A 230,686-nucleotide genomic window follows, 5' to 3' on the forward strand; every position below is an offset into this window, starting at 1 on the left:
CAGGCCGTCGGCCAGGTGGATGAGCCACTACGCCCCATCAAACAACCCGATCCTTTTCAGGTACGACTACCTTGCCTGGAGCCTATCAGAACAGCCACGGGTATAGAGATTGCTATTCAGAAATTATTGGAGATGCTATGCGTCCGACTTAACAAGGAAGGCAAGGGACTTCGTACTGGCATCTTAAAAATCTATCGCGTTGATGGCAAAATGCAGCAGTTACAGATTGGCACTAACAGGGCATCGGGCAATATCCGTCACTTGTTTAAACTATTTGAATTGCACATTCAGCATATCGAACCCGGTTTAGGTATCGAACTATTTATTCTGGAAGCGCCCCGGGTAGATGACGCGACCGACGAACAGGAAGTCCTCTGGACACCCGAAGGCACCAACCTGGAAGCCAACACCCTGGCCGAATTACTGGATAGGATTACCGGCAAACTGGGCGCAGACGTCATCAAACGCTATCTGCCGCAAGAGCATCACTGGCCGGAAAGATCCATCCGACCGGCACAAACCCTGGGCGAGCAACCACCTACCAGTTGGCGTACCGATAAGCGCCGCCCCACCCTGCTTTTAAATCAGCCTGAAAAAATTATGGTGACGGCCCCAGTGCCTGACTACCCACCCATCCTGTTCGTTCACAAGGGGCAACGGCACGACATTAAAAAGGCCGACGGCCCCGAACGCATAGAACGCGAGTGGTGGCTGGAAGGCGGCGAGCACCGCGATTATTTTATAGTTGAAGACACACAAGGCTGCCGTTATTGGCTGTTCCGCGAGGGGCATTACAATGGCAGCGAGCCCAATGATTGGTATTTACACGGTTATTTTGCATGAGCTACAGCGAATTACAGATAACAAGCAACTTTTCGTTTCTACTGGGCGCATCACACCCGGAAGAGCTGGTAGAGCATGCCATAGAATTAGGTTACCATAAAATAGCCATTACCGACCGTAACACCGTAGCCGGTGTAGTGCGCGCACACATGGCTGTAGCAAACCTAAACAAGCAATTAAGGGAACGGGATGAGCCTGAGATAGCTTTTACCACCATCCCCGCTTGCCGTTTAGACCTGGCCGACGGCCCTTCGCTCCTGGCCTATCCTACAGATATTACCGCCTGGGGGCGTTTGTGTGCGCTACTCAGCAAAGGCAACCTGCGCACAGAGAAAGGCAAATGCCAGCTTTACCAAGCCGATGTTTTTGAACATCAGCAGGGCATCATCTTCGTTATTATTCCACCGGGAGAACTGAATGAGGATTTTGATTTTGATGATGATTTTAAACGAGCATTAAAAGTATATCAAGCCAACATTCACCAACCCCTGTACATTGCCGCCAGCAGGACCTACAACGGCGATGATGCCAAACGTTTATATAGGCTTAATGCTACCGGCATCCCCATGGTGGCCACCAACGATGTACACTACCACAATGCTGAACGCCGCGAATTGCAGGACGTTGAAACCTGTGTAAAAGAGAAATGCACCATCAACACCGCGGGCTTTAAACTCCATGCCAACGCCGAGCGCTACCTAAAACCCGTTGAGGAACTACAACGCTTGTTTGCCCACTACCCCGAAGCTATTGAACGTACACGGGAGATTGCCGATGCCTGCACCTTCTCATTAGATACGCTGCAATACTTAGAGCCCGAATTTATCAGTCGCGACGGGCGTTCTGCCGACGAGCACCTGGCTGCCTACACGTGGGCCGGTGCAGAGCGCCTGTTTAAAGGCAACGTCCCACAAAAAATAAGAGACCAGATTGCGTATGAGCTGGCATTTTTTGCCAAACGTAAGCTGGCACCTTACTTTCTGCGCATTTATGAGTACACTAAAAAAGCAGAGGAACTGAAAATACTGTTTCAGGGGCGAGGGTCAGCGGCAAACTCTACCGTTTGTTTTTGTCTGGGTATTACGCCGGTTAATCCTGATAAAACCACGCTGCTGTTTTCGCGCTTCATGTCAGACGCACGGGATGAATGGCCCGACGTGGACGTAGATTTTGAGCACGAGCGCCGCGAAGAGATCATTCAATGGATCTTTGAGGAATACGGTCGCGAACATGCCGCCATTGTGGCCACAGTAACCGAGTTGCGCCACAAAGGAGCTATTCGGGATGTGGGCAAGGCCATGGGCCTCTCAATCGATACCATTAAACGACTATCGGGCGCGATTCGTGATTTTAGTGAAGACGCCTTTGATGAAGAACGCATTACAGAGCAAGGTCTTAACCCTAAAGAACCTTTGTTGCATAAAACCCTGCAATTGACCGAGCAATTGCGCGGCTTCCCACGGCAGTTAGGGCAACACTCGGGTGGTTTTGTAATTACGCGCTGCAAGCTGGCAGACATTTGCCCCGTGATGAACGCCCGCATGGAGGGCCGCACCCAACTGGAATGGAACAAAGATGACCTGGAAGATCTGAAAATATTAAAAGTAGATGTACTGGCGCTGGGCATGCTTACCTGCATCCGTAAGGGTTTCGATATGATAAAGCAACATTACGGTGCCGAACTTACATTAGAGAATGTGCCACAGGATGATGCCAGAGTGTATGATATGATCTGCAAGGCAGATACATTGGGGGTTTTCCAGATAGAGAGCCGTGCGCAAATGTCTATGCTGCCACGCCTCAAACCAAGAGTATTTTATGATCTGGTTATAGAGGTAGCCATCGTACGCCCCGGCCCCATTCAGGGAGATATGGTGCATCCATACCTGCGCAGGCGCGAAGGCAAAGAAAAAGAAGAGTACCCAAAAGAAGAACTTCGCCCTATTTTAAGCAGAACCAAGGGTGTACCCCTCTTCCAGGAGCAGGCTATGCAAATTGCCATTACCGCCGCCGATTTTACCCATGCTGAGGCCGATCAGTTAAGACGGAGCATGGCATCATTTAAATCGCATGGTATGGTTACCAAGTTTAGGGAAAAACTGGTGAGCGGCATGATGAAGAAAGGGTATGAAGAAGATTTTGCCCAGCGCATTTTCAAGCAACTGGAAGGGTTTGGCAGCTATGGTTTTCCGGAAAGTCATGCAGCCGCATTTGCGCATTTGGTATACATATCATCGTGGTTAAAATGTTTTTGTCCGGATGTGTTTGCGGCATCCCTGCTAAACAGTCAGCCTATGGGGTTTTATCAGCCTGCAGAGATTGTGGATGATGCCCGTAACCATGGCGTTAATGTTTTACCGGTGGATATCAATCACTCGCAATGGAACCACACGCTGGAAGCTCCGCTTAACGGACAAGCGCCTGATATGGCGCTAAAAAACTATTGTTCATTGCGATTAGGTTTCCGGCTGGTAAAAGGCTTGCGACCTGATGACATGGAACTACTGATTGCCAACGCACCCTATCAAACCATTGCACAGATGACTGCCACAGGCATCCCTCAACCGGCCCTGCAAAAACTGGCCGATGCCGATGCCTTCCGCTCCATCGGGCTCGATCGCCGGCAGGCATTGTGGGAAATTGCAGCACTGGCCGATGTTCCCATCGCTATATTTAAAGATCAGCCTTCAGAAACGCAGTTAGAGGGGCAAATCAGTTTGCCGTTTATGGCGCCATCTGAACATGTGGTAGAAGATATTGCCTCAACCAGTCTCTCGCTCAAAGCCCACCCGGTTAGCTTTTTACGTTACGAGCTAAATCAACTCAAGGTTACCCCTACCGGGCACATTGCCGAAATGCAGGACGGCACCCCGGTAAAACTGGCAGGCATGATTACCGTTAGGCAACGACCAGGAACAGCCAAAGGCGTGCTGTTCATTACCATAAAAGATGAAACCAGCTTTGCCAACCTGGTGGTATGGCAAAAAGTGTTTGATCAATATAAACGCGAAATACTACAGGCCAAACTACTGATGGTAGAAGGCAAACTGCAAAAAGAAGGCGATGTGATACATGTGGTGGTGCACAAATGCTACAATATGAACAATATGCTCAGTCAGCTCACCGCACGGCAGCATGAGTTTCCGGCAGTACAACAGTCGCCCGGAAATGAGACTGTTACTTCTCCGCAAAAGCGCGAACACCCGGTTACGGAAGTTTTTTATAAGGGACGCAATTTTCAATAGATTCATTGCGATTCAACAAAAGAACGCTCCGTTAAAATTCAAATCATCATACTGAACCTAAAAACCCTGACTATAACTCATAAACACGTGTAATAAGTTTGTTAAGAAAACACCTATTTTAAATTTTATTTATCATTTAATTAACATTGTGTTAACATTGCCTGAAATTTCGGATAATGTTTACCAAACTATTTAGCGCATTTGCCCCTGTGTGCCTAATGATTGTTTCGGCCAGCGCCCAAACCGTACCGGCATCTGCAGGCTCCCCAAAAGCCACTTTAAAAAAAGACTCTGTTATTGTTAGAGTTGCAGAAACTAAAAAAACTGAACCCCAAGCAAGTGCCGACACTACCTGGAAGCCACTAAGACGACTTTGGGGCTACGGCTTTGGCGATTTATATTATGACGCACATGCCGATAAAACCAATCGCGGTCCAGAGAACAACTACAATGGTGTTCCAGCCTATCGTAATGCGTTCCAGTTTCGTCGCTTATACCTGGGGTATGATTATGATATTACCCCAAAGTACAGAGCCGAAGTGTTATTAGCGTCAGAGCCATCTGCAAACACCGGTACCAATGGCACTACAGCTATACAGAACGGAGATAACCTGGTAGACAACAAAATGGCTTTCTGGATCAAGAACTTTAACCTGCGCGTTCGTGACCTTTGGACCGGTACCGACCTGGTTATTGGGGAAATGGGCACTCCAAGCTTTACGCTTAATGAACCCGCTGTAAAAGATTTACCGGGCAGCGCCACAAACGCACCAACCACTCTTTCAGAAGCTACCTGGGGATACCGTTCTATTGAAAAAACCATTACAGATTTCCATAAAAACAACTCATTTGATTTGGGCTTGGCCCTGCAAGGCTCATTTAACCCCGCTACGAAGACGCTTGGCTACGTGGTCATGGTTGGAAATAGCAGCCAGGCTAACTTACTTTCGGCAACCAATGACAACACAGGGTTTTATAAAATAGTTTACGGTGATCTTTGGGGCAAATTTTTTAATAAACATCTGCTTATTGATTTCTATGCCGACTACCTGAAAACTGCCGGCAGTACAGCCACCATTCCAGAGCAGTCGCATAACATGTTCAAGCTATTTGTTGCATACGTTAGTCCGGTGTTTTCTGGTGGAGTTGAAGCTTATACGCAAAGACTCACCAACGGTGTAACAGATACCACCACAAAAAGAGTGACCAACGCTACTGTAAACGGCCTGTCGGTATGGGTGCGTGGTTCAATTATTAAAGGCCGATTGGGTTATTTTGCCCGTTGGGACGGATATAACCCATTCACCAACTATATACGTACCGATACTTATACCATGAACACCAATTATGGCTCATATAATCCAAATTATAAAGAAAAGTTCATTACCGCAGGTTTAGATTTTACCACGGCAGGAAACATTCACTTTATGCCTAACATATGGTATTTGGGCTTTAAAGATCAGAAATATGCAACCACAGCCGGTTACGTTGGCAACGATCATATCCTGGTATTTCGTAGTACGGTTTATTTTGCTTTTGGTAAATAGTTAGCTATCAAATAGAAACGTCTCTTATTTAAATAGACACAAGTACTTTACACTGCTATTTGTGTTTATCGCGCTAAATTACCATATTTGCACCGCGAAAAAGTTTCGCGATGGTCCCATAGCTCAGCTGGATAGAGCAACTGCCTTCTAAGCAGTAGGTCTCAGGTTCGAATCCTGATGGGATCACGAAAAAGCCTCTTAGAGATGATCTGAGAGGCTTTTTTGATGTCAGTAGTTTTCTACACATCATGAAAGTGCTCTATTTAGCGCTTGTTGTTTGCACATAGTTTGCACAAAGTTTGCACAAACAGAATAACCATAACACACAAATTATGGTTACTTACAAAATCTTACTCGACACGAGAAGAGCCAAAGCTGATGGCACCTACCCTATTCAAATCCGTATCACTAGCAATCGTCAAAGCATTACCTCCAATACAGGAGTATTCGTCAACGACAAACAATGGGAGAGAGTCCGTCAATGTTAAAGACTCGTCCCCTTGTATTCCATTCTGTATATTCGGCCATATCTCTAAATCATATCACCAATATTATTTATGAATTGAAGCCTTTTAACCCAAAAGCGGTTCAACAGGGCCTGAATCAACTGATAAATTATATGATGGAATTACAAGCTATGCCTAGATTTAGTGGCAAAGCTTGGGAAACAGTTTAGATACTTATTAAAATGAAAAAAGAGGATTTTAAAAAATCATTCAATATCGTCGCAAAATCTTTTGGTTTCGAAAAGGAATTTGGCGGGTGGTTTAAAGAAAGTACAGAATGCATAATTGTGCTTGATCTTCAGAAATCCAATTATAATAATCTGTATTATCTTAATATAAAAATCTATATACAGAAAATGTTTGGCAATAATTACGCAAAAAGTAAAGACCTGGTAAAGAAGAATATAGGTGATGTTTTTTTTAGAGAGCGGGGGAACAGTGAAGTATTTAATTTAGATAATTCAATGACAGATACCGAAAGGCTGGATCAATTAAATATCTTTTTTTATTCTATTAATCCATTGTTAAATGCAGCATTAACAAAATCGGGAATAAAGAAATTAGCAGACGAGAAGAGCCTAACGTTATTGCCAGCAGTAGAAAATGAATTATTACTGCTTTTATCTAAGCAAGTATAACCCACTCTCGCGAACTTATTAGCTCGCGGAGTAATCATGACAACAGCTTATAGCTGCACATTAAGCCCAGCCACAAACTGGGCTTTTCTATTTTCAGACCAACCTATGATCTGCTCGTTTCATTGTCCTTATCTCCCTATAAAAAGTCAGGAAAAACGTAAAACCACCATCTCTCCCAATCAATCCCTTTTGCGACACTTCGTTAACTAGGAGTTATAAACTCCTATTTTCAAAAAAACTATCGCAACGCAATCCTGATGGGATCACAAATAAAGCCTCCTAGAGATGACCTGAGAGGCTTTTTGATATCTATATTCTTCTGTTGCCGGAGTAGGCGCTAAATCATATTTATAGCTTGAGCAGACGGTCGCTTCAACGCGAATACATCTTACCCAGCATGGCTCTCATTCTGAACAAGCATTAAAGCCACTCTATAAGCCGTTTTTTTCTCCCAGCGTGCTATTAGCCAGGCAATAAAGCTTAAGGTAAAGATATCGTTATTTTCAGCCTTGCTGAGCATGTTTAACACAGCCGTTTTATACGAGGCCTCAAAAACTACATCGGGCTTTAGCAGGTATTTTTCAACCAGCCGCAGAAATATCAACACACGCTCTTCTGATGTTTTCAGCAGATATTTCTTATATCTTCGGCGGAAGCTGGTTAGCCGTGACATGGCCAGCTCGACATTAGAGAACTGCGCCTGGATCAAAATTTCCATTAGGTGCTTCCTAATGGCCCATAACATGCCCATTTTTTTCTCATACCAGGCATCAGCGCGTGTAAGTAAGGCTAACTGTTTTAAACATCCCCGGTCATTACACAAGGCTAAAAACATGGCCAGGCATATTCTTACGTCTTCGATATCCTCCGGTTTAGACTTGTGTTTTGTATTGGAGAGTGATGCCTGCAATAGCACAATCGCATCGTCGGCAAAATCTGTAAAGAACAGGTTAAGGGCGGCAAGTAACTGATGTCGCAAGAAAAACAGCGTATAATAACGATTATCGGTCAACATCAAATCCATCATCTCCTTCAAATAAGATGTGCTTTTTGCGAAATCCTTTTGCCTCAGATAAAAGTTTGCCAGATAATACAAAATGGAAATATGATAGAAAAGATATGATGATTTCTTCGCCTGATCTTGCATAAATTGATCTGTCCGGCTGATGTAGCGCTCTATTAAACTGTAATTCTGCTGTATGGCTGCATACTCATTCGCTATGAAAAGAATTTGATAAATAGACTTATAGGTCATCAGATCTTGTTCAGAAATTCTGTATTTCCGGATCGTGGTCAGCATCAAACCCGTCAAATTAACCACCTTCCCTTTAAGTTGTATTTCCTGTAACTCCTGCCGTAGAAAGGCATAAGCCAGATTGAGCTTAGCCTCGCGCTGCATGTGCGATTGATTCTGCAAGAAGCGCGCGGTCAAAGCTTCGAGGTCTTCTGCTCCGGGCAGATGGGCGTACTGCAGCTTCAACAACAAGAGCTCGTTCAGCAAATTAAACTGCTCTAAATGCTCGGCCATACGCTCAGCTTTATCCAAACATTTGAATGCTATTTTGGCCGAGTCATTCTCTAACAAAAAGCGCCCCACCACAACAAGGCGCAACGCGTCATAGGTATCGGAGTGCGTGCTTTCAAAGGTTTTCTGAGATAAAAACAGCAGCAGATTATCCTGCAGTCTTTTACGTAAGGCATGATAAGCATCTTTATTTTTCTCAGGTTTGTAGAGCTTATTTAAACCATCTATATCGTCAGTTTTTATTAAATCAAGCAGCTGTAGATTTTTAACATCCAGTCTTTTGTTTTTCTGTTGTAAAAATTGCTTAAAAAGCTTTTTATCAGCATCATTAAGCAAATTTAACAACTCATAAAGCGAATCCATATCACCTAAATTAGTACATATAAAGATATAATAATCACCAATTATATCGTCAGTAATTTTGATAATCTAACTTTCACAGGTCTGTTTTCAATCAGACATTTGCTTCCATATTAATCACAAAAACAAAATCAATATGGAATCGCTACAACACAGAACTGAAGAAAATTCAACCACCGTAAAATATGGTGACAAGGCTAGAAATCCCTTTAAACCAACTGCCGCATTTATTGGCGCCTCATGGCTTGCCTTATTAACAGGCATGGTTGGTTATTGCATCGGCTTGTGGAACGCCAGCATCGCGTTGAATGAAAAAGGCTATTACTTCACCATTCTATTATTTGGCTTGTTTGCAGTAATCTCGGTACAAAAAAGCGTTAGAGACAGAGCCGAAGGACTCCCGGTTACAGACCTTTACTACGGCTTAAGCTGGTTTGCCACTATTGCAGCCATGATTCTATTGACGATTGGCCTATGGAATGCAGGCCTGGCCCGAAGCGAGAAGGGTTTTTATGCTATGGCCTTCTGCTTAAGCTTATTCTCGGCCATTGCTGTACAAAAAAATACCCGCGACGCAAAAATGTTTGAGGATAAAGAGCTGTAACGTAGCGGTTGCCTCCCCGCAGTGTCTTGCCCGGCAAGCCTGCGGGGTTTTTATACATTGGATATTGGAAAGACATTTACGTTGACGACGCAGAAACCTATATCTTTATAAACGAAACTTTGGCACATCCAACCTATGAAAAACCTTTTCTACGTAATCACTTTTGCTGTGTTCTTTATAGCTACGCAACTGTCTTACTTAAACTTCCAGAGTTTTATCATAAGTAAACTAGCGAAGATTAAATACATCGAATCAATAGAACATTCACAAGGCATGTTTATTGAATTGCTGATATTTTCGATCCTTTGTTATAAATCAGACCTCCATACAATCAAACTATTTAACCTGAAACGAATCAGTCTGATCTACTTACTGGCCATAGATTTATCGTTGCTATTCTTCTCAAACATTTTATTAGTCATCTTCTTCAACTATCAGTACAATAATATAGGATGGGTTAACAGCAGCAGACTGGACAATGTAATATTAGTAATTACATTGATCGGGCTAAAGGAGCTATTTACAGAACTTATCTTAAAACGCATGAAACGGAAGAATGAAATAATAAATCTTAATGAAGGCAATCTTGCTTAGAGACAACCGCCAATATCATTTCCAGGGGGCGGTGCAAAACACCAGAGGATAAAATCAGGCTAAATATTGCACGCTAATTACATCGTACCCTATCCCCAAAACCGCCTTTAAACGTCATTTTGACAAGAAAAGAAATATTTTAAAAAGTTTCAAAGTGTTTCTTTTACAATAAGTAAAATCATACTTTTAGACTTTATTAAAAAGCTAATCAATGATCATTATTGCAGACGGCGGCTCAACCAAAACCAATTGGTGCCTGGTTAACAACGAGGGAAAGAAAGAGAACTTCAATACAGAAGGTTATAACCCGTACTTTGTAAGTAAAGAATACATCATCAACTCGCTGCGCGAGCACCTGCCGGCCGATTTGCCGTTGGATCAGATTACAGAAGTGAACTACTACGGCGCTGGCTGCTCTACCGATGAGAAACGTCAACAAGTGGCTGATGCTATGCAGGTAGTTTTCTCTAAAGCACAGGTTAATGTTGGACACGATTTACTGGCAGCAGCCAGAGCGGTACTGGGCACCAATCCAGGGTTTGCGGCAATTTTAGGTACCGGCACTAACACCTGTTTATATGACGGCAAAGACATTCTTCAAAATATAGATTCAGGCGCTTATATCCTGGGCGACGAAGGCAGCGGTTGCCATATCGGTAAAAAACTACTGGTTGATTATCTGCGTGGTTACATGCCTGAGGTTGTGCGCGAATTGTTCTGGGAAACCTATCATCTTACTCCAGATGATGTAAATGAAGAGGTTTACACCAAACCGCTGGCAAACCGTTTTTGCGCCAGCTTTGCCAAGTTTGTTTATGATAACAACGTGCACCTGGAGTACTCGCGCAACCTGGTACGCTCAGCGTTCCAGGATTTCTTTAAAAACCTGGTGACCCACTACCCTGATTATCAGAAATACACTTTCAACTGTATTGGCTCGGTAGGTTACAACTTTAGAAATATCCTGGCAGAGGTAGTTGAAGAAAACGGCATGCAATTAGGCAACATCATCCGCTCGCCGATAGATAACCTGGTGAAATATCACCTGGAAGCCGCAGCGGCCAAAGCTTAAGCTCAACCCATTTTTATACATACAATCATGGCGATGTCTTGTAAAAGGCATCGCTTTTTTGTTGCCGATAATCCTATCTTCGCCCTATGGTTGGCTTAAATGAATTGCAAACAGAAAGAGAATTGTATGATCAGGTGATTGAAGGCATCACCCTCCCCTCACCCCATATTTTCTGCAATGAGTTTCAGGATTGTGTTTTTAAAAACTGCGATCTGAACGGGGCCAACTTTTCGGGCAAAACACTGGTCGACTGCCGGTTTGAGAACTGCAATCTATCCATGATGCAAACCAACAGCGCTACGTTTAACGATGTTCGTTTTAAAAACTGCAAGATGCTGGGCATCATCTTCAGCGATGCACGCGATGGGTTATTTAGCACCGGCTTTGATAGCTGTATACTAGATTACTGCTCGTTCTTCGGCAAAAAGATGATCAAAACCAACTTCATTAAATGTAGCCTGAAAGAAGCCAACTTTACACAAACCAACCTTACCCAGGCCAACTTCAGCGGCAGTGATCTGGCCGGCGCCATCTTTCATGAAACGCTTTTATCAAAAGCCGATCTGTCATCAGCAGTAAACTTCATTATCGATCCAGAGCTGAATGATATCAAGCATGCTAGTTTCTCATCATCCGAGATTGCAGGGTTGTTAACCAGGCATCAGATAAAGATTGTAAACTAGGATTTGAACCAGGATCTAACGGATTTTTAGGATTCACTGGATGTTCGATCAATAAAGACTTGTCATTGCGAGGAACGAAGCAATCTCGTCGCGTGCAAATTGGCCATGCATATACAAATGTCCTTCGAGGAGATTGCTTCGTTCCTCGCAATGACAAATAAGAACCTAATCACCAATCAACCAATCTCCGACCAAAGGCCCTCTACTTATCCGGACTCAGATCATTCTGGAATATTTTGGCATACTTCCTCCTGTCAAACTTGTAAAGCTTGGCAGCGCGATATGATACCCCTTTTTGCTTCTCGTCCAGCTCTTTCAGAAAACCATAGCTCAGCATTTTTTTGCGGAAGTTTCGCTTATCCAGTTTCTTATTCAAAATAGCCTCGTAAAGCTGCTGCAGCTGAGTAAGGGTAAACTTCTCGGGCAACAGTTCAAAAGCGATAGGCTGATAACTCAAGCGGCGACGGATTTTATTGAAGCCGGTCTTGAAGATCTCGGTATGGTCAAAGCCCAGTTTAGGCAGATCATTCACCGGGTGCCAGAAAGCTTTTTTAGCAATTTGCGATACGGGGCGCAATTCTTTTTGTCCGTTAAGCCGCAGCAATGCGTAGTACGCAACGGTAATTACGCGACCTTGCGGGTGACGGTCAACATCACCAAAGGTATGAAACTGCTCCATATGCAGATCGCGCAAGCCGGTTAACTCATAAAGAATACGTTCGGCAGCATCGTCAAGGCTTTCGTCTTGTTTAACGATATAGCCAGGCAGCGCCTTCCAATCTTTAAACGGATCTTCATTACGCTCAATCAACAAAATCTTAAGTTCGCCGCCTTCAAAGCCAAATATCACACAGTCGATTGAAAATACCGATTCAAATTTAGGTAGTTGTAATTCCAAAGCCTTTAAAGATTTAGTATAGGTGTTAAATATACGCTAAAATGAGAAATGTAAAAAAATAAACAAAATTATTATAGTGTAATTTTTACACACTATCTTCGCATCATCAATTACATCTCATTATGCCTAAGATTTCTAAGATAGCTGTACTTACTTCAGGTGGTGATGCACCGGGCATGAATGCCTGCATCCGTGCAGTAGTACGCACTGCAATTCATCATGGTTTAGAGGTTTATGGCATACGCCAGGGCTACCAGGGCATGATAAATAATGATATGGAGCAAATGCAGGCTCGCTCGGTAAGCAATATTCTTAACCTGGGCGGCACCATATTAAAAACGGCCCGTTGCCTTGATTTTCATAAGGATGAAGGTATGGAGAAAGCCTACCAAAACCTGAAAGCCAAAGGTATTGAAGGCATTGTAGTGATTGGCGGCGATGGCACATTTACCGGAGCGCTGCGTTTCTCAAAGAAATATCCAGACATAAAAGTAATTGGTGTACCCGGCACTATTGATAATGACCTTTACGGCTCTACCTATACACTGGGTTTTGACACCGCCACCAACACGGTAATTGAAGCAATAGACAAAATACGTGATACAGCCGACGCGCATGACCGCCTTTTCTTCATCGAAGTAATGGGCCGCGACTCTGGGGCTATTGCCCTGCGTGCCGGTATATCCTGCGGAGCAGAGGCTATTTTATTGCCAGAAAAAGAAACGGCTATTGAAGAGTTGATTGCAGGTATTAAAGCAGGCCATTACAACTCCAAATCATCGAGCATTGTTATTGTGGCTGAGGGAGATAAGAATGGCGGTGTATACAATGTATCTGAAGCTGTTAAAAAAGAAGTAAGTCATTACGACATAAAAGTGACTATATTAGGCCACTTGCAAAGAGGAGGCAGTCCATCCGCGTTTGACCGTGTTTTAGGCAGCCGTTTAGGCTTTGCCGCGGTGAATGCGCTGACCGCCGGACAGTCGCAGAAAATGGTTGGTTTGCAGGCCAACGTGGTTGTTTTAACCGATCTGGAAGAAGCACTTAACCAGCATGAGTTTAACCTTGAACCCGACCTGCTGCAAATGGCCGAAGTACTTTCTATCTAAACACAAAGAATGATCGCAGTAGTATATAGCGGATCTAATTATGCCGACTGGCGCTTGTCAGACAAAGGGCGCACCATTGCCTCTTTTAAAACCGGCGGCATCAATCCTTATTTCAGTGATGAAAAAGGTATACTACAAATTCTCAATAAAAACATCAATCTTATCCATCATGCCGAAGAGGTAAAACGTATCCACTTTTTTGGTGCAGGCGGCTCTACCCCACAACTGCGTGATGTGATAAAAAATGCACTGGCAGGTTTCTTCAAATTTGCCCGGATTACTGTACAACATGACATAGAGGCAGCTGCCATTGCATGTTGTAAAAATAATCCTGGCATTGTTTCTATCTGCGGTAGCGGCAGTAACGCGGCCTGGTACAACGGCAAAAAGGTTGTTCCAAATAATTACGGATTAGGCTATGTGCTGGGCGACGAAGGCTCTGGCAACTGGCTGGGCCGCCAAATCTTGAAACACTTTGTAAGCGAGACGCTACCCGAAGCCACCCGCAAAAAGTTTGTAAAACAATTTGAATTAGACCGTAAAATCATCCTTGATAAGGTTTACCGCCAAAAGCACCCAGCGCTGTTTTTAAGCTCATTTACCGATTTCTTTTACACTAACTCTACTGATGCTTATGTAAAGCACACGGTAAAAGCAGGCTTTGACAAGTTGATTAAAACTTACGTACTGCCGCTTACACAGGAGCATCCGGACATGCCGGTGCACTTTGCAGGATCTGTTGTGGCCGGTTTTGAAGACCTGATGCGAGAAGCTGGCGAAGAAAATGGCATTACTATTGAACACATCATTAAAGAACCCATTAATAATTTATTAAGCTACTATACCAATAAAAATTAAGTAAAAATGAAAATAGGAATTAACGGATTCGGCCGTATTGGCCGCTTAGCTTTCAGAGCTGCAATTGAAAGACCTGATGTTGAAGTTGTTGGTATCAACGACCTTGTTGAGCCTGACTATATGGCATATATGCTGAAATACGACTCTACTCATGGTCAGTTCAAAGGCACTATTGCTGTTGAAGGCGGTCACCTGGTTGTTAACGGCAAAACCATCCGTGTAACAGCAGAAAAAGATCCGGCAAATTTAAAATGGAACGAAGTAGGCGCCGAAGTAATTATCGAGTCTACCGGTTTATTCCTTACTCAGGAAACAGCTCAAAAACATATTGACGCTGGTGCTAAAAAAGTAGTAATGAGCGCTCCTGCAAAAGATGATACCCCAACTTTTGTAATGGGTGTTAACCATAAACAGCTGAAAGCAGATCAGCACATCGTTTCAAACGCATCTTGTACCACTAACTGCCTGGCCCCTATTGCTAAAGTACTGAATGACAAATTTGGCATCGAAGAAGGCCTGATGAGCACTATCCACGCGGTAACTGCTACTCAGAAAACCGTTGACGGTCCTTCAGCTAAAGACTGGAGAGGTGGCCGTGGTGCTTACCAAAACATCATCCCTTCATCAACCGGTGCTGCTAAAGCAGTAGGTTTAGTATTGCCTGAACTGAAAGGTAAACTGACTGGTATGTCATTCCGCGTACCTGTTGCTGACGTTTCTGTAGTTGACTTAACCGCCCGCTTAAAAACTCCAGCTACTTATGAGCAAGTTAAAGCGGCTATGAAAGAAGCTTCTGAAGGCGACCTGAAAGGTATCCTGGGTTACACCGAAGACGAAGTTGTTTCTGAAGATTTCAAAGGCGACGCCCGTACTTCAATCTTTGATGCTAAAGCTGGTATCGCTCTGAATGATAACTTTGTTAAAGTTGTTTCTTGGTACGATAACGAGTGGGGTTACTCAAACAAACTGATTGACCTGGTTCAGGAACTTGGTAAACTGTAATCAAACTTTAAATTGATAGATGAAGCCCCGCAAATGCGGGGCTTTGTTATTTTATGCCCCTCCATGTCATTTCAGCCAACGGGAGAACTACTCTTTTGAGCGAAGTGAAAAATCTTCGACGGGTGGAAAACAGCCCATTCGCACATCATTCGTCTAAGATTCCTCCTCACCCCATTTCACTACCCCACCCCGAGTTCGTTCGGAATGACAAAATAAATTAGGCGTGATCACCACCCACCTACATTTTCACAACAAACAAAAAACCATCCGCAAACCCAGTGGTTTAATTTTATATACACACTAAAAACTATGCTTTTATTTGCTTATGCGTCGAACATGAGGGTTGATAAATTTGTTGCTAAAGTGCCATCAGCCAGAAAACTGGGGGTTGCACGGCTGCCAAACTACGTGTTCACCTTTACCTTAACTGCCGAAGACCAGTCTGCCAAAGCAAACATCACCCCTTCATCTGATACACTCTCTGAGGTTTGGGGAGTGCTGATAGAATATGCCGATCATGAAAAAGATAATTTTTATTATCCCGACGGTAATTTGCACCTGATAACAGTTAACTGTATTGACCAGCATGGTAACATGCACAAGGCCGAAGCTTTTATAGCCAAGCCACATGCGGTGAACGAGTTTTTATTACCGTATGACTGGTATCTGGAAAAGATTGTAAGAATTTGCCGTGAAGAAGGATTGCCTGAAAGCTACGCCAAGGCACTTAGCTTGTTGGATAGCAAAGTGGATACTAACGAACAACGTCGTGCCCGTAAGTCGGGAAAATAATCTTCCATCATTTTGCCACCGGCCTACATTAACTCATGATCTTTATTTTCATGATAAGTTTTGTAGGCCAGGTAAAGCATCAATCCTGAAAGTAAAAAGTAACCCAACACATTCCAACCACCTAGCGGCTCTGCATTGGGCATGGCCATATGAACGAAAGGCGTTATCAACGCAAGCAGGCCGGCTACCAGGTATAAATAAAAAAACTTTCGGCTCATTTTACTAGTTATCTACTATTATAGGTTAACCTGAATATTTAGTTAAAGTTTTATGTGTTGGCACTGATTTTTCAGGACGATATCTTATATTGCAGATTAAACTTTAAAGCCATGCATAACTGGGAAGATTCATACTTAGAAGCAGAAGAGGCGATACGCAACACCAACTACCTGCATGCAAAGCAACTGCTGGAAAACATTATTTTAGATGAGCCATCAACCGCTCAGGCACATAACTCGCTGGGCTGGCTTTACCGCACCCAGTTTGATGACTATGAGCGTGCCGAAAATCATTACAAGGCCGCTATAAAAAGCAATCCTAACTATCCGCACGCCTATGTAAACCTCATCATCCTGTACACCTATCAGGAGCAGTGGGAAAAACTAAAAGGCGTAGCCGAGCGTGCCATGCACCGGCCGCTGGTAGATAAATCGCTGATCTACTACCGCCTGGGCATTATGGAAGAGTATTTACAAAACTTTGAAAGCGCTGTAGACTATTACAAAAAAGCCATTAAACTATGCCTCAACTTTGATACAATTGAGGATTATAAAAGAGCGATTGGCAACTGTGAGTATAAAGCTAATTTGTAAAAGCTAACAATATAAACGAAGAAAGCCCGGCAAATTGCCGGGCTTTCTTCGTTTATACCAACATGTCATTTCGACCGTAGGGAGAAATCTTTTCGGTCATGCATCCTGTTTGGCAGCTCCGAAAAGATTTCTCAGTCGCGCCAACGCACCACCTCTCCTGCTCCATCGAAATGACATGAGCTTTAATGCTTATTACCCTACCCTCTTAAAATACAAAGCAGCCAGCGGCGGCAATGTTACCTGGATAGATTGGGCTTTACCGTGCCATTTCTCGTTATCTGATTTAATGGCGTGTGCATTGCCTACACCACTGCCCCAGTACTTCTTCTCGTCCGTATTGAGGATCTGTTGCCAGTTACCGGCAGCAGGTACACCAATACGCTGATGACGAATTACCGGCGTCATATTCAGCACCACTACAATATCATCAGCAGGGTTGTTGCCTTTGCGCAGATACACCAGTACAGAGTCGTTAGCGTTGCCACCGTCAAGCCATTCAAAGCCGCTGGCGTCAAATGCACGCTCGTACAGGGCTGGTTCGCTGCGGTACAGGTGGTTCAATTCTTTTACCGTTTCTTTGATGCCTATGTGGTTTGGATACTCTAATACGTGCCATTGCAGTGAGTGTTGGAAATTCCACTCATCACCCTGACCAAACTCGGCACCCATAAACAACAACTTAGTACCCGGGTGACTAAACATATAGCCATACATCAGCCTCAGGTTGGCAAACTGGCGCCACTCATCACCCGGCATTTTGCGCAACATAGAGCCCTTACCATACACCACCTCATCGTGCGAGAAAGGCAGCATAAAGTTCTCGGTAAAGGCATAGATCATACTAAAAGTGATCTTGTTATGGTGATATTTACGGTGGATCGAGTCTTCGCTAAAATACTTCAGCGTGTCGTGCATCCAGCCCATCATCCACTTCATACCAAAGCCCAGGCCTCCGTTATACAGCGGACGGCTCACACCGGTAAATGAAGTTGACTCCTCGGCAATGGTCTGCACATCAGGGAAGTGAGCGTAAACGGTCTGGTTAAACTCTTTCAGGAAAGAAATTGCCTCCAGGTTTTCGTTGCCACCAAATACGTTTGGCTCCCACTCGCCGTGGTTGCGCGAGTAATCGAGGTAAAGCATACTAGCCACGGCGTCAACACGCAAACCGTCAGCATGGTAACGCTCCAGCCAGAACAGCGCATTGCTAATCAGGAAAGCGCGAACCTCATTACGACCATAGTTAAAGATGTATGATTTCCAATCCGGGTGGAAACCTTTGCGGGTATCAGCATGCTCATACAGGTGCGTGCCGTCAAAGCGGTACAGCGCGTGAATGTCGCCCGGGAAGTGCGAAGGCACCCAATCCAGTATCACGCCAATGCCTTCCTGGTGGAAACGCTCAATCAGCTTCATCAGCTGTTGTGGCGTGCCGTAGCGCGAGCTGGCCGCAAAGTAGCCGCTTACCTGGTAGCCCCAGCTTGGATAATACGGGTGCTCCATAATCGGCATAAACTCTACGTGGGTAAAGCCCATATCTTTTACATAAGGCACCAGCTTATCGGCCAGTTGCTCATAAGTATAAAAATCATCCGGGCTTTCCAGGTTACGCGCCCATGAGCCCAGGTGTACCTCGTAAACCGAGTACGGGGCGTTGAGCGAGTTATTTTTATGACGGTTGGTCATCCAATTGCCGTCGTTCCATTCATAATAGGTATCGGCCACTATTGACGCCGTGCGGGGTGGTTCTTCCCAACGCAGTGCAAACGGATCGCTTTTCTCCAGCTCTTCACCGCTGGTAGATTTGATGAAGTATTTGTACACATGGCCATTCCCCACATTAGGGATGTAGCCTTCCCAAATACCAGATCCATCCCAACGCACATACAGGTTGTGTGCACCGCGGTTCCAGCCGTTAAAATCGCCAATTACAGATACGCACTGTGCATTTGGTGCCCAAACCGCAAAGTAAGTACCTACCACACCGTTCAACTCCACCACATGCGATCCAAATTTCTCGTACAACTTGAAATGTTTACCTGATCGGAACAGATCAACATCATAACTGGTAAAGCGCGAGTAAACTTCAACGGGTTTCATGTGTGATGGTGATGTGGCTGGTTGTTTGGCCGGTATCGGCTCTGTTTTAGCTTCAGTAGTGCTTGCCTTTTTTGCAGCTGGCTTTTTAGCCGGCGCAGCAACTGGTTCAGCAACAACTTCAACAGATGCAACAGCCTCTTTAACTTTAGTGGCACCTGCCTTCTTAGCAGCCGGCTTTTTAGCAGGTGCAGCTGGTGACTCAGCAGGAGTTGTTTCTACTTTAGCTTCAACTGCTTTTTTTGCAGGAGCCTTTTTAGCAGGAGCTTTTGCTTCTGGTGCAGGAGCCGTTTCAGCCGGTGCATTAACCGTTTTTTTGGCCGGCGCTTTTTTTGCAGGGGCCTTGGTTTCTTCGGCGTTGGCTATCGGGGTCTCTGCTGCATCAGCTTTCTTTGTCCGTTTTGTTTCGGGCTTCGGCTCGGAGCCGGTTTTAGGAGTTTGTTTTGCCATAAGAAAGGGGTCGCCCGCGAGCGGGATATTTACTGGTTGTTGTTGTCAAATATATCAATATTGAACACAAACGGGCAGTTTGTGTTTTTTTATTGATAGTAATTTAATACAAGGCAAACAACGGAACTGGCCGTGTTTAACGTTCGCCGTTTTGTTTTTCAAAAGATAGCAAAAAGAATCCATCAACCCGCCTATTAAATTCATCCCGATGCTGAATTAGCGTTGCATGCTCAGAATCAGGTATCACCCACAGGTGTGAATTAGAAATATGACGAGCAATTTGCGCCGTATGCTCCACACTAATCACATCATGATCGCCACAGATGATGAACGCCGGGCATTGGATCACATTCAACTCATCGAAACTAATTTGAGGCTGCTCGTAATCCAACATAAACAGCTTCCAATCATTACGCTGCTTTCTGGTAAGTCGAGGGATAAGCCGGTGCAGGTGATGATGACGCTTCACCATATCGTAAAAACCTGGCGCAAAGGCTTCTTCGCCGGTTGTAAGGTTGGCGCCGGTAGCTGCCAGGCTGATCACTTTACGGGGATGGCGCATGGCCATCAACAAAGCGCAAATGCCGCCATCGCTCCACCCCAGTACATGACATTGTTCAATGTGCATCAGGTCAAGCAGCTCGGCAAAATCATCTGCCATCATTTTAAACGAAAGCTCATCGCCATGATCTATAGTTTTGCCCTGCGCACGGCTGTCAACCGCTATGACCTGATATTTTTGGGAGAAATACGGAATATTCTCGCTAAATGAGGCTATACTGCCGTTGTTACCATGCAGCAGCAACAATGGCGTACCCTCTCCATAAATTTCCACATACATTTTAATGCCGTGCACCTCATAATACTTCCCTACCGCGGCGTTATCGCCGTAGGGAACAGGTTGGCCCTGATGCTGTTCAGCAACCGGAGTTCTTAATAAAGCTGACAGCAACTTCTTCATATCAACTGTAAAGCTACGCAGCACAAAAATGTTTTGAGCATAAAAAAGGCCCCATTTAGCGGGGCCTCTGTATTATTTCATGATTTTGATATGCTTAAAGTTTTTGGTGAACCTAAACTCCAGCTTATCATTACGATAGGTAAAGTTGGTGAACCACTTATTATCTACCAGGATGTTTGACGGCTTGAACGGCAAGCCTGTTACCGAGAAATGATAGTTCTCATAACGAGGCGTATATAACCCCTCCAAGCTCTGGCTAATGGTCATCTGACCGGCATCGCCATTTACAATAAACTTCTTCTCCAGATAAATATCCTGCTCGTAAGCAAAAGTTTCGCCGTAATCTTCAAAGTAGAAAGAGTTAACCTCGTAATCGCTGTAGTAAACGTTCAGCTTCACTTCCTCTATCTCTTTTTCGCCAACATATTGCTGTACAGGATATTCAGGAATAACAGAACCGGCTTTTACAAAAATCGGGATGATATCCAGCGGAGTTTCTACCATTACTTCTTTGCCGCCTTCAACTAACTCGCTGTTCCAGAAGTTATACCAATCGCCTTTTGGCAGGTAAACAGTACGGCGGGCAATACCTGGGTCAAGCACCGGACAGATCAATATCTTATCGCCATAAGTAAACTCATCCTGGCGGAAGTGGTTTGACTGTACATCCTGCTCCTGCATTACTACCGGGCGCAAAATTGGGAAACCATAGCGGTGATGCTCCCAGAAAGTTGAGTACAAGTATGGCAGCAAGCGATAACGCAGCTCTATAAACTTACGATTGATAGTGGTATATGGCTCGCCAAAGCTCCATGGCTCACGCTCTTTAGTATCACCAGCCGAGTGCGAACGCATGAACGGCGTAAAAGTGCCTAACTGTATCCAGCGGGTAAACAGTTCGCCGTCAGGCTCGCCGCTAAAACCGCCAATATCTGTACCGCAGAATGGCACGCCCGACATTGACAGGCGCTGACACTGGATGTTGCCCAGTTTCATGTGCTCCCAGCTGGCCACGTTATCACCGGTCCACACCGATGCATAGCGCTGTAAACCTGAGTAACCGGCGCGGGTGATAGTGAACGGACGCTTATTTTTCATCAGCTTGCGCAAACCATCATAGGTTGAACGCACCATCTGCATACCGTAAACATTGTGCGCTTTACGGTGCGAACCACGATGACCATCGTACTGGTGACGAACATCGTCGGGGAAGGTACCTGCACCAAAAACGGCAGGTTCGTTCATATCGTTCCAGACCCCGGCTACGCCAATGTCTACCAATTCATCAAACAAACCGCCCCACCACTCGCGCACATCCGGATTGGTAAAATCAGGGAACTGGCAGCGGCCCGGCCACACGTGGCCTTCCATAAAGTAATCATCACTGCGGCGGCAGAAGTATTTCTTGTCTTTACCTTCTTTAAAGATGGCGTAATTGTCATCCACACGGATCCCCGGGTCAATAATTACCACCGTCTTAAAGCCCTGATCTGACAGTTCTTTAATCATTTTACGCGGATCAGGGAAGTATTTACGGTTCCAGGTAAAGCACCGGTAGCCATCCATGTAATCAATATCCAGGTAGATACCATCACAAGGGATCTTTTTATCGCGGAAACCTTTGGTTACCGCACGTACTTTTGACTCTGGATAGTAACTCCAGCGGCACTGGTGGTAACCCAAGGCCCAAAGCGGCGGCATTGGGTGCGTGCCGGTCAGGATATGGTAACGTTTTACCACGTCCATCATGTGCGGACCGTGAATATAATAGTATTGCAGCTCGCCACCATCGGCCCAGAAACTGGTTTTGGTTTTATCTTCGGCGCCAAAATCAAACTGCGATTTAAAGGTATTATCAAAGAAGATACCGTGCGCCACACCTTCGTTTACGCTGATGTAGAACGGAATGGTGCGGTAAAGTGGATCCTGGTTCCAGGCGAACGAGTAAGCATCGGTATTCCAGTTTTTAAAGCGTTTGCCGCGCAGGTTCAGCTCGGTAGCCTTATCGCCCAGACCAAAGAAAGTTTCCTGAGGATGACAAACTTTGGTACCGAACACGTAGTAGCCGCCAAACTGAGTATTTTCTTCCCAGTGCATTGGTACGGCGTCCATACTGGTGATACGTAGTTCCTGATCTGAAAAAGAAATAAAGAAATCTTTTTTGCTGATGTGGCAGTTGATGCTCTCGGTAGAAATCCGGAACTCGGCGATATCTTCATGCAGATCAAATTTTACTTTTTTGGTCTCCAGTTTAGGTACTGCGTATGAGAATTCTTCCAGAAACACACCATGCGGAGCCACGCGCACACGAATAATCTCTGGCGTTACCACCACCACCTCTACTTTGGCCTCGCCATCAGTAAAATAAAACTTGTTGCCACTTTGCTCCACCCCGCTTGGCGAACCAAGATATTTTTTAACAATAGGCTTAATGCCATCAGCAGGGTTATTTAAATGCCTGAAGCCTTCTTCTTCAACCTCCGTCAAAGGGACTTCTATATCCGGGTTGAGTACTTTTTCTTCCATAAAGGGGTAGTCCTTTTTAGTTCAATTCAATATATACAAAACAAATGTGCAACAAACAGTAAATAGTAAGAACGAGAAATTTTGTTGCTTTACAAGTAACGTCTCAATAAACGCTCCATTATCAACCTCTGGCAATAATTCTCTTTCATAATTAGAATTCTGCCTGATAATGAGGCTTAAATTTAAAAAATATATAACATTTTTGCCAAGTTAAAAAACAAGCAATACACCGGCAGATGCTTTTAAGGTAATATTTACCCCTAAATTGATGTCGGCAGTGGCAAATTTTCCCCCATTCAATAAATCGGCAAACTCAATTTCCCCACTAATTTGCAGCTGTTGGCGCAGTTCTTCGGGCAATTTCAAGTTCAATTCAACAGAGCTACGGTTAAAATTCACTACAACCAGCACGCGGGCATTTTCGGTATAACGCACGTAGGTGTAAATCTTTTCGTTAAAGCCAGGGCTGTGCTGATTTTCCAACGCTAGCTCGTAGAATTTCCCCAGTCGCAAGGCTTCATTCTCGCGCACGGCTATCAGTAGCTTTTTATAGAACTCACGTAAGGCTTGTGCCCCAGCTTCCAGCGCGCCGCCATCATAATTGCCATTGTTTACCCACTTTTGAAATTGCGGCATCGTCCAGTAATCAAAAATAGTGGACCGACCATCATCGCCGCTGAAACCCTGGGCTCCCCAGGCTGGTTCGCCCACCTCCTGGCCATGATAAATCATTACCGGGCCGGTTGATAGTGTGGCAGTGACGATCATTCCAGGCACGGCCAGCCAGGCGTCGCCCGCAAAAAATTGAGAAGCTACGCGTAACTCATCATGGTTTTCCATAAAGCGCAACATTCGCTCGTCAAAACCACGACAATCATAATTCCATACTTTATTAATATCCCACATGGTGGCATGCCACTCATTGCGGGTAAGGCGATAAATGGCATCATACAAACCCACCTTATCATACAGATAATCAAAATTACCGCGGAACAGGTAATCATGATACAAACCGGTGTTATAGGCTTCGCCGATGAAGATCAGCAACGGGAATTTTTTGCGTAATTCGGTTGTGATCCACTGCCAAAACTCAATGGGCACCATCTCCACCATATCGCAACGGAAACCATCTATACCTTTGGCTGCCCAATAGTAAAGGATATCGTACAACTTGTGCCACAGCGGCGGGATAGGATCAAAATGACCGCGACGATGACCGAGGTAATCAACCCCATAATTCAACTTCACCGTCTCAAACCAATCATTAACCGACGGCGTGGCGCTAAATACATCGTTACCGGTTGCTTTGGCGGGATTTTCGTCAAACTTGCCATCTTTTAAAGGATGATGATAGGCATCTCCACCAGGGTTATAGCCACCAGGCACCGCAAACGGCTGACCAGGGATATAGTAAAAATCGTTCTGTGCGCTAAACCCTTTTGTCGTATCGTCATCTTCACCCAGATCTCTCACACCATCCGGCTTCATATCTGAATGATATGATCGGGCTACGTGGTTAGGTACAAAATCCATCAGCACCCGTAAATTATTAGCGTGACTGCGTTTAATCAAAGCCTCAAACTCCCCGATGCGATTGGGTACATCAATAGCCAGATCAGGATTGATATCGTAATAATCTTTAATGGCATAAGGCGAACCGGCACGGCCTTTTACAACGTCAGGATCATCATGCGGGATGCCGTGAGCGGTGTAATCGGTCATGGTAGCGTGTTCAATAACGCCGGTATACCAAACGTGGGTAAAGCCCATTTGCCTGATCTCTTGCAGGGCTTTATCGGTAATATCATTCAGTTTGCCCGATCCATTTTCTTCAATAGAGCCGTAATACTTGTTGGTGGCATTATTGTTACCAAACAAGCGCGGCAGAAGCTGGTAGATGACAAGTTTATGATCTGGAAATCGATCTGTCATAGATACTTATTAAAAAGGCGGCGGTGCCGGAATTTTTACTTTTACTATTTTAATTACTGACCCGGCTTTGAGATGCACATCCTGGCCGCCTATTGAAAAATTCATATCCGGACCAGATAAATGCTTTACGCTATGTCCATCTTTAGCCACCGTCAGTTTTATCAACGTCCCCCTGAAACCTACATTGAACGAAAACGACGTCCATTTTTCAGGCAGGAATGGGTTAAACGACAGCTTGCCATCCTTAACGCGCATACCCCCAAAACCTTCTACTACAGACATCCAGGTACCGGCCATAGAGGTGATATGGCAGCCATCTTCGGTATCGTTATTATAATCGTCCAGGTCAAGGCGTGAGGTACGGAGATAGAACTCGTAAGCACGTTTTTCATCCCCTAGTTTGGCCGCTAAAATGGCATGTACGCATGGCGAGAGCGAAGACTCATGCACCGTCCGCGGTTCATAAAAATCGAAATTTCGGCGAATGGTATCGATATCATAACGGTCTTCAAAAAAATAGATGCCCTGCAGCACGTCAGCCTGTTTGATGAAACACGAACGAAGGATTCTGTCCCAGCTCCATTTCTGATTGATCGGGCGCTCACTGGCGGGCAAATCTTTCACCAGAATCTGTTCTTTATCCAGGTAGCCATCCTGCTGTAGAAACACCCCTAGTTGCTCATCATAAGGGAAATACATTTTCTCTATAATATCGCTGAACTGTGCGATCTCTTTGGCTTCCTCAAAGTTGATCTTTGCTATCAACGCTTGATATTTGGCAGGTTCGGCAGTCCTCACCTTTTCAGCCGCATCCAGCGCATATTGCATGCACCAGGTAGCCATAGTGCTGGTGTACCAGTTGTTGTTGATGTTATTCTCGTACTCGTTCGGACCGGTTACCCCCAGCATCACATATTGCTGGCGCGCCTCTGACCAATTAACACGCTGCGCCCAGAAACGAGCAATGGCTATCAGAACCTCCAGACCGTAATCGGCCAGATAGGCCTCGTCTGCCGTGTAGCGCACATAATTAAATATAGCAAAGGCGATGGCTCCGTTACGGTGGATCTCTTCAAAAGTAATCTCCCACTCGTTGTGGCACTCGGTACCGTCCATGGTCACCATGGGGTACAGTGCCGCCCCGTTTTTAAAGCCTAACAATTGGGCGTTTTCGATAGCTTTTCCCAACTGTTTATAGCGATAGAGTAGCAAATTGCGCGTCACCTGCTGATCTGCCGTGGCCAGGTAAAACGGCACACAATACGCCTCGGTGTCCCAATAGGTGGAGCCGCCGTATTTCTCGCCCGTAAATCCCTTCGGACCGATATTGAGGCGATCATCCTCGCCGGTATAAGTTTGGTTAAGCTGAAATATATTAAAGCGGATAGCCTGCTGTGCGGCTACATCACCCTCAATCACAATATCGTTATGCTCCCATTTTTGGGCCCAGGCGGCGGCTTGCTCGGCCAGCATGGTATCGAAGCCTTTTGCTGCTACGCGATTTAAAGTTGATTGAAGATTCGGCACCAACTGGTCTGCCGCATAGTTTTGCGATGACAGGTTAGCAGCGTATTTAATTAGCGTAATACTTTGCCCTTGTTGTACTTGTGTGCTGTAAGTAAGACTGATGAATTTCTCTTTAGTTTCAGCATCTGCATTGATAGAAACCGGCTGTCCATTAATCTGTACCGATACCTTCATCCCGGTAGCTACCTCAAAGCCGGTCTTTTTGGTACGCATCTGTACATAGCCGCCATCGGCCCAGGTACCTTTACTTACCTCATCCCAGAATTTCTCATCGTAATTGGCGTCCTGATTTTTTACATCGCCATCTATATAAGGTGTAAGCGTGATTTCTCCACTGAAATTAAGCGGCGTAAGCGTATAGCTAATCGCACCAGCCTCGTCATCGGCCATGCTGCAAAAGCGGATGGCTTCTACCTGCACTTGTTTGCCCGACGCGGTAGTTGCCGTAAAATTACGTTTCAAATGGCCTTCGCGCATGTTTAATTCGCGGTAGAAGCCGTCAACCTTGCATTTAGCCAAGTCAAGCTGCTCGCCATCCAACAGCACATCAATCCCCACCCAGTTGGCCGCGTTAAGCACTTTGGCAAAATATTGCGGATAACCGTTTTTCCACCAGCCCACGCGGGTTTTATCGGGATAATAAACGCCGGCCACATAGTTGCCTTGCAGAGTTTCGCCGCTGTAGGCCTCCTCAAAGTTGGCGCGCTGGCCCATACGACCATTGCCCAGACTGAAAATACTTTCTGATATTTTGTGCAGATGCGGATCGAAACCTTCTTCGATAATTTTCCACTCGTCTGCTTTGATGTAGTTTTTCATAGGCCCTATACGTTCACATCGTCATTGCGAGGAACGAAGCAATCTCTGTACTTACCCTAATGGATTTGCATTTGCAGAGATTGCTTCGTTCCTCGCAATGACGTAATTATTAATTCAAAATCTGTTTAACTCATTCACACTTACCTCACCTAGCCCCTTCACCACCACATCAGCTTCTTTCAAGGTCTCTTGCTCTCCTATCCCCACAGCTTTCATATCTGCATTCTTAGCGGCTTCTATGCCGGCGATGGCGTCTTCAAACACCACGCAATCTGCAGGCTGCACGCCCAGTTCTGCTGCGCCCTTCAGAAAAACTTCCGGATCCGGTTTAGCTTTGCTCACTTTGTTGCCATCTATAATAGCATCAAACAGATCGGTCATGCCAATTTTGTTGAGGATGGTCATAGAGTTTTTGCTGGCAGAGCCGAGGGCGGTTTTAATACCTGCGTCACGGCAAGCTTGTACAAACTCGCAGGCGCCGGGCAGCACCTCATTGGGTTGCATCTGGTTAATCATGTCTACATACCAGCGGTTTTTGCGGTCGGCCAGCTCTTCTTTTTCGGCTTCGGATTTAATAACGTTGCCAATTTCGAGGATAATTTCCAGTGAGCGCATGCGGCTTACGCCTTTCAGGCGCTCATTATCATGCTCAGTAAAGTCAAACCCCAGCTCGGCGGCCAGGCGCTTCCAGGCTTTGTAGTGATATACGGCGGTATCCACAATAACGCCATCCAGATCAAATATGCAAGCTTTAATCATTTATGCTGTTCTATCCCGCCGTAAAATACAAATTCAAGTGTAATGATATTGTTAATGTTAAAAATTTGCTAAACCTATCCCCGGCCCCTGTAACGCAGCGTGAGTTAAATGTAAAATTTTTCATTTTTTCAATAACCTTATTTGGATTAATTATAAATAAAAATATCTTTGTATCCGAAATGTGCGTAACCATACAAGATACCCCAACAACTGAAGTTTTTACCACCAAGCATGGTGCTATTTACCAGAATGATGCTGAGCGTTGCTGGATTGTAGATTTTGCCGGTAAAAGCGCCCGTTTTGATTATCGTTGCTTTATGAAGCTGCGTACCGCAGTTTACCGCATTGATATTGAGCAAATGCTGCTCGACAACACCAAGACCCCCGATCTGGAGATTATCTTTATCTGTGCGTGCGATCATTGTTACGTGCTCAACCTCACCCAGATTATTGCCCTGCGCGAACTTTTGGAAGGTGCTTTTGTGATGCTGGAACTTAACCAGATCATTCACAATGCGCTGTACCGCGTAGCAGTGTGATTTAGACTCATTTCATATTACGAAATTCTTAAGCGGTTGTAACATTATCGCATTATGTTTGTTAAATCCGATACCGCGCAGGCCGCTTTTTGCATTTACAAAACATAGAGATTATGAAAGACCTTATTCGCGTTAAATCGCTCATCTCCACCGAAATTGAGGCCCTTTTGAACCAACAGGTTAAAATGGAGGCCCACTCATCGGCCATATATCTGTCAATGGCGTCATGGTTAAACCGTAACGGTTATGATAACTCAGCCGATTACTTTTTTAAGCAGGCAGAAGAAGAGCGCCAGCACCAATTGAAATTCTTTAAATACATTCTGGATATGGGCGGCAACGCCGTTTCGCCTGATATTACCGGCGTTAAACAGGAGTACAACTCCTTCCGCGAGGTGTTTGAAGATGCTTTAGATCAGGAGATTGCCGTTACACAGTCTATCAACAACATCTATGGCCGCTGCATGAAAACGCAGGATTTTGTAACCATGGAGTTCTTGCTGTGGTTCCTGAAAGAGCAACGCGAAGAAGAATACAAAGCCCGCCGCGCACTGGAACTGTTCGATGTTATTGGCGAAGAAGGCACCGGTCGCTGGCAGATTGATAAGCACGTTGGCGATATTAAATACGGTGAAGCTTAATTATTATAACATTACAAAAGAGAAAAGGAGAAACACGGTGTGTTTCTCCTTTTCTCTTTTTATCCATCCTGTCATTTCGACCAACGGGAGAAATCTTAGACGATTGCCAAGCATGGGGGCTAAGATTCCTCCTCACGCTCTCGTTCAGCCCCCCCAAGTTCGTTCGGAATGACATGGGGATTTTAGGATGTTATCAAATAATTCCGTTTTCTACTTTAATCTTCAGCTTTAACCTTTCCACTACTTCACCTTCATCCCCTCTTCTACCATCTCCGCCAAAATTTGCAGCACATCCTTAGCCCGATATTCTTTTAGCCACTTGTTACCTGGCTGTACAGAGCAAACCGGCGCATAATCACACCTGTCTGTACACTCGGTGCGTATAATCTCTACCTCGCCGCGCAAAGGTGAGTGTTTAAGAAAAGAACAAGCCGTTTTATAGGCATCTTTTCCTCCCCGCTTGCTGCACTTGCTGCCGGTGCACATAAAAATAACTTTCTGCGGCGCGTTAAACTTGCTCATCTGTTATTCGGTTTAATCTTTAAAGTTAAGGAATTGTGATGGGATAATAAAGATTAAAGATTGGGAGCAAAGCGTTTTCACCGTGTGATCACAAACTTGTCATGCTGAGGGACGAAGCATCTCTGAGGATTGTCCTATTTGCTTGTCCTTAGAGATGCTTCGTCCCTCAGCATGACAAGTTTGAAAAACCATCTTACGCAGAGATTGCTCGTTGCTCCTTTGAATTGGTTAGAATTAATTCTGTAAATCCTAAGAATGCGTTTCATCCTTTTGTCATCCGGACTCTCATTTGTCATGCTAATTTAAATTGCAATCACTTTTTTAAACCTTTTCAGTAAAACACTTGCAACTTAGATCAAAACACTATTACCTTTGCTAACACCGTTAGGGAAAATAACAATGGGAATAGTTGAACGCAGGCAGCGTCAGAAGGAAGAGGTGAGAAACGAAATCATCAAAGCAGCCTGGGAAATGGTAAAAAAAGACGGATGGCAATCCTTATCCATCCGCAAAATTGCCGATGCTATTGAGTATAGCGTCCCCGTTATCTATGACCATTTCGAAAATAAAGAAGCCATTTTGCTGGAGTTTGGCAGGATAGGATTCAACAAACTAAATACCCGACTGGAAACAGCCAAAGCCGAGCACACCGATCCGGCTGCACAAATCAGGGCCATGGCCAACGCCTACTGGGATTTTGCCAGTGCCTACACCGAGCTTTACCAGCTGATATTTGGTACCGGGGTTGCCCGCTGCGAGGGCGAAGAATGTTCGGCAGAGTTTAGCAGGGTTTATGACATTATGATTGAGCCTATTGAAACGCTAATGCAGCAAAACGGGCTAACCGATGTGCAACCTTGCCTCAAGTTTCATACGCTGTGGTCATTTATGCACGGGCTCATCTCTATCAAGCTCAACGGCAACTCACCTGTTGACCCTGAATTAGATAAGCTGGTCTGGGAGGATGCCATCACCGGATATATACGCAATCTGGGCTAGCTATATTTTTTTGCCCGAACTCCTAACACCGTTAGGAAACATAACACATCAAAATAATATTAACACTGTATTAGCAAATCATTAACATCATCATAATTATGGAAACCATCAGATTATCACGAAGAGCATTAAACCAATTGATCCTACTGGGTGCAGTAGTGATCGGCTTAACGCTCCACGCCTGCAACTCATCGCAGGCTACTGCTACGGCTCCGCCGCCGCAAGAACTGCCGGTTATCAGCGTGTCTGGTCGCCCGGTTACAACATATACCGATTTTACCGCATCACTGCAAGGCAGCCGCGATATCGAGATCCGTCCGCAAGTGGATGGCTACCTCGAGTCGATCTATGTTGACGAAGGTGCATTTGTACACAAAGGCCAAACTTTATTCAAAATTGATGCCCGCACTTATACGCAGGAATATAATACTGCCAAAGCACAGCTGCTATCTGCCAAGGCTGCTTTAGAAAGTGCGCAGATCAACGTTACCAAGTTAACACCACTGGTTCAGGCCAACGTAGTATCAGACGTTCAGTTGAAAACCGCTAAAGCAGCCTATGATGCTGCTGCCGCAAATGTTGCACAGGCACAATCATTAGTAGAAGCTGCAAAAATTAACCTGGGCTATACCAACATCACCGCACCGGCTGATGGTTACATCGGTAGCATTCCGTTTAAAACCGGTAGCCTGATTGTTAAGGCACAAGCTGCGCCGCTGACTGTCCTTTCAGAAAACCACGAGATGCATGCTTACTTTAGCATGAGCGAAACCGACTTCATCAACTTTAAAGCGCGTTTTGCAGGCAACTCGGTGCAGGAGAAAATTAAACACCTGCCTGCTGTTGACCTGGTATTGGCCGATAACACCGTTTACCCTGTAAAAGGTAAAGTAGAACTGGCCGAAGGACAGTTCAGCAAAAGCGACGGTACCATCAGCTTCCGCGCCACTTTTGAGAATAAAGACGGCCTGCTGCGCTCTGGTAATACAGGTAAGATCCGTTTAGCTAACCAGGTAAGCAATTCATTACTGGTACCACAGGAAGCTACATTTGAACTACAAGATAAAGTGTTTGCCTATGCACTTACCGACAGCAATAAAGTAGTTGGCAAACCGCTTACCGTAGTTGGCACCAGCGGACATTTTTACCTGGTATCTGGCGGATTAAAAGCCGGCGAAAAAATTGTTTATCAAGGGATTGACCGCTTGCGCGATGGCGTGATCATCAAACCAAAACTGATGAATGCCGACAGCGTAATGCGCACCGCATCCCTGTAAAACAGAACGACCCTACATCATCTACAACCCATTAACTGTATCCCGGGAAAACGTTTCCTGGGGTACTTAATACCACAATCATGCTTAAACGATTTATAGAAAGGCCCGTCCTTTCAACGGTGATATCGATACTGCTGGTGCTGCTGGGCATCGTATCGCTCACCACACTGCCTATCACGCAGTTTCCGGATATTGCGCCGCCTACCGTGCAGGTAACCGCGTCTTATCCCGGTGCAAACGCCGAGGTGGTGGCCCGCTCTGTAGCCACCCCGATTGAAGAAGCCGTGAACGGTGTAGAGAACATGACCTACATGACCTCTAACTCCAGCAACGACGGTTCTATGACCCTGACTGTTTACTTTAAACAGGGTACCGACCCGGATATTGCTGCCGTAAACGTGCAGAACCGTGTATCAAAAGCGCAAAGCCAAATTCCACAAGAGGTAATTCAGGCAGGTGTATCTACCCAAAAAGTGCAGAACAGTATCATCATGTTCGTGGCGCTAACTAGTAAAGACACCAGCTACAACGAAACTTTCCTGCAGAACTACATCAAAATTAACCTGATTCCGCAGTTACAGCGTATCCCCGGTGTGGGCCAGGCGCAACCTTTCGGTACGCACGATTACTCGATGCGTATCTGGTTGAAACCTGATCGTCTGACTGCCCTTGGTTTATCGCCAGACGATGTAACCGGTGCCATTAAAGATCAGAGTTTAGAAGCCGCTCCCGGTCGTTTAGGCGAGAGCAGCAAAGAGGCCTTTGAGTACGTATTGAAATACAAAGGCAAGCTGAACAAACCGAAAGATTACGAAAACATCATCATTAAAGCTAATAACGATGGCTCGATGGTACGCTTGAAGGATGTGGCCCGTGTAGAGTTTGGCTCTTACACCTACTCATCAAACAGCCAGCTGAACGGACAAGCAACATCTGGTGTGGCTATCTTCCAGACTGCAGGCTCTAACGCTAACGATATCCTAACCGAGGCCGAGCACCAACTGGACGAGTTTAAGAAAACCTTGCCAAAAGGTATTGAGCCGGTGGTAATGTATAACTCAAAAGAGTTCCTGGACGCGTCTATCGATCAGGTAAAACATACACTGATTGAGGCATTTATCCTGGTGTTTATCGTGGTGTTCATCTTCCTGCAAGATTTCCGCTCTACGTTGATCCCGGCTATTGCCGTGCCGGTGGCTATCATCGGTACGTTCTTCTTCATGAAGCTGTTTGGTTTCAGTATCAACCTCTTAACGCTGTTTGCGCTGGTACTGGCCATTGGTATTGTGGTGGATGACGCCATTGTGGTGGTTGAGGCCGTGCACGAGAAGATGGAGAGCACCAAGCTATCAGCCCGCAAGGCAACTATCCAGTCCATGAGCGAAATTTCTGGCGCTATCATCTCTATTACGCTGGTAATGGCTGCGGTATTCGTACCGGTGGGCTTTATGCAGGGCCCGGCGGGGGTATTTTACCGTCAGTTTGCGTTTACGCTGGCCATCGCCATCTTGATCTCGGCGGTCAACGCCTTAACTTTGAGTCCGGCACTGAGTGCGTTGTTCCTGAAGAATACCCATGCTGAAGGTCACGGTGATGAGCATGCTAAGCAAGGTTTTGGCAAACGCTTCTTTACCGCGTTCAATGCTGGCTTTACGGCGATGACCACTAAATACATTAAATCTGTACAGTTCCTCATCAAACGTAAATGGGTAGCTGTTGGTGGTTTGACGCTGATTACGGCTATCACCTTCTTCATGCTGAAGAATACGCCGTCAGGCTTTATTCCTACTGAAGACCAGGGCTTCCTGTTGTATGCTGTGAACACCCCTCCGGGTAGCTCGCTGGACCGTACGCATAAAGCCATGCAGCAGATCAATGATATTGTTAAGAATGACCCGATCACCAAAAATCACTATATAGTTGAAGGTCTGAACTTTATCTCAAATGCCAACGCATCGCCTTATGGCGCAGGTTTCATCCGTATGAAACCGCAGAAAGAGCGCGGCGCCGTGCAGGATCTGAACACCATTACCGCTATGATGACCCAAAAAGTGGCTCAGCAGGTAAAAGGTGCTAACGCCTTCTTCTTTACCTTCCCTACCGTACAGGGCTTTGGTAACGTGAGTGGTTTTGAGTTTATGCTGCAAGACCGTACTAACGGTACTATGGGCAAGCTGGATTCTACCACCAAGGCCTTCCTGGGTGCACTGATGCAGCGTAAGGAGATTGCCTACGCCTTTACCACTTTTGCGGCAGGTAATCCGCAGTATGAAATTGATATTGACAACGAGAAAGCCCGTCAACTGGGTGTTCCGGTGGCCGACCTGCTGAAAACCATGCAGATCTACTACGGCTCAAGCTTTGTGAGCGATTTTAACCGCTTTGGTAAATACTACCGTGTTATGGCTCAGGCTGATGCACAGTATCGTACCAACCCTGAATCGTTGAACAGCATCTTTGTGAAGAACAACCAGGGACAAATGGTACCTGCCAGCGGCCTGGTTAAACTGCGCCGTGTGTACGGACCAGAAACCGTGACCCGCAACAACCTGTTTAACGCGGTAACTATTAACGGTGTGCCAAAACCTGGCTACAGTACCGGTGACGCTATCCGTGCGATTGAGGAGACCGCCAAAACAGCTCTGCCACGTGGTTATGCTACCGAATGGACCGGTATGACCCGCGAGGAGATCAACTCAGGCTCACAGATCCTGATCATATTTGCCATGAGCTTGATCTTCGTTTACTTCCTGTTATCAGCACAATATGAAAGCTATATCCTGCCGTTTGCGGTTATCCTGACCATCCCGCTGGGGATTTTCGGTGTGGTAAGTTTCATCAACCTGATGGGTATTGATAACAACATCTATGTGCAGGTATGTTTAATTATGCTGATGGGCTTGCTAGCCAAGAACGCCATCCTGATTATAGAATATGCCGTGCAGCGTCGCCGTGCAGGTATGCAACTGGTAGAAGCCGCATTGGAAGCATCACGTTTGCGTCTGCGCCCAATCCTGATGACCTCATTTGCGTTCATCGCCGGTTTGATTCCGCTGATGCGTGCTACCGGTGCATCTGCAATGGGTAACCGTTCTATCGGTACCGGCGCGGTTGGCGGTATGTTGACCGGGGTTGTATTCGGTGTGTTTGTGATACCGGTACTATTTGTGATCTTCCAGTATCTGCATGAAAAAATCAGTCGCAAAAAAGAGCATGATGATGACGACCAAGTAAAAGAGGACGCTCAAGTAGAATTGTTAAACGCCTAAAACCATGAAAACTAACTCAATCTATATATATGCCGCTTTGTTGGCGCTGACCATCAGCGCCTGCAAGGTTGGCAAAAATTACCAGCGCCCTGCGGTAGATCTGCCGCAGCAATTCAACGCTGTTGCCACTGCCGATACCAGCAGCATTGCCACCCTGGAGTACAAACAGTTTTTTGCCGATACCACCCTGCAAAATCTGATAGACCGGGGCATTAAATACAACTACGATCTGCAGATTGCACTGAAACGCATTGACATTGCCGGCGAGCAGGTAAAACAGGCCAAACTGTTGTTGTTGCCTAACCTTAACTTACAGGTAAGCGGTCAGTATAACCGCCCGTCTGACAATAGTTTGAACGGAAAAAGTGCATCAGGCTTTCTGGGCAGTAATCATATTGAAGACTACAACGCCAACCTGGCTTTAACCTGGGAGTTGGATACCTGGGGCAAGATCCGTCGCCAAAAAGAGGCCGTTTTAGCCCAGTATCTGCAAACTTATGAGGCTACCAAAGCGGTGCAAACCCGACTGGTATCTGACATCGCACAAGGTTATTACAACCTGCTGATGCTGGATAAACAGCTCAACATTGCCAAGCAGAACCTGCGCCTGAGCGACACCACACTACAACTAACCCAACTGCTTAAAAATGCTGGCGAAGTAAACTTACTGGCCGTTCAACAGGCTGATGCACAGCGCCATACAACCGCGTTATTGATTCCGCAACTGGAGCAAAGCATTACCATTCAGGAGAATGCACTGCAGATTCTGACTGGTCAGCTACCGGCCAGCGTAACCCGCCATACCGGCATTGATAACTCGCAACTGCCAACCGCGCTGCCTACTGGTGTGCCTGCAGGCTTGTTGAGTCGTCGTCCGGATGTACGGTCGCAAGAAATGGCTTTGAAAGCGGCTAACGCGCAAGTGGGTGCTGCTCAGGGCCAGATGTATCCATCGCTGAGTATTACTGCACAGGGTGGTTTGGAAAGTTTGAAATCAAGCACCTGGTTTAATATCCCGGCATCGTTGTTCGGCATTGCAACAGGTTCTATACTGCAGCCGTTGCTGAATCACCGCTCGCTGAAAACACAGTTTGAGACTGCCAAATTACAGCGTGATCAGGCTGGTTTACAGTTCCGTCAATCGGTACTGAACGCCGTGGGCGAAGTATCAAACGCACTGGTACAAAACGAAAAGCTGCAACAGCAACGCGTAATTGCCAGCGCACAGGTTGATACCCTGCACAAAGCCGTAAAAAATGCTCAGCTGCTGTTTAAAAGCGATATGGCCAACTACCTGGAGGTTATTACCGCCCAAACCAACGCTTTGCAAGCCGAGCTGAACCTGGCCTCTATCCAGCGCCAGCAAGCCGGTGCTGTGGTGGAGCTGTACCGCTCATTGGGTGGTGGCTGGAGATAAATTAGTGAGTTGTGAAAAACACTTTGTCATTGCGAGGAGGAACGACGAAGCAATCTCGTCGCAGGACTATTACACGCGACGAGATTGCTTCGCGCGCAAGCCAGACTCACAGCCCTGCTCGCAATGACAAAATGGAATAAATGACCTGAAAATCCAGGTTACTTAAATAAGAACTTGTGTAGATGATTAAGTGTGATTTGATGTAAGAGGCGCAAAATTGCGCCTCTTTTTTATTTCTAAACATACGCATCAAGTCTTCCTGTGCTTGTTTCAGGATCTCACGAGTAAGGCTACCACGGCAATTTGTCATGTTTTAACTTTTAATTTTTCCTTTTTATTTCCCACCGCCTACAACTGGCCTTTAAATTGCATATACCAAAACATGCTAAAAAAGATCATGGTGATAGAAGATGAGCCGGTAATTGGCGAGATGATGTGCATTTTACTGGAAATGGAGGGCTACGAAGTGATCAGTCTGGGCGACACCGGGCTGGCGCGACTCAAGCTGCATGCGCAGGAAGTGGCGATGGTGATGCTGGATCTTGGCCTCAAGGGCGAAAACGGACAGTCTATGTGTGCTTACATTAAAGCACAGGATGATTTGAAGAATATCCCCGTGGTACTGGTGTCAGCCAATCAGGAGCTGGAGCAGATTACCGCCGAGATAGGTGCTGATGATTACATCAGGAAGCCATTTGAAATGGAACATTTTTTACAGAAGGTAAACAATTACGCCCGCCTCAAATCTGCGTGATCATTTCATTCCGCGCTTTCACATCGTTGCCAATTGTTTAATTTGCGCCGATGAACCATCAACCGGAGGTGCTGCAACGTGTACTCATCATTATACCTTGTTATAATGAAGAAGCCGCCCTGCCTTCCCTGCTGCAACAATTGAAGCAGCTAACACCGCCTACCGGTTATTCCTTTCAATTTGCGGTTATAAATGATGGATCTGTTGATGCTACGGCTCAAATTGCCACCGCGGCCGGCGTCATCATACTTAACCTTCCCATCAATCTCGGTATCGGCGCGGCGGTGCAAACCGGATTGCTCTATGCACAACAAAACCATTTTAGCCTGGCTATTCAATTAGATGGCGATGGGCAGCATCCGCCAACAGAGATTGAACAGTTATTAAGATATTATGAGCAAACCAACGCATCTTTAGTAATCGGCTCGCGCTTTAGCGGCATTGATAGTTTCCGCTCCACACCGGGCAGACGCGCTGGCATTGGTTATCTGAGTTGGCTGGCTAAACTGTTGACCAGTCAACGGATTTACGATATCACTTCCGGGTTTCGTCTTTTTGATGAAAAGGCTATAGAACTTGGAGCAATCAGTTACCCTGATGAATATCCTGAACCTGAATCTATTATCCTTTTCTCCCGTTCGGGTTTAGAAATTGGGGAAGTAGCCGTTAACATGCAGGCGCGGCAAGGCGGTCGCTCATCTATCAGAAATTTCACATCTTTATACTATTGTGCAAAAGTTACGCTGGCAATGCTGTTTACAGCAATACGTAAATTAAACTAAACATGGCACGCATACAGATCATCACCCTTATTACCTCCCTCCTGTTTCTGGCTTATATAGCCTGGCTGATTGTAAAAGGCCGGCTACGCGAGGAATATGCCATTGTGTGGCTGATATGCACGGTGCTGCTGGTTGTCTTCTCGTTCTGGCAAGATGGATTAAAAAAGGTAACGGCCCTTTTCGGCGTAGAAGTGCCCGCCAATTTGATATTTACCGGCTGCATTTTTGCCATTATGGTTTACCTGCTGCACCTCAGTGTGGTGGCATCCAAACTACAGCAACAGAACAAACAACTGGCGCAAGACATTGCCCTGCTGAAACAACAAATACCAAACCACGACAAGCATGGGGCTGAGTAACTGTAACAAACTTTTACTAGCTACCCTGGGCATTTTAGCCTTGCTGATTGCCGCCTACAGCAATCATTTTAACAACGCATTTCACTTTGACGATATGCACACCGTGGTAAACAACGTGTACATCCGTCAGCTTAAAAATATCCCGCACTTTTTTACTGATGCCCGAATGTTCAGTGCCGATCCCGGTCACTGGGGAATGCGGCCTATGGTGACTACCACCCTGGCCATTGATTACTGGCTGGGTGGAGGGCTTAATCCGTTTTATTTTCAGCTCTCTACTTTTCTATGGCACATCGCCCTGTGCGTCGTGTTATTTTTTATTTTCAGAAGATTGTTGCAGAAGGCCGGCATCACCAAAGCCGAATGGCCCGCCCTGATAGCCGCCGGATGGTACGCCCTGCACACCGCCAATGCGGAGACGCTGAATTATGTGATCTCTCGCTCCGATGTACTATCAACGTTTTTTATCGTGCTGTCACTCGGCATATTTATCGCCCGGCCGCAGTGGCGCAGGTATGGTATTTTTGTTTTACCGGCAATAGCGGGCGTATTTAGTAAAGAGACGGTTTTGGTGTTGCTAATCTTGTTGTTCTTTTACTTACTGCTATTTGAAAAGGAACTATCCGTTGCAGATCTATTCAGACCAAAAAACTTTAAAACGATATTAAAAGTATTCATCAATCTGCTGCCAGCTGCTGTTGTTATTATTGCAGTGCAGATTTATACGCTCACCCGCGCACCCTCCATCAACGGGGTGACCAATCCGTTGTTACCGTATATGCTTACCCAAAGCTATGTGTGGCTGCATTATTTTATCACGTTCTTCGTCCCTGCACATCTAAGTGCAGATACCGATTGGAGTGTGATTGCCAACCCGCTTGATGTCCGCATCCTTTGCGGACTGGCGTTTGTACTGCTGCTCATCATCACTATTATCAAAACATCTGCACAACAAAAAACACGGCCGATAGCCTTTGGTCTTAGCTGGTTTTGTGCGGCATTGCTCCCCACCTCGCTGGCGCCGTTTGCCGAGGTAATGAATGATCATAGGATGTATTTTCCGTTTATTGGCCTGGCTTTGGCTGTGGTTAGCGCAGCGCGATTGCTGATTATTCAATTTGAAAATCAGCCGGTTTGGCGTTTCATAATGCCTGCTCTGGTATTGATGGTCTTCAGTCTAAACGCTTTCGGTGTCTATCAACGCAACAAGGTTTGGCACACCGAAGAAAGCCTTTGGTATGACGTAACGTTGAAAAGCCCCCATAACGGTCGCGGGTTGATGAACTACGGACTAACACAAATGAGTACAGGCAGATATGCCATTGCTGCACGATACTTTGAACAAGCACGTACCTATCTGCCCTATTACAGCACACTATATATCAACCTCGGCGTACTCAACGGTGCAACCGGCAATTACGTTGCAGCCGATGAAAACTTTAGAAAAGGCATTGCCTACGCGCCCGATAGCTACGAGTCTTATTGCTATTATGCGCGGTACCTTGCTCAAAATAATCGCGTTGGCGATGCCCGGGAAATGGCTATGAGCGCATTGCAACTTAATCCTTCATCTATCATGGCTTTAAGAGTTTTGATGGATACCGATAATCACACTGCCCGCTGGGGCCATGCGCTGCAAATAGGCAGGCAGCTACTTCAACTATTGCCCGGCGACAAGGAGACGACTGGCGTTATGGAGACCACGCGTAAGTATATTTATCTATCTCAATTACAAGATTATAACACCGTTAATACCGACAAAGTGATTGACCTGAGCCTGAGTTATTATAACGGTGGCCGATATGAAGATTGCATTGCAGTTTGCGAGCAGATGTTACTACGCTGGCCTGATTATGCACCTGCCTATAACAATATTGGCGCGGCTTATAACAGTTTGCAACGTTGGGATAAGGCTATTGAGGCGCTTAATCACTCGCTCAAAATCGATCCTAAAAATCAGCTGGCTATTAACAATCTGGCCTGGGCAAAGGAGCATTTGAAAGTTGTGAAGTAGTCGATAATAATGATCACGTCATTGCGAGGCACGAAGCAATCTCTGTACTTGCATGGCAACTATGCATATCGTACTATCCTTCGCAGAGATTGCTTCGTGCCTCGCAATGACGTTTCTTTTAGACATTTAGGTTCTCCCTATGCCCCATGGCGTAGACCTTTCCTATCATCCGCGCGAAACGCTTGCCCCACATCAACTCAAAGATCTGCTGCTCTTCATGCCTCCGCACACCGCTCTTTATTTGGGCCGATGTTTCATTTTCAGGATGAATGCGATGGCTAACCAGCTTTTTATCAGCATACAAAAATACGCCCGGCTGTTGGGCTAGTTGATACCAAGCCAGCCAGTCTAACGCGCAACTGTAATCTGCTGAGAACTTGAAATTGCCCAACAGCTCTTTATTAAACGCAACCGATGGACAACAAATGGGGTTTCCCCAATGCAGTAAACGTTGCTTAGTCTTAGCGCTGCTGATACATTTTCCAAACCAAAAAGGATATAACAACAATCGTTTAACCACCGCATTGGCCGAAAAACGGCGAATGCCGCCATTTACTATATCATTGTAATTGGTAAAGAAAAGCAAGGGTTGTGATGGGCAAGCTTCTATCGCCGAGATCAATTGCTCTACATAATCTACCGCATAAACATCATCCTGATGCGCAATAGTAACCCAAGATGTATTTGCCGAAGCAATGGCAAAATTCCAATCCGCCGCAATGCTCTGCTGACTACCGGGGTTAACAATCAGCTTTAATCCGTATTTCTGCGCAATGTTCTTGATATGCTCATTAGGAGTTGATGTGGCAATCAATACATCGCTCCTCACCCGCTGCGCCAGCAAACTCCGTACACACTCGTCCAGGAAAGCCGACTCGCCATAAGCAGCAATAACGAAGGTGTGGATGGGTGACGACATGCGGCAAAATTGAACCAGGATTAAACGAATTTATAAGATTCTCGGGATTAGAAGAGCATATTAGGTTAAGAATCCTGTTAATCTTAAAAATCAGTAAATCCTGGTTCAAAAAAAGGCCGGACAATTGCCCGGCCTTTCTTCCTATATCTACCTGTCACCGTATCTATGATGCTTGTGCCAAAACTTTCTTTAGTGCTGGTTTTGGTTTCAGCATACGTTCTATAGCCTGTTTTTCGGCGTACTTATCTTTTAGCTTTTTATACAACTCAAAGCTAAAGGCATCGCTCATAGGCAGGTGATGCTTTTCGATGGTTAGCGGATGCAACTGCAGTTTGTCCGACGGCACTTTCAGGTTCTGATGATTAATATGTGTAAGACCAGTAAGGCGGTCTGTGTTAAAAACCACAAATGTGTCTACCTTTCTGCCTTCGGCATCGGTATATACAACAGTATCATTTTCATTAAATAGTTTCATAATGTGTCCAATGTACTTATATAAACCCGGAAACTGTCAGAATGTTTTTTGTCAACCCAATACAATTTAATTTTTACGCTATATTTTTTAAAAAAACACAATATATTTTGTAATAAATAAGAAATTAAATAAATCATTAATAAATATTCATAACAAATGTATCACTGCATAAAGTGTAACCGTTGAGATGGCTAACCACAAAATCACGCTCAACATAAAAGGCTTCAGGCCTACAGATGTCAGCACTTGTTTTGACAGACCTGCCCCTATTAAAAAGAGCGTTAAGGTGAGTCCTGCTTTAGCAGCAAGATTAATACATACATCAATAGGTGCAAACTGCGGGATGTAGCTGTTAACCAACATGGCCCCTATAAACAGCAGGATAAACCATGGAATATGCACCTTCTTTGTCTTCACTTTAAAGCTAAAGGCTGATAACAACGCCACCGGCACAATCCACAGCGCACGGGCCAGTTTAACGGTTGTGGCAATTTGCAGTGCCTGTGTACCAAATTTACCGGCAGCACCTACCACAGAGCTGGTGTCATGTATGGCAATGGCGCACCAAAGGCCAAATTGGGTTTGATTGAGGTGCAAGGCATGCCCAATTGCCGGGAAGATGAACAACGCGGCAGAGTTCAGTATAAAAACACAACCCAAGGCAACAGAAGTCTGTTTTTCTTCGGCCTTAATAACCGGTGATACCGCGGCTATGGCGCTACCGCCACAAATGGCCGTTCCGCAGGCAATCAGGTGAGCTGCTTTTTTTTCTATGCCCAACCATTTGGCCACAAAATAACCCAGCGTTAATGTACCGGTGATAGAGAACGCGGCAAAAACCAATCCCTCACTGCCGGCTTTCCAGGCGCTTTGTGCGTTCATGCCAAAGCCTAAACCAACAACAGACAGCTGCAGTAACCACTGGGTTGCACGGTGGTTAACTTGCTGCCACGGATGTCCTGAAATAAGCGCCACGGCCAAACCGAGCAATAAAGCCTCTGGCGGGCCAATCCACGGCGTCAGGCAAAGCAACGCGCAAACCAAAAACAGGGCTTTACGCACCGCCGGACTAAGATTTAGCAATACATCATTATGCTGTGGAGCGGTAGTTGATTGAGCATTCATCTTTATTCTGTTTGTTTGATGAGCTCAAAATTCAATAAATAAATCAGCAGATTTTTATCATAAAAATCAATTATTAATAACTTTTAATTATTGATTTGTTTGATAGGCATGTGCAAAGCGCACAAAAAATTCGGTAAGTGCGGTAGGCTGTCCGTGCAGCTGGATGAAGCTGAAAGGGCGGGCAATGGTAAGGCCTTTAACATCTATCACCCGGCACTCGTTATTCTTCAATTCTTTTAGGATAGCGTGGATAGATATGAAAGCCAGGCAATTACTATGCAACAGATAAGCCTTTATAGCTTCGGTACTGCCCAATTGCATTTCTATCTGCAGGTTTTGCAAGGTTAGTCCATGTGGTTTGAGGGCATGGGTGATGGTTTCAAGCGTACCTGAGCCATGCTCACGGATCAGCAACGGGTAGTTTTGCAACTCCTCAGGTTTGATGGTATCTTTCTTAACCGTCCGGTTGCTGGCGGCGCAGGTGAGCACCAACTCATCCTGCAAATACTCCTCATACCTGATTTGTGGATTACGCGAAATGCCCTCAATCAAACCCAGCTCAATCTCTTTATTGATGAGGGCTTGCTCAATGTCCTCGGTATTACCGGTTACCAGTTGTACCTGTATGTCTTTAAATTTCTGATGAAACTGTGCTAATACCGGCGGGATGATGTATTGAGCCACCGTGGTACTGGCACCAATACGCAGCTGTCCCTTATGCTGCTGGGTAAGCAAACTCATGCTGTATTCCAGCTCTCGATAGGTTTTAAGCAATTGCTCGGCATAAGGTAACATAGCCTCTCCTGCCGGCGTAAGGGTGATTTTTTTATTGCCGCTCCGCTCAAATAACGAGGCGCCATATTGCGCTTCCAGCTCACGGATGTGCTTGGTGACCGCCGGCTGTGTAATAAACAACTCTGCCGCCGCCCGGGTAAAGTTGAGGCGTTTGGCTACGGTGTAAAATACTTTCAGGCGAAAATCGAGCATTAGGTAAAGGTAAGAAAGGATTAACAAGATTATGAACCAGGATTGAACGAATTTTTAGGATATACAGGATATGTTGTACGGCGCCTTTGCCGTTGCGACTGGAATGATGCCAGCACATGAGTTCATAAAGCCTGTGGCAGCGATGGCTATCTACATAAAAGCTCCTTTTTTATGATGATTGTTTTTGGTAGATGCTTAATGTTGAGCAACAATCGGCTCAGATTATTCCTAAAATCACTAAAAACTTCGTTATGGTAATTTTGTTTAACCAATAATAAATATCACTTATTTATAAACTTAAAAAATCAAATGAAAAAGCTAAATGTGCTATTATTAACTGCGGCTACCGCATGGATGCTGCAGGGTTGCGGCGGCAATTCGCAAAAGGACAGCAAGGCAGTTGCCGACAGCGCCAACATGGCCAAAGACTCTGCCACTGTGGATACTTCAACCACAAAAGCTGCCAGCCCAGCCATGACCGTTAGCGCCGACGATGCCAAATTTGCCACTATGGCTGCCAACGGCGGCATGACCGAAGTTGAACTAAGCAAACTGGCCGAAACCAAAGCCACCAACGCGCAAATAAAAACATTTGCCGCCATGATGGTGAAAGATCATACCATGGCAGGTAACCAGCTAATGTCCCTAGCCAAATCCAAAAACATCACCCTGCCTGCCGGCATTGACAATGACTCGCAGAAAAAAGTGAGTGATTTGAACGGAAAATCGGGCGCCGATTTTGACAAGGCTTATGTAAATGCCATGCTTGACGATCATAAAAAAGCTGTAGATGCATTTGAAGATGCCAGCAAAAACCTTAAAGATCCTGATTTGAAAGGCTTTGTAGATAAAACACTGCCTACCATTAAAATGCACCTCAATCTTATCCAAAAAATTCATGATCAGATGAAGTAATCTTTCTGGAGATACAAGATATGAGATTTAACGTCGGCGATATAATAAAAAAGAGTGGCCAGATCGGGCCGCTCTTTTTTATTACTGATTACTGATAGTATATCGTGCCGAGATCCGTAGAAATGGATACCGTTTATCTACATCCGGATAATTATTATAATAACCTTTCAGCGAGAAGAAACCAGGCTCTGCGGCTACCGAAAGGATATTGCTGAAACTGTAGCGCACCTCACTGGTAACGGTATGCAGAAAATAGTGCGATTGATTGCCGTTAATGGTTACAATCCACGCGCCGGCATAGTTGATGCCACAATAAACTTTCTCTTTCCAGTTCAAGCCGCCGCCAAAATTCAATCCGGCACCGCTGCCATAGTCATAACTACGGCCGCGGTAATGGTAGCTATCTGGCACCGCAGCAAGTAAAATACCACCACCGCCCACATTTAAGTTAAGCAGCAAGCTTTTAGGCAGCTTTATTTCCGAAAAGATATTGATACGCACACTTTGCCCGCCGTAAGAAAAGGCATCGTTATGAAAGTAATCATAATTGGCAGAAAGCACTGCAAGCTCGCGCACACGGTCATTCATCCGCAGTTTCCATCCGGCCAGCGAGCCGTATACGCTTACGTTGTTCAGCTTAGAACTATCGTCGCTGCCAAACTCGGCGTTGATATACAGGTTGCTAAATGGAGTGCGGTAATTATCATACGGGGTACCATAAATCAGGCGCACCCTGCCGTACCAGCCAAACTTACCGTGCGTAATCACATTGCTATTATTGCCATCAAACCGGCGGATACCACCATCAAACCAGGCCACCACCTTTGATGAGTCATGATCTACCGGGTTACGGATACTTACCCTACCCCAGCGGCCATCCATAATACGGGTAAGACCGTTCATGGGGTTAATCAGGAAACCGGCCACCTCGCTAATCTGCCGTTTGAAGCCTGTTTGCCTGTTATTTACAATTTTGTTAGACAGGCGGTAAGTCATTTCCCCCAGCACAATACCGCCAAATGTGGTATTAATCAGATCATTAGGTGCGGGGTTTTGATTTTCAGCGTAGCTTTCCCAAACATAACTTCCTAAAAATGCCGCAGGGGCCGACTGCCAAAAGCTATATCCATTGGTACGCATGGCGCTAAAAAACAGGCTGCCATGATACGGGTGACCGAATTGATTAGTCTGAAACTCGTCATTGTCCCATTCCCAACTGCTTGGTTTTAAATTATGAGCAATGGTTTTACCTGAAATATAAGCGTAATCAGCCTTACGCACATAGCGATCCAGCGCCCAGGGCACGGTTTCGGCCAGTCCCCATTCAAAGGCAGCACGCCCGAAGTGTTTGGTTCGATCCCGCGTTTTTGGGTCGGTGGAGCCCCGGCTGACCGTATCGGCCATTATAACGTGGCCATCCAGCGGTGTTTGAGCTAAACCTGTGCACGGTTTCACCAAAATCAGCACAGCAGGCAGCAAAAAAACAATTAATTGTTTGGGTTGAAAGGGGTTCATAACATAGCGTTAATAATAGCATAACTCAAGAAAAGGCTATTGTGTTTGCCGCTTAGCTGTTTAAACCCCTAATTGGGGTAATGATGACCGGTCTATTTATGCTGATGGTGTCTTGATGCCGATGCCCTCTTTTTTTAGCCGTTCATTAATGGTACGCGCAAAATCAACCGCGTGCTCGCCATCGCCATGCAGGCAAAGGGTATCTGCATTAAGGCTAATAGTTTTGCCACTGGTTGATATCACCTGCTGCTGTTTCACCATCAGCAATACTTGTTTAATAGAGTCGGCCTCGTTAGTAATCATGGCGTTGCTCTGCGTGCGCGGAGTGAGCGAGCCATCATCCTGATAAGTGCGGTCTGCAAAAACTTCTGATGCGGTTTTGATGCTGATCTTATGTGCTGCCTCCACCATCTGACTGCCAGCCAGGGCGTAAAGGATGAGCGAAGGATCAAAATCGTGTACGGCCTGTACAATGGCTTTAGCCAATGCCGCATCTTTAGCAGCCATATTATACAAGGCGCCGTGGGCCTTTACGTGGTTTAGTTTACCACCGGCAGCTTTTACAAAGGCATGTAGCGCACCAATCTGATACAAAGTGATCTGGTAAGCCTCGTTTGCAGATATCTTCATCTCCCGCCTACCAAATCCCTGCAGATCAGGCAAACCCGGATGCGCGCCGATAGCTACATTCTTTTTGATAGCCATAGCCACAGTTTGCTGCATCACCGCCGGATCGCCAGCGTGATAGCCGCAAGCAATATTGGCCGAGGTAATGTAGTTCATCAGGGTTTCGTCGTTCGGCATGGGGTAATTGCCAAAGGCCTCGCCCATATCGCAATTAAGATCGATGGTTTGCATTGAGCTAATTTATTAAAATAGTCTGAACCTGGATTTGTTGGATTTTTAGGATTAACAGGATTTTAACCACAAAGTGATTCAGGGAGAACACAGAGATATACTAATAAGAAAAACTCAGTATCCGCCGTGTTTAACTTGTATCCTGTTAATCCTAAAAATCCAACAAATCCTGGTTCAGACGTCTCAACTCCCTCTCCCGTTGCACCAATAACCGCTCTGCTTCTTGCCGGGTAATCTGCTGAAACCTGATCTCATCTCCCGGCTTCAGTTGCGCGCAAAGCGGCAGATCAACCGCGGCCACCTGTGCTATGCGCGGATAGCCCCCTGTGGTCTGGCAATCGGCCATCAGCAAAATCATATCGTTGTTATTGGTTACCTGAATGGTGCCAGGCGTTACGGCTGTGGAGAGTAACTCTGTCTGAATTTTGCGTTTCACCTTTTCCCCTTCCAACCCAATGCCCATGCGGTTACTACGGCTGCCTACCCGATATGGCGCCGAGTAAAAGCTGGCTATTGCATCCGCATCAAACCAATCAGCTTCGGGGCCGGGCATTACGCGGATCAACTTTCTATCAGCAGGCAAAAACAACGGTCGTGCAATACTCCATCTCGGGTAATTGATTTTCGCACCAGTTAAAGTATCACAGAATTTAACATTTGTTTCAGACTGATTACCAAAAGTTTGTAACACATCGCCTTTCCGAAAGGCTCGCCCTTCCAATCCGCCAAATCCGGCTGTGATGTAGGTGCTCTTGCTGCCTAATACTTCGGGCACATTCCAGCCACCGGCAACAGCAAGGTAAGTGCGGCAGCCCGTTGGGTTATTAATCAGTTTTATTGTTTTCCCTTGCGGGATCAACAGCGGGCGGTCTGCAGGCAACATTTGTCCGTCCGATTGCAGTATGGCACCGTCTCCCGACCAGGCTATCAGCAAATCGGTTTGCGCCTTAAATATGGCATCGGCATAAGTAAACTCTATTACCGCAGCAGTCTGTTCATTCCCTAAAGCCAGGTTAGCTACCCTGGCCGAGAGCGTATCCATAGCGCCAGAAACCGGCACAGCATTGCCGCGTGATTGGGTTCGGCCCAGATCCTGTACGGTGCTTAGCATCCCCGGTTTTATGATCTCGATCTGCATCAATCGGCCTTGCTTAATTGGTTAAAATCATCTTTGCTGATAGGGGCAAACTTTACTTTATCACCCGCCTGCAACAACGATGGCTGCGCTCTGCCGGCACCAAACATTTTTAAGGGGGTCCGACCGATTAACTGCCAGCCGCCCGGTGTCTCCAGCGGATAAACACCTGTTTGTTTACCGGCAATGCCGACACTCCCTGCAGGGATAACTGGTCGCGGCGTGGCCAGTCTCGGGGTTTCCAAACGTCCGTCCAATCCACCCAAATAGGCAAAACCCGGCACAAAGCCAATCATATAAACAATGTATTCGGGCCGAGTGTGGATGCTAATCACCTCTTCTACGCTTAACTGATGAAAGGTGGCCAATGCTTCCAGATCGGGACCAAAATCATCGCCGTAAAAAACCGGGATAGTGATAATATTGGCTGGCTTAACCGCAACGGCAGGCTTTACCGCTAAGGCCATTAAATAATTGCTCACTTTCTCAAAAGCATCGGCGCCCGGCAAGTCAGACAGTAATACCTGCAAAGCATCATAAAACACCGTAAGCGTAGTGTAGGCTGCCACCGCATCCGTGTAGCCTGCAAAAGGATTTTGTTGGAGCGTGCGGTGATACGCGCTGATCTGTTTTAAAATATCCTCGCTCACCTCGTCCCCAAAACTCAGGACTACCGATTGTTCGCTGAGTGGATAGATATTTAAGGGGCGCGCTTGCATGCGGTCAATTTAGGATAAACAGGCGGCGCCTGCAAGTATGGGTTCTGGTACAGGTTAAAATTAAGATCATCATTAAACCAAATTACAGATTCTGTATCTTAATAATTCCTTCAACACTCTGACATGAAAAAGCACATTATCACAATTTTAGCTTTAACATTCTCTATTGCTGCACAGGCCCAAAACTTCCAGCCTGTTGATCGGTGGCTTGATGATAACGCCGCCAAAATGGGTGGCCGTGTGATGCTGATGGTTTATAAAGATGGGCAAATTGTCTACTCGCGCTCGGCTAATAACATGACCATGGCACAAAAAATGGCCGGACGCATGATGGCCCGCCGCATGGGCCAAACGCCAAGCTTTGACGACTATACCGCATCAACGCGCCAGCCAATGGCCAGCTGCAGTAAATGGTTCAGCGCTGCGCTGGTGATGACGTTTATTGACGAGGGCAAACTAAAACTCACCGATACCGTGGGCAAATACTTGCCAATGCTATCGCAACATGGCAAGGGCAGGATCACTATCGGCCAATGCCTCTCGCACCTAACAGGCATTAAAGCGCCAGAACTAAGAGAAAGCATGGCCGATATGCGCAACGCCCGCAGTATGGACGATGCCATTAACCAAATTGCCCAGCAACCTATAGAAGGCGCACCCGGCACGGTTTTCCACTATAGTAATGATGGCCTGCAGATAGCCGGTGCTGTGATAGAAAAAATAAGCGGTAAGAGCTTTGAGACCCTTTTTACTGAGCGCATTGCCCATCCACTGGAAATGAAGGACACCGATTTTGGAAAAGGCCCCGTAGCCTTGCCCGCTGGCGGAGCCGGTAGTACGCCCAATGACTATATGAATTTTCTGGAAATGATACTGAACAAAGGGACTTTTAAAGGCAAACGCATCCTGAGTGAGAAAAGCATTGCCGAGATGCAGATTAACCGGCTTTCCCCATCTGTAAAAATAGGCTACTCGCCGGTTGAAGCGGGCAACTTTGGCTATGGTTATGGCGAATGGGTGATGGAAGGCGGGGCAGTTACCAGTCCGGGGTTGTTCGGCAGTTTTCCGTTGGTAGATAACCAGCGGCATTATGCAGGGTTCCTGATGTGTGTTTATATTAAAAACGATGGCCGCAACGAGCGGTACAAACAATTGAAAAGCTTGCTGGATACCGCAATGAAATAACCCGATACAAAAAATACCGTAACCGCTTAACTTTGCCATTGTGGAAACCGCATTAATTACCAGTTTGCAAGCGCTCAAGGCACTACCTGAGGCCGATAAAGCTTTGATAATTGGAGCTTTCAGACCGATGAACTTTAAGGAAGGCGAGTTTCTTTTTGAAGGTGGTAAGATTTGCCGCGAAATGTATTTCATCCGCAAGGGCGTATTGCGATTGGTATCGTTTGATGAAAAAGGCAACGATATAACCTATTTCTTTCTGAAAGAAAATCAATTCTGTACCAATCTGGATAGTTTTTTAAACGAACGGCCGGCAGCAAATGGCATCCAGGCTGCTTGTGATGCCGAAGTGATGGCCATCACCCGCGCACAATTGTTTGAGCTTTACGCCCAACTCCCCTATCTCAAAAGCATTATTGAAAGCTTGCAGCAACAACAATTGCTGCAAAAAATAGAGTTGCAAAATGCCTATCATCATAAAGACGCCGCCGCGCGTTACCAGCTTTTTACTCAACTACAACCTGAAGTGGCCCGACAAGTGAAGCTACAGGATGTAGCCTCCTACCTGGGCATCGCACCGCAATCGCTCAGCCGGTTGCGCAAACAGGTGCAATAATCATTTCCCGTTTTTAACATATGTGAAGTGCCATGCGCTTTGGCTTGCCCAACTTTGTATTGTTAATAACAACAATATAAATAATGGAAAAGCAAACCAACACATCAAGCTCTCTGGCAGGCAAAAAAGTAATACTATTAGGCGGCAGCTCTGGCTTCGGACTGGCAACTGCGCATGCCGCAGCGGCAGAGGGTGCACAAGTCATCATCGTATCCAACAATCAGGAACGTATCAACAAAGCATTGCAACAATTACCCGCATCGGTACAAGGGCAAGCAGTTGACCTGAGCAAGGAAGATAATATTAAAGCTTTCTTTGAACAAACAGGAAATTTTGATCATCTGGTGTATACCGCCGGCGAAAACCTTACTTTAAACTATTTGAGCGATACCGATATTGAGAAAGCCCGCGGCTTTTTCAACTTGCGTTTTTGGGGTGCTTTAGCTGCCGCTAAATATGCGTCACCTTACATCAATGCCGGTGGTTCTATCAATTTGGTAAGCGGCACCGCCAGTATGCGCCCCGGTAAAGGCTGGAGTTTGGGCAGCGCTATTTGCGGTGCCATGGAAGGCTTTGTAAGAGCGTTGGCTGTTGAACTGGCCCCCATCAGGGTAAACAGCCTGGTACCGGGCATGATCCGCACCGAAATGTGGAACAGCTTTACCGAGGCCGAGCGTGCGCAAATTTTCCAGACTGCAGGCGAAACATCATTGGTAAAACTTGTAGGCGGAGCAGAAGACGTAGCCCTGGGCTTTATTTACCTGATGAAACAACGCTTTGTTACCGGCCAAAATTTGGTGATTGATGGTGGCGCGGTGCTGGCATAGGTATTAAAACCAGGAGAGCACCGAACTAAAAAGTTGTCATCCTGTGTTTGCCCACAGGATGACATTATGCTAAACCAGCAACATCTATTATATCTCATAACTTTTTTGTGACAGGCTGGGGTATCTCCGTTTAAACAGGTCTATATTGGTACAAGCCAAAATATAGACCTGATAAACCAAACCCATTTATGAAAACAGCTTTATTATTGCCGCTGCTGGCCCTGGGCTGCAACCTTGCATTTGCGCAAGCACCGGCTACCCCGCAAACTAACACAGAAGAAGTGATCAGGCGGGTAGCCGACCGTGTGCTGGCAAACACGTCGTTTAAGTTTAAGAACGAAACTACCGGTCAGTTGGTAGAATCTACTAAAGGATTGGCGCCGTCTGCCGATGTGCGGGCCGAGAGCACTTATAACAAATGGGGCTACCCCAACGGCGTGCTCATGACCGCCCTGATGCACATGAGCCAGGAACTCAATGAGCAAAAATATGCCGACTACTGTCGCCACAACTACACTTTTATATTTGATGCCCTGCCCTACTTCGAGCCTATTTATAAAGATGCCGTAGCCAAACTGCCGGCCAACTCGCCGCGCCGCATGTATCCGCGTACAGAGTATGCCAGTTTGTTTTTGATGGGCAACCTGGATAATTGCGGTGCTATGTCGGCCGGATTATCCGATGTTTACGCGCTGGATGCCCGCAAAGATTATCGCGCTTACCTGGAGCGCGCGGGTGATTACATTTTGCACAAGCAAATGCGCTTAACCGATGGCACCCTTTGCCGCCCTGACCCAAGACCAGGCACCATGTGGGCGGATGACCTGTATATGAGTGTACCCTTCCTGGCACGCATGGGTAAAATAACCGGCAACAAAGCTTACTTTGACGATGCCGCCAAACAGGTAGAAAATTTTAATAAGTATCTGTACGATGCCAACACCGGTCTGTACTTCCACTGCTATTATAACGAGATTGCCATGAACGGTGTGGCCCACTGGGGCCGGGCTAATGGCTGGGTGGCCGTGGCCCAAACTGAGCTACTGAACTATCTGCCTAAAGATCACCCTAAACGCAAAGAGCTAATTAACCTTTTGCTGCGCGATATTGTAGGCTACTCACGCTGGCAGGATCAAAGCGGACTGTGGCACCAGGTGCTGGACAAACAAGACTCTTACCTTGAAACATCGGTAACGGCCATGTACATTTACGCCATTGCCCGCGCCGTTAACGAAGGTTGGATTGATAAAGGCTACATCAACGTGGCCCGCCAGGGTTGGAACGCCCTCGCCGCCAAAATTACTGCCGATGGCCAGATGCCCGACGTATGTGTAGGTACCGGTATTGAAGAAGATATTAAATTTTACTACACCCGTCCGGCGCAGTTAAATGATACACACGGGTTAGGCGCTTTCATCCTTGCAGGCACAGAAATGCTGCGATATGAAAAGAATAATCCATCTAGGAGATGAGAATGGTGAGTAGTGAGTAGTGAGTAGTGAGTAGTGAGTAGTGAGTAGTGAGTAGTGAGTAAAAAAAATAGGCGCAAGGTCTCCCCTGCGCCTATTTTTTTTACTCACTTTATGATCAATCTGCTGGCACTAAAACCGAGCTGGCAGGTTCTACTTTCTTTAATTGGAAATAGTTAACTGGACTTACCACCAGTGGGATTTTCTCAATCTTTGTTTCGCTGGTATCCAAACCGAAGGCCTTGGCATCTGACTGCGCCAGGCGACGGATAGCGAAATAGCTATTCAAAATAAACCCTTCTTTGGCGCTAAACTCGTTCTCGTAAGAGAGGAATTTCTCGATGATCACAAACTGGAAATCGGCCGTCATGTTGTATTGCCTTAATGATGGGTAACGGCTGGTAATATCCAACTCATCATTAGCCACCATATCCTGCACTACTTTCCTGAACAACACATTAATACGCGGCTGAATCCGGAAACCCAGCTTAAACTCAATACGGATGGCTTTCTCCTCTGCCAGTTCCTCCACACTGTATTCCATGGTAAAAGGCTCATCGGTACGTTCAATGTGCACAAACCAGTACATATCAGCCCGCTTGGGTTTCCGGCTAAAAATGGAGTGCATAATCTTCTGCTCAATCTGCTTGCTGTTGTTGGCTTTGGTAAGATAGATGAGGTGGGTTGCAAATTTTGATACCGTTTCATCAGCACTTAAAGCACGCAGCATCGGAATCTTCTCTTTCAGATCCACAAAATTGAGGAAGCGGTTGTTGATTTGTCTGGCACGATACCAGATGTACATGGTAAAGATCAACCCAACCTCAAACACCAGGAAGAACAATCGTTTCACAATCTTCACGGCGTTAGCCACAAAGAACGAGAACTCTACAGTTAAGAACATACACAAAATGATTACTACCAACCATAGCGGCCAATGCTTTTTGTAGCGCATAAAGTAGTACATCAATATAGTGGTCATCAGCATGGCAATGGTGATGGAGAAGCCATAAGCCGCCGTCATTGCCTCTGAAGTACGGAAGTATAAGGTAACCGCGATACAGCCGAAACACAGAATCCAATTGACGCTTGGGATATAGATCTGTCCGCGAACGTTAGACGGATATTTAATGGTGATGCGCGGCCAGAAGTTCATACTCACCGCCTCGCTAATCAACGTAAACGAGCCACTGATTAACGCCTGACTGGCAATAATGGTTGCCAGCGTAGCAATACAAACAGCGGGAATAATAAAGCTGTGCGGCACAATGGCAAAGAAAGGATTCACCTCAACACTGGCTGTTTTTTGCGTTAACACCCAGGCCGCTTGCCCCAGGTAGTTAAGCACCAACGAGGTTTTTACCAACATCCAGCTCACCTGGATGTTTTTGCGTCCGCAGTGGCCAAGGTCTGAGTATAATGCTTCGGCACCGGTGGTACACAAAAACACAGCGCCCAGCAACCAGAAACCTTTAGGGTGTTCAATCAATAACCTAAGGCCATAAAGGGGGTTAAGCGCTTTAAACACCACCGGGTAATGCGCAACCTGTACAGCGCCCAATGTAGCCAGCATCAGGAACCAGATTAGCATCACCGGCCCGAAAGCGGCTCCTACCACGTTGGTACCAAACTGCTGAAAGAAGAAGAGCAATAATATAATGGCAATTACAATCAACAGGATGATGTTGTTACCCGGTATCATATCCTTTGCAAGCGCAGGTACCAAGCCGAGGCCTTCAATAGCCGAAGTTACAGAGATAGGCGGCGTAATGATACCGTCTGCCAGCAACGTACCGGCACCAATAATGGCCGGAAATGCCAGCCACTTGCCATAGCGACGTACCAGGGCGTATAGGGAAAAAATACCGCCCTCGCCGCGGTTATCGGCCTGCAGGGTAATGAAGATGTATTTGAAGGTAGTTTGCAGGGTGAGCGTCCAGAAGATACAGGATACGGCGCCAAGCACCATAAACGCATCGGCGCGGCCGCCTTCCTTTAACAGAGTTTGAAATGTGTACAGCGGCGATGTACCAATATCGCCGAAGATGATACCGAGAGTGATCAATAGCCCACCCGCGGTTAGTTTTCTAACATGCGGGTTCATTTAAATTAAATGGGGGTTTTGTACCACCGGCATCAGCACCAAATTTAGCGCAACACCGGTTTTAGGGGTGAATGAATGTAGAAATGTGAACATGCCACGCCAATGGCAATAGCCGTACCACAATTAAAAAAAACTTTAAAAATTTACTTATTTGCCGCTTTTGGTCTGTGGCCAAATTTTACACCACCCCAAAATGGCATGGTAGGTATACCAAAATGAAAAGGTGCCTTTTATTAACAAACTCACAAATCACACTCTAAAAAGTTGTCATTTTTGCAACACACATCAACACCTGTTAAATTTATGGCACCAACAATGCATTACAAACAACCGTAACTCAAAACTGTTAAAACAAGGCAACCCAACATCGTTCTTTATCAAATCGGTGTAACTATTGCGCAACGCCCCGTTATCAGCGGGGGTTATTGAGACTGAATGGAGCAACAACACATCGTTATTATTGAAGACGACGCCGACCTGCGCGACGTAATGACCCATATATTAACCGCTGAAGGATATCGTATTACGGCGTTGCGTGCCATTGCTTCTCTGGAAGATTTATTAAGTGCCAATGCCGATTGCTTTGTGCTGGACGAGCAGTTGCCTTATGTAAGCGGTCACATTATCTGCATTATGCTTAAAAGCAAACCCGAAACACGCCATGTACCCGTGGTTCTTATTTCGGCCTCGCCGGGGTTGCAAGGCCATGCAGATCTATCGCAGGCTGATGCGTTTCTGAGTAAGCCTTTCCACCATATTAGCGATCTGCCTAATACCATCCACTCCCTGCTTGACAAGCGAATCAAAACGCTGGCTTAATTAGCCTAACTGATACTCTTCCAGCTTGCGGTAAAGCGTAGTAAGACCTATATTCATTAAACGGGCTGCTTCTGTTTTGTTGCCTTTGGTGTGGGCCAGTATCTTGCGGATGTGATTCTTTTCAACCTCGGCCATTTCAAAAACCGGAGTACCATCGTCCTGCGCCTCATAAAAATCAAGTGGCAGCAGATCGGCTTTAAGCGTATTACCATCGGCAACAATTACGGCACGCTCTATCAGGTTTTTCAACTCGCGGATGTTGCCACGCCAGTTATAGCGCTCTAACTGGCGCATCATAGTTGGATCGATGCCATCCATCTTGCGGTTCATCTTGCCGGCATACTCCTGCAGGTAATAGTTAGCCAACAGCGGAATATCCTCTTTACGCTCGTTAAGCGATGGCAGCATGATACGAAAAACCGACAAGCGATAATACAAATCCTGCCTGAAATGGCCTTTCTGTATCTCATCCTGTAAGTTGCGGTTGGTGGCAGCAATAATGCGCACGCTAATTTTGTAAGTTCGGGTATCGCCCAGTTTGATATATTCGCCAGACTCCAGCACACGCAGCAATTTTGCTTGCAGATCAATGCTCATCTCGCCTATCTCATCCAGAAAAAGCGTACCGCCGTCGGCTTCCTCAAAAAGTCCTTTTTTATCCTTTAAGGCATTGGTAAAGGCGCCGGCTTTATAGCCAAATAGCTCGCTCTCTAACAAATCTCGGGCAAAGGCACTGCAGTTTACGGCCACAAAGTTTTTTTGCTTGCGGTTGCTGTTGTAGTGAATGGCCTGGGCAAAAACCTCTTTACCAGTACCTGTTTCACCCAGCAGCAACACCGTTGTATCAGTCACCGCTACCTTTTGAGCCAGATCAATAGCCTCGTGTATAGCTTTAGACTGACCAATAATGCCATCAAAACTATGCTGATCAATAATGCGGTTTTCTATCTGATAAAGGCGATATTGAAGCTCGGCTTTTTCGGTAGCTTTGGCTAGCAGGGGGAGTATTTTATCATTGTCGTCGCCCTTGGTAATGTAATCAAAGGCGCCGTTTTTTATAGCGGCCACACCATCATGAATAGTGCCGTAGGCTGTCAGGCAAATCACCTCGGTATATGGCTTCTTTTCTTTAATCTGCTTCACCAGTTCAACGCCGCTGCCATCTGGCAGTTTTACATCACTAAGCACCACGTGGATGGTTTCCTGTGCCAATAGCTTCAGGCCCTCTTTAGCGCTGGCCGCCTGAAAGGTGCGGTAGCCTTCTAACTCGATGATGCGCGAGAGTAGTGCCGATAGCTTAGTTTCGTCGTCGATGATGAGGATGTTGGGTTTCATATATGAACTAAATAAAGGTATATCAATTTTGTGATGATTGCATCTGCAAATCTGATACCGATTTTCTGTTCTAACCCAAAACAAAAGGGGCAGTGCATGATGGCTCATGCTGCCCCGTTGCGCCCTTGCGGCTGTTATAAACCTAAATATAAAAGATGAGCAAGACCTCTCCTAAATCCTCTCCGAAGGAGAGGACTTAAGAACTCACTATTAATCTCCCTCTCCTTTGGAGAGGGCCGGGGTGAGGTTTTACGCTGTTTGCCTGTAACTGGTACCGCGTACAGCAGCCAGCAGAAAATTGGAATTTACAGATTGATACACATCGGTATCAATATGATCATAGATCACTTGCTGACCGGCATCAAGCACGTAAGTAGCTAAAAGTGATATGTTATTATCAATGCCCGAATAGCGGTTCCAGGCTGGATTTTGCTCTGAGTAAATGCCAAAGGCTTTGCCCAGGGTATTATCAGCATCAATATAAAAACTGAGCGAAAGGCTGTTGGCCCAGGTAATATCTTCAATTTGTTTCGGGGTGGCATCGCTGGTAATGATGAGCAGATTACCGCCCAGCGCCCTGATCTCTTGTTGGAGGTTATTGAGCTGACGCAGGTGCGATACGCCATACTCACCCCACTGCGGCGACCAAAAACTGATAACCAACGGCTTGCTGAGCAGCTTGCGAACAAGCAAATGCCCATAGCTGGCCGAGCCATTGTAAAAGTGACGCCAGTTATTAAAAGCTTTATCTAAACCAAAGTTGCGCACCACGGCACCAGTTTTAAGTGGTTGCAGCGGCCGACGTTTATTGAAAGGCAATTCAAGTTCGTTAACAATTTCTATCAGTTCAAAATTTGGGAAATGGGCATATGTTGACATGGTATAAAATACTAAAGCATTAAAAATTAAATGAATAAAACAGGAAAACCGGGTGGTGGAACGTATTGGGTCAACAACAATACGCCATTGAACTGATAGGATGCAAAACAGCTATGTGCTGAAAGCGTGGGGCGGCATTGTGCTGAAGTGGTTTCATTTTGCTATCTATATTTATATACTTCCTTTTCGTTTTATCCATGAAACACCGGGGCCGCCCGCAGGTAAACCGGTAATCACTCTGCTTATCTTTCCCCACCTTTCGGCAGAGCAGGAATTAGCACCTTTTACCTTACGGTACAGGTTGCTAAGACATCAAAGGGCCTTTCCCTCAGTCTTTCTGGATAAGTTTGAAAAAGAACATTTTTAACTAACTGATACAAACATAAATCTTTTAAACTACTAAACCAATAGACTTTATAGTATATATTCACAAACAGCTGAATATCAATATTTAATTTTTAAATAAACATTAAATAGGCTATTTAACTTAACTGAGGAAGAGATAAATTGCCAGCCGTGGTTGCCTTATTATACATATCCTTGGCCGTTTGCTTTACGCGCGATTTGAGGTGAGCGTCTTTTCTATTAATCGTATTGAGTGCAGACCTATCATTTTTAAATAGCTGTTTAGCTACCTGGTTATCGTGCCAGTCGCCAATGGTTATTTGAAGGCGGTCAACGTACTCTTTATTAAAGCCAATATTGAGTGAAGGGCCAACCAGGCGCTGATTATAAAGCAACACCTTGAGCTGTTTACGACAATTGTGTAAACGATTGTCAAAACAAATACGGCCTAGGCTCTTATCAATCTTCTTCAATTTATTGGCATAAAACAAGCTGACGTGCACTTTGCCAATAGGCTTAATTTCCTTGTGGATCTTTTTTTTGATGCGGCTTAATTTGTGTAGCCGCCGGGTAGCCAGCGGCCTGAATTTAGCCAGAGCCTTGTCGCGTTGTTTTAGCTGCTCGTCCAACAATCCGGCTTTGATGAGTTGTTTGCGGGCCATAACCAGGTGCAGATCTACAGCACGAATCTCCCCTGCCCTTTTGAACAGTTTTTTTACGGGTTTTAGCTGATACTGCAAATCGAGTTTTTTTTGCGCACTTTCGGCCAAAATCATAAAAGCCCTAATTTTCTTTACCTGCACCCTGAAACGATGCAGATCCTCCATCTCTCCGCTTTGCAAATAAGCTTCCAGGTTGCGTCGCATTTTTCGCCACAACTTATCAAAATAGGTTATTTCGGCCTGTCGTTTCATCGTTGCTGTTTATAAAACACAGTCAATAGCCTTGGCCATCTCCCGGTCTTTATCAGTAACGATATCACCGGCATCATGCGTATTCAGCCAAATCTCAACCTTATTATAGGTATTTGTCCAGGTGGGATGATGGTTTGCCTTTTGCGCAATACTGGCCACACGCATCATAAAAGCAAACGCGGCATCAAAATCCTTGAAAATAAAGGCTTGGTATAGCTTGTTGTTTTCTTCGGTCCACATAATCAATTGGTTTACTGGTACTCCTTTTAAGGATAATACAAATTTAGGGCGAAGGTTTTTATTTTATGCAGATGACGGGCTACTTGTTGCCTTTATTTTTTCAACGAAAGTAATCCACTCATCAATTCTTCATTAAACTCGCCAATAGTAATATCATTCAGCATATCATTAATGCTGTTTCGGATGTCTTTAAACTGGTTATGCAGCGGGCACGGATTAATTTCAGAGCACTGCTTAAGCCCTAACCCACAGCCGCGGAATAGCTTATCGCCATCAATAGCTTCCACTATCTCAATAAGTGGTTGCTTGAGTGCGTCGGCATCAAGATAAAAGCCACCATTAGGCCCTTTTATTGAGCTAATGAGTCCCTTCCGGCTTAGATCCTGTAATATCTTGGCCAGGAAGTGCTCGGGCGAGTCAATGCCTTCGGCTATTTCTTTAATACCCACACGCTGTCCATTAGCGGTTTTATGCGCTACAAAGAACACTGCACGGATAGCATACTCGCAAGTTTTTGAGAACAAAGCCATAAGATGAACCAAAGATAAGAAAATAATAAAAGATATTTTTGTCTTTTATTATTTCTTGTCTACTTTTGTCCTGTCAATCATCAGCGCGCAGATTGTTGTTTCCAAATAAAAGACTAAAAGGTATTATTATATTTTATTGCCATGACCAACGAACAAAAAGCCATTATAACGGCCACCGTACCAGTACTTAGAGAAAACGGAGTTGCACTTACCAAATACTTCTATAACCGTATGTTTACCCATCACCCTGAACTGAAAAACATGTTCAACATGGGTAACCAAAAAAGCGATCGCCAGCAAACCGCGCTTGCCCTGGCCGTGCTTGCTTATGCAGAAAACATTGCCGATCCGAGTGTACTGCTACCCGCAGTAGACCATATTGGGCACAAACACACCAGTCTTGACATTCGTCCGGAGCATTATATTATTGTAGGCACTCAGCTGATTGCTTCTATCCAGGAAGTACTGGGTGATGCCGCAACGCCAGAAATTATTGACGCCTGGACAGTAGCCTATAACCAATTGGCGCAACTGATGATTGGCCACGAGGCCAGCTTATATACCCAGCAAACCAACCGAGACAATGGCTGGACAGGCTGGCGCCCGTTCCTTGTGAAAAAGAAAGTAGCCGAATCTGCAGAGATCACTTCTTTTTACCTCTACCCTGCCGATGGCGGCAAAGTGCCTGCACACCAGCCCGGGCAATACATCAGCTTACGCACTTTTTTACCGGCGCTTAACCTGAAACAGGCGCGCCAGTACAGCATATCAAGTGCACCCAATGCCGATTACTACCGTATATCTGTAAAAAAAGAGCTAGGGCCAGATCTGGACGCCAACGGCCTCATCAGCAATTACCTGCATGATTTTGTAAAAGCAGGTGACACCGTAGATCTTACCGCCCCTGCCGGCAACTTTATTCTAGGCGGCGATGTTGATGCGCCGGTAACCTTTATTAGCGGCGGCGTTGGTTTAACACCATTGGTAAGTATGCTGCATACCCTGGTTGACCGTAAACATGCGCACCCTATTACCTGGCTGCACGGCTGTCGCAATGAATCTGTACACGCATTTAAAGAGCAAATTGCTGCCATTGCCGAGCAGAACCAGCAATTAACACAGCACGTGTTCTACAACCAGCCATCTGAAGCAAATAAGGCGGCGGGTATTTTAGAGGGACATCTGGATATTAAAGAGGTATCGGATCTCGCATTGAACCCTGAAGGCCATTACTTTATTTGCGGTCCATCGGTATTTATACAAAAACAATATCATGACCTGGTAGCTGCAGGCGTTAAAAAAGACCGGATCTATTTTGAAGAATTTGGTCCGAGTGTGTTAAGCCTCAACTAATGTTTATATAAAGAAATTCTCTTGGGTTGAGAAGATCGACGGAGCCCCTTCGTCGATACCCGGCAGTTGAGGGTCAGCTGCCGGCTTTTTTACTTTAAACCGAGGCAAGCAAAAACACAAAAGCCGCATCTACATCTGTAAATGCGGCTTCTTTTAGAATAAAACAGCTTATGCTGCTTGCTGCGCTGCTTGTTGCTGATTAATAAAAGCTACCCAGCTTTTAACCTGTTCGGTCATGACTGTCAGCTTCATTTCATTATCTTGGAATTTTTTAAAAAACAGTAACTGCTCCAGTAAACGGCCACGCTGATCTGTTATCTGTAGTGTTACCTCAAACACAGCTCCATTACGTTTTTCTTCAGAAAGTGCGCAACTATACGCTGGTTTTAATGGCAATACTATCACTGGCTCTTGCAGCGTATCGAGGTAAAGCAACGTTTGTTGTTGCTCATCCCAACCCAGCATCCGGTTGCCAATGGCTTCAATACGACTGATTTTTAATTGATGTTCGGCAGCGGCGCTTTCTAGCGCCTGCTGTAGTAAATTATTTTTCTTGCGGGCGGCACGTTTTGCCACAATTACCGCCGGGATAATAAAACAGAGAAGGAATAATGCCGCTATAACAGCATTTTCAAGCATATGATTCATATATGAATAAAAATTACAGGTGAATGCGGCAATTGCCGCGAATAAGAAAACTTAACTTGATTACCGTTTGCCGAGTTATAAAAACTCGTGGAACGGATAAAGTAAACACCTGTAAAAAGAGGGAATAACACCGGCTGACGCACTTGTTCTGCTATGAAGCACATAATCGTCAACCTGATTGGCAGGTTCAAAACCATTACTTTTAAGCCATGGAATAAACGCCGTGGTTAACCGACCGGCAAATACATGGGTAGTTGGCGTTTCTTCTACCAGTAAACCAGATGAAGATGCCGCTTTAACATACTCCTTGCTGGCTTGCGACCTAACTTGGCCAGCATCCTGCTGCTTGCCGATAGCCGCGGCCGATCCACGCAATGGAAACCAGAGCGCGAAAATCAGTAACGGACCAATAAGCAGACGTGGCAGCTTAAACATTTTGCAAAGATAGCTTTACTGATGCGTTTAATAAAATACTGAACTTTGTAGAATGACGCAGGCTTCAATTTCTTAATGATTAAAATATTTAATCAAATTAAACGTTATAGGCTTAATTTAATATTTAGCGCATGACGAGGAGTTGTTTGGGGATTGGGGTAGCTGCGCTGTTGCTAACAGCAATTACAGGCTGCGGCATGGTGAGGTCAATGGGTAAAGATCCTTCCGGGGCAGAACTTACCAAGCTAGAGGCGTTACCAAATTTTAAAGATGGCTCTTTTGAGAATCTGGCCGAACGGTCTGACTCAACAATTAGACATAATCTGATATTTCATCATCGCCCTAAAACTATCAGACCCTCACACGAGTTACCTTGGGTTAAAACCGACCTGAACGCGCTGCCAGACCCCGCCCCTACCATTGTTTGGTTTGGCCATTCATCCTTACTCATCAAAACCGGCGAAGGCAATATCCTCATCGATCCTATTTTTAGCAACCATGCCGGACCGGTACCCGGATTAATTACGGCATTTCCAGGCACCAAACATTATCATGCTGCTGATATGCCGCCCATTGATGTGTTGATCATTTCGCATGACCATTATGATCACCTGGATTACCGTACCCTGATCAAACTAAAAGACCGGATTAAAATGGCGGTAGTACCTATGGGGGTAGGATCTGATCTGGTGTACTGGGGCTTTGATCCTAAAAAGATCATCGAACTAAATTGGAGTCAGTCGACTACGTTGCCCGGGGGGCTGCAAATAACGGCCACTCCTGCACAGCATCGCAGCAACCGCTCGTATAGCAAAGAGAATAAAACCCTTTGGGCATCTTACGTAATACAAGCAGGCAAATACAAGTTGTTTTACAGTGGCGATAGTGGCTACGGACCGCACTTCAAACAAATAGGCCAACAATATGGCCCGTTTGACCTGGCACTGCTGGAATGCGGCCAATACAGTCCTAACTGGCCGTGGACCCACCTGTGGCTCGGACAAACGGCTCAGGCAGCCGTTGATCTGCAAGCTCACTTACTGCAACCAGTCCACTGGGCCAAGTTTGTAGAGGCAGACCATCCGTGGAACGAGCCTATAGAAAAACTGATGCCCGCAGCGGCCAAACTCAACGTACAGGTCAACGTACCGCGCATTGGCGAGCCCTATACTCTGGGCGATCCGCCTAAACAAAAAGTATGGTGGGATTTTGAGTAGATCCGTTAACCGCTCTAGTAGTAAGCTTAGAATTTAACCAGCAGTTTTTCTGAAACCAGTTTACCGTTGTTATAGTACTCAAAAAACCATTCGTCATTTACTTTCAGAACAATGCCGTTAACGGTATCATTGCTGGCTATAAAGTAATTTTCTGAAGAAGTCTTCAGGATGGTTAATACTTTTTTAGGAGTTGTATCAATCAGTTGATATCCGTTAGGAATCGCCTGGGCATACAGTGTTTTGCCCTCCTGGTTAGTTGCTGGTTGCACTACGGGTGTTACCGGAGGCACTGTTGCAGCTGCTGGTTTTACCGTTACTGACGATGGTGTTGGCACAACAGTTGTAGCAGCCGCTGTCTGGTTCACATTTCCGTTTGATCCATTATAAGTATATGAAACCTGATCTAGTGATGAGAATGCATCTCTCAAGGCCAAATTATAACCTGTATTATAATCCTTCTCCCGGCTTGTACCTACTTTACTGGTAAATACAATATTCCCACGGCAATCTTTTAAGGTAAGTGTAAGTTTGGTGGTAAACATATTGCTTTTTTCTGCCACATCAGCACTTAATACCTGGCACTTATTGTTGGCTATTTCGGCAGGCAATTCATTATTATCAAAAAAAACTGTGAAACCCTTATTTTCTAAAAGCTGCTTGGTCATGCTATTTAAAGAATATTGATCAGCCTCTTTGAGGAAACTAAATCTTTCGGGCACAATTACATATTTGTAATTATTGATAGATGTTTGAGCAAACGCTGAAGAAAACAGAAACAGACAGAATATTAGAATATACCTTTTCATACCAAATAATTATGACGGCAATTTAGATATTAAGCCGATTAAAATTCATTCTGGCACGAAATTTAAATTAGTGTTAATCCCCAACAAACAGAAACTGGTGATATACTTTATTACTAATGAAAAAGTGACGCGAAAATAAAAAACCGCATTTGCAGCTTGCAAATGCGGTTCTGTGCGGAAGAAGGGACTCGAACCCCCACGCCGTGAAGCGCCAGATCCTAAGTCTGGTGCGGCTACCAATTACGCCACTTCCGCAGTTAGGATTTTTATTGAGTTGGCAAAGATATAACTTTATAACTAAACCTCAAATCATTTTTAACAGAACGTTATTTTAGCCTGTTAATCAGCCGTATAAAATATTCAGGGGCTTGTAAAAGACGGCTTCCATACCACGAAAACATCTCCCCGTCTACCAATTCTACCCTCGCTTGAGGTATTATTTCCGCTATTTCCTGAATGTGTTTTTCTTTAAACGGATACGGTTCTGACGAAAGCAGCACCACATCAGGCTTTACGCCGCGCAGCATATCTTCGGTAAGCTGCGGGTAACGTGTAACTGTCAATGCATCTTGCCAGCCACAGCGGCTAAGCATATCGTCAATAAAAGTACTTTTTCCGGCTGCCATCCAGGGCTTGCGCCATATCAGGTAAACCACGTTTAATGGCGAAGAAGATTCAGCTTTCAATCTATCAAAGGCCCGGGTAATTTGCGAGGTGAGCATTGCCGCCTGTTGTACCCGATCTGTCAATGCTCCAACCCCGTTTATCATCTGGAGGGCACCTTCTAAATCGTCTACATCTGTTACATACACCGGAAACTCTGCCATCAATTGCTCTATCTGGCCGCGCTCGTTCTCTTCCTTATTAGCAATGATGAGATCGGGCTCTAGCGAACGAATCAGCGGAATGTCCAGTTGTTTAGTACCACCGACCTTTGTTTTAGTGGCAACCTTATCTTGTGGGTGAATACAGAATTTAGTTAGCCCAACCAGTTGCTGACCTAAGTCCAGATCAAACAGCAATTCAGTTTGTGAGGGTACCAGCGAAATAATACGTTGAGGTGGAGCGTCCATGGTTAATTTACGTCCCAACTGATCGGCAAATAGCGGCATATCAGAATGCGTTTTCTTCGCCACGGATGCTGTTCCAAACAGTAAGGAAGATGATCTTGAGATCTAATAGGAACGACCAGTTTTCGAGATACCAAACGTCGGCCTCTACCCTATTCATCATATCTTCGGTAACCTTGGTTTCGCCACGGTGGCCCTTTACCTGCGCCCAGCCGGTGATACCTGGCTTCAAGAAATGGCGCACCATAAACTGGTCAATCAGTTTGGAGTATTCTTCGGTATGGCTAATCATGTGAGGGCGCGGACCAACTATAGACATGTTTCCCCTCAATACGTTGAAAAACTGGGGTAATTCATCAAGACTGGTACGGCGCATAAATGAACCGATGCGGGTAATACGCTTATCATTACGGGTGGCCTGCACTTTATCGGCATCGTTATTAACACGCATGCTTCTAAACTTAAGGCATTTAAAAGGCATATTATCCCGGCCTGAGCGCATCTGCTTAAATAATACAGGGCCTTTAGATTGCATTTTAATAATAATAGCCAGTATGGGGTACAGCCAGCTCAATATAAAAATGATAACAAAAAGAGAAAATGCTACATCGAATAACCGCTTAATCATTCGGTTAAACATGCTCTCCAGTGGTTCTGGCCTGATAGATATTACCGGTATGTGCTCAAAGTTTTGCACCAACATGGCCTTTTTAGGCGTAATATAATATTCAGGAATAATGCGAAAACGGATAAGATGCTTGTCGGCATCCACCATCAATTGCTCTATTTTCTCAGATTGCGCTACCGGTAACGCACAATATATTTCATCAACCTCGTTTATAATCACGTAGTCGATGCAATCATCTGTACTACCTAGATAAGTGCTACCGGGTGCTACGCGCGAAGGATCATCATCAAAAAAACCAGCCACAGTGTAGCCCCTGTCTGGGTTATTTTCAAAAAACTGATAAAGGTCTGTCCCAACGGCACCTGCGCCCACAATGATGATATTACGTGTATCAACCAGTAATGTACGATCGTTTTTCCTGATTGTTAGAAATATCAACTTCCAGACGCCTACCAAAAAACCAAATAACGCTAGCGAATAGAATAAATACTCGCGCGTAATAAAGTAACTCTTGGTGCCGATGATAATGATGGTAAAACAAATGAGCGATATAAAAAGCAAATAAGTTTTAAATACGCTCTGATAAGTGCGGATAGAGTCTTTATTCAACACCCTCTCATACAAGCCCGTAATATTGGCTGCCAACAGCCATATCAAATTGAGCACCAGTACTACAGGCAAATAATTCTTATTACTTGCCCAAAAGATGTAAGATCTGTCAACTATCAGATATGCAATTACCATGCTAAGATTTAGTATAGCATAATCAATAGAAAGGTTGATCGCCTTGATAAAAGTAGCGTACCTATAAATCATTACAATCTAAACATTCAGGCTAAAAGAGGTAAGGTATTAAAATCTTTACGCGAAAGTAATATAAAATTTGGTAATAATGCCGACAGGCAATATAAAGACCGGAACAAAAATAAGCATTGCTCCTTTTAGGAATATATTTGTAAAATATTTAGCTGATGCTGTCTACATGAGCACAAAGAATATGCCCAATTAAAATGTGTGCTTCCTGTATGCGGGCTGTTACCATGCTATCAACAACCAGGGCAATATCACATATCTCTTTCATTTTACCCCCATTGTTCCCGGTAAATCCAACTGAACTACAGCCAATCTGCTTACCTTCTAATAGAGCCCGTACTACGTTTTCGCTATTTCCGCTGGTAGAGATACCTATTAACAAATCGCCCGGCACGGCCAGGGCTTCTACCTGACGAGAAAATACGCGATTAAACCCGTAATCATTGCCAATAGCGGTAAGCGCAGAAGTGTCTGTAGTTAAAGCAATAGCCGGATAGGCTCTGCGTTCTTTTACAAAACGGCCTGAAAACTCTGCCGCAATATGCTGCGCGTCTGCAGCACTGCCGCCGTTTCCAAAAAGCAATATCTTGTTGCCTTTTTTTAAGGTGTCGGCAACCAATTCGCAAACTGCAGTTATCTGGTCAACAAAAGCCGGCGAACTTACCGTTTTTATAACCTCCTGATGTTCCTGCATCTGCGTTAATATGCTATTCTGGATATCCATCCCCTCTTATTTTAATTGATTTATCTCTTCTAACGTGGCAACCGCACTGCCAAATTTAGCTACTACTACAGCAGCAGCGTGGTTTGCAAAGTTACAGGCTTCATTAATGGACAGCCCGTTTGCTAAAGCAAAGCTCAGAGCGGCAATTACGGTATCGCCGGCACCGGTTACATCAAATACCTCTATTGCTTTGGTTGGTATTTTGTCTAGTTGATGATGATGATAGATGGCTATGCCGTCTTCAGACAAAGTAACAACAACAGATTGGCAATTGGTAATTTCAGCTATCTTCTGGCAGGCTTGTTCAAGCGTCTCGTTATTAACAATATTTATACCAGAAGCCAGGCTGGCTTCTTTTTTATTAGGCTTTATTACAGTTGCTCCGTAGTATTTTGACAGGTCTTTATGCTTTGAGTCAACTATGCTGATTATTTGATGCTGGTTGCACAAGCTTAGCAGCTTTTTTACCAGATACGGACTTAACACCCCTTTGCAATAATCAGAGATGATCAATACGTCTATCTCTGAAATTTTCTTTTCAAAAAAATCCAGAATACCGTTAGCTATCTCATCAGTACAATAATGCTTGTCTTCTTTATCCAGGCGTATCAGTTGATGCCTGCTTACAATGACCCTGGTTTTGATAGTTGTGCGGCGAGATGAATCTTTTACCAGGTGGTAAAACGCCGGCTGTGCATTCTTAAGCTCAGTGGCCATAATCTGGCTCGCTTCATCATCACCACATAAACTGATAATGGAGGCATTAGCGCCAAGCGACTTCAGGTTTTCAACCACATTGCCCGCACCGCCAAGGCTGTATATTTCATTTGTAACATCAACAACCTGAACGGGTGCTTCTGGTGAAATTCTATCGCATGAACCTTTGATATAATGATCAAGCATCATATCACCAATTACACAAATATTTACTTTCTTACCTTCTGGGAAGCTATAATGCGGCATTATTTAAATAATAGTATAAAACGAAAAGTGATTATAGAATCCTACAACCACTTAACTTGTTTTGGCAAATATCGTTATTTGAACTGTGTTTTCCTGACGCACTTTCGTTTAAATTGTACCGGTCAGAATGAAACACGCAGTAAGGTTAAAAAGATTTATAACGCAACAGGTACCTCTTCAACATCAAACTCTTCAAAAATAGAGTTATTGCTTTTATACTCTGGTACAATTTCTTTCATTTTACGCACTACGTTATGATCGCTAAATGAACTGGATAGTTTTATCAGTTCATTAATGTGCTTGTTTATTTGCAGGTATGACTGTTTACGTACTTTGGCGATCATGATTTTTTCATGATGGGTAGGCACTGTGTTCTCAGCATCATTCAACAGCTCTTCGTATAGCTTTTCACCCGGGCGCAACCCTGTAAAAGTGATCTTAATATCCTGATCTACCACGAAGCCAGACAAGCGGATCATCTTTTTGGCCAAATCAACTATCTTAACCGATTTGCCCATATCAAACAAATAAATTTCGCCACCACTACCCATTGATCCGGCCTCTAACACCAGGCGGCAGGCTTCAGGAATAGTCATAAAGTAGCGGGTAATTTCCGGGTGGGTAACCGTAATAGGTCCGCCTCTTTTAATTTGATCTTTAAAACGTGGAATTACAGAACCGTTAGAGCCTAAAACATTACCAAAACGGGTAGTAATATATTTTGTACGGTTTCTTCCTTTTGATTTATCGTTAACAATACTCATTCCATCATTGATAATCACATTATCATCTGAGCGGAAATCAATTAACGATTGTACATACATTTCTGCAATACGCTTAGACGCCCCCATTACATTGGTAGGGTTAACCGCCTTATCTGTAGAAACCATTACAAATTTTTCAACGCCATAACGCATTGCCAAATCTGCAACTGTTTTAGTACCCAATACATTGGTATTAATGGCCTCGCACGGATTATTTTCCATCATAGGTACGTGTTTATATGCGGCGGCATGATAAACATAATTAGGCTTATAAGTTTCAAACAGCAGCGTCATTCGCTCCTTGTTTCTTACATCTCCTATAAAGGGAATAAAATTAGCCTCAGCGTAAGGACCGTCTTGCAGTTCTAGTTGCAGTTCATGAAGTGCGGTTTCTGCAATGTCACTTAATATGATTACCGCCGGTTGATATTTAATGATCTGTCTTACCAGTTCAGAACCGATAGAGCCTGCAGCTCCTGTTACCAGAATACTTTTACCGTTTATTTGCTGATCTATCAATTCATTATTAATCTGTATTGGTTCACGCTCCAATACATCTTCAATTTTAATATTCTGGAACTGGCTTTGATTAAGGTGACCACCAATCCATTTGCTTATTGGCGGGATATTAAGCACCCGAACATTATGTGCCAAACAAACATCAACGATGGTATTTTTTATGTTTACGTCTATATCACTTTTTGCAATAATCAACTCATCAATCTTCTCACCCGAAAACAACTTTTCAATATCAGCTAAAGGGTATATAGTAACATTATCAATTTTTTTACCGCTCTTTTTGGAATCTTCATCGACAAATGCAATCACATTCATGTTTAAGCCGGTATTTTGCTCATCAAGTATGCGTTTGGTGGTTATTGCAGTTTCGTTTGCACCAAATATGATAACCTTTTTCTGATTAAGTTTTAGCTTATTAACATAAGCAAATAAGTATTTTACCGCGAGCCTATAGCTAATCAATAATAGAAAACTGAAAAGCACATTTACAGTCAACACCTGAACCATGCGGTTCAACTGTATATCTAAAATTAAGCCTGTATTACTTATCAGATAGAAAGTGATGTTACCTAGCAGTACTGAAAATAATATTCTAACAGAATCTTGTCCGCTGGTAAATCGTACAATACCAGCATATGTTTTAAGCAACCCAAAAACTACAGTATTTATAATAAGAAAAGTAATAAGAACGTTTTTTTGCGCGGAATAGGTTAGGTGCACAATCTCAAAATTATTACTAATTAAGTGTGCCAATATTAGAGAAACAGCACAAAAAATTATATCGAGAAAAAAAATTATCCACCTTGGCGCAACATTCATTCTATTCAACATAGCATTAGATTTAAGTAGACATCGACAAAAGTACTATGAAATTTTTAAAATTTGGCAATTAATCATAAATAGACAATGCCATTTTTAATATATTTCTAGAAATCATAGTATAAATTTCTAAACGAACTTCTAATTCCGAACGATAAAATTGATGCATTGTAAGGTGTAGATGTCGCACCATTTTCGCGCCTGTAAGTATATCCTAACTCAATACTTAAATTATTTTTAGGATTCAATAAATAAGACACACTTGAGTTAAAATAATACAAATGTGTCTTTAAACCTTGCCCTATATAATTTCCATAATCGGCAACCCTATCTTTATAAGAAAGGTAAATATTCTTTCCGTAGTTTAAACCAGCAGGATCCAGGCCATACACACTAACCCCGCCTTGCCCATGTATAGAAAATCTTTTAACATTATAATTGGCGATCATTAAATACTCTCTAAAATTAGCTCCATAAGGATGCGCTAAAGATTGATTAAACTGCCCGTAATTTTTAATCTCTCTGTCGGCAGAATAGGTGTAAGGACGCACAGCATTATATTCAGTTTGCAAATTTAGCCCGACTATGTTAAATGCATCCAGGTATTTCAACCCTAATTGACCACCTTGTTTATTTGCCCAATAACCTGTACCAGCAAACACTTCTTTTAAGGTAAATTCATTTATTGCCAACTGGCCATATAATACATAATGATTAAGGAACTTATAACTTCCAGTAAATCCTACTAATGACTTACCTGGCGAACCGTTGTTAGTATCAACAGTATGCGCAAATATAATGGGATTTAAATAGCTAAAACTTATTTGCCCAGGCTCCCACATTACATTTTCAAATAGCCCTAAATTCAAATTTTTATTAATATTCCAACTTAGATAATGAAATATACCATTCTTTTTAGGGAAAGGCGTGTTATCGTTATTTATAAGACCATAGTCATCGGTAAATTGAGCATACATGGCCATATACCGAAGTGGGCCGATTGTTGCTGTTAGTTTAATAAATGGGTAGCTGACCGCGTTGTCAGAAAGCAAAAGAGAACGGTAACCATCTCCAATAAAATTTTTATCATATCCCATCTGTATATTTAAATACTTAGATGGTGTAAATGATAGCGTTCCTCCTGAATATGCGTAGTCAAATGTGTTATGAATTGTAGTATTATGCAGGGGTGCCTGGCCAGGCGCAACCTGGTTCAGGTTGACAAAATCGGTGATGTAATTGGCAAATTTTGCCTGATTTTCGTACAAATAAGTACTAAATGAGAAAAGCTTCTTTGTGCCGACAACACCCTCAACTTGAAATCCACGAGTATTAAGATATAATGATCGGCTTCCTTCTTTACCTACCGTCAATGTTGGAAGAAAATCAGCATCTAGTTCAAAGTCACTTCTATGCACCTCTACCAGATGCTCTGTAAAAATCTTCCGGCCAAGCCAACTTCTTGTTTGCCAATCTTTTGACTTTACAGGTGATAATAAGGAATCGTATTGAGCCGAATCAATTAAATCCCCTACTATAAACGGCCGCATACTAGTGTGGCTCCTTTCATTACCCGAAAAGTAGATACTTTTCTCTATGCGATTGTTGATATCGTTACTTAGAGGAATAGGTTGCGACTGTGCTTTTGCAAAAGCTGAACAAAATAACAGACAAATGAATAGGAAAGTATGATGTAAAGAATACTTCATAGATAAAGTTAAATGAAGGCTGCGTAGCCTATCTTAGACTAGACCTAAACTAAAAGGTTTTAGCCATTAAATAAAAATGTCGATTATGACACCAATATTGAATTCATTATTTTGAAAACTCGCTCTAATTCGTCGTCGGTCAAATTAGAACCAGAAGGTAAACACAATCCGTTTTCAAACAACTTATCCGACAAATGGTTTCCAAAAAACAAACAATTTTTAAAGACAGGTTGCATATGCATTGGCTTCCATAATGGGCGCGATTCAATATTATCTTCCAGAAATGCATGCCTCAGAATCTCACGGGTAACATTAATACCGTTGCTGGGGTCAATAGTTAAGGTAGATAGCCAGCGATTACTAAAAAAGCCTTCTGGTTCTTTCAAAAAATGAATCCCTGGCAAATCGCCAAAAAGACTTACATAATGATCAAATATTTCGCGTCGTTTACTTACACGTTCAGGTAGTACTTGCATTTGACCACGACCTATACCGGCACTAATATTGCTCATTCGGTAATTATAACCAACATGTGAATGCTGATAATGAGGGGCATCGTCTCGGGCCTGGGTGGCCAAAAACTTGCATTTAGTTATATACTGTTTGTTTGGAGATACCAACGCGCCCCCGCCAGAGGTAGTAATGATCTTATTTCCGTTAAATGAAAATATACTCATTACCCCCATAGTGCCGCACATTTTACCATCAATATGCGATCCCAACGCCTCCGCTGCATCTTCAATAAGAGGTATTTCATAGCGTTCGGCTATTGAAATTATTTCTTTCATCTTTGCAGGCATGCCATACAAATGCACTACAATAATTGCCTTCGGTTTTTTACCTGCGGCAATTCGATGCAGAATGGCATCCTCTAAATAATTAGGATCCATATTCCAAGTATCGGCTTCACTATCAACAAAAACAGGTGTAGCGCCTATGTATTTTATTGGATTTGCTGATGCCGAAAATGTCATACTTTGGCATATTACCTCGTCACCTGGACCAACATTCAGCATAACAAGCGCCAAATGCAATGCTCCGGTGCCAGAACTTAAAGCTGCTACATGTTCATCACCTCCCAAGAATGTAGATAGATCTTTTTCAAATCCATCAACATGAGGCCCTAATGGCGCTATCCAATTAGTTTCAAACGCTTCATTAACAAATTGTTGCTCGGCAACGCCCATATGCGGGCTTGATAGCCATATCTTTTTTGACTTCATTTAATAATATTATAAGCATCAGATAGCTTTGTTATCTGATGCTTTGGCAAAAAAACTTGTTCTAAATTAAATTGTTGCTTATGGATATGCTTACCGTTATCCATTATGCAAATTGTAGACCATTTTAAATTGTTAGGTCCTATAAAATCTTTTTTTACGTTATCGGCTATATAATAGTACTCATCTGCGCTATATTTTTCAAAAAACATGTAATTAGCAATACACGGTTTCTCTGATCCAAATTCTTCTGATATAATTATATCGTCGAAAAAATGAGTAATATTTAGGGCATTTAACTTGTTGCGCTGGCTTACAGACCGCCCATCGGTAATTAGTCCAAGGATGGTTTTTTCTTGTTTCAATTTAAGCAATAACTCCAAGGCACCTTCACGGGGCAAAATCGATGGCAGATGATTTCTGTACTTATACAGCAAATCGTCCATTGCGAAAGCTGGATATTTCCCTATAAGTAATTTAAACACATTACTTCCATTCGTATAGTTTTGAAACATTTCATCGGAAAGACCAAATTCATTTGCATCTACATATTGGGCTATTTCATAATATGCAGACTTCAGATAATCAACTTCGTTGTACAAAGTATCATCCAAATCAAATACAACTACTTTGTTATATTTCATAACTATGCACTATAACCTCGTCATCGTACCTTAGCATCAATAAATCTGTTTCCCATTCTGCAAAATAGGTGGGCGATAGACCTAATACATACTCCTCTATAATCCATTTAGGAAAATTTGCACCTGCCAAATAGCTTAAAGGATACCCTCCCCCAAAACGCGGATTTATTTCGATACCAATTAATCTATGAGTTGATGGATTATAGAAAAACTGCATAGTTAAACATCCGCGAGCACCTTCTATATATGATAGGTTCTCTTTTAAATACTCAACTATAATATTCTTTCTGGTAACCCCCTTACTTACTTCTCCACTACGAACAAATATTCGTTTTCGGGGCACGCTACATTTCAGATAGCCAATGTCATCGTAAAAGCAGTCCACCGTAAATTCTTCAAATTGATTAGGATCTATGTACTCCATAAACATCAACTTGGGATTTGAATAGTGATAGCTTGTTAACTCATCCTTACTCTTTATCAGAAAAGTATCGGCACTTAAACTTCCATCGTAAGGCTTTATAAACAACGGAAAGCTTGGTTTGTTCTTATCGATTGCCTTTGGAACTTCTATATTATTTGTCAGGAAAAAATCATTCGTTATTCGTTTATCCCTACACTTTCTCACAAACTCCGCTTCGGAAATTACAACGGAAATCCCCGCATCAAGGAAACGGTGTCTATTTTCTGACAAAACAACAAGTTCTGTATCAATTGTTGGAATGATTATTTTAACCCCCCATTCAATACAAATTCTTAATAGTTCAGTTATGTAACCTGGCTCGGTTACTCTTGGTACATTCTTATAGCCGTCTGCTACATGACATGCAGGGGCTAAAATGGGATTAAGATCAACGGTATATACCTTTGCATTTGGGTTAATTTTTGCTAACTCTTTTTTAAATGCACGCACCAAAGAAACCCTTTGACCTGCCGAGGTGATTAATATATTACTCATGACCATTTCCTTCAAAAACACCCATTGTTGCCTGCCCCTCTTGAGATATACCTTCGCTTATAAACACCTTTTTTATAGTAAAGAAAAAGATTTTCACATCAAGCCAAAAGGAAAGATTTTCTACATACCAAACGTCCAGCTTAAATTTTTCGCTCCAACTAATAGCATTACGTCCATTAATTTGCGCCCACCCTGTTATGCCTGGCTTTACATCGTGACGACGACTCTGCTCTTCATTGTATAAAGGGAGGTAACTTGGCAGCAATGGCCTTGGACCAATAAGACTCATGTCTCCTTTTAAAACATTAATTAGCTGTAATATTTCATCCAATGATAACTTTCTGACAATTTTCCCTACAGTGGTTAACCGCTCATCATCAGATAACAACTCGCCGTTTTTATTCCGGTTATCATTCATTGTTTTAAACTTGATTATTTTAAATATCCGCGAATTTAACCCAGGTCTGGCTTGTATAAAAAACACCTTTCCTTTATTAGCGATAAATAAAAACACTGCAACACTTACTATAACAGGCGACAAAATAAGTATTCCAATTAACGACAATATTATATCAATAAAACGTTTAAAAATTTTTTTATACATTTTTTAAATGCTTCATAATAGTTTGATAAGACTGCTCCACCAAATAGTTTTTCAGCATGAAATCATAACCGTTAGTGCCCATGGTGTGCCTAGCTGCCGAATTTATCTGCAAATATAACAGAGCTTCATTAAACTCATCTATATTTCCACTTAGACACCAAATACCTATGTTATTTTCTGTTATGACTTCTCCAACGTCTGTATTACTGTCTGTAGCGGCCAGCACCGGCATTTTATTTTCAAGGTAAGACAACAAGCGAGAGGGGAAATTAGGTATCGTAAATCTTTTATCAAGAAAAATTAGCCCAACATCGCATGATGATAGCAATACGTCATAATCTTTTTTAGGAAGACTCTGCAATAACAAAACATTATCAGCCTTATTGCTTGTTACCCAGGCATGAAGTTTAGGATATTCGGTACCTTGTCCTATTATTACAAAAAACAGCCCCTTACGTCCGGCATTTGTCTTTAATACGTTTATTAAAAAATCTATGCCCTGAGGTTTGCCTAAATTACCGCCATATATAAAAGTAACTGCGTCCAGAGGGATGTTATAATCAGCCTTAATATGTTTTTTTTCTTCGTCCGAAACATTAATCTCCAGCGGCTCTATGCTATTGGGGTTAACTTCAATCTTTTTTGGATCAACGGCATTATGATCTGTTATAAACCGGACATTTGCAGGCGACATACAACCGATATAATCTGATATGTCATACAATTGCTTCTCTTTCTGTTTAAAAAAACGATGCAGGATGCCATCTTTTTTTATCATATCTAGATCAACTGCATTTTGCGGAAAGATGTCTTTAAGCAATAGATATGAAACGGCCTTATCCCTGTTTTTTATAAACTTAACCACATTGGTAAAAGTAATTGGCGGAGTAGAATACAGGACAAGGTCGAATTTAATTTGGCTATAATGCTTTTTTATAGCTTTTTCAAATTGTTTCTCAACCAGTAATGTCCCAATCCCTTTCTCCAAAAAATTAGTTTTCTGGATATTTAAAGTTTTAACATTTAAAATTCTAACGTTTCCCGAAGTAAAAACAGCCGTAGGTTTTTTATATCTTCTTTCAACCGGGCTAACTATACAAACCTGATGTCCGTTATTGCTAAATACACGAATCAGATCTGTATAAATGTTTCTTTCGGCAACATCATTTATTTTTACAAGCGTCAAAAACAGTATATTCATTAATTAATTATTTTCGCTCCAAACTACTCTTTTTATATAATCTGTATAACTAATAATTATACGAACCATTTTTTCAGAAACATTAGGCATAGAATAATCAGCAACTTGTCTAAAGTTCCTATTCTCACCAATCTGTTGATATTGAAGTTGGTTCAATCCTTGTAAAATACGCTCCGGATTTAATCCTACCATCATCACCGAGGCTTCTTCCATGGCCTCCGGCCTTTCGTGCGCATCACGAATATTAAGTGCCGGGAAATTTAAAATCGACGATTCTTCAGAAATGGTTCCGCTATCTGATAATACCGCAAATGCATCTTTCTGTAGTGCGTTATAATCATTAAAGCCTAATGGTTTCAAAAACTGTACTTCTGGCCTTACTTTAACGTTTTTAGCGTCAATCATTTTACGTGTGCGCGGATGTGTACTGACGATAATTGGAAAACCATATTTTTCAGCAATCAGATTCAGGCTATCAATAAGTCCGTTAAAATTCTTTTCACTATTAATGTTTTCTTCGCGGTGGGAGGACACCACGAAATATTTCCGGGCCTCTATATTGAGTTTATTTAAAATGTTTGATGCCTTTATTTCGGGCAAATAGTGGTTCAAAACCTCAAACATTGGTGAACCCGTTTTTATAATACGATCAGCAGGTAACCCTTCTTTCAATAAATACTCACGGGCAATATCGCTATAGGTTAGATTGATGTCAGACACATGATCAACTATCTTACGATTGGTTTCTTCTGGAACACGCTGATCAAAACATCTGTTGCCTGCCTCCATATGAAAGATAGGAATGTGTCTTTTTTTTGCTGGTATGGCGCACAGACATGAGTTTGTGTCTCCTAATACCAAAAAAGCATCCGGCTGATGTTCTTCAAGCAACGGATCTATTTTAATAAGTATTTGACCTACTGTTTCAGTTCCCGTTTTACCTGCCGCGTTTAGAAAAAAGTCGGGCTTCCGAATCTTCATATCATCAAAAAATATCTGATTCAGTTCATAATCATAATTTTGGCCAGTGTGAACTATTACATGATCTATTGCTTCAGAATTATCTAACGCGGCCATAACACGGGCCAAGCGAATTATTTCCGGTCTTGTGCCCACAACCGTCATTACTTTTAATTTCTGTTTCATTTAGTATTTGGTGTAAAGAAGTTATTAAACAGTTTCCATATATGTATCTGCATCCTCTGGATCAAAGAATTCATTTATCCAGAAATTGGTATATAAAACATCGTCGCCTATGTTTTTTATGTTATGCGTGTACCATATAGGCATATCTACGTAAGCCGGTTCTTCACCGTCAAGATAAAAGTCAAACACTTCGTCAGTACCTACTCTTCTTAATTGTATTAGTGCTTTACCCTTTATAACCGCAAATCTTTCAATTTTCCGCGTATGGAAATGGTTGCCTCTTGTAATACCTGGTACTGTTGTGGAAAATGACACCTGCCCGCCAATGTTTAGCTTTATAATTTCTACAAAAGATCCTCTCGCATCAGTGTTTTTCTTCAACTTGACCGGATTGTGATTCTCAATATCCATGTAACACCTAAAGGTGTTAAACAAATTCAGTTCAAACTTTGATTTAAGCTCTGGGATAATGCCATCTTTGAAATATAAGTCCTTGAAACCCTCCAGCAATGACAATATTTCGGATACCTTTTGTTCATCAGTGTGTGGTATCTGGAGCTGATGATTACCTTCATTACGACTTATTTCATCAATTATCAGCTTCACAAGATCACTCACATATATCAATTTCACCGTTCCGTCTACATCTATCTTCGGTTGCTCGTTGTGGGTTAGCTGATGTGAAAATGTGGCTATAAACGAGTTATAATATGGGCTACCAAATGGACCAAATACATTGGGAATCACCAAACCGCTAAATTTCCCGCCAGACTCTCGGGCCCAATCTATTAATAGTTCCCGTCCATGTAATTTGCTTTTTCCGTACAAATTATCTCGCTCTTCTTGAGATGAGGATGAAAACAGCACATGCGCTTTACTCTGGGTGTTTTTTAGAGCGTCTATTAATTTTTTAACCAGCTGTATATTGGTGTCATATATTACCTGGGGATCATTATGCCTATTAAGCGCCGCTAAATGAACAATTACATCGCATTTTCCAACAAAGTCATTCAACAATTGCTCGTCAGAAAAATAGGTAATATCGTAGCCTACGCGTTCAAATTTATCGGGAAATAGCCCTAAGCTGTTATACAAATGTTGCCCAACAAAACCTTCTTGCCCGGTTATTCCAACTTTAATTTTCATAAATAGATAAATAGCTAAATAGTATAATTGCCGTAATCTTCATAAAGCACGACAATTTGCTAAGTACTGATGAATATTACTCGATATGGTGCGCAGCACTTGTATCGCCAAAAACCTCTTTTTTAATTAATGGTAACTTGGATAATAAGTTAATCATTCCTTCAACCCCAAGCTGTGTTGTATTATGCGAATGATAATCTTGTACTGAGGATACATCCACTTCGCCTTCTGAAAAGTATTGGTTATAATTGAGGTTTCTATTATCGGCAGGTATCCTGTAAAACTCACCCATATCTTCAGCTTTTGCCATTTCCTCTCTGGTGCAAAGCGTCTCGTAAAGTTTTTCTCCGTGCCGGGTACCAATTACTTTAATCTCAGTATCTGCATTACAGATCTTCTTTAACGCCATGGCAAGATCATTTATGGTACCAGCGGGAGCTTTATTTACAAAAAGGTCGCCTTGTTTACCATGCTCAAAAGCAAAGAGCACTAGCTCAACCGCATCATCCAACGACATTAAAAATCTTGTCATCTTAGGATCTGTTATTGTGATAGCCGCATTTTCTTTAATTTGTCTTAAAAACAAAGGAATCACAGACCCTCTTGATGCCATTACATTGCCATACCTTGTAAGGCAAATTGTGGTATTATTATCAATTACATTTCTTGAGGCTGCAATTGCTACTTTTTCCATTAATGCCTTAGATATGCCCATTGCGTTAATTGGATAAGCAGCTTTGTCTGTACTTAAGCAAATTACCTTTGCAACTTTGTTTGCAACGGCAGCATCGATTACATTTTGAGTACCAAGAACATTGGTTTTGGTTGCTTCAATTGGAAAAAACTCGCAAGACGGAACTTGCTTTAAGGCGGCAGCATGAAAAACATAATCTACTCCACGCATTGCTTTTTCAATGCTCGCGTAATCACGTACATCCCCTATGTAAAACTTCAATTTCTCATTTTTGAGACGATTACGCATATCATCCTGCTTTTTTTCATCGCGGCTAAATATGCGAATTTCACGAAAGTGGTCTGTTTGCAGAAACCGATTTAAAACAGCGTTACCAAACGAACCGGTTCCACCAGTAATCAAAAGAATTTTATTGTTAAACATAGAAGTTGGAAATAATTTCTTTAAAGTAATCCGAACGCGACTTTCGGGAAAATCGTGTTAAAATATGTTGTCTATTACTTTCAAGAAGAGGGTTATTTATATCGTAATCTTTTTCTAAATTGTCAAAAAGCTGAACCGCAACACTAGGACCCACATTAGGTTCTATTATACAGCCTCTGTTCTCTACTGTGTCCTTTAATCCGCCCTTACCTGTGTGAAATATATAATTCTTTAAAGCCATGGCTTCAAGCACGGCTATACCAAATCCTTCGTAAGTAGATAATTGAAAATAATATTTACTATTGGCTAGTATTTCTATTTTCTTTTTTTCACTAATTGACCCAGTAAATATAACATCATTTTTTAAGTTTCTTTCTTCGACAAGCTTTTCAATATAGCTTTTACCGTCGCCCCAGGCTCCTATCAGAACTAATTTAAAGTTTGGATATTTCTTTTTGATTTCACTAAATAATTCGACAGAAGTGTCCAACCCCTTTCTTTTGACGTTAGCTACCGTGGCCATCCAACAAATACTCGTTATAAAGTCCTCTTTATTGAAAATGGCACTTGTGTTGTAAATATCGGTATCTATACTATGAGGAAAATAAGACAATTTATTAACACCCTGCTTAGGGAACTCCCCCAATATATGACTCACATTTTCCAAATCATTTTTTGACACAACGTTACAAACGTTTGATAGCATGTAATTCAACTTAAACAATGCCTTGAAAATATTTCTTTTCTTAACAGTGATTTCCATTTCACCAAACTCGTCGATCCCCCCCGTAAAAATCACCTTTTTTAAAGCAAAACGCGCCAAAAATGCAGGGATTAATGAGATTTTGTAGAAGTATAAAAACGCAACATCGTAAGTCCAGAACTTCAAAAAGTCACTAATTTTATTGGTAGTAATAACTTCAAATCCGCCATCTTTAAGGACCTGTATATCTTCTACATAGAAACCTGTCACTTTGAATAACTGCACATCTTTAACAGATGAAAAGAACAACACTTTTTTCTTTTTCAACATATAATTCCGTTAAGCATATCTTTCCCCCAATCAAAGGTTAATTCTTCTTTTCTTTTTTTGCATATCTCCGCAATCTCCAAATAGTTCTTTTTGTCTAGTAACGATACTATTTTCTTTTGCAAGGCCTCTGCATTTAATTCAAATATGAGTTCCTCATATTTCAATGCCTCTGGAATACCACCTTTATTCGAGCCGATAACAGGTATATTTAGATATAAAGCTTCAAGTATTGTGTTAGGAAAGGAATCAGCTAGTGATGGCACAACGAGTAAGTTAGCAGCTTTTAAAAATGACAACGGCGATGGATTGGATCCCTCAAACGTTATATTTTTGAATTTGCTATATTTCTTCTTGTAATATGGGAGCAAATCGCCTCCACCAATAATATGCAGTTTGCAGGTGTTTAACAGTTCGGTACCGGCATATGCCTCAAGCAATATATGTAAGCCTTTTCTGGTATCAGAAACATTACCAATAAACATTATTGTAAAACCAGAGCAATGAGCATCCTTAGTCATACTGCTCTCTGTTTGAGTTTCTTTCTGTAGCCAGGATGTATTTACATTATTAGGGATAAGAAATGCCTTTTTAATAATCTGACTAGAAAGCATAGGATGCCTGCCCTTTAAAACATCTAAATCATACTGACATTGAATATTAATTTTTGAAACAGATTGCAGGACAATCTTTTCAATTCTGGTTAATGTCTTCAATCTGAGATTATTTATAAATCCATTTTTGAGTGAGTCTCCTTCAAATGAGCGATAACCAATAAAATCTTGCCACACTATAAAACAGATTTTTCTAAATCCCAGATATTTTAGCTGAATTGCATAAGGAACGTCTACCGCTACAGACCAATCATAATCAAGCTGTTTCAATTGTTTTTTTACAAAAAAATAATTGATTATAAAGTTTACAAGCCCAGCTGGCAAAAATCCGTTCTTCTTGTATTTTAAAGGGATGTGATTTACATTCGGAATTTCCTCAATCACTTTTGATTTTGGGCAAAATATCGTTACATGCGCTCCTTTATCACTAAAAGATCTTATTAATTCAAGCAGCCGTCTGGTTCCCCCGGTAACATGGTGACTTTCAAAATCATGATAGGTAAAAAAAACCAGGCGTGAGTTACTAGTAATACAAGACATTTGATAACTATTTTGCAATAATGAATAATACTAAGTTGATAGCAGCGATTATTGAAAATGCGACCAAAAAAACTTTTAAAACGCCTTTCACTATAGTTCGAAGTGAAACCTTTTCAATATTTATTTTATAACTTACTATACTTAGTATCAATACTAACAATGGCACAATTAAATCAATCCTATGCCTATAATTAAATAAAGTTCCTCCCAATATAATGTGCCCTAAAAGGCAAATGTACAGAATGATTTTAAGCCGCCCTTTTATGTAAGTTCTGTTTACAAATATGTATATCCAAAAAAACAGATAAGTTATGCCTGACACCGACATAAAAATCTCGTACGGAAATATCACATCTGTATAAAAAATCCCATAGGCTGGAAAAGGCAGAAAACAATATAGTACCGAATAAATGGTTAGGCGCAGAGGTAAAGGCAAGCCAAGAATAACCCCACCCATGCCAGAAGTGTCAGAATCTGACAATTGCAAGGCCATAAATTCTGTATAATATGTATTAAAAGCAATGAACAAATAGCTTAAAACTGATGCTATTACGGTGGTTATCAAAATAGCGAAAAAAAACCTCTTGTATTTGGGCTTAATAGATTGAAGCCATTTTACCGTATAGTATAAAGATATTGCCAATATGATAATCAACAATAATTCAAGTCTTAAATTGAGCACAACAAATGCCAGTATTAGAAAAAGAAACCACTTAAAAACACTGTTATCTTTTAACAAAACGAAACATACCAACCCTAAAATCATAGAACAAAAGATCTCCCGTTCTATGGTTAAAGAAAAGCCTAAAAAAGATGGCTCTATTAAGCAAATAAAGATGATGAGAATCTTAATTGGATTATCAAACTTCAGTACCCGGGTATAGATTTTATTAACAATAAATACCAGGATTAAGTTACTACATAGCAACCAGCTATATTCAGGCAAAGGAGTAAATAACTTCAAAAAGTCCACAAAACTTATCAGAAATATAGGATAAGCTTTATACGCTATAAACTCAAACTGAACATCGTTATATAAATCACTTATTGATGATGTTGTGGCCACATCATAAAACATAGAAGAATCGAACAACGTGTATTGGAATCCATTCTTTGTTGCCGTGAAGTTCGGAAAAACGGCTATTATGAAAAGAAAAACCAGTACAAAGAGTATATATGGAATGATGTTGTAGAGACTTTCCTTTTTTATGTTGACAACAAATTTGTTAGAATTTTCAGTTATCATCTTTATAAATCTCAATCCACAACATTACTGATTAACGTATACAATTATTCTCCAGCTACTAATCGCAGTTTTTTCATAGTGAGACCAACAACGCTTTTTATAAAAACGTTCTTCGACACAATCGCTAGCGTCATTACATAGAAAATAGCATTTATCGCTATTACTAAGCATTCTTTAGTTATATATTGTAAATGCAGCTCTCGTATAACAAACGATATTGGAATGAAAAGTAAGGCCACTATTAAAGAAAGCAGCGGTGTCTTAAAATCCATTGAAAAATCAAAAAACTTTTTGGCATAAATATAAGCGGAGAGAGTTACCGCTATTTCGGCTACAATATTTGCAATACAAGAGCCAATAAAAGACAGCGACGGAATCAGCAACAGGTTTAAAGCAAAGCTACAAATCATACCAATAATGACAGCTTTAAGCAAATACTTTTCTTTCCCTGCTGGGGTCAATAATTGTATCCCGAATAGATTGCTCAGCCCAATAATGAACACTATTGGACATAAAAGCTTAAGTACCATTATCGAATCAATAAATTGTTTCCCGGCAAAAGTATAAATCAAAAACTCAGAGCTGATGTATAGGCCCACACACATTGGAATACTCACTACACAAATAAACGTATATGATTTTTGGATTAAGCTTTTCAGTACTTCCTGTTGTTGTTCATTATATGCTTTGCTTATTTGTGGTATAATTATAGTACTTATAGCGCCCACAAATACCAGAGGGATCTTGACAATTCTAACCGCAGTTGAATAAATACCCACCGTTGTGGTGTCTTTCATAAATCCTAAAATCACATTATCAAACAGCACATATACGCTAATAGCTAACGTTGAGCTTAATATTATTACAAGTGGCTTAAAATGTTTTTTTATGTCCTTTGTATTAAATATAAACTTAAACTTGCCTTTAATAAATAATAAGTTTGATATGCCATTAAAAACAAATACACTGGCTGTGAGAAGATAATAAAGAGTTGGACTGGCCCCTTTCTTAAAACATAAAAATAACAACAATAAGGAGACTGACTTAATGATTATTGTCCTTATCGTTATGTAAGAAAAGTTTCCTATGGCTTGAAAAAACCATTCTAACGAGAGTATATTGAAAAACATTATTAAAATACCAATCAAAACCAGATGTAATTTCTCGTTTAATGATGGTATTATTAACGCCGCCCCTAAGTAAATAATACTAAAAAGGATTGTTGACGTGACATGAATTATTAATATCTGACTAAATATCTTATCAAGTTCAGAGGGATCATCTTTGACTTTCGCAATTTCTCTAACACCATAATATGGAATACCCAGAGCAGCAAAAAGTATAAAATATTGGGTAAAACTATCAATAAAATTTACTGTCCCAATACCAGAAGGTCCCAATATTCGAGAAACGTATGGAAAGCTAATTAGAGGAAATAAGAACTGGCTTGCCGATAGCAAAATATTAAAAAACAGATTCTTCTTTAACATACGTTGTTATTAAAATTGCCCATCCTCCAAATCTGAAATTATTATATTAAGCGCTAAAATAAAGCCTAAACCTTTTCAATACGTAACTGTGATTTCAAAATTTCGCTTTTTATATCAAATCTGCCAGCGTTTCTTGTGGCTTTCATTAAAACTGTAAGATTTTCTCTGAGTTGATTCTTCTTTGATGTACAAATAATAATTACCAATTCACGAAGAAAAATTTTAAAAACAGTAAGGGTAGATTTTTTTAAGTAGAATTTTGTGCTTATGATAGCATTTCTAACAGAATAATATCTTTTAAAACTGTTAACCTCCTCATAGTTTATACTTCTTCCTAAAAACATGAAATTCTTTTCAGGGGGATGAGGATGATACATAATGCTCTTTAAAACAGTATATGTTTCAAATCCGGCTTGTTGTACCCTATATATAAACTCTATCTCATCGCCTCTAATAAACAACTCTGTTAAAGGCAAACCTATTTGACTAATAACTTCTTTGTTTATAAATGTGGAATTAAAGAATTGAGGATTACCCTCTAATATCCAGTCTTCTGACACTTTTGAAAGTAAGCGATTATAGCTTGTATGTAGTTCTCCGGCAGCTCCTTTATACATGTTGCCTTTCCATCGATATGCAAAGGCAATTGTATCTTTATCACAAGTATCTAAAACAATAGAATTAAATACCTTAGCATCTGGTTTAACAGTAGTTGCCTCTATAAGATATTTTAACGCATGCTTATGCGGAGCACCATCATCGTCCATACTCCAAACCCAGTCGCACCCTAACTCACAAGCTATTTTCATAGCTGCATGTTGCCCCCCTCCACTTCCTAAATTAGCTTGAGTAAACGTATGTATATCTCTTTGTTCGTTAAGCCAATTAAGAGTATTATCGGTGCTTGAATTGTTAACAACAACGATCATGTCTGGCCTGACAGACTGTGACCGGATTGCTGTTATACATTCCATCAATTTATCAAGACGATTAAACGTTACAACAGTTGCCGCTATTTTCATGCTTTAATTTTCTTATCAAAAATCATCAAAGCTCGGGCTACTACTTGATCCATGTTATAATATTTGTAATCAGCCAGACGACCGCAAAATATCACCGATTCTAATTTATCCGCCTCATCTCTATATTTCTCAAAAAGGCGCTGGTTATCTTCTCTAGGAATTGGATAATATTTTTCAGAGGAATCTGTAGCTAACTCAGAAAACTCCCGTGTTATAGTAGTCATATTACTTTGCTGACCTGTAGCGTGCTTCCACTCTACAATCCGTGTAAAATCATAATCATTCGGGTAATTTATCTGTTGAACAGGCTGTACGAAAGTTTTTTCTAAAGTCTCATGCTCAAATCTTAATGTTCTATACGGAAGCTTCCCAAATTTATAATCAAAAAAACTATCAATTGCTCCCGTATAAATCATTGTTTTATACGGTATCTCATTGATTATGTTCTTATAATCCGTGTTCAATAAAATTGAAATATTCGGATTATTCAATATATTGTTAAACATTGCTGTGTAGCCATGTTTTGGCATACATTGATACTTATCGGTAAAATATCTATTATCTCTATTTACACGCGTAGGAATACGTGCCGTAACAGACGCAGCTAAATCCTTGGGATGAATTTCCCATTGTTTTAAAGTATAGTTTTTGAAGAACTTATTATATAGATCTTCACCAACCTGACTTAAAACAGATTCTTCAGAATTTTGTGGAACTTTAATGTCCAATTTGACACTGTCAAAATAGGCCTGAACCTCTTTAGGAGAGGTCAAATTCATCCCATATAACTCATTTATAGTGTCCATATTTATCGGTATTGGCAATAAAGAACCATCAACATATGTTTTTACAATATGATAATGATAACGCCACTCAGTAAACTGGGATAAATAGTCAAACACTTTTTTTTCGTTGGTATGAAACCAATGAGGGCCGTATTTATGAACTAATATTCCATATTCATTATAATAATCATAAGCGTTTCCACCAATGTGATTCCTTTTATCAACTATAATTACTTTTTTATTTAATTCATTGGCTATGCGTTCTGCAAGAACAGCTCCGGAAAACCCAGCACCTACTATAAGATAATCGAACATTACGAAATGTATAAACTCTACTATTTTTTGATACGAAAAGAAGTCAATTACTTGACCAAATATTTACCGCATTATTTTCATATAAACGCTGCGCAAAACTAAGTTTACTATCATTAACAATCCTCCAACAAAAAGACCGATTAGAAAATATTTAAATTTACTTGGCTTATTTTTTTCTAACGGTAAAATTGGCTTGTCTATAATTTGTATTAATGGAGTTTCTTTTCTTAATAATACCTTTGAAACCTCCAGATTTTTTACTAGCTCTGATAATATAGCTTGATTTGCTTGCACGTCAACCTGTTTGTGTTGGGCTGTCGTCCGCAGTATCTGAAACATGGGGTTAGCATTTGGGTTTTGGTCTGTTGATGACGCTACTCCGTTTATTGCCAGGTTTAATTCATGTCTTACAGAATCCGTTTGATGTTGTAAAATATTGACGTTTTGATTTGCCTTTTTGGTTTTAGTATCGATATAAAAAGCACTAACTATATTGACTAAAGTCTCTGTAAAATATTTGGAAAATAACTCATTTTTAGAAACTACGGCAACAACTATAATACTTGATTTTTTTTCTACTTTATTGACCGTCAGGTTTTTCTTAATAATATCATCTTGAAAAGTGTATAGTAAACTATCTTGCTTTAAGCTAAATGTGTTTCTATCTGCATTAACAGGAAATCGGATATCTTTTAATTCTGGCTTATTTTTCCATTTATCACGTAAATCATTAAAATCAATATACAGATCAGCCAAAGTTTCTTTTTTCCCCCTCAGATCAACAGCTGTTAACAGTGACTTCTCCAGCATGTTTCTAGACTTCATGAGTATTAACAAATTATCTCCAGAAAATGCACCGCCTCCGTTTGCACCGCCTAAATCAATACCAAACTGGCTAGCCAAACCAGCGGCCGCTCCAAACCCATCCATGCTAGCTTTTTCATCAGCTAGCGCAAAAGTCAGTTGAGCAGAATAGGTTGGTTTTTGTATAAAAGCTATCGCTAAAACCAACAATCCCCCTATTACACTACCTAACGCAATATTCTTCCACTTTGAAAACAGAAACCGATTGAACGATTTCGTTTTTAACACAATATCTTTTAATGTTAGCTCATCGCTCATATCTGAAACCTATTCTTCTCAAAAACGCTTTAGTTAAATTTCTTATTTGTGCAGACTTAGTATTCCAAGTATAATAGCGCCTAATGATGCCAATCCAGTGGTTAAACCAACAATCTCAGTAGTGCCTAAACCTTTTCTTTCTGGTTTAACCGGCACAAATATTTCACTTCCTGGCCGAACACCGGGATGGCTATTAAAAAACAAAAACTTATGAGTTGCCTTTACGGTACCATTAGGATAAACCACGTAAGCGCCCCGCCTTAACGCTTTGGGCGAGTAGCCACCAGCATTTGACACATAAGATGAAAACGATTTACTTTTTTCAAACACCACAGCGCTTGGATATAAAACCTCACCATTTACACGTACAATCTGTTGTTGCTTAGGTACGCGGATAATATCGCCATCTTCTAATAACAAGTCATTATTTGAACCTGGCGATTTCAATATCTTCTTAAGATCAATGCCAACATAGTCATTACGCATTTGAGCAGTTGCGGCATTTACAGCAGTGTTTTTAACACTGTCTTTATATCCGCGCTGCAATCTGCCTAAGCGTTCCATGCGTTCTTTTTCAATGCCAGTAGTATCAACTTTATTCTTATCTATACCCAGTATAGCTATATTATCACGTTTTAACGTTCCACCATCTACATCTGCTGATGCAGTTAGGCCCCCTGCTCTTTGAATAATATCAGATATTTTTTCATTCTTCTTTTGGATGGTATAGCTTCCTGGGTAAAGTACCTCGCCTTCTACTTTAACCGTCTTCTGAGCCTCATAACCCGGCAGTGTATATATAGACACAATGTCATAAGGCTTTAGAATGAACTTCGCGTCATTTGATTTCAGCTCACGATCAACATTGACATTAAAAACAGTAGCCACTGCGCTATTCTTTGATAGTGGGTCACTGTTGTTTATTCTTCTGGCTACTTCAATCCTTTTCGCACTTGCACCCTCGGTAAAACCGCCCGCTTTAAAAATCAGATCCTGAACACTCATGTTTTCGGCAAAGGCAAATTGCCCGGGGCTACGTACCTCGCCCTTTATGCTTACTGTATATTTATCGCGCAAATCAAAGATTGAAGATATTTCTACCATATCTTCACGTTGTAAAGTGATGTCTGGCGTTGTATTATTAACTACACCCAGCACATCAAATGAAAGTTGCTCGTAGGTATTATCAGGCTTTAATCTTGTAATGATACCTCTGCCGGTAAAAGCATCCTCCTTTAATCCCGCAGCATTCTTGATTAGCTGAGACAGAGTTAACCCTTTATGAAGTTCATATTCACCTGGTCTAAAAACAGCGCCTTTAATTACAACACGATTTTCATAGCGGTCTAAGATGCGCTCTACTACATATTTATCACCACGCAGTGGAAGGTAATTTTTATAATCACTTTCAAAAATATCGCCAATATGCAGCTGCTGGTCAATAATTTGCGTTACCTTAATACGACCGGTATAAGCCTGATCTGTAAAACCACCACTAAAACGGATCACATCGTTTATAGTCTCGCCTGGCAATACCTCAAACAAAGCCGGATTTTTCACCTCTCCCAGCAATGCCACACGCACTTTATAGGTAGGCACTCGAATGATATCCTGATCTTGTAAACTGATATTGTCTTTCTGATCGCCTTTTAATAAAAAGTCATATACATCTAAACGACGTATAATTCTGTTGTTACGAATGATTTCAATTTGCCTAAAAGATCCGTTTGCGTTTGGCCCTCCGGCCGCTGTTAAGGCTACAAAAGCTGTGGCTAACGATGGTAAAGTATAAGTACCTGGTTGAGTTACCTCACCATTGATGATGACCTTTATACTACGAATGTCACCAAGGGTTACCTTTACATTGGTGCCGCGACCAATAGCATAGTTATTTGCTGCAAGCTTACTGTTAATGGCAGCAGTAGCCTGTTCAACGGTCTTTCCTGCCACATTCAGAATGCCAACACCCGGAATGTTTATGTTTCCTTCTGGCGATATGGCCAGCTTCCAATTGGCTAATGAGTTGCCATAAACGCTAATATTAAGCTGATCATCAGGCCCTAAAATATAGTTAAGAGGGGTAGCTAAACGTAAATTGGGCTGAAATGTAATGTGTGTGTTATTAAACAGATCGGCACCGAATACGCGAGGCGTTATACTATTAAAAAGATCTTTTTTTTCTCTCTTTCCCGAGTCGACTTCTGGCTTATAATTTAATTGTCTTGAATATGATATTAGACTATCTCTTCCATTTACAGAAGTAGTATTTCCAGAACCACGTAACACACTAATACGCTGACGTAGCTTATCTGCCTGAGATGCAGACAGACCTTGTGCTTGCGCACGGGCTACAACTTGATCATCAGAAAGACCTTGAGCCTGCGCCTGTTGCAACAATTGCATAAGCTTATCATCAGATACCTCATCAACATTTACATTTGATATATTTTGAGAAGTAGATTGCGCAACTGATAATTTAGAAGCAACTAAAAAAGAAAATGTTATTAAAAAGGCGAGAATGTACTTTAATCGAATCATATGAGGCGGGACACACTGGTAGATTATGGAGCTATAACTCTTTTTTTGTGATATGGTTTTGCGTTTTTTTTAACATCTGTTTTTACATCTTTCACAACACATAGACTATGTGTTATTTAAACGTAAAATCAGGCAGCAAAGATATGATTATTTTAAATTCTATCTAACTACGTTATCTCTTTCATATAAATATTCTCAAACGTTATATATCTGATAAATTCCCGTTACAGATCGAGAAACGCTATTACCTACCAACAATGTTACAATTCTACGTTCAAGCATTAACTGCTCGGCCGCGCCTACTAACTCATCAACGTCAACTATTATTGGATTTCTACTCATCATATCTGCCAATAATAATTTGGTAGGATCTTGTTGCTTTAAAAGCGCCCGGCGTAAATCGCCATCGGTAATTACACCCTGCACATGATCTTCATGACCCACTATTACCATACCTATACGCCCTTCAGACATCCGCAATAACAGCTCTGTAAATGAGGCGTCTTCGTTAATAAACGGCAGATTGTCTGTACGCATTTTATCTTTTACCTTAACCAGCAATTTCCGACCCAACGTGCCGCCCGGGTGAAAACGGGCAAAATCCTCAGACTGAAAATTCCGGGCTTCCATCAGCGCCACCGCAACAGCATCGCCCATTACCAATGTGGCTGTTGTTGACGATGTAGGTGCAAGTTTTAGCGGGCAGGCTTCATGTAAAACAGATACGTTAAGATGATATTGACTATTTTTTGCCAAAGTTGATGACGGATTACCCGTTAATGCGACGATGATATTCTGGTTCCATTTTAGGAAAGGGATAATCTGCAACACTTCGTCAGTTTCGCCCGAATAGGAAATAAGTAAAATGGGCTGCCCTTTGCCTACCATCCCCAAATCGCCGTGGAAAGCCTCGCCGGGATGCAAAAAAAATGCAGGAGTGCCGGTGCTACTCAAGGTAGCGGCAATCTTTTTACCAATAATGCCTGATTTACCCACTCCGGCCACAATAACAGAACCCGCAGTTAAGATAGCATCTACAGCTCGGGTAAAATCATCATCAATCAGACCAGCTACATGTTGTAACGATTGGATTTCGGTATTAAAAACCCTTTGGGCAATATCTTTCATCGGTTAGAGGTCAATACGTGCAACAAACGTGTATCGCTACACCATAGTATAATTTTTATCCGATAAGTGATTGCATAACGGTTTCCAGATCCTGTAATTTGAGTTGATTTGGCCCATCGCTTAAAGCATTATCAGGATCGGGATGCACTTCCATAAAATAACCGTTTGCGCCGAAAGCCTTGGCGGCCAGGGCCATCATAGGTACAAAGGTGCGGTCGCCGCCGGTTTTGCCGCCGGCTCCACCCGGACGCTGTACCGAATGGGTGCAATCCATACAAACCGGATAACCCAAGGCTTTCATATCATAAATATTTCTAAAATCTACGGCCAGGTTATTATAGCCATACATATTTCCACGCTCGGTCAAGATCACCTGGTTATTGCCGGCCTCTATCACTTTTTGCGCCGGATAGAACATATCCTGCCCGGAAAGAAACTGTGCTTTTTTTACGTTCACAATTTTACCGGTTTGCGCAGCTGCTACTAGTAAATCTGTTTGGCGGCATAAAAAAGCAGGTATCTGCAGTATATCAGCCACCTCTCCTACCGGTGCGGCCTGGTAGCTCTCATGAATATCGGTAGTTACAGGCAACCCGAATTTCTCTTTTACGTTCTGCAACATCTCAAGTCCTTTTTCCAGACCCGGACCACGATAAGAATGGATTGATGTACGGTTAGCTTTATCAAATGATGATTTAAACACCACCGGCACATTAAATTTTTGCCCGGCCTGAGCCACTTTTTCGGCTACAGTATAAAGAAGGTCCTGGTTTTCCATTACACAAGGCCCCAGTATAAAGAACGGCTTTTGCCGCATTTGGTCAAATAACATAGGTTAAAATTAATTAAGCTGCAAAGTTAAGGAAGATGATAACAATTTTAAGCCTTTGCCTAAATGAAATCAGTTAGCTGAAGTTGAATCCCCGATAACTCTCGTAGGTAGGCCTGTGTGCCGGCTATTGAGTAAAATTTATCGTTAATGCCAATTCTTTTTACCCGGGGCATTTTAAGTATACTTCCCCGTCCATATAGATCATTTAAATACTCCAATATTACCGAACCGAAGCCACCCATTAACTGGTGCTCTTCAATGGTAATCAGCTTATCATACTTTTGAAAGATGCTGAGCAATTGATTTTCATCTACTGGCTTTATAAAAGGAAAACTATAGACCGACGCATTGAGCTGATTGGTTTGCACAAAATCAGCGGCATATTTTAACACTCCACCGGTAGATAGCACGGCTATTTTTCCACCTTTAACCACATTGAGCACTTGACCTTTCTCGATATTGGAGATAGAGCCTTTTTCGTGTACCAGAGGCTCGCCTGCTTTACCCAAACGCAAATAGACGGGGCCATTATACCGGGCGCTAAATGCGGTAATTTGTCGGGTTTCTTCCGGATCGCCGGGGGTGCATATTGTTAAATTAGGGATGGTTCTAAGCATACCATATTCTTCAGTAGCATGGTGCGACGCACCTAAGGCGGCGTAAGAGTACCCCCCACCAACAGCCACAATTTTCACATTGAGGTTGTGATAGCAGATATCATACCTGATCTGTTCCATACACCTCAACGTCGGAAAATTACCTATAGAATAAATGTATACACAGTAGCCTTCCATTGCCAGGCCTGCAGCCATACCGGCCATATTCTGCTCGGCAATACCAACATTCAGGTATTGGTTGGGAAAACGTTCGGCAAAAGGCTCTACTACGCTAAAACCCAAATCGCCCACCAGTAAAAAAATACGATCATTCTGTTCAGCCTCAGCCATCAACTGGTTTATAAAAGCGGTGCGCATATATCGTATTAATTATTTTTTAATTGTTCAAGCGCCTGGGCGTAAAGTTCTTTATTGGGCGAACGATAATGCCATAACAGTTTGTTCTCCATAAAATCAACTCCCTTACCTTTTACTGTATGGGCAATAATTACTTGTGGTGTGCTGGTAGAAGCGGCATTTATTTTATGGAACAGATTGCTTAAGGCAAGGTAATCATGCCCGTCAACCTCGTGTGTCTGCCACCTGAAGGCCTTAAACTTGTCAACAAGCGGCTCCAAGTCTATCACATCTTTAACATTGCCCAGGCTTTGTATTTTATTATAATCAACAATAAGCACCAGGTTGCCCAAGTTGTGCTGCGGTGCTAACATAATAGGCTCCCAGTTAGAACCTTCATTCAATTCACCATCGCTTACCAGGCAATAGGTCTTAAATTTTTTTTGTTGCAGTTTAGCAGCATAAGCTACCCCGCAAGCTATTGGCAAAATATGTCCTAAACTCCCTGAAGATGCTTCCACCCCGGGTATAAAATGACTGACATGTGAAATAAAGCGGCTGCCATTCTGCGCGTAACCATCCAATTCATTCACATCGAAAAAACCTTTTATGCCAAGCGCTGCATATAAACCAGCGCAGGAATGTCCTTTAGAAAGAAAAAACCGATCTCGCGTGGGCTTCTTATAATCGGCTGGATCAACATGAAGTATCTCGTTGTATAATACCGCCAAGATATCTGCCATAGAATAAGCCCCGCCAATGTGCGAAGCATCGGCCTGGTGCACCATCTTTAGTACCCTGATGCGTATCTCGCGGGCAAACTCTTTACTGTTCATCTATGGTTAAAATATTATCCAACTTAGTTATATCGCCTTTCGGCCCTAATTCAATCATTATAACTCTCTATTGTACGCCAAAACCCTTCTTCAATACCTATAAATGGCACCCAACCTAAAGTTCTTATCTTATCAATGTCGGGTATTATTTTATGTACCGGACTTTTTAGATACCCCTCCTTTTTCACCTCTTTTCTTATAACCTGTAGGTTTTTTGATGGATAAAGTTTCAATAATTTATCAGCTAAATCAACTACAGAACACTCAGCATCTGCATTGCCCATGTTATAAGCATGGCCGTTCTCTCCGTTTAATAATATGGTAAAGAAAGCCGTGGTAGCGTCAGACAAATAACAGTAAGCCCGTACGGCCGAACCGTCACTCTTCATAACAATATCGCGGTTATTAATAACATCAGCTACAAAGTCTGCAAAAACACGTCCATCCTCTAAGTCCATTCCCGGGCCATAAGAGTGAAAAATGCGCACCATGCTTACCGGTACGTGGAACTGATGCATCCACGAAACGCACATGGTCTCGCCAAGTCGCTTACTTTCTGCATAACACGACCGCACATTTACCGGATCCAGGTAACCACTATCTGTTTCCTTTATTCGTCCCACGTCTGCCGGCACAACTCCATAAATCTCACCCGAGCTGAAGTATAAAAATTTCTCAACCCGATGTTTTTCAGCTAGTTTTAGCAAGTTAAGCGTCCCCTGAACGTTTGCGTTTAAAGTACCTACGGGGTCTGATCCGTAAAATTTGGGACTGGCCTGGCTGGCGGCATGGATAACAAAATGTACATGCTCGTTAACGTTTAATTCATCGCAAACATCCTGTACTATTAGCTTGATATCTGGCCGTTGTAGTAAAAGGCCAAACTTTGCTTCGGCTTTGGCTTTACTTCTAACCAGGGCTAATACAGTTACGTTTGTATTGAAATTATCATTCAGCGCCAACAAAGTATAAACCAGATACGTGGGCAAAAAACCGTTAGCGCCGGTTATCAGCACTGTTTTACCGGCAAACCTGCTCCATTCCAAATCAGCATGAATGATCTTCTGTAAATCGGCCTCAATTATTTTATTAGAAACGGTGCTCATTATATACTGTGTATAAGTTTTAGCTATTTAAGCCATAAGCTAAGCGGCTTTATTGTAAAAACACTATCAGTTTTTAGCCTGTTTTTATAATAGCGTAACTTAACTTCTTCTTTAAGAAAAATCCTTCAAAGTATTTATAAGATAAAACTGAAACTAAGATAGTTACGCCAAAAGTTAACGGATAAAGTAAAACAGGTACCTTAAACTTATAAACTGCGATTATACAAAGATTGGCAATAAGTACATGGTACATATATATACCATACGATATTTTACCTAAAAAATTAAAGATCGGATACTCAAAATTGACTATGCTGGTTTCTTTTCTTACCATGTTGAGAATTATAAATCCATAAATGATGGCATGCAATTCCCAATAAAAGCCTTTTAGCTCCACCGCTGTATATATTAAAATTATTTCTGTAAAATAAAGCAACAACTGAAACCACCAGCTAATAAAAACCGATTGTTGATTTTTAATATTGTTATTAATGATTGCAAATAAGGCACCTATTAATAAACAATCAAATTTTAATCCATAAATAATAAAAACGGCTATTTTTTGATATAGAGGCCGGGTACAGTATCCATGATCAAGCAGATACACAGCCCCACCGCATATTGCAAGATATATGAGCATAAAGCTTACAATAAAATAGACAATACCTCTGGTTTTAAACTTATTAACAACAAATGGCCAGCATAAATAAAAATATTCTTCTACACCAATAGACCATGATTGAGCACAATACACCACAGGGCCGATGAGATAGGCTTGTATATGCGGCAAAAACAGCAGATATAGTATAATGTTTAATATGAGTTGTGGGCGGGATGAAACAAAAGGCGGCCCAACCTGCAATTGATGAATAAATGGAGTTATGAAAAAGGCGATTAAAAATACAAGGAAATACACCGGCCATATTCTTAAAACCCGGCGCATCAAAAATTTTTTTACCGGTATCTTTTTCACTAGCTTTTGTTCAATAAACAGCAAAGATGTTATCAAAAAGCCGCTTAACACAAAAAAAACATCTACACCCAATTTACCAATCAGTTGCACCGCCTCATGGTGCCAGATATTAGGATAACCCTTTGTAGATTTAAGTTGTTCTGTATGATGGATTACAACTATCAATGCAGTAAGGCCTCGTAAAAAATTAAGATTAGGGTAGTGTACCTTCTCCATACTAATCTGTCAGGCTAAAAACTGACCTATCTGTTGTTCTGTAAATTTTATTATATGTTGCCGATGCTCATAAAATTGTTTATACCACTGTATGGTATTTTCTACTGCCTCTAAAGCATTATATTGAGGCAACCAGCTTAATTGCCCGGCGGCTCTATTAATATCTAATTTAAGCAACCCTGCCTCATGCGGCTGATTGGGACTTTGATTAATAAAATACTCACCGCTTCCCCAAGCCTGGATAGCCATTTCAACCATCTTGCTCACTGGCAACGCATCCGTTACCACGGGACCAAAGTTATAAGCCTGTGCAAACTGTTGGGGATGAGTATTTAATTTTGCGCCCAATAGCAGATAACCTCCCAGCGGTTCCATCACATGCTGCCATGGCCGCACCGCATCAGGGTTACGTATCTCAATACGTTCATTACCAATCAGCGCCCTGACAATATCGGGTATCAATCTGTCTTTAGACCAATCACCCCCGCCTATTACATTGCCTGCCCGCCCTACCGCAATGGCCTTTTGATGCTGCTGATAGGTATTGATATTGAAAAATGAGTTACGATACGAATCTATAACCAACTCTGCACAGGCTTTGCTGGCGCTGTAAGGGTCATATCCGCCTAAACGATCCTCTTCATGATAGGGTCGCTCCCATTCGTAATTATGATACACTTTATCTGTTGTGATGAGTACACAGTCACAACGCTTGTTGAGTTGTGCCACCGCGTCCAGCAGATTAGCGGTACCTATGGCATTAACCTCAAAAGTTTCGGCAGGTTTTTGGTAGGACAAGCGCACCAAAGGTTGTGCCGCCAGATGAAAAATAAAATCAGGCTGAAAATTTAAAACCGCGGCTTTCAGGCCTGCACTATCGCGCAGATCGGCAATTACAGAATGACATAAACTATCGCCTTGCAATACTTCATATAAGTTGGGTTGTTGTAGCGGTTCAAGCGCATATCCCATTATTTCCGCTCCCAACATGTGCAATATTTTCAGGAGCCAAGCGCCTTTAAAACCTGTGTGCCCCGTAAGAAAAACCTTTTTGCCGGCGTATACGCGTTTTAGTTCATTAATCATTATTACCAGATTTTCCAGGGTGCACGGCCATTATCCCACATTGCATTCAAATCATACTTATCTTTCAGAGTATCCATAGGCTGCCAAAAACCATGATGCCTGTAAGCACTCATCCTGCCGGTTTGTGCAATCTTTTCTAATGGCTCCCGCTCCCAGATGGTGGCATCTCCATGATTAATAAAATCAAAAACCTGTGGCTCGCAAACAAAAAATCCGCCGTTAATCCATGAGCCGTCACCCTTGGGTTTTTCTATAAATGAGTTTACTTTATCGCCAGGTCCCATGTTCAACGCACCAAATTTACCCGAGGGCTGTATGGCCGTAACCGTAAGCAGATTATTATTTTGCTGATGATACTCCATCAACTGACTGACATTGATATCTGCCACGCCATCACCATAAGTAAGCATAAAAGGCTCATTGCCAATATGGGGTTGTATGCGCTTAATACGGCCACCGGTCATAGAGTCATTACCTGTATCAACCAGGGTAATCCTCCATGGCTCGGCTTGTGAATCGTGCACCTCTACTGAATTATTTTTTAAGTCGATGGTTACATCAGACTTGTGGAGGAAATAATTGGAGAAAAACTCCTTGATGATGTACCCTTTGTAACCGAGACAAATCACAAAATCATTAAAGCCGTAGGCCGAATAGATTTTCATGATATGCCACAAAATGGGCATACCTCCAATTTCAACCATCGGTTTGGGTTTGATCCCGGTTTCTTCAGATAGCCTGGTGCCAAGGCCACCGGCAAGCAGTACAACTTTCATTTAGTAGATTTTTGACAAAACATATCACTTCCCCGGCTGGCCGGTTATTATAATTATGGCTGATGACAATCAGCCATTTTTTCATAAATACCTGATGATGTTTTTGTTATCTATAAAAAAGACTCAAAAACAACCAACTCTATGTCTCCCTGCGCCTTACAAATGTAATGACCGATTGTTAATATGAAGAACACGACTTATACAATTGTCTGTTTTTTATAAAAAATCAGTGCAAGACGGTATTATTGCCGCCAATGAATTAAAATGCCGAAATTTGCAGCTGTTAAATATAGTTTCTCATGATCAACTACTTTGAATTTTACGATATACCTGAATCATTTAACCCCGACGAAGCACTCCTGAAAAAAAAATTCTATGCGCTGAGCAAACAATATCATCCTGACTTTTATGCTACCGAAAGCGACGAACGCCAGCAGGAAATTCTGGAACTTTCTACCATCAACAACAAGGCTTACCATACCCTTAACGATCCAAATAAGCGACTGGAATACATTTTACGTGCCCACGGACTGGTAAATGAGGGCGCAAAACCACAATTGCCCGCAGATTTTTTAATGGAAATGATGGACATTAATGAGCGACTGATGGAAGTGGATGATGCCGAAACGCTGGCCAGCATAAGTGCTGAGGCTCTGGCTGTTGAAGACGACCTAAGCAAGCAATTAGCCGTACTTACCCACAACTTTGACCAGCTAGATGACGACACCGCACGAGAGGATCGGCTAAATAAAATTGCAGAAATTTACTATAGACAAAAATATTTGTTGCGGATTAAAGAGAGTTTAGATACATTTGCAGCCCGGTTCTGAAAGGAACACTACCGAACCAGTTGCCCAGATGGCGGAATCGGTAGACGCGTTGGTCTCAAACACCAATGGCTGCAAGGCCGTGCCGGTTCGACCCCGGCTCTGGGTACTGAAGGAAACAACCACATGTGGTTGTTTTCTTTTTTTATGGCCATAAAAATCTCAGCATAGGTGATTTTGAACCATATAACCACAAAAAAACTGTAAATCAATTAATTAAAACCAATACTACAGTCAGGTTTAATAGCCAATCGGTCTTTCTACACGGGCAGTGTTACGTTTTGTGCCTTGCTGATATATGGCATTGCTGCAGCAAAAACACAAAGTATCCTTATAAGGAATTGTATTCTCATTGTTTTTCTTTCAAATGAGCAGGTAAGAGGTTACCGGCTGTTACAATGTTGCTACTGTTATTTGCTCCCACAAAAGCCCCGGCGTTACCCGCAGCCTTATTGTTACTGATATTGGCGCCGTTTACATTGTTCAGGCTGATAATGGCCTGGCTGCCATTGGTTGAAGGTATATTACAAGCACTGATGCTGAGATTCTTACCATCTTCAAAAATTATTGCGGGGCGCATATCATTATTTTTAAGACTAAAGTTGACATTCTTCAACGTTACTCCCTCTACATGCCGCGCCCACAAGCCATATGCCGGTATAGTTGGGCCGAAAGTTTTTACTTCCGGGTATTTATCAATGGCCTCAGGTACGGTAACAGCTGCATCTGGCAACGTACCGCCACCCGCCAGCTGGATCTCAATATCCTGAAGTACAAGCCCCTTTACAGGATGCCCAGGCACACCGGTGATCAATACCCCTGACGGCGGTTTTAATTGGGCGGTATCTGCCGCCTGTGCCTTTATGTTACGAATAATCACATCTTGCAGCATTCCGGTCGGTTGCTGCGTATCCTTTTCTTTGCGGAAAACACTTAGACGCGAGCCTAAACGGATCAAAATTGGTGTCTTTACGTTCACCATCGTAATATCCGATATCGTTATCCGCTGCAAGTGCGCACCATCTACAGAAAGAAGTTTGATGCCCCCGTTATTGGTATCATAGATATAACAATTACTGATGCTGATATCCTGAAATGCAGCCATAGATTCGGTCCCCATTTTGATGGCGCCTTGTCCGCTTTTTAATTTCAAGTTGCTAACCGTAATGTTGCTGCAGGGCATTTTACTGGATGTGGTTTTGAAACACAGCGCATCATCGCCGCTTTCCACATCGCAGTTTTTGATGATTACCCGTTGGCACCCATCAACATCAATCCCATCGTTATGCGCCACCCCCCGGCTTTGGATCTTGATATCATGAATGCTCACATCCCGGCACTGGAAATAGTGCGATGTCCAGGCAGCGGCATATTTTAAAGTTACACCGCTTACCTGCACCTGCTCGCAACGTACCAGGCGCAATAAAAACGGTCGTCGCCCCCAGCGCTGGCCTTCCGGACGGGTATCTGTGAGTATTTGCCGCTCTTTCAGCTCTGATCCACGGCCGTCAATCACCCCCTCGCCTTCTATACCAATGTTTTTAACATCCACGCCAACCACTAATGCCCACCCCACATGAATACCCAAACCTTCTGTAAACGGATCAAGATTCTGGTAATCATTCACATCCGTACTACCCAACAATACTGCGCCCTTCTGCAAACTCAGCGTCACGTTATTTTTCAGAGCGATGGTACCCGACAGGAATTGCCCACCCGGAAAAATGACCTTACCACCACCCGTCGCCGCGCAATGATCAATGGCCTTCTGTATAGCTGCCGAGTTGAGCGTCTTGCCATCGCCAACGGCACCGAATTTTACAATATCAGTGTCATTTGCCCGACACAATGCCGGACAAAGCAGCACGCCCAGCAGGCACAGGGCCAGCCAGGCGCGCTTTTCGTTACTTCTTTGCATTTTTATCACTCTTTTCAAAACGCAACATCTCGCTACCGGCCAGCAGGAACGGACCGAGACCATGGGTATCATTCAACTCCTTCGGACGGGTGTAATAAAACGCAATAGCCTCATCCATATTAGTGCCAATGCACACGTCCTGCAGTTCGCCATCAGCGGTTAGTTTGGCGGCTAAGCCTTTCCAGCCTTCGCGGGCAATAGATATGTATTTGGCAGGTATCCAACCTTCGTTAACGGCACGGGCCACCGCGTAAGTATACATTGCTGTCACTGATGATTCTAAATATGAATCTGGTTTATCCAGCAATTGGTGCCACAAACCGGTTTGATCCTGATAACGGGCAAAACCTACAATCTGGCGCAGCAGTAGTTTAATCAGCTCCGCACGTTTAGGGTGATTGGCAGGCAGGTTGGCCAATAGCTCTGTTTGTGCAACGGCCAACCAACCATTAGCGCGGCCCCAATGCCCTACCCCATTCATATCTACATCGGTATAGTAATTATGCCAGAAAAGGCCGCTCGGTGCATCATATAGGTAATGATTAAAATTTTCTACCTGCTTAATGGCATCATCAAAATATTTTTTATCGCCGGTAAGCTTACCCATACGTGCCAGGAATGGTACGCTCATATACAAATCATCAGCCCATAAGGTGTTGGTGCGTGGCTGCGGGCGGCAAAGCGTACCATCAGCCAAACGCAATTGCTTAGTAAGAATATAGTTTGCTGCACGATCAAGATAGGCGCGATAATCTGCACGATTATCAAAAGCATAAACATCCATTAACCCGGCCGACATGGCGCCGCAGGCATCCAGGTTACCCATACTGTACACCGCACCATATTCTACCTTGGGTGTTTTGGCTTTGTACAGGGTCTCAAAATATGGCAGGTTATCAAAAATAAAGGCATAGTTGTGCCTGCTGTAATCAGAATACTTTTTATCGCCCAAAACCTGTGCTGCACGCATCATGCCGGTGGCCAGCACCCCGTTGGGGTACATCCATTTATTATAGCGACTATCAGCCTTAACATCGGGCGATGACGCCAGACCTTTGGTAGTGGCCACCGTTTCTTTAGTAGTGGTGTTAACAAATTTAAATGTTGTACCGGCCACAACATGATCGGCAAGGCGGCGCACCATCTCCTCAGTATTAGTAGCGGGCGATTGCGCAAATACTGTTACAGAGCAGGCCATGAGCAGTAAAGAGAATATTTTTTTCATTATTGAATATTTTAAAATGACTTGATCGTTATCGTTCAAAAAGACTTACTATTTTTTGTTTGCCGCACGTGCGGTCTTTACCTGAGCCACGGTAACAGGCGCTGCCTTATTGCCAAAATTGCGGCGAACATAGGTGAGCACATCAGCAATTTGCTGATCGGTCAGAAAGTTATGTGGCGGCATGTTGTTGGAGTACGACTCGCCATCTATATCCACATTTTGCATAAAGCCGTTCAATACCACTTTGATGAGCTTGCGGCTATCGCCCAGTACGTAGGTTGTTTTGATCAGCGGCGGATTCATGTTGGGTACCCCACCCCCGTCAGCCTGGTGGCAGGAAAGACAGTATTGCGTGTACACTTGTTGCCCGCGTGCTATAGAAGCTGCTGGCGATGGAGCTGTTTTAGTTTTTTTTTGCGCCATAACAAATAAGGGCGCCATTAATAAAAGCAGGACAAATATTCTTTTCATTGATGTGGTTATTTTTTTGTGTAGATGATGCGATAGATGGTGCCTTTAACATCGTCGGTTACATAAAGCGAGCCATCGGCACCCATGGCCAGTCCAACTGGGCGATGCTGTGCATTGCGGCCGCCTTTGGCCGTATTTTCTGCCGAGCCTGAAAAATTATCGGCAAATATTTCCCAATCGCCGTAAGGCTTACCGTCTTTAAACGGCTGGAACACTACGCAATAACCCTTTTGTGGCTCAGGTGCGCGATTCCAGGAACCATGAAAGGCAATGAATGCTCCATTGCGGTATTTTTCCGGAAACATTTTACCGGTGTAGAACAGCAGGCCATTAGGCGCCATGTGGCCGGGAAAAGCAACAGCCGGATCGATGTATTTGGCATCGGCTTCTTTTTTGCCATCGCCACCATACTCCGGAGCCTGGATCTTTTTATGCTGCAACTGATCATAATACATGAAAGGGAAACCCGCGTTATCGCCTTTCTTTAATGCGTACATACACTCTGCGGGTAATTCTGCCGAGCGTTTCACGTCATACAATTCAGGCCATGAGCTATTCAGGTTATCCCGGCCGTGCTGCATCACAAAAAGCTGATTATCTTGCTGGTTCCAATCCAACCCCACTACGTTACGCAAACCGGTGGCATAGCACACACCATCCTTGTAAGTTTGATTTTGCTTATCGGCCCTGAACTGCCAGATTCCGCCCGCCGAATCCAGCAACGGGCAACCAGGGATGCCGGGCGAATGCAGCCCACGATCTTCCACCTGGCAGGCGCTGAGTGGCGAGCCGATGTTGACGTAGATATTGCCATCGTTATCCAGCACCAGCGATTTGGTTTCGTGCTGCCGGCCGGCTTTCAGGCCGGTAACCAGCCGCTCTGGCCGTAAGGTATCCATCACCTTATTTTGTGCATCCAGCTTGTAGCGAAAGATTTCGGTGTTTGATGATGCATACAGATAACCATCTTTAATATAGATTCCGGTACCGCCATAATTGCCAAAGCCGCTGGTTACTGTTGCTTTGCCGTTGGCACCTTCATGCAATACCATAATGCCCTTGCCATTTTTGGGTTTGGCCAGTTTTACATAGACCTCTCCCTGAGGTGTTACGCTAATGTGCCGGGCTTTGGCATCCAGCGTAGCCACTTTTAGAGCACCGAAACCTTCTGGGAGTTTTAACCCTGCATCGTCCGCATCTGGTACAGGGTCTGTTGCAGATGGCAAACCGTTAAAGGCCAGGATACCCACTATCAGCATCACCGGTAAAACGTAGCGAATAAATGGCTTGATCATTATTGTATTTCCTTTCTGGTTACGCCGGCCAGCTTGGTATTAGCAATATTGACACTATTGAAGATATTGAGGCCTTTTACATTGTTAAGTACGAACGTTGGCACGCCACTAGCCTTCTGCGCGCGGATGCGTTGAAAATCGGCACCGTTAACGTTGTCCAGAATAAATGGTGGGCGTTGGTCTTCGGTAAGATAGCTTACCTGTACATCATTCATTTTCAGATCGGTTACATTGCGGATAAAGAACCCGTAGGATGGCATTACGCCAAATTGATACGGCTCCGGGTAACCTTTTTCCAGGGCAGGTACTTCGCGCTTGGCCTGTTCTGCCGTGCCGCCGCCTTTGTAGTAGATGCGGATATTATTCAGCGTTAAATCATTAATATCATTTCCGGGCACACCGCTGATAATAGCACCGTGACGGGAATCAGCATTATAAACCACCACGTTGCTGATGATAACGCGGGTACATGTACCTACTTTCATATCGGCCGGTGCGCGCATACGGGCACCCAGGCGCACAAAAATCGGCGCATTAACAATATCGCGCATGGTGATGTTGTTAATGGTTACATCCTCCAGCAGCGCACCATCAACCGTTTCCAGGGCCAGGCCACGGCAATAAGTAAACACGCAATTAGAAATAGTAATGTTGCGGAACCCGCCGTTAGACTCTGTACCAAATTTGATCCTGCCGGTTGGGTTACCGTCTGAATATTTCTTTTCATTACGCTTAAAGGTGCCATCCAGAAAACTGCCCTCGTCAAAACCGCTTACCTGGCAATTGGTGATGGTCACGTTTTCAGTTGGGCGGGCATAGCCAAGACCGTAGCTGCTTTTTAGGCATATGCCATCATCATAAGGTGAATTAACGCTGCAATCGGAAATGCGTACGTTCTGGCAACAGTCTATATCCATACCATCGCGGTTGGTATCCATTTTCACGTTGTTTACGGTGAAATTATCTATGCCCGTAGCCAGGATGCCGAACCAGCCGCCATGCAGAATAGAAATGTCTTTAATGATTACATTATGGCAATTGCGCAAGCTAATGGATTTGTTAGGGCGTTTATCGTCATCCCCTTTATTGCTGCGGGTTAGATCTTTACCCCAAATGGTGCCTTGGCCGGTAATAGAGATATCATGCAGGTTTTCGCCCCATATCAAACTATTATGCCAATGGCGATGACCATAATCCTGGTAAGGGTTATCGGTAGATTGTTTTTCGGGCTCGTCATAACCGGCTTCGGGAGTTGGTGGTGCGGCAATAATAGTAGCGCCTTGCTCCAGGTTTAACGAAATATTGTTTTTAAGGCGAATGGAACCAGTCAAATAATTGCCTGCCGGAAAATTAACGGTGCCTCCTCCGTGGGCTGCGGCCTCGTCTATAGCCTGGTTAATGGCTTTAGTATCGATGCTTTTACCATCACCTTTAGCACCGTAGGCGGTAACATTATAGCCCGCGCTGCCTTTGCTTTGCCCCAGCGCTGCGAAGGCGGCCAGGTTAAGCGTTAATAAAAATGTTTTCAGATAGTGCTTTGTGTTCATTAAAATGAGCTTTACAGATATTACTAGGGTTATATTAAACTGGTTTATTAAGCCTGCAGCGGCCCCGGCTGGCCCGGGGCGCTGTGCTACAAACTACCCGGTAACCACTCCGGGAATTGAGAGAATCTTTAAACATTAGTTCCAGTTAGGAAAATAGCGGCTGTTGTCATACTTCGGCCCGGTAATGGTACCATCAATTTGCGTTTGCGGGATGGGCCTCAACACATGGAAATTCTTAATGTTGGGGCCTGCATCTGTGTTGTGCTTTTTTACACGGGCTAACAGTGTGCCGGTACGCATCAAATCCTGCCAGCGGCAAAGCTCACCGCACATTTCGCGGGCGCGTTCATCCAGAATAAAATCGAGGTTTACATCAGCTGCTGTGATATCCATAGCCGCCACGTTGCCCGATGGATAGGCCGCCCGCTCACGGATAGCATTGATGAACGGAACGGCTTCATTCGGCCTGCCATCTTGCAGTAATGCCTCGGCCGCAATCAAATAAGTTTCTGCCAGACGGTAAATGATGATGGGTCTTACAGACGGCGCATTTAAGTCGGTACGCTTATCATCATAATACTTCAACATGGTTGGATACAGTGTGTTTACGTATTTGCTTGGCGGAACAACCTGGTAACGGTATTTAGCAATTTGCGCTGCTGTTAGTTCAATACCTGGCATATAAATGGCAGTATCGCCCACTTTAAATTTGGGTTGCTTGTTGGCATCCAGGGGCAGATTAGCCGGATTATTGGCTATCCAAACGGATTGAAAGGTTTTAAAATAACGGGTATCATTGGTTTTGTCCTTAAAAGCGGTGTCGGTAAGCCAGCGGGTAGGCATTACACGAGCATACGGGCGACCGTAGTAAATATCGCGCTGCATGCCCGGTTGTGCCTCGTAGCGAGGTACAAACAGGTGTACGTACAGGTTATCAGGCCCGCTGTTGTTCTGTGTAGGCGAGCCATTATAAGCCGAGCTAGTGGTATGCTGCACCGTCCACAGCACTTCGGTATTGGCTTCATTGCCTTCGGCATATACTTTGCCAAAATCCTGCAACAGTTTTACACCGTTGGCTGGCGCAACGGTATTAATAACGCTGGCTGCGGTACTGGCCGCGTTTTTAAAATCGTCGGACTGCTTAACGCTTGAATAGCCGCGGGTTAGGTAAACCTTGGCCAAAACGTGCATAGCTGCAATTTTGGTGGCCTTTCCGGCCAGCACATTCGCGGTTTGCGGACTGGCCGGTAAACCTGCAATTGCATCATTCAGATCCTGGATGATGAGATCATAGGCATCAGCCAGTTTATCGCGAGTGGCCGAAAGGGTTGGCGCGCTCTGGAAATGTTTGTTTACGGTTACATCGGCCCAGTTCTGCACCAGAATAAAATAGTAGTTGGCGCGCAAAAATTTGGCCTCAGCTGTCATCTCCGCCTTAGTTGCGGCATCCATACCTGTTAGCGCAGGCAGGTAATCAATCAAACCGTTACAGGTATTTATAAAAGTGTAACAGTTTTTCCAGATACCGGCCACCGTACCGTCCGACGTATTGAAACCGCTGCTATAACGTACCAGTGAGCCGGTGCCATCTACCCCGGCCTGAAATTCGTCTGTGCCTCCTACCGACATTTCAAAGTAAGTATCCGGGCCATAAATGGTGCGAAAACCGGCATAAGCCGCATCCAGACCAGCCTGAATGCCCTGCTGGGTGGTAAAGAAACCCGGAGTTAGGTTAGATATAGGATGCTCTTCTAATTTTTTATTACAGCTGGTCCAAACAACGGCCAGCAGCACACAGACAATGATGGTATAGCTATTTATCTTTTTCATATCTACGTTGTCTTTTTTAGAGTGTTAAATTCAAACCGAACAAAAAGGAATACTTGGCGGGTGTATCTTCAGCCAGCTTTCCTGACGATTCTGGGTCGATACCATTAAAGTTGTTCACGTAAGGCGAGAAAAGGATAAACGGATTCTGCACTGTAGCATAAACCTTTAAGCTATGACCGCCAATGCCGGTAAGCCACTTTTTAGGCACATTGTAACCCAGACTGATACTTCTGATTTTTAAATAAGTGCCACTGAAATAACTGAGCAACGAAGAGTAAGGCGTATTGGTAAAAGCGTTAGTAGGCTTAGGCCAGTAATTCTGATGATTGTAAGGCGTCCAGTAATCAATAGCCAGGTTATTATAGTTGCCTTGTAAAGTATTCAGGAAACTCCCGCTCTGGTAAATGGCTGAGGTTAACGTTCCGCCTACGCGATAAGCCGCTACTACGGTTAAATCAAAGCCTTTGTAACCGAATCTGTTGGTAATGCCACCAGAAAACAATGGTTGCTCTGAGCCAACAATCATCCTGTCGTTAGCATCAAGCTTGCCATCACCGTTTAGATCGGCCACACGGATGGTACCAATAACCGACTGACCACCGGTAAGCGTCAGGCCATATTTTTTGGCCAACGCGGTATCTGCCGGTGTGTTTTGCCAAATACCCATCTTTTTATAATCATAAATAGCGCTGATGGGGCTGCCCACAAACAAGTTATTATTGATATCTACAGTTGTGCCATTGGCCAGGGCAGTTAACTTGCCACGGTTAAAGTTGATATTGAGGTTAGTGCTCCAGCTAAAACCCTGATTATTGCCCGGGGTGATGTTGTTTGAGTTGATATTAATCTCCAAACCAACGTTTTCAGACCGGCCTACGTTAGTGAGCACTGTATTAGGGATACCTGATGTTGGTGGTAATGATTCGGGCAGCAGCAGGTTACGGGTGTACTCATGATAAGCATCAATGCTACCGGTGATACGATCGCGCAGGATGCCGAAATCCACACCTACGTTAAGCGTGCGGGTATACTCCCAGTCGAGCCCGTTGTTGGGCACATTAGAAGGGTAAGCGCCGATGGTGTTTTTACCGCCGTAGTTATAAGTAACGGTTGATAAGCCGCCCTGAGTTTGGTATGGATCGATAGCGGCATTACCCACATCGCCAAAGCTGAAGCGAAGTTTCAGGTTTGAAAGAATGTTGTTATTCTTCATAAACTCTTCCTGCATCACGTTCCAGGCAAAAGCGGCGGACGGGAAGAAATGATAGTTACGGCCAGGTGTAAGTTTAGATGAACCATCTGAGCGGGCAGTCAGCGTTAACAGGTATTTATCTTTGTAACCGTAGTTTAATCTGCCCATATAGGAGATCAGATCATATTTGGCATAAGAACCTGTACCGGTAAGGTTTGAGCCTACCGCCGGATTGAAATACTGCACCCCGTCTGACAACAGGTTATTATAACTGAACGACGTAGACTGGTTCTGGTTCTCCTGCAAGCTATACAAACCGGTAAAGTTGATATGATGGTCGCGCGCAAAAGTGTGCTCGTAATTCAGGATATTTTCCAACGTGTAGTTATACAGGTAAGAGTTTTTGTTATTGGCAGTAGATTGCGAGCCCTGGTTGTTATAAGTGGCTGCCGCATAAAAGTTACCATAAGTTTCGGTACGCACCTCGGCGCCGCCGTTAAAACGATAGGTTAAACCTGGCGCTAATTTCGCCTCCAGGTAAGCAGAGTTGAACGAGCCCAAACGTTTACGCGTTTCTACCGATGCACCGGGAACGAAGTTGGCCAGCGGGTTCCACACCTGTTTGGCACTACCGTCTACATAGCCTACCAAGACGCCGGTTACATCGTCATAAGGCGTCGCCAGCGGACTGGCACGCAATGCCTGCCCCAGCGGATTAGCATTCTCACCGTTGATGTAAGACAGGTTATTTAACGAACTCAGACCTATTTTGATGTATTTACCCAGCTTTTGATCTACGCTAAGTTTTAATGAATAGCGGGCAAATGACTGACCGGGGTAAATACCGGTTTCATCATAATAACCGGCGGCAATATCATACTGCGTTTTATCTGTACCGCCAGATACGCCTAACTGATGATCAGTCTGAAAACCATTTTTATAGATCAGATCCTGCCAATTGGTGCTGCGGCCCATTTTTAATGACGCTTGCTCCTGCGCACCGAAAGCACCTTCGGTAATAATGCGTGGATCATCCGGACTGGTGTAGAGCGGCTTCGCTGCTGCTGCGTTATAGAATGCCCATTTTTTTAACTGGGTGTATTGCTCGGCATTCATAACATTGTATTGACGCAAAACTTTGGAAAAACCGGCATAACCGCTGTAGGTAACCACCGGATCGCCGGATTTGCCGCGTTTGGTGGTTACCAGTACCACCCCGTTGGCGCCCCTTGAACCGTAAATGGCAGTTGACGAAGCATCTTTCAATACCTCTACGGAGTTAATGTCATCAACGTTGATATCCTGAAGGCTACCGGTAAAAGGGATTCCGTCAACCACCACCAGCGGATCATTAGAAGCTTGCTTGGAACGGGTACCACGGATAGTTATAGATGGCACAGCTCCGGGGTGACTGTTACCCCCGCTTTTCTGGATGTCTACACCGGCAGCCTGCCCCTGCAGAGCCTGAACCAGGTTTGCGCTGGGCACATCCTTCAAAGCCTGTGATGAAACCGAAGCGATAGAACCGGTAATGTCAGATCTTTTCTGCGTACCGTAACCTACCACCACAATCTCATTCAGCGATTTTAGCTCTTGTGAAAGTGTGATCCTAATAGTGGTTTGCCCGTTTAGTTTGATGCTTTGCGGAGTATAACCTACAGAGGAGATGACCAACGTGGCGTTAGGGTCAACATCCGTTAGGGTGAAGTTGCCATTTATATCCGTCGCTGTTACTTTTTTGGTCCCGGCCACGGTAACAGTGGCGCCAGGTATTGGTCCGGCGGCATCGATTACTGTGCCTTTTATGCTGATATTAGCGACAACCACGCTACTGTTTTCTGCCGGTGAAGGCGTTGTGGTTGCAGGTGCTGTCGCCTTATCCTTATTGGTAAAGATGACGATGTTGTTGTTGATCTCTTTATACGTAAGCTTCGTTCCGGCAAGTATATCGGCCAGTATATCGCCAATTGCCGCGTTTTTATAATGGCGGGCGGTAGTGCTGCAGCCTTGCAATTCGGCGGAATTGTAGGCAAATTTTACCTGCGATAGTTTCTCTATCTTTTCCAGCGAGGCTTGCAGTTTCTCTTTCTCTATCTTGATACTGATATGCGACGCAGCAAGCTGACTATGAGCAGTCTTAGCAAAAAGCAACCCGGTAAAAGTGAACGAGATAACGATTACTATGATTGATGACCTCATAAAAAAAACGAATGATCGAGTTGGTTTTTTTATCATATTTGTTAGGTTTAATTGATCGGTAATATGCCGGTAGTTGGTTTAGCTTGAGACCCTTCCAATTACCAGCATGGTCATTTAACTAATACCCGTGCAACGGCCCGGGTATTTTTTTTTTCAGGGTATGATTAGTGCAATACCACCTCCTTTCCTTTTATGCTATAATTGAGCCGGTAGATGGCTTTGATAATTTCGAGCACCTGCGTCATATCATCGGCAGATGAAAAGTGAATGGTAACCACCACATCCTTCATTTGCCGACGGTTGTAATTGAGCCTGACGTTGTAACTATTTTCAATGTTCAGCACCAGGTCTTCAAAAGGCACATCATATAAGTTTACCTCGCGGTTGCGCCAGGCGGCTACCTTGGCAGCGTTTACCGTTCTGGTGTCGTATTTTTTTTGCTGCTGGTGATAGATCAGTTCTTTATTGGGTTGCAGCAGGCCGAAGCTTTTGGTCTTATCGCCAACCGCTACCAAACCGGTTACCACGGTAACCCGCACATCATTCAACTTTTTATAGTACTTAATGTTAAAGCTGGTACCCAATACCTGGGTATGCAGGTTGCCATAGTGTACTATGAAAGGATGCTGCTCATCATGCTTAATCTGGAAAAAAGCCTCACCGTTAAGCAGTTGTACTTCTCTTTGCTTTGAAAATTTAGACGGATAGCTGATGGTCGATCCCGAGTTAAGCCACACGGTTGAGCCATCTGGCAAACTAATGGTAGCCATATGCCCGTTTTGCGCAGAAGCCGTTAGCACTTTGCCTGAACTATATAAACTATTGATGAAGAACCAAGCCCCAACACATATCAGTAACACCGAAGCCGCTACAGCATACCTGATTTTTGCGGCAGAGAAAAACCTGGGGCGATAACCTATCTGCTCATGAATATTGTTGAGCATTTCCAGCTCAATAGCCTCCATAGCTTGCTCATTGTGCAGATGTGCATCACTATCCAGATCATAGCGTTTCGGCCCGGTTCTTCTAAACATATTAATAAAGACTGTAGCGGTTTATATGTGCTTATACACCGCTACCCCGCACAGGTACTAGCCGGGAAGCAAAAAATTTTATACCGGATTGCCACTCGGGCTGTGATGCCAAAATGCTTTAATACTTGGCCAAATGCCTTTCCAAATCGCTTTTTAAAAATTGGTCAATTGCAGAAACCAATTATATCAACCCAAATCTGCCTGGGGTTGACAAATGCTTATTAGACGAAGACATGCAGACCGAACAGGATTTGATCGCAAAAATTAAAAGTGGCGACATTAAAGCCTTTGATGAATTTTACCGCAGAAACTGGAGATTGCTCTATCACATGGCCTACCAGGCCACCCGGTCATCCGCAGATGCCAAAGACCTGGTGCAAACCGTATTTATTAATTTCTGGGGCATCAGAGAAACATTGAGCGTGGAGCGCTATCATGCCTCCTACCTCACAATCGCTATAAAAAATGCTATTGCCAACTTCTTTAAAAAAGATGCATCCAGAAGAAAAACATTGGAACAGGTACTTACCGAGATCGGTAAAAAACCAACACCGGAAAACCCGGTTGAAGACCGCCTGATTGCCAAGCAAACCGCTATAACTCTTGACCAGCATATTCATTTGCTACCTGAAAAAATGCAGCAGGTATTTATTTTATCGCGCCAGCAGTACCTCTCTGTAAATGAGATCTCAGCGCTCTTAAATATTAGTCCGCAAACGGTTAAAAATCAGCTTACCAACGCACTCAAAATCTTACGGACTAAAATGGAGGCAGCTTAGCTTTTCAACAATTTCAATCAAAAAAAATCCCCGGAGTAATTACTCCGGGGATTTTTTTTGATGCTGATATTAATAGATCGCCCTATCATTAAAAAAAGACGTCATTGCTTCGTTCTTAGCAATGACGTCTTAATTATATAGCTCCGTTACTTAGTTTGGTAAAACAATACACGGTCTATTACATGTATCATGCCATTTGTTGGTTGTATGTTACTGGTTCTCACGCTCACGTAACCTACCGAGTTTGAAAAATCATTCAATCGCAGGGTAAAGTTCTGATCGTCATTTACCCTTAGTGCCATAAGTGAATTAGGGTTAAGCGGATCTGTGTTAAGTGGCTCTAACGTGGTAGCCATTACATTTGTTGGCGTAAGATTGTTAAAAGAATAGGCTCCCTGCACAATAAGATAAAGCAGGTAATTCTTCACCTGGTCTTTGGGGTAATCACTCCACTTGGTGGCCGGCTTTCCGTTTACCAGGTATTTACCAAAGTAGCAGTCGGCAGTAACGGTAGTTACTTTGTTTACTACGGTGGTACGGTAAATAGCATCGTTATGCAGCAATATAAAAGTGCTGTTGGTTTTGATGTATACGTTGGTATCAATACCAGAATACTCTATGGCCTGCCGCATCAGCTTAAAGATGGTGTCTTTCTTAGCAAAATTGTAACTGCGGTCTTTTATATACTGCCAGGTAGTTTCATCAATCCGCGGATCGAGCACGTAGGGATGATAATCGGCGCTTTCCTGCAATTTCAGGCCGGCAATATTACAGCTAGCCAGACCGCTCAGCAGCATTACAACAATTAAATATTTTATAGTTTTCATTTGTCTTAAAATTTAAAATGAATCAATAAGGAGCGTTTTGCGAGATCATTGGATTGGCGTTCAGCACGTTCTGATTGATTGGCCAGAACACCTTACGCGCATCTCCGAAACCGGTTTGCGGAATATTGCGTATCAGCTGCCTGCTTTTAATTACCGGGTCCATAGTGCTGATGATGATACCGTTTCTCTGTAAGTCAAACCAGCGTTTGGCTTCGCAGAAAAACTCCAATTGTCTTTCACGTAAAATACCATTGCTGTTTATCGGGTTGCCAAAGAGCATATCGTCTGCAGTGGCAAAATCTGTGCTTTTGTAAGCAGGTAAGCCGGCACGGGTTCTTACCATGTTGAGGTAAATCAGGGCGTTGGCCTGGTCGCCGGTGCGGTTCAGCGCCTCGGCACGCAGCAGGTAAATATCAGCCAAACGATACAGCGGAAACATCAAATTAGCTTGCGGCGAGTTTGGATAGATCTGGTTGCCGTTTTTATCAAGGTTTACCGCATAGTATTTCAAAATCTTATCGTGATTATTCACCTTGAAATCTATGGTTTGTGCGCCCCTGATATCTGCAGGCGTAGTAGTATAATAAGTCCACAATGCAGGGTCTATAGCAAAATCGCTATTGGTATCGCCAGCGCCTATCTCTTGGGCTGTTTTGTTACCGCCGTCAACTGTAAAATCCCAGTTCAGGCTCCAGATGTCTTCTTTGGTGTTATTTGGCGCAATGAAAATATTTTTCCAGTTGGCAGTAGTTTCCAGGCTGTAACGGTTCAGCTTAAGCAGATTATCACACCATAGCAAGGCATTGGTATAATCATGGTTATACATATAAACATCCATCAGCATGGCGGCAATACCACCTGAGTTGAGGTTCCAAACCACCGCGGCTGTATGGTCTGACAGGTCATACGCTTTTAAAAGATCAGGCAGAATGACATTTTTCACAATATCTGCCGCAGGCGTTACTGCTTTGTACGGATCAGTACTCAGATCTTCATAAGGCACCGTCCAAACCGGCACATTGCCCCACAGCCTGATAAGCCAGAAGTAGCAATAAGCGCGGATACCTAGTGCCTGTGCTTGCAAATCTTTAGCCAGCGCAGGGTCAATACCTTCAATAGTGGGTATATACTTGATAGCAAAATTAGCACGACCGATGGTAGCGTAGATCAGTGTCCAGTCGGCGCCGTTGGTGGTTGGCGTCAGCACATTGAGCGCAAGCGGCAAGCCATCATTATAAGTAGGATGATAGGTAAGATTATCGCTACGGCCATCGCCCCAATAGATAAACTGGCTGGAGAACATATCCTGAATGCCATCATAAATACCGGCCACACCGGCTACGGCATCATCAGATGTTTTCCAGAACTCACTGGCTGCCAGCTGGCTTTGTGGCGGCTGATTGAGCAGCTTTCTACAGCTAAACAGTGATACAGATAGCATTACAAGAATGCTGCAAAATATTTTTTTCATAATATCGTCTATTAAAAGTTCATATTAATACCAACACCAAACTCTCTGCGGCGCGGATAACGGCCATTGTCATTACCCGGAGTAAGTGCCGAGCTTGATGAAAACTCCGGATCAAACCATGAGTAGTTTGTCCACGTAAGCAGGTTGGCTCCGTATACATAAGCGCCCAGATTTTTCAGTTTAAACCTCGATGCCAATGCAGAAGGCAGGTTGTAGGTAAACTTGGCATAGCTAAGCCTGATAAAAGAGGTATTCTCTAAAAAACGTGTCTGCGTACCGGGGAAGTTGGCAGTCGAGTTTTTGCGGCCCATGTAAGGGATATCGGTAATATCACCCTGCTTTTTCCACGAATTATATGTAGTATAATTATCCGCTACGATGCCCGAAGTAGCCAGATTGTCCAGCGTTTGGCGAGCACTGTTATAGGCTTCGCCGCCCCAAATAGTGTTAAAGGTGAATGATAAAGTGAATTGTTTATAGCTGAAGGAGTTGATAATTGCGGCATAAAATGTTGGCTGCGCATTGCCTATTATCTGACGGTCGTTAGCATCAATCACGCTGTCCCTTTTTACGTTATCAAAAATCATATCGCCACCCAACAACAATGCGCCACCGGCATACATGTGGTGCACAGTACCGGTATAAGTTTTACCGTTAATGGTATAGCTGGTGGCGGTTTTACCATCGGCAGATACGCCAACCGGCGTAAGGCGGTTCCACTGGTCATCATAGGCGTTTGAAGCATCATACTGATACACGCCCAAACCTTTGTATCCATAAAAATCGCCAATCTTGCCTCCCTCCTGTACCAGGTAGGTAGCACCACCACTGGTAGCCAGGAAGGGCTGGTGATTATAAAGGCTCTTGATACTGTTACGCTCCACACTCAAACTGGCATTGATGTTCCATGAAAAATCCTTTTTCACTATCGGGCTGCCATTTAGCTGAACCTCTAAACCGTTGTTGCTGATATCGCCTACGTTAACATACACGTTGGTAAAGCCGGTTTCAACTGGGATGTTGCGCTGATAAAGTAGGTTTTTAGTGGTTTTCTGATAATAATCAACCGTTACGTTTAGTTTAGAGTTGAACAGTTGCAGATCCAGACCAAGATCTTTCTGGATGTTACTTTCCCATTTCAGCTGACTGTTGCCAAACTGGTTGCTCAACACCACGCCGTTAATAGCATTGTAGAATGAAGAGCCGAATGTGTAGATGAGCAAGTTAGAGTTAGCCGGGATACGGTCATTACCTACCTGGCCATAGCTAAACCTTAATTTACCGTCGTTCAGCACGTTTTTAGACCAGCCCATAAACTTTTCGTCAGAAAAACGCCAGGCTGCAGAAGCCCCATAGAAATCGCCATATTGGCGATCTTTACCAAATTTTGATGAACCATCTTTACGATAAACAGCGCTCAAAATGTAGCGGCTTTTATAATTATAGCCCAAGCGTGAGTAAAAAGATTCGCGGCTTGATGAACCGGCATCGGTACCGGTATTAACCAGATCTATCGTTCCGGCTACGTTGGAGGTATATAAACTCTCGTTGGCATAATCGCTACCCGCTATTTTAAAGCTGTTATTTTGCGATTTTTCTGCGCTTACACCGGCAACGCCAGTTATAGTGTGATTGCCAAACGTTTTGCTGTAGTTTAAAAAGCCCTGATAAGCCCAATTGGTATTAAGCGCAAAACTCTCTTTCCCTGCGTTAACCCTAACTGAGGCGCTGCTTAGCAACTTAGGATCAAAGAAAACGTTGTGCGGTACAGCCAGGTTGATATCGAAGTTATTGGTAAAACGGAGATCTTTGGTAATACTATAATCTAACTGATTGAATACATCGCCGTTGTAAGTATTGGTTTTATTAATCTCCAGTAAAGCAACCGTCAGCTGATTACGTCTGCCGCTGATATAACCCGTTAACGTACCATCCGGATAATACAACGCCAGGTTTGAGGGACGCTGAAACGCCTGATTAATGGTGTTACCCTCATTAATATTATTATTGGTATTGTAACCGAACGATAACCGGTTACTGTATTTAAATTTCGGCGATAGCTGATAATCCAGGTTAAAACGTGCTTGTATAGTTTTAGAGTAGCTGTTTACAATCAACCCCTGGTCATTGATGTATCTGAAGCTTGAGTAGAACAGAATGTCTTTTTGTCCGCCGCTCACGCCAAAGTCAATAATATCTTTTTTAGCTGTTTGGGTAATTACCGCCTGGTTATCGTTATCAGAATTGAAAACTACGTTGAGCGAATCATTGGTAGTAGTGGGCTTATCAGGACTGGCGCCGTTATACAGGTTTCGCTCTACACGCAGGTCTTTAGAGTTTGGCTGCTCCAGCTTGTGCGACATGGTACCAATAATGCGCGCATATTGCAGATTTACCATCGGCTTGCCTGCTTGCCCGCGTTTAGTGGTGATCAAGATAACGCCGTTAGCTGCCTGAGAACCATAGATAGCTGCTGAGGCCGCATCCTTTAATACCTCGATAGATTGAATATCGTTAGGATTTACATTGTCTGCACTTTGGCTTAAAATACCGTCTATTACATACAACGGAGAGTTACCCGCGGTAGAAAAAGTAGACCCGCCACGAATTTGTACGCTACCGGATGCGCCAGGCTCGCCAGAATCATTGACCACCAGCACACCCGCCGCCTGCGATTGCAAAGCGTCAATCAGGTTAATCGGATGCCGTTCTTCAATATCTTTCGCTGAAACAGTGGAAATGGAACCGGTAAGGTCGCGCTTGGCAACGGCCTGTCCGTAGCCGGTTACTACCACTTCATTCAGATCTGTAGTGGCATCTTTTAGTTTTACCGAAAGGGTTTTATTGGCGCCAACCGGCATTTCGGCCGTTACATAGCCAATAAATGAAAAAACCAGCACGGCATTCTGGTCTGGTACGCTAATAGAGAATTTACCATCTGGGCTGGTTAGCACACCTGCAGTTGTGCCCTTAAGCTTTACGCTTACCCCGGGCAGCGTCTCCCCTTTTTGGTCTGTTACAACGCCGGTTACAGTTATTGGTGCTGCAACTTTTGTTTTGTTGCCACTATTATTTAGCAACCTGTTGTGAGTGTAAGTTGAGTTAGTGTTTTTAAAAGATACTTTTTCTTTGGCCGATACCTGAAAAACAGATAGGACCAGCAGGATGGCAAGGTAATTTTTTGAAGGATTTTTTTTCAAAAAACATCTTATCCGCGCAGATACTGCACGACAAGTTTTTTTTTCCATAATTTGGTAATTGGTTACTTTAACTGTTTGGTTTTGAAAGACGTATAGTTAGAACCTTTTATAACGGGGGATGCGTCAACATCCTCCGTTTTTGGTTCAGGGTTAGATATAAAATTTCACCATAGGCGCGTGCTTTTAAGTTTTAAATAATTGGATATACTAAATTAGGTTGACAATAACAGCGTTAAATAAACCAGATTGACGTATTAATAAGTTTATTTTACACGGCATATGAGTGTATGTATCATTCCTCAAAAATGCCTTCTGAAGCTATTCTTACCCATTTACCCCGCCAGATGCTTAGCTCAATTACCATCTTATTAAACTATTTTGGCATACAAAGCCCCGGGGTAAGCTCAAATACGGGCGTCTGACACCTTAGTGTTTTGAAGTTTATTTGATTTGTTGTTTTGATATATTGGCAACAACCACATTAAATACTAACTTTGAAGTTATTGTAAACCAATTATTGCCTTGCATGCCCCAATGCATTGATATAGCGAACTTTAGAAATGGCGATGTAAATGCCTTTAAACTGATATTCGAAGAGTATTATCAGCGGCTATCTTATTTTACCCGCACTATAGTTGGTGATGAGGAGGCTGAGGACATTGTGCAGGAAACTTTTGTGAAGCTTTGGGAGCGAGCAGATACTTTTGATAACACTACTTCTATTAAGGCATTCTTATATCTAACCGCAAAAAACGCCTGCCTTAATGTTACCCGCCATAATAAGATCATCAAGCTGCACGAAACTCAGGCAACCGAAGTCAGCGAAGACAACCTGCTTTTCAATATCATCAGGCACGAGGTGATTGGCGAAATACGCGCCGCGGTTGATCAGCTACCCGAAGGTTACCGCAAAGTAATTTACCTAAGCTATTTTGAGGGCAAAACCAATCAGGAAACGGCCGAGATGCTCAACATCTCCATCAATACGGTTAAAACCCAAAAGCTGCGCGGCTTTAAAATTTTGCGCGAAGTGCTTAAACATTCTCCAGAAGGATTACTCATCCTATCGGCAATGTTTCACTCAGGCCTGTAGACTGGCCATTTTTACCTCAGAACATTTTTTAAAAAAAATTTAACATAGCTGTCACCCGGTTGGCGGGTACAGGTGTTTGTATCTCCAAATGAACCAAACAGAGCATCATATTTACATTGCCGGACTGATCAGTAAGCTGATGACAGGCAGCATTACTGCACCTGAGCAAGATAAGCTGGATAGCTGGGTGGCCGAAAGCGACCAAAATAAAGCGCTGTTTGAACAGTTGACTAACCCTGAGTATCTGCAGGCCGAAATTGATCAACCAACCCTGCAACAAAATGTTGCCTGGCAACAATTACAGGCAACACTTAATTTAGATACCCCGGTTAAACGCATCGGCTATAAAAAATGGCTGCGTGTTGCGGCTGCGGTTTTGGCTGCCGGTGTTGCGGCTTTGTTTGTTTATCATCCACATCAGCAAGCATCAGTTAACAATGTTGCGGTAAGGATTCAGCCAAAAGCAGGATTGCCTGCTGGTACACCGCATGCCATGCTTATTTTGGGTAACGGACAAAAAATCACCCTTAACCAAAACAAACTTACCCTGCACGAGAAAAACGGCACCACCATATCAAACAACAGCCACACTGTAAGCTATCAGGCTGTCAATAACAGCGCCACCAGTGAAGAAGTGGTATACAACACCATCATTGTTCCCCGCGGCGCCGAGTATCAGTTAACCTTGGCCGATGGCTCTAAAGTGTGGATGAATGCAGCATCAACGTTAAAATACCCAACCCGCTTTACAGGTAAAACCAGGGAGGTATATCTAACTGGCGAAGCTTATTTTGAAGTAGCTCACAACGCGGCACAGCCGTTTACGGTAAAAACCGACAAAGCAGACGTGCGGGTACTGGGTACACACTTTAACGTAATGGCTTATGCTGATGAGGATGCTTACAAAACCACCTTATTGCAGGGATCTGTAAGCGTATCAACTCCGGCAGGCAATAACATCATTAAACCTGGCCAGCAGGATGTGGTGAAGAAAGATGGCAGCCAGGCCATACTAAATGATGTGGATACCGACGAGGAGACCGCCTGGAAAAACGGAATGTTTGTTTTCAAGGATGCCGATATTGAAGATATTATGCGCAAAGCCGCCCGCTGGTATGACCTAAAGGTGGTATATGATGGTAAGGCCCCTGATATTCTTTTTAACGGAAAGATGTCAAGAAAGGTAGACTTTAACGGACTGGTAACCATATTAAAATATGCCGGTTTTCATATTAAAGTTAACGGCAATACAATAACAATAAACCGATAAGGATATTACCGTGAGAAGAAATATCCGCTATTTAAATAAATAACAAACCAATTAAGAAAAAACCTATTATGAACCAAACATCGACTTTCTTTTAGACAGACGTATTGGCCTTGCTGCCAAACGCTTTATTACCAGTATTTTATAGCTCATAAAAAAACCGGGAATGTTCGCACCATTGCCCGGCCTGCTTGGCTATTAATATAATTTTCTCGGATCGATTTTATTATATCATCGTTAAACCAAACTGTACAAAAGTATGTATTTCTCGGCAATGTCGCTGCAGGGGCATTTTACCTGTATCAGAAAATATTTATTGGCCATGAAACTTAGTATAGGTCTCGTTATTCTTGCGCTCACCCACGTATCCGCCACAAGCTTAAGTCAAAGTATCACTTTGCATGAAAAGCATGCCCCGGTAAGGAAAATATTAACCGCTATTGAAAAGCAAAGCGGTCTGTCGCTCATCATTGTTAACGGACAGGCAACACTTAAAGAAACAACTCCGGTAAACATTGATGTTGACCGGGTTACTACAGAAGTTGCGCTCGATAAAACGCTGCAGGCTCAGCCGCTCACCTACTCTATCATCCAGGGTACCATCGTTGTAAAAAGAAAAACCAACGCTGTATCTGATGTACAGCTACCGGTTGATATTCAGGGCAAGGTATCGGATGAAAAAGACCTGCCGCTTATCGGTGTCAATATCAAGGTAAAAGGCACCTCGACCGGTACCGTAACAGATGCGAACGGCAACTACAAACTAAAAGCGCCCGACGGCCAATCGGTGCTGGTTTTTAGTTACATAGGCTATGTTAGTCAAGAGGTTATTGCAAGCAATAACGCCACCATCAATATCACCCTTAAAGAAAGCACCAACGCCCTGAATGAGGTAGTGGTAGTAGGCTACGGCACCCAGCGCAAGGCAGACCTTACCGGCGCCGTTGCAACCGTAACCGGCGCAGACCTCAACAAACGCGTAGCTACAGATCCTACCCAGTTGCTGCAAGGCAAGCTACCCGGTTTATCGGTAGTGCAAGGCTCTGGCGAGGCTGGTAACGAGGGCACCACCTTACGCATCAGAGGAACAGGCACTTTCAGTGGTGCGGGCAACTCTCCGTTCATAATTATAGATGGATTACCTGGTAGCCTCACCGCACTCGATCCGCAGAATATCGAATCTGTAACCGTGCTTAAAGACGCGGCTTCGGCATCAATTTATGGCACACGCGCTGCCAATGGCGTTATCCTCGTTACCACAAAAAAAGGGAAAGAAGGCCGGACCGAGCTTTCATACGATTATAACGTAGGCATCACCAGTCCAACTGCTTTGCCTGATAACCTGATCTACAACTCCGTTCAATACATGACGCTGTGGAACCAGGCGGCTACCAACTCTAACTACCCAAACAAATTTAGCCAGGCACAGATAGATCTGTATCGCAACCCCAGCAACCCCGATCTGTATCCAAATTACAACTGGCTTAATGCCGTGTTTCGTACCGTTCAAGTGCAAACACATCATCTGGGCGTTACCGGCGGCAGCAATGGTACTACTTATAATGTGGGCATGGGTTATGTTAGCCAGCCAGATATTATGCAGGGTTATGGTTACAAAAAATACAATCTGCAGCTAAACCTCAATTCAAAAATTACCAAATGGGCCACCTTTGGCGCCAGTGTTACCCTTAATTACAGCGAGCGTTCTTTTACCTCACGCGGCAGTCAGGATCAATTTCTGTCGGCCTTGTCGCAGTCGCCAATGTACGGCCCCATCCTGCCTGACGGTAGCGGCAGGTACGTAAACTCGGTGTTTCCTAACGTGCAAACGCCTAACAAAAACCCCATTGCCATAGCGCAAAATGCGATTGACAAGCAGAATGATTATTACATGCAAAGCAGCCTGTATTTAAACATTAACCTGGCAAAAGGATTGGAATGGCGCACCAACGCGGGCTTCAATTTTGATTACAATAAAACATCAGATTTCAAACCGGTAATTTACCAATACAACTGGTTTGCCCAACCGGGCGATGCGCCAGAACGCACCCTGGATGTTAATGGCCAGGGCCTGGTAGTTACAGACAACAACAGCTTTTACCCGGTTGCCTATACTCAGTTAACTTACTCTGCATCGATCAACAATGACCATAATTTTAAACTGCTTGCCGGTACACAGGTAGAATACAATAAATCGCAAACGTTGGAAGGCACACGCAACCTGCCCTTTGCCACTAATTATTTACAGGAGTTAAACGCCGGGCCGGTGGCATCACAACTGAATAGTGGTACAACCAACATTTACGCACTGAACTCTTATTATGGTCGCTTCAATTATGATTTCCGCGAGAAATACCTGCTGGAAGCCAACGCCCGTTATGATGCATCATCGCGCTTTCCGGCCAATAATCGCTGGGCATTTTTCCCTTCGGTATCATTAGGATGGATGCTTTCTAAAGAAAGCTTTTTAAGCAAAGCCGATTGGTTGAGCAACCTTAAACTCCGGGCATCATTAGGCAACCTGGGCAACCAGAATATTGGCAACTACCCTTACCAGGAAACCTATAATTTCAGAACGGTTTATAACACCAACACCAGCTATGCTTATCCTTTTAGCGGCAGCGCTGTAACCAGTGGGGTAGTGAACAACGCCCTTGCCAATCCGGATATCCGCTGGGAAACCACCCGTGTGTTTGATTTGGGTACCGATATTGGGTTATTGAATAACAAACTCAGCCTCTCGTTCGACTGGTATGATAAACTAACATCAGATATCCTGGAGAACGCCTCTCCGCTAACCCCGCTTTACTACGGACTCAGCGCCCCAACGGTCAACTATGGAAAAATGCGAAACCGAGGCATTGAAGTATCAGCTACGTACAACCATCATATTGGCGAGGTAAAATTTTCTTTAACCGGTACTTTGCAAGCCAATCGCAATAAACTGGTATCATACGGCGCGCCGGCCATCAGCACCAACACCAATACCATTAACCAGGAGGGCCAGCCTTATGGCAGCTTTTATATGCTGCAATACCTGGGCATTTTTCAAAGCGCTGCAGAAGTGGCCGCATCGCCAACCCAGCAATACAACCCACAACCGGGCTACCTAAAATATGCCGACACCAACGGCGACGGTAAGGTTGACGATAATGACCGCGTAATTGTACCCGGTGCATACCCCAAATTTGATTACTCTTTAAATACCACCTTCAATTGGAAAAACTTTGACCTTACCATATTCTTTTACGGCTCGCAAGGCCAAAAGCTTTACGTAAACGGCTGGGGTATACAACCCTTTAACCAGGGCTCGCCACCACCACAAGAATGGCTCAACGCGTGGTCGCCCACCAACCCCAGCACTACAATGCCTATGGTATATATTCTGGGTCAGGGTAACATCAGCAGCAATGCCAATACCGGCTCTACTTATTACCTGAGAGATGCTTCATTTATGCGGATCAAAAACGTGCAACTGGGTTATGACCTGCCTAAAAGCATTACCAGGCACCTGTTTATGTCGGCCCTGCGCATTTATTTCGCAGGTGATAACCTGCATACGTTCACCTCTTTCCCTGGCTTAGATCCGGAACGGGTGGCATCAACATCAAACACCCGCTACGCGGTACACCCGCAAAACCGTGTTTACTCATTTGGCATTAGGGCTACATTTTAGAAATATCATCATGAAAAAATTGCTCAACTATAGCTTTCTGTTCTTCATCGCTGCCATTATGATGGCCGGATGCAAAAAGAACATGCTCGATCAAAATCCTACATCTGATATTGGCAGCAGCGCCTTCTGGAAAACCCAAAATGACGCCGACCTTGCCCTGGCTGGTATTTACAGTTACTTTATACAAGGATTTAACTACACTGCATCTGGCAACACCGGGCAAGGCTTCGGCGCAGGTACTCCCTATTGGGAAACGCTAACCGATAATGCTTACAGCAGCGCTTACTCAAACATTGCGCAAGGTGCCATCACCCCAACCGTTGGCGGTTTGCAAACTGATGCCTATACCACCTCATACCGTGCCATACAGGCGTGCAACACATTTCTGGACAATGTAGGCAAGATTGGAATGTCATCAACAACGCTTACGCAATATCGTGCCGAAGTGAGATTTGTGAGAGCCTACTGGTATTTCCTCCTCACACAATTATATGGCGATGTGGTACTTACTACTCATCAGATTACTATAGATCCGACCAACTCTATGCAAGCCCGGACGCCAAAATCAGTAGTAATAGATACCATCTTGAATGATCTGAATTTTGCAGCGGGCAATCTACCTAACACCGCCTATAGCGGCCACGTAGTGAGGGGTACCGCATTGGGCTATATGGTTAAAGTTTATATGGCCCAGCATCAATACCAGCAGGCGGCCACTATGGCCAACACCATTATCAGCGAAGGGAAATTTAGTATCTATAACGGTGGCTACCGTAACCTGTTCTTAAAACCAGGCCAAAACGGCAACCCCGAGATCATGCTGTCTGGTCGCTACCAGGTACCAACGGCTTATAGCCCGGCCGATTATTTGTACACCTATAGTTCCAGCTTTCAGCCTTTAAACTACCTGGTAGATGATTACGAGTGTAAAGACGGCCAGCCTATCACTACATCGCCATTATATAACTCTGCGTCGCCCTACGCTAACCGTGACCCGCGTTTATTGGCTACCATTCTTACACCAGGCGTGCTGTACAAAGGCGGCATCCCGTTTGTTCCATCACAAATTGGTGCCACTGCGGGCTTTCTGAATAAAAAGGGGGTTGATTCTACCCGCGCTACTGTAATTGGTACGCAAAGCGATCAGGACTGGGTATACCTAAGATATGCCGATGTATTGCTGATGTATGCCGAAGCAAAAAATGAGGTATCGGGTCCCGATGCCAGTGTTTACAAAGCAGTTAACGATGTGCGCACCAGGCCGGGAGTTAATATGCCTGTGCTGCCAGCGGGCCTGTCGCAGGCGGATATGCGTACCCGGATCAGGCATGAACGCCGTATAGAACTGGCGCTGGAAGGACAGCGCTACTTTGACCTGAAACGCTGGGCGCTGGACCGAGTGATCATTCCAACCATTAAAGATCCTAACGCTGCGCAGCGCACCTTCCCCCTGCGAGACACCTTATGGCCTGTGCCACAGGCAGAAATTGATATAGCCAAAGCCGTAGGCAATAACGCCTTTAAGCAAACTCAGGGCTATTAACCAAATACCGCCCGATCAATAAAACCAATATAAACCACTGATTAAAGAATTACTTATGAAACCACAACTGCTAAAGGTATCTACCGGTCCGGCACAGTCTTTCAGCGTGCGGCAGGACGTTCATCCTATCAACAATAAGTGGCATTATCATCCCGAAGTTGAACTGCTTTATATAAAACGCGGCAGCGGTACTGAGTTTACCGGCGATAGCATCAGGCATTTCCGTGCTGGCGATGTGATACTGATTGGTTCTAACCTGCCGCACTACTGGCGTTTTGATGAACCTTATTATAATGACAGCGACTCTAAACACGAAGCAAACGTAGTGGTAGTGCATTTTAACGAGAATTTTTGGGGCGCCCCCTTTCTTCAATTACCAGAAAATGTTGGCATCAAAAACCTGCTGACAGAATCAAAACGTGGTGTACTTATTAATGGAGCAACAAAGAAACTGATTGCAGAATTGCTTGACCAAATGCTGGCGGTTGAAGGCAGCGCCCGTATAGTGTTACTGATGCAGGCGCTAAATATTATTGCCAGCAGCCCCAAATTATCTATTCTTTCTTCCATCAGTTTTAAACCAGTGCCACAAAGCATAGATAATGATCGCATTGATGCTATCCATCAATACTCCATGGTTAACTTTAAGAAAAAGATCCAGTTAGAAGAAATAGCAGCTATTGCGCACGTAAGCCCTAACTCATTTTGCAGATATTTTAAATCGCACACGGGCAAAACCTACTCGCAGTTTTTGATTGAGATAAAGGTTGGCCAAGCCTGCCGCCTGCTGATAGAGAATAAATTGAGCATTAAGCAGCTTTGTTACGAGAGCGGCTTTAACAATTTTGCCAGCTTCCATAAAAACTTTAAACAAATAACAGGCAAAAGTCCGCTGGTTTACCAGAAAGAGTTTATGACGCCAAGGCACGATACATCAGATGTTAAAAGGCGGCAATACCGAATGGTGAGTTAGCTGATAACTACCGTTATACTATAATTCAAAACCGTACTATACTTTATTATACATGTTTTATACTACCTCAAAAATGGCCGGCGCAAACACAGCCGGCCAATACAAAACAGTGCATCCGTTCAAAAAGATCGGGTGCATTTTTACTTTTATTCTATCGGCATCAACCGCTGTTGTGGGGCAAAATAAAGAGCCCATCGTTATTGCAACCAATAACAGCGCGTTGGTTTTAAGCATAGGCGCTAATCAACGTGTTTACCAAAACTACCTGGGCAAAAGATTGATTAACAAACAGGATTACGCACTGATTCCGCAAGGGCGCTATGAGGCTTATATCACCGGCGGCATGGAAGACCAATTTCAGCCTGCCGTAAAAGTTACACATGCTGATGGCAACCCATCGCTCGAACTACAATATGTAACCCAACACGTAACCCAAACAGAAGATCTGGTTGAAACCGTAATTGAACTGAAAGACGCTCGCTACCCAACTACCGTTACCCTGCATTATGATGCCTACCAGAAAGAAGACGTTATTAAAACCTGGACAGAAATCAGCAACAAGGAAAAAGGTGAAATTATACTTGAAAACTACGCGTCGTCCATGTTACATTTTAGTGCAAAAGCATACTGGCTTACCCATTTTCATGGCGATTGGGCTTCAGAAATGAAACAGGAAGAAACCCGGTTAACCCACAGCGCACTGGAGATTGACAGCAAACTGGGCACCAGGGCAGACATGTACCGCACACCGGTATTTTTCCTCTCTCTTAACAAACCTGCAGATGAAACCACCGGCGAACTGATTGCCGGTACCCTGGCCTGGACGGGCAATTTCAACTTCCGCTTTGAAACCGATGAGCGCGATAACTTGCGGGTGATATCAGGTATCAATGCTTATGCTTCAGCCTATCATCTGGGCAGCGGAAAAACTTTTGTTACACCGGCATTCATCTTCACCTATTCTACGGCTGGCAAGGGACAGGCCAGCAGAAACCTGCACAGCTGGGCGCGCAATTACGGCGTACTGGACGGCAATCAGCCCCGGCTTACCCTGCTAAACAACTGGGAAGCCACCCATACCGACTTTGACGAAACCAAGCTGGTAGGTTTGTTTGACGATGCCAAAAAACTCGACCTGGACTTGTTTCTGCTGGATGACGGCTGGTTTGGTAACAAGTACCCGCGTAATGATGATAGGACCGGTCTAGGCGATTGGGATGCCAACAAAACCAAACTACCCAACGGCGTAAGCAAATTGGTTAAAGAGGCTACGGCCAAAAATCTCAAATTTGGTATTTGGCTGGAGCCCGAAATGGTGAACCCCAAAAGCGAGCTTTATGAGCAACATCCAGATTGGCTTTTAAAGCTGCCAAACCGTGCCGAGAACTATCAGCGCAACCAATTGGTGCTTGATCTCGCCAATCCTAAAGTGGCCGATTATGTTTATCAGGTAGTAGATCATCTGCTGACCGAGAACCCTAATCTGGCTTATATTAAATGGGATTGCAACCGTACCATGAGCAATGCGTGGTCACCGTACTTAAAGGATCGTCAATCTGATCTATATGTAGATTACACGCTGGCCCTGTACCGTGTGTTTGACCGCATCCGCGCTAAATACCCGCATTTGCCTATGATGCTGTGCTCTGGCGGTGGTGGCCGTACCGATTATGGCGGACTAAAATATTTCACCGAGTTTTGGCCAAGCGATGACACAGATCCCTTAGAGCGCGTATATATCCAGTGGGGATACAGTTATTTCTTTCCATCCAATACCATCTCGGCTCATGTTACCTCATGGGGTAAGCAATCGCTCAAATTCCGTACAGATGTAGCCATGATGGGCAAACTGGGCTATGATATTAACGTAGATAAAATGACTGCTGAAGAAGTGGCCTTCAGCAAAGCTGCCGTTGATAATTATAAAAGACTGAGTGATGTAATCTGGCATGGTGATCTGTATCGGCTGGCGTCACCTTACGAGGGCAACCGGGCAGCGCTGATGTATGTAGATCAGCAAAAAACAAAAGCCGTATTATTTCATTACAACCTCAATGTGAGGTACAAAGAGCTATTTGGCGCGATAAAATTGTGGGGCCTCGATCCGCAGAAACAATATAAAATTGAAGAGATTAACACTTTTACGGGCATTAAATCAAACCTGGCCGGCAATGGCCAAACCCTTAGCGGCGATTACCTGATGAACCAAGGCATCAACCTGTCCTCCGGGAAAATAGTACCGCTTACCAGTATGGTTATAGAAATTAGTGCGGTATCCAAATAAACTGATTGCCGGGACGAGCAAAAGTAAAAAAAGGAAAACATGCCGCTCCTGTGGAGCTCCGAAAATTACATTATATACGTTTCCTATTAACATTTCGCTCCTCTGGAGCTGAGGCAGCTTGTTTTAGTCCCACTGGGACGATATGTTAATAGCATCAATGTATAAAAAATATCTAAGCTCCGTAGGAGCGGCATGTTAAAGCCGATTACTGGTTAAAAAAAAGCAGGGCTCCTCTATCAGAAAGAGGAAGCCCTGCCAACCAGTAAACCAATTGTATGAAACCTATAAAGCTGATTGCACGCCGGTGTCTTTTGCCGATAAAGGCTTGGCCTCCACCGCATCAGTACTAAATTCATCAGCACCAATATCAAATGGGGCTACCCGTTTTTGGCCATCCATATCTGTAGTTATGCCCGCCAAAGTTGTTGTCGCCTTGTTGATGGCCGGGCTTTGCGCCGTAAGATGATAAGCTCCTGAAGCTGTTTTCTCAAGTTTCGGGTCGATAACAGTGAATGTACCGGCAGGCAAATCGCCATTAGTTTTTGTACCGAAAACCAGGTTGCCTTCCCATTTTGCATCGCGCATTGGTCCGGATATACTGGCGGCATTATCGCCACCTTGTATCAGGTTATACGCTACGGTTATAGCTGTTGCCCCCATACCATTTTTGCGCTGCATCTGTACCATGGAGATCTTATTGTTAACCATGGTATTAAAGGCAATAAGTACCCTGTCTGGCCGGTCATGCGCGGTGAGCCGGGCGCCATCGGCCACCTCGCCGTCGCCATTGCCAATTACAATGCCTGTCTCGCAGTTTTCAAAGTAATTGCTGTAGATCAGGTGATCATCGCCAAAAATGCGCAGACCAGGGGTATTGAAGAAATAGTTGCCATAAACCCGGCTTTTATTGCCATGCCTCAGGGTGAACTGCGCCGGGCAGTCGCGCACGGTATTATAACGCAGTGTAACGCCGGATGCTTTTACAGAGATCAGTTCATTCTCGCCGGCACAGTGTTCAAAAAGATTATACTCCACCACACTGTTACTGGTAGAAAGACTGAATCCGCTCAACCCGAACTGGAAAGCTTCGGCACCGTTTTTACCGCCCTGCGATTTAAAATCATTAAAATAATTATGATGGATATGCAGCCGCTCGGCAATTTGTGATCCTTTGCCCCTGATGGCAATAAACCGGCCCATGGCATTTTTATGATCGAAGGTATTATGATCAATTTCCTGATCGCTGCCGGCTACCGTAAGGTCTTCCCCATCTCCGGTATTTTCAAAAACATTTTGCGTAAAACGGCAGAAACTGGTATTAGGACCCGTTTTTGTTTTTGAGGCGGCATGGGTAAACTTAAACCCACGAACGATAATATAACTGGCATTATCTGTAATGTTAAACCCACCGCTGCCGGAAACCTCGGCACCACCGGTATGTTGTGCAGTTATGGTAATGGGATGGGCAGCGTTGCCATGTGCAGTAATGTTGATGTTCTCTGTTGCCGGGTAAACACCATCGGCCACACTGATTACATCGCCGGGCCTGGCTTTATCTATAGCGGCCTGCAATTCTTTTAATGAAGAAACTTGTTTGGTTTGCGCCCTGGCGGGGCTCTGTGCCACCATAAATATGGCTGTACACATCAAACTAAGGATTATTTTTTTAGGAGTGAGGTAATGATTGATCATTTTTGTTAAATATTATCGGCATTAATTAATCGCGTATTTTAACGGCTTTAGCATCGGCGCCGGATGATAATTTGAGGACTTTGGCAGCCCGGCTTAAATCGCCACCGTCTATTTTGATATTGCTGCTTGCGGCACCCTCTACTTCCAGTAAGGTAGTTACCGGGCTCAACACCCGCACGGCACTGGCATAAACATCCCTTGAGCCGATAAAGCGTAATAATGATTCTGCCCGCGGCTGGCCCGGTGCACTGAAACCGTTTATTGCGGCATCGTGCACATGGTCTAAAATGAGTGCCGGCCGTTCGTCTGGTTGCTCCATTTCAAAGCGCATATCGGTTAGGGTTAAGGCTTTTACGTTGCGTGCATATAAGCCGTAAGCCGGAGGAACTCCAATCTGGTAATATTCTCCTGCTAGCTTAGGCATGTCTCGCACAGCGCCCTGTTCTGTGGTGCCACCGCCGGGGTAAGTGAGGTGGATGTTATTGAACGAAATATTTTCCATATAAACATCATCCATTGAGTTGAGGGTGATGCAGGAGAACATCTCACCGGGGTTATAGTTACTGCTAAACTCAGAATCACGCAGCGGCACCGGCTTTACCACATTGCCATGAATATTGCTGAATGAGATATTTTTCACCTTCCCCGGCGCCCTGGCAGCACCTTGCGCCTGGCCGTTCGGTGGACTAATACCAATAGAGATTGGCCCGGTAACATCGCGCATAACGATATTAGAGAACGAGATATTTTCAAACCTGCCGCCCGGCGAGCATCTCATTTTTATCGGGCAGCCATAAGTCTCATAGATCAGGCAATTGGAAATGGTGATATTTTCTGCCTCGCCTCCCCCAAACCTAAAGACCGACCACCGCGTACTGAACGAGCAATTGGTGATGGTTACAAACTTGCAACTGCCAAACAGCGCACAGGCATCGTCCTGCGTCTGTACATCGCAATTACTCACGTGCACATATTCGCTGGCCACAAAATGGAAACCGTCGTTATTATGTATCACCCGCCCGCGGATATGCAACCCTTCCAGCTTTACAAACGAGCAGAAGCAAACCCGCACAGAATGGTAAGCGCTATTGAGCAAGAAAACATCGCGCACAGTAAGATTTTTACATTGATAAAATAACAGGTGATAAGGCCGGTCATTGCCCCCACGTCCCGATGGCGGCGGCACGCCTTTGGTTGGGCTGCGAAATTGCGCGCCCTGTCCGTCAATAGTACCGTTACCTTCAATAGTGATATTCTCGGCATTAACGGCAAACAGCAAGCCCACATTGCCATCGTTCATGGTCCAGCCGGTATCCAGCGGGATGGTTTTGCCGGCGTAGTATTGCTTGCCATCGGCAGTGCCCAGCAGTTTTCCCTGGGCCGACAGATGCAGCGTAACATTACTCTTCAGTTCTACCGTACCTATTACAAATACGCCGGCCGGCACCAGCACCGTGCCGCCGTTATGCTTGTTGCAGACATCAATAGCGGCTTGCAACGCGGCGGTGTCAAGCGTTTTGCCGTCGCCTTTGGCGCCAAAATCACGAATATTGTAAATACCGGTTCCGTTTAATGCGGGCTTGTCATCGGCATTATTTGCCAGTGCCAAGGCCTGATGAGGCAAACCGGTAACCAGCGCCGCACCCAAACCGGCAACGGCTACTTTATCAATCCATGCCCTGCGTGATAGTTGATTTTCTGCAGCATTCATTTTTGTTATTTTCTTAATTGTTTTATGGCAACCTATCTGTAATAATGTATTGATTGACACATTATTCCGCAGGGTTACTGTTTTAATTGGTAAGCCCAATTACACCAATTTTCATTGCCCATTAATGAAGCGGATTTGCCAATTATTCTGTGAGATTAGCAAGCCGGGACAAATGGCATCTGCCTATCAATCGCGCTTAATAATAAGCCAATCCGAAGCATAAACGCTATCATAAAATCACTCACTTTAGCCTTGCAGCATTGCTGTCAACCAATCATTAACTTATTCTATGAAAATTATTTCGCGCATCACATTGGCATTGGCCGGTCTGGTTATGCTATCGGCCCCGGCATTTAAGAAACCCACAGAGTGGCAATCAAAATTTGTAACACTTAATGCTGATGGCAGCCTCACCTACCATGCAGATGAGCAAGGCAATACGCTGCCTGATTTTAGTCTGGTGGGCTATCATCAAAATGACATCCCCCTGCCTACCCTCCCCGTGGTAAAAACAGTTGAAGCCCCGGCCGGCGGGGATGCACAACAGCTTATACAAGATGCTATAGATGAAGTAGCCCAAAGGCCTGCAGATGCCAGCGGACTACGAGGAGCAATATTACTTAAACGGGGCACTTATACTATTGCCGGTAAATTATACATCAAAGCCAGCGGCATTGTGCTACGCGGCGAAGGCGATGATAAAAACGGCACCCGCATTGTGGCCACAGGCAAAGGCCAGCGCACTTTACTAAATATTGAAGGCGCAGGGAACATAAAACCTGCCGGAGCTAAGGTTGATATAACCGATGGTTTTGTGCCTGTTGGCGCCAAGTCATTTCATGTGGCATCAGTAAACGGTTTGACGGTAGGAGAACGCATTATTCTATATCGCCCCAGTACCGCCAATTGGATCCACGATTTGAGGATGGACCAGATTCAGGAACGCAAGGGCACCAAACAGTGGCAGGCCGGCGAGTATGATCTGCACTATGAAAGAACCATCACCCAAATTGAGGGTAACCAAATTTCCATTGACAACCCCGTGGTGATGCAGATGGAAACAAAATATGGTGGCGGCGCCATTTACCCCTACACTTTTGATGGTAGAATTAAAGAGGTTGGTATAGAAAACATTTGCTTTGAATCTGAATATGCCGGTGATACCGATGAAGACCATGGCTGGATTGCCGTGGGACTGTCAAAAGTAGAGAACGCCTGGGTAAGAAACGTCACCTCGCGCTACTTTGGTTATGCCTGCGTGAGTACCGAAGACGGATCGCGCAACGTTACGGTGATTGATTGCAAATGCCTCGACGCTAAATCTGTCATTACAGGCGGGCGCCGTTATTCTTTTAATAATACCGGCCAACTCAACCTGTTTATGAATTGCCATGCCAAAGATGGACGGCACGATTACGTAACCGGCGCCAAGGTTTGCGGTCCGAATGTATTTTACAATTCCACCGCTAAAAATGTACATGCTGACGCAGGGCCACACCACCGCTGGGCATCGGGCACACTATATGACAATATTATAAGCGACGGCGAAATAAACGTGCAGGATCGCCAATACATGGGCAGCGGGCATGGCTGGTCTGGCGTTACGCAGATTCTATGGAACTGCACCGCCAAAGCAGCCGCTGTGCAAAAGCCATGGGTAAGTGGCACCAATTACAATATCGGTTTCCACGGCAGGCAAACCGAAGGCAGCTTTAAAGGCAGGGAAAACGGCGAGTGGGAAGGCCAGAACAAAGACGGCCTGATGCCTTCATCACTCTACATGGCGCAGTATAAAGCCCGCCATCTGCGCAGCAAAAACTAAATATAAACTACTATAAACATGTCTCGTTCTACCAAATCCTATTTACAAATACACCCTGACGATAACGTGCTGGTGGCGCTGATTAACCTCCATAAAGGCGCGCAAATACAACTGAACGGCACCACTTTTGAATTGCTCACAGGAGTATCGGCCAAACATAAATTTACCATCAACGCTTTACAACCCGGCGATAGCATTTATATGTACGGTGTACTGGTTGGTAAAGCCACTCAAACTATTACTCAAGGCAGTGCCATTACCACCCAAAACATGCAACATGCCGCCAATGAATATCGCATGGGCGAACGCAAACTTATTTGGCGACGGCCCAATGTGAGCCAATGGGCCAATCGTTCTTTTATGGGCTATCACCGGGCAGATGGTTCGGTAGGTACAGCTAACTACTGGGTGGTTATTCCACTGGTATTTTGCGAAAACCGAAACGTGGATGTATTGAAGGATGCCTTACAGGATAAACTTGGCTATAAAAAACCTGGTTATTACGAAGCGGATGTGGATTTATTGGTAAAGCTTTACCAATCGGGCCTTTCTGCAGATGATATTTTAAATACGCCGCTGCCGTCTGTTGAATCGACGGAAGAGGTATCTAATAAGATATTCCCGAACATTGATGGTATTAAATTTTTAACACACGATATGGGTTGTGGCGGCACCCGATTGGATTCTGACGCGTTGTGCGGGTTACTGGCAGGTTATATCACTCATCCAAATGTTGCCGGGGCCACGGTATTAAGCCTGGGTTGCCAGCATGCACAGGCCAGCATCCTGAAACAGGAAGTATTGAAGCGTGACCCGGCGTTTAGTAAGCCGCTCATCATCCTGGAGCAGCAAAAAGAAGGTACAGAGCAGCAGCTACTGCAAAAAGCCATTGTAAAAACATTTGCCGGCTTAATAGAGGCCAATAATAATGAGCGCAGGCCAGCGCCCCTGTCTAAACTTTGCATCGGGCTGGAATGCGGAGGATCTGATGGCTTTTCGGGCATCTCGGCTAATCCGGCATTAGGCCATGTATCTGACATGCTGGTGGCCCTGGGCGGCTCAGTAATACTGGCTGAATTTCCTGAGCTTTGCGGTGTGGAGCAGGAGTTGAGTGACCGCTGTACCCACGAAGCCTCGGCCAACCGTTTCATGGAGCTGATGCGCATTTATAATAAACGGGCTGAAGAAAGCGGCTCGGGGTTCTATGCCAATCCGTCACCGGGCAATATCAGGGATGGGTTAATTACCGACGCCATGAAATCGGCCGGGGCGGCCAAAAAAGGAGGCAACTCGCCGGTGACCGATGTGCTAGACTACCCGGAGAAAGTAACCAAACCGGGACTGAACCTTTTGTGCACACCCGGCAATGATGTGGAAAGCACCACTGCAGAGGTGGCCGCAGGCGCCAACATTGTACTATTCACTACCGGATTAGGCACACCTACCGGTAACCCTGTGGCACCGGTTATCAAGCTCTCTACCAACACCAACATTTTTAACCGCATGCCAGATATTATCGATATTAACTGCGGCACCATTGTAGAAGGTACAGAAACTATTGAACAAAATGCCGAACGCATTATGAACGAGATTATAGCTGTAGCCGGTGGTCTGAGTAAGCCCAAATCAGTATTGTTAGGGCAAGACGATTTCATTCCATGGAAACGCGGGGTATCACTTTAAGCATTAAACAAAACTCCATATAAAAAGGGCTGCTTCATAAAGAGGCAGCCCTTACTTAAATAAACTGATAAATATGAAAAGGTTTATTTTAACTCGGTAATCCCGATATCGGCAAAACGGATATCCTCATCCCTGATGTACGACGGACTCTTCAGACTGCGGTAAATGCCCCACTTAGGGCGACAAAAACTCGTACCATCACGCCACAGGTCAATATGATCATTACTGTAGGCTAGCAGTACCTTACCATCACTTACCCGTTTTATGGTAATCTGGTAACTGCCCTGGGTATCATAACGCAGCTTCTCGCTAACCTCAACCCATGTGCCTCTAAAATCTGCCAGCGGCACACCGGTAAGCCGTCCCTGACTACTTGCTTTTGATGCACCGGTATGAATCACTTCCAGTTCATCTGGCTTACCATAGCGCGGTGTCAACGTAATGATGGGTGCACCGGCATCGCCATCTCCCGCCTTGATCTGGTGGATATGGGTAAAGGTGGGTTGTGCTCTAAAATTACTATCGAGCTTAAACTTCCAGGTGTAAACCACCGTTTCGCCGTGCTCGCCTTTTAAATTATGCGCCGATGGACCATAGGTTTTTATTTCGATACGCTGACGGTCAAAATTCCGGCAGCGGTCGTTATCAATAGTTGCATGGGCATGAAAAACAAATACATTTTCATGAAGCTGATCATCAAACTGCTCGGTGATGTGTTTTACCGGGTGCACGCAATCAGGCACCTCACAGGCATCGCCACCCAAAACGCTCGATATATGTTTATAAGCGTCGGCACTGCCATTGGCTTTTAATAATACCTGCGCATGCGCCAGGCCATTTATGGCCAGCAAGGTTGTTAAAATAACAGGGGATTTTATTTTCATTATAACAGTTATTATTTAGATGGTCGCAGGCTCACCATTACCACGCCGTGCTGGTTAACATTAGCTTTAAACTCATCGGTAAACGCACCAAGGTCTTTCTGGCGCCATAAATCGCGCACTATATATTTCCCTTTGATGCCCAGATCGCTCCACTTCAGCACTACCTCTTTGGTGCCTTCATCACCTGTATTGAACAGGCCGGCGGCTTTGGTACCATCAAACAAATTTTTAGCCAGTATGCCGGTATCTCCCTGCTGTGCTACCACCGTTGCCTGTTTACCCAGCGGGTCCTGGTTAACAGCCAGTACTTCATCATTAGTTAACAGGCTGAGGGTAAAATCATCCAATTTTGTTAAATCACACCCCAGCAACAACGGTACCGACATCAGGCACCAGGCACTTACGTGGGTATATTGTTCATCTGCCGTAAGCATTGATGGTCTGGGCGTTTTGCCCCAGCCAACATAGCCCACAATCATCATATCCGGATCATTCCAGTGGCCTGGCCTGGCCATTGGCGCCCATTTATCCTGCGAAAGCAAACGTGGCTTTAGGCTTTTCCAGCTATCGCGAATGTCGCCGCCGGTACGCCAGCAATTGGCGTATTTAGACAGATCGGTAATATGGGCAAATGGCGTGCTGTTTGAAAGACTGTAAACCACATCCCTGCTGGTGGCCCGCATAGCATCATACATAGCTTTGGTTTCGGTAAGCTCGTTTGGACTCCAGTCATACTTCAGGTAATCAAAACCCCATTTGGCAAACTGTTTGGCATCATTTTCATAAAAAGTGTAAGTGCCAATGGTATACGGAAACAGTTTTTTGTTGCGTGGCACGTTCTCTTTTGTGGGTGCAAATACTCCTTCGGGGTTATTGGCAGAACCACCCACATGATGCCCATATGATTCTATCCAAGGCGTTGAATAGATACCGATTTTAAGTCCCATACCGTGCACTTCATCACAAAGCTGCTGCATGCTGGGGAAATTGACAGAATCTGGCAGGATGGATTTTAACTCGCCGCCGCGTTTGCCCTGCCAAACATCGTCAACATTCATATAAGTCCACCCGTGGTTAATAAGGCCAGATTTTACCATGGCCCTGGCATTATCAAGCACCAATTGCTGGGTAACTTTAGTGGCATAGATGTTCCAACTGTTCCAGCCCATGGGCGGGGTAAGGGCAATTTCCTCTCCTACAATCAGCTTAAAATCTCGCGTGGCAGTTCCCTTTGCGTTTTTGGCTTTCAGAACGATGTTGTAAGTGCCCGGTTTTGTTACGGCTCCCTGCAATTGCCCGGTTTGTGCATCCAGCTTTATACCAGCGGGCAACCCTGCCGCGCTGAAGGAGATTGGCTTTGTGCCGGTTGCCGGAACAGTAAACACCACAGGATGCCCCGGCCGCACGCCGAACACCCGGGCACCGTTAATTTGCGGCGCCGGTTTTTCTTTAGGCGTGAGGATATATTTTGACAAGCTGTCTGCCCCCTGCGCATTTGCAGTAAGGCTCAATGAGGCTGCGGCAACAATCAGGCAAAAACTTTTGGCAATGGTTTTCATGTTTAGTTTAATGTGTTTAGAGGGGCTGATTAATCTATTGAACCACTTTTCATTTTTCCGTTTTGGTCTTTACCGCTTAACACACCTTTTACTTCTACTTTAATAACGGTGGCAATGGCGTCAGGCGCTTTTTGTGGCACATTGATTACCAGCCCTTCAGCAGTAGCATCGGTTCTAAGTTTGGCACCGCCTTGCAGTAAGCTGACCGAATTAATCTGTGCCTTAACATCAGGCACTATCAGCTTACCATCAGCAGGCCAGTTAAATACCGATAAGTAAAGCGTAGTATTGCCATTAATAGTTCTACGGGTACAACGGCCCCACTCCAACACTTTCAGCGGACTGGCCTGAGTAGCATAAATGGCTTCGCTGTTCACTTTCATCCAATCGCCGATGGCTTTAAGACCTTTGATACTCCCTTCTGGAAATTGCCCCATTGCATCCGGCCCAACGTTAAGCAGATAATTGCCGCCCTTTGAAGCAATATCAATAAGGTTGTGAATCAATGTTTCAGGCGATTTCCATTTATTATCATAGCTTTTGTAGCCCCAGGTGCCGTTCATGGTCATGCAGGTTTCCCAATCTTTACCATCCAGTTCGCTCAGGTTAGGGATTTTTTGCTCAGGCGTTTTATAATCGCCGGCGAAGTTGGGTCTTTTCAGCCTGTCGTTGGTAATAATATTTGGCTGCAGTTTTAATACATCCTGTAGCTTTTGCGCATACTCATCAGTCATGCCGGTTGGGGTATCCCACCATAAAACAGCTACATCGCCGTAATTGGTAAGTAGCTCTTTTACCTGCGGAACTGCTACGCGATCAATATATTGGCCCATGGTAGAAGTGGTTTGGTATGGGTCCCAGTGCCCGGCATGCTCAGCCGTATAAGCATCTATGCGTGCCGAATCCGGATTGGCCCAGCCGTCATTAGCAGGTTTGCGTGCCACGGCGCCACCGGGGTTATTCCAATCTTGCGCCTGTGAATAGTAAAAGCCCAGTTTTATGCCATACTTTTTGCAGGCTGCGGCAAGCGGTTTCAGCACGTCTTTACCATACGTGGTGGCGTCGGCAATATTCCATTTGCTGGCACTGCTTTTAAACATAGCAAAACCGTCATGGTGTTTGGCAGTTATTACAATGTATTTCATCCCCGCCTCTTTAGCCATACGTACCCAGGCATCCGGATCATACTTTACCGGGTTAAAGGTTTTGGCTTTGGCCTGATACTCAGCAACCGGTATCTTGCCGCGGTTCATAATCCACTCGCCGCCGTGCGCTACTTCATGCCCCCGGTAAACACCGCCCCAAGCCGCATAATCACCCCAGTGGATAAACATGCCGAAACGCGCCTCGCGCCACCATTTCATCCGCTCATCGCGGTTTAATTGTTTGCTTTGTGCCATCAAGGCAGCCGGGATGGTTAACAATCCCAGCAGGAAGATTAAAATTCTTTTCATATTGTTTTAAGCTGTATCAAACCGGCAGTAATGCCGTTATTTTATAAGTAATTGGTGCTGTAAATAAGCACTATTTCAAGTCCTATTTTTATATCTAATTAACCATTCATTAAAGAATTTTGGCGGCGAATGTTATTGGGCATCAACAGGTATCAATTGTACCTCCAACAATTTCATTAATCCTTGTTTGGATAATTTAACGGGTGCTATCTGCAGATGATGATAGCCCGAACCGAGCGATATCACGCCATGCTGGTTTTCTTTAACGCTCTCGCCTTTGGCTGATGATTCGGCAATGCCTTCGTTTCTAAAATCATCCAGTTTGAATTCATAAGTTCCGCCGTTAGCATTATCAGCGGTATACTTTACCAGTACCTTAAATTTACCCGGATCTGCCAGTCTGAAATTCCAGTTCACCGTCTGCCCCAGGGCCTTCCAATTTTCTACATAATATTTACCGGCTTTACCATCGCCAAAGCGGAAACCGCCACCTTTCAGTTCTGCATCAAACGCCAGTAAGCGGTTGGTAATGGTATGGCTGGCCAGCAAGCGTGCGGTATCTGTTTCTATCTTAACATTGGTTTGCAGCACAATCACACTGCTCACCTTATCTGGTGCTTGGCCAGGCAATTCAATTTCCAGATCCAGCGGATTGATTCGTTTTACGGGCAATGCTTTTTGTCCGGCATCGGCCAGTAAATAAGCTTTGGTTACCGAGTTTTTTAATCCAGCTACAACTAACTTATGATCTGACGGCCAATTGAACACCTGCAGATACAAACGGTTATCTTTCAGTGTAGAAACGCCCCAGTACTGTATAGCCAGCGGTGTTTTCTGGGTTTTATAAATACTCTGACCGTTTACATCCATCCACCTACCAATGCTGTCTAATATAGAAACATCTTTAGCGTCAAACTCACCATCACCTTTGGGGCCGATGTTCATCAGCAGGTTACCTCCTCTTGATGCTGCTTTGGCCAGCAGGGTAATGAAAAAGCTGGCCGGTTTATGACTATGATCAAACTTGGAATAACCGTATGACTCGTTAGTAGTGGGGATGGCCTCCCAATCACCATCAGCCGGGTAAAACTCGGCCGGGCGATCGGCTGTGTTCTTATAATCGCCCAGGTTAAGATTGCCCGCGCCCCTGGCCAACCGACCATTAACCACCACATTTGGATCAATCTGCCTGATAGCTTCCAGTATCCTGACATTTTCAGAAAGTGGCAGTTTCGAAGGCGTATCAAACCAAAGAATATCAGGGTGATACATTTGCAGCAACTCCCTGATCTGAGGAATGGCTTTCTCATTAACATAGTTAACGGCTTTAGGTAGCAACTCCGGATGCACATCATACCAGTTAGCGCCGCCGTGCAGCAATTTATCGCCGCCGGGGTTATCATAATCCCAATCATTGCCCGGCGCATCGGGGTGCTCCCAATCAAAGGCATGCGAATAATAAAACCCAAATTTAAGGCCGTACTTTTTGCAGGCGGCAGAAAGATCGGCCATCGGGTCGTGCTTCCAGGCGCTTTGTTTTACCACGTTATAGTCAGTCACCTGCGAGTTAAACATAGCGAAACCATCATGATGCTTTGCGGTAATGATGATGTAGCGCATACCCGCGCGTTTTGCGGTTTGCACCCAGACATCAGCATTAAACTTTACCGGGCTAAACTGATGAGCCAGCTGCAGGTATTCAGCCCGAGGGATCTTTTCCTTGCGCATCAGATGCTCGGCATAGCCATCCACCTTTTTGCCTTTCCACTCGCCACCAGGTAGTGAGTAAACGCCCCAGTGAATAAACATGCCAAACCGCGCATCGCGCCACCACTGGATGCGGCTATCATGCGTTTGCATGGAAGCTTTCCACCAGCCATTCAGCGCTTTGTCAATCTCTTTTTTATCACGAGCCTTTGCCTGATTTTGCATGGCCGCCTCATCGCCGGTTTGTGCTGCTGCTTGCAGGGTTGCCGCCAATAGCAATACAATTAGATAATTTTTATAGAGTAATTTCATAGTTGAGTATTATTTAGCTCAATTGCGTGCTGTTATAAATTTTGTCATTGCGAGGGAACGAAGCAATGACAAAGAGTTTAGACAAATAATAACAAGAGATCTATTCCGTCATCATTTTAAAAGTGACTTTACCAACGTTATCAGGCTTGCCTTTTACAGCCGGCGAGAGTGTGCCCTTAATGCCGCCATTCTGTTTTAGTATTTTGATGGTTCTGAAACTGTATTCGCCATGCTCATAATTAAATGTTTCACCATCATCGTCATATAGCTGATACTCGCCGGGCTTTTCGCCATAGTAGCGAATCTCCAGATCAACTTTTTGCCCGTTTTTTGGCGCGTGCAGCATGGCAGGCATCATAGGGATGATACCGCCATCTTTTACATAAACTGGTATTTTATCCAGGCCCGGGGTAACGGTGATCACTTCGCCGTCGCCGGCATATTTACCGGTGTAGAAATCGTACCATTTGCCTTTGGGTAAGATCACTTTCCGGCTTTGTTCGCCGGTAAACATGGGCGCCACCAGCAGGTAACTGCCCGCCATATACTGGTCTTTTACTTCCTTTGATACAGCTTCTTCATACGGGTTCTCTTCCAGTCCTCCTTTTTTGGTAGGCTTGCTATCGCCGGATGCACTAAATCCATCCTCCAGGTACATGGCCCTGAACGGCGGGATCCCTTTAAAATGATACCGGGCAAACTCGCTGTACCAGTAAGGCATCATCTGCATACGCAATGCAGCCAAAGTCTTTATCTGCCCTGCTACCTCGGGGAACGTCCACGGTTTGGTGCCGCTGGCCCAAGCGTTGATCATGGCCATGGGCGAAAAGATGTTAGATTGAAAGCGCCTCAACCACTCTTCGGCAGTTTTGGAGGCTCTTACCTCCGGCGTCCATAACACACCGGAAAAGCCACTGTTAACCAGCGCAGTAATAAAATCCTGGTGATTATAATAATCGTTATAGATTACATAAGGGAATGACGAACCACCACCGTTTGACGCCCGTACCAGGCCAAAGGTGCGCTGGTTGCGCTGATGATAGATCTCATACGTGTAGCGCTGCATCATCAGCCCGTAGGTTTGGCGCATCTGCTCAGCGCTGTGACCTGACGGGAAAGTAGCCACATCGGGCCACAGGTAGGTATCGCCGCCATCAACCTCATCCATTTTATAGCCGCAGATACCGATATCGATTTTACCTTTCTCCAGTTCGCCGAAGAATATTTTCCGCCCCTGCTCCATGGTTAAATCAGGCACTGCGCCGTTCCAAACAGTATGCGATGCGGTGTAAGGTAAAATATGCTGGTAAACTGGTGCCTGCGGAGAGATGTATGGATTGGTCCATAAGTTTAAGCGGATATTTTTCTTCAGCATCCTCTGCACCAATCCGGCAGGGTCTGGGAAACGGGTTTTATCCCACTCGAAAGTACAGGGGTATGATTTGCTTTGCCAGCCGGGCTCTAAACCGATAAAATCCAGCGGATAGCCTTTTTCTTCAAACGCGCGGGCTTCATCTTCAACCCCTTTAGCATCTGTAAGCCTTTGTACTCGCTGTGTAAAGCCCAAACCCCAGCGTGGTGGCAGGCAACCACCGCCATTCCAGAGGTTATAGCGACTCACGGCATCCAGTGCAGTTGGGCCGGCAAATACGTATATCTCTGCTCCCTGCGCGGGTACCAAAATCTCCACAGCATCCGAGTAAGGGTGAGATGACCAGTTTTTGTCGGTATTTCTATCCTGAATAACCGGAGGTGTTTTGCTATCGCGATTAACGGCCGTACCAGCATACACCGTTAAATATCTGGCCGAATTGATGAACACCCCGTACCCTTTTGATGACACATAGAAAGGCGTAGGCGCATGCGTGCGGCCATTATCTTTACCGGCATAATTATCTACATGCAAGGTAAGCACCTTTCCCCGTTGAAAAATAGTTTGAAAATTGAGACCGAAACCGAAGAGTTGTTCGCTTCGTTCCAACGGGAACCGCAGGTAGGTTTTACCATCAGTTTGTTTAGCGGTTATCTCTTGCTGCGGCAGCGGAAAACCAGCCTTGGGCATTTGCTGTAATTCATTGTGCAGGGGTTTTATGCCTGCTGCTTTGACCAGGTCAAACGCATCAAGCTTACCGGTTATGCCTTTCCAAACACCCGGTTCTATCTCAGCCCAAGTAATGGATTGCGCCTGCAGACCGCTATTGAAACCGGATAGCAGTATTAATAGGGAGAGACAAATTTTCAAAGTAGCTTTCATCTATTTATTTAGGTTGATGGTTATTGAGGAACTACGGTATAGGTTTTACCTTTTTGAGTTTGAAAATCAATCACGTAGCCTTTGTTAAATGCAATCTCCTGTAGCTTACTAACGGTTGCCTTTTGGTAAACCGGCGTAACCGGTTGGGCATTTAAGGTATTGGTATTATTGCCAGTAGCCGGTTTGACTGATTCCTCCAGCACTTTTACCGGTATGGGGGTGCGCAAACGGCAGTTGCCTCCATTATTTGAAGTGATTAGCGCTCTTTTAAGTTTGTAGTTATTCCAACTGACATTTACTTCAAAATTGCCGCGCGCTTTAATACCCTTGATAGTTCCATTCGGCCAGGCGTCGGGCAGGGCGGGCAGCAATTCAATTTCGCCGTTCTGGCTTTGCAGCAACATCTCGGTCATGCCGGCGGTGCCGCCAAAATTGCCATCAATTTGGAACGGCGGATGCGCATCAAATAAATTAGGGAACGTGCCGCCGCCACCCATTACCTCTGCCCTTTTAGCAGGGTCCATATAATGAAATGCGGCACTTAATATTTTATAAGCATGATTGCCATCGTGCAGGCGGGCCCACCAGTTTACCTTCCAGGCCATAGACCAGCCGGTACTTACATCGCCGCGAAAGATCATAGACTGTTTGGCGGCGGCGGCCAACTCGGGGGTATTGAACACCGAAATTTGTTTACCCGGAAACAGGCTGAACAAATGCGAGATATGGCGATGATTATCTTTCGGATCGTCCCAATCGCCATACCACTCCTGCAGTTGACCGTATTTACCAATGTGCAATGGATATAACTGCTGATAAGCTGCCGAAAGTTTACCGGCAAATTCACCATCAATATTTAAGGTTTTGGCCGAGGCGATGCAGCTTTGAAACAACTCGCGGATGATAGACATATCCATTGTAGTAGCCAAACTCACCTGGTATTCTTTGCCGTCCAGCTTCAGCGTATTTTCTGGCGAGGTAGAGGGGTTAGTAACCAGGTGACCGGTTTTAGGATCTTTCACCAACCATTGCAGCATAAACTGCGCGGCTCCTTTTAATAAAGGATAGGCGGTGTTGGCCAGAAACGTGCGGTCGCCTGTAAAAAGGTAATGATCATACAGATGCAGGCTCATCCAGGCCCCCCCCATTGGCCAGGCCGACCAGCGCGGCATGCCTTTCGGGTCCTGGTCATAGCCACCGGCGGTTGATGTTTTGGCCCAGATGTCTGAGTTATGGTGTTCCAGCCAGCCTTCGGTGATGCCGTAATTTGTTTTGGCAGTTATGGCGCCGTTTATGGCCAGTTCTTTTAAAAAATCGAATAATGGTTGGTGGCATTCTGCAAGATTTGTGTTCTCTGCCAGCCAATAATTCATCTCGGTATTAATATTGGTGGTATAGTTACTGCCCCATGGCGGCATTACCTCATCGTTCCAGATCCCTTGCAGATTAGCCGGGGCACTGCCCGGCCTTGAACTGGCAATGAGCAGATAGCGCCCATATTGATAATAAAGCGTTTGCAATTGTTTATCAGGATGATCGGCCTTGAATGTTTTTAGTCGCTCATCTGTGGGCAGCTTCGTCATTGCCAGATCGGTATCTAACTCAAAGCTGACCCGTTTAAAAAGATTGCGATAATCTGCCGTATGATGTTGCAAAAGTTGCGCATACGATTGTTGCGATACCTGCCTGAGTGTTTGGTCTGCCTCTACGGCCGGATCTTTACCCTGCAAACCCGGCGATTTATCGAACCCGTTAAAGCTAGTGGCTTCGGTTAAATACAGCAACACTTCATCAGCCCCCGTTACCGACAGCGAATTGCCCGACGCCGTTACCTTACCACCGGTATTTTTTATTTTCAGATTGACCTGAAAACGCATGCCTTCGCCTTTCGGTTCGTCATAAATTACCTGTCGCGCCTCGGTAGCGCGGTTGGCCACATAACTGGGCGCCTTGCCTTTAAGCGTTAATTGATCATTACCTGCCGCGCCAACCTCAAACTGCAGTTTACTTTGGAGGCCGGCCGTAAAGCTGATGGCCCCTTTTTTATCGGCACTAATTTGTACCACCATAGCTTTATCCGGGTAACTGATAAAGGTTTCGCGCAGATAGTTTACCCCATTTAAACGGTATCGCACCCCGGCAACAGCATTGTTTAAATCCAGATCGCGTCGGTAATTGGTAGTAGTGCTGTCTTTAAGATGAAAATTGAGTAACAGATCGGCCAGTGGCAGGTAGCGTGCCGAGTAAGGGCCTTGCAGGTATTTTTTCCAGATTCCGGCCGCTTCGTCATACTTACCGGCAAAAACTGCGTGCCGCACTTCTGCCAGGTGCGGAAAAGCATCTGCACTATTACCCGGCACAGGATAGCCAGACCATAAATTATGATCGTTCAACTGGTAGCGTTCTACATTAACGCGGCCAAATACCATTGCGCCCGTGGTGGCATTGCCCAGCGGCAATGCTTCCTCCCAGGCCGTAGCAGGCCTGGTGTACCACAATTTCAGATCTGGATCATCGGTTTTATGGTTAGCTGCAATTTGTGCCTGGGCCGCAAAGCCCCAGGCGGCCAACGGAATAAAAAACAGTTTGCGTAGCTGCATATCAAGGTTTTAGTATCGGTTTAAATTGGAGACAAAGATCAAACCCCGTTACGGATGGACTGGGTTAACCATTATGCAATTAGCCGATATTTACCACGCCGTTATTTTATTTTTCAAGCTAAATATTCAAGCGTTTTAGCAGGGGGCATTGAGCAGAAAACATACAGCCTGTCCTTAATATTCAAATTACTAGTTCATACCAAAAGCCCTTAGAGGTCATCTAAGGGCTTTTACGATTATAATGCAAGGGGGCTAAAAGATTTTACCTGTATCTGCCAGATGCTTTTGACGCAACAGAGCCTCCAGATAGTAATAATCGGCGTAAATAATAGGCACATCTATTTCGCCATTAGATGGTTTGTTACCTGTGCTGTGTAACAAAATAAAGCCTCTGCTACTACCGGGTTTAGCTAAATAATTGGCGTTAAGCTGATGTATAATTTTATCGGCCCACAATTTGTATTGTGCGCCGTTTGAACTATAGGTGCTGAGCTCATACAAAGCAGATGCAGTTACAGTAGCTGCAGATACATCCCGCGGGCTTTGCGGAATGGCCGGATCATTATAATCCCAGTAAGGAATCAAATCAGCAGGCAAATGTGGATTACTGAAGATGAAATGAGCGATGTGCTCGGCTTGCTCCAGGTAGGCTTTATTCTTAGTATAGCGGTAGCACATGGTATATCCGTAAAGTCCCCAGGCCTGCCCACGCGCCCAGGCAGAGCCATCTGCATATCCCTGATGCGTTTGCTTGTGCAATACCGCCCCGGTTTCAGGGTCGTAATCAATAACATGGTATGAGCTATAATCACTACGAAAATGATTTTTCATGGCCGTATTGGCATGAGCAACGGCGATTTTATAAAAGCTGGAATCGCCCGATATTTTGGTGGCTTCGAACAACAGCTCCAGGTTCATCATATTATCAATAATCACCGGGAATTTCCAATTTTTACGATTATCCCATGATTTAATACTGCCAACCTTCGGGTTAAAGCGTGTAGCCAAAGTTTTAGCGGCTTCTAATAAGACCGATTTATAATGCTCATTTTTCGTGAGGCGATAGCCGTTACCTACGCTACAATATATTTTGAAGCCCATATCGTGCGTGGTACCGTTCGTTTTTTCGGCCTCCACATCCGAAGTGTAATTTCTGGCTGCCGCCTCCCATTGCGGGTCTTTTGTATATTCCAACAGATACCAAAGTTCGCCGGGAAAAAAGCCGCTGCACCAGTCTTTAGAGGGCACCAACTCCAGGTTGTCCGCTGTATCTAACGAGCGTGGTGAGATTAATGCTGTTTTCTTAGACTGGGCCTTAACAAGGGCTGTTTCTTTCAGCAACAAGGCGGTTTGTTTTTCAGCAAACTCAAAACCCTTTTTTACATCGGGTAACGCTGTTGTTTTTTTCTTTTGACTTGATGTTTTATTTACGACGTTGGTCTGCGCAAAGCCGTTACCTGCTAATAAGGTAAGCGCACTTAAAATTATTAATGGAGTTTTTTTCATCTATTAGATTATAAAGGCTGTTATACTTTGAAAATCAGATGCTTTTTAATCACGATAATTAATTGAACCAAATAAGCGGATGGCGCACCGGCAGGTTACGAATCACTTCCTCATCCTGCGGGCTATGATCAAGCTTTTTCCAAAGGTTTAGCCAATCCTGTTGATGATACGCCATCGCGCCAAATACCAGCGCCGGCTGCGCTACCGGCCAGCTTTCCCAGTGCATTACGTCGTGCGGGTAAGGCCATTTGCTTTTATCAGCCAGGTAGGGCGCCAAAAAAGCTATCCCTTTTTTAATGTTATGGCCATCAGCCGTGGTATATTCAAACAAATCATCTTGCGGTGTACTCAGTATCTGGCACAAGGTGGTCATGGCATCCAGATTAAAAATAGAATAGCCGTAAGGTTTGGTACGTTTCAGTTCGAGTGGAAAACTACCGTCATCAGCCATCTGGCTGGGCAGCAACACCGTTTTGTAACGATCGGCGCAAAACTTCATTACTTGTACGTTGCCGGTAAATTTGGCAAAGCAAGCAGTTTGCATGGTCCAGCAGGTACCGTGGTTGTTCTTAGCATTCATCTCATCTTTGCCGTACGGATGGGTGGTAAGCCAGGTGATATATTTTTCAAACCAATCTTTCACACCGGCCTGGGTCTTAGCATCTAATGTTTTAGAATGCGCCATGGCTTCTAGTCCCTGCACTACCTCCATCAGTTGAATGGTATCTATAATGCCAATGCCTCTGCCCGTTGCCACGCCTTTTATGGCCTGGGCATATTGCAGATCAGGGTTCATCATGGTTCCGGCATCCGTAAACCATGCCCGTACATGTTTAAGAGCTGCACGAACGTATCGCTCATCATGGGTAATTTTATAGGCCGATGCCAGGGCGCCGATAATACGGCTAAAACGGATCATGGCATGGCGATGGGCCACAAAATTTTCGGGATTAGTCATGCCGTCTTTTTGAATATAGGGGCCTTGAGGATTTTTCTCATCGGGCCACCAGTAATCACCTTCAGAGTAGAAATCGTGCCTGCCTCCTGCACTGCGCGGACAAACTTCTGCGGTTACCGTTATTGGCTTTTGCTGCAGCGCCCAGGCCGCTTCTGTAAGCACATCCTTCCGTAATGTGGCGGCTAATTGCTGATACATATCATCACCGGGAGCATTTGTATTCCATGAAGAAAGACTAAGCAACACCACCATACCAATGATAAATACCGGCTTAAAACTTTTATTTAAAGCATAAATGCTGAATAACTTAAATTTCATAAGGCAACCATTAAAGATTTAATATTATAGATGGCAATGCGGGCGATTGTACCGCCACTGCACTTTTCCCTCCATTTGTTTTGAGACTGATGATGGCGCGCCCATTGTATACCTGCACCTTGCGGGAACCGCGGGACGTGCCAAGATCGTCTAAAAGTGTGCCGTCACCGGCCAATGAGAAAGTCACCCAGTTTTGTGCATCGAGGCAGAGTACACCTTTGTTATCCAGCAACTTTACCTGTACGGTCTGTATTCCATCGGCATCGTTAATTTTTTCGAGCTGTAATTGTGCTGGTTTACCCCACTTATCGATTTGATATTCCTGAGTAATCTGGTCGGCCACGGTGGTTTTTCCTTTATGCGCCACAACCTTTATGTCATTATTGCCTTTATTAAAAGTAACCAGCCAATGCAAGCCCGCAGCAGGAAAATCCTGACTGTTGCGTTTCCTCGTGCCATAGCTTTTTCCGTTTACAAACAGCTCGGCATTATCGCAGTTTGAATACACTTTTACCATTTTTTGTTCACCTGCATCACCCCAGCGTACCGGCCAGCTATGACCGTAAATATGCGCCATAGGCCTGGTGGTCCAATACGATTGAAAAACGTAGTATGATTCTTTGGGTGTTCCATCACGCTCCACTACACCTTTCTGGTTCATGTATGGAATAGGGTTATCTGGACGAATAGGCGTAGAAAAATCTTTATACACCCAAAAGGCCGAACCAGTTAACCAGGGCATGGTCTCTTGCTCTTTAAGATGCCAATCGAACAAATTACAGATGTAACTTTCGCTCCAATCTCCATCTTTAGAAACACGGGCCGCGCCACCAATTAGCGAAGCGTCACCTAATCGCTCATCGGTACCGCTTCCTGATTTAATTTCGGCCAAAGCTTTATCAGGATTTTCAGAATGACGCAGCGCATGGCTATCGCCTCCCCATTCGGCATGAAAAAAGTGTTTTACTTTTTTAAATTCTTCCTCTGTGCTTTGCTTATACTCGGTGTAAACACCCCGGTACCAACCGGCCCAAATGGAAGGTGAGTACACATCAGTAATATCAGCACAAAAGTCACACCGCCGGATGGTGGTTTTGCGAGACGGATCCAGACGATGAGCCCGATCATTTTGCTCCTTCATAAAAGCACGGATTTTTTCCTTGTCAAACTCAGGAAAGTCGCCAGCCCAGTCATTCTCATTACCCAATCCCCAAAGAATAATAGCCGGGTGGTTATAATGCTGCTCAATCATATTGGTGAGCATGGTGCGCGCCTGGTTCTTATATTTCTCGCCACCAAGTCCGCCGCGGCACCAGGGTTCTTCTTCCCAAACCAGTATGCCTAAACTGTCGCACAGATTTAGTATAATGCGCGACTGCTGATAATGCCCCAGTCGTATAAAATTAACGCCCATGTCTTTCATTTGCTGCATCTCCGTGTGCATCATCTTTTCAGTCATGGCTGCCGCAACGCCGGCATGGTCTTCATGCCGGTGAGTGCCACGCAATAGCAAACGCTTGCCGTTGAGCATAAACGGACCGTTATCTACAAACTTAAAGTCACGAAAACCTGTCTTTTCTGTATGCGTACAAGTTTGTCCGTTATTGTTTACCGTTACTTCAACAGTATAAAGTGACGGATCATCTGGTGACCATAATTGAGGTTTTTTAATATTAAAGCTACCAATCTGGCTGTCTCCGTCCAGGTTATTTAAGCTATACTTTGTTTGTGCAATAATTTTACCTGCGGGATCCGTCACCTTGATTTCGCCTGCGGCTGATGGAATGTTGACTGGATTATAAAAGCGGGCTTTAACATTCAGCTTAGCAGACTGTCTCCCCGCCTCTAATGTTACAGAGGCGAAAACCTTATCAAAAGACAGCACCGGTGTATAAACCAAATTAACATAACGGTACAAACCGCCATATACATTAAAGTCTGAAAGTTGCGAAGGGATACTTTCCAGATCGCGGGAGTTATCGCATCTGATAGATAGCGGAATTTTGCCTTTAAACTGCTTTTTAAAAACGTCTGTCTTTTTAAAATCAGCCACGGCCTGGGTAATGTCTGCCACCCATTCATCATATCCACCCAGGTGTGATGCTACCTTGGTGGTATAAATATAAACGTCTGTTTTCTGCCCGGCGCCCTCAAAATGCAGCAGCGTACGCCCGTTGGCATACGGGTTATTAATATCAAGCTGCGTGCGGTACCAACCGGGGCCCTGGTAATAGTTTACATCAGGATCAACGGCATCGCGCGCATTAAAGCAATGTGGCAACTGCACTTTTTGCCACAACGGCAAGCTTTCCGGGTTACCGGCCGTCACCGGGCGAACGGCTTCCCATATTCCTCCCAGATCTTGCTTTAAAAATTCCCAGTTAGTAGTAAGGCGGGTTTGTTGCTGAGCACGCGCGTTTTGAGCAAGCCACAGCAAAGCAAAGCAGAAGATTTTAATTTTTCTCACAGTTGATTTTATAATAAATGGCGGCTAAAGCTATTATAAACAGGAGAAAAAAAAGTCACTCAAATTGTCTATATCATATACTAAAATGAACCGTCAACCTTGTCTAATTATCAGCGATGTGATGATGTCAGTACTCTCCTATTTCGATATGTAAGCAACTAAAAGTGAGAGTTGGAAAAATGTCAAGGCCGGGCAGTGTCTCTTTAATGCCGGTGTTTGTTCGGTATTGTGTTATTCAGCGAACTTATCTAATGTATTTCTATTACCGTTAAAAATGGCTCTACAACAAATATTCTTAATCTCAAACTTTCCGGTTCAAATCAAACCCGGAAAGTTTGTTACATAGTTACTTATAGAGGCCTTTTTGCAAGAGATTTCGTCTTTTTAGATAAACCCCTTACCCTTCAAATCGTCAATTATGGGCTCTATTAGCCATAAAAAGGGTTCCAAATGTTGCAAGTATTCCCGGCCAACGATACTGAAGGAAACAACCACATGTGGTTGTTTCCTTTTTTTATAACAATAAAACTCTCATCATCAGTCAGTTACTATCTAACAAACAATGATTAGACTTTTTTGTGAATCAGTCTATAAGGCGCGAAGAGGGACGTGTGGCAAGCTTTTTTGTGGTTCGATGTCCACTTAAAATCACCATTACTTGTGAAAGCTATTTCGATAATGGCTCTCCGTCAACGATTTAGTGAAATATGGCTATTGAACATATTGTTACCTTAAATTTTAAATTAGCAGTAAGTATTAGTTGTAAAAACAGCTGGAGAATGAATTATATTTGATAACAATTCTCAATAGTACCTATTTGAATAAAACCTAACTCACAATGTGTCGCAAGCTCTTTCTGCTGTTTATATTTCCATTTTTTTGTTTCGCCGTTGATGCTCAAACACCTATTATCTCATCGTTTAGCCCCCTATCGGCTGGGATAGGTTCACAAATAACTATCAACGGTGACAATTTTAACACAAACGCTACAGACAATATTGTTTATTTCGGCTATGTAAAAGCTGTGGTAAAATCGGCATCAAAAACACAGCTTACCGTAACGGTCCCGCAAAGCGCAACCAACAAACCCATATCGGTACTTAATGCGGTCACGCATCTTACTGCATATTCCTCTTTGCCTTTCAGTATAACATTTGCCGGCAATGGTAACGTCAGTTCGGGCGATTTTGACCTGTCTCAAACGCTGTCCTATAAAAACGTAAGCCCAATTGTTATGGCTGACTTTGACAGCGATGGCAAACCAGATGTGGTAACAGCCGACGAGCTGCATGAAAATCTTTTATTACTACACAACAGTACCCAACAGGGAAGCAAGCTTACTTTTGACACCTCATACGTCCATAATTATGATGATTTTGGAATAATGAGAGCTGCTGACGTAAATGGCGATGGCAAACCGGACATTATTATCAAGACCACATATAGCGATATAATTAAGGTACATATCAATACATCTGTTAGCGGTAAAATTAGTTTTGCCTACCCGGTAAACTTCGCCTTAAGCGCACAGTATTGTAATGCCATAGATGTTGCTGATATTGATGGAGATGGCATGCCGGATATTATTGCAAACACAGGTGATAAAAGTATTAGCATACTCCGCAACACCAGTACTTCCACAACTTTGTCTTTTGACAAACCTGTAACCACAGACGCCATCGCATTAGCGGTTACTATGAGAATTGCCGATCTGAATGCCGACGGCAAACCAGATATCGTTGTTGCCACCAATACCGACCCTGGTACCCAAATTGGAACCATCGCTGTTTTAACCAATAATTCATCCCCAGGTAATATCTCATTCAATCTCGGCGCCGCCCGGTATACAGGAGCGCCTGCGTTTGATCTGGGCGATGTTAACGGCGATGGCAAACCCGATCTGGTAACGGGAGATAAAACAACTTTCAAACTATATGTATATCAAAACAATACAGCTACCAACCAACCCGTAACTTTCCAGCAACCTTTGTTTGTTGCAAATGAAGCGCCCCTGCTAAGCCAGATACTTATACAAGATATTGATGGCGATGGCAAAAACGACATACTGGTTAGTGGCAACGGCATTAACCTGTGGCGCAATATCTCGGGCTCATCATTGATATTTGATATGAAGGTGAGTGTAAGCAATGCAAGCTATAATGTGTTAAATGGATGCGATTTGGACGGAGATAACAAAACCGACTTTCTCGTAAACGATGGCATCAATCAACTCGCCGTTATCAGAAACAATACACAAACGCCCCCGCCGCCAGGGCCGGTTGTTACATCGGTCAGCCCGCTAAGCGGTCAGGTAGGCGCTACAGTTACTATAAGCGGCAGCGGATTTAATGGTACTGTCGCTAATAATGTAGTATTTTTTGGCCCCGTACAAGGAACGGTTAGTGCAGCGTCTGCAACACAGCTTACTGTTAAAGTGCCGGCAGGCTCATCCTTTCAACCTATTGCTGTCGTTAACACCGCTACACACCTGCAAACGATATCTTCACAGTGGTTTACGCCTACTTATCCTACAAAAAAAGAGATTTATCCGTCAGATTTTCAGGCCCAGGTAAACATCCCTTCAAACAACTACATTTCAAACCAGCAGGTGGCCGATATAGACGGAGATGGCAAGCCTGACCTTGTTTACGCCAATACAGGCACAGGTGCCGTATCAATATATCTTAATAAATCAACAGGCGGACCTTTAACCAGTACATCCCTGGCAACAAAAGTTGATGTCAACGCGCCCTCAGAACATCCCTTCTGTACGCGGATAGCCGACATGAACAATGATGGCAAGCCCGATATTCTATACATCGTAGGCAACTCCAGCAGCAAATTAGTCTTATTACTCAACACGTCTAAACCAGGCTCGGTATCATTTGTACAGTCATACAGCCACGAAGCATTTTCATCTATGACCGATATGGTTACCGGCGATTTTGATAACGATGGTAAAACAGATTTTGCATTTATACGCCCTAATGATATTGTTTTTTACCGCAACACCACCCCAACTACAGGTAACATAGGTACAATGACATTTGCAGAGTCTATCACCTTAAAAGGCGTTGCCAGCCCCTCAAGCTTAAATGCGGCTGATATGGACGGTGATGGCAAACTTGATATGGTATTTACTGAAAACGGCGGCATGGCAGCCTTTCTTAATACCTCTATCCCCGGTGCCATTAATTTTACTGCCATACCGGCACGTATATCAGGTACAGGAGGTTTGGCCAAGGTAGCCGATATAGACGGCGATGGCAAGCTCGATGTGATATCAATGTACTCAACCAGCGTTATTACACTGGTCCGCAACACGTCTGTAAAAGGAAGCTTAAGCTTTGATAATGCCGTTGTTCTGCCTGCTACCTATAGCGTTAATGGTAGCTATGTACTTAATGTAGCCGATATGGACGGCGATGGCAAGCCCGATCTGGTTTTTGGCGACCAAAATACAGTTGGAATTATGCGTAATACGGCTGTAAACGGAAGTTTCAGTACCGATTCTTTTTCGCCCAAGATAAACCTGCCGGTTACAGCATCGCCCTACTCCATCAACATAGCCGATATGAACGGCGATGGCAAACCCGATATTATTGCCACAGACCAAAGCAGTATTTCATTGATGGGCTATATTGGCGACCCTTTGCACAATCCACCCGTCATCTCCTCATTTACGCCTGCATCAGCAGCTACAGATGCAGTAGTAACTCTGATTGGCAGCTATTTTACCGGCACCAAATCACTTACTTTTGGCGGGGTACCTGTTACCAGCTTCAAGGTAGTATCAGCAGATACCATTCAAGCGGTTGTTTCATTGGGGAACCCATCCGGTGATATCGTTATCATAACTGCCGACGGTAAATACACAGCCAAAGGCTTCACATTTATTCCACCGCCTGTAGTTACCAGTTTCAGCCCATCTGCGGCAGCCACAGGCGAGAAAGTGACGATTACCGGCACCGGTTTTAACGGAGTTACCGCAGTGAGGTTTGGAGGCGTACCTGCGGCATCATTTACCGTAACGTCTGCCACCACTATACAGGCAGTTATTGGCACAGGTGGTACCGGCACTGTTACTGTAACCGCAGCGAGTGGTACTGGCGCCCTGGGCGGATTTAAGTACCCGCTGCCCACTATCAGCATCTCGGGCGATCAAAGTTATGGGTATATTACAGGCAAGGCTATTACACCTATAAAAACAATAAACAAAGGCGGGGTGATCCCTAACGGCCTGTATGGTAAAGTTACCACCCTGGCAGGCAGCCGCAGCCCCGGCGCCGTTGACGCGGTGGGCACCCTGGCCAGTTTTAATAACCCGGCAAATCTAACAATTGACTATGACGGCAATTTGTTTGTGGTAGACCAGGGAAACAATGCTATCAGGAAGGTGACACCCGATGGTACCGTTACCACCTATGCAGGCACAAAAAAGGCCGGGCATGATGACGGCCCCCGGGCTACTGCCACTTTTGGTTCGCCATATACTATAGCCATGGATGTTACAGGTAATATGTATGTGTTTGACAACAACAGCAACACTATTCGTAAAATCACGCCCAACTCAGGAGTTACAACATTTGCCCAGGGCAATAACATACTACACCAATCTAATGCCTTTACAACCGACCTGCAAAACAACCTGTACACCAGCCAATCTCAGGATAAAGATGTTTTAAAAATTATGCCTGACGGAACAACCAACGTGTTGGCCACCCCAAGTTCATCAGGAGCCAACAATAGTCTATCACCCGCTGGCCTGGCTGCTGATGCCAATGGAAATATCTGGGTAACTGACTATAATGCAAGGCTAATCAGGAAGATAATGCCAGACGGAACCTTGTCTACGCTGGCCGGTAACAGCAATGCCCCATACGGCAGTCGCGATGGCGTAGGCACAAATGCTACGTTTACCGATCCGGTCGCTATGGCTTTAGACCAGGCGGGCAATGCTTATATTTCAGACTCCTGGTCATTTATTATCCGAAAAATGGCGCCCGATGGCATGGTAACTACCTTAGCCGGAAATGGCAAAGATGGTTATGCTGACGGCATTGGTACCGCCTCCAGCTTTTCGTACACGGGCGGCCTTTGCCCCGATGCTATGGGCAACTTATATGTGTGCGATGGCAATCAGCAGATACGCAAAATAATCATCACAGGCTATGCCATTAGTCCTGCCTTGCCTGATGGCATGGTGTTGAATGAAGACGGCACAATCAGCGGAACACCAACCGCAGCAGCCACAGCTACCGACTACACCATCACAGCATACAATGGCAGCGGCAGCAGCACTTGTAAAGTTAACATTGCGGTATCATTATCGGCACCGCCAACAATCACCTCCTTTACGCCCACCAGCGCAGGCATTGGCGCAAAGGTTACCATTACTGGAACAAACTTTACAGGCACCACCACAGTAAGCTTTGGCGGCATGGCAGCTACAGATTTTACCGTACAATCATCTACCAGCATATTAGCCACGGTTGCCACAGGTACAACCGGCAATATAGCCGTTACCACGCCAAGCGGCACGGCAACCCTGGCCGGTTTTTCCTTTACCGGACCAAAAATTGATTCATTCTCGCCCGCCAGCGCAGCAACCGGTGGTTCGGTAACCATTACGGGCGAGGGCTTCACCGACGCCACTTCGGTTAGTTTTGGCGGTACACCCGCTACCTCATTCGTTATCAATTCGTCTACCAGCATTACAGCCGTTGTTGGAGCTGGCTCAACCGGTTATATTTCAGTTACTACGCCCAATGGCACAAGCTCATCTCAAAACGGATTTGTTAAAGTAACTACGCCGCCTGCAAATATTAGTTACGGCAATGCGCAAACCTACACTGTGGCCACGCCAATTACACCGCTTACCCCGCTAAATACCGGAAGTGAAGTACCCTTAGCAACCTATGGAAATGTATCAGTATTGGCCGGTAGCGGCTTTCCGGGATATGCTGAAGGGCAGGGTAGCGCAGCAGCATTTACCGACCCGCTGGCCATTGCAATGACTCCTGACGGGAATTTTTATGTAGCTGATAATAATAACCCTTCATCTATCAGAAAAGTTACTCCTGGTGGCCTTGTAAGCACTTTTGTTGCCAATAGCGCGCTGGGCACCTCTAATACCAGCGGCTATTTTATGCTGACAGGTATTACTGCCGATGCATCAGGCAATCTTTATGTGGCGTTAGGGTATGATAATGTAATAAAAAAGATAACACCGCAAGGCGTTGTAAGCCTCTTTGCCGGAAGTGGCGTAGCCGGTTCTGCAGACGGCAAGGGTCAATTAGCCAGCTTTAACGGTCCAAGAGGCTTAGCCGTTGGACCGGATGGGGCTGTTTATGTAGCTGATGTAAGCAACCACATGATTCGCAAAATCACGCCAGATGGTACCGTGACCACCCTGGCCGGCAATACAGTATATGGCAATGCCAATGGAACCGGCATGGCGGCAAGCTTTCATCAGCCGATGGGGGTTTGTGTGGACATTTTTGGAAATGTATATGTTGCCGATGGTGCAAATAACCTTATACGTAAAATAACCCCTGCCGGCACAGTATCTACGTTTGCGGGTAGCGGCAAACAAGGCTTTGCCGATGGCAAGGCAACAGAAGCAGCATTTAATGCGCCCTGGGCCGTAACCGTAGATGATTTAGGAAACGTTTATGTGATGGATATACTGAACAACCGAATGCGTAAAATAACCCAGGATGGAATGGTAAGCACGGTTGCTAATAACTTCAACTTCCCAGTATCCGTTATCCTGGACAACGCAGGCAATGCGCTTATTGTAGAGCAGTCCGGTCCACAAATAAAAAAGGTATCACTTAGTGGTTACGCCATTACGCCTGCTTTGCCGGCCGGATTAACTTTTGAAGCCACCACGGGCATCATTAGCGGTACGCCCACCCAGGTTTTCCCGGCAACAGATTTTTTTGTTACAGCTTATACGAAAAATGGAGCAAGCACTGCTACAGTAAACATTAAGGTTAATCCGTTTACCTTACCGGTAAATAATTTCCTGGTGTCATCTAACAGTGTTACCTGCCGCGGAGCAAACAATGGCTCCATCACCATAACAGCCAACAAGGCCACCTATAATTACACAGCAACCCTAACCGGTAGTAATGTAAATACTCAATTGCCATTTACCACCTCCACAACTTTTAACAATTTATTGCCAGGCAGTTATAATGTGTGCATTACCCTAGCCGGGCAACCCAATTACCAGAAATGTTATACCCTGGTAATTACCGAACCTAAAGATTTATCGGTATATGCAACGGTAAACCCAGACAGGCACAGTATCAGCCTTGCACTAAAGGGCGGAACAACTTATCAGGTTCAATTAAACGGCATTGTTGCTACATCAACCGACAGCCTGATTACCCTGCCGCTGGCGGCAGGAGCTAACAAACTGATAGTAACTACAGATAAAGCCTGCCAAGGCTTATTTGAACGCGTTATTGATATTGCCGACCAAATACTTCCCTACCCCAATCCTTTTACAGAAGTACTGAACATTAACATGGGATTTGAAAAAACGCATACAGCCGAGGTGAAGATATTTACTATTTACGGTCAGTTGATTTATCAAAAGAAATTTAATGAGCCAGCCGGCACGATTCAACTTAATTTGAGTAAAATAACAATGTCGGGGGTATATTCATTGCAAATGAGCACTGATAATGGTACAAAATTTTTTAAGATAGCAAGGAAATGAGAAAGCTTTTAATATGCATGCTCGCCACGTTGCTGTTTGCCGCGTGTAGCAGCAAAAAAGATGACACACAGAATGTGGCTGCCTTAGCGCCACCGCCGGAAAAAAGTAATTTACTGCTCCCTATTGCCAATTCTGTGTGTACTACCGGTACTGTAATATCAACCACACAAAGCAGCATAGCATTTAGCTGGACTGCAGCCACTAACGCCGAAAGTTATGATATTGTAATTAAAAACCTGATTACCAATACCACCGCGCAACAAACCACCGTTTCTCCACAAGTACAAATAACACTTGACAGGAACGCTCCTTACTCCTGGTATGTGGTATCCAAATCATCAAAAACTACTACAACAGCCCAAAGTGATGTATTTAAGTTTTACAGTGCTGGTTTGGGGATTGTTTATTATGCTCCTTTCCCTGCCGATGCTGTATCGCCCGAATATGGGGTAACCGTATCCGGCCAAACAACCAATTTGATTTGGAAAGGCACCAGTACAGATAATAATATAGTTGGATATGATGTTTACTTTGGTACAATCGCCTCTCCCCCGCTTTTTAAGAGTAACGTAACCGATGTGTTTCTTAACAACATCCCATTATCTACCGGTACCTTATATTATTGGCGTATTGTTACTAAGGATGCAAATGGCAATACATCATCTTCGGATACTTTTCAGTTTAAAACAAAATAGCAAAAAATCCCCTGGACCTGCAAACCGCAAAAGATTAGGGTTCGGTACCCTGATTTCCGGCCCAACGCTAAACATTACAGCCACTAAAGATGCGTTGAAAGCCGGATTTCGACATTTCGATTGCGCAGAACGCTATAAAACAAAAAAATTGATTCTCAATTAGTTAATGCATTTGTTTTTATACCAGCTCAAGGTCAGGCTTGAAGCACTTAAAGCATAAAAAACTATAAAACAACTAGTTACAAAACACAAACCGGTTCAAAATCGACAAAACCCATAAAACACAAAATACTGATAGTCCCGGAGACTGGTTCCACTGCAACCTCAGTCGACCAGTTTAATGAATAACCACAGTCTCCATTAAACCGGCATGGTTTAGGTTTCTATTTTAACAAATACTCTGAGCAGGAACCAGGCGACCAGGTACATACTGCTAAAAGAAATAAAAATAGGAATATAAGAATGACTGACTTGCAGAATGATACCCACAATAAGTGCCCCCAATGCACCACCTACTGCACCGAAAGTACCTGCCAGCCCGGTAAGCGTGCCTACCTTATTTTGTGGAAATATATCGCTCACGATAGTATAAATATTAGCCGCCCAGGCCTGATGTGCGGCTGTTGCCAATGAAATAAAGCCAACGGCCACCCACAAATGATTGGTGACGGCCGCAAAAGTGACCGGCAATGCCATTAAACCGCAAATTAGTATGGTGCGCTTACGTGCGCTATCCACCGAATGCCCGTGTTTAATTTGCCATGATGAATACCACCCGCCGGCGATGCTGCCCAGATCTGAAATTACATAAATGGCAATTATAGGCGCCGCCACATCCAACAGTTCGATATGAAAACGTGCGCTGAGAAACTTGGGCAGCCAGTATAAAAAGAACCACCATACCGGGTCGGTAAGAAAGCGACACAGACAGATGATCCATACGCGGCGGTCTTTTAGTAATAAGCGGAAGGGCACCTTTTCTTGCGTAGCAGTGGGTCTGTCGGCAAGGATATAGCTGCGTTCATCCGGGTGTAAGCCAGGGTGCTCATCCGGCTTACGATAAACAGCCAGCCAAAAGGCCAGCCAAATGAGACCTAGCAAACCGGTAACTAAAAATGCCCATTGCCACCCCCACTTGATAAATAACCACGGAATGAGCAGCGGTGCAATAATGGCACCAATATTCGAACCGCTGTTAAACAGGCCTGTAGCAAAAGCACGCTCTTTTACCGGAAACCAGCCCGCAACCGTTTTGATACAAGCCGGAAAGTTACCGGCCTCGCCAATACCCAGGGCAAAGCGCGCGACGATAAAACCCATAAGCGAGCGTGCCGCCGCATGCAGCATAGATACCACGCTCCAGATACTAATAAAGATGGTGAAGCCTTTTTTAGTGCCTATCTTATCCAGTATAGCCCCGGCGCACAACAAGCCAATGGCATAAGCCCATTTAAACGCAGAGATGATGATCCCATAATCGGCCTCCGACCATTTGAACATGCGCGTTAACTCTGGGGCCAAAATGCCCAGCACCTGCCTGTCAAGGTAATTGATGGAGGTGGCAAAAAACAGCAGTACGCATATTTTCCAGCGATACTTATGGCCATTATCTGTCAGGCCTGTACGTTCAGTCATCGTCAGCATGGGTATTATCAGTTTATAAAGATTGGCTTGCCAGGGCGGCAAGACATCTTAAAGGTTTTTTATAATTGGTACCGGCACTTGCCGGTGGGTATTAAGCGCCGTACCAGGGGTACGGCGCTGTGTTTGGCTACAGGATCAGAACCCGCCGGCAGCACCGCCATCTATCGGCAGAAAAACGCCGGTAATATATTCGGCGGCATCCGATGCAAGGAACAGTGCGGCGTTGCCAATGTCTTTAGGTTTGCCGAAACGGTTGAAGGGTATACGGCTCATAATCTTGTTCTTGCGTTGCTCGTCGGCATTGATAGCCTTGAACATCATGTCAGACTCGATCCAGCCCGGCGCTATCGCATTTACCCGCACATTATCGGCACTGTACTCGGCCATCATGGCGCGCATCAGGCCAATCAGGGCGGTTTTGGCGGTGGTATAGGCAACCACCTGTGTCATCCCCATAACGGCAGACATGGAGCTGATGAGTAAAATACTACCACGTTTGCGTGCCGACATGCGGTTAGCTACCTCGCGCGACAGACTGAAAACGCTGAGCAGATGCACCTGCAGCAAGGCTAAAAACTCCTGGTCGGTGGTATCTCTCATAAACTTTTTGAGGTGCTGCCCAGCATTGTTTACCAGTATATCTATGGGGCCAACTTCCTTTTCCAGACGCTCTACAAATGCCGGGAGTTCGGTTTGCTTCGATATATCCTGCACGTAATAACGTGCACCGTTGCCAATCTGCGCCACTGCTTCCTGTAAAACATCCTCACGACGGCCCGTAATAACTACCGTTGCGCCAGCCGCCGCGAATGACTGGGCGATGCCGAACCCGATCCCGGTACCGCCGCCGGTAACTAACGCTACACGCCCGTTTATATTTAAAATATCTATCATATCACTTTATCAATTACATAATGCCAAACTTTTTGAAAGCATCAACGGTGCTCATACCTTCTTCCAGCGCTTTCTGCACATGCTTTTCACCGCGGGCTTTTTCAATCGCCCCGGCAAAGGCCGCCTCTTCCGCTTCTTTTGGAATGATGAGCAGGCCGTCCACATCGCCATATACAATATCGCCGGGGCGTACTAACACCCCATTGAACTCAATGGGCACGCGATAGTCAAGCACCTTACCGCGTGGACCCTGGTCCTGCGCGTAGCTGCCTTTGGAAAAAGTAGGAAAATTAAGGCGGAGAATCTCCGGCGTATCGCGCGAGTAACCATCCATTACGGCGCCGGCCGCTTTCAGTTTCAGCGCACGGGTGCTCATTAAGCCGCCCCACAAGGCATAACGTGGAGAAGAGCCTGAACAGATGTAAACCTCGTTTTCCTGCAATTGATCCAGGGCCTCGAACATCAGTCCGAACGGTTGTTTCATTAACGGCAGGTGAGCATCGGGCGCCACTTCGCAAAACACGTCAGCCTCCAGCACAGGCATGGCGCGGCCAATAACTACCATATCGGCACGCAGCGGCTTGATATCGGGTGATACAAACTGGTGCAAGTAACCCAGTTTATCCAGCACGTCGCCTACAAGGGCGGTAAATAATTCCTTTTTGGCAATCTCAAAAAGTTCGTTGTCGTTATTCCAGAGTTTCATTTTTGATATTAAAAGTCAAAGTAATCGTTTGCGTTATTGTAGCAAATGGCTTCTACCATCTGCGCCAGCAGTTTCATGTCTTTAGGTATCTCGCCGTTCACCACATCGCGCCCCAGCAGGTTACACAGAATACGGCGAAAATATTCGTGGCGCGAGTACGACAGAAAGCTGCGCGAATCAGTTACCATCCCTACAAAATGGAACAGCAGGCCCATATTAGAGAGGGCATTAAGCTGTTTTTCCATCCCGTCTTTCTGATCCAGAAACCACCAGCCGGAGCCGTACTGAAAACGGCTCACCACCTTGCCGTTCTGAAAATTGCCAATCATAGTAGCAATCATCTCATTATCGCGTGGGTTGAGGTTATACAGAATGGTTTTGGCCAGCTTGCTTTCTTCTTCCAGACGATTAAAAAACGCGCCCATAGATGCGGCATAACTAAAATCATGAATAGAATCAAACCCTTTGGCTTCCCCAATCTCTCTGATGGCTTTGAGGTTTACGTTGCGGATTGCGCCCACGTGGTACTGCTGCACCCAGCCTTTTTCAAAGTCCATCACAGCGAAGTTATACAACATGCAGGCAGCAAACATTTGTTCTTCCATCGGTGAAACAGCCTGACCGGTTCTTAATTTCCCGAAGATTGATTTGATCTCTGCATCGGTATAAGCCGTAACGGGGAAAGGTCCGTCCAACCCGTGGTCTGACAACCGGCAGCCCATGCTATGGAAAAACTCGTGCCGCTGATGCAGGGCCTGCAGGTAATCGTCAAACGTGGCAATGTTTTTATTACAACTAGTCGCCAGTTTATCTATATAAACGTTGAATTTCTGTACGTTTTGTACGGCAATGGCATTATCGGGCCGCCAGGCGGTGGATACTTTTACCCCAAAGCCATCAGCCTGAATAGCGGCATGATGCTCAAGCGTATCAATCGGGTCCTCGGTAGTGCAAACGGTTTTGACATTAAATTTATGCAACAACCCACGCACGCTAAAGCCTTCGCTTTGCAGCAATTCGGTTCCTTTCTGATAAATACGATCGCCGGAGGCTGCATTGAGTATCTCTGTAATGCCAAACGGATATTTAAGTTCGAGGTGCGTCCAATGATACAGCGGATTGCGCAATGTGTAAGGCACGGTTTCTGCCCATTTGTTAAACTTCTCCTTATCGGAGGCCGCTCCGGTACAATAATGCTCATCAATACCGTGGGTGCGCATAGCACGCCATTTGTAATGATCGCCTTCCAGCCAAATCTGCGAGAGGTTTTCAAAACGGCGATCCAGCGCAATATCAGCCGGTGGAAGATGGCAGTGGTAATCTATAATAGGAATTTTTGCTGCATAATCATGGTAAAGCTCTCTCGCTACGTCGCTCTGCAACAGAAAATCTGGATGAACTATGGGGTTTTCAATTTGCATCAGGCGGTAGTGACTTTATAAGATGTACAATTGTTTTCAATCTGATCCCAATCCAGCTCCGCCCCTATCCCCGGCGTTTCGGGTACGTGGATCATCCCTTTATCGTCAATCGGCAGCGGTGTTTTCATCGGGAACTGAAACACATCCTCGGGTATAAAAAGTTCAAAATATTCGCAATTACGGATAGCGCAGCTTATATGCAGGTTAGCCATTTCGAGCGGGCCTGTAGTAGTAGTATGGATTTCGCATTGCATACCAAAAGCCTCGGCCAGGTGCGCAATTTTGAGCGTACCGGTGATGCCGTGCTTCCATGACACATCGGCACGTACAATATCTACAGCCTGTTGCTGGATAGCCTGTGCCACACCCCAGTGCGCGCCACGGGTAGTTTCTGTACCGGCAATGGGTATATCCAGCGCCGCAGCGAGCTGAGCATATTTGCGCAATTCAAAATCGCGGAAGGGTTCTTCAAACCAGTAGTAATCCAGTTTTTCCAGATGGCGGCCCACTTTAATAGCCTGCTCTAAAGTATATTCGGCTACAGGGTCAGTCATCAGCACGGCATCAGGGCCTAGTTCATCGCGCAGGGCCTGGTGCACATCCATATCCATTTTCCAGCCGCCTGGCGGATGCGGCTTGTAGGCATTAATACCTTTAGAGGCATAATGTTTGGCCTCTACCACATATTCGTCAACTGTTTGATGAAACAGGCTGCTGGCGTAAACAGGAAGCGAGGTGCGGTAAGCACCCAAATATTTGTACAATGGCAGGTTAGCAGCTTTGGCAGCCAGATCCCACAGCGCTACATCAATAGGGCCAGGCAGGTATACCGGGAAGAAGGTGATGTGCCGGTCTATCGTCCAGAACTCCTGCCAGATGGCCTCACGCTCATAAATACTACGATCGATGATGACGGGAATAATGTTATCGGTAATATAACTCTGCGTTACATTGCCCGAGCGTGGAGCCATCGCACTGACTTCGCTCACCAGGCCGGTATCAGTAGTAAGCCGAACTATTACAATATCCCACGGCATTGGCGAACGACCCTGACGGGCATTGTCAAACAGCGGGAGATTACGTTTTACCAACCAGGTTTCTACTTTTTTAATAATATGGTCCTGCATTGTCTTGTTTAAAATGATTTACGGTCTATGAGTCTGAATTGGTTGCGGATCTGTGCTTTTGAGCGATTAAGAATAAGGTCTGTAATATTGCGCCCCATCTCCCCGAAGTTTGTGGAAATTGTAGCAATTCCCTCGCCAATCAGCTCTTTAAGCGGATACTCGTTATAAGAAATAATACCCATGTTTTTACCCGGGCGAAGGTTAGCCGCACGCACAGCTTTGACCAATTGAACCAGGTCGGCGTCTTCAACCACGATATACAATTCGTCACTTTGTGGTACGCGGGTGGCCACATGCTCTATAATTTCAAAGGCGAAACCATATGCTGCACAAAATGCCATAAACCCTTTTTGTGTATAAATGGCGTTATAGCGCGATGGGTTACCCGATACCAGTACCAGCCTTTGGTACTTCCTGATTTTCACGAGTATTTCGGTCAGCATATCATAGATATCCATTTCGAAATACTGACAAACCGAGGGGTATTTTTTCCCCCAATCAGCGTAGCCAATGTCAAGGATATAAACTTTATCCTGAGGTAAGATGTCTAACGATGTTTTGGCGCCTTTGCCTGATACCGGCATGATAACATAAGCCGTGTATTTGCCCGCACTCTTTTCAATAAGGGTATTAAAAACGTCTGCATTGTCATGATGGAAGTAAATATCAACTACTCCTTTATCAGCAAGTGCATCTTTAATACTCTCGTAGATCTCCTCTTTGTAGGCGGTTAGGTTATTAAACAGCACAAAGATGTTATGCCGCAGATCCGTTTTATGACTGGCTACGAAATAGCCTTTGTACTGTACAGAGGTAATGAGGCCAGCCTGTTTGAGATGCTCAAAGGCCTGAACTACGGTTTTCCTGGCAACACCCGTACTTTCAGCTACTTCATTAACAGACGCAATTTTATCACCAATCCTCAGTTCGCCATTATCAATAGCATCCATTACAGAACTAATAATCTGTTGATATTTCGGTTTACCGGATGAAGAATCTAATATGATAGGTGACATACGTTAATATGAGCATAAGCATTGCCCAGACTTTTAGGCGCGCTTATTTTACTTAGGTTTAAAGCAACCTTGAAAGGCGCAACCGGTTTCTTTTACAACCGGGCATCGTAAAAATATGAAGGACGAGTTAACTATACTACACTATACTACACTTTTGAAATAATTTTATTTTTTCTGAACAAATCAGTAAAAAAAGGCACCCTGAAATGATTTTCCTTACTGATAATCAACCAGAACAATTGATCTATTAGCAGGATGAAAATCCTGCTTCGATTTAAACCAGTTGCCAATGCACTACGCTATGCTATATTATTTCCGGATGCTTAAATTTGATAATACTTTAGATGAACACGCTTAAGCTATAACAGCAATGACAGAGAAGGACAGCAATACCATTCATTTACATGCTTCGGATAATGTGGTGGCCTGTAAGAAAACCTTGATGGAGGGCAGCACTATATTGATTATGAACAAACCTGTAGTAATAGCGGTAACGGTGGGGATTGGACATAAACTGGCCTGTAAGGATATTGCCCGCGGGGAAATTATTTTTAAGTACGGTGTACCTATCGGCAAAGCAACCGAGTATATCCCCTTCGGCAGCCATGTGCATACCCATAATATAGAAAGCAATTACATCCCCACTTATCTGATAGACTAATGAACCAGGAAATAACCGGATATCTGCGCTCTGACGGACGCAAGGGCATACGCAACATTTTAGTAATTGCTTACCTGGTTGAATGTGCCCACTTTGTAGCTGACGAGATTGCCTCTCATTTTAGGGGGCAGCCGGTTCATGTCATCGGGTTTAGTGGCTGTTACCCAAATACACACGCAGATCGGGTTATGAACGCACTCTGCGTTCACCCTAATGTTGGCGCGGTGCTCCTGCTTTCTCTGGGCTGCGAAAGTTTTAATAAACGGGGGCTTGCCAAGCAGATTGAGAACTCCGGGCGATCGGTGCATACCATTATCATTCAACAGGAAGGCGGTACCAGATCTTCCATCGCCCAGGGTTGTGAATGGGTAAATAGTGTTTTGCCGGTACTACAGCAGACGCCAAAAGTGCCTATAGATTTTAAGGACCTTATTGTTGGTACCATTTGCGGCGGCTCTGATGCCACCAGCGGTATCACCGCAAATCCCGGCGTAGGCAGGGCATTTGATAAGCTGGTGACATACGGTGCCACTACCATGTTTGAAGAAACAGGCGAAATGATTGGGCTTGAAAACCATATGGCCCAGCGCGCAGCTACCCCCGAACTGGCTGTTGAACTTGGCAACTCGGTAAATAAAGCCGCGCGTTATTACACCATTATGGGGCATGGCAGCTTTGCCCCCGGAAACGCAGATGGCGGCCTGTCTACCATCGAAGAAAAATCGATGGGTGCTTATTCTAAAAGCGGCCAATCCCCGATAAGCGGACTGCTAAAGCCCGGGGATATTCCGCGCAAGCCGGGTCTTTATCTGCTGGATGTGGTACCAGATGGAGAGCCTCGTTTTGGATTTCCGAACATTAATGACAGTGCAGAGATATCTGAGTTGATGGCCTGTGGTTGCCACATCATATTGTTTACTACAGGTCGCGGTTCTGTAGTAGGTTCGGCCATATCGCCGGTAATTAAAATATGCGCAAACCCAGAAACTTATGATCGGCTAAAAGACGACATGGACATTAATGCAGGGCGGATACTGACAGAAAACATTTCACTGGATGAGCTGGCAGACGATATCATTGGAAAAATAAGAGACACAATGGCCGGAGAACCCACTTGTTCGGAAGCGTTGGGACATCGTGAGTTTGTTTTATCCTATAAAAGCTTCGAGCCAGTAGGGCCTGCCTGCCTTCCGGCTTGATAATCGTATAATAAACTGTGTTCGGTGGTTATTTTCATACTAATCTGTGCCCTGGGGTATTATATTCGGTTGTTACCAATCAATATCTAACTATAAAGATAAAGCACTGTTAGTAAAGACTAATTCATTTAACAACTAAAAAAGAGGCCTCTAACGATCATTAATCGCCCATAAAGCATTCAAAGGCTCTTTTATGTTGCAATTGGAAGATAACGCCGATCGCTACATCTTGTATCACGTCTGTAAAATGCTGTCCGGTTAAACTCGCCCCATATTAAACTGTAGCAAAAAAGTAGACCCTTTACCTTCAACCGATTGTACCTGTATATTTCCACGATGCAGGAGCATAATTTGTTTGCATAAACTTAGGCCTATACCGCTACCAGTTTTACGTGTGCTAAAAAAGGGGATGAATATTTTATCTAATAATTCTGCATGCATGCCAATGCCATTGTCAGACACCTTTATACCCACCTTTTTGTTATCTAAAGGTTCGGCCGTTAATGTAATAATAGGTTTTGGGCTATCTTTCACCGCTTCGGTGGCATTAACCAAAATATTAATCAATACCTGTTCTATCAAATTAACGTCAACCTCAATGGCAAGCGTAAGATCTTTTATAACCACTTCAAGCTCTATTCCCTTTTTTTCTAGCGAAGGCAGCATTAAGCCGCTTATATTCTCGAATAAGTCGGTTATTAATATCGGGTTGAGGTCCAGCGCATTAATTCTATTCAGATTGCGATAGTTTTCTGTAAATCTTAGCAGCCCGTCGCTACGACGCCTGATGGTATCAATGCCTAACTCTATGTCATCCAGATCATTCTCTGATATGCCGGTAATGAACTCCGGACTCTTGAGGCGATTTTTCAATGTTTCGGCCAGTGATGATATAGGTGCTACCGAGTTCATAATTTCATGCGTCATCACACTCAGTAGCTTTTGCCATGCCTTTGATTCTGTTTCATCGAGGGCGTCGCTTACATTCTGAAAGGCAAGTAACTTATAGTATTTTTCATCGCTCTTAAACACACTTACACTTACCAGGATGCTAATATGCTGCTGATTGCGCGAGATGGTAACCACCTTGCTTTCGCCTGATTTAAGATTGATGATGTCTTTATAAAGCGATGGTTCGCGCTTTTCAATCGCTTGTATTTTTTTAAGGTATGGTATGCCGAGCAATAATTTAAACGATTCGTTGATCCACGCTGTTTCCCCGGTTTCCTGTTCGTAAGAAATTATCCCGGTATCAACAAGTTCTAAGATCTTTTGCAGGTATTGATATTGGGCTTCCCGTTCGCGGCTGATAAGCTTTAAGGTGTCATTTATTTCGTTAAAACCCTCCCTGATCAGTTTTAACCGGGCGGGGGCTTTTTTAACATCGTAGTGCCTGGAGAAATCGCGATAATGAACGGCTGCTACAAACTGCATTACTTCATCCTGCACCTTTTTCTGAAAGCTGATCAATTTTATAAGTTGATAAATAACAACCGGTATGCCCAAAAACAGACAGACATACACCCCTTTAATCACGGTAAAGGATATAAACAAGAGCGAAGCAAATAATGCCAGCACCTGCAACACCAGCCGCCATTCAAACCTATCAGATTTCATACTTGTTTAATCTTCTGTAAAGCGCAGTACGGGTAAGCCCCAGTTCTTTTGCTGCCCGGGTAATATTACCGTTATGTTTTTCAATTACGCGGAGAATAGCGCTTCTTTCCACTTTGCTCAGGAGGAGGTTTTCTTCATTTTCCAGATCAACCTTAACTGCTGTTTCGAGCGCAGAAAATATAATATCGTCGGCCCTTAACAAACTGGCATCGGCCATTATAACTGCCCGTTCAATACTGTATTGTAGCTCTCTTATATTGCCCGGATAATGATATGCCTTTAATTTTTGCAGTGCCGAAGGCTCAAAATCAATTGCCGGTTTTAAATACTTTTTAGCATATACATCCGCAAAGTGTTTGGCCAGCAGCACAACATCATTATTGCGCTTACGCAGTGGCGGCATGGTAATCTCAACCGTATTTATACGATATATCAAATCCTTCCGAAATCTGCTCTCGTTTGCCAGGTCTTGTAATGGCACGTTGGTAGCACAAATTAATCTGATATCAATATCAACGGACTTATTGGTCCCTAAACGGGTAACCTGCCTGTTTTGCAGCACGGTTAACAGCTTAGCCTGTTGTTGCAGCGTAATATTGCCTATTTCATCGAGAAAGAGTGTCCCTCCTTCTGCGGCCTCCAAGCGGCCCTGCCGGTCTTCGCGGGCATCAGTAAACGCTCCCTTTTTATGGCCAAAAAGTTCACTTTCAAACAAGGTATCTGTTAGGGCACCTACATCAACTTTAACAAAAGGCTTATGAGCCCGCAATGATTGCTCATGAATTGCTTTAGCCATTAAATCTTTACCGGTGCCGTTTTCGCCAAGTATTAAAATATTAGCATCTGTTGGGGCTATCTTACTTACCTTATAAAAGACATCCTGCATCATGTCTGATGCGCCTAAAATGGCCGTTGTTGTCGCGATGGTTACAGGCTGTTTAGTTAATTTGGCCGCACCTTTTTTATCAAGTAGTTCTTTAATTGTTTCAATAAGCTTCTCGTTATGCCAGGGTTTCACCACAAAATCATCGGCCCCTTCTTTTAAACAGCGTACGGCCAGGTCAATTTCTCCGTAAGCTGTTATCATAATTACCAGCAAACCCGGTTTCAATGCTTTTATCTTCCGCAACCAGTAAAGACCTTCGTTTCCAGTGTTAATGGCACTGTTAAAGTTCATATCCAGTAATAAAATATCAACCTGATTACGTTGTAGTAATTGATTTATATTTTCTGGATTTCTTTCTATAATTACTTCCCCGGCTTCTGGTTTAAGCAGTAGCCTTACAGCAGTAAGTACGTCAGAATCGTCGTCAACAACCAATACAGTGGCCTTTTTTAATATCATAAATTGCTACGTTGCAGGGTTAAGGTAGACAAAAACCGTTAAAAATATATCTATAAGGCCAATGTTAAAAGCCAATTTTATACTATGCTACTTTGCATAAAAAGCCGCAATTAATTTGCCAGCTTGCTAACTAACTGGCAAACAATCAATTCAAAAAACGAACGATTATAAACTGTATCATAATCGAACAGTAGTGTAACGCAAGCGTGCGGCATCGCTTTTATTTTAAATTTTAATTATTTGTAAATGAGATCATTATCTTATTGGCACAACTATTAATAGCGGCTATGTATACTTGTTAACAGCGTGGATAGAAAATTAGAAAAAAGCAAATGGAAGAATAAAAGGGTAATGGGCGTTGCAGGATTAACGGCCTTACTGTTGCTGGTTGCAGGCAGCATTTTTTTTACTTCGGGCACCAGCAAGCTCAATGTTGATGCGGAACGGATAACAATTAGCGAAATAAAGAAAGGACCGTTTCAGGAATTTATACCCGTTAACGGCATAGTGATGCCTGTTACCACTATCTACCTTGATGCGATAGAAGGCGGACGTGTAGAAGAGAAATATGTTGAGGACGGCGCCATGTTAAAAAGGGGAGACCCTATATTAAAGCTTGCTAACACAGATCTGGAATTGAGCCTGGCTAACCAGCAAACGGCCGTATTTAACGTTTTAACCCAAATGCAGATATCGCACGATCAGGCGCAGCAAAACACTATAGGTAAATTGCAAACAATGGCCGATGTGGATAATGCTTTAAAAGAAGCAGACAGGATATATAAATTAGATAAAAATCTGTACGCTCAAAAAGCCATTGGATTGCAGGAATACCAGGCCGCAGTAAACGCCTATGATTATGCAGTGCGCAAAAAGAAGTTAACCACACAGATCTTAAAACAGGACTCGACAGCTACCCGGCAGCAGGTTACACAAGCAAAAGAATCATACGACAATATGAAAAGCACGCTTGAACTGATGAAGAAAAAGGTTGGCGACCTGATTGTGAGAGCGCCCATTAGCGGGCAATTAACGGCCATGGATGCCGAGGTTGGGCAGAACAAAAACAAAGGCGAGCACCTGGGGCAAATGGATGTACTGTCGGGCTTTAAAATAAGGGCAAGCGTTGATGAGCACTATATTTCCAGAGTGTTTACGGGGCTGATAGCCTATTACACTACAGATGAGCAAACCTATAAGCTAACCGTAAAAAAAGTTTTTACACAGGTTAACAACGGGCAGTTTGATGTGGATATGGCATTTGTCGGCGCATCACCTAAAGCACTAAGAAAAGGGCAAACCTTGCAGATCAGACTTACTTTTAGTGATGAAATGCCAGCATTATTGTTGCCTAGGGGAGGCTTTTATCAGCAAACTGGTGGTAACTGGATATTTAAAGTGAGCGACGATGGCAAAACCGCCTATAAAACAGATATTCAGCTAAACCGGCAAAGCCCCGATTATTACGAAGTAATAAAAGGACTAAAACCGGGCGACAAGGTAATCACATCCAGTTATGAAACGTATGGCGACATACAGGAGTTGGTATTAAAGAAATAATAATTACACTATTTAATAACAGGTTATTTGGTGAGTAACCGAGGAGGCTAAATGATAAAGATAACAGCTATTGAAAAATTTTACCGAACAGAAGAGGTAGAAACCATTGCGCTGAATAAACTAAGTATCGAAGTAAAAAAGGGTGAGTTTGTAGCCATTATGGGCCCCTCTGGTTGCGGCAAATCAACGCTGCTTAATATTCTGGGCATGTTAGACGATGTGGACTCAGGCAGCTATCTGTTTAACGACATTGAAGTAGCCCATTTTAACGAACGCAAACGCGCAGATCTGCGCAAGCATAATATTGGTTTTGTATTTCAGAGTTTTAATCTGATAGATGAGCTTACTGTTTTTGAGAACGTGGAGCTACCGCTGATCTATACAGGCGTACCATCTGCCGAGCGGGTTAAAATAACCGAGGAGGTTTTAAAAAGGATGCAGATCATGCATCGCCGCAATCATTATCCGCAGCAGCTATCTGGCGGGCAGCAACAGCGCGTGGCCATTGCACGTGCCGTAGTAAATAAACCTAAACTCATTTTGGCCGATGAACCTACCGGTAACCTGGACAGTAATAACGGCAACGAGGTAATGCAGTTACTAACCGACCTGAATGATCAGGGCACAACCATCATCATGGTAACCCACAGCGAGCACGATGCCCGCTACAGCCATCGCATTATCCGTCTGTTGGATGGGCAAACAGTGCTGGAAAATATGATGATATAAGCCCACCCGGCCTACCCGAAAGGAGGAAGCAGATGGGCAAGAATTATAAAATGAATATTAAAAATATTAAACAAAGTCCCTCCCCTTTGGGGAGGTTAGGAGGGGTGTCATGCTTACAAACTATCTGAAAATAGCCTGGCGTAATCTTTGGAAAAACAAGATTTTCTCTATTATAAATTTATTAGGCCTGGCGGTTGGTATCGCTTTTGCAATGTTAATTGGCGCTTATGTTTGGGGTGAATTACAGGTGAACCGCAGCATTAAAGACTGCGATAATCAGTACGTTATACAGAGCAAATGGAAAAACCCCAATATAGGCATTGAAGCTACCTCTGTTGCAGCATTACCTAAAGCCTTAAAAGAAAATTACCCCAGTCTGATAGCCAACTACTATAATTCGGCATTGGCCTTTACAAATGTATCTAAGAATGATAAACATTTCCGTGAGCGCTTACAAGTGGGGGATAGTACATTATTAAATATGTATGGCTTTAAGTTATTGTATGGCGATGCTAAATCTGCGTTCACCGGGCCGTTTTCGGTAGTGATAACGACTGAAATTGCTAATAAATACTTTGGCAAAACAGATGTAATAGGCCAAACGCTCAATATTGAAGATTTTGCTGGCGGTAATCATGATTATATAGTTACAGGTGTACTGGATAAAATTCCGGCAAACACAATTACCGGGTTAGACGGCGATAATAAGTTTCAATTCTTTGTAAATGGAAGTTTAAATAAATCTCTTCGTACGCTGGACGGATGGGATAATTCTGGTATTACTTGTTATATCGAACTGCAAAAAGGTGTAAAGTCAACAGATGTTGAAAGAGCAATGCTTGATCTGATCAATAAGAATGAAACCGATGATGAGATAAGAGGCAATCTTACACCCTACCTTGTACCCATAAAAGACTACCATCTGCAAGCCAATAATAATTTGGTAAAAAAGATGACCGGGACGCTTTGCTGTGTAGCGTTTTTTATTTTGCTAATGGCAACCATAAATTTCGTGAACATTTGCATCGGCCGCTCATCGGGCCGGATGCAGGAGATGGGCATACGTAAAGTAATAGGCGGTTTACGCAAGCATCTGATTATTCAATTCCTGGCCGAATCGGTACTTACGGTTATGCTTTCAACGGTATTGGCGCTCATTATTTACATTTTGGCAAGGCCTTATTTTAGCGGTGCATTAGGCAGGGATATATTTAGAATTCTTGATTTTCCTGCATATTTTATCCTTATTCCCATCGCGTTTTCTTTACTAATGGGACTACTTGCCGGGATTTATCCTGCCTTGGTGTTATCAGCATTAGGAACCATAGACTCTCTTAAGGGCAAACTCAGTTTTGTAAAAGAACATGTGTGGTTACGCAAAATGTTGATCGCATTTCAGTTTGTTACGGCAGCCATTGTGGTGATAGGTGCTATAATCATTTCTCAGCAGATCAGCTTATTTTTTAATGGAAATCTAGGTTACGATAAAGATTACGTGGTTTATGCACAAGCACCGAGAAATTGGTCGCTCAAGGGTATCCAAAAAATAGAGTCCATACGGTCTCAGCTTGCTCTTTTGCCACAGGTAAGCAGTGCCACGCTTTCATGGGAAATACCTGATGGCATGGATGTAGAATGGCGAAAGAACAATGTATATAAACAAGGTACATCTGCACTGCAAGGCATTACCACACAGAACCTGGTTGTAGATAACCAATTTGTCAATACTTTCAATATTCCACTAAAGGCAGGCCAATTCTTTAATCCCCTTATAGCGGCTGATTCTAGCAGCGTGGTGATTAATGAAACGGAGCGGAAAGCATTAGGCTGGAATAGTGCTGCCGATGCTTTACAGCAAAAGATAATATATCTGGACAAAGTATTTACAATTTGCGGCGTCACCGCTGATTTTCACTTTGCGTCAATGCATGAACCCATACAGCCATTACTGTATACTAATGTTTATTTTATTAAGCAATACCGATATCTTTCTTTTAGACTTAAACCGGGCCATTTGCAGCAAAATATTGACGCCTTGCAGAAGAGGTGGTCTGAATTAATGCCACAGGCGCCTTTTGAATATCATTTTATGGATGATGCGCTAACCAAATTATATGCAACCGAAATCCAATTAAAAAAAACAGCCTATATAGCTACCACGTTGGCCATTGTTATTGTGCTTTTGGGGGTAATTGGCCTGATATCATTAAGTATTCAAAAACGTATCAAAGAAATAGGTATACGAAGAATATTAGGATCTTCGGTGTCGGGCATTTCGTTTTTGTTTTTGAAGGAGTTTTTAAGTATTGTATTGATCGCATGTATTATCGCCTGTCCATTTGCCTATATTATTATGCAACACTGGCTTAATGATTATGCCTACAGGGTTGCTATTACACCCTCTCCGTTTGTTGTAGCTATAATAGGCCTAACGTTAATAACAATGCTATTGATCTGGATACAAATTATTAAAGCCGCATTGGCCAACCCCATAAAAAGTTTAAGAAGCGAATAACTATGTTAAAGAACTATCTGAAAATAGCCTGGCGCAACCTGTGGAAGCATCAGTTTTATACTGCTATAAATATATTCGGGTTGGCGCTGAGTATGGGTTGCAGTATTATATTATACCTGTATCAGCTATCATTTAAGTTTTGACACTTATCATCATGATGCCAAACAGGTATACAGGGTAGTAAACTGGCTAACCTTTGACGATGGCAAACCCATGTATGACCAGGGTGCGCCGCTAGCACTGGCCCGCGATGTAAAGGCGAGCGATCCACGGGTAAAGGAAATTGGCATACTGCTGAGAATGCATAATATCAATGTGGCCATTCCGCAAAATAATCAGACCACCAAAAGAATGTTTGCCGAGCATGAGAACATCGGCATTACCGACGGGCATTTTTTTAACCTGTTTGACTATGAGTGGGAACAAGGCAACAAAAACACGGCACTCGCCGAACCCAATACGGTTGTACTGAGTCATGGCCTTGCCGAAAAATATTTTGGCGGCCAGGATGTAATGGGCAAAACTATTGTTGTAGATAATAAAAACACCTTCAAAGTTACCGGTGTGGTGAAAGATCATCCGGCTAATACGGATATTAAATCAGATCTTTTTCTATCATTAGCAACGTTGGATAACATCTACCCCGACTTTGTTAAAGACCTGAAAAAACAATGGAGCTTTATCAACTCTACCAATTCTGTTTACTTCTGCTTACGGCCGGGCGCTAATCCGCGGGATGTTGAGCGAAACATTGCTCAGCTAAACATCAAAGCCCAAGGCGCCAATATGGCAAAAGCATTTCATTTTATACTGTTGCCCCTAAGCGAAATGCATTTCGATGGCCGCTTTACCGGTGTTATTCAGCACTCATTGCTAACTACCCTGGGCGCCATTGCGCTATTGCTGCTTATTATTGCCTGCGTCAATTTCATTAATATGGCCACGGCCCAAAGTTTTAAGCGGGCCAAAGAAATTGGTACACGTAAGGTTTTGGGAAGCACGCCCCAGGCTATATTCCTGCAATTTATTGCCGAAACAGCTTACATAGTAACTTTTGCGGCGCTACTATCATTTGTTATTGTAACGGTAAGTTTGCCAATTTTAAATAGCTGGGTACACACGCAACTAAGCTTTAATGTTTTTACAGATTACCGCCTTGCCGGTTTTATTGCAGCGGGCTTAATCATCGTTACATTGGTGGCAGGCTCGTACCCCGCACTTATTTTAAGCCGGTTTAAACCGGCTGATGCCTTAAAAAATCAGGTTGGCAAGCAAACACGCACCACCGTTTTGGGCCGTAAGGGGTTAATTATTGTTCAAAATATAGTTGCCCAGGTGCTGATTATAAGCACCATTATTATTGCCATGCAGGTTAAATACCTCAGAACGGCTGATCTTGGCTTTAACAAAGATGCAGTAATTATGCTGCCTATACCCGGTAACGGGCAAAGCCAAACCGACTATTTACGCAATCAGCTGCTAAACGATCCTGCAATAACAAACGTTTCCTTTTGCCACAATGCACCGGCTTCGGATAATGCCAATGGCGGTTCAATAAAATATGATACCCGCGACTGGGAAAAGTTTGCCGGGGCTACCACTGTAGCCGATGCCAATTACGTTAAAACCTTCGGCATCCGACTGGTTGCCGGGCGTAATTTCAGGGAAAGCGACAAGCCCCGCGAATACCTGATTAACGAAACGCTGATGCATATGCTAGGTTTTAATGATCCTGAACAGGTAATTGGCAAACAGTTTACTGCCGGCGATCTGTCTGGCAATGCCGGAACCATTGTAGGCGTGGTTAAAGATTTTCATGCCAAATCTTTTTACGCACCTATCGGGCCAGAGTATATCACCACGTTCAGATACCGGTATCAATATGCTGCTGTAAAGATCAACACCAATGAATCTTCGGCTGTTATTGATCGCATAAAAAAACAGTGGCAATCGGTGTATCCGGAACATGTATTTGAATACCGTTTTCTGGACGAGCAAGTGGCCGATTTTTATAGAAAAGAAGACCTGCTAAACAAGCTGATCAGCTCCAGCGCCGTGGTTGCCATCTTTATCAGTTGCCTGGGTTTACTGGGGCTTATATCACTGCTGGCCATACAACGCACCAAAGAAATTGGGATCCGTAAAGTGCTGGGGGCATCTGTTACCCATATAACCGGTTTGCTTTCGATGGATTTTCTCAAACTGGTACTTATAGCCATAGTAATAGCTGGCCCAATAGCATTGCTAATGATGAGCAAATACCTGCAAAATTTCGCTTATCGTATTGAAATTAAGTGGTGGGTATTTGCGCTTACTGCTTTTATGGCCTCGGCCATTGCTTTAATTACCGTTAGTTTTCAGGCTATCAAAGCGGCAGTAGCCAATCCGGTAAAAAGTTTACGCAGCGAGTAAATCGGTTTATAAAACATAGATTAAAAAGTATGCTATCCCTAAAAAATATTTCAAAATCTTATCACACAGGCGGCAATAAAGTAACAGTGCTAAACAATATCAATCTTGACATTGAGCAGGGCGAATTTGTATCTGTTATGGGCCCCTCCGGGTCTGGAAAATCAACATTGCTACATATAATAGGCATGCTGGATGAGCCTACCGATGGCTATTACTACTTTGCAGATCAACCAGTTCATCAGCTTAAAGAAAAACAGCGTTCGGCATTGTATAAACAGCATGTTGGTTTTGTTTTTCAGGCCTATCATTTAATTGACGAACTGACCGTGTTTGAAAATATAGAAACACCGCTCATTTACCAAAACATAAAAGCGAGCGAACGTAAAGCACTGGTTGCTGATGCGCTCGACCGTTTCCAGATTGTAGGCAAAAAAGATCTTTTCCCATCTCAGCTATCAGGAGGGCAGCAACAGTTGGTTGGTGTAGCCCGCGCGCTTATAAGTAAACCCAAATTGCTACTGGCCGATGAGCCTACCGGTAATCTTAATTCAAAACAAGGCGAAGAAATAATGGAACTATTTAAAAAGCTGAATAAAGAAGATGGTGTTACTATTATACAGGTAACACATAACGAAAAAAATGCGGGCTATGGTTCCAGAATCATTGAGCTGCTGGATGGCCGGATAGCATCATCTGTAAAAGCCCGACCATAAACCCGTAGATATGATGCCGTTTAAAAAACATCTTTTAACGTTGTTTTTGTTAACATGCTCTGTTTTAGCACATGCACAACAAAATAACGTAATTACGCTGCAGCAATGCATTGATATAGCCGTAAAAAACAACCTGGAGGTTAAGCAAACAAACAATACGATGCTGGTTGACAGCATTAACTATAAGCAGAGCAAAGAAAACCTGCTGCCCTCGTTAACCGGTAATGCCAGCCGGTCATTAAATCAGGGCCGTGGCGTAAATTCCATTACAAATACTTATATAAACCAGTCGTTCACTAATGATAGTTATGGATTAAACACTGGGGTAACCTTGTTTAATGGCTTAGCGCTGCAAAATAATATTAAACAGGCCCTGCTGGCCTACAAAGCAGGTAAAATGGACCTGCAAGCTGCAAAAGACCAGGTTACCATAAATGTAATTACAAATTACATGGCCGTACTGAATGCCGAAGAAACATTATTGCAAACCCAAAGCAATCTGGCAGTTTCAAAAGAGGTGCTGGAGAGGCTGGAGATACAGGAGCAACAAGGAAATAATAAAGCAGCATCTGACATTTATGATCAACGAGGCATATATGCCACCAACAAGGTTAACGTGGTAAACGCAAAAAACGCATTAAATGCAGCAAAGCTAAGCTTGTTCCAATTAATGAATATTGCTTACCAGCCTGACGCTGAGCTACAGGCATTAAACCCAGCAGAGCCTGCTGCCAGGTACAGTCTTAATCCGCAGCAGATCTATGAAATTGCATTGCAACAATTACCCCAGATTAAAGCAGCCATATTAAAAAGGGAGAGTGCCGAAAAAAGCCTGCAAATGCAAAAAAGCCGTTTGTTCCCTACGCTAACGCTGGGCGGCAGTATAAATACCAACTATTCAAGTGCAAGCCAGAATACATCTTATTTTGATCAGTTTAAAAATAACTACGCCACTAATATTGGCTTAAATCTTAGCATTCCGTTGTTTACAGGTCATACCCAAAAAAATAACATAGCCATAGCCAAAATAAGTCTGAATAGCTATAAAGACCTGCAAGAGAATACGAGAACGGTCTTACTTCAAAATGTAGAACAAACTTATTACAACATGACTGCGGCACAAAACCGGTACTTAGCCTTGCAGGATGCTGTTAAGGCATATACAGAAAGTTTCCGCATCTCAAAAATTCGTTTTGAAGCGGGGGTGTTAACTTCTGTCGACTTTATCATCTCAAAAAATAATGTAGACGCGGCAAACTTAAATTTAATAACCGCCCGGTATGATTATTTGATCTATAGCAGGATGCTTGATTATTATCAGGGTAAGTTGTAATTCAATCTGTAACTGCTTTATTGGTGCATTGGAACATCAACTTCTGTCGTCAGGATGGTATGAAATCCCAAATGAATTTCTTAATGAAATACCTGATCCATTACAAAACGATCAGTCTATTAGTCATATTTCTCTGATTTTCAATCAAAAGAAACCTCAGATCGCCAGATTTTCGATCCAAATCAAAGTTTGCTACATTATCCTCATACAGATCTTTGTGCAGAATGTTTTCGTCTTCATAGAATCCCCCTTACCCTTCAAATCGTCGATTATGGGTATTAGCCGTAAAAATGGATTTACATGAAAAGGCGTGCCATTATAAAGTGCAGCGCTGGCACTGGTGGCCTACCGGGGCATGGGCAAGCCCTTCGGCGGGTGAGGTCCCATTTCCAGCACCAACTTCCCTCCGTTACGGATAGCGCTGTGCGTGAACCACGGTTTGGTTAATAATTTGCCGTTTAACCAGACTTTCTGAACATATTTATTAGCAGCCGATGTTTTGGGCGCAATCACTTCAAAAGTTTTTCCGTTGGCTAATACCAATGTTGTATGTGTAAAAAGCGGACTGCCCACCATGTACAGATCCTGCCCGGCGCAGGGATAAAAACCCATCGCACCGAACACATACCAGCCAGACATAGCACCAGAATCATCCTGGCCGGGAAGACCAATATTACCGGGCATAAATTGAGCTAACTCGTATCGTACCCGCTCGGCTGTTTTGTCTGATCTGCCGGCGTAGTTATAAAGGTATGGTGTCAAAAAACCAGGCTCGTTCCCCAATTCAAAATGCCGTCCATCAAATAATGAATCAAGGAACTTCACAAAACCGGCACGGCCGCCATGCGCATCCATCAGCTTGTTCAGCTGATGCGCTACGTAAAAGGTATAGCTGAACGGTGTGCCTTCATAAAAGTAAGGACCGTTCCAGTAATCAGGCTTTCTGAACAACGGAGAAAAACCATCAATCCATTTGCCTTTATCATCTTTTGCCCAGAAAAATCCGGTTGCTGAGTTGAACAGGTTAAAGCAGTTCTCAGACTGTTTCATAAATCTTTTATAATCCTCCTTTTTGCCCAGCTTCAGTGCCGCCTGGGCTACGCAAAAATCATCATACGCATACTCCAACGTTTTTGACGAACCGTTCTTTACATTACTGGAACAATAGCCCAGTCTAAAGTACTCTTCATAACGCCCGTATTTAAATGGGTTGTCTGACGGTGTAGTCGCATCCTTATGGATCGCTTCATAAGCTGTCTGAACATCAATACCGGGCAGGCCTTTCAGTATGGCATCAGCAATAACTACATCGGCACTGGTACCACCCTGCACCATAGCGTAGTCGCCCCCGGTCCAGGCATCGGGTAACCAACCCCGGTGTTTGTAAATATCAATCAGCGTGTTCACTATTTCTGTCTGCCGCTGCGGCAAAACGAGCGTATGCAAAGGCATCACGGTACGATAAGTATCCCACAGCGTATAAAAATCCCAATAGTGCGGGGTATTGCTTTTCCAGGGATTACCTTCCAGGCGTACAGGCATCACCATCGTGTGATACAGCGCGGTATAGAATACCGATCTTTGCTCTGCGCTGCCGCCTTCAACTTTGATCTTACTCAGGTAATTATTCCAAAGCTGATCTGCCTGTAACCTGATTTCTTCAAAGCTACGTCCGCTAACCTCATCCAGGTTCTTTCGGGCATTAGCCGTCGACAGGTAGGAAATGCCTACGCGCATTTCTACCTGCTCGTCCTGTTGTAACTTGAATGTGGCCCACGCACCCACCTCCTTACCCTGCGCTTGTTTGCTACCGGCAGAAAGCGCTGACGCAGTCCAGGTACCTGATTTTAAGCAAGGCCGATTAAAGGCAATCGCAAAATAAACGGTATACGGATTATCCCCGCCCCAACCACCGCTGAAATGACTGACTCCTTCCATCGTAGAAGAAGAAGTAACAGCAATTCGCGCAGAATCACATTTGCCTACCTCATAATCTTTTGAATTGATAATGGCCGATGCATCAACCAGCAGATTTGCCTGAAATGATTGCGCCGTTTTGCTACCGTAGATATAAGCCTCACGCACCTTCGGCTTGTCTAACACATAAAAAGTATAACGATGAACGGCAGCGTGGTCTGTACTGGTTAACTCTGCACGTACATCGCCGTGTGTTTTACCCAGGCTAACCGTATAGTAACCGGGTTTTGCATACTCGTTATATTTATGAGCAAGGGTATCGCCTAAAGTTACCGGCCCAACCTGCGGAATGACCAGCACATTGCCGTAACGCGCCCCGCCGCCCGTACCGCTTACATGGTTATGCGAAAAGCCAACGATAGAGCGGTCTGCCCGGTAACCTGTAGTATTGTTAGGTGGAGCCACGTCTGGCCCCACCTTCACCATGCCAAAAGGTGTGTTTGCCCCCGGCAAGGTATTGCCGATATAGGTGCCCAAAAAGGGATCAACCAGCGGCGTTACATTAATTTTTTGCTGCGCGAGGGACAGGTGCGCACAAAGCAGTGCACTCACAGACAGCAGGCGTTTTAACTTAGAAATAAACATCTTATATCGGTTCGGTAGTAAATTGGCGTTCTTGTTTTTTCGGCTTGCCATTATTGGTTTCTGTTAAAGGCTTTGTTAGCGGCCTCACGCTGAAATCAGAGAAGATGACGTTGCAGACACGCGCAGGATCATCGGACGCAATGAATACGCCGACATCTTGCCTGCTGCTGCCACCTTTAACTTCAAACTGGCCATATTTTTTCCAACGGTTACCATCTGCGCTCGCCCAAACCGTATAGTGTTGCTGGTGCCGTTCTATACGTAACCATTTATCAGGAAATGCGGCCAGCGAAACCCGACGCATTGAATCCAGGAAACCGGTTTGATGGGCATCCCACTCAAATAGTCCGCCGCCCCCATAGTAAGAGGTAACGGCGGCAGTCATATACCCTGCAGATTTGCCCGGCTGGTTGATCTTGTTTCGGATCATCAAACCCACTTTGGCATAGTTTCCGGTCTTTTCCTGCTGATGAATCCGCACCGTAGCTACGCTGTTACCGGCCATGCCGTCAGGCAGATATAAAGCGCCATAACAATCATTAGCAGTACGCTCGCCATAGTTATTGGACACAGGCGTACCACCTACACTCCCATTTGCATAACCCCAGAATGTAGTGCTGTCAACCTGAAAAAATTGACCTTTTTGGGTAGCGAATACCTGGTATGGAGATTTAGCTGTATGACCGACCAGCATGGTTTGCTGAGCTGCGCCATTTAAACTGATTTGATAAACGCCTGCTTTTCTCAGTTCAACAGGGATAGACAAGTCCGTAATCTTTCCCGGTTGCAATTGCGGTGTGATGATGGTGCGCTTTACGCCATTGATATCGAGTATTGGAGAGAAACTTCGCCGTTCTGAGCCATTATTAATCAACCAGTAGTGCAGCTTTATTTTCTGACCGGCCACCACTAACTGCCCGCCGCCATTTCTCTGAACAATAAGTTGCTGAGCAACTGCCCGCAGCTTTATAACTACGGGTGACAGACCCGGCACTGCCAGCTGATGATCAATAGCTCCCACCAGCGGGATCTGAAACAGTAATTTTTCTATACAATGCGGGCCAACATAGCTATCCTGGGCATAATGAGGCTGCCCGTCAGCCATTACTGCTACCCTGCCGGTCAGGTCTCCGTCATTCCGGCATGTCACCATTACCTGAACGCTATCGCCGGCTTTAATCTTCGGATTGATCACGCTCATCACTTCGTACTTCAGTTTTGGGCCGGATTGCAATAGCCTGCCCCGGATGTTTACGCGGACCGGCAAATGTTCATCTGCCGAGGAGTTGCCGATGAAGAAAGTATAATTGCCGGGGAATATCCGGTAGTTCATCGCATTGTCGTAGAGCGCGAGGTCTTCATCTTTCACCGTAAAATCAACAAAACCGGCTTTGCCAGCTCCAAGAAAAATTTTCCGGAAAGCCTTTAATCTTTTTTGCGGAAATGACCGGCTATGGTCGCCACGGAAACCAATATACAATTGCACCACTTCGGTACCGTCTTTTGTTCCCGTATTCTGAACGTTGATCCTTACGTGGGTAGCGGCACCCTGCCGGTTCATTGCCTGCAATTTGGTGTGAAAGGTTGTATAGCTTAAGCCATACCCGAACGGATACAGCGGTGTATGTTTTTGATATTGATAGGTGCGCCCCGAACGGATATCAAAATCATCAAAAGGCGGCAGTTCATGGGTATTGTGATAGAAAGTAACCGGCAGCTTGCCCGAAGGATTATAATCGCCTGCCAAAATTTGCGCCAACGCGTTACCGCCTTCTTCGCCGGGATACCAGGCTGCTATCACCCCGGAGACCTTGCCAATCCATGGCGACATATCCACGGCGGCACCACTGTAAAGCACCACCACAACAGGTTTACCGGTGGCTGCGAGTTTCAGAATATCTGCTTCCTGACGGGTAGACAAGCGCAGATCCAACCGATCCGAGACTTCACCTTCCATCAAACTGGTGCAGTAAACAATGACATCGGCAGCGGCAGCCTGTTTAAGCGATACGGTTATGTTTTTTGAATATGATACCTGGGCCTGGTCAAACCGACGCTGTATCCCTGCCAGGGCCGAAACATTTTTGGCCGATCTGCCCGACTGTTTGCGGCCCAGCTCAGGCTGGTCTGCCCGCGGACCGGCAACTACAATATGCTTAATCTCAGCATTGAAGGGTAATAGATGATGCGCATTCTTCAGCAAAACCATGCTTTCACGAGCCGCCTTCAAGGCTAACCGGCGATGCAACTGCCCGTCCAGTAAATTATCTGAAATTTGGTTATAAGGATTCTTCTCCTTCGGATCAAACATCCCCAGCCGAAACCGAACGGCAAAACTGCGGACCAGGCTGGAATCCATCACGGCTTCTTCCAATTCATGCTGATGAACAGCATGAGCCAGATAATCTGAATAGCTGTTGCCGCAATCAATATCGGTACCGGCACGTACAGCCAGGGTTACGCCCTTTTCCGGCGTCGGTACATACTTTCTGATCCCTGCAATATCACTAATGGACCCGGCATCTGAAAAAACGTAACCTTTATAACCCCACTCCTCGCGCAGCACATGCGTCAGCAACCAGCGATTGCCGGCAGACGGCACGCCATTTAACGCATTGTTAGCGGCGCCCATGCCTGCGTTACCCCCCTCTTTTACAGCCACACGGAAACTTTCCAGATAGTACTCACGCAATTGTTTTTCGTCAGCAATGTCAGCGTTCAGCTCATGCCGGCCCAGTTCCCGGCTATAAGCTGCAAAATGATTAACACCGGCGACGGCTTTGAGGTATCGCGGATGATCACCCTGCATTCCCTTCACAAAGTTGACGGCGAGACGCGAAGTGAGATATGGGTCCTCGCTAAAAGTTTCCATCGTCCGGCCCCAACGCGGATCGCGCGCCATGTTAATAGTGGGCGCCCAGAATGACAGCCATTTGAGTTGGCGGCCTGCATCGGCCTCGCGCTTGCTCATAATACGTGCTTCATCGCCAAGGGCGCTGCCTACTTGCTCTAGAACGGTGGTGTCCCAGGAGGCGGCCATGCCAATACTGGTTGGGAAACAGGTAACAATGGCATGCTTGCCCTCGTTATCCCACCCGAAAGCCGGGATGCCCAACCGCAGCACAGCAATGGCGTTGCTGGCCATTAAACCGGCTTTTTCCTGCAATGACAGTCTTGCTACCAGGTCTTTTGCCCGGATGGTTGCGGGTTGAGACGGATCTTCATAAAGATCCATCTGCCCACTATGATTCAGGTCAAGGTAATCAGACTCATGATGCTGGCACGAAAAGGCAAACAGCCCGCCCAGCCAAAGTAAACCCAGAATAGCTATAGTTTTTCCCATTGGGTTCACTTTTAAAATTTACGAAGACAAATCATACCCGAAGGCGGCACCTGCACCTTAACTATACCTGGTTTCAATGCCAATTGCGTTTTCCTGAGTCGGCGACCCTCGCAATCATACACCTCCGCCTTATAGTGCGCCTCCGCATCAACCTGCAGCAGTATACCTGCTGTGGTTTTGGCGTTAATAAGATCTACCTGGTTTTTATGCAGTTGCAGCGGTTTACTTTGATTGCTGTAGATACTGGCAATCAACTTATCGCCCAACTCGCTGCTTAAAATGGGGTAATTTTGCGCAGGACCAGCAGCCCTGAACTTTCCGTTTAACAATACCTGCCTGTTATCCAGCCAATAACGGGTATAGAAACGTACCATATGGAGCTGCGATGCGGGAATATCATTAAGCCTTACAGACAATTGTGGCACCGCGAAAATGATATTCAAAAACTGAAGTGCTGCCTGAGGGGCACTGCCGTGATAATCCCAGGTTAGCATATCTGAGTGTACGGCTGTATTACCGGCCAGCAACCGCAGGTCGGTAGTACGAATGCGGTTAGTGAGCGCCGCCGCCGGGCAATCGCCCGCCCTGAACATATTGCCATACTTACGCATAGCCGGACCAGTATAAGATTGTCTGAATTCTATCAGTATCCCGGGCTTAACAGCGGTCAATGCCTTTCTAATCGCTACCATCAGCGCATCAATACCCGCATATACAGACTGATAGTCTGCTGTACTGCCAACTGCCGGAGCTTCACTGGCCTGGTTAGTAAAACTGTCAATAAAATCTAACTTAAAGCCATCCAGATCCCAGACTTTTAACGCATTGACATAGCGCTCCACAATAAACCTGCGCACATCGGGGTAACGCGGATCAAGTATGGCGGCTGATTGCCTATCGCTGCGGTAAAGCAATTTCCCTTCAAAGCGCTTAAAGGCGGCAGACTTGTAGCCCACAAAAGGCACCGAATACCACAACAGGCAGCGCATACCGGTTTGATGCACCTGACGCACAAAACCCGCCATATCCGGAATACGCTCGGGCTGCCAATCGCCCGTAAAGGCGTAGCCGCCAGCGTGGTGGAGCGTTTGCCAGCCATCGTCTACAATGATGCCGGTATAGCCCAGTTTTTTCGCGGCCACACATTCAGCCAGAAGTGATTTGGCATCAAAGTTTTGATGATAGCTATACCAGGTTGAATATAGTGGCTGCCGGGCCGCATCTGGAATAGCTGCAGGGTGATATTGCGGCATATCTGCCCACCATTTAGTAACTTTTCCTAAGGCATCCTCATAACGTTCATCGCTTTTATTGAGCAGTAAACTTACTTCATAAGGTGATGATCGTTCGGCTGCAGAAAGTTCTATTTTCAATGTGCAGCCTAGCGTCGCATCCACTTCATTGATGCCAGAAGAAAAAGTGGTTTTGTGAAAAGCATCAGACAATGCCGCTGTAAAACGGCTCCGGCCGGCATCATTAAAAAAGGCCCATACGGGGGCCTGGCTAGCCAGATTAGCCTCCAACTTAGCCCCCATGTGAATAAAACGTGGCACGTTTCCATCAGTAGTCCAGCAACCCGTAATGTCCTGTAGTGGCATGCTCCACTTAATCAAGATATCACTGATGGGATTTTTTTCAAATCTGAATTTTACGCGGATGAGGCCCGGCGCCAGCCCTGATGAATCAGCGCTCACGCTTACTCCTTGCTGATCAGGAATCATAAAGCGATAACCGCCGGCCTGATACTCCTGCGCCTGCGCCCGGATTGCCGACAGGCAGCACAACAGCAAGAATATCTTGTGCAAACAGCTTAAAAAACAATTACTACGTTTAGGTTGAATCGTCTTCATCGTTAAATTTCTCCGGAATTATTTTTTTAGCAGCGCGTTTTTAGCTGCACCGTCTTTCAGTTCGTACAATCGGGGGCTGTTTACGCCCCGCAAACCATTAAGATCAATTTGTTTTGACTGCGCTCCGCGGATGCGAAACAGTAATGGAATGGCCTGATCAATAGCCCAGCCATCAGCCATAAAGTCAAGTACATTATTTAGTTCAACCAGCGGAGCACCGGCTACGGGTGCACTTGCACTGAGATCTGAGATATGGATATGCCGGGCATCGTCTACATACAAAGCAGGCCGGGCTTCATCCCTGGCTGCTTTAAACTGGATATGATCAAGCGAAATATTGCTCACATGCCGCAGATAAAGTCCGTATGCCGGCAGCGCCGTTTCAAACATGCGGTTTTCTGGATAGGCTTTCTCCTGCTCTGGTACCACAGTGGCATAGTCTTTTGCCGTGCCCCCGCCCGGTGCTTCCACATAGATATCGCGCAGCACCACATTTTCTACCTTAAAGCCCGGGATAGCTGTAATACTACTGGCTATACGGCTCACGCTTTTGGCAATGATATGGCTGATTATCACATTTTTAAGCGAACCTGTTGCATGACTGCGATTGCCCAACCTGATAAAAATGGGCGTTTGTACGCCATCCATGGTAATGTTGCTGATCTGAATGCCGTCCATCGCGCCGCCATCAACAATCTCCAGCGCAATACCGGCTAGGCCCGTAATGGGTTCTGTAACACCCGGCACAGTACGTTCCCAAAACCTGAAATGCGATGCTGACGCCCGCCGCAACACGCAATTGCTGATGCTGATATTTTTAAACCCGCCCACAGAGGCGGTCCCCATCTTGATAAAATTGCAATTAGAGGCCAGCACACAGTTGGTTACCGTTACCTGCTGGCAGATAAAGCTGCTATCGCTTTTAAAGCAAAGCGCATCATCGTCGGTATCAATAATGCAATTGCTGATGGTAACGTTCCTGCTGTCAATATCTATCCCGTCATTATTAAAATTAACGTGCGAGCAGATCTGGATACCAGCTACCTGTACGCCGTCATTATACAGCAACCGGAACGTCCAAAAGGCAGAATTGCTGAGTTTGATACCGGTTACACTTACCTGTTTACAGTGTTTAAACAATACGAGGAATGGCCTGTCGGGCGCATTATCTCCCTTGAAAAAAGCAGCGCCGTTTCCATCAATCTCGCCTTTACCTGAGATGCTGACATCAACAGCATCATGGGTAATAATCAATCCACGCTCACCATCCAATTTGGGGTAATCTGTCCTATCTGTACTCCCTAGTAGCTTCGCGCCGCTTTCCAGGTAAAGCTCTACGTGATTTTTAAGAAAAATGGTACCCGTCAAAAAATCGCCGGCTGGCACTATTACTCTGCCTCCGCCGTTGGCGGTGCATTGGTCAATGGCTTTTTGAATGGGCACAGTGGCCAACTCCTTTGCGCCGCGTTTGGCACCAAAATCTGTAATCAAATAATCGGCCGCATTAACTGTGCTGCACCAACACAGGGCCACAAAAAATATTAAGATCAATTTCTTCATGGCCTTACTTGCTTTGAATCGTTATCGTACCGGCCTGCAACCCCGGCGAGGTTGCTGTAAGTTTAATGGCTGATGGCTGCTTACCAGCCTGCACAATGACCAGCGCCTTACCATGAAAAAGTTTACGATAGTGCGCCTTAAACGGCGCATGACTAACTGGGTCGCCATTATCCACCCCAACAATTTTACCAGCGCCGCTAATCTGGAAATCAGCCTGCATATCGGCTTCGGGGACAGGGTTGCCCTTAACGTCCAGTGCTTCAACGGTGATGAATGCCAGATCGTTGCCATCGGCTTTTATCTGGCTCCTGTCTGTATGTAAAACCAGTTTTGCCGGCTTGCCTGCGGTTACTATTTTATGGGTCAATATAACTTTACCGTTTTTGCGGGAAATGGCTTTCAACTCACCAGGCTCAAATTTTACCCGCCACATCACGTGCAGATCTTCGCCGGTTTTCTTTCTCACGCCAAGGGATTTGCCGTTCAGGTATAGTTCCACTTCATCAGCCTGACTGTAAAACACCCAAACATCAACCGTTTTGCCGGGCTGCCAGTTCCAATGCGGAAACAGATGCAGCACGGGTTTGGGCGTCCACTCACTTTGGTACATGTAATAAATATCTTTGGGAAATCCGGCCAGATCCAGTATGCCGAAATATGAGCTGCGCGCCGGCCAGGGATATGGCGTTGGCTCGCCCAAATAGTCAAAGCCCGTCCAGATGTACATTCCCGACAGGAATGGGTATTTTTTAATCAACTTCCAGGTTTCCTCATGCGTGCCGCCCCAGTTGGCGCTCACGTTGTCATACGCTGATACCGTATAATCGGCATTCAGCCCCCTGGTTGTACTATCCAGCGGCCAGCGGCGGATACTGTCTGATGGCATATCATAATAGCCGCGGGTCTCAAGCGCCGAGGTAGTTTCTGAACCGATGAACTTTTTACCGGGATAACGCTGATGAAAACTCGCCAGATCGCGGTTATGATAATTATAACCAATCAGATCCACGGCTCCTGAACTGATGATCTTGTTGGTGGTATCTGGCCTACTGTTAGCAGTGGTAATGGGTCTGGTGGTATCCAGCTCATGAACAACCGCAGCCAGTTGTGGCGCAATGCGCAGGGCTACCGTATCATTCTGCTCATGGATCTCGTTACCAATGCTCCAGATAAAAACGCTGGGGTGATTACGGTCTCGCAATACCTGATCGCGCAGATCACGGGCCGACCATTGTCGGAAGAATAAATGGTAATCAAACGGCTTCTTGCCTTTCTCCCAAACGTCAAAGGCTTCGTCCATCACTATAAAACCCAGCTCATCGCACAGCTCTAACAATCCCGGATCGGGTGGATTATGTGAGGTGCGGATGCCATTACACCCCATAGCTTTTAAAAGCTGCAGTTGCCGGCGCTGGGCTGCGGTATTTACTGCGGCACCTAAAGCGCCCAGATCATGGTGATTGCAAACACCCAGTATCTTCATCGGCTTCCCGTTTAGCGAGAAACCTTTATCGGCATCAAAATTAAAATAACGAATACCCAGTGGCGTGTGGTAAGTGTCGGTTAACTGGCCATCTGCATAAACGGTGGTAGTTACTTTATAGAGATAAGGCGCGTCTGTAGACCAAAGTTCAGGTTGTGTTACCTGCAACGTTGCGTCAGTCTTACAAATCGTATCTTTTATATCGATAACTGCTGAACGGTTTTGCGCAACCTGCTTCCCTGTCTGGTCAAAAATGGTGGTAACAACCGTAACTTTCTGGTCAGACTGTGTGCGGTTGCTGATGATTGTGGTCACCATTACATCAGCCGATGAGGCAGATACATTTTGGGTACGGACAAAGGTCCCCCACTGATCAACCGCTACCTTAGCGGTTTTCACCAGGCGCACATGCCGGTAAATACCTGAACCTGAATACCAGCGGGAATTTGGCTGGTGCGAATTATCTGCTTTTACAGCAATTTCATTAATGCCGCCAAAATGCAGATACGGCGTCAGATCATAACGGAACGAAATATAGCCGTTAGGACGAAACCCTAAATGATGGCCATTGATCCAGACATCACTACGCTGATAAACACCGTCAAATTCAATATAAACTTGCCGGTTACGATCTGCCGGCGAAACTTTGAAAGCTTTGCGATACCAGCCAATGCCGCCGGGTAAAGCGCCACCATCATAACCAGCAGGGTTTTCTTTTTTAAACGCCACTTCAATGCTCCAGTCATGCGGCAGGTTGAGCTGCCGCCAGGCTTTGTCGTTATAGTACGGCTGTTCTGCGCCAGCAACTTCGCCCAAGTGGAAACGCCAGCCCTCATCAAAATTGAGCACCTGACGCAGGGCCGTCTGCTGCGCAAAAATGGCGTGCACAAAAAAAAGTGATAACAGTAATAAGTAATACTTCCTCATCGAGATAACAGGTAAACAATTGGTTTGACTGTGCCGGACGTGACTACGCCGTTACAGTGAAAGCGAAATTATTGAAGGCGATGCATTGCCGGTTAATGCATTCACGGGCATAGTCAAGCATAGTAAGCGCAACTATACATCAGACTGATGATGAGCAAGATTCACCAGAAAACACACCATATTTCGGCCACCTGACCACACCTGCTCTAATGGTGCATTTTCGGGCGCTGTCAGGCAGAGTTATTTTTATGCCGCAAAACGTATCAGGCATATTGTCGCAAGTGTATTTCTGCTTTAAATTTGGCTAACATCTGAAAGCGGTTTAACCAAGCCGCTGCCCGGCTAATTTGATGAACCTGTTACCGTAAACCCTGCGTGATTTGCACGATTGAGCATGAAGAACCACGATTATCTGCTAAAATGTATTGAACTGATTGAGGAAAGATTACAAGCTGGCCCCAGTGCCGATTGGATCGATTACAATTTTGCTACGCTTCATGATCAAATTTTCGAGGCTACCAAAGTCCCCATCAGTGTACGCACGCTGAAACGTATCTTTAAATCTGGCGATGATTATGAACCGCAGATTGCCACCAAAAACGCCATGGCACAATACCTGGGCTACCGTGACTGGATCCACTTTGTTAAAGAAAATTTTGACCGGAAACCCGAAGATGTGGTTCTACCAAAAACGGAAACGACAGAGCCAACTGGCCCGGTCATCAAGCACAAGCGGTCAAAAAAAACATTCTACTGGATGGGAGCCGCGGCGGTTATCATTATTGCCTCCGTAGTTTTTTTACTCCTCAGCCCCGGACGTTTCTCGTTCACGGTAAAAAACACCAACGGACAAGCACCGTTAACAGTTGCCGTGAGTTATGACCTGTCTTCGCTAAACTATAAAAATGCTTTTATTGATTACGGCAGCGGCGGCGAATATAAGTTGCTGCTTAGCCCGAAAGGCGAAATGGCTTACCTGTACAAAACGCCTAACTATTTTAAAATGCGACTAATGGTTGATGGCAAAGTATTAAACCGTACAGCCGTAGATGTACAAACCAAGGGCTGGGCCTGTTATGTGGGTAACAATGATGCCAATGCGCAGGTGGTAACAGATCAAACTAAATTTAGCAATGGTTCTTCGCTTTATTTTGCGCCGGCCAATATCAGCGCGCTTAATATTGATACAAAAAAGGAGTTTTGGGTAGATTACCGTAACATCCGGAATTTTAATATTGATGGCGACCACATGACCGTGGAGTTTCGCCTGCGCAACAGCCAGGAAACGGGCGGTTTTGATTGTTATGATACAACCCTTGAGTTTACCGGCGAAACCGGCAGAGGCTTGTTTAAATTTGTGAAGCCGGGTTGCACCCAGTATGCCGATACCGAGTTTGGCGACACCCAGATGACCGGCAATTTCCATAACCTGTCATCCTTAGGCGTCGATCTGTCTAAATGGACGGTGGTGCGCATTCAAACGCAAAACAAAACCAGCTCCGTTTATATAGACAATAAGTACAAGTTTAAAACCACTTACAATACGCCTATCGGTAATATCCGCGGTTTATTCTGCCGTTTCAAAGGTTCAGGCCAGCTTGATTTTGTGCGCGTTTACAATGCGGAACACAAGTTGGTTTATAGTGATGAGTTTAATTAAGGCTTGTCTCCCAGCAAAAACGCCATCGTCCCGCCGTCTTTAAATAGCTGATGTGTGATCTGATGCCCCGTAAACAGCTTACCGTTGATGCGTAGCGATTTTATGTATATCGCCCTGGGCGATGTCTTCCTGCAGGTGATCACCAGTTTTTTTCCCTTAGCCAGCCTGATTTCGGCTTTGCTAAACTGCGGACTACATAATTCATAGTTGGTGCTTGCCGGATCTAACGGATAAAAACCTAATGAGGCCAGCACGTACCATGCACTCATTTGTCCGGCATCGTCATTACCGCTCAGGCCCCCAGGCTGATCGTTGTATTCTGCCTTCAACAGACTATCTACCACCATCTGGGTTTTCCAGGGCGAACGGGTGTGATTGTACATAAAAGGTATCTGGTGACCTGGTTCATTACCATGCCAGTACTCCCCTTTTTGAAACAGGCTGTCCAGCGCTTGCTCCAGCCGGTTACCTCCCCCCAGCAGTTGACTCAGGCCGTCTATATCTTGCGGTACATAAAAGGTGTATTGCCTTGGTGTCCCCTCGGTAATGTACCACACCTTTTTATCGGGATAGAACGGAGTGATCCACCGCCCATCGGCATAGCGGCCGCGGGCAAAACCAGTTTGCGGGTCAATTACTTTCCGGTAGTTCAATGAGCGTCCGTGCAAAACCGCCGCATCTGCTTTTTTGCCTAAAGCCAATGCCAGGGTGCCTAAAGCATAATCATCATAAGCATACTCTAAAGTTCTGGATACCTGCTCTTGTTGATGAAAAGCATCTTTTACCGAATCTTCCAGCGGGATATAGCCATATTTTAGATAGGAAGGCAGGGCCCGACGGCCATTGCCATTCAGATAATTTTCTCTGGATGGCTGTTCAAAAGCATTTTGCCGTAAGAGCGCATAACCTTGCTGCACGTTAAATCCGCGGATACCTTTGTTATAGGCTGACGCCATAAATGCCGCCACGTGGTCGCCAATCATCTCATTGGTGTAGCTGTTCCAGCAAGGGAAGATGGGCATCCAGCCCCCTTGGGTGCCTTTGATGATGAGCGACTGTACCAACTGGGCCGTGAGCTTGGGATAAAGTATAGTTAGCAAGGGCAACTGAGCGCGGTAAATGTCCCACATGGAGAAATCATCATAATAGGCTTGTCCGGCTGGCATTCGGGCCGTCTGATACTGATGGGAGAACATAGGATAAGCCCCGCTGACATCGCTGTATAAACGTGGCATTTGGAGGGCATGGAAGAGCGCCGTATAGAATATGCGTTTCTTCTGCTGATCATGATCGGTTATTTGGATGCTGCCAAGCGCTTGCTCCCAGGTTTGCCGGGCCCTGGTGCTGATACTTTCAAAAGTTTGGTTGCCTAGCTCGGCCTGTAAGTTCTCTTTAGCTCCTGCCGCACCGGTGAATGATGCACCGATGCGTAGCATGAGCCGCTCGCCTTTCTTCAGATAAAAACCGGCATAGCTCCCCATACCCGGCTGATTGCTGACCTGATCACCGCCTAAAAGTTTCCCAGCCGCAAAAACACCCGTACGCGCAGGCCGCTTGCTAAAACGCGTATAACTGTGCCCGCTGAAACCGGCTGGCTGACCAGCACCCTGATAAATACGAAACGCCTGATTCGTTACCGAAACACTGCCTCCTTTTTGATCTACGCTCACTGCCCCCTTGCCTTTATCGCTATTGGACGAAATGAGCACATAAAGACTATCCGCATGATCCATCGTCAGTTCCATGATGCCACAACGCAGCGTTGCGGTAACCCTGATGGTGAGGCCGGGAATAGTTAGCTGGTAAAAACCTGGCCGGGCAATTTCACGCGTGTGAACGAGTGGTGCTTGTGCATTTTTAAGGCGGAGCTTGCCAACCAGCGGCATCACCGTAAAACTCCCATAATCTGGCACACAGGAGCCGCTGAGCCAGTGCGTAGCCCGGATGCCGCTAAATATCGTATCGCGATAAAGATAGGGCGGTTCGCACTTGGTTTCGCCTCTGCGGGTTTGCGGCGTCCACTGCGTCATGGCAAATGGCAGTCCGACCGATGGAATCACATTGCCGTATTGCTCACCACCTTCGCCATGCTTCTGCGCGGAGGGTGTGCTGCCTGGCGCCGTGCCAATCATGGGGTTCACATAGTCTGTCAATTGCTCCCGGTGCTGCGCGCGGGCGGCAGGCAATGTGGCTACAATTAATAACAAAGCCAGTATTTTCTTCATCGGTTATCTTTTAATGCCTGCGCAATCAGCGGTGCCAGCATCCGGTAACCGGTTTGGTTAGGGTGTAATCCGTCACCAACAAAACATGCTTCTTTGATCTTACCGGCGTCATCCAGGAATACCTTTCCTGGATTGATGAATGTTATCTTCGTCTCGCCGGCAAGTTGTTCTATCAGTTGGTTTACACCGGCCACACGTTCTTCCATTTTGCGACGCGGAAAAATGCCGGAGATGAGTATTCGGGTCTGAGGCTGGCGGGATTTTACAGCAAAAATCAGCTGGCGCAAACCCTCGATGATCTCCTGATCCGTATTGTATTGCAGGTTATTGGTACCAATCATCAGCAATACATGTTCAGCCTTAAAGCCGTCTAGTTCATCATGCTGCACGCGCCAGAGTACGTTCTCGATCCGGTCCCAACCGAAACCCATATTTTGCAGCCCCAGGAGACTGAAATATGTTTCCCATGAATCCTGCCCCCGTACAATGGTGGATTGCGGCGGGCCGCCCCAGTAGTGAATAATAGAGTTGGCAAGAACTACATTCCGTGGCGGATGCGTTTTAATGAGTGCCAGTTCGTCTGCATGGCGCTGGCGCCAGTTATAATTCCGGTCGCGGCTTTGTACTACAGGGTTCAGCGTAGAAAGTGCCCCTTTTGATTCATTAAGCGCCTGGCGAACCTGCTGCTCAAAGGCATCCCGGTCTTTAGTTGCAGATGATGAAAATATCAGGGTTTTAATGCCTGCTTTCTGCAGCTTCTTTACGGCTGCAACAACCATTCGCTGCGGCTGTCCCTTGATTTCCAGCAAAGCTATCCGGGTTCCGGGTTGAGCGGCCGCTTTGGTAAATAACTGAAAATCTGATAGCACGGTCATTGACCTGTCCAGGCGTCGCTCCAGTTCATCAGCCCAGTTGTGGCCTGCTGCAGACGCGTTGTCCTGGTAAACCACAATCCTTTTCTCTGGCTGTAAAGGCATCAGCTTAAATAAGCTTTGAGAATCAACACCGAACGAGATTTGCTGCAAACCGATACCTGCCGGCAGAAACAACCGATATTCCATTTCCCGCAGCGGCGTACGCTCCTGCCGAGTTATCTGGGAGAAAGACTGCATAATTGTATCTCCGCCCCGCTCCCGCTGCTCCCCATTGTAGGCCAACCACTTACCATCATCATCCAGCTGATACAGCAGGCATTGGGCGGTGGCTGCCCGCCAATGATTTTTAGCGACAATGCGAACGGATAAACTCTTCGCGTTAGTCCATAACCGGACATAGGGATGTGTGCCCATGCCCGATGCATAACCTTCAATCTTGACATTGTCCGGCGAAAGGATGTCAGTCCATTTTAAGTTGACCTGCTGGGCGAGTGCCAGCACGGGGCTGAAACAAAGGAGCGCGGCAAAAAGCCGGCTCCTGAATTTGATTTGCATAAACTATTGCTGTTATTACTTTTCAAAACTAAACGCTACCTCGTTGGCCCAATGTGTTTTCCAGTCTGGATGAAACGCGCGGGCATTTTGCTTGGAAACGCTCCGGTCTTTAGCCAGTTCCATTGTAGCTGATGGCGAAGCATTATCATTAACTCTGAACGAAAGTTTGATGGTTTGTCCTTTATCAAGCGCCGCTTTTACATCCGGAATTTCTTCCCAGGGGATAGCGCATTCGGTGATCAGCGTATTGCCGTTACGTTTAATGACGAGTTGTCCTTTTTTCACCGGCCCCTCTCCCGCCGATTTAGGTTGACGCGGGAAAAAGTGCTTGCGGTTCAGTCGCGGAGTCAGCAAGCGCCATATTTCGGTACCACCACCAAATTCGTCAGCTACGCTGTTCATGGCATACTCATAGTCGGTGTCTTTGTAACCGGTATAACGCGGCATGGTGCCCGGCGGGCTGGCCAGCATACCGTCTTTACCCTCAGGGATGACGTTAAAGGCAATGCTTACGTTATCATATGAGTAACCCAATCCAGAGTTATCTGGCGTTACCGGATTTTTACGATACGTGTAATGCCTGACACCTTTAGGCCAGACCAGCGGTAGTTTAACTTTTACATCAGGCTGGCTGATGGTTACCCCAGCTGGCAAATGCCCGCTTTCGCCAATGATGTGGTAGCCGCTTTTGCCATATTTGTCTTTCCAGTTACCTCTGCTGTCCAGATCTTCAGCCACAAAAACGGCCCTGTCTTTCAGTGTGGAGGCTGTAGACGGATCAAAGAAAATACCGGCCACTTTGACCGATGTCCACCAATTATAGGTACGGAAAACAACGCGCACCTTTCCGCGCAGGTCGAAGGTTTCGTAAGCACCGTTCCATAAGTTATCTACCTTTCTGTTGAGCAGCAATTTGCCGCTTTGCGCATCAAAAACCGTTACAGCAGCGTTAGGCACGCGGATATTGGGCATATAGAAGGACACCCGTGAATACTTGTCTGCCGGCAGATCCAGATCAATCCCAAAAGCATAAGCCACGTCACTGCTCGACCAGAAATAGCCTGACCGCTCTGTTCCTTTTGAACTTTGTAAAGCCCAGGTATCTGTTGGTTTTACCGGCACGCTATCGTGTTTAGTGATGAGCGTCTTATCCATATCCATCATATAAGCCGTATCCGGATAGAAAAAAGTATCATCGGGCCGGTGCTCAAACCGATAAGTGCCCGGCGACGGCGTGTTATCTGCGACTTTGGCTGCAAAGTAAAAGTTATGCTCATCATAAGCAAAGTAGCCATTGGCATAACCTTCGGCCCTGTTATCAAAGTTTTTAAACGGATACCATGCAGCCTCCGTCAGGCTTACATTTTCTGTACCCTTACTGCTGACGGTTTGTGGGATGGCCGTGCGCCAGTCGTCCAGATTACCGTCAATTTTTACCTGCAAATGCGATATGACATTGACGTGCATATCCTCATATAATACTGCCATACCATCCTTGCCTGTTTCAAAATGAACAGACAATGGATACATGTTGGCTGCATTGGCTTTACCGTTCGCAATCTTCAACGGAACGGTAAGGGTTTGATGAGGCGCGATGGTGATCTGGTTGGGGTAGCTCAATTTCAGATCGCCCAGTGTAGCCTTAAGCTGACCGCTGACCGGCCGGTTAAGGATATTGGTCAGTTCAAGATTCAATACCGGGTTTTGCTCAATGCGAGCGGTCATATCTTTAGCAATGATTTCTACCGGCTCATAACCTTCAATACGGGCCTGTTGCAGGGCATTCACCAGCATTTGAAATGATCCTTTCGAACCATCGGGCCGCAGGTAATAACCTTTGGTATTGAGCGGCACGCGGATCTCTCCACCGGTAGCAGGCACCACATTACCGTAAAAATCATATAGCTTGATGTGGGCATTGGCCTTTAGCACCATTACTCCGCCGCTAAGCGGCTGATAGATTTTTAGCAGCGCATTTAAACTGTCTTTCTGGCGGGGATTCAACTGTGGGTTAGTCAATTCCCTGCGGATCTTTTCTTTGTCGGCCACCTCCTGCAAGCCCCGTACGTTACGGAACAGCACGCGCTCTGCTCCGAAGGCTTCGCCAATATCGCCGCAAACTACCGCTGTACCGTCATCGGGGTTATGGTCGTTACCATCAAATAACATCACCCAGGGTAAGCCTTTTTTAAAGAGCAAACGGTTAAAGTCGCGCTCGCCAACCAGGTGTTGTACCGCACCAACGCCTACCGCGGGCGACCATGCATCCGGAATCCGGTCATTCTGTAACACACCACGATCAGTATAAACTTTTTGCTTAAAATGCTCGGAACCCCTGCCCCCTGTAGAAAGATAACCGGCGTAAATACCCATAGAACGATCATAGCCAGCTGAGCGATTGGTAGCCACTGTAAGGCCGATCCTATCATCTGTGTTGCCTACCCAGCTTTCGGTATCCCAGATTTTTACCCGTCCTTTGGGCGATTTACGGTTGACCCACTCCGGGTAAATACTGGGCGCTTCCATGCCCTGGTAGTGAATAGAGCAGAAATCAAAAATGGGTAGGAACGTCATTTTGCCGTCGGCAAAGAGTTTGTCCCAGGCGTTGGAGTTAGAATCGCCGCCACCAACCAGTACATCGGCTCCTTTTTTGCGGCCATCCAGCACGGCATTGGCCATAGCGGTATAGATTTCCCGGTATCTGGGGATATCTGATTGCCAGCCGGAGATGGAACTCCCCTCCCAGGGCTCATTCCATAAAGACACAGCGGTTACCGGTCCTTTAGGCCAGCCCTGGTCAACACAAAGCCGGTTAACGAATTTGGTAAAATCAGCATCAATTGAAGGCGGCCACACATAATCTTGCTTGGTTTTGCGCATAACGCCTTCATCATTTAGTAATGATTTGGGCATACCCAGCGGCAATTGGGCCGTGCCCGCGCCAAACATCAGCAGCACGGTGATGTGGTGTTCCTGGTATTTTTTGAGCTTGGCATACAGTGCCTGGAGTTTAGTCTGATAATCAGCGTCTGTCGTCGGGAAATAATCGACGCCGAAGCGGATGGCCTGTACGCCCAGCCGCTGCAGAAAATCAGGGTCCATATCATCCAGTGATTGTTTGGGATATTGCAAACGCGTGGAGGTGGCTTTAAACGTGCGCACTACGCTGCAGATCAGCCGACGGCCGTATGGCCCCAGATCCAGCACCAGCGCGTACCCGCCAAAAGTAGCGGGGATGATAGGTTTAATGTCGATATTGGTAAATCCGCCGGCCTGGATATGCGCCTTTACCGCAATACTGGCTACATCGGCAAACTTCACCATTTCGGGCAGCCACACATCATTAGGCCGACCCTTTGTACCATAACGAATGATATCTATCCGGCCTTCAACATCCATAGGCTTGCCAAGGTTATTGACAATCTGGGCCGTGTATTGCGGCTGCTCTCCCGGCCAAAGTACATTGGTTGTGGTGCTGGATTTGATGAGCGCCACCTCATAATCATACTGGCGCAGCCCCGTTTTCAGACCGAATACCTGATCATAATTAACCCATTGCTCCGGCGAAGTCATCTGGGCGTAGGACGCCAGGCTGCCCGCCAGCCACAGGGCCAGCGAGCAGATGACGTTGCTTAAATAAGTTTTCTTCATTGACAGTTAAAATTGATCACTGGCCGGGCGTCCACTGGTAAAGTACTACTTTATTGGCATTATAGTCGTCTTTGGTAACCAGGTATTGCCCGTTTGATTTGCGGTAGGCTTTAATGCCGTACATCGAGTCGCAGTCATTACCTACATAAACGTTATTATTGGTGGTCATGGTGGTCACCAGCGCACCGGTACGCAGATCGAACACGTCAACATTTGGTATGGCATAGTAACCCACAAACAGGAAGTCTCCGGCGGCGCTCATTGATTTGGCCTGTGCACGTGTTAAATGAAAAACAACGTTTGGTGCAGTGTGGTTTCCGGCTTTCCAGCCCTCATATACTTCAACGCGGTTTCCAATCAGTGTCCAGTCGGTATTACCACCGGCCAGGATCATCCGGTCGCTCTTGGGCAGGTATTCCAGGCGGTTGAGGTGTTTAATGCTGTCGGGCACCGGCGTGCTTACCGGGGCTGCCCAAATGGGCTTGCCGGTGGCACTGAAGCCGGTTAGCTCATAATACTGGATTGCGTCTGTTTTATCTTTGGATGTCCAAACATTTCCCAGTGAGTCCAGGCAGAAGCCGTTTCTGAGCAGTGTAAACGAATCGCCGGGGATGCCGATAAAGCCATCCGTGTTACGGTTAAAATAGAAACTGTACAGTGCATCCGGGTTTTGTCCGCAGGCAAATAAGATCTTCTTACCGCCCACGCTGGCAAAATGCCCGAAGTGCAGGCCTCTGGAAGGATCGCCCAGGTTGATGCGCGGATCTGACGGATAACGGAACGGATCAATGGTATTGGCTTTAAAACGACCGCCATCTGTACCGCTGTAGGTGTACATAATGTTACCACTATAGAAATCGGCGCCATCGGTACCAGAATCAGCCGCTGCGTTACCTTCAAAGTTCAGCGCTTGCAAGGTCCATAAAAGCGAACCGCTGCCGTTGTAACAATGCAAATCAGTCACACCGTTACGGCCCACATCCCATGAGCCACCCCAGGGATTATTCAATACATACAGCTTACCGGCATTGTCTTTACCGATGCCTACTACACGCGTAAAGCGCTTGTCGCCAGCCTGCCCGCGAATGCCGGTGGTTTCATCCAAATAGCCACCAGTTATCCCAAAGGTTGACTGCTGAACTGGTGTTGTACTCAGGTTATTATAAATCTTGATGTTTTGATCGGGCCCCTGGTCGCCAATATAAAGCAACCCCGCTGCCTGATCACAATACAATGCCGACGGACGCGAGGTTGTGGCCAATTGAATAACCGGCCCGGCAACCCCGGTCAGGCTGTATTGCTTTACCTGTCCGGTGCTCATCTGCGCTACCCAAAGGTTCTGCTGCGCATCAATAGTGATGGCGCCGGGTTCGGTCACCGTCCACTCGCGCAGCAGCGTACCGGCGCTGTTATAAACGCCGATCCGGTTGCCGTAAAAATCACTCACAAAAAGCTCGCTGCCGTTAATCACCAACCCCTTGATGGCGTCGCCGGTGCCGTTGCTGGCTTTGAAGAGCAAGTCGCGTGTTTTGCTGGCGCGATTGTACCGGCCAATATAACCCGCGTTTGGTGCCTGCTGCGCGGTGTAGATGTAGGTCGTGTCGCCGGTAATGGCTGTGCCCTGCGAGTCCTTGGTCCCCCCCATAGAACCGATGGTGTTGCCGTTTTGGTAGACACCAATATTCCGGCTCTTTTCATCCCAGCTGGAAGCGGTATAAACGATGCCGCCGGGAGACACCCACATAGACCGCGCTGCATTACCCACATGTGCATTAACGTCTGGAAACGTATTACCCACCCAGGTTACGGTGTAGGTGCCCGCGCTTACCTCAACCTTTAGCTGAGGGTCTTTTGCCGTACCGATTTTTGCGGTATCTGCAACCATCGTTTTTTTAGCACAGCCCAGACTGAAGCCGGCCATGCCAACCATCAGGGCATAGATTAATTTTCTTGTCATAGGTATTTAGTTTTGGTTAGTAGCCCGGGTTTTGCTGTAGTTTAGGGTTACGGCCTGTTTCGCGCAGTGGAATAGGCCACAGCGTCTGGTTTGTTGTGATGCCCAGCACGGCCGCCGCGCGGCCGGTACGTACCAAATCGTGAAAACGATGTCCTTCAAAACAAAGCTCTTTCATACGCTCGTTTTCAATAGCCAGCCGGAGATCATAATTGTTAGCCACATCATTGGCGCTCGGAAAATCACGCACAGATGTTGTGGTCAGCGGCAACCCGAAGGCCCTGCGGCGAATGATGTTCAGCGCGGCCGTGGCATCGGCAGTTTGCCCTAACTCGTTGAGGGCTTCGGCGCGCACCAGGATAATATCAGCCAGGCGCATCACAATAATGTTGGCATCCAGACCGCTGGTCAGGCGGATGTATTTACCCACAAACGGTACCGGTATAGTAGCCGGACTCATGGTGATGGATACCGCCTTGCGGATATCGCCGGTTTCAAATGCGTTGATGATCTTGCTGGTTGGCACAATCTGGTAGCTGCTGCCCTGCGTACCTGCCGGTGCTGGTGTAGGCACATAGTAGCTGTAAGTGCCATTGCCCTCGCTAGAGGAGCTGACATACTGGATCTCAAAAATAGATTCGGTACTGTTTTTTGATGCAGGATTGAACATATTGGTATAACCGGTTTGGCCACTCACCAGTGTGTAGGTGGTATTATTCATCACCTCCAGGGCTTTAGCAGCAGCATTGGTATAATCCTTTCTAGCCAGGTACACCTTAGCCATCAATGCTTTAGCACCACCCTGCGTGGCACGACCGCGGGTATCTACATTGTTGGGATAGCTAACCGGCAGATTGGTTTCTGCCAGTTTAAGATCGGCAATGATCTGGTCATAGGTTTGATCGCTGCTGGAGCGGGCAATGGTAAAATCGTCATTAAACGAAGAGTAAGGAACCGTTACCAGCGGCACACCGCCAAACGCTTTCAGCAGGTTAAAGTAGAAGTAGGCGCGCATAAAATAGGCCTCGCCCAGGATGCGTTCTTTTTGTCCGGCGATGAACAGGTTGGCGTCAATACCGGGCACATTTTTCAGCACGTCATTACAACGGCCAATACCCACGTAGTTGTTTTGCCAGTACAGGGCAACGGTTGCATTGTCTACCGTGATGCCATGTTGCGAGAACGGGCTGAAGTTGATCAGCTGGGCCGTGGCCAGATCAGACGCGGCGTCAAAAGCTACCGGCGCCTGGGTAGAAAGGGCTTGGGCGGCATCATAAATACCTACCGCGGCCGCTTCTGCATCGCCTGATGATTTGTAGAAATTCTGCTCGGTTATTTTATCCTGCGGCACCTGATCGAGCACCTTGGTACAGGAGTTAAATAAAAACGCGGCTATAAGGAGTGTAATTGAAATCTTTTTCATGATGCTTTGATTAGAAACTTACATTAAAACCTGCGCTCAGCGTGCGCGGCTGTGGCTGCACAGCATAATCGATCCCCAACTGGGAGTTTTTTACAGACTGGTTCTGTGCTTCCGGATCATAGCCCGAGTAATGGGTCCACAGCGCCAGGTTTTGCCCGCTGATGAACACTTTAGCGCTTTGAATATGCAAGCGTTTCAAGAATGTAGCCGGCAGGTTATAATTCAGCGTGATGTTTTTCAGGCGAATGAACGAACCATCCTCCACCCAACGCGACGACATCTCACCATTGGTCAAACTATTAGTGACAACCGGGTCATTAAACATGGGTTTAGGCACATCGGTAGTGGTGTTGGTTGGTGTCCAGTATTGTAAGGTTTTCACGTCGCCGTTGTTATAGCCGGCCATGCGCTCCAGAATGGCACGGGTTTGGTTATAAACCTGATTGCCGTAAGAGAAATAAAGGAAAACACTCAGATCAAAACCTTTGTAGCTAAAGGTATTGGTAAAGCCACCTGTAAACTTGGGCAGGGCGTTACCGATAATCACACGGTCGGCAGCGTTAATTTTGCCATCGCCGTTGGTATCCTGGTAAACCATATTACCGGTCGTCGGGTTAACGCCAGAGCTTTTATAACCGAAAAACGAACCAACGGCCTCGCCTACGCGGTAAATACTGGTTGGCAAAGTGGTACCATATAAACCTGGCAAACTCTCGGTAAAATCAGAGCTGGTAGGATCGCCAATTACCAGTTGGGGCAGATCGGTGATCTTGGTACGATTGAACGACATGTTATAGTTGGTAGACCAACGGAACTTGCCGCGGATGTTATCGGTACTCAGCGCTATATCTATACCTTTGTTTTGCAGCTTGCCAATGTTAGCACCGTTGGTACGCGCAAAACCCGAAGTATAAGGCAGATCTAGCTTGAAGATGAGGCGGTTGGTTTGTTTTAGATAAGCATCTACGGTCAGATTAACGCGACTGTCAAACAGCGACAGGTCTAAACCCAGGTTGGTTTGCGTGGTAGCTTCCCAGCTTAAATCTTTGTTGGAGAGTGCCGACGCAGCAATACCTGCTTCTGTACCATAATTCACCGCAGTAGCATAGGTGGCCAGCGACGGGAAATCGTTGCCTAAACCTTCCTGGCTGCCCGAGGTACCTATACTGGCCCGCAGTTTCAGGTCGCTCACCGCGTGCTGATTTTTCATAAATTCCTCGTTACTGATTCTCCAGCCGCCGGAAATAGTGGGGAAGAAACCATATTTCTGATTAGCGCCAAAACGGGACGAGCCATCAATACGTCCGGCAAGTTGTACCAGGTAGCGGTCTTTAAAACTATAATTTACGCGACCGAAATAAGACAACAGCCCTGATTTGGACCTATAATCACTGGCTTCTGTACGGTTAGTAAAACCGGTTACGGCTTCGATCAGATCGGTAGCACTGGTGTTGCCGGCAGCTCCAATTCTGCGGATGCTGGTAACCTGCGTACTTTCACCGATAACGCCAGAAAGCACGTGTCCGCCGGATAGCTTGGGTGTGTAGGTCAGCGTATTTTCGTTAAGCCACAGCATTTGGGTAAAGAAATCGGCAGCACCGGTGGCAGCGCTCTGGTTATTAACCTGGGTGCTTTGATAGCGGTCGTCCTGAATGCCCTGGTTATCCATACCAAAGCTGGTCTTGAACTTCAGGTTAGGCAAAATGCTGTACTCGCCATAAATGTTGCCCACATAACGGTTCACGATAGATACAAACCGCAACTCGTTAGCCAGCATAACCGGGTTGGTAGCCCGACGGTTAGCATCGTAATAATAGCTACCATCGGCATTATAAACCGGATAGTTGGGATTATAGATCAACGCATTGGCCAATACCGACTGCCCCGAAAAGCTGTTATCAATACGGTGGTTGAGCGAGTAAGTGCCATTCATGCTAAAACCGATGCGCAGGTTGCTGGTGGCTTTATAGTCGAGGTTGATACGGCCGTTAATACGGCTAAAGTGCTGCTGCCCTACAATGGTACCGGTTTGATCAAGGTAGCCGACAGATAAGTAATGACTGATGTCTTTAGTACCGCCGGAAACCGACATGTTATACTCTGAAATGGGCGCACTTTTAAAAATGGCGTCCTGCCAGTTGGTGTTGATACCTGTTTTAGTGATGGTTGGATCTACCGCCAGGCCAGCGTTGGCACGCTCCTGGGTGATCAGGTCGACATATTGGTCGCCGTTTAATAAAGGCAATCGTTTCGTAATTTCAGATACACCGGTATAGCCGTTAAAGTTAAAACGGGCCCTGCCCTCTTTACCCTTCTTGGTTGTGATCAGGATCACACCGGCTGCTGCACGCGAGCCGTAAATAGCCGTGGCTGCGGCATCTTTCAAAACGTCTATCGATTCAATATCATTCGGGTTGATATCATTGGTGGCGGTAATGCGCTGTCCGTCGCCCCCTAATGGCGACACGCCAGCCGGAATGTTGTTCATCGGCACACCGTCAATAACATACAGCGGGCGGTTCTCGCCAAACAACGAGCCGTTACCGCGAATACGGATATAGGTTTCATCGCCGGGAGCACCGGAGTTCTGCACCACCTGCACACCGGCCACTTTGCCCTGGATAGCTGCATCCAGATTAGTTACCGGCACGCGTGCAATTTCCTCGCCTTTTACGGAAGCGATTGACGAAGTGAGGTTTTTACGGATCTGTGAGCCGTAACCCACCACAACCACTTCGTTCAAAGAACTGGATGTTTCAGAAAGCTCCACGGTCAGCGTTGTGCGGTTGCCCACGGCAACTTCCTGCCGACCGAAACCTACCATACTGAATACCAGCACATCATTAGCGTTATTTAATTTAATGCTGAACTGGCCCTCCTTGTTAGTTGTTGTTGCTCTGGTGGTTCCTTTAACCGTAACGGTAACACCGGGCATGGGCTCACCTTTAGAGGTGACCGTACCGGTAACTACCTGATCTTGCCGGTAAAGTTGGTGGCTGCGCACCGCTGCCGAGGCCATAGCCGGCACAGTGGTCATACCCAATGCCAGGCAGCTGATTACCGCAGGTACCGTACAAATACGAAGCGTACATTGCCTGTACTTAGCATACTGTAAAAGTAATTTCATAATTGATCTCAATTGGTCTGATTGGTGCTGTCGCAGATCAGGTGATCAGCGGCAGCATCTTGGTTCTCATTTGTTATTGACCGTCTGTCCTTCCACCCCGGTTACTCTGGAACGGCATGCACGTCCGTTAGCGAGGGCTTCAGAAAAAACAGCAGGATAATTGGTTAACGCTCCCGCTCTGCAGGTGCCATTTGCAACTGGCGCCAACGGACTACGGTGAATCGTCAAAACAAACATATCACTAGTGAATGCAAAGTGCCGCGTGCAAACACGGGCGTTTACATGCACAATTGAGACAAACACTAATAAACTGAATATCAACAATATGTATATTTTTCATAAGCTTAACTGTTTTTCATTTTTTCCGATAGTCGCCCGGTGTTTGACCGGTATGCTGCTTAAAGAAACGGGCAAAATAGTTGGGATACTCAAAATGCAGCCGGTAAGCAATCTGGGCGATGGTGAGATTGGTATAGCTCAGGTACTTTCTGGCTTCGGTTACCAGGTAATCATTAATGAGGCCGCTAACGGAGCGCCCGGTGGCTTTCCGGCACAAGCGGTTCAGGTGAGGGGCCGACAAATGCAGAGCGCCGGCCAGTTGTTCAACACTGATCTGCCCTTCACTTTCCCTGATCAACTGCTGCAATCGGATCATATGACCAGTGCCCAAGGCGGTGCTTTCGGTCTTTACTGGCGGTATCAGGCGGTAAATGGCCAGAAACAATTGTTGCAAACAGGCGGTCAGCATAAGTTGCTGCCGGGCATCGTGGATTTCCTGTTCAATAGTAATAGCTTCCATCATGCTGCTGATGCGATCGGATGAATAAGTGGCAGAAAATTCTGTGATCCGGATCAGCTGACCAGCCATGGCTGTGAGTACGGGCACATCTTTCCAGAGTGAAGCAAACAGTATATCAGAAAGGCTGACAATATACCCACCCGATTGTTCGCTGAATTTGAAGCCGTGCAAATGGGTAGCGGGTATTACCAGCAGACAAGGGGCCGCTAACCTGCTCACCTCCCCGGCTTCCTGTAATTCAACTTCCCCCGTTGTTACCAGGAAAATCTGCATAATACCGGGATGCGTGTGCGGCTCAATCTGCCAGCCAAATTGTTTGCTGCGGGTTTCAAGCCGTTCGGCAAACAGATAGTCGCGGTCAGAGCGGGCCTGCCGGTCGCCATACAGCCCTTCAAATTTCCCAATGGTCGTTGTTCTCTTTTGGCTCATGTTCGGTTTGTATCCTAAGATGTCAAAAAATAAGCTATTTATGGTTCATTACTGCCCGAAATTTGTATAAAAAATAATCGACAATGAATAAACGACCAGGAACCCTGATCATCGTGGTGCTGGGCATGCTGATCGCCCTCAGCCCCTTTTCAATTGATATGTACCTACCGGCATTTCCGGCTATTGCGGCGGCATTGCATACCAATATTGCCCGGGTGGGCTATTCGCTAACCAGCTATTATGCCGGATTATGTGTGGGACAATTGATCTACGGAATTCTGATTGACCGCTTCGGGCGGAAAAAGCCGCTGCTGGCCGGGCTGCTGATTTACCTGGCAGCCGGGCTGTGCTGCGCCCTGGCCGGTGGTATTAATTTGCTCATTGGTGTTCGCCTGTTCATGGCGCTGGGCGGTTGCGTGGGCATGGTGGCTGCGCGGGCTATAGTACGTGATTTGTATCCGCCCGAAGAAATGGCCGGAGTATTATCGCTTCTGGTACTGGTGATGGGGATAGCACCGGTAATTGCCCCAACCATTGGCGGCCTTATTGGCAGTTGGCTGGGCTGGCGCTGGGTGTTTGGCACTATGGCGTTGATTGGAGCACTTTTAATACCCGGGGTATGGTTGATTTTACCGGAAACCAAAACGGCAGACAAGCGGGTATCGCTGAAGCCGGGCAATATCTCGGCAGCTTACCTGGCGGTGCTGCGTAACCCAACCTTCCTGAAGTATACGCTGGCGGGCGGCATTAGTTATGCCGGTATGTATGCCTACATTGCGGGCTCGCCCTTTGTATTCATGCAAAAATTCGGGTTTTCTGATACGGCCTATGGCTGGGCATTTGCCCTGAACGCCTGCGGACTGATTGCCGGCAGTCAGCTCAATCGTCTGGCGCTCAGAAAATACACCAGCGCTACGGTTGTTCGAGTAGCGTGCGCCCTGCTTTTTCTGACAGGCCTGGGACTGCTGCTAGTTACCTGGGCAGGCATTGCCGGGCCCGCAATTACGCTGGCTTTTATCTTCTTTTTCCTGTTTTGGATTGGTTTTATCAACCCTAATACCACCGCCCTGGCACTTGCGCCATTTACCGCTGCCGCCGGCCGGGCGTCTGCGGTACTGGGCAGCTCACAGATGATTGCGGGTGTTGCGGCTTCGTGGCTGGTGAGCTTTTTTAATAACGGTACTACGCTCATCATGCCGGTGGTGATGTTCGGTTGTACACTGATTAGCTTCCTGTTACTGGCGGGCAGAAAGCGGGCGCAAAGGACGGCTCTGGCTGTGAGCTGATTTTATCTAACCCAGGTGTTATCCAGCGGAATACCTTTAATATCCCGCTGGATGACAGCAAAGGTTATCTTAAACTCCCGGCTTCTGCGTATTAAAAGTTATTCAACCGGTCTGATCCAGATATTGCGGAAGCTGATAGGTTCGCTCTTATCGCCATGAGCCTGCAGTTTAATTGGCGACGGGCCATGAGCAACATCATAGGTTGCTTTGCCAATGTATCTGGTTGGCCCAAGCAGTTCTACGTTGTTCTGAACCAGTATACCGTTAAACCACACCGTTACCCGTGCCGGGCTGGTTGCTTTACCACTGGCATCAAACGTTGGCGCTTTCCAGCTAATATCATACGTTTGCCATTCGCCGGCTTTGCGTGCCGGGTTAGCCAACGGTGCAAATTGCTTGTAGATGCTGCCTGCCATGCCGTTAACGTAGGTTTTGTTCTCGTAGGTATCAACAATCTGCAATTCGTAACCGGCATCGCCTTTACCTGTTGAAGCCAAAAACAAACCGCTGTTACCACGGGCTTGTCCCTCGCCGGTAATATTAGCGGGGATGCGCCACTCTATATGCAACTGGTAGCTGCCAAAAGAGCGTTTGGTTTCAATATTTCCGGCAGATTTATTAACGGTGAGCACACCGCCGCTTACTGTCCAGCCAGCTGGTTTGTTACGATCTGCAACAGCAACCCATTCGTCCAGATTTTTACCGTCAAACAATACCACCGCATCTGCTGGCGGGCTAATTTTCTCATATCTAACCGGCTCAACTTTTGGCGGTACCGGCTTCCATACTTCGGTATCTTCTGGCTTGGCGGCCTCCTGCGCGTAGCTGAAACAACGGGCAACCAGCAGTAAACAAACTAGTGAAGTTATTCTTTTCATAGTCAGCTTGCTTAGGCTAATAATACGGTTCGTAAATATTTGCTGCTTTGCTGTATACTGACATACGGATCAATCTTAAAATTCTCCTGCTCAACAATATAATGCTTAATACCGGCCACTTTGGCTTTGGCCAATATTTGCTGGAAATTGATGCTGCCTGAGCCAACTTCGGTGTTAAGCTTAGGATCTTGTTTGTCCATATCCTTTACGTGTACCATGGTGAACCGGCCCGGATGCGCATCGAATAATTTAACCGGATCTTGTCCTGCACGTACTACCCAGTACAGATCCATTTCAAAATCAACCAGCTTAGGGTTGGCGCCTTTGAGCAGCGAGCTGTATAATGGAACGCCTTCAATCTCCGTAAACTCAAAATCGTGGTTATGATAAGCCATTTTCAGACCCGCCTGATGAATGCGCTCTGCGGCTATATTAATTTTAGCAATCAGCTTTTCAACATCGGCAGCTGTGCGACGAAATTTGGCGTTAACATACGGCATCGTTACATACTGATGACCCAGCATTTTAGCCGCAGCAATGGCATCGTCCAGTTCGGTAAATGTACCATCAGCCAATAACTGATCCATACCGTAATGACCGCTTGGCGATTTTAATCCGTGCTGATCCAGCAATTTTTTAAACTCTACGGCACTTAAGCCCCAAAAACCTTTGTCTTTGCTGTAGCCAAATACTTCTACCTCTTTGTAACCGGCTTCGGCTACTTTGGCAATAACGCCTTTTACATCTTTTGGCAATTGATCGCGCAGGGTATATAATTGTAATCCGGCCACGGCATTGGTTTTAGCAGACAATAGTTGCGGAGCCAGCATTAAACCAGCGCCCAGCATACCTGCCTGTGTTAAAAATTCTCTTCTGTTTGTCATTGTTTATGTTTGGTTTAAACATCGCAAATGCGGATAGCTGCTTTAAGCGATGCAATTTTGTCTGTGTTTTTCGGCACAAATTCCTGGCCTACATAGCCTTTAAAACCGGTGCTTACAATAGCTTTCATAACAGCCGGATAGTAAAGCTCCTGCGTATCGTCAATCTCATTACGCCCCGGTATACCGCCAGTATGGTAATGCGCAATATACTGGTGATAGGTTTTTATATTTCTGATGATATCGCCTTCCATAATTTGCATGTGATAGATATCATACAATAACTTAAAGTTCTCTGAGCCTAAACGTTTACAAAGTTCAACGCCCCACTCCACGCGGTCGCATTGGTAATCTTTATGATCAACCTTGCTGTTTAGTAGCTCCATACATAGAACTACTTTGTGCTTTTCGGCCAGTTCTACCAATGGCTTCAGGCCTTCAACACAGTTGCGCCAGCCGGTCTCATCATCTTTACCCCTGCGGCTTCCGCTGAAGCAGATGAGGTTGGTATAACCATTTTGGGCTACCTGCGGAATAAGGTTAGCATAATTCTTTTGCAGCGTGGCATGGAATTTCGGATCATTGAAACCATCCGTCAGATTAATCTCTGCACCGTTACACATCGGCGAGTGCATACCGTGCTTTTGCAGCGTAGGCCAATCGGCCGGGCCGCAAAGATCGATGCCTTTAATGCCAATTTGTTTGGAGACCAGGCAAAGTTCATCCAGCGTTAACGGCCTATAACACCACGGACTAACCGAGTGGTTGATGTTTCCTTTCAATGCGGCATTTATATGCTCTTTAGGCTCATCGATTGTAAAGGCCGATAGCGCCCCGGCACCCACCACAGCGGCAGAACCGGTTACCATGTTTTTTATAGCTGTTCTTCTGTTTTGATGTGACATACTGGTGATTATTTAAATTTGAACTGCCGCCGATGGTTCTTCAATATCCAGCCCCGGACGGGTTTCAATTGCGTTTTTATCGCGGAAGAAAAGCAGGAATAGCACTAGAACCCCCAGGGCAATACCGGCTGGAATTAGCCAGATAGCTTGCCAATCGTGCCCTGCTGCAGTTTTGTGGCTGTCTACAATCGGACCAGAAATATATGATCCCATCAACATACCAACGCCATAGGTAGCCAGGGTAATGAAGCCCTGTGCAGCACTTTTGAAACGCTCGCCGGCCAGGTTATCGGTATACAATTGGCCGGTTACAAAGAAGAAATCATAACATACCCCGTGAATTACAATACCGGCAATCAGCATCCAGTAATTGGCATCGCCATTGCCATAGGCAAAGCACACATATCTCACCACCCAGGTTAACATGCCAATAGCCAGCATTTTCTTAACGCCCAAACGCACAAAGAACAAAGGCATAGCCGCCATAAAGATCAGCTCAGACCACTGCCCCCACGATTGCTTGAAAGCGGCTTCTTTCATACCCACCTCGTTTAAGAACGGATTAGTAAAATTGTAGTAAAACGCCAGCGGCACACAAATGGCAACAGATGCCAGGAAGAAAGTAAGATAGGATCTGTTTTTTAGCAGACCTATAGATTCTAAACCGATAACCTCCGAAAAAGTGGTTTTCTGACCTTTTTTTGCCGGCGGTGTATCTGGCAAGGTAAAGCTCAATAAACCCAAAGCGATTGATGCAACCGCAGCCATCTTGAAAGTTAGCACCAGTGTGTTGTTTTGCTCCCAGGCCAGTTTACCAATAATGGTACCGGCAATGATCCAGCCCAGTGTACCAAAAAACCTGATTGGCGGAAACTCTTTATTTGGGTTAGCCATCTGCTTAAACGACACCGAATTTACCAGTGCCAGCGTAGGCATATAAATAATCATGTACAGCAATATAATTGGGTAAAAGCCCTCAAAGTTGCTCACCGTGGTGCCATACCATAGCAAGCCGCCACCTGCCAGGTGCAGTATGCCTAATATTTTTTGTGCCGGGAAATATTTATCGGCAATGAGGCCGATAATAAACGGCGCAATAATAGCTCCTAATGATTGCGTGGCATAGGCGGTGCCAATTTGCGTGCCCGATGCTTGTAATGATTTGCCTAAGTAGGTACCCATGGTTACAAACCAGGCACCCCAGATAAAAAACTCCAGGAACATCATTACAGACAGTTTAGTTCTGATAATACCGCTCATCTGTTTGGTTTATTGATTTATTTGGTTTTGGTTGTCTTATGGTGATAACGCCTCTCCGTTATCATGTGTCATCCCGATCGGTAATGAGCCATCTCTTCAGCAATGCATCCCATCTCATTGCTTTGAAAAGATAGCTCCCGTTTATCGTGATGACAGTTTTTCTAAACTTACTTGACCGACAGGATATATTTTGCCATTTCCTTTGCGTCATCTTCGCTCAGGCCGCCGTGTGGTGACATGGCTACGTCGCCCCAGCTACCGCTACCGCCTTTAATAATCTTATCGGCCAGCTTGGCTACGGTAGCGTCTGACTGATCATATTTTGCGGCGATATCTTTAAACGCCGGACCAACCAGTTTCACATCTGGCTTGTGGCAGGTACCGCAATCTGAACTGGCCATTAAACCTTCGCCCTTAGATTTTGGTGCATTGGCTACACTTTCAGTGCCCACGGCGGCTGATTGATTTGTGGTAGATGCGGCATCTGTTGATGCACTGTTGCTACCGCCGCCGCATGCTGCCAAACCCAATACACCTGCTGCTACTAAAACTATCAAATTGATTTTTTTCATGATGATGATTATATTCCTAATATCTTTTTGTTGAATGATTGACCTGTACCCGGTGATGCAAAATCGTCAAACGCACGTTCTGTTACCCTAATAATATGGTCTTTAATAAATTGGGCGCCTTCGCGTGCGCCATCTTCCGGGTGCTTCAGGGCGCACTCCCATTCCAGCACGGCCCAGCCGCTAAAATTATACTGCGTTAACTTACTGAATATCGATTTAAAATCAACCTGACCATCGCCCAGAGAGCGGAAACGGCCAGCACGATCTACCCAACCCTGGTAGCCACCATAAACACCCTGCCGACCAGTAGGATTAAATTCTGCATCCTTTACATGGAACATCTTAATCCGCTCGTGATAGATATCGATATACTCCAGATAGTCCAGGCATTGCAATACAAAGTGCGATGGATCATACAGCAGACAAGCTCTTGGATGATGATTAACCTTTTCCAAAAACATTTCGTAGCTGATACCATCGTGCAGATCCTCGCCCGGGTGGATCTCATAGCACAGGTCTACACCGTTTTCGTCAAACACATCCAGGATTGGTCTCCACCGATCTGCCAGCTCTGTAAAGCCGGTTTCCACCAAACCCGCAGGGCGCTGTGGCCAGGCGTACACCATGGGCCAAAGCAATGCACCGCTAAAGGTAGCATGGGCATTCAATCCCAGGTTTTGTGATGCCCTGGCGGCATACTTTAGTTGCTGCACGGCCCACTCCTGACGCGCTTTGGGATTGCCATGCAAAGCCTGCGGCGCAAAACCATCAAAGAGCTGATCATAAGCCGGATGCACCGCAACCAGTTGCCCTTGTAAATGGGTGGATAGTTCGCTAATTTCTAATCCGTGGCTGTTTACCAAGCCTTTCAGTTCATCAGCATAAGTTTTACTTTCAGCCGCTTTTTGCAGATCGATAAAACGAGGATCGGTAGTTGGAATCTGGATGGCTTTATAACCTAAATCTTTGGCCCATTTACAAATTGCATCGAGGCTGTTAAATGGAGCCTCAGAGCCTATAAACTGGGCTAAAAAAATGGCCGGTCCTTTAATTGTTCTCATAGATTTAAATGATAAAATCGGTCCACTTTTGGGTTGATTTTCCGGAAGCAATAACGTTTTCAATAAATGCCATGCCGCGCACTCCCTCTTTAATGCCAGGGTAATCCAGCACCTCAGGCGATGGTGTTTCGCCGGCCTGTCTGGCTTTTACATGCAGCGCAAAATTGCGGTACAGGTTGGCAAAAGCTTCCAAATACCCCTCTGGGTGACCGGATGGCGTGCGGGTATTGTGGGCAGCAAAACTACTGGTGTAACCGCCGCCGGTGCGCCATATTTCGGCAGGCTTATTGGCCCATTTTACCAGCAGGGTATTGGCATCTTCCTGTTGCCATTCCAGGCCGCCGTTTTCGCCATACACACGTACTTTTACTTTGTTTTCTTCGCCCGCGGCAACCTGGGTAGCTATTAACACGCCACTGGCACCGTTGCTGAATCTGAGCAGAGCGGCACCGTCATCATCCAGTCTGCGGCCTTTTACCACCGTGTTGATATCGGCACAAAGCTGGGTTACTTCAACGCCGCTTACGTATTCGGCCAGGTTGAAAGCATGGATACCAATATCGCCCATGGCACCAGCTATACCGCTTTTGGCCGGATCTGTACGCCAGGTAGCTTGTTTATTATTCGTACCTTCTACAAAAGTGCTTAACCAGCCCTGTGGATACTCTACATATACTTTTCTGATCTCACCCAACTTACCGCTTTTTACCAACTGGCGTGCTTCTTTTACCATTGGGTACCCGGTATAGGTGTGCGTTAGGCAAAATAACCGGCCGGTTTCTTCAACTACTTTCTGCAGTTCCTTAGCTTCGACCAGAGAGAAAGTCATCGGTTTATCCAAAATCACATCAAAACCGGCCAGCATGGCTTGCTTAGCAGGCTCAAAATGTAGGTGGTTTGGTGTTACAATACAGATGACCTGCACACGCTCATGCGCCGGTAAAGCTTGCTCTTGCTCCAGCATTTGTTGCCACGAAGCATAGCAACGTTGAGCCGGCAGATCCAGCAGCAGACCGCTGGCCCTGGAACGCTCCGCATCACTGCTGAAGGCCCCGCAAACCAATTGGTATTCGTTATCTATGCGCGAAGCAATGCGGTGTACGGCGCCAATAAACGCCCCCTGGCCCCCGCCAATCATCCCTAATCTTAGTTTCATAGAATAATATGGAAAATTTTAAGGCTTTAGCTGCTTATAAAGCCCAGGCTTTATCTCCTTTTTTATATGGATAGTTACCATCATACTTACCGGGAACCGGCAAATAACGTAATGCTTTGGTTGCGCCTAGTTCAGAGGTAAAATATCCCAGCAAGGTGAGCTGCTTCATCATTCTGAAATAATGATTCGGATCTTCTTTCTTTTTGTTTTTGGTATATGCTTCCTGTTCTTTATCAAGATTAATAAGCAACTCCGTACGTTTAGCCTGATCTGCTTCCAGGAATTTCTTACCTGATAATTTCAAAGAGGCTTCGTCCAGCTTTTTGATGCCATCCAGGAAAATATCCTGGTCTGACGGCTGGTAGCAATCGCGTACCATTACCGCCATAAACTGTGCAACTCCGGCTTCTTTGGCGCCCGGGGTTGAGGTTTTGGGCAAGATCGTTTCGGCTACTTCACCTAAAAAATGCTGCTGATCGGGCTCAAACAAACCACTTACATTTTTTGCACCTGCTGACTGGCATCCCGACAGGAAAAATTCGCCGCCTATAATTGCGCCACCCATCAGCAGGGCCACGCGTTCAATAGCTTCTCTTCTGTTCATTGTTAAATGTATCGATGAAAATTATCAGATGTTCATTTTCTTTAACTCCTCCACAGCATGGTTAGCTGCGCGGGCGGTAAGCGCCATATAGGTGAGCGACGGGTTCTGACACGCGCTTGAGGTCATGGCAGAGCCATCGGTCACAAATACGTTTTTTGCATCCCAAACCTGGTTCCACTCATTCAGTACCGATGTTTTCGGATCGCGGCCCATACGTGCGGTGCCCATCTCGTGTATCCCGCGACCAAGTATTGCAGGTTCATTATAAGTTTTTACATCCTTAACGCCGGCTGCTTCCAGCATTTCCTTAGCATCATTAGCCATATCCATGCGCATTTTAATCTCGTTATCGCGTATGGTGGCATCAACCGCCAGAACAGGCAGGCCCCATTTGTCTTTCCTGGTTTTATCCAGAAATACACGGTTATCATGGTATGGCAGTGTTTCGCCAAAGCCGCCCAGGCCCATATTCCAGCCACCTGGTTCTGAAATGGCATCTTTATAAGCGCCGCCAATGCTGGCCATCTCTGCAATTTCATGCCCCCAGCCCCCTCTTCCGGCGCTGCCTTGATAACCAAAACCGCGAATGTAATCGCGATGCTCGCCGTTCAGATTACGGAAACGAGGGACGTAGATACCATTGGCACGGCGGCCATAAATGTATTTATCTTCAAAACCTTCAACCCTGCCACCGGCGCCTACGTTTAGGTGGTGGTCCATCAGGTTGTGGCCCAGTTGGCCGCTGCTGCTGCCTAAACCATCAGGCCATACATCGGTGGCAGAGTTCATCAGCACCCATGCAGAGTTCATGGTTGAAGCGTTCAGGAAGATTACCTTAGCGTAGTACTCGTATGTTTTGTTGTTCTCGGCATCCAGTACTTCAACACCTTTTGCTTTTTTGGTATCCTTATCATACAATATACGGGTAACAATTGACCACGGACGCAGCGTTAAATTGCCGGTTGCCAAAGCCGCCGGCAACGTGGCCGACTGCGTGCTGAAGTATGCTCCGAACGGACAACCCAACCAGCATTTATTACGATATTGACAATTAGTACGATTGTTATGCGGAACGGTAATATTAGCCGTACGACCAATAATCATCGGTCTTTGACCTTGGTAGTGCGCTTTAATACGGGCGGCTACATCTTTTTCTACCACGTTCATCTCCATGGGTGGCATAAAATCACCATCGGGAAGAATAGCCAGACCATCTTTATTTCCGGAGATGCCTGCAAAGCGTTCAACGTAGCTATACCAAGGGGCCAGATCTTGATAACGAATAGGCCAATCTACTGCAATGCCATCTTTCAGGTTGGCTTCAAAGTCAACATCGGCCAGGCGATAGCTCTGACGGCCCCACATCAGCGAACGACCGCCAACATGGTATCCTCTAAACCAGTCGAAACGTTTAACTTCTGTATAAGGGCTTTCTTTCTCGTTCACCCAGTAATCAAGATTGGTTTCATTGAGCGGATAATCGCGCTTCAGAACCGGGTAATCTTTGATCATCTGCTGGGTACGCCCTCCGCGGTGCGGAAACTCCCATGGCGCTTTATTGGCATTTACATAATCTTTAATATGCTCAATATTGCGGCCACGCTCCAGCATAAGTGTTTTAAGGCCTTTTTCGGTCAATTCCTTAGCGGCCCACCCGCCAGAAATTCCAGAGCCTATCACAATTGCATCATAGGTATTAGTTGCCATAAAAGGGATATTGGTTTAATAACTGGTCGATGAGACTTTAGCAATTGTCTCATTAAGAGACAAAGCTACAATTACTTGTCAATTTTCCAAATTATTCAGCAACATGTTACCATTCCTGCCTTAAACCGTATTTGAGGGCATTATTATACTTCTCGATATCAAAACTGTAGTAGATTGGCGGGCGGTGTGAGGTTTTTACGGGCACAATATCCTCTTTCACCAGAATATCAAATCCGTGCATTTTGCGTTGAAAATTACCGCGATGGAGTTTCTTGCCCAGTATCAGCTCATAGAGTTTTTGTAGCTGAGGCATAGTAAACGCTTTGGGCAACAGGTTTAAACCAATGGGGCTATAATGAATATTGCGGCGTAAAGCAGTGAGCGCCGAGTGCAGAATATCCTGGTGATCCATCATCAGATCGGGCAGGTCATCAATATCTTTCCATTCGCATTGTTCAGAAATGCGGTCAACCACAGGGATAATTGTGGTATAATCAACCAGGGCGTAATAACCTGTAGAGATGAAACGCTGTTTCTGCCAAAGATGTTCAGGCCAGTGCGCCAGTTCATGTTCAGAGCGGCCTGTCTGGCCAAACACCCTGAATTGTTCCAGGTAGATATTTGATGCACCGGTACGTGCTTTGAGGATACGGTAGGCTGCAGCGTCGAGGTTTTCGTCTTTCTTTACGTACCCTCCCGGCAAGCCCCACTTATCAAAGCCCTTCATTTTGAGCAATAGCACCTTGAGCGACGACTCGTGAAAACCAAACACAGCGCAATCTATAGAAACATGCGGGAGACATGATCTATAAGCCAGTTCGCTGGCTCGTTCAAACAGGTCTAAGTGACTCATGTTGCAAATAAGACGATAATTTTAATATTTACCAATTACCCGATGAAAAGCAATCTTCAATTTAATTGGCAAGATATTCACCGCCCGGCCTGCAACAATTAACTGTTAATATACCTGCTTAGTTTGGCCTTCGCCAACCGCTGGCCCAAAACGCTGTTTCTGAATACGATCAAACTCTTTAACATAACCAGGATGGTTACATTACCAGGGTAATTAACTGGCGGAAGTGCAGGATAGTTTTAATTACAGAAAGCTGATACTTTCCAGGCACTTAACTTTCTGAAATGGCATAAACCGTGTATCCGGGTTCCATTTATTGCCAACGTATTTAAAACCGGCAGCATTCATAACTTCCGTTACGATAGCCGATTGCCAGCTTCTGGTAATAAATGGACGGTCGTGATAACTGATTTCTTTATAGGTACTGCCAGTGGTAAGTTCGTCATCTCCGCTTACGGCCACCAGGTCATAATAATGGTGCAATTGCGTTTCTACATCACATTTCACTGCGCTGAACCAATGGGCATACAGGCCATTATAGCCTTCGTAATCATTCTTTATTTCTTTGACGGAGTAATCGATGATAAAGTTAGTGGCATTGCAATTCTCCTCAAAATAAGAAAGTACAGCAATGCCACCCAGGCGTACATTATGCTGAAGAAAAACCGCCAACCGGAGCAACTCTTTCAAGGTAAGCAGCATGCACATAGAAGCATTTGCACCGCCAATAAACACCAGATCCTGTTGATCAGGGTGCTTATAACTGGCATCAGTACAGTCGGCCGTACAATAAGCCAATCCGCTTATCGGCGAGAAGTACGCCGAATGGTCCAGACAAGTATACTCATTCCCCGGAAACGCGTTTTTCAGCACCTGGCTTTCAAAACCATTACCGGCCATGATTTCCATAATTTTCTTACCGGATGCCAGATCATGATCCTGCATCAGTAAAATCAGATCTTCCACTTTTGGATCAGCCTGATTATAGGTTAGCCGGTATACACTATCGTAATGGGGTTTGGCATTGGCCTGATTACAAATATGGTTTACAATCTGCCGGTCTAATTTTACTTCAGCTAAAATGAGCTGCCTGATCAGCTCAATCATCCGCCCGTTTTTCCGCTTTTAGATGCGCGGCCCACTTGTTTTTTCTTTTTGCGTGGTAAGCGTTTTACGTCAGCTGATTTTGGGGCCGCTTCGGTTGACACCGTTTCCTGTTCGTTGTTCTTTGTCATTTGTATGGTTTTTAGGTTTAATGAGTTTAATCAGCTAAAAAGCAGATCTATATTGAATATAGATCTTTCGGATTGGATAAGTATCAATCCTGAAATATAATTCAATCGTGTTGTTCGCCCAGTTGTCTTTCCAATGTTTTCTTTGCTTTTGAAAGAGTCATTAGATCATCTTCAAGGGCGTTGAGACTGAGGCCGAGTGGTGTAACGCCTGCCTTAAAAAAATCTTCGCTCATAACGGCGTAAAGCACATAGCCGTAAGTTTCCAAAAACTCCCAGGTAAGGCGCTTAACTTTTCCCCAGCTGATAACGTAAATAAAATTTTCGTCATACCCCACAATGTTTACTGCGTGGCCCCCAAAAGAACCAACGGCGCGGTCGCCAGTCAGCCCGCCGGGCTTTACGTCCCAGAGTTCCTGCTTGATGATGGTATTGGGCAGTTCCATCCCAAGATATGCACCACCAAACGTATACACCGCCGCACGAACCAGCTTCGGGTTCTTCAGATCTACGGTAGTAAAAGCTTTTATTTTATGATCACCGATACCGATTTTACGCCAGTATTTCAAAACATCCTGGTAATACAGACCATCATCATTTTCGTGCGTTTCGGGATTGTAGCCAGATAAAGCTATGTAGACTTCCATCACCTCGCGGGTTAATATGATATCCTCATGGGTGGCGTTAGCTGTCCAGCACTCAATCATGTGTCCGGCAGTTGCACAGGTGCAATTGTTAGCCGTCCAATTGCCCATGCGCCGCCATGGCGTGCGTTTCTTTTTAGAGAAATCTACAGCCGCGGGCACGCCTTCCAGCGTGTTATGATCTATATATTTTTCAAAACTTAGGTTACGGTTGTCCAGCGGATGCACCAGTCGGCTTCCCCTGAGTGGTTCGGTCATTTCCATTTTGCGATTTGCTTCGGGGTTTTAAAATAGCAAAAAATAAATCAAAATCTAACCGCATGCATCCTCAATGAAACAGAAAAGGCACCTCTCGGCGCCTTTTCTGTTTGCGGGGTATGCTATATTTCAGTACCCCTTATTAGTTGGTCTGAGTATTAATCGTCATCGCCATCATCGTCTTTCCCGGCATATTTTTTAGGGTAAGGTTTAGATTTTTTGGCCGAGTACCAGATAATGCGGTTCATCAAGTCGTCATTACCGCCATCTATATGATCAAATTCAGGGCGAAGTGATTGTTTAGCATAGTACAGATCGTGGCCTTTCAGATCAGAAAGCTTGGCATTCAGCTCATTAATAGCAATCTGGTTAGGCTGAGCATGGTAAATGGAAAGATCTGCAGTGTTATTAAAACATTTAAACATAGGCAGAGCCGTAGCGTCAATCGCATTCATCGGCGGGATGCCCAGAATCTGCTCTATGGTACGCACCACGCAGGTTTGATTATAGTTTACATGCACTGTTTGTTTCATGCGGCTGTAAGGACTAACCACAAAACCGGTAGTACGGTAAGCAGACACATGGTCCCAGCCGGCTTGAGAATCATCTTCGGTCACAAAAACCACTGTATTTTTCCAGAAACGGCTTTTAGACAGCGCTTCAATTATACGACCAACCGCCAGGTCATTATCGGCCACCTGCGCACGTGGCGTAGGCGATCCCGGGCGCATGCCTCCTGTATGGTCATCAGGCAGTGCCATCACCATCAGTTGTGGTAGCTGGTCGCCAGACTGCTTTTCGTAGTTTTTCAGTTCGTCAATAAATTCGGTTGCACGCAGCTGGTCTGGAATGGTCAGATCATTGCCACATGCAAAGTTAGGCGACATCATTGGCCGCACGCGAGATATAGTAGATGTGTTGGTGAATTTAAACGGCTTTCCGTTTTGGTAAGCATCATAAACCTTGGCCCAGGTGGTACCCTGCTCATAATGCGGGGTACAGGCCTCGCCATAAATGCGCACGCTTTTGCCATGATCGGCAGCGTTGTTCCAGATAAAGCCGTTCTGATCATATACCAGCGCATCAGTTTGCACATGCGGATAGCTGCGGAACCAGGCACGCACGTTTTTCTCAACGTAATCGGTCGCCATAGCCGCATCCGTCCACTGATGGCCTTCAGCAGAGCATTTGCCGGATACATAGTAATTATCCATCAACAGAAAATCGCGCGCTATCTGGTGCTCGTTCGGGGTCACTTTGCTGCCAAAAATACACAGATCGGCATTACCATCGCCTTCAGGCATATCGCCCAGTATCTGATCGTATGTACGGTTTTCTTTAATAATATAGAGCACGTGCTGAAACACAGACGGTTCGCCAATACGTTCTGGGACCGGCTGCGGCGCCACGCCTTTACGCGGCATCAGGCCGGCAATCTCGGCGCGGAATGCCAGACTCAGCTTTCTCACCTGATCGGTATAGCCTGATAATTCAGCCTCACCAGGTACCTTAATAATAGATAAGGTAGCCAATTGATGGTGCGAGTTAAAAGCGCCTCCAGGAGTTTTAGGCACATCACGGCCGGTAGTAACCGCCATGCTGTTTACACGTGCGCCCTCTCCTTCCAGGTTGGTTACAAACAAGGTATTACCATTTTGAGCCAGGCCACAAGGATATGCCTCGGTCGGAATGAAACCTTTAACAGCGCCGCTGGCGCCATTAAGCTGAACCACAGCAATAGCGTTATCCATGCCATTGGCTACATAAAGCGTGTGGTCATCTGCACTAAGCAACAAGGCATTAGGCGAATCGCCAATCAGACGTTGCTTTTCTTTAAACAGCATTACAGGTATGGTTGCCGCAACTTTATTTTGCGCTGCATCAACCACCGTTACATTATCACTATTGCCGTTAGCTATGTAAATAAAGCGACCATCATGACTGACCACCATATCATTAGGATGCAAGCCTGTTTTAATTTCAGAGATCAGCGCACCGCTTTTTTCATCAAACACGCTAAGGGTACCATTGTTAATGGCCCCGGTTTTAGGATCGATAAAAGCCTTACCGTAAGGTACGCCCGCAGATTCTGCTTTATCGCCCGCTGCGGGTTGTTTACCCCCCCAGTTACTCACATAAGCTTTACCGTTTGACACCACCAGGCCATAAGGCGCCACACCAATAGGCTTAGACCATTGGACGTCGTGCGTTTTCAGATTCATTTTTACCAGGCGGTTGTTGCCGTTCAGCACTACAAAAAGGTAGTTGATGCCGTTTTCCTGGTCTATGGCCAATTCATTAGGCAGGGCCAGTGGCGAATCTCCTTCCGGTTTAAACGGAATGGCATCAGTCTGTACAAGCTGGTTATCGGCCCAAACTGCTTTCAGTACATAAGATTGATGACTATCGCCATTAGCTGCGCTCCAAAAGATGGACACTTTACCATCTTCCTGCAATACCTGGATGCCCGAGTAAGTGCTCATCAATCCACGGTATTTCGGGTCTGATGCGTATCCCCAACGGGCCAGTACTTTCTTGTCCTGCGGATCTATAACGGCAATACCATAACGGTCTTCCACCGCCAGCAGGTTGCTGCCCGGCATCACTTTCACATCCAGGGTATGATTTTCATCGCCCGTACTACCATAACGCACCACATCACCTGCCGGTTGAATAATGCGGTTATAAGGCAGCAGAAAAGGCGCCTGTGTTTGGCGGAGTGTGCTATCGTCATAACCGCTGTGATTATCTGTTGAATTACCGTTGGTTGATTGTTTACCTGTAAAATTGTGGCATCCTGACGCAACCGCCAGGAGCACTAATGCAGAGGAATACAGAAAATTACGTGTCATCATGGAGCTGATAAATAAAGGTGTAATGCTACGAATAATCTTGGGCAGGACGATGACATTAATGCATAAGTAATTATAATTTCATATTACATTGATATCATCATTATACTATCAGCGGCGATTCGGTCGTTTTCATCCCCGAGAGCAATCAAACCGATCCAACAACCAGCGAGCCGGAAGTTTTTATTGTACTTTTGTGGCTTGTATAACGCCGTTAACCGCTTGAAAAAATTACTGATCTTACCGCTCATCATCGCCGTTTGCTGCTGTGGCTTATTTTTAAATGGATACGCCCAGGGTGGCCCTGATAATAAAGATACGCTGATTAAAAATGCAATAGCTTTGGACACAACGCATTACAACTCGTTGATGAGACGTTTGGCCGGTAAAAACTAGTACATATCCCCTGCCTGGTGCCATTTTGCCGTTTAACCGGGTGGTGGCTTACTATGGCAACATGTATTCTAAAAACATGGGGGTATTGGGCCAATATCCGGCCCCGGTTATGCTGAGTAAGCTGCAATCTGAAGTAAAGCGTTGGGAACAGGCTGATCCGGGCACGCCCGTTATCCCGGCCCTCCACTATATATGTGTGACAGCCCAGGCTGATGCCGGCCGCAACGGACTGCACAACCTGCGCATGCCTTTTAGCCAGATAGATAGTGTGTTGCGTATGGCAAAAAGAATTAATGCTTTGGTGTTTCTGGATATCCAGGTGGGCTTTAGCACCGTACAGACCGAGCTTCCTTTACTGGAAAAATATTTGCGCATGCCAAATGTGCATTTCGGTATTGATCCGGAGTTTTCTATGAAGGAAGGCAGCGTACCCGGCAAACGCATTGGTACATTTGACGCGACTGATATTAACTACGTGACCGGTTATTTAGGCGATCTGGTCAGAAAATATAACCTGCCGCCAAAAATCTTTGTAGTACATCGGTTCACGCGCCGCATGGTTACCAACTACCAGGCCATACAGCTGCGCAATGAAGTACAGGTGGTGATGGATATGGATGGCTGGGGTAGTCCGGAAAGCAAGCAAAAAACCTATCAATATTTTATTGCACAGGAGCCGGTTCAGTTTACAGGTTTTAAGCTTTTTTATAAGAACGACCTTAAAAACGAGCCGCACCGGATGCTGACGCCGGCAGAGGTATTGAGCTTGAAACCAATTCCGGTTTATATTCAATACCAGTAATTTTTATTTTCGCGTATGTCTATCACTCAAAAACCCACCGTTAGTATTGAATATTGCCCTAAATGTGGCTGGATGCTGCGAGCTGCCTATATGGCGCAGGAATTGCTGACCACCTTTACGGACGATGTGCATGGCGTATTGTTAAAACCCAGTGAAACCTCTGGCACGTACGTGGTTAGCGTGGATGAACTGGTGGTGTTTGACCGCCGGGTGGCAGGCCGGTTCCCGGAGATTAAAGAGCTAAAACAACTGGTGCGCGATATCGTCAATCCCGGAAAAAGTCTGGGACATTCGGATGTAAAATAGCCTGAATAGTGTTTGTCCTTGCAGCTACAGGCGCGAGCGACTGACAGAAAGACCGTTTATTGCTGCTGGCACGATTTTGTCATCACCTTTAAAAACGAATTTATGCAAACTGAAAAAGCAATTTTAGCCGGAGGATGCTTCTGGGGCGTAGAAGAACTGATCCGCCAGCAACCTGGGGTAATCTCTACCGTGGTGGGTTATACCGGCGGTGATGTACCAAATGCAACTTACCGTAATCACGGAACGCATGCAGAAGGGATTGCCATAACTTTTGATCCGTCTGTATTATCTTATCGTAAGCTGCTGGAGTATTTTTTTCAGATCCATGATCCTACCACACGTAACCGTCAGGGAAATGATATTGGCACCTCATACCGCTCGGCAATCTTCTATCTGAATGAAGCACAGAAAGATACCGCCATTCAATTGATTACTGAAATGGAAGCTTCGGGCAAATGGCCCGGTAAGATAGTTACAGAAGTAGTACCTGCCGGCGATTTCTGGGATGCAGAAGAAGAACACCAGGATTACCTGCAGAAACAACCTTGGGGTTATACCTGCCACTTTGAACGACCAGAATGGACGTTATAAGCAATCAAGTTGGCGGTTAGCATATCTGCTACCGCCAGCCTAATGCAGGTGCCACATGCTCCAAAATAGCAGATAACACATGAACATTATAATCTACCCCCAAAGTGTTGGGTATGGTCAGCAATAAGGTGTCTGCCTCTTTGATGGCCTCGTCCTGAGCCAGTTGTTTGATGAGTTCATCCGGCTCTGCCGCATAACTCCTGCCAAAAACAGCCCGCTTATTGGCTTCAATGAATCCAAAAGTATCGGCACTTTTCCCCTGCTGCCCGAAATAATACCGGTCATTATCGGTTACTAAGGCAAATATAGAACGGCTTACAGATACCCTTGGCTCCCGCTGGTGCCCTGCTGCCTTCCAGGCTTCTTTGTATAGCCTGATCTGCTCGGCCTGCTGAATGTGGAAAGGCTTCCCGCTTTCGTCATCTTTTAAAGTAGAACTTTGGAGAAACATGCCATTCTCTGCCGCCCAAACGGCAGTGGCGTTAGAACCGGCTCCCCACCATATACGCTCAAGCAGTCCTTCTGAATGAGGCTCCACCCGCAGTAAACCCGGTGGATTTGGAAACATGGGGTATGGGTTGGGTTGAGCAAAGCCCTCCCCTCTCAACATATCCAAAAATTCCAACGCTTTGCGCCGCCCCATGTCAGCGTCAGTCTCCCCTTCTTCCGGTTCATAACCAAAATAACGCCAGCCATCAATCACTTGTTCCGGCGAACCCCGGCTAATTCCCAGTTGTAGCCTGCCGCCTGAGATCAGATCGGCAGCGCCGGCATCTTCTACCATGTACATGGGGTTCTCATAACGCATATCAATCACACCCGTACCTATTTCTATTTTACTTGTTTTAGCGCCGATGGCTGACAGTAAAGGGAAAGGCGAGGCCAGTTGGCGCGCAAAATGATGTACCCGGAAGTAAGCGCCATCCAAACCAATCTCTTCCGCGGCTACCGCCAGGTCAATAGACTGCAGCAAGGTATCCCCTGCCGTTTGGGTTTGATAGGCCGGATGCTCAGACCAATGGCCAAATGATAAAAATCCTATTTTCTTCATAAGTACTGATTCTTATTCTATGGGATACCAAAATTAGGTCATATTATCCCATTTGTCTTGAGATACTTTTCATTTGAAAGCAATAAAGTAAGCAGACAACATTTTTTACCTTTGAGTTATGACATCCAACCTGCAGCAACTTTACGGCAATATAGATATCTATCTTTTTGATCAGCTGCTTAAAGGCACTTATAATCAATGCAAAAAAGTGCTCGACGCAGATTGTGGCGGTGGACGCAACCTGATTTATTTTCTGCAGAATGGTTATGAGGTGTATGGCATTGATCCCAATCCAAGCGCGGTAGCGGCGGTTCAGGAA

General features: G+C 45.0%; 173 protein-coding genes, 3 tRNA genes and 1 riboswitch (2 of these 177 only partly in view). Of the genes, 62 read left to right on the forward strand and 114 right to left on the reverse strand.

From position 1 onward, the window contains the following. The 7 genes from ABZR88_RS12400 to ABZR88_RS12430 form a co-directional block, all read left to right on the forward strand. On the forward strand, positions 1-843 hold the 3' portion of the coding sequence (locus tag ABZR88_RS12400; protein ID WP_107827034.1) for a DNA polymerase Y family protein. It extends 663 nt beyond the left edge of the window; the window shows 843 of its 1,506 coding nt (coding positions 664-1,506); its start codon lies beyond the left edge, outside the window; the stop codon is at positions 841-843. Next, positions 840-4,088 (forward strand): error-prone DNA polymerase, encoded by a 3,249-nt coding sequence (locus tag ABZR88_RS12405; RefSeq protein WP_107827033.1) that lies wholly within the window; start codon positions 840-842, stop codon positions 4,086-4,088. Before ABZR88_RS12400 ends, ABZR88_RS12405 begins: the two co-directional genes overlap by 4 nt. Positions 4,089-4,264: 176 nt before the next feature. Further along, positions 4,265-5,635, forward strand: a complete 1,371-nt coding sequence (locus tag ABZR88_RS12410; RefSeq protein WP_146166470.1) for a hypothetical protein — start codon at positions 4,265-4,267, stop codon at positions 5,633-5,635. Positions 5,636-5,747: 112 nt separating this feature from the next. Next, positions 5,748-5,821: transfer RNA gene (locus ABZR88_RS12415), tRNA-Arg, on the forward strand. 146 nt (positions 5,822-5,967) lie between these two features. Further along, on the forward strand, positions 5,968-6,123 hold the full coding sequence (locus ABZR88_RS12420) for an Arm DNA-binding domain-containing protein (RefSeq protein WP_107827031.1): 156 nt from the start codon (positions 5,968-5,970) through the stop codon (positions 6,121-6,123). Next, positions 6,117-6,311, forward strand: a complete 195-nt coding sequence (locus ABZR88_RS12425; RefSeq protein ID WP_369434725.1) for a hypothetical protein — start codon at positions 6,117-6,119, stop codon at positions 6,309-6,311. Before ABZR88_RS12420 ends, ABZR88_RS12425 begins: the two co-directional genes overlap by 7 nt. Positions 6,312-6,323: 12 nt before the next feature. After that, positions 6,324-6,779 carry a DUF4304 domain-containing protein gene (locus tag ABZR88_RS12430; RefSeq protein WP_107827029.1) on the forward strand — a complete coding sequence of 152 codons (456 nt, stop codon included), beginning with the start codon at positions 6,324-6,326 and terminating at the stop codon, positions 6,777-6,779. Between the two features lie 388 nt (positions 6,780-7,167). Here ABZR88_RS12430 and ABZR88_RS12435 read toward each other — a convergent pair whose 3' ends face one another. Next, positions 7,168-8,667 carry a hypothetical protein gene (locus ABZR88_RS12435; protein ID WP_107827028.1) on the reverse strand — a complete coding sequence of 500 codons (1,500 nt, stop codon included), beginning with the start codon at positions 8,665-8,667 and terminating at the stop codon, positions 7,168-7,170. A 133-nt stretch (positions 8,668-8,800) separates the two neighbouring features. Here ABZR88_RS12435 and yiaA point away from each other — a divergent pair, with 133 nt between their 5' ends. The 3 genes from yiaA (at position 8,801) to ABZR88_RS12450 (ending at position 11,617) form a co-directional block, all read left to right on the forward strand. Next, positions 8,801-9,268 (forward strand): inner membrane protein YiaA, encoded by a 468-nt coding sequence (yiaA, locus tag ABZR88_RS12440; protein WP_107827027.1) that lies wholly within the window; start codon positions 8,801-8,803, stop codon positions 9,266-9,268. An 805-nt stretch (positions 9,269-10,073) separates the two neighbouring features. Next, entirely contained in the window at positions 10,074-10,934 is an 861-nt protein-coding gene (locus tag ABZR88_RS12445) for an N-acetylglucosamine kinase (protein ID WP_107827025.1), read from the forward strand. A gap of 86 nt (positions 10,935-11,020) precedes the next feature. Then, the gene (locus tag ABZR88_RS12450) at positions 11,021-11,617 is read left to right on the forward strand and encodes a pentapeptide repeat-containing protein (protein ID WP_107827024.1); all 597 of its coding nucleotides are present in this window, start codon (positions 11,021-11,023) and stop codon (positions 11,615-11,617) included. A gap of 202 nt (positions 11,618-11,819) precedes the next feature. On the opposite strand, the gene ABZR88_RS12455 is transcribed toward ABZR88_RS12450, so the two are convergent. Further along, on the reverse strand, positions 11,820-12,515 hold the full coding sequence (locus tag ABZR88_RS12455) for an NUDIX domain-containing protein (protein WP_107827023.1): 696 nt from the start codon (positions 12,513-12,515) through the stop codon (positions 11,820-11,822). A 122-nt stretch (positions 12,516-12,637) separates the two neighbouring features. On the opposite strand from ABZR88_RS12455, the gene pfkA reads away from it, so the two are divergent. The 4 genes from pfkA to ABZR88_RS12475 all read left to right on the forward strand — a co-directional run bounded on the left by pfkA (position 12,638) and on the right by ABZR88_RS12475 (position 16,276). Continuing rightward, entirely contained in the window at positions 12,638-13,624 is a 987-nt protein-coding gene (gene pfkA / locus ABZR88_RS12460; RefSeq protein ID WP_107827022.1) for a 6-phosphofructokinase, read from the forward strand. A gap of 9 nt (positions 13,625-13,633) precedes the next feature. Then, positions 13,634-14,482 carry a hypothetical protein gene (locus tag ABZR88_RS12465; protein WP_107827021.1) on the forward strand — a complete coding sequence of 283 codons (849 nt, stop codon included), beginning with the start codon at positions 13,634-13,636 and terminating at the stop codon, positions 14,480-14,482. A gap of 6 nt (positions 14,483-14,488) precedes the next feature. Continuing rightward, complete coding sequence (gene gap, locus ABZR88_RS12470; protein WP_107827020.1) at positions 14,489-15,484, forward strand: type I glyceraldehyde-3-phosphate dehydrogenase; 996 nt, start codon at positions 14,489-14,491, stop codon at positions 15,482-15,484. 309 nt (positions 15,485-15,793) lie between these two features. Next, complete coding sequence (locus ABZR88_RS12475; protein ID WP_146166469.1) at positions 15,794-16,276, forward strand: gamma-glutamylcyclotransferase family protein; 483 nt, start codon at positions 15,794-15,796, stop codon at positions 16,274-16,276. Positions 16,277-16,299: 23 nt separating this feature from the next. On the opposite strand, the gene ABZR88_RS12480 is transcribed toward ABZR88_RS12475, so the two are convergent. Further along, positions 16,300-16,494 carry a hypothetical protein gene (locus ABZR88_RS12480; RefSeq protein WP_107827018.1) on the reverse strand — a complete coding sequence of 65 codons (195 nt, stop codon included), beginning with the start codon at positions 16,492-16,494 and terminating at the stop codon, positions 16,300-16,302. Between the two features lie 111 nt (positions 16,495-16,605). On the opposite strand from ABZR88_RS12480, the gene ABZR88_RS12485 reads away from it, so the two are divergent. Beyond that, positions 16,606-17,088 (forward strand): lipopolysaccharide assembly protein LapB, encoded by a 483-nt coding sequence (locus tag ABZR88_RS12485; RefSeq protein WP_146166468.1) that lies wholly within the window; start codon positions 16,606-16,608, stop codon positions 17,086-17,088. Between the two features lie 192 nt (positions 17,089-17,280). Here ABZR88_RS12485 and glgB read toward each other — a convergent pair whose 3' ends face one another. The 6 genes from glgB to pgmB form a co-directional block, all read right to left on the reverse strand. Next, entirely contained in the window at positions 17,281-19,188 is a 1,908-nt protein-coding gene (gene glgB / locus ABZR88_RS12490) for a 1,4-alpha-glucan branching protein GlgB (protein ID WP_245916991.1), read from the reverse strand. A gap of 583 nt (positions 19,189-19,771) precedes the next feature. After that, complete coding sequence (locus ABZR88_RS12495) at positions 19,772-20,596, reverse strand: alpha/beta fold hydrolase (protein ID WP_107827015.1); 825 nt, start codon at positions 20,594-20,596, stop codon at positions 19,772-19,774. A gap of 72 nt (positions 20,597-20,668) precedes the next feature. Next, positions 20,669-23,122 carry a glycoside hydrolase family 31 protein gene (locus ABZR88_RS12500; RefSeq protein ID WP_107827014.1) on the reverse strand — a complete coding sequence of 818 codons (2,454 nt, stop codon included), beginning with the start codon at positions 23,120-23,122 and terminating at the stop codon, positions 20,669-20,671. 210 nt (positions 23,123-23,332) lie between these two features. Beyond that, positions 23,333-25,054 (reverse strand): alpha-amylase family glycosyl hydrolase, encoded by a 1,722-nt coding sequence (locus ABZR88_RS12505; RefSeq protein ID WP_107827013.1) that lies wholly within the window; start codon positions 25,052-25,054, stop codon positions 23,333-23,335. A gap of 9 nt (positions 25,055-25,063) precedes the next feature. Further along, entirely contained in the window at positions 25,064-27,400 is a 2,337-nt protein-coding gene (locus ABZR88_RS12510; RefSeq protein ID WP_107827012.1) for a glycoside hydrolase family 65 protein, read from the reverse strand. A 114-nt stretch (positions 27,401-27,514) separates the two neighbouring features. Continuing rightward, positions 27,515-28,159 carry a beta-phosphoglucomutase gene (pgmB, locus tag ABZR88_RS12515; protein ID WP_107827011.1) on the reverse strand — a complete coding sequence of 215 codons (645 nt, stop codon included), beginning with the start codon at positions 28,157-28,159 and terminating at the stop codon, positions 27,515-27,517. Positions 28,160-28,338: 179 nt separating this feature from the next. Here pgmB and ABZR88_RS12520 point away from each other — a divergent pair, with 179 nt between their 5' ends. Continuing rightward, positions 28,339-28,698, forward strand: coding sequence for a hypothetical protein (locus ABZR88_RS12520; RefSeq protein ID WP_107827129.1), 360 nt, complete (start codon positions 28,339-28,341; stop codon positions 28,696-28,698). 113 nt (positions 28,699-28,811) lie between these two features. After that, positions 28,812-29,339 (forward strand): ferritin, encoded by a 528-nt coding sequence (locus tag ABZR88_RS12525; protein WP_107827010.1) that lies wholly within the window; start codon positions 28,812-28,814, stop codon positions 29,337-29,339. Positions 29,340-29,579: 240 nt separating this feature from the next. Here ABZR88_RS12525 and ABZR88_RS12530 read toward each other — a convergent pair whose 3' ends face one another. Beyond that, positions 29,580-29,861, reverse strand: a complete 282-nt coding sequence (locus ABZR88_RS12530) for a (2Fe-2S) ferredoxin domain-containing protein (protein ID WP_107827009.1) — start codon at positions 29,859-29,861, stop codon at positions 29,580-29,582. A gap of 399 nt (positions 29,862-30,260) precedes the next feature. Between ABZR88_RS12530 and ABZR88_RS12535 the strand changes: the two genes are divergently transcribed. From ABZR88_RS12535 to ABZR88_RS12570, 8 genes are all read left to right on the forward strand, one after another. Further along, entirely contained in the window at positions 30,261-30,860 is a 600-nt protein-coding gene (locus ABZR88_RS12535) for a TetR/AcrR family transcriptional regulator (protein WP_107827008.1), read from the forward strand. Between the two features lie 98 nt (positions 30,861-30,958). Continuing rightward, positions 30,959-32,137: an efflux RND transporter periplasmic adaptor subunit gene (locus ABZR88_RS12540; protein ID WP_107827007.1), complete on the forward strand. Its 1,179-nt coding sequence runs from the start codon at positions 30,959-30,961 to the stop codon at positions 32,135-32,137. Between the two features lie 80 nt (positions 32,138-32,217). Then, positions 32,218-35,406: an efflux RND transporter permease subunit gene (locus ABZR88_RS12545; protein ID WP_107827006.1), complete on the forward strand. Its 3,189-nt coding sequence runs from the start codon at positions 32,218-32,220 to the stop codon at positions 35,404-35,406. Positions 35,407-35,410: 4 nt separating this feature from the next. Further along, positions 35,411-36,823 carry an efflux transporter outer membrane subunit gene (locus ABZR88_RS12550; RefSeq protein WP_107827005.1) on the forward strand — a complete coding sequence of 471 codons (1,413 nt, stop codon included), beginning with the start codon at positions 35,411-35,413 and terminating at the stop codon, positions 36,821-36,823. A 382-nt stretch (positions 36,824-37,205) separates the two neighbouring features. Continuing rightward, positions 37,206-37,577 carry a response regulator transcription factor gene (locus tag ABZR88_RS12555; protein WP_107827004.1) on the forward strand — a complete coding sequence of 124 codons (372 nt, stop codon included), beginning with the start codon at positions 37,206-37,208 and terminating at the stop codon, positions 37,575-37,577. A gap of 50 nt (positions 37,578-37,627) precedes the next feature. After that, positions 37,628-38,359 (forward strand): glycosyltransferase family 2 protein, encoded by a 732-nt coding sequence (locus ABZR88_RS12560; protein ID WP_107827003.1) that lies wholly within the window; start codon positions 37,628-37,630, stop codon positions 38,357-38,359. Positions 38,360-38,361: 2 nt separating this feature from the next. Then, a complete protein-coding gene (locus tag ABZR88_RS12565) occupies positions 38,362-38,718 on the forward strand; it encodes a DUF2304 domain-containing protein (protein WP_107827002.1) in 357 nt (118 codons plus the stop codon). Further along, positions 38,705-40,732, forward strand: a complete 2,028-nt coding sequence (locus ABZR88_RS12570; protein WP_107827001.1) for a lipopolysaccharide assembly protein LapB — start codon at positions 38,705-38,707, stop codon at positions 40,730-40,732. The genes ABZR88_RS12565 and ABZR88_RS12570 overlap by 14 nt, the downstream gene beginning before the upstream one ends. 118 nt (positions 40,733-40,850) lie before the next feature. Here the strand turns inward: ABZR88_RS12570 and ABZR88_RS12575 are convergent, their stop codons facing one another. The 4 genes from ABZR88_RS12575 to ABZR88_RS12590 all read right to left on the reverse strand — a co-directional run bounded on the left by ABZR88_RS12575 (position 40,851) and on the right by ABZR88_RS12590 (position 44,238). Then, entirely contained in the window at positions 40,851-41,651 is an 801-nt protein-coding gene (locus ABZR88_RS12575) for a glycosyltransferase (RefSeq protein WP_107827000.1), read from the reverse strand. A 163-nt stretch (positions 41,652-41,814) separates the two neighbouring features. Next, the gene (locus ABZR88_RS12580; protein ID WP_107826999.1) at positions 41,815-42,126 is read right to left on the reverse strand and encodes a hypothetical protein; all 312 of its coding nucleotides are present in this window, start codon (positions 42,124-42,126) and stop codon (positions 41,815-41,817) included. 147 nt (positions 42,127-42,273) lie between these two features. Continuing rightward, on the reverse strand, positions 42,274-43,251 hold the full coding sequence (locus ABZR88_RS12585) for a YeiH family protein (protein WP_107826998.1): 978 nt from the start codon (positions 43,249-43,251) through the stop codon (positions 42,274-42,276). Between the two features lie 87 nt (positions 43,252-43,338). Beyond that, on the reverse strand, positions 43,339-44,238 hold the full coding sequence (locus ABZR88_RS12590; protein ID WP_107826997.1) for a LysR family transcriptional regulator: 900 nt from the start codon (positions 44,236-44,238) through the stop codon (positions 43,339-43,341). A 309-nt stretch (positions 44,239-44,547) separates the two neighbouring features. On the opposite strand from ABZR88_RS12590, the gene ABZR88_RS12595 reads away from it, so the two are divergent. Beyond that, positions 44,548-45,153, forward strand: a complete 606-nt coding sequence (locus tag ABZR88_RS12595; protein ID WP_107826996.1) for a DUF4142 domain-containing protein — start codon at positions 44,548-44,550, stop codon at positions 45,151-45,153. A gap of 81 nt (positions 45,154-45,234) precedes the next feature. Here the strand turns inward: ABZR88_RS12595 and ABZR88_RS12600 are convergent, their stop codons facing one another. From ABZR88_RS12600 to pxpB, 4 genes are all read right to left on the reverse strand, one after another. Beyond that, positions 45,235-46,668 carry a DUF3943 domain-containing protein gene (locus ABZR88_RS12600; RefSeq protein WP_107826995.1) on the reverse strand — a complete coding sequence of 478 codons (1,434 nt, stop codon included), beginning with the start codon at positions 46,666-46,668 and terminating at the stop codon, positions 45,235-45,237. Between the two features lie 96 nt (positions 46,669-46,764). Beyond that, complete coding sequence (locus tag ABZR88_RS12605; protein ID WP_107826994.1) at positions 46,765-47,526, reverse strand: 5-oxoprolinase subunit PxpA; 762 nt, start codon at positions 47,524-47,526, stop codon at positions 46,765-46,767. A 151-nt stretch (positions 47,527-47,677) separates the two neighbouring features. Then, a complete protein-coding gene (locus ABZR88_RS12610; RefSeq protein WP_107826993.1) occupies positions 47,678-48,664 on the reverse strand; it encodes a biotin-dependent carboxyltransferase family protein in 987 nt (328 codons plus the stop codon). Further along, a complete protein-coding gene (pxpB, locus tag ABZR88_RS12615; RefSeq protein ID WP_107826992.1) occupies positions 48,664-49,380 on the reverse strand; it encodes a 5-oxoprolinase subunit PxpB in 717 nt (238 codons plus the stop codon). Before pxpB ends, ABZR88_RS12610 begins: the two co-directional genes overlap by 1 nt. 123 nt (positions 49,381-49,503) lie before the next feature. Between pxpB and ABZR88_RS12620 the strand changes: the two genes are divergently transcribed. From ABZR88_RS12620 to ABZR88_RS12635, 4 genes are all read left to right on the forward strand, one after another. After that, complete coding sequence (locus ABZR88_RS12620; RefSeq protein ID WP_107826991.1) at positions 49,504-50,565, forward strand: serine hydrolase; 1,062 nt, start codon at positions 49,504-49,506, stop codon at positions 50,563-50,565. A gap of 40 nt (positions 50,566-50,605) precedes the next feature. Further along, positions 50,606-51,178 (forward strand): Crp/Fnr family transcriptional regulator, encoded by a 573-nt coding sequence (locus tag ABZR88_RS12625; RefSeq protein WP_107826990.1) that lies wholly within the window; start codon positions 50,606-50,608, stop codon positions 51,176-51,178. 83 nt (positions 51,179-51,261) lie between these two features. Beyond that, positions 51,262-52,005 (forward strand): SDR family oxidoreductase, encoded by a 744-nt coding sequence (locus tag ABZR88_RS12630; RefSeq protein ID WP_107826989.1) that lies wholly within the window; start codon positions 51,262-51,264, stop codon positions 52,003-52,005. Between the two features lie 188 nt (positions 52,006-52,193). Next, a complete protein-coding gene (locus ABZR88_RS12635; RefSeq protein ID WP_107826988.1) occupies positions 52,194-53,477 on the forward strand; it encodes a glycoside hydrolase family 105 protein in 1,284 nt (427 codons plus the stop codon). 115 nt (positions 53,478-53,592) lie between these two features. On the opposite strand, the gene ABZR88_RS12640 is transcribed toward ABZR88_RS12635, so the two are convergent. After that, complete coding sequence (locus ABZR88_RS12640) at positions 53,593-55,578, reverse strand: KUP/HAK/KT family potassium transporter (protein WP_107826987.1); 1,986 nt, start codon at positions 55,576-55,578, stop codon at positions 53,593-53,595. A gap of 435 nt (positions 55,579-56,013) precedes the next feature. On the opposite strand from ABZR88_RS12640, the gene ABZR88_RS12645 reads away from it, so the two are divergent. Beyond that, complete coding sequence (locus ABZR88_RS12645; RefSeq protein ID WP_107826986.1) at positions 56,014-56,397, forward strand: response regulator; 384 nt, start codon at positions 56,014-56,016, stop codon at positions 56,395-56,397. Here ABZR88_RS12645 and ABZR88_RS12650 read toward each other — a convergent pair whose 3' ends face one another. From ABZR88_RS12650 to ABZR88_RS12670, 5 genes are all read right to left on the reverse strand, one after another. Further along, positions 56,398-57,732: a sigma-54 dependent transcriptional regulator gene (locus ABZR88_RS12650; RefSeq protein WP_107826985.1), complete on the reverse strand. Its 1,335-nt coding sequence runs from the start codon at positions 57,730-57,732 to the stop codon at positions 56,398-56,400. It abuts the gene before it with no gap. Positions 57,733-57,981: 249 nt separating this feature from the next. After that, complete coding sequence (locus ABZR88_RS12655; RefSeq protein ID WP_107826984.1) at positions 57,982-58,611, reverse strand: redoxin domain-containing protein; 630 nt, start codon at positions 58,609-58,611, stop codon at positions 57,982-57,984. A 239-nt stretch (positions 58,612-58,850) separates the two neighbouring features. Next, positions 58,851-58,959, reverse strand: a riboswitch (SAM riboswitch). Positions 58,960-59,093: 134 nt separating this feature from the next. Further along, positions 59,094-59,870 carry a CHAD domain-containing protein gene (locus ABZR88_RS12660; protein WP_107826983.1) on the reverse strand — a complete coding sequence of 259 codons (777 nt, stop codon included), beginning with the start codon at positions 59,868-59,870 and terminating at the stop codon, positions 59,094-59,096. A gap of 9 nt (positions 59,871-59,879) precedes the next feature. Further along, complete coding sequence (locus ABZR88_RS12665) at positions 59,880-60,110, reverse strand: 4a-hydroxytetrahydrobiopterin dehydratase (protein WP_107826982.1); 231 nt, start codon at positions 60,108-60,110, stop codon at positions 59,880-59,882. 92 nt (positions 60,111-60,202) lie between these two features. After that, positions 60,203-60,640, reverse strand: coding sequence for an Rrf2 family transcriptional regulator (locus tag ABZR88_RS12670; protein ID WP_211309743.1), 438 nt, complete (start codon positions 60,638-60,640; stop codon positions 60,203-60,205). A 135-nt stretch (positions 60,641-60,775) separates the two neighbouring features. On the opposite strand from ABZR88_RS12670, the gene hmpA reads away from it, so the two are divergent. Next, complete coding sequence (hmpA, locus tag ABZR88_RS12675; RefSeq protein WP_281260184.1) at positions 60,776-61,993, forward strand: NO-inducible flavohemoprotein; 1,218 nt, start codon at positions 60,776-60,778, stop codon at positions 61,991-61,993. A gap of 168 nt (positions 61,994-62,161) precedes the next feature. Here hmpA and ABZR88_RS12680 read toward each other — a convergent pair whose 3' ends face one another. Both ABZR88_RS12680 and ABZR88_RS12685 read right to left on the reverse strand, forming a co-directional pair. Beyond that, positions 62,162-62,641, reverse strand: coding sequence for a hypothetical protein (locus ABZR88_RS12680; RefSeq protein ID WP_107826980.1), 480 nt, complete (start codon positions 62,639-62,641; stop codon positions 62,162-62,164). A 75-nt stretch (positions 62,642-62,716) separates the two neighbouring features. Then, positions 62,717-63,076 (reverse strand): hypothetical protein, encoded by a 360-nt coding sequence (locus ABZR88_RS12685; RefSeq protein WP_107826979.1) that lies wholly within the window; start codon positions 63,074-63,076, stop codon positions 62,717-62,719. A gap of 131 nt (positions 63,077-63,207) precedes the next feature. Here ABZR88_RS12685 and ABZR88_RS12690 point away from each other — a divergent pair, with 131 nt between their 5' ends. Continuing rightward, positions 63,208-64,293, forward strand: coding sequence for an MBL fold metallo-hydrolase (locus ABZR88_RS12690; RefSeq protein WP_107826978.1), 1,086 nt, complete (start codon positions 63,208-63,210; stop codon positions 64,291-64,293). A gap of 26 nt (positions 64,294-64,319) precedes the next feature. Here ABZR88_RS12690 and ABZR88_RS12695 read toward each other — a convergent pair whose 3' ends face one another. From ABZR88_RS12695 to rfbF, 31 genes are all read right to left on the reverse strand, one after another. Beyond that, on the reverse strand, positions 64,320-65,099 hold the full coding sequence (locus ABZR88_RS12695; RefSeq protein WP_107826977.1) for a hypothetical protein: 780 nt from the start codon (positions 65,097-65,099) through the stop codon (positions 64,320-64,322). Between the two features lie 173 nt (positions 65,100-65,272). Then, positions 65,273-65,354: transfer RNA gene (locus tag ABZR88_RS12700), tRNA-Leu, on the reverse strand. 71 nt (positions 65,355-65,425) lie between these two features. Beyond that, positions 65,426-66,211, reverse strand: a complete 786-nt coding sequence (locus ABZR88_RS12705; RefSeq protein WP_107826976.1) for a helical backbone metal receptor — start codon at positions 66,209-66,211, stop codon at positions 65,426-65,428. 1 nt (position 66,212) lies between these two features. Then, complete coding sequence (locus ABZR88_RS12710) at positions 66,213-67,613, reverse strand: undecaprenyl-phosphate glucose phosphotransferase (protein ID WP_107826975.1); 1,401 nt, start codon at positions 67,611-67,613, stop codon at positions 66,213-66,215. 148 nt (positions 67,614-67,761) lie between these two features. Beyond that, positions 67,762-68,334, reverse strand: coding sequence for a D-sedoheptulose 7-phosphate isomerase (locus tag ABZR88_RS12715; protein WP_107826974.1), 573 nt, complete (start codon positions 68,332-68,334; stop codon positions 67,762-67,764). A 6-nt stretch (positions 68,335-68,340) separates the two neighbouring features. Beyond that, positions 68,341-69,297, reverse strand: a complete 957-nt coding sequence (rfaE1, locus tag ABZR88_RS12720) for a D-glycero-beta-D-manno-heptose-7-phosphate kinase (protein ID WP_107826973.1) — start codon at positions 69,295-69,297, stop codon at positions 68,341-68,343. Between the two features lie 155 nt (positions 69,298-69,452). Then, positions 69,453-71,411 (reverse strand): nucleoside-diphosphate sugar epimerase/dehydratase, encoded by a 1,959-nt coding sequence (locus tag ABZR88_RS12725; RefSeq protein WP_107826972.1) that lies wholly within the window; start codon positions 71,409-71,411, stop codon positions 69,453-69,455. Positions 71,412-71,506: 95 nt separating this feature from the next. Beyond that, positions 71,507-73,108 (reverse strand): hypothetical protein, encoded by a 1,602-nt coding sequence (locus tag ABZR88_RS12730; RefSeq protein WP_107826971.1) that lies wholly within the window; start codon positions 73,106-73,108, stop codon positions 71,507-71,509. An 83-nt stretch (positions 73,109-73,191) separates the two neighbouring features. Beyond that, positions 73,192-74,331 carry a DegT/DnrJ/EryC1/StrS aminotransferase family protein gene (locus ABZR88_RS12735; RefSeq protein WP_107826970.1) on the reverse strand — a complete coding sequence of 380 codons (1,140 nt, stop codon included), beginning with the start codon at positions 74,329-74,331 and terminating at the stop codon, positions 73,192-73,194. Then, positions 74,328-74,972 carry an HAD family hydrolase gene (locus tag ABZR88_RS12740; RefSeq protein ID WP_107826969.1) on the reverse strand — a complete coding sequence of 215 codons (645 nt, stop codon included), beginning with the start codon at positions 74,970-74,972 and terminating at the stop codon, positions 74,328-74,330. Before ABZR88_RS12740 ends, ABZR88_RS12735 begins: the two co-directional genes overlap by 4 nt. Beyond that, the gene (locus ABZR88_RS12745) at positions 74,962-75,930 is read right to left on the reverse strand and encodes an ATP-grasp domain-containing protein (protein ID WP_107827127.1); all 969 of its coding nucleotides are present in this window, start codon (positions 75,928-75,930) and stop codon (positions 74,962-74,964) included. Before ABZR88_RS12745 ends, ABZR88_RS12740 begins: the two co-directional genes overlap by 11 nt. After that, entirely contained in the window at positions 75,923-76,534 is a 612-nt protein-coding gene (locus ABZR88_RS12750) for a sugar transferase (RefSeq protein ID WP_107826968.1), read from the reverse strand. Before ABZR88_RS12750 ends, ABZR88_RS12745 begins: the two co-directional genes overlap by 8 nt. Beyond that, positions 76,527-77,735 carry a glycosyltransferase family 4 protein gene (locus ABZR88_RS12755; RefSeq protein WP_107826967.1) on the reverse strand — a complete coding sequence of 403 codons (1,209 nt, stop codon included), beginning with the start codon at positions 77,733-77,735 and terminating at the stop codon, positions 76,527-76,529. Before ABZR88_RS12755 ends, ABZR88_RS12750 begins: the two co-directional genes overlap by 8 nt. Positions 77,736-77,738: 3 nt before the next feature. After that, positions 77,739-78,881 (reverse strand): non-hydrolyzing UDP-N-acetylglucosamine 2-epimerase, encoded by a 1,143-nt coding sequence (wecB, locus tag ABZR88_RS12760; RefSeq protein ID WP_107826966.1) that lies wholly within the window; start codon positions 78,879-78,881, stop codon positions 77,739-77,741. Positions 78,882-78,905: 24 nt separating this feature from the next. Beyond that, complete coding sequence (locus ABZR88_RS12765) at positions 78,906-80,027, reverse strand: NAD-dependent epimerase/dehydratase family protein (protein WP_107826965.1); 1,122 nt, start codon at positions 80,025-80,027, stop codon at positions 78,906-78,908. A gap of 76 nt (positions 80,028-80,103) precedes the next feature. Beyond that, entirely contained in the window at positions 80,104-81,144 is a 1,041-nt protein-coding gene (locus ABZR88_RS12770) for a polysaccharide biosynthesis protein (RefSeq protein WP_107826964.1), read from the reverse strand. Beyond that, positions 81,137-82,177 (reverse strand): glycosyltransferase, encoded by a 1,041-nt coding sequence (locus ABZR88_RS12775; protein ID WP_107826963.1) that lies wholly within the window; start codon positions 82,175-82,177, stop codon positions 81,137-81,139. The genes ABZR88_RS12770 and ABZR88_RS12775 overlap by 8 nt, the downstream gene beginning before the upstream one ends. Beyond that, on the reverse strand, positions 82,171-83,346 hold the full coding sequence (locus ABZR88_RS12780) for a glycosyltransferase family 4 protein (RefSeq protein ID WP_146166467.1): 1,176 nt from the start codon (positions 83,344-83,346) through the stop codon (positions 82,171-82,173). The genes ABZR88_RS12775 and ABZR88_RS12780 overlap by 7 nt, the downstream gene beginning before the upstream one ends. Positions 83,347-84,618: 1,272 nt before the next feature. Continuing rightward, entirely contained in the window at positions 84,619-86,064 is a 1,446-nt protein-coding gene (locus ABZR88_RS12785) for a flippase (RefSeq protein ID WP_107826960.1), read from the reverse strand. Between the two features lie 65 nt (positions 86,065-86,129). Continuing rightward, positions 86,130-87,086 (reverse strand): glycosyltransferase, encoded by a 957-nt coding sequence (locus tag ABZR88_RS12790; RefSeq protein ID WP_107826959.1) that lies wholly within the window; start codon positions 87,084-87,086, stop codon positions 86,130-86,132. Next, positions 87,083-88,186 carry a UDP-galactopyranose mutase gene (glf, locus tag ABZR88_RS12795; RefSeq protein WP_107826958.1) on the reverse strand — a complete coding sequence of 368 codons (1,104 nt, stop codon included), beginning with the start codon at positions 88,184-88,186 and terminating at the stop codon, positions 87,083-87,085. Before glf ends, ABZR88_RS12790 begins: the two co-directional genes overlap by 4 nt. A gap of 63 nt (positions 88,187-88,249) precedes the next feature. After that, a complete protein-coding gene (locus ABZR88_RS12800; RefSeq protein WP_107826957.1) occupies positions 88,250-89,308 on the reverse strand; it encodes a lipopolysaccharide biosynthesis protein in 1,059 nt (352 codons plus the stop codon). 42 nt (positions 89,309-89,350) lie between these two features. Beyond that, a complete protein-coding gene (locus ABZR88_RS12805; protein WP_107826956.1) occupies positions 89,351-91,846 on the reverse strand; it encodes an SLBB domain-containing protein in 2,496 nt (831 codons plus the stop codon). A gap of 195 nt (positions 91,847-92,041) precedes the next feature. Then, a complete protein-coding gene (locus ABZR88_RS12810) occupies positions 92,042-92,974 on the reverse strand; it encodes an SIS domain-containing protein (protein ID WP_107826955.1) in 933 nt (310 codons plus the stop codon). A gap of 55 nt (positions 92,975-93,029) precedes the next feature. After that, positions 93,030-93,806 carry a 3-deoxy-8-phosphooctulonate synthase gene (kdsA, locus tag ABZR88_RS12815; RefSeq protein WP_107826954.1) on the reverse strand — a complete coding sequence of 259 codons (777 nt, stop codon included), beginning with the start codon at positions 93,804-93,806 and terminating at the stop codon, positions 93,030-93,032. A gap of 59 nt (positions 93,807-93,865) precedes the next feature. Beyond that, positions 93,866-94,780, reverse strand: a complete 915-nt coding sequence (locus ABZR88_RS12820; RefSeq protein WP_107826953.1) for a transketolase family protein — start codon at positions 94,778-94,780, stop codon at positions 93,866-93,868. A gap of 8 nt (positions 94,781-94,788) precedes the next feature. Then, positions 94,789-95,595 carry a transketolase gene (locus ABZR88_RS12825; RefSeq protein WP_107826952.1) on the reverse strand — a complete coding sequence of 269 codons (807 nt, stop codon included), beginning with the start codon at positions 95,593-95,595 and terminating at the stop codon, positions 94,789-94,791. A gap of 50 nt (positions 95,596-95,645) precedes the next feature. Continuing rightward, positions 95,646-96,701: an NAD-dependent epimerase/dehydratase family protein gene (locus tag ABZR88_RS12830; protein ID WP_107826951.1), complete on the reverse strand. Its 1,056-nt coding sequence runs from the start codon at positions 96,699-96,701 to the stop codon at positions 95,646-95,648. 73 nt (positions 96,702-96,774) lie between these two features. After that, on the reverse strand, positions 96,775-97,890 hold the full coding sequence (locus ABZR88_RS12835; RefSeq protein WP_107826950.1) for an acyltransferase: 1,116 nt from the start codon (positions 97,888-97,890) through the stop codon (positions 96,775-96,777). 9 nt (positions 97,891-97,899) lie between these two features. Beyond that, positions 97,900-98,976: a CDP-glucose 4,6-dehydratase gene (rfbG, locus tag ABZR88_RS12840; RefSeq protein WP_107826949.1), complete on the reverse strand. Its 1,077-nt coding sequence runs from the start codon at positions 98,974-98,976 to the stop codon at positions 97,900-97,902. A gap of 2 nt (positions 98,977-98,978) precedes the next feature. Beyond that, entirely contained in the window at positions 98,979-99,752 is a 774-nt protein-coding gene (rfbF, locus tag ABZR88_RS12845; RefSeq protein ID WP_107826948.1) for a glucose-1-phosphate cytidylyltransferase, read from the reverse strand. Between the two features lie 299 nt (positions 99,753-100,051). Here rfbF and hscB point away from each other — a divergent pair, with 299 nt between their 5' ends. Both hscB and ABZR88_RS12855 read left to right on the forward strand, forming a co-directional pair. Further along, positions 100,052-100,582: a Fe-S protein assembly co-chaperone HscB gene (gene hscB / locus ABZR88_RS12850; RefSeq protein WP_107826947.1), complete on the forward strand. Its 531-nt coding sequence runs from the start codon at positions 100,052-100,054 to the stop codon at positions 100,580-100,582. 22 nt (positions 100,583-100,604) lie between these two features. Next, a tRNA-Leu gene (locus tag ABZR88_RS12855) sits at positions 100,605-100,688 on the forward strand. 240 nt (positions 100,689-100,928) lie between these two features. On the opposite strand, the gene ABZR88_RS12860 is transcribed toward ABZR88_RS12855, so the two are convergent. From ABZR88_RS12860 to ABZR88_RS12895, 8 genes are all read right to left on the reverse strand, one after another. Further along, a complete protein-coding gene (locus tag ABZR88_RS12860; protein WP_107826946.1) occupies positions 100,929-102,497 on the reverse strand; it encodes a glycosyl hydrolase family 28 protein in 1,569 nt (522 codons plus the stop codon). After that, positions 102,484-103,722 (reverse strand): glycoside hydrolase family 105 protein, encoded by a 1,239-nt coding sequence (locus ABZR88_RS12865; RefSeq protein ID WP_107826945.1) that lies wholly within the window; start codon positions 103,720-103,722, stop codon positions 102,484-102,486. The genes ABZR88_RS12860 and ABZR88_RS12865 overlap by 14 nt, the downstream gene beginning before the upstream one ends. Before the next feature lie 48 nt (positions 103,723-103,770). After that, the gene (locus tag ABZR88_RS12870) at positions 103,771-104,193 is read right to left on the reverse strand and encodes a cytochrome c (protein ID WP_107826944.1); all 423 of its coding nucleotides are present in this window, start codon (positions 104,191-104,193) and stop codon (positions 103,771-103,773) included. A gap of 8 nt (positions 104,194-104,201) precedes the next feature. Next, positions 104,202-105,488, reverse strand: coding sequence for a sorbosone dehydrogenase family protein (locus tag ABZR88_RS12875; RefSeq protein WP_107826943.1), 1,287 nt, complete (start codon positions 105,486-105,488; stop codon positions 104,202-104,204). After that, positions 105,488-107,035, reverse strand: a complete 1,548-nt coding sequence (locus ABZR88_RS12880; protein ID WP_107826942.1) for a glycoside hydrolase family 28 protein — start codon at positions 107,033-107,035, stop codon at positions 105,488-105,490. The genes ABZR88_RS12875 and ABZR88_RS12880 overlap by 1 nt, the downstream gene beginning before the upstream one ends. A gap of 135 nt (positions 107,036-107,170) precedes the next feature. Further along, entirely contained in the window at positions 107,171-108,865 is a 1,695-nt protein-coding gene (locus tag ABZR88_RS12885; RefSeq protein WP_107826941.1) for a RagB/SusD family nutrient uptake outer membrane protein, read from the reverse strand. A gap of 16 nt (positions 108,866-108,881) precedes the next feature. After that, positions 108,882-112,256, reverse strand: a complete 3,375-nt coding sequence (locus tag ABZR88_RS12890; RefSeq protein WP_107826940.1) for a TonB-dependent receptor — start codon at positions 112,254-112,256, stop codon at positions 108,882-108,884. Between the two features lie 164 nt (positions 112,257-112,420). Then, positions 112,421-113,290 carry a FecR family protein gene (locus ABZR88_RS12895; protein ID WP_107826939.1) on the reverse strand — a complete coding sequence of 290 codons (870 nt, stop codon included), beginning with the start codon at positions 113,288-113,290 and terminating at the stop codon, positions 112,421-112,423. Between the two features lie 233 nt (positions 113,291-113,523). Between ABZR88_RS12895 and ABZR88_RS12900 the strand changes: the two genes are divergently transcribed. Next, on the forward strand, positions 113,524-114,069 hold the full coding sequence (locus tag ABZR88_RS12900) for an RNA polymerase sigma factor (RefSeq protein ID WP_146166466.1): 546 nt from the start codon (positions 113,524-113,526) through the stop codon (positions 114,067-114,069). Between the two features lie 146 nt (positions 114,070-114,215). Here the strand turns inward: ABZR88_RS12900 and ABZR88_RS12905 are convergent, their stop codons facing one another. Genes ABZR88_RS12905 through ABZR88_RS12915 form a run of 3 tightly spaced genes read right to left on the reverse strand, consistent with a single transcriptional unit; the run spans position 114,216 to position 119,567 of the window. Beyond that, complete coding sequence (locus ABZR88_RS12905; protein WP_107826937.1) at positions 114,216-114,896, reverse strand: fasciclin domain-containing protein; 681 nt, start codon at positions 114,894-114,896, stop codon at positions 114,216-114,218. Between the two features lie 22 nt (positions 114,897-114,918). Continuing rightward, positions 114,919-116,367, reverse strand: a complete 1,449-nt coding sequence (locus ABZR88_RS12910; RefSeq protein ID WP_107826936.1) for a RagB/SusD family nutrient uptake outer membrane protein — start codon at positions 116,365-116,367, stop codon at positions 114,919-114,921. Positions 116,368-116,378: 11 nt separating this feature from the next. Next, complete coding sequence (locus ABZR88_RS12915; RefSeq protein WP_170113535.1) at positions 116,379-119,567, reverse strand: SusC/RagA family TonB-linked outer membrane protein; 3,189 nt, start codon at positions 119,565-119,567, stop codon at positions 116,379-116,381. Between the two features lie 526 nt (positions 119,568-120,093). Here ABZR88_RS12915 and ABZR88_RS12920 point away from each other — a divergent pair. The 6 genes from ABZR88_RS12920 (at position 120,094) to ABZR88_RS12945 (ending at position 130,403) form a co-directional block, all read left to right on the forward strand. Then, positions 120,094-120,660 carry an RNA polymerase sigma-70 factor gene (locus ABZR88_RS12920; RefSeq protein ID WP_146166465.1) on the forward strand — a complete coding sequence of 189 codons (567 nt, stop codon included), beginning with the start codon at positions 120,094-120,096 and terminating at the stop codon, positions 120,658-120,660. Between the two features lie 88 nt (positions 120,661-120,748). After that, positions 120,749-121,930 carry a FecR family protein gene (locus ABZR88_RS12925; RefSeq protein ID WP_107826933.1) on the forward strand — a complete coding sequence of 394 codons (1,182 nt, stop codon included), beginning with the start codon at positions 120,749-120,751 and terminating at the stop codon, positions 121,928-121,930. A gap of 319 nt (positions 121,931-122,249) precedes the next feature. Beyond that, positions 122,250-125,603, forward strand: coding sequence for a TonB-dependent receptor (locus ABZR88_RS12930; RefSeq protein ID WP_170113534.1), 3,354 nt, complete (start codon positions 122,250-122,252; stop codon positions 125,601-125,603). A 10-nt stretch (positions 125,604-125,613) separates the two neighbouring features. Further along, entirely contained in the window at positions 125,614-127,146 is a 1,533-nt protein-coding gene (locus ABZR88_RS12935; RefSeq protein WP_107826931.1) for a RagB/SusD family nutrient uptake outer membrane protein, read from the forward strand. Between the two features lie 55 nt (positions 127,147-127,201). After that, positions 127,202-128,119, forward strand: coding sequence for an AraC family transcriptional regulator (locus ABZR88_RS12940; protein ID WP_107826930.1), 918 nt, complete (start codon positions 127,202-127,204; stop codon positions 128,117-128,119). Positions 128,120-128,171: 52 nt separating this feature from the next. Next, the gene (locus tag ABZR88_RS12945; protein ID WP_245916985.1) at positions 128,172-130,403 is read left to right on the forward strand and encodes an alpha-galactosidase; all 2,232 of its coding nucleotides are present in this window, start codon (positions 128,172-128,174) and stop codon (positions 130,401-130,403) included. 282 nt (positions 130,404-130,685) lie between these two features. Here the strand turns inward: ABZR88_RS12945 and ABZR88_RS12950 are convergent, their stop codons facing one another. Together ABZR88_RS12950 and ABZR88_RS12955 are read right to left on the reverse strand one after the other, a co-directional pair. Further along, positions 130,686-132,050 carry a polysaccharide lyase 6 family protein gene (locus tag ABZR88_RS12950; RefSeq protein ID WP_107826929.1) on the reverse strand — a complete coding sequence of 455 codons (1,365 nt, stop codon included), beginning with the start codon at positions 132,048-132,050 and terminating at the stop codon, positions 130,686-130,688. 70 nt (positions 132,051-132,120) lie between these two features. Continuing rightward, positions 132,121-133,806 (reverse strand): glycoside hydrolase family 28 protein, encoded by a 1,686-nt coding sequence (locus tag ABZR88_RS12955; protein ID WP_107826928.1) that lies wholly within the window; start codon positions 133,804-133,806, stop codon positions 132,121-132,123. 289 nt (positions 133,807-134,095) lie between these two features. Here ABZR88_RS12955 and ABZR88_RS12960 point away from each other — a divergent pair, with 289 nt between their 5' ends. Continuing rightward, entirely contained in the window at positions 134,096-135,628 is a 1,533-nt protein-coding gene (locus ABZR88_RS12960) for a hypothetical protein (RefSeq protein WP_107826927.1), read from the forward strand. An 18-nt stretch (positions 135,629-135,646) separates the two neighbouring features. Beyond that, on the forward strand, positions 135,647-137,311 hold the full coding sequence (locus ABZR88_RS12965) for a UxaA family hydrolase (protein ID WP_107826926.1): 1,665 nt from the start codon (positions 135,647-135,649) through the stop codon (positions 137,309-137,311). 83 nt (positions 137,312-137,394) lie between these two features. Here the strand turns inward: ABZR88_RS12965 and ABZR88_RS12970 are convergent, their stop codons facing one another. From ABZR88_RS12970 to ABZR88_RS13010, 9 genes are all read right to left on the reverse strand, one after another. After that, a complete protein-coding gene (locus tag ABZR88_RS12970; protein WP_107826925.1) occupies positions 137,395-138,195 on the reverse strand; it encodes a heparin lyase I family protein in 801 nt (266 codons plus the stop codon). Between the two features lie 11 nt (positions 138,196-138,206). Then, entirely contained in the window at positions 138,207-139,754 is a 1,548-nt protein-coding gene (locus ABZR88_RS12975; protein ID WP_107826924.1) for a putative Ig domain-containing protein, read from the reverse strand. 29 nt (positions 139,755-139,783) lie between these two features. After that, entirely contained in the window at positions 139,784-141,208 is a 1,425-nt protein-coding gene (locus ABZR88_RS12980) for an alpha-L-fucosidase (protein ID WP_107826923.1), read from the reverse strand. 132 nt (positions 141,209-141,340) lie between these two features. Next, positions 141,341-143,227, reverse strand: a complete 1,887-nt coding sequence (locus ABZR88_RS12985; protein ID WP_107826922.1) for an alpha-L-fucosidase — start codon at positions 143,225-143,227, stop codon at positions 141,341-141,343. A gap of 100 nt (positions 143,228-143,327) precedes the next feature. Further along, entirely contained in the window at positions 143,328-145,481 is a 2,154-nt protein-coding gene (locus ABZR88_RS12990) for a TIM-barrel domain-containing protein (protein ID WP_107826921.1), read from the reverse strand. Between the two features lie 20 nt (positions 145,482-145,501). Next, on the reverse strand, positions 145,502-148,081 hold the full coding sequence (locus ABZR88_RS12995) for a glycoside hydrolase N-terminal domain-containing protein (protein WP_107826920.1): 2,580 nt from the start codon (positions 148,079-148,081) through the stop codon (positions 145,502-145,504). A 252-nt stretch (positions 148,082-148,333) separates the two neighbouring features. Beyond that, positions 148,334-149,587, reverse strand: a complete 1,254-nt coding sequence (locus ABZR88_RS13000) for a glycoside hydrolase family 88 protein (RefSeq protein WP_107826919.1) — start codon at positions 149,585-149,587, stop codon at positions 148,334-148,336. Between the two features lie 58 nt (positions 149,588-149,645). After that, complete coding sequence (locus ABZR88_RS13005) at positions 149,646-150,863, reverse strand: alginate lyase family protein (RefSeq protein ID WP_245916984.1); 1,218 nt, start codon at positions 150,861-150,863, stop codon at positions 149,646-149,648. A gap of 10 nt (positions 150,864-150,873) precedes the next feature. Next, entirely contained in the window at positions 150,874-153,330 is a 2,457-nt protein-coding gene (locus ABZR88_RS13010) for a glycoside hydrolase family 2 TIM barrel-domain containing protein (protein ID WP_107826918.1), read from the reverse strand. A gap of 838 nt (positions 153,331-154,168) precedes the next feature. Between ABZR88_RS13010 and ABZR88_RS13015 the strand changes: the two genes are divergently transcribed. Further along, the gene (locus ABZR88_RS13015; RefSeq protein WP_107826917.1) at positions 154,169-161,062 is read left to right on the forward strand and encodes an FG-GAP-like repeat-containing protein; all 6,894 of its coding nucleotides are present in this window, start codon (positions 154,169-154,171) and stop codon (positions 161,060-161,062) included. Beyond that, positions 161,059-161,757 carry a hypothetical protein gene (locus tag ABZR88_RS13020; protein ID WP_146166464.1) on the forward strand — a complete coding sequence of 233 codons (699 nt, stop codon included), beginning with the start codon at positions 161,059-161,061 and terminating at the stop codon, positions 161,755-161,757. The genes ABZR88_RS13015 and ABZR88_RS13020 overlap by 4 nt, the downstream gene beginning before the upstream one ends. A 375-nt stretch (positions 161,758-162,132) precedes the next feature. Here the strand turns inward: ABZR88_RS13020 and ABZR88_RS13025 are convergent, their stop codons facing one another. The 6 genes from ABZR88_RS13025 to ABZR88_RS13050 all read right to left on the reverse strand — a co-directional run bounded on the left by ABZR88_RS13025 (position 162,133) and on the right by ABZR88_RS13050 (position 168,565). Continuing rightward, positions 162,133-163,392, reverse strand: a complete 1,260-nt coding sequence (locus ABZR88_RS13025; RefSeq protein ID WP_211309742.1) for an MFS transporter — start codon at positions 163,390-163,392, stop codon at positions 162,133-162,135. 144 nt (positions 163,393-163,536) lie between these two features. Beyond that, positions 163,537-164,295 (reverse strand): SDR family NAD(P)-dependent oxidoreductase, encoded by a 759-nt coding sequence (locus tag ABZR88_RS13030; protein WP_107826914.1) that lies wholly within the window; start codon positions 164,293-164,295, stop codon positions 163,537-163,539. A 13-nt stretch (positions 164,296-164,308) separates the two neighbouring features. Continuing rightward, positions 164,309-165,001 (reverse strand): RraA family protein, encoded by a 693-nt coding sequence (locus ABZR88_RS13035; RefSeq protein ID WP_107826913.1) that lies wholly within the window; start codon positions 164,999-165,001, stop codon positions 164,309-164,311. Between the two features lie 8 nt (positions 165,002-165,009). Continuing rightward, positions 165,010-166,422, reverse strand: coding sequence for a glucuronate isomerase (gene uxaC, locus ABZR88_RS13040; RefSeq protein ID WP_107826912.1), 1,413 nt, complete (start codon positions 166,420-166,422; stop codon positions 165,010-165,012). Continuing rightward, complete coding sequence (locus ABZR88_RS13045; RefSeq protein WP_107826911.1) at positions 166,422-167,549, reverse strand: enolase C-terminal domain-like protein; 1,128 nt, start codon at positions 167,547-167,549, stop codon at positions 166,422-166,424. Before ABZR88_RS13045 ends, uxaC begins: the two co-directional genes overlap by 1 nt. A gap of 8 nt (positions 167,550-167,557) precedes the next feature. After that, positions 167,558-168,565, reverse strand: coding sequence for a GntR family transcriptional regulator (locus ABZR88_RS13050; RefSeq protein ID WP_107826910.1), 1,008 nt, complete (start codon positions 168,563-168,565; stop codon positions 167,558-167,560). 370 nt (positions 168,566-168,935) lie between these two features. On the opposite strand from ABZR88_RS13050, the gene ABZR88_RS13055 reads away from it, so the two are divergent. Together ABZR88_RS13055 and ABZR88_RS13060 are read left to right on the forward strand one after the other, a co-directional pair. Continuing rightward, positions 168,936-169,226: a UxaA family hydrolase gene (locus ABZR88_RS13055; protein WP_107826909.1), complete on the forward strand. Its 291-nt coding sequence runs from the start codon at positions 168,936-168,938 to the stop codon at positions 169,224-169,226. Next, positions 169,226-170,425, forward strand: a complete 1,200-nt coding sequence (locus tag ABZR88_RS13060) for a UxaA family hydrolase (protein WP_107826908.1) — start codon at positions 169,226-169,228, stop codon at positions 170,423-170,425. The genes ABZR88_RS13055 and ABZR88_RS13060 overlap by 1 nt, the downstream gene beginning before the upstream one ends. 258 nt (positions 170,426-170,683) lie before the next feature. Here the strand turns inward: ABZR88_RS13060 and ABZR88_RS13065 are convergent, their stop codons facing one another. Further along, positions 170,684-172,042, reverse strand: coding sequence for a PAS domain-containing sensor histidine kinase (locus ABZR88_RS13065; RefSeq protein WP_107826907.1), 1,359 nt, complete (start codon positions 172,040-172,042; stop codon positions 170,684-170,686). Next, positions 172,032-173,387, reverse strand: a complete 1,356-nt coding sequence (locus tag ABZR88_RS13070) for a sigma-54 dependent transcriptional regulator (protein WP_107826906.1) — start codon at positions 173,385-173,387, stop codon at positions 172,032-172,034. The genes ABZR88_RS13065 and ABZR88_RS13070 overlap by 11 nt, the downstream gene beginning before the upstream one ends. Positions 173,388-173,693: 306 nt before the next feature. Between ABZR88_RS13070 and ABZR88_RS13075 the strand changes: the two genes are divergently transcribed. The 7 genes from ABZR88_RS13075 to ABZR88_RS13105 all read left to right on the forward strand — a co-directional run bounded on the left by ABZR88_RS13075 (position 173,694) and on the right by ABZR88_RS13105 (position 182,649). Further along, positions 173,694-174,947, forward strand: a complete 1,254-nt coding sequence (locus tag ABZR88_RS13075) for an efflux RND transporter periplasmic adaptor subunit (protein WP_107826905.1) — start codon at positions 173,694-173,696, stop codon at positions 174,945-174,947. A 51-nt stretch (positions 174,948-174,998) separates the two neighbouring features. Continuing rightward, entirely contained in the window at positions 174,999-175,676 is a 678-nt protein-coding gene (locus tag ABZR88_RS13080; RefSeq protein WP_107826904.1) for an ABC transporter ATP-binding protein, read from the forward strand. A 109-nt stretch (positions 175,677-175,785) separates the two neighbouring features. Beyond that, a complete protein-coding gene (locus tag ABZR88_RS13085; protein WP_107826903.1) occupies positions 175,786-178,191 on the forward strand; it encodes an ABC transporter permease in 2,406 nt (801 codons plus the stop codon). A gap of 2 nt (positions 178,192-178,193) precedes the next feature. Continuing rightward, positions 178,194-178,334, forward strand: a complete 141-nt coding sequence (locus ABZR88_RS13090) for a hypothetical protein (RefSeq protein ID WP_170113533.1) — start codon at positions 178,194-178,196, stop codon at positions 178,332-178,334. A 70-nt stretch (positions 178,335-178,404) separates the two neighbouring features. Further along, positions 178,405-180,603: an ABC transporter permease gene (locus tag ABZR88_RS13095; protein WP_107826902.1), complete on the forward strand. Its 2,199-nt coding sequence runs from the start codon at positions 178,405-178,407 to the stop codon at positions 180,601-180,603. Positions 180,604-180,632: 29 nt separating this feature from the next. Then, positions 180,633-181,316, forward strand: coding sequence for an ABC transporter ATP-binding protein (locus ABZR88_RS13100; protein WP_107826901.1), 684 nt, complete (start codon positions 180,633-180,635; stop codon positions 181,314-181,316). 40 nt (positions 181,317-181,356) lie between these two features. Next, positions 181,357-182,649, forward strand: coding sequence for a TolC family protein (locus tag ABZR88_RS13105; RefSeq protein WP_369434690.1), 1,293 nt, complete (start codon positions 181,357-181,359; stop codon positions 182,647-182,649). A gap of 345 nt (positions 182,650-182,994) precedes the next feature. Here ABZR88_RS13105 and ABZR88_RS13110 read toward each other — a convergent pair whose 3' ends face one another. From ABZR88_RS13110 to galB, 5 genes are all read right to left on the reverse strand, one after another. Continuing rightward, entirely contained in the window at positions 182,995-185,211 is a 2,217-nt protein-coding gene (locus ABZR88_RS13110; RefSeq protein WP_170113532.1) for a GH92 family glycosyl hydrolase, read from the reverse strand. Between the two features lies 1 nt (position 185,212). Next, the gene (locus ABZR88_RS13115) at positions 185,213-188,554 is read right to left on the reverse strand and encodes a glycoside hydrolase family 3 C-terminal domain-containing protein (protein ID WP_107826897.1); all 3,342 of its coding nucleotides are present in this window, start codon (positions 188,552-188,554) and stop codon (positions 185,213-185,215) included. 11 nt (positions 188,555-188,565) lie between these two features. Beyond that, a complete protein-coding gene (locus ABZR88_RS13120; RefSeq protein WP_170113531.1) occupies positions 188,566-190,359 on the reverse strand; it encodes a glycoside hydrolase family 36 protein in 1,794 nt (597 codons plus the stop codon). 63 nt (positions 190,360-190,422) lie between these two features. Continuing rightward, positions 190,423-191,964, reverse strand: a complete 1,542-nt coding sequence (locus ABZR88_RS13125) for a glycoside hydrolase family 28 protein (RefSeq protein ID WP_107826895.1) — start codon at positions 191,962-191,964, stop codon at positions 190,423-190,425. A 4-nt stretch (positions 191,965-191,968) separates the two neighbouring features. Next, positions 191,969-194,374 carry a beta-galactosidase GalB gene (gene galB, locus ABZR88_RS13130; RefSeq protein WP_107826894.1) on the reverse strand — a complete coding sequence of 802 codons (2,406 nt, stop codon included), beginning with the start codon at positions 194,372-194,374 and terminating at the stop codon, positions 191,969-191,971. A gap of 394 nt (positions 194,375-194,768) precedes the next feature. Between galB and ABZR88_RS13135 the strand changes: the two genes are divergently transcribed. Continuing rightward, positions 194,769-196,034 (forward strand): hypothetical protein, encoded by a 1,266-nt coding sequence (locus ABZR88_RS13135; RefSeq protein ID WP_107826893.1) that lies wholly within the window; start codon positions 194,769-194,771, stop codon positions 196,032-196,034. On the opposite strand, the gene ABZR88_RS13140 is transcribed toward ABZR88_RS13135, so the two are convergent. The 7 genes from ABZR88_RS13140 to ABZR88_RS13170 form a co-directional block, all read right to left on the reverse strand. Next, complete coding sequence (locus ABZR88_RS13140) at positions 196,031-198,259, reverse strand: GH92 family glycosyl hydrolase (protein WP_107826892.1); 2,229 nt, start codon at positions 198,257-198,259, stop codon at positions 196,031-196,033. The two genes, ABZR88_RS13135 and ABZR88_RS13140, sit on opposite strands and share 4 nt — an antisense overlap. After that, complete coding sequence (locus ABZR88_RS13145) at positions 198,256-199,689, reverse strand: GDSL-type esterase/lipase family protein (RefSeq protein WP_107826891.1); 1,434 nt, start codon at positions 199,687-199,689, stop codon at positions 198,256-198,258. The genes ABZR88_RS13140 and ABZR88_RS13145 overlap by 4 nt, the downstream gene beginning before the upstream one ends. Before the next feature lie 15 nt (positions 199,690-199,704). Beyond that, complete coding sequence (locus tag ABZR88_RS13150) at positions 199,705-203,340, reverse strand: hypothetical protein (protein ID WP_211309741.1); 3,636 nt, start codon at positions 203,338-203,340, stop codon at positions 199,705-199,707. A gap of 16 nt (positions 203,341-203,356) precedes the next feature. After that, positions 203,357-205,297, reverse strand: coding sequence for an SMP-30/gluconolaconase/LRE-like region family protein (locus ABZR88_RS13155; protein ID WP_146166463.1), 1,941 nt, complete (start codon positions 205,295-205,297; stop codon positions 203,357-203,359). Positions 205,298-205,313: 16 nt separating this feature from the next. Continuing rightward, on the reverse strand, positions 205,314-206,717 hold the full coding sequence (locus tag ABZR88_RS13160; RefSeq protein ID WP_107826889.1) for a RagB/SusD family nutrient uptake outer membrane protein: 1,404 nt from the start codon (positions 206,715-206,717) through the stop codon (positions 205,314-205,316). A gap of 10 nt (positions 206,718-206,727) precedes the next feature. Beyond that, entirely contained in the window at positions 206,728-209,844 is a 3,117-nt protein-coding gene (locus ABZR88_RS13165; RefSeq protein WP_107826888.1) for a TonB-dependent receptor, read from the reverse strand. A 355-nt stretch (positions 209,845-210,199) separates the two neighbouring features. Next, positions 210,200-211,072, reverse strand: a complete 873-nt coding sequence (locus ABZR88_RS13170) for a helix-turn-helix domain-containing protein (RefSeq protein ID WP_107826887.1) — start codon at positions 211,070-211,072, stop codon at positions 210,200-210,202. A gap of 83 nt (positions 211,073-211,155) precedes the next feature. Here ABZR88_RS13170 and ABZR88_RS13175 point away from each other — a divergent pair, with 83 nt between their 5' ends. Beyond that, positions 211,156-212,358: a multidrug effflux MFS transporter gene (locus ABZR88_RS13175; RefSeq protein WP_107826886.1), complete on the forward strand. Its 1,203-nt coding sequence runs from the start codon at positions 211,156-211,158 to the stop codon at positions 212,356-212,358. 98 nt (positions 212,359-212,456) lie between these two features. Here the strand turns inward: ABZR88_RS13175 and ABZR88_RS13180 are convergent, their stop codons facing one another. The 14 genes from ABZR88_RS13180 to ABZR88_RS13245 form a co-directional block, all read right to left on the reverse strand. Then, the gene (locus ABZR88_RS13180) at positions 212,457-213,236 is read right to left on the reverse strand and encodes a DUF1080 domain-containing protein (RefSeq protein WP_107826885.1); all 780 of its coding nucleotides are present in this window, start codon (positions 213,234-213,236) and stop codon (positions 212,457-212,459) included. Between the two features lie 11 nt (positions 213,237-213,247). Continuing rightward, positions 213,248-214,120, reverse strand: coding sequence for a sugar phosphate isomerase/epimerase (locus tag ABZR88_RS13185; RefSeq protein WP_107826884.1), 873 nt, complete (start codon positions 214,118-214,120; stop codon positions 213,248-213,250). Positions 214,121-214,134: 14 nt separating this feature from the next. Then, a complete protein-coding gene (locus ABZR88_RS13190; RefSeq protein ID WP_107826883.1) occupies positions 214,135-215,022 on the reverse strand; it encodes a hydroxypyruvate isomerase family protein in 888 nt (295 codons plus the stop codon). Positions 215,023-215,034: 12 nt separating this feature from the next. Continuing rightward, positions 215,035-216,282: a nucleoside permease gene (locus ABZR88_RS13195; protein ID WP_107826882.1), complete on the reverse strand. Its 1,248-nt coding sequence runs from the start codon at positions 216,280-216,282 to the stop codon at positions 215,035-215,037. Between the two features lie 167 nt (positions 216,283-216,449). Beyond that, the gene (locus ABZR88_RS13200; RefSeq protein WP_107826881.1) at positions 216,450-216,854 is read right to left on the reverse strand and encodes a c-type cytochrome; all 405 of its coding nucleotides are present in this window, start codon (positions 216,852-216,854) and stop codon (positions 216,450-216,452) included. Between the two features lie 8 nt (positions 216,855-216,862). Beyond that, complete coding sequence (locus ABZR88_RS13205; RefSeq protein WP_107826880.1) at positions 216,863-217,915, reverse strand: sugar phosphate isomerase/epimerase; 1,053 nt, start codon at positions 217,913-217,915, stop codon at positions 216,863-216,865. Positions 217,916-217,919: 4 nt separating this feature from the next. Next, entirely contained in the window at positions 217,920-219,071 is a 1,152-nt protein-coding gene (locus tag ABZR88_RS13210; RefSeq protein ID WP_245916983.1) for a Gfo/Idh/MocA family protein, read from the reverse strand. Positions 219,072-219,105: 34 nt separating this feature from the next. Beyond that, complete coding sequence (locus tag ABZR88_RS13215; RefSeq protein ID WP_107826878.1) at positions 219,106-219,675, reverse strand: gluconate 2-dehydrogenase subunit 3 family protein; 570 nt, start codon at positions 219,673-219,675, stop codon at positions 219,106-219,108. A gap of 24 nt (positions 219,676-219,699) precedes the next feature. Then, the gene (locus ABZR88_RS13220) at positions 219,700-221,382 is read right to left on the reverse strand and encodes a GMC oxidoreductase (RefSeq protein WP_107826877.1); all 1,683 of its coding nucleotides are present in this window, start codon (positions 221,380-221,382) and stop codon (positions 219,700-219,702) included. Between the two features lie 106 nt (positions 221,383-221,488). Then, positions 221,489-222,235, reverse strand: coding sequence for an NUDIX domain-containing protein (locus ABZR88_RS13225; protein ID WP_107826876.1), 747 nt, complete (start codon positions 222,233-222,235; stop codon positions 221,489-221,491). Between the two features lie 243 nt (positions 222,236-222,478). Continuing rightward, the gene (locus ABZR88_RS13230) at positions 222,479-223,342 is read right to left on the reverse strand and encodes a hypothetical protein (protein ID WP_107826875.1); all 864 of its coding nucleotides are present in this window, start codon (positions 223,340-223,342) and stop codon (positions 222,479-222,481) included. Continuing rightward, positions 223,339-223,470 carry a hypothetical protein gene (locus tag ABZR88_RS13235; protein ID WP_281260182.1) on the reverse strand — a complete coding sequence of 44 codons (132 nt, stop codon included), beginning with the start codon at positions 223,468-223,470 and terminating at the stop codon, positions 223,339-223,341. The genes ABZR88_RS13230 and ABZR88_RS13235 overlap by 4 nt, the downstream gene beginning before the upstream one ends. 101 nt (positions 223,471-223,571) lie before the next feature. Then, the gene (locus ABZR88_RS13240) at positions 223,572-224,375 is read right to left on the reverse strand and encodes a hypothetical protein (RefSeq protein ID WP_107826874.1); all 804 of its coding nucleotides are present in this window, start codon (positions 224,373-224,375) and stop codon (positions 223,572-223,574) included. A 152-nt stretch (positions 224,376-224,527) separates the two neighbouring features. Continuing rightward, a complete protein-coding gene (locus tag ABZR88_RS13245; protein WP_245916982.1) occupies positions 224,528-227,224 on the reverse strand; it encodes an alkaline phosphatase family protein in 2,697 nt (898 codons plus the stop codon). Positions 227,225-227,443: 219 nt separating this feature from the next. Here ABZR88_RS13245 and ABZR88_RS13250 point away from each other — a divergent pair, with 219 nt between their 5' ends. The 4 genes from ABZR88_RS13250 to msrA all read left to right on the forward strand — a co-directional run bounded on the left by ABZR88_RS13250 (position 227,444) and on the right by msrA (position 229,316). Next, complete coding sequence (locus ABZR88_RS13250) at positions 227,444-227,617, forward strand: hypothetical protein (RefSeq protein ID WP_170113530.1); 174 nt, start codon at positions 227,444-227,446, stop codon at positions 227,615-227,617. Between the two features lie 25 nt (positions 227,618-227,642). Next, complete coding sequence (locus ABZR88_RS13255; protein ID WP_146166462.1) at positions 227,643-228,419, forward strand: hypothetical protein; 777 nt, start codon at positions 227,643-227,645, stop codon at positions 228,417-228,419. 15 nt (positions 228,420-228,434) lie between these two features. Continuing rightward, positions 228,435-228,725 carry a SelT/SelW/SelH family protein gene (locus tag ABZR88_RS13260; protein ID WP_107826870.1) on the forward strand — a complete coding sequence of 97 codons (291 nt, stop codon included), beginning with the start codon at positions 228,435-228,437 and terminating at the stop codon, positions 228,723-228,725. Between the two features lie 102 nt (positions 228,726-228,827). After that, positions 228,828-229,316, forward strand: coding sequence for a peptide-methionine (S)-S-oxide reductase MsrA (msrA, locus tag ABZR88_RS13265; RefSeq protein WP_107826869.1), 489 nt, complete (start codon positions 228,828-228,830; stop codon positions 229,314-229,316). A 28-nt stretch (positions 229,317-229,344) separates the two neighbouring features. On the opposite strand, the gene ABZR88_RS13270 is transcribed toward msrA, so the two are convergent. Continuing rightward, a complete protein-coding gene (locus ABZR88_RS13270) occupies positions 229,345-230,367 on the reverse strand; it encodes an LLM class flavin-dependent oxidoreductase (RefSeq protein WP_107826868.1) in 1,023 nt (340 codons plus the stop codon). 118 nt (positions 230,368-230,485) lie between these two features. Between ABZR88_RS13270 and ABZR88_RS13275 the strand changes: the two genes are divergently transcribed. Further along, positions 230,486-230,686, forward strand: the start of a protein-coding gene (locus tag ABZR88_RS13275) for a bifunctional 2-polyprenyl-6-hydroxyphenol methylase/3-demethylubiquinol 3-O-methyltransferase UbiG (protein ID WP_107826867.1). 408 nt of this gene lie beyond the right edge of the window; only the first 201 of its 609 coding nucleotides appear in the window; the start codon lies at positions 230,486-230,488; the stop codon falls past the right edge of the window.

Origin of the sequence: Mucilaginibacter yixingensis (assembly GCF_041080815.1) — a bacterium.
Classification (GTDB): Bacteria; Bacteroidota; Bacteroidia; order Sphingobacteriales; family Sphingobacteriaceae; genus Mucilaginibacter; species Mucilaginibacter yixingensis.

Excerpts from the sequence above, each read along its gene's own strand:
- rfaE1 (WP_107826973.1), bottom strand. The coding sequence starts at position 69,297 with ATGCCGCATTATAGCTTCCCAGAAGGTAAGAAAGTAAATATTTGTGTA.
- ABZR88_RS12810 (WP_107826955.1), bottom strand. The coding sequence starts at position 92,974 with ATGAAAGATATTGCCCAAAGGGTTTTTAATACCGAAATCCAATCGTTA.
- ABZR88_RS12955 (WP_107826928.1), bottom strand. The coding sequence starts at position 133,806 with ATGAATGCTGCAGAAAATCAACTATCACGCAGGGCATGGATTGATAAA.
- ABZR88_RS12545 (WP_107827006.1), top strand. The coding sequence starts at position 32,218 with ATGCTTAAACGATTTATAGAAAGGCCCGTCCTTTCAACGGTGATATCG.
- ABZR88_RS13200 (WP_107826881.1), bottom strand. The coding sequence starts at position 216,854 with ATGAAAAAAATCAATTTGATAGTTTTAGTAGCAGCAGGTGTATTGGGT.
- ABZR88_RS12755 (WP_107826967.1), bottom strand. The coding sequence starts at position 77,735 with ATGAATATACTGTTTTTGACGCTTGTAAAAATAAATGATGTTGCCGAA.
- gap (WP_107827020.1), top strand. The coding sequence starts at position 14,489 with ATGAAAATAGGAATTAACGGATTCGGCCGTATTGGCCGCTTAGCTTTC.
- ABZR88_RS13185 (WP_107826884.1), bottom strand. The coding sequence starts at position 214,120 with ATGACAAACAGAAGAGAATTTTTAACACAGGCAGGTATGCTGGGCGCT.
- ABZR88_RS12680 (WP_107826980.1), bottom strand. The coding sequence starts at position 62,641 with ATGAATCATATGCTTGAAAATGCTGTTATAGCGGCATTATTCCTTCTC.
- ABZR88_RS13140 (WP_107826892.1), bottom strand. The coding sequence starts at position 198,259 with ATGAAGAAAATACTGGCTTTGTTATTAATTGTAGCCACATTGCCTGCC.
- ABZR88_RS12690 (WP_107826978.1), top strand. The coding sequence starts at position 63,208 with ATGACGAGGAGTTGTTTGGGGATTGGGGTAGCTGCGCTGTTGCTAACA.
- ABZR88_RS12610 (WP_107826993.1), bottom strand. The coding sequence starts at position 48,664 with ATGCAGATCGAGATCATAAAACCGGGGATGCTAAGCACCGTACAGGAT.
- ABZR88_RS12640 (WP_107826987.1), bottom strand. The coding sequence starts at position 55,578 with ATGAACCCGCATGTTAGAAAACTAACCGCGGGTGGGCTATTGATCACT.
- ABZR88_RS13085 (WP_107826903.1), top strand. The coding sequence starts at position 175,786 with ATGCTTACAAACTATCTGAAAATAGCCTGGCGTAATCTTTGGAAAAAC.
- wecB (WP_107826966.1), bottom strand. The coding sequence starts at position 78,881 with ATGAAACAGAAATTAAAAGTAATGACGGTTGTGGGCACAAGACCGGAA.
- ABZR88_RS12900 (WP_146166466.1), top strand. The coding sequence starts at position 113,524 with ATGCAGACCGAACAGGATTTGATCGCAAAAATTAAAAGTGGCGACATT.
- ABZR88_RS13205 (WP_107826880.1), bottom strand. The coding sequence starts at position 217,915 with ATGAGAACAATTAAAGGACCGGCCATTTTTTTAGCCCAGTTTATAGGC.
- ABZR88_RS12910 (WP_107826936.1), bottom strand. The coding sequence starts at position 116,367 with ATGAAAAAAATATTTTGCAGCATTCTTGTAATGCTATCTGTATCACTG.
- ABZR88_RS13070 (WP_107826906.1), bottom strand. The coding sequence starts at position 173,387 with ATGATATTAAAAAAGGCCACTGTATTGGTTGTTGACGACGATTCTGAC.
- ABZR88_RS12595 (WP_107826996.1), top strand. The coding sequence starts at position 44,548 with ATGAAAAAGCTAAATGTGCTATTATTAACTGCGGCTACCGCATGGATG.
- ABZR88_RS12715 (WP_107826974.1), bottom strand. The coding sequence starts at position 68,334 with ATGGATATCCAGAATAGCATATTAACGCAGATGCAGGAACATCAGGAG.
- ABZR88_RS13165 (WP_107826888.1), bottom strand. The coding sequence starts at position 209,844 with ATGAAATTACTTTTACAGTATGCTAAGTACAGGCAATGTACGCTTCGT.
- ABZR88_RS12875 (WP_107826943.1), bottom strand. The coding sequence starts at position 105,488 with ATGATCAAGCCATTTATTCGCTACGTTTTACCGGTGATGCTGATAGTG.
- ABZR88_RS12735 (WP_107826970.1), bottom strand. The coding sequence starts at position 74,331 with ATGAAGTCAAAAAAGATATGGCTATCAAGCCCGCATATGGGCGTTGCC.
- ABZR88_RS12805 (WP_107826956.1), bottom strand. The coding sequence starts at position 91,846 with ATGATTCGATTAAAGTACATTCTCGCCTTTTTAATAACATTTTCTTTT.
- ABZR88_RS13260 (WP_107826870.1), top strand. The coding sequence starts at position 228,435 with ATGTCTATCACTCAAAAACCCACCGTTAGTATTGAATATTGCCCTAAA.
- ABZR88_RS12530 (WP_107827009.1), bottom strand. The coding sequence starts at position 29,861 with ATGAGCAAGTTTAACGCGCCGCAGAAAGTTATTTTTATGTGCACCGGC.
- ABZR88_RS12505 (WP_107827013.1), bottom strand. The coding sequence starts at position 25,054 with ATGACAGATCGATTTCCAGATCATAAACTTGTCATCTACCAGCTTCTG.
- ABZR88_RS12880 (WP_107826942.1), bottom strand. The coding sequence starts at position 107,035 with ATGAACACAAAGCACTATCTGAAAACATTTTTATTAACGCTTAACCTG.
- ABZR88_RS12425 (WP_369434725.1), top strand. The coding sequence starts at position 6,117 with ATGTTAAAGACTCGTCCCCTTGTATTCCATTCTGTATATTCGGCCATA.
- ABZR88_RS12725 (WP_107826972.1), bottom strand. The coding sequence starts at position 71,411 with ATGTTGAATAGAATGAATGTTGCGCCAAGGTGGATAATTTTTTTTCTC.
- ABZR88_RS12575 (WP_107827000.1), bottom strand. The coding sequence starts at position 41,651 with ATGTCGTCACCCATCCACACCTTCGTTATTGCTGCTTATGGCGAGTCG.
- ABZR88_RS13080 (WP_107826904.1), top strand. The coding sequence starts at position 174,999 with ATGATAAAGATAACAGCTATTGAAAAATTTTACCGAACAGAAGAGGTA.
- ABZR88_RS12695 (WP_107826977.1), bottom strand. The coding sequence starts at position 65,099 with ATGAAAAGGTATATTCTAATATTCTGTCTGTTTCTGTTTTCTTCAGCG.
- ABZR88_RS12570 (WP_107827001.1), top strand. The coding sequence starts at position 38,705 with ATGGGGCTGAGTAACTGTAACAAACTTTTACTAGCTACCCTGGGCATT.
- ABZR88_RS13110 (WP_170113532.1), bottom strand. The coding sequence starts at position 185,211 with ATGTTTATTTCTAAGTTAAAACGCCTGCTGTCTGTGAGTGCACTGCTT.
- ABZR88_RS12820 (WP_107826953.1), bottom strand. The coding sequence starts at position 94,780 with ATGCGCACCGCTTTTATAAACCAGTTGATGGCTGAGGCTGAACAGAAT.
- ABZR88_RS12620 (WP_107826991.1), top strand. The coding sequence starts at position 49,504 with ATGAAAAAGCACATTATCACAATTTTAGCTTTAACATTCTCTATTGCT.
- ABZR88_RS12925 (WP_107826933.1), top strand. The coding sequence starts at position 120,749 with ATGAACCAAACAGAGCATCATATTTACATTGCCGGACTGATCAGTAAG.
- ABZR88_RS12660 (WP_107826983.1), bottom strand. The coding sequence starts at position 59,870 with ATGAAACGACAGGCCGAAATAACCTATTTTGATAAGTTGTGGCGAAAA.
- ABZR88_RS12410 (WP_146166470.1), top strand. The coding sequence starts at position 4,265 with ATGTTTACCAAACTATTTAGCGCATTTGCCCCTGTGTGCCTAATGATT.
- ABZR88_RS12890 (WP_107826940.1), bottom strand. The coding sequence starts at position 112,256 with ATGAGGTCATCAATCATAGTAATCGTTATCTCGTTCACTTTTACCGGG.
- ABZR88_RS13195 (WP_107826882.1), bottom strand. The coding sequence starts at position 216,282 with ATGAGCGGTATTATCAGAACTAAACTGTCTGTAATGATGTTCCTGGAG.
- ABZR88_RS12960 (WP_107826927.1), top strand. The coding sequence starts at position 134,096 with ATGAAAATTATTTCGCGCATCACATTGGCATTGGCCGGTCTGGTTATG.
- ABZR88_RS12740 (WP_107826969.1), bottom strand. The coding sequence starts at position 74,972 with ATGAAATATAACAAAGTAGTTGTATTTGATTTGGATGATACTTTGTAC.
- ABZR88_RS12970 (WP_107826925.1), bottom strand. The coding sequence starts at position 138,195 with ATGAAAATAAAATCCCCTGTTATTTTAACAACCTTGCTGGCCATAAAT.
- ABZR88_RS12920 (WP_146166465.1), top strand. The coding sequence starts at position 120,094 with ATGCCCCAATGCATTGATATAGCGAACTTTAGAAATGGCGATGTAAAT.
- ABZR88_RS13125 (WP_107826895.1), bottom strand. The coding sequence starts at position 191,964 with ATGAAGAAATTGATCTTAATATTTTTTGTGGCCCTGTGTTGGTGCAGC.
- ABZR88_RS13210 (WP_245916983.1), bottom strand. The coding sequence starts at position 219,071 with ATGAAACTAAGATTAGGGATGATTGGCGGGGGCCAGGGGGCGTTTATT.
- ABZR88_RS12770 (WP_107826964.1), bottom strand. The coding sequence starts at position 81,144 with ATGTTTAACAATAAAATTCTTTTGATTACTGGTGGAACCGGTTCGTTT.
- ABZR88_RS13035 (WP_107826913.1), bottom strand. The coding sequence starts at position 165,001 with ATGAAACTCTGGAATAACGACAACGAACTTTTTGAGATTGCCAAAAAG.
- glf (WP_107826958.1), bottom strand. The coding sequence starts at position 88,186 with ATGTTCGATTATCTTATAGTAGGTGCTGGGTTTTCCGGAGCTGTTCTT.
- ABZR88_RS12940 (WP_107826930.1), top strand. The coding sequence starts at position 127,202 with ATGAAACCACAACTGCTAAAGGTATCTACCGGTCCGGCACAGTCTTTC.
- ABZR88_RS13050 (WP_107826910.1), bottom strand. The coding sequence starts at position 168,565 with ATGTCACCTATCATATTAGATTCTTCATCCGGTAAACCGAAATATCAA.
- ABZR88_RS13020 (WP_146166464.1), top strand. The coding sequence starts at position 161,059 with ATGAGAAAGCTTTTAATATGCATGCTCGCCACGTTGCTGTTTGCCGCG.
- ABZR88_RS12935 (WP_107826931.1), top strand. The coding sequence starts at position 125,614 with ATGAAAAAATTGCTCAACTATAGCTTTCTGTTCTTCATCGCTGCCATT.
- ABZR88_RS13115 (WP_107826897.1), bottom strand. The coding sequence starts at position 188,554 with ATGGGAAAAACTATAGCTATTCTGGGTTTACTTTGGCTGGGCGGGCTG.
- ABZR88_RS12485 (WP_146166468.1), top strand. The coding sequence starts at position 16,606 with ATGCATAACTGGGAAGATTCATACTTAGAAGCAGAAGAGGCGATACGC.
- ABZR88_RS12605 (WP_107826994.1), bottom strand. The coding sequence starts at position 47,526 with ATGCAAACCATCGATCTTAATTGCGATATGGGCGAGGCCTTTGGCAAT.
- ABZR88_RS13235 (WP_281260182.1), bottom strand. The coding sequence starts at position 223,470 with ATGACAAAGAACAACGAACAGGAAACGGTGTCAACCGAAGCGGCCCCA.
- ABZR88_RS12475 (WP_146166469.1), top strand. The coding sequence starts at position 15,794 with ATGCTTTTATTTGCTTATGCGTCGAACATGAGGGTTGATAAATTTGTT.
- ABZR88_RS12565 (WP_107827002.1), top strand. The coding sequence starts at position 38,362 with ATGGCACGCATACAGATCATCACCCTTATTACCTCCCTCCTGTTTCTG.
- ABZR88_RS12465 (WP_107827021.1), top strand. The coding sequence starts at position 13,634 with ATGATCGCAGTAGTATATAGCGGATCTAATTATGCCGACTGGCGCTTG.
- ABZR88_RS12830 (WP_107826951.1), bottom strand. The coding sequence starts at position 96,701 with ATGAGCACCGTTTCTAATAAAATAATTGAGGCCGATTTACAGAAGATC.
- ABZR88_RS12750 (WP_107826968.1), bottom strand. The coding sequence starts at position 76,534 with ATGTATAAAAAAATTTTTAAACGTTTTATTGATATAATATTGTCGTTA.
- ABZR88_RS12435 (WP_107827028.1), bottom strand. The coding sequence starts at position 8,667 with ATGGATTCGCTTTATGAGTTGTTAAATTTGCTTAATGATGCTGATAAA.
- ABZR88_RS13240 (WP_107826874.1), bottom strand. The coding sequence starts at position 224,375 with ATGGAAATGACCGAACCACTCAGGGGAAGCCGACTGGTGCATCCGCTG.
- ABZR88_RS13045 (WP_107826911.1), bottom strand. The coding sequence starts at position 167,549 with ATGCAGGACCATATTATTAAAAAAGTAGAAACCTGGTTGGTAAAACGT.
- ABZR88_RS12860 (WP_107826946.1), bottom strand. The coding sequence starts at position 102,497 with ATGCAAAGAAGTAACGAAAAGCGCGCCTGGCTGGCCCTGTGCCTGCTG.
- galB (WP_107826894.1), bottom strand. The coding sequence starts at position 194,374 with ATGAGGAAGTATTACTTATTACTGTTATCACTTTTTTTTGTGCACGCC.
- ABZR88_RS13225 (WP_107826876.1), bottom strand. The coding sequence starts at position 222,235 with ATGAGTCACTTAGACCTGTTTGAACGAGCCAGCGAACTGGCTTATAGA.
- ABZR88_RS13095 (WP_107826902.1), top strand. The coding sequence starts at position 178,405 with ATGTATGACCAGGGTGCGCCGCTAGCACTGGCCCGCGATGTAAAGGCG.
- ABZR88_RS12665 (WP_107826982.1), bottom strand. The coding sequence starts at position 60,110 with ATGTGGACCGAAGAAAACAACAAGCTATACCAAGCCTTTATTTTCAAG.
- ABZR88_RS13160 (WP_107826889.1), bottom strand. The coding sequence starts at position 206,717 with ATGAAAAAGATTTCAATTACACTCCTTATAGCCGCGTTTTTATTTAAC.
- ABZR88_RS13065 (WP_107826907.1), bottom strand. The coding sequence starts at position 172,042 with ATGAAATCTGATAGGTTTGAATGGCGGCTGGTGTTGCAGGTGCTGGCA.
- ABZR88_RS12555 (WP_107827004.1), top strand. The coding sequence starts at position 37,206 with ATGCTAAAAAAGATCATGGTGATAGAAGATGAGCCGGTAATTGGCGAG.
- ABZR88_RS12500 (WP_107827014.1), bottom strand. The coding sequence starts at position 23,122 with ATGGAAGAAAAAGTACTCAACCCGGATATAGAAGTCCCTTTGACGGAG.
- ABZR88_RS13180 (WP_107826885.1), bottom strand. The coding sequence starts at position 213,236 with ATGAAAAGAATAACTTCACTAGTTTGTTTACTGCTGGTTGCCCGTTGT.
- pxpB (WP_107826992.1), bottom strand. The coding sequence starts at position 49,380 with ATGCAAGCGCGCCCCTTAAATATCTATCCACTCAGCGAACAATCGGTA.
- ABZR88_RS12535 (WP_107827008.1), top strand. The coding sequence starts at position 30,261 with ATGGGAATAGTTGAACGCAGGCAGCGTCAGAAGGAAGAGGTGAGAAAC.
- ABZR88_RS12525 (WP_107827010.1), top strand. The coding sequence starts at position 28,812 with ATGAAAGACCTTATTCGCGTTAAATCGCTCATCTCCACCGAAATTGAG.
- ABZR88_RS12885 (WP_107826941.1), bottom strand. The coding sequence starts at position 108,865 with ATGAAAAAGATAAATAGCTATACCATCATTGTCTGTGTGCTGCTGGCC.
- rfbF (WP_107826948.1), bottom strand. The coding sequence starts at position 99,752 with ATGAAAGTTGTACTGCTTGCCGGTGGCCTTGGCACCAGGCTATCTGAA.
- ABZR88_RS13170 (WP_107826887.1), bottom strand. The coding sequence starts at position 211,072 with ATGAGCCAAAAGAGAACAACGACCATTGGGAAATTTGAAGGGCTGTAT.
- ABZR88_RS13055 (WP_107826909.1), top strand. The coding sequence starts at position 168,936 with ATGACAGAGAAGGACAGCAATACCATTCATTTACATGCTTCGGATAAT.
- ABZR88_RS12590 (WP_107826997.1), bottom strand. The coding sequence starts at position 44,238 with ATGCTCGATTTTCGCCTGAAAGTATTTTACACCGTAGCCAAACGCCTC.
- ABZR88_RS13175 (WP_107826886.1), top strand. The coding sequence starts at position 211,156 with ATGAATAAACGACCAGGAACCCTGATCATCGTGGTGCTGGGCATGCTG.
- ABZR88_RS12985 (WP_107826922.1), bottom strand. The coding sequence starts at position 143,227 with ATGAAATTACTCTATAAAAATTATCTAATTGTATTGCTATTGGCGGCA.
- ABZR88_RS13060 (WP_107826908.1), top strand. The coding sequence starts at position 169,226 with ATGAACCAGGAAATAACCGGATATCTGCGCTCTGACGGACGCAAGGGC.
- ABZR88_RS12670 (WP_211309743.1), bottom strand. The coding sequence starts at position 60,640 with ATGGCTTTGTTCTCAAAAACTTGCGAGTATGCTATCCGTGCAGTGTTC.
- ABZR88_RS13030 (WP_107826914.1), bottom strand. The coding sequence starts at position 164,295 with ATGATAGATATTTTAAATATAAACGGGCGTGTAGCGTTAGTTACCGGC.
- ABZR88_RS12745 (WP_107827127.1), bottom strand. The coding sequence starts at position 75,930 with ATGAGTAATATATTAATCACCTCGGCAGGTCAAAGGGTTTCTTTGGTG.
- ABZR88_RS12895 (WP_107826939.1), bottom strand. The coding sequence starts at position 113,290 with ATGTTTAGAAGAACCGGGCCGAAACGCTATGATCTGGATAGTGATGCA.
- ABZR88_RS12865 (WP_107826945.1), bottom strand. The coding sequence starts at position 103,722 with ATGAAAAAAATATTCTCTTTACTGCTCATGGCCTGCTCTGTAACAGTA.
- ABZR88_RS13145 (WP_107826891.1), bottom strand. The coding sequence starts at position 199,689 with ATGCAAATCAAATTCAGGAGCCGGCTTTTTGCCGCGCTCCTTTGTTTC.
- ABZR88_RS12585 (WP_107826998.1), bottom strand. The coding sequence starts at position 43,251 with ATGAATGCTCAATCAACTACCGCTCCACAGCATAATGATGTATTGCTA.
- ABZR88_RS13005 (WP_245916984.1), bottom strand. The coding sequence starts at position 150,863 with ATGAAATTTAAGTTATTCAGCATTTATGCTTTAAATAAAAGTTTTAAG.
- ABZR88_RS13150 (WP_211309741.1), bottom strand. The coding sequence starts at position 203,340 with ATGAAGAAAACTTATTTAAGCAACGTCATCTGCTCGCTGGCCCTGTGG.
- uxaC (WP_107826912.1), bottom strand. The coding sequence starts at position 166,422 with ATGCAAATTGAAAACCCCATAGTTCATCCAGATTTTCTGTTGCAGAGC.
- ABZR88_RS13100 (WP_107826901.1), top strand. The coding sequence starts at position 180,633 with ATGCTATCCCTAAAAAATATTTCAAAATCTTATCACACAGGCGGCAAT.
- ABZR88_RS12980 (WP_107826923.1), bottom strand. The coding sequence starts at position 141,208 with ATGAAAAGAATTTTAATCTTCCTGCTGGGATTGTTAACCATCCCGGCT.
- ABZR88_RS12685 (WP_107826979.1), bottom strand. The coding sequence starts at position 63,076 with ATGTTTAAGCTGCCACGTCTGCTTATTGGTCCGTTACTGATTTTCGCG.
- ABZR88_RS12405 (WP_107827033.1), top strand. The coding sequence starts at position 840 with ATGAGCTACAGCGAATTACAGATAACAAGCAACTTTTCGTTTCTACTG.
- ABZR88_RS13090 (WP_170113533.1), top strand. The coding sequence starts at position 178,194 with ATGTTAAAGAACTATCTGAAAATAGCCTGGCGCAACCTGTGGAAGCAT.
- ABZR88_RS12870 (WP_107826944.1), bottom strand. The coding sequence starts at position 104,193 with ATGAAAAGAATATTTGTCCTGCTTTTATTAATGGCGCCCTTATTTGTT.
- ABZR88_RS12905 (WP_107826937.1), bottom strand. The coding sequence starts at position 114,896 with ATGAAAACTATAAAATATTTAATTGTTGTAATGCTGCTGAGCGGTCTG.
- ABZR88_RS13015 (WP_107826917.1), top strand. The coding sequence starts at position 154,169 with ATGTGTCGCAAGCTCTTTCTGCTGTTTATATTTCCATTTTTTTGTTTC.
- ABZR88_RS12950 (WP_107826929.1), bottom strand. The coding sequence starts at position 132,050 with ATGTGTACAGCCATATTTATGGTGGCACAGAGCCCCGCCAGGGCGCAA.
- ABZR88_RS12510 (WP_107827012.1), bottom strand. The coding sequence starts at position 27,400 with ATGAAAAACTACATCAAAGCAGACGAGTGGAAAATTATCGAAGAAGGT.
- ABZR88_RS12975 (WP_107826924.1), bottom strand. The coding sequence starts at position 139,754 with ATGAAAACCATTGCCAAAAGTTTTTGCCTGATTGTTGCCGCAGCCTCA.
- glgB (WP_245916991.1), bottom strand. The coding sequence starts at position 19,188 with ATGAAACCCGTTGAAGTTTACTCGCGCTTTACCAGTTATGATGTTGAT.
- ABZR88_RS13025 (WP_211309742.1), bottom strand. The coding sequence starts at position 163,392 with ATGACTGAACGTACAGGCCTGACAGATAATGGCCATAAGTATCGCTGG.
- ABZR88_RS12645 (WP_107826986.1), top strand. The coding sequence starts at position 56,014 with ATGGAGCAACAACACATCGTTATTATTGAAGACGACGCCGACCTGCGC.
- ABZR88_RS12710 (WP_107826975.1), bottom strand. The coding sequence starts at position 67,613 with ATGATTTATAGGTACGCTACTTTTATCAAGGCGATCAACCTTTCTATT.
- ABZR88_RS12800 (WP_107826957.1), bottom strand. The coding sequence starts at position 89,308 with ATGAGCGATGAGCTAACATTAAAAGATATTGTGTTAAAAACGAAATCG.
- ABZR88_RS12930 (WP_170113534.1), top strand. The coding sequence starts at position 122,250 with ATGAAACTTAGTATAGGTCTCGTTATTCTTGCGCTCACCCACGTATCC.
- ABZR88_RS12480 (WP_107827018.1), bottom strand. The coding sequence starts at position 16,494 with ATGAGCCGAAAGTTTTTTTATTTATACCTGGTAGCCGGCCTGCTTGCG.
- ABZR88_RS12650 (WP_107826985.1), bottom strand. The coding sequence starts at position 57,732 with ATGAAACCCAACATCCTCATCATCGACGACGAAACTAAGCTATCGGCA.
- ABZR88_RS12600 (WP_107826995.1), bottom strand. The coding sequence starts at position 46,668 with ATGAACCCCTTTCAACCCAAACAATTAATTGTTTTTTTGCTGCCTGCT.
- ABZR88_RS12765 (WP_107826965.1), bottom strand. The coding sequence starts at position 80,027 with ATGAAAATTAAAGTTGGAATAACCGGGCAAGAAGGTTTTGTTGGGCAA.
- ABZR88_RS13135 (WP_107826893.1), top strand. The coding sequence starts at position 194,769 with ATGAAGAACCACGATTATCTGCTAAAATGTATTGAACTGATTGAGGAA.
- ABZR88_RS12520 (WP_107827129.1), top strand. The coding sequence starts at position 28,339 with ATGTGCGTAACCATACAAGATACCCCAACAACTGAAGTTTTTACCACC.
- ABZR88_RS12835 (WP_107826950.1), bottom strand. The coding sequence starts at position 97,890 with ATGGAGAAGGTACACTACCCTAATCTTAATTTTTTACGAGGCCTTACT.
- rfbG (WP_107826949.1), bottom strand. The coding sequence starts at position 98,976 with ATGATTAATGAACTAAAACGCGTATACGCCGGCAAAAAGGTTTTTCTT.
- ABZR88_RS13220 (WP_107826877.1), bottom strand. The coding sequence starts at position 221,382 with ATGGCAACTAATACCTATGATGCAATTGTGATAGGCTCTGGAATTTCT.
- ABZR88_RS13000 (WP_107826919.1), bottom strand. The coding sequence starts at position 149,587 with ATGAAAAAAACTCCATTAATAATTTTAAGTGCGCTTACCTTATTAGCA.
- ABZR88_RS12630 (WP_107826989.1), top strand. The coding sequence starts at position 51,262 with ATGGAAAAGCAAACCAACACATCAAGCTCTCTGGCAGGCAAAAAAGTA.
- ABZR88_RS13155 (WP_146166463.1), bottom strand. The coding sequence starts at position 205,297 with ATGACAAGAAAATTAATCTATGCCCTGATGGTTGGCATGGCCGGCTTC.
- ABZR88_RS13245 (WP_245916982.1), bottom strand. The coding sequence starts at position 227,224 with ATGATGACACGTAATTTTCTGTATTCCTCTGCATTAGTGCTCCTGGCG.
- ABZR88_RS12430 (WP_107827029.1), top strand. The coding sequence starts at position 6,324 with ATGAAAAAAGAGGATTTTAAAAAATCATTCAATATCGTCGCAAAATCT.
- ABZR88_RS12540 (WP_107827007.1), top strand. The coding sequence starts at position 30,959 with ATGGAAACCATCAGATTATCACGAAGAGCATTAAACCAATTGATCCTA.
- ABZR88_RS12825 (WP_107826952.1), bottom strand. The coding sequence starts at position 95,595 with ATGAACAGTAAAGAGTTTGCCCGCGAGATACGCATCAGGGTACTAAAG.
- ABZR88_RS12705 (WP_107826976.1), bottom strand. The coding sequence starts at position 66,211 with ATGCCGCTATTTGCCGATCAGTTGGGACGTAAATTAACCATGGACGCT.
- ABZR88_RS12730 (WP_107826971.1), bottom strand. The coding sequence starts at position 73,108 with ATGAAGTATTCTTTACATCATACTTTCCTATTCATTTGTCTGTTATTT.
- ABZR88_RS12965 (WP_107826926.1), top strand. The coding sequence starts at position 135,647 with ATGTCTCGTTCTACCAAATCCTATTTACAAATACACCCTGACGATAAC.
- ABZR88_RS13230 (WP_107826875.1), bottom strand. The coding sequence starts at position 223,342 with ATGATTGAGCTGATCAGGCAGCTCATTTTAGCTGAAGTAAAATTAGAC.
- ABZR88_RS12445 (WP_107827025.1), top strand. The coding sequence starts at position 10,074 with ATGATCATTATTGCAGACGGCGGCTCAACCAAAACCAATTGGTGCCTG.
- kdsA (WP_107826954.1), bottom strand. The coding sequence starts at position 93,806 with ATGTTATTTGACCAAATGCGGCAAAAGCCGTTCTTTATACTGGGGCCT.
- hscB (WP_107826947.1), top strand. The coding sequence starts at position 100,052 with ATGATCAACTACTTTGAATTTTACGATATACCTGAATCATTTAACCCC.
- ABZR88_RS13190 (WP_107826883.1), bottom strand. The coding sequence starts at position 215,022 with ATGTCACATCAAAACAGAAGAACAGCTATAAAAAACATGGTAACCGGT.
- pgmB (WP_107827011.1), bottom strand. The coding sequence starts at position 28,159 with ATGATTAAAGCTTGCATATTTGATCTGGATGGCGTTATTGTGGATACC.
- ABZR88_RS12450 (WP_107827024.1), top strand. The coding sequence starts at position 11,021 with ATGGTTGGCTTAAATGAATTGCAAACAGAAAGAGAATTGTATGATCAG.
- ABZR88_RS12495 (WP_107827015.1), bottom strand. The coding sequence starts at position 20,596 with ATGAAGAAGTTGCTGTCAGCTTTATTAAGAACTCCGGTTGCTGAACAG.
- ABZR88_RS13215 (WP_107826878.1), bottom strand. The coding sequence starts at position 219,675 with ATGAACAGAAGAGAAGCTATTGAACGCGTGGCCCTGCTGATGGGTGGC.
- msrA (WP_107826869.1), top strand. The coding sequence starts at position 228,828 with ATGCAAACTGAAAAAGCAATTTTAGCCGGAGGATGCTTCTGGGGCGTA.
- ABZR88_RS12990 (WP_107826921.1), bottom strand. The coding sequence starts at position 145,481 with ATGAAAGCTACTTTGAAAATTTGTCTCTCCCTATTAATACTGCTATCC.
- ABZR88_RS12655 (WP_107826984.1), bottom strand. The coding sequence starts at position 58,611 with ATGTCAACATATGCCCATTTCCCAAATTTTGAACTGATAGAAATTGTT.
- ABZR88_RS12775 (WP_107826963.1), bottom strand. The coding sequence starts at position 82,177 with ATGTTGAAAAAGAAAAAAGTGTTGTTCTTTTCATCTGTTAAAGATGTG.
- ABZR88_RS12635 (WP_107826988.1), top strand. The coding sequence starts at position 52,194 with ATGAAAACAGCTTTATTATTGCCGCTGCTGGCCCTGGGCTGCAACCTT.
- ABZR88_RS12550 (WP_107827005.1), top strand. The coding sequence starts at position 35,411 with ATGAAAACTAACTCAATCTATATATATGCCGCTTTGTTGGCGCTGACC.
- ABZR88_RS12995 (WP_107826920.1), bottom strand. The coding sequence starts at position 148,081 with ATGCAGCTACGCAAACTGTTTTTTATTCCGTTGGCCGCCTGGGGCTTT.
- ABZR88_RS12785 (WP_107826960.1), bottom strand. The coding sequence starts at position 86,064 with ATGTTAAAGAAGAATCTGTTTTTTAATATTTTGCTATCGGCAAGCCAG.
- pfkA (WP_107827022.1), top strand. The coding sequence starts at position 12,638 with ATGCCTAAGATTTCTAAGATAGCTGTACTTACTTCAGGTGGTGATGCA.
- ABZR88_RS12580 (WP_107826999.1), bottom strand. The coding sequence starts at position 42,126 with ATGAAACTATTTAATGAAAATGATACTGTTGTATATACCGATGCCGAA.
- ABZR88_RS12420 (WP_107827031.1), top strand. The coding sequence starts at position 5,968 with ATGGTTACTTACAAAATCTTACTCGACACGAGAAGAGCCAAAGCTGAT.
- yiaA (WP_107827027.1), top strand. The coding sequence starts at position 8,801 with ATGGAATCGCTACAACACAGAACTGAAGAAAATTCAACCACCGTAAAA.
- ABZR88_RS13270 (WP_107826868.1), bottom strand. The coding sequence starts at position 230,367 with ATGAAGAAAATAGGATTTTTATCATTTGGCCATTGGTCTGAGCATCCG.
- ABZR88_RS12560 (WP_107827003.1), top strand. The coding sequence starts at position 37,628 with ATGAACCATCAACCGGAGGTGCTGCAACGTGTACTCATCATTATACCT.
- ABZR88_RS12945 (WP_245916985.1), top strand. The coding sequence starts at position 128,172 with ATGTTTTATACTACCTCAAAAATGGCCGGCGCAAACACAGCCGGCCAA.
- ABZR88_RS12790 (WP_107826959.1), bottom strand. The coding sequence starts at position 87,086 with ATGAAAATAGCGGCAACTGTTGTAACGTTTAATCGTCTTGATAAATTG.